Origin of the sequence: Streptomyces sp. L-9-10 (assembly GCF_004151105.1) — a bacterium.
GTDB lineage: Bacteria > Actinomycetota > Actinomycetes > Streptomycetales > Streptomycetaceae > Streptomyces.
This window is the reverse complement of the sequence record NZ_PHRF01000027.1, coordinates 273,916-442,281: the sequence shown is the minus strand read 5'-3', so window position 1 is coordinate 442,281 and position 168,366 is coordinate 273,916. Positions and strand designations below refer to the sequence as shown.

At 70.8% G+C, this 168,366-nt stretch carries 136 protein-coding genes and 3 pseudogenes; 62 read left to right on the top strand and 77 right to left on the bottom strand.

Going from position 1 to position 168,366, the window contains the following annotated elements; all coding sequences use genetic code 11:
* From CU044_RS08080 to CU044_RS08055, 7 genes and pseudogenes are all read right to left on the bottom strand, one after another.
* Positions 1-905 (bottom strand): annotated as a pseudogene (locus CU044_RS08080) (hypothetical protein); the annotation flags it as partial.
* 286 nt (positions 906-1,191) lie between these two features.
* Positions 1,192-1,743, bottom strand: coding sequence for an HPP family protein (locus CU044_RS08075; RefSeq protein WP_129767741.1), 552 nt, complete (start codon positions 1,741-1,743; stop codon positions 1,192-1,194).
* Between the two features lie 227 nt (positions 1,744-1,970).
* The gene (locus tag CU044_RS08070) at positions 1,971-2,342 is read right to left on the bottom strand and encodes a hypothetical protein (RefSeq protein WP_129767740.1); all 372 of its coding nucleotides are present in this window, start codon (positions 2,340-2,342) and stop codon (positions 1,971-1,973) included.
* 37 nt (positions 2,343-2,379) lie between these two features.
* Positions 2,380-2,670, bottom strand: a complete 291-nt coding sequence (locus CU044_RS39415; RefSeq protein WP_240045419.1) for a hypothetical protein — start codon at positions 2,668-2,670, stop codon at positions 2,380-2,382.
* A gap of 31 nt (positions 2,671-2,701) precedes the next feature.
* Complete coding sequence (locus CU044_RS08065) at positions 2,702-4,120, bottom strand: serine/threonine-protein kinase (protein WP_240045418.1); 1,419 nt, start codon at positions 4,118-4,120, stop codon at positions 2,702-2,704.
* Between the two features lie 144 nt (positions 4,121-4,264).
* Entirely contained in the window at positions 4,265-5,152 is an 888-nt protein-coding gene (locus tag CU044_RS08060) for an endonuclease/exonuclease/phosphatase family protein (protein WP_129767785.1), read from the bottom strand.
* A 255-nt stretch (positions 5,153-5,407) separates the two neighbouring features.
* Positions 5,408-6,424 (bottom strand): LLM class flavin-dependent oxidoreductase, encoded by a 1,017-nt coding sequence (locus CU044_RS08055; RefSeq protein ID WP_129767784.1) that lies wholly within the window; start codon positions 6,422-6,424, stop codon positions 5,408-5,410.
* A 241-nt stretch (positions 6,425-6,665) separates the two neighbouring features.
* Between CU044_RS08055 and CU044_RS38415 the strand changes: the two genes are divergently transcribed.
* Entirely contained in the window at positions 6,666-6,833 is a 168-nt protein-coding gene (locus CU044_RS38415; RefSeq protein ID WP_165371812.1) for a hypothetical protein, read from the top strand.
* A 61-nt stretch (positions 6,834-6,894) separates the two neighbouring features.
* Here CU044_RS38415 and CU044_RS08050 read toward each other — a convergent pair whose 3' ends face one another.
* Complete coding sequence (locus tag CU044_RS08050) at positions 6,895-7,491, bottom strand: TetR family transcriptional regulator (protein ID WP_240045417.1); 597 nt, start codon at positions 7,489-7,491, stop codon at positions 6,895-6,897.
* A 127-nt stretch (positions 7,492-7,618) separates the two neighbouring features.
* Here CU044_RS08050 and CU044_RS08045 point away from each other — a divergent pair, with 127 nt between their 5' ends.
* Positions 7,619-9,196 carry an FAD-binding protein gene (locus CU044_RS08045; RefSeq protein WP_129767739.1) on the top strand — a complete coding sequence of 526 codons (1,578 nt, stop codon included), beginning with the start codon at positions 7,619-7,621 and terminating at the stop codon, positions 9,194-9,196.
* 174 nt (positions 9,197-9,370) lie between these two features.
* On the opposite strand, the gene CU044_RS08040 is transcribed toward CU044_RS08045, so the two are convergent.
* The 4 genes from CU044_RS08040 to CU044_RS08025 all read right to left on the bottom strand — a co-directional run bounded on the left by CU044_RS08040 (position 9,371) and on the right by CU044_RS08025 (position 13,364).
* On the bottom strand, positions 9,371-9,898 hold the full coding sequence (locus tag CU044_RS08040; RefSeq protein ID WP_240045416.1) for a DUF4142 domain-containing protein: 528 nt from the start codon (positions 9,896-9,898) through the stop codon (positions 9,371-9,373).
* A gap of 172 nt (positions 9,899-10,070) precedes the next feature.
* The gene (locus CU044_RS08035) at positions 10,071-10,823 is read right to left on the bottom strand and encodes an SDR family oxidoreductase (protein ID WP_129767738.1); all 753 of its coding nucleotides are present in this window, start codon (positions 10,821-10,823) and stop codon (positions 10,071-10,073) included.
* 97 nt (positions 10,824-10,920) lie between these two features.
* Positions 10,921-11,352 carry an Rrf2 family transcriptional regulator gene (locus CU044_RS08030; protein WP_129767737.1) on the bottom strand — a complete coding sequence of 144 codons (432 nt, stop codon included), beginning with the start codon at positions 11,350-11,352 and terminating at the stop codon, positions 10,921-10,923.
* Between the two features lie 122 nt (positions 11,353-11,474).
* Positions 11,475-13,364: a helix-turn-helix domain-containing protein gene (locus CU044_RS08025; RefSeq protein WP_345790125.1), complete on the bottom strand. Its 1,890-nt coding sequence runs from the start codon at positions 13,362-13,364 to the stop codon at positions 11,475-11,477.
* A gap of 214 nt (positions 13,365-13,578) precedes the next feature.
* Between CU044_RS08025 and CU044_RS08020 the strand changes: the two genes are divergently transcribed.
* Positions 13,579-15,054 (top strand): TIGR00366 family protein, encoded by a 1,476-nt coding sequence (locus CU044_RS08020; RefSeq protein ID WP_129767736.1) that lies wholly within the window; start codon positions 13,579-13,581, stop codon positions 15,052-15,054.
* A gap of 42 nt (positions 15,055-15,096) precedes the next feature.
* Here CU044_RS08020 and CU044_RS08015 read toward each other — a convergent pair whose 3' ends face one another.
* Entirely contained in the window at positions 15,097-16,083 is a 987-nt protein-coding gene (locus CU044_RS08015; protein WP_240045415.1) for a hypothetical protein, read from the bottom strand.
* Positions 16,084-16,220: 137 nt separating this feature from the next.
* Between CU044_RS08015 and CU044_RS08010 the strand changes: the two genes are divergently transcribed.
* From CU044_RS08010 to CU044_RS08000, 3 genes are all read left to right on the top strand, one after another.
* Positions 16,221-16,910: a PAS domain-containing protein gene (locus tag CU044_RS08010; protein WP_129767735.1), complete on the top strand. Its 690-nt coding sequence runs from the start codon at positions 16,221-16,223 to the stop codon at positions 16,908-16,910.
* Positions 16,907-18,040 carry a pyridoxal phosphate-dependent aminotransferase gene (locus CU044_RS08005; RefSeq protein WP_129767734.1) on the top strand — a complete coding sequence of 378 codons (1,134 nt, stop codon included), beginning with the start codon at positions 16,907-16,909 and terminating at the stop codon, positions 18,038-18,040. Before CU044_RS08010 ends, CU044_RS08005 begins: the two co-directional genes overlap by 4 nt.
* A 196-nt stretch (positions 18,041-18,236) precedes the next feature.
* Positions 18,237-20,279: an NB-ARC domain-containing protein gene (locus CU044_RS08000; protein ID WP_129767780.1), complete on the top strand. Its 2,043-nt coding sequence runs from the start codon at positions 18,237-18,239 to the stop codon at positions 20,277-20,279.
* Positions 20,280-20,393: 114 nt separating this feature from the next.
* Here the strand turns inward: CU044_RS08000 and CU044_RS07995 are convergent, their stop codons facing one another.
* The gene (locus CU044_RS07995; RefSeq protein ID WP_129767733.1) at positions 20,394-21,029 is read right to left on the bottom strand and encodes a hypothetical protein; all 636 of its coding nucleotides are present in this window, start codon (positions 21,027-21,029) and stop codon (positions 20,394-20,396) included.
* Between the two features lie 143 nt (positions 21,030-21,172).
* Positions 21,173-21,607, bottom strand: a complete 435-nt coding sequence (locus CU044_RS07990; RefSeq protein ID WP_129767732.1) for a subtilase-type protease inhibitor — start codon at positions 21,605-21,607, stop codon at positions 21,173-21,175.
* Positions 21,608-21,967: 360 nt separating this feature from the next.
* On the opposite strand from CU044_RS07990, the gene CU044_RS07985 reads away from it, so the two are divergent.
* Together CU044_RS07985 and CU044_RS07980 are read left to right on the top strand one after the other, a co-directional pair.
* Positions 21,968-23,131, top strand: coding sequence for a hypothetical protein (locus CU044_RS07985; RefSeq protein WP_240045414.1), 1,164 nt, complete (start codon positions 21,968-21,970; stop codon positions 23,129-23,131).
* A complete protein-coding gene (locus CU044_RS07980) occupies positions 23,128-24,285 on the top strand; it encodes a hypothetical protein (protein WP_129767731.1) in 1,158 nt (385 codons plus the stop codon). The genes CU044_RS07985 and CU044_RS07980 overlap by 4 nt, the downstream gene beginning before the upstream one ends.
* A gap of 102 nt (positions 24,286-24,387) precedes the next feature.
* Here the strand turns inward: CU044_RS07980 and CU044_RS07975 are convergent, their stop codons facing one another.
* Entirely contained in the window at positions 24,388-25,743 is a 1,356-nt protein-coding gene (locus CU044_RS07975; RefSeq protein ID WP_129767730.1) for a M14 family metallopeptidase, read from the bottom strand.
* A 398-nt stretch (positions 25,744-26,141) separates the two neighbouring features.
* Between CU044_RS07975 and CU044_RS07970 the strand changes: the two genes are divergently transcribed.
* The 11 genes from CU044_RS07970 (at position 26,142) to CU044_RS07920 (ending at position 39,909) form a co-directional block, all read left to right on the top strand.
* Positions 26,142-27,350 carry a S8 family peptidase gene (locus CU044_RS07970; RefSeq protein WP_129767729.1) on the top strand — a complete coding sequence of 403 codons (1,209 nt, stop codon included), beginning with the start codon at positions 26,142-26,144 and terminating at the stop codon, positions 27,348-27,350.
* Between the two features lie 318 nt (positions 27,351-27,668).
* The gene (locus tag CU044_RS07965; RefSeq protein ID WP_129767728.1) at positions 27,669-28,061 is read left to right on the top strand and encodes a hypothetical protein; all 393 of its coding nucleotides are present in this window, start codon (positions 27,669-27,671) and stop codon (positions 28,059-28,061) included.
* A gap of 133 nt (positions 28,062-28,194) precedes the next feature.
* Positions 28,195-29,247, top strand: a complete 1,053-nt coding sequence (gene pstC, locus CU044_RS07960; RefSeq protein ID WP_240045413.1) for a phosphate ABC transporter permease subunit PstC — start codon at positions 28,195-28,197, stop codon at positions 29,245-29,247.
* A 27-nt stretch (positions 29,248-29,274) separates the two neighbouring features.
* A complete protein-coding gene (gene pstA, locus CU044_RS07955; protein ID WP_129767726.1) occupies positions 29,275-30,582 on the top strand; it encodes a phosphate ABC transporter permease PstA in 1,308 nt (435 codons plus the stop codon).
* The gene (locus CU044_RS40005) at positions 30,579-32,309 is read left to right on the top strand and encodes a phosphate ABC transporter substrate-binding protein PstS (protein ID WP_275670179.1); all 1,731 of its coding nucleotides are present in this window, start codon (positions 30,579-30,581) and stop codon (positions 32,307-32,309) included. Before pstA ends, CU044_RS40005 begins: the two co-directional genes overlap by 4 nt.
* Positions 32,306-34,822, top strand: a complete 2,517-nt coding sequence (locus tag CU044_RS07945) for a hypothetical protein (RefSeq protein ID WP_129767725.1) — start codon at positions 32,306-32,308, stop codon at positions 34,820-34,822. The genes CU044_RS40005 and CU044_RS07945 overlap by 4 nt, the downstream gene beginning before the upstream one ends.
* Before the next feature lie 490 nt (positions 34,823-35,312).
* Positions 35,313-36,314 (top strand): substrate-binding domain-containing protein, encoded by a 1,002-nt coding sequence (locus tag CU044_RS07940; protein ID WP_129767724.1) that lies wholly within the window; start codon positions 35,313-35,315, stop codon positions 36,312-36,314.
* A gap of 42 nt (positions 36,315-36,356) precedes the next feature.
* Positions 36,357-36,542 carry a hypothetical protein gene (locus CU044_RS39020; protein ID WP_193563899.1) on the top strand — a complete coding sequence of 62 codons (186 nt, stop codon included), beginning with the start codon at positions 36,357-36,359 and terminating at the stop codon, positions 36,540-36,542.
* Positions 36,539-37,999: an Ig-like domain-containing protein gene (locus CU044_RS07930; protein WP_129767723.1), complete on the top strand. Its 1,461-nt coding sequence runs from the start codon at positions 36,539-36,541 to the stop codon at positions 37,997-37,999. Before CU044_RS39020 ends, CU044_RS07930 begins: the two co-directional genes overlap by 4 nt.
* Before the next feature lie 99 nt (positions 38,000-38,098).
* Entirely contained in the window at positions 38,099-39,049 is a 951-nt protein-coding gene (locus tag CU044_RS07925; RefSeq protein WP_205124057.1) for a class E sortase, read from the top strand.
* Positions 39,050-39,069: 20 nt separating this feature from the next.
* Entirely contained in the window at positions 39,070-39,909 is an 840-nt protein-coding gene (locus tag CU044_RS07920) for a phosphate ABC transporter ATP-binding protein (RefSeq protein WP_129767722.1), read from the top strand.
* A gap of 117 nt (positions 39,910-40,026) precedes the next feature.
* Here CU044_RS07920 and CU044_RS07915 read toward each other — a convergent pair whose 3' ends face one another.
* Positions 40,027-41,223, bottom strand: a complete 1,197-nt coding sequence (locus tag CU044_RS07915; protein ID WP_129767721.1) for a serine hydrolase domain-containing protein — start codon at positions 41,221-41,223, stop codon at positions 40,027-40,029.
* A 143-nt stretch (positions 41,224-41,366) separates the two neighbouring features.
* Here CU044_RS07915 and CU044_RS07910 point away from each other — a divergent pair, with 143 nt between their 5' ends.
* The 3 genes from CU044_RS07910 to CU044_RS07900 all read left to right on the top strand — a co-directional run bounded on the left by CU044_RS07910 (position 41,367) and on the right by CU044_RS07900 (position 44,726).
* Positions 41,367-42,212 carry a GNAT family N-acetyltransferase gene (locus tag CU044_RS07910; protein WP_129767720.1) on the top strand — a complete coding sequence of 282 codons (846 nt, stop codon included), beginning with the start codon at positions 41,367-41,369 and terminating at the stop codon, positions 42,210-42,212.
* A gap of 235 nt (positions 42,213-42,447) precedes the next feature.
* On the top strand, positions 42,448-44,217 hold the full coding sequence (locus tag CU044_RS07905; RefSeq protein WP_240045429.1) for an MFS transporter: 1,770 nt from the start codon (positions 42,448-42,450) through the stop codon (positions 44,215-44,217).
* Positions 44,217-44,726 carry a MarR family transcriptional regulator gene (locus tag CU044_RS07900; protein WP_129767718.1) on the top strand — a complete coding sequence of 170 codons (510 nt, stop codon included), beginning with the start codon at positions 44,217-44,219 and terminating at the stop codon, positions 44,724-44,726. Before CU044_RS07905 ends, CU044_RS07900 begins: the two co-directional genes overlap by 1 nt.
* 243 nt (positions 44,727-44,969) lie before the next feature.
* Here the strand turns inward: CU044_RS07900 and CU044_RS07895 are convergent, their stop codons facing one another.
* The 22 genes from CU044_RS07895 to ctaD form a co-directional block, all read right to left on the bottom strand.
* Positions 44,970-45,851 carry a peptidoglycan-binding protein gene (locus CU044_RS07895; protein ID WP_129767717.1) on the bottom strand — a complete coding sequence of 294 codons (882 nt, stop codon included), beginning with the start codon at positions 45,849-45,851 and terminating at the stop codon, positions 44,970-44,972.
* A 31-nt stretch (positions 45,852-45,882) separates the two neighbouring features.
* Positions 45,883-47,493: a DUF6519 domain-containing protein gene (locus tag CU044_RS07890; protein ID WP_129767716.1), complete on the bottom strand. Its 1,611-nt coding sequence runs from the start codon at positions 47,491-47,493 to the stop codon at positions 45,883-45,885.
* 83 nt (positions 47,494-47,576) lie between these two features.
* Positions 47,577-49,769, bottom strand: coding sequence for a hypothetical protein (locus tag CU044_RS07885; protein WP_129767715.1), 2,193 nt, complete (start codon positions 49,767-49,769; stop codon positions 47,577-47,579).
* The gene (locus tag CU044_RS07880; RefSeq protein ID WP_129767714.1) at positions 49,766-53,596 is read right to left on the bottom strand and encodes a putative baseplate assembly protein; all 3,831 of its coding nucleotides are present in this window, start codon (positions 53,594-53,596) and stop codon (positions 49,766-49,768) included. Before CU044_RS07880 ends, CU044_RS07885 begins: the two co-directional genes overlap by 4 nt.
* A complete protein-coding gene (locus CU044_RS07875) occupies positions 53,593-56,805 on the bottom strand; it encodes a putative baseplate assembly protein (protein WP_129767713.1) in 3,213 nt (1,070 codons plus the stop codon). Before CU044_RS07875 ends, CU044_RS07880 begins: the two co-directional genes overlap by 4 nt.
* A complete protein-coding gene (locus CU044_RS07870) occupies positions 56,802-57,170 on the bottom strand; it encodes a GPW/gp25 family protein (protein ID WP_030352222.1) in 369 nt (122 codons plus the stop codon). Before CU044_RS07870 ends, CU044_RS07875 begins: the two co-directional genes overlap by 4 nt.
* Positions 57,167-57,502, bottom strand: a complete 336-nt coding sequence (locus CU044_RS07865; RefSeq protein WP_129767712.1) for a hypothetical protein — start codon at positions 57,500-57,502, stop codon at positions 57,167-57,169. Before CU044_RS07865 ends, CU044_RS07870 begins: the two co-directional genes overlap by 4 nt.
* A gap of 89 nt (positions 57,503-57,591) precedes the next feature.
* Entirely contained in the window at positions 57,592-58,116 is a 525-nt protein-coding gene (locus tag CU044_RS07860) for a phage baseplate assembly protein V (RefSeq protein WP_129767711.1), read from the bottom strand.
* An 18-nt stretch (positions 58,117-58,134) separates the two neighbouring features.
* Positions 58,135-59,274 carry a hypothetical protein gene (locus tag CU044_RS07855; protein WP_129767710.1) on the bottom strand — a complete coding sequence of 380 codons (1,140 nt, stop codon included), beginning with the start codon at positions 59,272-59,274 and terminating at the stop codon, positions 58,135-58,137.
* Positions 59,267-59,629 carry a hypothetical protein gene (locus CU044_RS07850; protein ID WP_129767709.1) on the bottom strand — a complete coding sequence of 121 codons (363 nt, stop codon included), beginning with the start codon at positions 59,627-59,629 and terminating at the stop codon, positions 59,267-59,269. The genes CU044_RS07855 and CU044_RS07850 overlap by 8 nt, the downstream gene beginning before the upstream one ends.
* A gap of 6 nt (positions 59,630-59,635) precedes the next feature.
* Positions 59,636-60,328 carry a hypothetical protein gene (locus CU044_RS07845; protein WP_129767708.1) on the bottom strand — a complete coding sequence of 231 codons (693 nt, stop codon included), beginning with the start codon at positions 60,326-60,328 and terminating at the stop codon, positions 59,636-59,638.
* On the bottom strand, positions 60,325-60,909 hold the full coding sequence (locus CU044_RS07840; protein WP_129767707.1) for a HEAT repeat domain-containing protein: 585 nt from the start codon (positions 60,907-60,909) through the stop codon (positions 60,325-60,327). The genes CU044_RS07845 and CU044_RS07840 overlap by 4 nt, the downstream gene beginning before the upstream one ends.
* Positions 60,910-60,921: 12 nt before the next feature.
* Positions 60,922-67,548 carry a DUF4157 domain-containing protein gene (locus tag CU044_RS07835; RefSeq protein WP_129767706.1) on the bottom strand — a complete coding sequence of 2,209 codons (6,627 nt, stop codon included), beginning with the start codon at positions 67,546-67,548 and terminating at the stop codon, positions 60,922-60,924.
* On the bottom strand, positions 67,545-67,850 hold the full coding sequence (locus CU044_RS07830) for a hypothetical protein (RefSeq protein WP_129767705.1): 306 nt from the start codon (positions 67,848-67,850) through the stop codon (positions 67,545-67,547). Before CU044_RS07830 ends, CU044_RS07835 begins: the two co-directional genes overlap by 4 nt.
* Positions 67,841-69,853: an ATP-binding protein gene (locus CU044_RS07825; RefSeq protein ID WP_129767776.1), complete on the bottom strand. Its 2,013-nt coding sequence runs from the start codon at positions 69,851-69,853 to the stop codon at positions 67,841-67,843. Before CU044_RS07825 ends, CU044_RS07830 begins: the two co-directional genes overlap by 10 nt.
* 33 nt (positions 69,854-69,886) lie before the next feature.
* Positions 69,887-70,792: a DUF4255 domain-containing protein gene (locus CU044_RS07820; protein WP_129767704.1), complete on the bottom strand. Its 906-nt coding sequence runs from the start codon at positions 70,790-70,792 to the stop codon at positions 69,887-69,889.
* Positions 70,793-70,796: 4 nt separating this feature from the next.
* Positions 70,797-71,567 carry a hypothetical protein gene (locus CU044_RS07815; protein WP_129767703.1) on the bottom strand — a complete coding sequence of 257 codons (771 nt, stop codon included), beginning with the start codon at positions 71,565-71,567 and terminating at the stop codon, positions 70,797-70,799.
* Positions 71,560-72,306 carry a hypothetical protein gene (locus tag CU044_RS07810; protein ID WP_129767702.1) on the bottom strand — a complete coding sequence of 249 codons (747 nt, stop codon included), beginning with the start codon at positions 72,304-72,306 and terminating at the stop codon, positions 71,560-71,562. The genes CU044_RS07815 and CU044_RS07810 overlap by 8 nt, the downstream gene beginning before the upstream one ends.
* Before the next feature lie 130 nt (positions 72,307-72,436).
* Entirely contained in the window at positions 72,437-72,961 is a 525-nt protein-coding gene (locus CU044_RS07805) for a phage tail protein (RefSeq protein ID WP_129767701.1), read from the bottom strand.
* A gap of 28 nt (positions 72,962-72,989) precedes the next feature.
* The gene (locus CU044_RS07800) at positions 72,990-74,840 is read right to left on the bottom strand and encodes a phage tail sheath C-terminal domain-containing protein (RefSeq protein WP_129767700.1); all 1,851 of its coding nucleotides are present in this window, start codon (positions 74,838-74,840) and stop codon (positions 72,990-72,992) included.
* A gap of 456 nt (positions 74,841-75,296) precedes the next feature.
* Entirely contained in the window at positions 75,297-75,638 is a 342-nt protein-coding gene (locus CU044_RS07795) for a hypothetical protein (RefSeq protein WP_129767699.1), read from the bottom strand.
* A gap of 63 nt (positions 75,639-75,701) precedes the next feature.
* Positions 75,702-77,432, bottom strand: coding sequence for a cytochrome c oxidase subunit I (gene ctaD, locus CU044_RS07790; protein ID WP_129767698.1), 1,731 nt, complete (start codon positions 77,430-77,432; stop codon positions 75,702-75,704).
* Positions 77,433-77,855: 423 nt separating this feature from the next.
* On the opposite strand from ctaD, the gene CU044_RS07785 reads away from it, so the two are divergent.
* Both CU044_RS07785 and CU044_RS07780 read left to right on the top strand, forming a co-directional pair.
* On the top strand, positions 77,856-78,455 hold the full coding sequence (locus CU044_RS07785; protein WP_345790124.1) for a TetR/AcrR family transcriptional regulator: 600 nt from the start codon (positions 77,856-77,858) through the stop codon (positions 78,453-78,455).
* Positions 78,456-78,544: 89 nt separating this feature from the next.
* A complete protein-coding gene (locus CU044_RS07780; RefSeq protein ID WP_129767696.1) occupies positions 78,545-79,690 on the top strand; it encodes an NADH:flavin oxidoreductase in 1,146 nt (381 codons plus the stop codon).
* A 115-nt stretch (positions 79,691-79,805) separates the two neighbouring features.
* On the opposite strand, the gene CU044_RS07775 is transcribed toward CU044_RS07780, so the two are convergent.
* A complete protein-coding gene (locus CU044_RS07775) occupies positions 79,806-81,413 on the bottom strand; it encodes a carboxylesterase family protein (protein WP_240045412.1) in 1,608 nt (535 codons plus the stop codon).
* Positions 81,414-81,532: 119 nt separating this feature from the next.
* Here CU044_RS07775 and CU044_RS07770 point away from each other — a divergent pair, with 119 nt between their 5' ends.
* Together CU044_RS07770 and CU044_RS07765 are read left to right on the top strand one after the other, a co-directional pair.
* Positions 81,533-82,849 carry an aldehyde dehydrogenase family protein gene (locus tag CU044_RS07770; protein WP_129767695.1) on the top strand — a complete coding sequence of 439 codons (1,317 nt, stop codon included), beginning with the start codon at positions 81,533-81,535 and terminating at the stop codon, positions 82,847-82,849.
* A gap of 244 nt (positions 82,850-83,093) precedes the next feature.
* Positions 83,094-84,014: an AEC family transporter gene (locus CU044_RS07765; protein ID WP_129767694.1), complete on the top strand. Its 921-nt coding sequence runs from the start codon at positions 83,094-83,096 to the stop codon at positions 84,012-84,014.
* 26 nt (positions 84,015-84,040) lie between these two features.
* On the opposite strand, the gene CU044_RS07760 is transcribed toward CU044_RS07765, so the two are convergent.
* Entirely contained in the window at positions 84,041-85,048 is a 1,008-nt protein-coding gene (locus CU044_RS07760; RefSeq protein WP_129767693.1) for a 1-aminocyclopropane-1-carboxylate deaminase, read from the bottom strand.
* Between the two features lie 61 nt (positions 85,049-85,109).
* A complete protein-coding gene (locus tag CU044_RS07755; RefSeq protein WP_129767692.1) occupies positions 85,110-85,619 on the bottom strand; it encodes a MarR family transcriptional regulator in 510 nt (169 codons plus the stop codon).
* Positions 85,620-85,846: 227 nt separating this feature from the next.
* On the opposite strand from CU044_RS07755, the gene CU044_RS07750 reads away from it, so the two are divergent.
* The 4 genes from CU044_RS07750 (at position 85,847) to CU044_RS07735 (ending at position 89,421) form a co-directional block, all read left to right on the top strand.
* The gene (locus CU044_RS07750; RefSeq protein ID WP_129767691.1) at positions 85,847-86,344 is read left to right on the top strand and encodes an SPW repeat protein; all 498 of its coding nucleotides are present in this window, start codon (positions 85,847-85,849) and stop codon (positions 86,342-86,344) included.
* A gap of 174 nt (positions 86,345-86,518) precedes the next feature.
* Positions 86,519-87,157: a peptide deformylase gene (locus tag CU044_RS07745; protein WP_129767774.1), complete on the top strand. Its 639-nt coding sequence runs from the start codon at positions 86,519-86,521 to the stop codon at positions 87,155-87,157.
* A gap of 163 nt (positions 87,158-87,320) precedes the next feature.
* Positions 87,321-88,184, top strand: coding sequence for a helix-turn-helix transcriptional regulator (locus CU044_RS07740; protein WP_129767690.1), 864 nt, complete (start codon positions 87,321-87,323; stop codon positions 88,182-88,184).
* A gap of 274 nt (positions 88,185-88,458) precedes the next feature.
* A complete protein-coding gene (locus CU044_RS07735) occupies positions 88,459-89,421 on the top strand; it encodes a TauD/TfdA family dioxygenase (protein WP_240045428.1) in 963 nt (320 codons plus the stop codon).
* A 78-nt stretch (positions 89,422-89,499) separates the two neighbouring features.
* Here CU044_RS07735 and CU044_RS07730 read toward each other — a convergent pair whose 3' ends face one another.
* The gene (locus CU044_RS07730) at positions 89,500-90,144 is read right to left on the bottom strand and encodes a TetR/AcrR family transcriptional regulator C-terminal domain-containing protein (protein WP_129767689.1); all 645 of its coding nucleotides are present in this window, start codon (positions 90,142-90,144) and stop codon (positions 89,500-89,502) included.
* Positions 90,145-90,226: 82 nt separating this feature from the next.
* On the opposite strand from CU044_RS07730, the gene CU044_RS07725 reads away from it, so the two are divergent.
* From CU044_RS07725 to CU044_RS07695, 7 genes are all read left to right on the top strand, one after another.
* On the top strand, positions 90,227-91,777 hold the full coding sequence (locus CU044_RS07725) for an FAD-dependent monooxygenase (protein ID WP_129767688.1): 1,551 nt from the start codon (positions 90,227-90,229) through the stop codon (positions 91,775-91,777).
* Positions 91,778-91,949: 172 nt separating this feature from the next.
* Entirely contained in the window at positions 91,950-92,687 is a 738-nt protein-coding gene (locus tag CU044_RS07720; protein ID WP_129767687.1) for a FadR/GntR family transcriptional regulator, read from the top strand.
* 65 nt (positions 92,688-92,752) lie between these two features.
* Entirely contained in the window at positions 92,753-94,219 is a 1,467-nt protein-coding gene (locus CU044_RS07715; RefSeq protein WP_240045427.1) for an amino acid permease, read from the top strand.
* Between the two features lie 83 nt (positions 94,220-94,302).
* Positions 94,303-95,337, top strand: coding sequence for an asparaginase (locus CU044_RS07710; RefSeq protein WP_129767771.1), 1,035 nt, complete (start codon positions 94,303-94,305; stop codon positions 95,335-95,337).
* Positions 95,338-95,487: 150 nt separating this feature from the next.
* Positions 95,488-96,924: an aspartate ammonia-lyase gene (aspA, locus tag CU044_RS07705; RefSeq protein WP_129767686.1), complete on the top strand. Its 1,437-nt coding sequence runs from the start codon at positions 95,488-95,490 to the stop codon at positions 96,922-96,924.
* Positions 96,925-97,040: 116 nt separating this feature from the next.
* Complete coding sequence (locus CU044_RS07700; RefSeq protein ID WP_129767685.1) at positions 97,041-97,298, top strand: hypothetical protein; 258 nt, start codon at positions 97,041-97,043, stop codon at positions 97,296-97,298.
* Between the two features lie 177 nt (positions 97,299-97,475).
* Positions 97,476-98,348, top strand: coding sequence for a serine protease (locus tag CU044_RS07695; RefSeq protein WP_129767684.1), 873 nt, complete (start codon positions 97,476-97,478; stop codon positions 98,346-98,348).
* 102 nt (positions 98,349-98,450) lie between these two features.
* Here the strand turns inward: CU044_RS07695 and CU044_RS07690 are convergent, their stop codons facing one another.
* Positions 98,451-99,266: a phosphotransferase gene (locus CU044_RS07690; protein ID WP_129767683.1), complete on the bottom strand. Its 816-nt coding sequence runs from the start codon at positions 99,264-99,266 to the stop codon at positions 98,451-98,453.
* 107 nt (positions 99,267-99,373) lie between these two features.
* Here CU044_RS07690 and CU044_RS07685 point away from each other — a divergent pair, with 107 nt between their 5' ends.
* Both CU044_RS07685 and CU044_RS07680 read left to right on the top strand, forming a co-directional pair.
* Positions 99,374-100,264: a GNAT family N-acetyltransferase gene (locus tag CU044_RS07685; RefSeq protein WP_240045411.1), complete on the top strand. Its 891-nt coding sequence runs from the start codon at positions 99,374-99,376 to the stop codon at positions 100,262-100,264.
* A gap of 132 nt (positions 100,265-100,396) precedes the next feature.
* Entirely contained in the window at positions 100,397-101,260 is an 864-nt protein-coding gene (locus tag CU044_RS07680) for an SMP-30/gluconolactonase/LRE family protein (RefSeq protein WP_129767682.1), read from the top strand.
* Positions 101,261-101,275: 15 nt separating this feature from the next.
* Here the strand turns inward: CU044_RS07680 and ligA are convergent, their stop codons facing one another.
* The 5 genes from ligA to CU044_RS07655 form a co-directional block, all read right to left on the bottom strand.
* Entirely contained in the window at positions 101,276-103,393 is a 2,118-nt protein-coding gene (ligA, locus tag CU044_RS07675; protein WP_129767681.1) for an NAD-dependent DNA ligase LigA, read from the bottom strand.
* 54 nt (positions 103,394-103,447) lie between these two features.
* Positions 103,448-104,032, bottom strand: coding sequence for a hypothetical protein (locus CU044_RS07670; RefSeq protein WP_129767680.1), 585 nt, complete (start codon positions 104,030-104,032; stop codon positions 103,448-103,450).
* A gap of 116 nt (positions 104,033-104,148) precedes the next feature.
* A complete protein-coding gene (gene htpX / locus CU044_RS07665; protein WP_129767679.1) occupies positions 104,149-105,054 on the bottom strand; it encodes a zinc metalloprotease HtpX in 906 nt (301 codons plus the stop codon).
* 191 nt (positions 105,055-105,245) lie between these two features.
* The gene (locus tag CU044_RS07660; RefSeq protein WP_129767678.1) at positions 105,246-106,988 is read right to left on the bottom strand and encodes a glycoside hydrolase family 6 protein; all 1,743 of its coding nucleotides are present in this window, start codon (positions 106,986-106,988) and stop codon (positions 105,246-105,248) included.
* Positions 106,985-108,478 (bottom strand): cellulase family glycosylhydrolase, encoded by a 1,494-nt coding sequence (locus tag CU044_RS07655; protein WP_129767677.1) that lies wholly within the window; start codon positions 108,476-108,478, stop codon positions 106,985-106,987. The genes CU044_RS07660 and CU044_RS07655 overlap by 4 nt, the downstream gene beginning before the upstream one ends.
* A 373-nt stretch (positions 108,479-108,851) precedes the next feature.
* Between CU044_RS07655 and CU044_RS07650 the strand changes: the two genes are divergently transcribed.
* From CU044_RS07650 to CU044_RS07635, 4 genes are all read left to right on the top strand, one after another.
* Positions 108,852-111,755 (top strand): glycoside hydrolase family 48 protein, encoded by a 2,904-nt coding sequence (locus CU044_RS07650; RefSeq protein WP_240045410.1) that lies wholly within the window; start codon positions 108,852-108,854, stop codon positions 111,753-111,755.
* 416 nt (positions 111,756-112,171) lie between these two features.
* Entirely contained in the window at positions 112,172-113,728 is a 1,557-nt protein-coding gene (locus CU044_RS07645; RefSeq protein ID WP_129767769.1) for a M4 family metallopeptidase, read from the top strand.
* 160 nt (positions 113,729-113,888) lie between these two features.
* Positions 113,889-115,403, top strand: a complete 1,515-nt coding sequence (locus CU044_RS07640; protein ID WP_129767675.1) for an MFS transporter — start codon at positions 113,889-113,891, stop codon at positions 115,401-115,403.
* Positions 115,400-116,503 carry a glutathione S-transferase C-terminal domain-containing protein gene (locus CU044_RS07635; RefSeq protein WP_129767674.1) on the top strand — a complete coding sequence of 368 codons (1,104 nt, stop codon included), beginning with the start codon at positions 115,400-115,402 and terminating at the stop codon, positions 116,501-116,503. The genes CU044_RS07640 and CU044_RS07635 overlap by 4 nt, the downstream gene beginning before the upstream one ends.
* Positions 116,504-116,544: 41 nt before the next feature.
* On the opposite strand, the gene CU044_RS07630 is transcribed toward CU044_RS07635, so the two are convergent.
* The 4 genes from CU044_RS07630 to CU044_RS07615 all read right to left on the bottom strand — a co-directional run bounded on the left by CU044_RS07630 (position 116,545) and on the right by CU044_RS07615 (position 119,545).
* Positions 116,545-117,738, bottom strand: a complete 1,194-nt coding sequence (locus CU044_RS07630) for an MFS transporter (RefSeq protein WP_129767673.1) — start codon at positions 117,736-117,738, stop codon at positions 116,545-116,547.
* Positions 117,739-117,764: 26 nt separating this feature from the next.
* Positions 117,765-117,992, bottom strand: coding sequence for a hypothetical protein (locus CU044_RS07625; protein WP_129767672.1), 228 nt, complete (start codon positions 117,990-117,992; stop codon positions 117,765-117,767).
* Positions 117,993-118,180: 188 nt separating this feature from the next.
* A complete protein-coding gene (locus CU044_RS07620; RefSeq protein ID WP_129767671.1) occupies positions 118,181-118,903 on the bottom strand; it encodes a hypothetical protein in 723 nt (240 codons plus the stop codon).
* Positions 118,904-118,906: 3 nt separating this feature from the next.
* Positions 118,907-119,545 (bottom strand): sigma factor-like helix-turn-helix DNA-binding protein, encoded by a 639-nt coding sequence (locus tag CU044_RS07615; protein ID WP_240045409.1) that lies wholly within the window; start codon positions 119,543-119,545, stop codon positions 118,907-118,909.
* Between the two features lie 305 nt (positions 119,546-119,850).
* Between CU044_RS07615 and CU044_RS07610 the strand changes: the two genes are divergently transcribed.
* Positions 119,851-120,660 carry an SAM-dependent methyltransferase gene (locus CU044_RS07610; protein WP_129767670.1) on the top strand — a complete coding sequence of 270 codons (810 nt, stop codon included), beginning with the start codon at positions 119,851-119,853 and terminating at the stop codon, positions 120,658-120,660.
* Positions 120,661-120,767: 107 nt separating this feature from the next.
* Here CU044_RS07610 and CU044_RS07605 read toward each other — a convergent pair whose 3' ends face one another.
* From CU044_RS07605 to CU044_RS07595, 3 genes are all read right to left on the bottom strand, one after another.
* Positions 120,768-121,799, bottom strand: a complete 1,032-nt coding sequence (locus CU044_RS07605; RefSeq protein WP_129767669.1) for a hemolysin family protein — start codon at positions 121,797-121,799, stop codon at positions 120,768-120,770.
* Entirely contained in the window at positions 121,796-123,130 is a 1,335-nt protein-coding gene (locus CU044_RS07600) for a hemolysin family protein (RefSeq protein WP_129767668.1), read from the bottom strand. The genes CU044_RS07605 and CU044_RS07600 overlap by 4 nt, the downstream gene beginning before the upstream one ends.
* Before the next feature lie 192 nt (positions 123,131-123,322).
* Positions 123,323-124,624 (bottom strand): LCP family protein, encoded by a 1,302-nt coding sequence (locus CU044_RS07595; RefSeq protein ID WP_240045426.1) that lies wholly within the window; start codon positions 124,622-124,624, stop codon positions 123,323-123,325.
* A 381-nt stretch (positions 124,625-125,005) separates the two neighbouring features.
* On the opposite strand from CU044_RS07595, the gene CU044_RS07590 reads away from it, so the two are divergent.
* From CU044_RS07590 to CU044_RS07580, 3 genes are all read left to right on the top strand, one after another.
* Entirely contained in the window at positions 125,006-125,581 is a 576-nt protein-coding gene (locus CU044_RS07590) for a TerD family protein (protein WP_129767667.1), read from the top strand.
* A gap of 74 nt (positions 125,582-125,655) precedes the next feature.
* Positions 125,656-126,234, top strand: a complete 579-nt coding sequence (locus CU044_RS07585; RefSeq protein ID WP_129767666.1) for a TerD family protein — start codon at positions 125,656-125,658, stop codon at positions 126,232-126,234.
* A 65-nt stretch (positions 126,235-126,299) separates the two neighbouring features.
* Positions 126,300-126,755: a TerB family tellurite resistance protein gene (locus tag CU044_RS07580; protein WP_129767665.1), complete on the top strand. Its 456-nt coding sequence runs from the start codon at positions 126,300-126,302 to the stop codon at positions 126,753-126,755.
* Between the two features lie 121 nt (positions 126,756-126,876).
* Here CU044_RS07580 and CU044_RS07575 read toward each other — a convergent pair whose 3' ends face one another.
* The 4 genes and pseudogenes from CU044_RS07575 to CU044_RS07560 all read right to left on the bottom strand — a co-directional run bounded on the left by CU044_RS07575 (position 126,877) and on the right by CU044_RS07560 (position 130,652).
* Positions 126,877-127,773 carry a YhjD/YihY/BrkB family envelope integrity protein gene (locus CU044_RS07575; RefSeq protein WP_129767664.1) on the bottom strand — a complete coding sequence of 299 codons (897 nt, stop codon included), beginning with the start codon at positions 127,771-127,773 and terminating at the stop codon, positions 126,877-126,879.
* 119 nt (positions 127,774-127,892) lie between these two features.
* Positions 127,893-128,645 (bottom strand): PIG-L family deacetylase, encoded by a 753-nt coding sequence (locus CU044_RS07570; RefSeq protein WP_129767663.1) that lies wholly within the window; start codon positions 128,643-128,645, stop codon positions 127,893-127,895.
* A 167-nt stretch (positions 128,646-128,812) separates the two neighbouring features.
* Positions 128,813-129,418: pseudogene (locus tag CU044_RS07565) on the bottom strand (DUF1796 family putative cysteine peptidase); the annotation flags it as partial.
* Between the two features lie 28 nt (positions 129,419-129,446).
* Positions 129,447-130,652: a hypothetical protein gene (locus tag CU044_RS07560; protein ID WP_129767662.1), complete on the bottom strand. Its 1,206-nt coding sequence runs from the start codon at positions 130,650-130,652 to the stop codon at positions 129,447-129,449.
* 432 nt (positions 130,653-131,084) lie between these two features.
* Here CU044_RS07560 and CU044_RS07555 point away from each other — a divergent pair, with 432 nt between their 5' ends.
* On the top strand, positions 131,085-131,903 hold the full coding sequence (locus CU044_RS07555) for a lipase family protein (RefSeq protein WP_129767661.1): 819 nt from the start codon (positions 131,085-131,087) through the stop codon (positions 131,901-131,903).
* Between the two features lie 63 nt (positions 131,904-131,966).
* On the opposite strand, the gene CU044_RS07550 is transcribed toward CU044_RS07555, so the two are convergent.
* Entirely contained in the window at positions 131,967-132,323 is a 357-nt protein-coding gene (locus tag CU044_RS07550) for a PRC-barrel domain-containing protein (protein WP_129767660.1), read from the bottom strand.
* 208 nt (positions 132,324-132,531) lie between these two features.
* On the opposite strand from CU044_RS07550, the gene CU044_RS07545 reads away from it, so the two are divergent.
* The gene (locus tag CU044_RS07545) at positions 132,532-133,593 is read left to right on the top strand and encodes an acyl-CoA desaturase (RefSeq protein ID WP_129767659.1); all 1,062 of its coding nucleotides are present in this window, start codon (positions 132,532-132,534) and stop codon (positions 133,591-133,593) included.
* A 49-nt stretch (positions 133,594-133,642) separates the two neighbouring features.
* Positions 133,643-134,131 carry a GNAT family N-acetyltransferase gene (locus CU044_RS07540; RefSeq protein WP_129767658.1) on the top strand — a complete coding sequence of 163 codons (489 nt, stop codon included), beginning with the start codon at positions 133,643-133,645 and terminating at the stop codon, positions 134,129-134,131.
* 27 nt (positions 134,132-134,158) lie between these two features.
* Here CU044_RS07540 and CU044_RS07535 read toward each other — a convergent pair whose 3' ends face one another.
* The 4 genes from CU044_RS07535 to CU044_RS07520 form a co-directional block, all read right to left on the bottom strand.
* Positions 134,159-134,530 (bottom strand): VOC family protein, encoded by a 372-nt coding sequence (locus CU044_RS07535; protein WP_129767657.1) that lies wholly within the window; start codon positions 134,528-134,530, stop codon positions 134,159-134,161.
* A 90-nt stretch (positions 134,531-134,620) separates the two neighbouring features.
* Complete coding sequence (locus CU044_RS07530; RefSeq protein ID WP_240045407.1) at positions 134,621-135,355, bottom strand: phosphatase PAP2 family protein; 735 nt, start codon at positions 135,353-135,355, stop codon at positions 134,621-134,623.
* Entirely contained in the window at positions 135,352-135,987 is a 636-nt protein-coding gene (locus CU044_RS07525; RefSeq protein WP_193563897.1) for a phosphatase PAP2 family protein, read from the bottom strand. Before CU044_RS07525 ends, CU044_RS07530 begins: the two co-directional genes overlap by 4 nt.
* Complete coding sequence (locus CU044_RS07520; protein WP_129767656.1) at positions 135,984-136,691, bottom strand: DedA family protein; 708 nt, start codon at positions 136,689-136,691, stop codon at positions 135,984-135,986. The genes CU044_RS07525 and CU044_RS07520 overlap by 4 nt, the downstream gene beginning before the upstream one ends.
* A 127-nt stretch (positions 136,692-136,818) precedes the next feature.
* Between CU044_RS07520 and CU044_RS07515 the strand changes: the two genes are divergently transcribed.
* A complete protein-coding gene (locus CU044_RS07515; RefSeq protein ID WP_129767655.1) occupies positions 136,819-137,190 on the top strand; it encodes a BlaI/MecI/CopY family transcriptional regulator in 372 nt (123 codons plus the stop codon).
* A complete protein-coding gene (locus CU044_RS07510; protein ID WP_129767654.1) occupies positions 137,190-138,143 on the top strand; it encodes a M48 family metalloprotease in 954 nt (317 codons plus the stop codon). Before CU044_RS07515 ends, CU044_RS07510 begins: the two co-directional genes overlap by 1 nt.
* A gap of 262 nt (positions 138,144-138,405) precedes the next feature.
* Here CU044_RS07510 and CU044_RS07505 read toward each other — a convergent pair.
* Positions 138,406-138,807, bottom strand: a pseudogene (locus tag CU044_RS07505) (hypothetical protein); the annotation flags it as partial.
* Between the two features lie 354 nt (positions 138,808-139,161).
* On the opposite strand from CU044_RS07505, the gene CU044_RS07500 reads away from it, so the two are divergent.
* Positions 139,162-140,070 (top strand): SRPBCC family protein, encoded by a 909-nt coding sequence (locus CU044_RS07500; RefSeq protein ID WP_129767653.1) that lies wholly within the window; start codon positions 139,162-139,164, stop codon positions 140,068-140,070.
* Between the two features lie 294 nt (positions 140,071-140,364).
* On the top strand, positions 140,365-141,546 hold the full coding sequence (locus CU044_RS07495; protein ID WP_240045406.1) for an acyltransferase family protein: 1,182 nt from the start codon (positions 140,365-140,367) through the stop codon (positions 141,544-141,546).
* Positions 141,547-141,615: 69 nt separating this feature from the next.
* Here CU044_RS07495 and CU044_RS07490 read toward each other — a convergent pair whose 3' ends face one another.
* On the bottom strand, positions 141,616-142,071 hold the full coding sequence (locus CU044_RS07490; RefSeq protein ID WP_129767762.1) for a TerB family tellurite resistance protein: 456 nt from the start codon (positions 142,069-142,071) through the stop codon (positions 141,616-141,618).
* A 180-nt stretch (positions 142,072-142,251) separates the two neighbouring features.
* On the opposite strand from CU044_RS07490, the gene CU044_RS07485 reads away from it, so the two are divergent.
* Positions 142,252-142,992 carry a dienelactone hydrolase family protein gene (locus tag CU044_RS07485; RefSeq protein ID WP_129767652.1) on the top strand — a complete coding sequence of 247 codons (741 nt, stop codon included), beginning with the start codon at positions 142,252-142,254 and terminating at the stop codon, positions 142,990-142,992.
* Positions 142,993-143,016: 24 nt separating this feature from the next.
* Here the strand turns inward: CU044_RS07485 and CU044_RS07480 are convergent, their stop codons facing one another.
* Positions 143,017-143,898, bottom strand: coding sequence for a UbiA family prenyltransferase (locus CU044_RS07480; RefSeq protein WP_240045425.1), 882 nt, complete (start codon positions 143,896-143,898; stop codon positions 143,017-143,019).
* Between the two features lie 198 nt (positions 143,899-144,096).
* On the opposite strand from CU044_RS07480, the gene CU044_RS07475 reads away from it, so the two are divergent.
* Genes CU044_RS07475 through CU044_RS07465 form a run of 3 tightly spaced genes read left to right on the top strand, consistent with a single transcriptional unit; the run spans position 144,097 to position 146,752 of the window.
* Positions 144,097-145,149, top strand: coding sequence for a 3-oxoacyl-[acyl-carrier-protein] synthase III C-terminal domain-containing protein (locus tag CU044_RS07475; protein ID WP_129767651.1), 1,053 nt, complete (start codon positions 144,097-144,099; stop codon positions 145,147-145,149).
* Positions 145,150-145,205: 56 nt separating this feature from the next.
* Complete coding sequence (locus tag CU044_RS07470) at positions 145,206-145,730, top strand: isoprenylcysteine carboxylmethyltransferase family protein (RefSeq protein ID WP_129767650.1); 525 nt, start codon at positions 145,206-145,208, stop codon at positions 145,728-145,730.
* The gene (locus CU044_RS07465; RefSeq protein WP_129767649.1) at positions 145,727-146,752 is read left to right on the top strand and encodes an NAD(P)/FAD-dependent oxidoreductase; all 1,026 of its coding nucleotides are present in this window, start codon (positions 145,727-145,729) and stop codon (positions 146,750-146,752) included. The genes CU044_RS07470 and CU044_RS07465 overlap by 4 nt, the downstream gene beginning before the upstream one ends.
* 102 nt (positions 146,753-146,854) lie before the next feature.
* Here CU044_RS07465 and CU044_RS07460 read toward each other — a convergent pair whose 3' ends face one another.
* The gene (locus tag CU044_RS07460; protein WP_129767648.1) at positions 146,855-148,111 is read right to left on the bottom strand and encodes a DUF4032 domain-containing protein; all 1,257 of its coding nucleotides are present in this window, start codon (positions 148,109-148,111) and stop codon (positions 146,855-146,857) included.
* A gap of 197 nt (positions 148,112-148,308) precedes the next feature.
* Positions 148,309-150,054: a TIGR03767 family metallophosphoesterase gene (locus CU044_RS07455; protein ID WP_129767647.1), complete on the bottom strand. Its 1,746-nt coding sequence runs from the start codon at positions 150,052-150,054 to the stop codon at positions 148,309-148,311.
* 453 nt (positions 150,055-150,507) lie between these two features.
* Here CU044_RS07455 and CU044_RS07450 point away from each other — a divergent pair, with 453 nt between their 5' ends.
* Positions 150,508-151,071 (top strand): hypothetical protein, encoded by a 564-nt coding sequence (locus CU044_RS07450; RefSeq protein ID WP_129767646.1) that lies wholly within the window; start codon positions 150,508-150,510, stop codon positions 151,069-151,071.
* A gap of 36 nt (positions 151,072-151,107) precedes the next feature.
* Here the strand turns inward: CU044_RS07450 and CU044_RS07445 are convergent, their stop codons facing one another.
* The 3 genes from CU044_RS07445 to CU044_RS07435 form a co-directional block, all read right to left on the bottom strand.
* The gene (locus CU044_RS07445; protein WP_129767645.1) at positions 151,108-152,442 is read right to left on the bottom strand and encodes an FAD-dependent oxidoreductase; all 1,335 of its coding nucleotides are present in this window, start codon (positions 152,440-152,442) and stop codon (positions 151,108-151,110) included.
* Positions 152,439-153,950, bottom strand: coding sequence for an FAD-dependent oxidoreductase (locus CU044_RS07440; protein ID WP_129767644.1), 1,512 nt, complete (start codon positions 153,948-153,950; stop codon positions 152,439-152,441). The genes CU044_RS07445 and CU044_RS07440 overlap by 4 nt, the downstream gene beginning before the upstream one ends.
* A 158-nt stretch (positions 153,951-154,108) precedes the next feature.
* Positions 154,109-155,593 carry an FGGY family carbohydrate kinase gene (locus CU044_RS07435; RefSeq protein WP_129767643.1) on the bottom strand — a complete coding sequence of 495 codons (1,485 nt, stop codon included), beginning with the start codon at positions 155,591-155,593 and terminating at the stop codon, positions 154,109-154,111.
* A gap of 653 nt (positions 155,594-156,246) precedes the next feature.
* On the opposite strand from CU044_RS07435, the gene CU044_RS07430 reads away from it, so the two are divergent.
* The gene (locus CU044_RS07430) at positions 156,247-157,254 is read left to right on the top strand and encodes a hypothetical protein (RefSeq protein ID WP_129767642.1); all 1,008 of its coding nucleotides are present in this window, start codon (positions 156,247-156,249) and stop codon (positions 157,252-157,254) included.
* Positions 157,255-157,351: 97 nt separating this feature from the next.
* Positions 157,352-158,881: an amino acid permease gene (locus CU044_RS07425; protein WP_165371810.1), complete on the top strand. Its 1,530-nt coding sequence runs from the start codon at positions 157,352-157,354 to the stop codon at positions 158,879-158,881.
* 137 nt (positions 158,882-159,018) lie between these two features.
* Here the strand turns inward: CU044_RS07425 and CU044_RS40160 are convergent, their stop codons facing one another.
* From CU044_RS40160 to CU044_RS07405, 4 genes are all read right to left on the bottom strand, one after another.
* The gene (locus CU044_RS40160) at positions 159,019-160,038 is read right to left on the bottom strand and encodes a glycoside hydrolase family 75 protein (RefSeq protein ID WP_345790123.1); all 1,020 of its coding nucleotides are present in this window, start codon (positions 160,036-160,038) and stop codon (positions 159,019-159,021) included.
* Between the two features lie 67 nt (positions 160,039-160,105).
* Positions 160,106-160,600 carry an NUDIX domain-containing protein gene (locus CU044_RS07415; protein ID WP_129767641.1) on the bottom strand — a complete coding sequence of 165 codons (495 nt, stop codon included), beginning with the start codon at positions 160,598-160,600 and terminating at the stop codon, positions 160,106-160,108.
* Between the two features lie 342 nt (positions 160,601-160,942).
* On the bottom strand, positions 160,943-163,147 hold the full coding sequence (locus CU044_RS07410) for a discoidin domain-containing protein (RefSeq protein ID WP_129767640.1): 2,205 nt from the start codon (positions 163,145-163,147) through the stop codon (positions 160,943-160,945).
* A 153-nt stretch (positions 163,148-163,300) separates the two neighbouring features.
* Complete coding sequence (locus CU044_RS07405; RefSeq protein ID WP_129767639.1) at positions 163,301-165,796, bottom strand: RICIN domain-containing protein; 2,496 nt, start codon at positions 165,794-165,796, stop codon at positions 163,301-163,303.
* A 310-nt stretch (positions 165,797-166,106) separates the two neighbouring features.
* Between CU044_RS07405 and CU044_RS07400 the strand changes: the two genes are divergently transcribed.
* Positions 166,107-168,200 (top strand): SpoIIE family protein phosphatase, encoded by a 2,094-nt coding sequence (locus CU044_RS07400; protein ID WP_129767638.1) that lies wholly within the window; start codon positions 166,107-166,109, stop codon positions 168,198-168,200.
* Positions 168,201-168,366 lie beyond the last annotated feature (166 nt).

The following is a 168,366-nucleotide window of genomic DNA, read 5'->3' as shown; positions in this document are numbered from 1 at the left end:
AAGGAGATGTTGCCGAGGTCCTTGGGGCCGTCGGCGCCCTTGCCGTCCTTGCCGCCCTTGGTGTCCTTGCCGCTCTTGCCGTTGCTCTTGAAGGTCTTTCCGAAGCTCACACCGCCGGACGCCTCGGTCGAGGTCTTGGTGATGTCGACGTCCGGTGCCAGCTCCGGTTCGAGATCGGGTTTCTTGGTGGCCGCGTCCTGTTGGCACGCTCCCATCGCCGCCCCGGGGTTGTACCCGCTCTGGAATTTGCAGCCGTCATTCGCTTTGAGGTACGCGGCGAACTTCTGGGCGTCTTCGAGGTTGGCCGCCAGGTCCGCCTGGGGATCGCCGCTCTTGTTCCCGTTGAAGAGCCACTGCCCGCCGTTTCCGCTGCCCTTCACATAGCTTCCGCTCAGCGAGGCGCTGCCGCCCCAGTCCTTCAGGCCCGGGATGCCGGCGGAGATGCTCGCCGTGACGCCGCCCGAGGTCTCATTGACCCGCTCCAGGGTGACGGTTCCGTCGGACCACTGCTGGAGTTTGACCGTCTCCGAGCTGCTGATCTTGATGAAGGCCACCTGGATGACGACGGTGGCTTTGGTCTGGTCCTGGGACAGCAGGCACTTCGCGGGCTCGAACGGGTCGCCGTTGGGTACGAAGGGGTCGTCGGGCCCGCCGCCTCCGCCGTCGTCGCCTCCATCGCCCCCGCCCCCGTCGCCCTCGTAGTCGCCGGAGGAGCACGCTTCGGCCCCGCTCAGCGGGTGAAGGATTCGGCACACCGCGCTCTTCAGCCCGGTCGCCTCGTCGGCGGGCACGCTCAGACCGACGATCCCCGCCACGACCAGGGACACCACCCCGACCATCGCCGCGTACTCGGCCCCGCTCTGCCCCCGGTCTCCACGCCGACCCAGGCCCTGGGCACTCCGCACTTCATCATGCTCATGCCATATCTGGAACCTGTCGGAGCCCTTCATCTGCTCTCCTCGCCAGCGTCACCACCCGTTCCCCCGAGCGACAGCAGCCTAAGGATGGGCCCGGGCCCAAACGCAGGGCCCGGGGGCCCAGTCGGGGGCCCAGCCCGCCGACGGGCCTGGCCGGCCGTCCAGTTCGCCACCGCGCGGTGTGCGCGGTGGCGCGCGGCGGGACTCGGCCGCACCTCGTACCGGGGATCGGCCGGCGAGCGGCGAGGCGCCGGTTGAGGCCGCTCTCTCCGGCTCACCACCAGGCGGTGGGATACACCTCTCGCTGCACACGGGAGGAGACCAGCTGCACCAGGACGAGCAGCGCCGCGCCGGCGGCCAGCAGGGGCACGAAGCGGGTGGCTTGCGGTTCCGTCAGCATGATCATGACGGCGGTCGCCATGGCCGGCGGGTGGGCCACCTTGCAGACGAGCCCGAGGCCGCAGGCCGCGCCGCAGGCCAGCGCGGCGGCCCAGGGGCCGTGCCAGCCGAGGGCGAGGACCGCGAAACAGACGAGACAGGACAGCAGGTGTCCGCCGAGGACATGGCGGGGCTGTGCGAGCGGCGAGGCCGGAGTCGCCGTGACGATCGCCGTCGTGGCCGCGAGGGGCGGTATCAGCACCGTCTGGTGCGTGAACGTCCCGACGGCCACCAGGACGGTCAGCGCGACCGATGTGGTGACAGCCGCCGACGCGACCGTACGCCGGGGTGGCCTTGGCTCGGCGACTCTCCACCACCGGGCCCGAGGCTTCTTCGCGGAGCGGGCGTCGTCGTCGGTTTCCCGTATCCCGGACTGGCTGTGCGTCATGAACGCGACGCCGCCGAGTCAATCAGGACGTACCTATTCAGGGCAGGCGAAATCGACACAGGACTCCTCGGAGGCGCCCCGCACTTCCGGCCCACGGCGGCTCGTCGTCCATCAAGTCGGGGAACGCTCCGACATCCTGACGTCCTGGATCACCGAGCGTCCAAGAGCGCTTCTCGATCGGTTGATCGACGCCGCCGATCAAAGGCCGCGTCCACGTACGGGGCCGGTCAGACCACCACGCCGGCGCAGGCCCCGTGGCCGCCGCAGGAGTAGCACGTATACCGCATGCATCCGGTGCACATGCCGATGTTCTCCAGCCGGTATCTGTCCCCGCAGCTCTCGCAGAAGGCTCGCTCACGCAGCATGGCCGACCAGCCGTCGCTGCCACCGATGGCGTCGTACGCGGCGGCGGCGTATTCCGCCCAGGTGATGTCGTGGTCGGTCCAGTGCTGGAGATGCCAGGAGTACACCGCGAAGAACGCCTCACCGGTCACCAGATGGTCGCTGCCACGACCGTCGCGGATCCAGACCTCGGCGAGCTTCCCGAGCCGCTCCTCGAAGGTCAGGCCGCAGTCGAAAACCACGTGGTTGCTGTTCATCGCCGCATTATGTGGTCGGACACGCCCTCTTCGTGGCTCAGGCGTGGAAGCCGTTGCACACGACGGTCGTGAACTTCGTGGGTCCGCCTTCGACGTGGTACAGCACCACGGTCCAGTCGCCCCGGTCGTCTCCGACCGGGATCGCGTCGACGGTCCGGTTGTCGAAGTGGGCCCGGAAGTCCTTGGGGTAGCTGAGCTTGATGGTTCCGCCCGACGCCCACTGGGAGTAGAGGTCGACGGGTTTGCTGGTGAAACCGATGCCCTTCGCCGCCGACCGGAGGGGGCGCCCGGTGGTGCGGTCGGTTTCGTGCGGGGGCCGTATCCCCACGGACACGTAGTACGGCGCGGGACGCTTTCCCTCACCTGCGTCCTTGGGGCGCAGCTCCACCGAGGCCGTGTCCGAGCCGGTGGTGTGCGAGACGGAGGACCGCAGGTCGGTCGGCGGAAAGGACTCGGTGAGACTTGCCAGGTCGCAGGAGCCGATGCCCTGAGCGGCCTGTTCCGGATCGTCCGACAGGGTCCAGCGGTCCTGCGAGACGCGGTTGTTCACGATGTGGTCCGGCGGCATCGGTCGTGGGTGTCGCTCCGGAGCCCTCGCCGTCCTCTTCGGGGAACAGCCAGACCGCGACCGGCACGAGGAGCGCCACCACGCATGCGGCCATCAGGGCGCCACGACGTCCGCGCCGGGCGGGCGGCTGGTGATCCGGCTCGTCGTACGGTGTGGTGTCCGAGTACGCCCAGAACGCGGTCCCCGCTGCCGGCGCGGGAGCGGGCTGCGCAGGGCCGCGATCCGCGAGCGGTGCAGGTGATGCAGGTGGTATCGACGTGACAGGTGCGGCAGGTGTGACCGTCCCCGTTTCCCGCTCCGACGGCGCGTGCGCGCCGGACGCGGACGGCGGGCTTTTCACGTGCCCGGACAGGGGTACCGGGTCGGCATCGCGGGCCACCGAGCGGTAGTGGGCATCGGCGGCCAGCGCCGAGTCCACCGCGCATTCCGCGATCACCGCGGCCGGCGCGGGCCGTTCCGCCGGATCCTTGGTGACGCACTGCCGGATCAGCGCGGCCAGATCGTCCCGTACCCCCGTCAGGTCGATGTCCTCGTGCACGGCCCGGTAGCTCACCGCCGCGGCGTCGCCCACACCGTACGGAGGCCGGCCGGTCGCCGTGTAGGCGATCGTCGCTCCCAGCGCGAAGATGTCCGCCGCCGGGCCGACGTCGTTACGCATGACGACCTCGGGCGCGGCGTAGCCCGGTGTCCCGGGTGCGAACCCGTCCCGGGTGAGAATCGTCTGTTCCAGTCCCCGGGCGATACCGAAGTCGATCAGTTGCGGTCCTTGCGGCGCCAGGATGACATTCTGCGGTTTCAGGTCCCGGTGCGTGACCCCGTGGGCATGGACCGCGGCCAGCCCCTCGGCGAGCGCGGCGAGCAGCCGCAGAGCGCTCTCGGGCGGGAACGGGCCGTTCACGCCCACGGCGTCGCGCAGCGTGGGTCCCGGTACGTACTCGGTGGCAAGCCAGTACGGAGACGTATCGAGCGACGCCTCGATCAACTGGGCGGTGTAGGCGCTGCGTACGGTTTCCACGGTCGCGGCCTCCCGCCGGAACCGGGCCAGCGCCTCGGGGTGATCGCTGATCTCGTCACGGATCACCTTCACGGCCACCAGCCGTCCGCCGGGCGAACGGCCGAGGTACACCTGTCCCATGCCGCCCGCACCGAGCCGGGCGAGAATGCGCCACGCGCCTATTCGCCCGGGATCCTGAAGTCGCAGCTCATCCACCGGCACGACTTTGCCATACCCCGGCATCCGGCGGACGCGAAGGAGGCACAAAAGCCCGGAGCTTGGCGGGCGTGGTCCCCGCGCGTCAGCGGCGCCGGGGGGAGGCCCCCGCCCCGACACGCGCCAAAGTAACTCCGCCGTCCTTCAGTTCAGTGTGATCCGGGCGACCACCGGCAGGTGGTCGCTACCGGTGGCGGGCAGGGTGCGGATGTGGCCGACGGTCCCCGAGCGGGCCATGACCTGGTCGATCCTGGCCAGCGGGAACGCGGCCGGGAAGCTGAAGGCGAAGCCCCGTTCCGCCACGTTCATCCGTGAGGTCAGCGGGGCCAGACCGCGGTCGTCGACCGTGCTGTTGAGGTCGCCCAGCAGGACCACGGTCTCCAGTTCCTCGGCGGCGACGGCCTCGCCCAGCAGGCCGGCGCTCTCGTCGCGCCAGGAGGACGCGAGACCGCTGGCCCGGACGCGGACCGAAGGCAGGTGCGCGACGTACGCCGCGATCTCGCCGTGCGGTGTGTGGACCACGGTCCGCAGTCCGCGACTCCAGGTCTCCGCGATCTCCCGGGGTTTGATGTCCACCGGCCTCGTGCCGGTCAGGGGGTGCTTCGACCAGAGTCCGACGGTGCCACGGACCGCGTGGTACGGGTAGTCCGGGGCGAGCGTCTTCTCGTAGACCGCCAGCGCGGGGGGCATCAGTTCCTCCAGCGCGACGAGATCGGGTTCGGCGTCGGCCAGGGTGCGCGCCGTGCCCGCTGGATCGGTGTTCTCGTCACTGACGTTGTGCTGCACCACGACCAGCTCGCGCGCGCCGGACGTCGCCCCGGGCAGGAGCAGCCCGCCGAAGAGGTACGTCCAGGCGGCCACCGGCAGCAGCAGGGCCACCAGCGCGAGGGCCGAACGGCGCAGCAGCGCCAGACCGAGCAGCACCACGCCCGCCAGGCCGAGCCACGGCAGGAACGATTCCAGCGAACTGCCCATACGGCCGACGGAGTTGGGCACGGCCCGGTGGAACACCAACAGACCGGCCGTCAGCACCGCGAGCGCGGCGAGTGCCCGCCCCCGCGTCCAGGCCGACCGTCCCCCGGCGCCTCCCCGCGCGTCCGCACCCGGAGCCCGCCGCCCCGCACGCCGGAGCGCCGCCCTCACCGTCGACGTCGCACCTCTGTCCGCCCGCGCCTGTACCACCGTGGCCTCCCGTCCAGTCGCTGCCCTTGCCCCCCCCCAGGACGAGTCACCGGGTGAATCAGTTTCCGCTCCTCGCCCGCACCGGCGTCCCGGACGGCTTCCCGCTCACACGGCCGGCGGCTCGCCGGTGAGCCCCAGCAGCCGGGCCAGCCGGGTGTACGAGTCGAGCAGCGCCTCACGGTCGTAGGTGCTGGTCGTGACCAGGAACTCGTCGGCCTCGCTGCGCGCGAGCAGGTTCTGGAGACCGGCCGCCACCTCGTCCGCCGCACCGTACAACTGACCCTGCCGCGCCTCCTCGAACAGTGCGCGCTCGCGCTCCGTCATGGCGGTCGTGAGAATCCTCTCGACCGGGGCCAGCGGCGGGAACTCCCCGTGGGTGCGGGAGTACGCCGTCGACCAGGCCTCCGGGAGCAGCAGTTCGTGAGCCTCCCGTGTGGTCTCCGCCACCGCGACCGTGCCGGACAGGACGACATACGGCCGCTCGCCCCAGGCGGAGGGACGGAAGTCCCGTCGGTACTCCTCGATGGCCCGGAGCATCGCGTCCTCACCCCGTACGGCGGCGATGACCAGCGGCAGCCCCGCCCGCGCCGCGACCCGCGCGCCCTGCCCGGTGGCCAGGACGAAGACGGGGATCCGCAGCCCCTCGGCGGGGTGGGCATGGACCCGGGGGTGCGCGGTCTGGGTACCGGTGAAGTACCCGAGGAGTTCGGCGAGCTGCCCCGGGAAGTCGGCCGCGTCCTGCTTGTCCCGGCCAAGTGCCTTGCGTATGCCGTCGGTGAACCCCACCGACCGCCCGAGCCCCATGTCGATACGGCCGGGGAAGAGGGATTCCAGCACCCCGAACTGCTCGGCGACGACCAGCGGTTGGTGGTTCGGCAGCATCACACCGCCGGTCCCGACGCGGATCGTCGACGTGGCGGCGGCCACGGCTGCGGCGAGTACGGTCGGCGCCGAGCCGGCGACGCCCGGCACGCTGTGGTGCTCGGAGACCCAGAAGCGGTGATAGCCGAGGGCCTCGATCCGCCGGCCGAACGCCACGCTGTCGCGCAGCGCCCGCGGACCGTCGGACCCCTCCCGGATACGGGAGCGGTCCAGCACGGAGAAGGGAACGGTCGCTGCGATACTCACACCTGGTGCAACAACCGTGCCGTACGAGGATTCCCGGGGCCGGGGCCGGGGCCGGGGCCGGACGTCGCCGCCCCCGGCAAGGGCTCGGAGCGGGGAATCCGCCGGGCGCTTTCCTGGCGCAGGTGCGGCGCACCTGTTCACGGCGCACCCGACTGCCGGGATCGTACGAACTCCCGCACCTGGTAAGGGCCGACCGCTAATGTGGGCGACCAATGTTCCACATCTGGGGGCCGCCGTGAGAGCGTTCTGGACCGTCCTGGCCATCCTCTTCGCAGCCCTCGCCGTCGGGTCCTTCGCCTCACTGAACGAGCGGGCCGGCACGTCGATCGGGATCGGTGACATCGCCATCGGCGCGTTGCTCGCCACGCTGGCCTGGGCCAGTTGGAAGAGCGCCCGACGATGAACCACCGGCCGGCGGCGGTGGCGGGACGGCGGGACCGACAGCGGCGGCCGTCACCGCCGGTTCAGTGCGGGGCGAGCGTGGCGAAGGCTTCGTCCAGGAGGTCGACGAGGTCCAGGTGGCCGTCGGACGCGGTCCAGTGGTCGATGGCCACGTTCAGACAGCCCAGGGCGGCCGCGGCCTTCACCGACTGAGCCAGGGGCGAAAGCCCTGAAGGGCCGGAACGCTCGGCGAGCGCCCGAGCCAGGCCGGGCAGCCAGGAGTTCTGCTTCTCCCACTGCCGCGTGCACAGGGCAGGGGTTCCCACGACGAGCTGTGTCGTGGCGAGCGCCGTGACCGGATCCCGGCGCCAGGGCTCGACAAGGGCGTCCATCGCGCGTCGCAGGGCCGTCCAGTCCTCCTCGTCCGCGGGGCGCGCGCGCAGCGCGCCGGCCACCCGTTCGCCCTGGCCGTCGACGGCGCCGAGGACGGCGTCCTCCTTGCTGCCGAAGTAGCGCAGAAACGTACTGCGGGACACCCCGCAGGCCGCGGCCAGGTCGTTGATGGTGACGTTGTCGAAACCCTCACGGCGGAACAGGTCGAAGGCCACCTGGGACAACTCCTCCCTGATGGCAGACCGTGCGATGTCTCTCGTGCTCGTACGCAGTCCTCCGTCATTCACCCCGTGATCCTACCTCTCTCTTGAGCCCGGCTCGCAGCAATGGGCTACAGTTCCCAGACTGATACTCGGTTCCACAATGTATCGGGTGATTCAAGAGTGAAGCGTAAGCTCAATGAGGGAGAGAGTCATGAAGGGTCTGCGATGGGACGCTGAGGCCGATGTGGTGGTGGTCGGGTTCGGCGGCGCGGGTGCCTCCGCGGCGATCGAGGCCGCCGACCAGGGGGCGGATGTCTTCGTTCTCGACCGGTTCTCCGGCGGTGGCGCCACGCAGGAGAGCGGCGGGGTCGTCTACGCGGGAGGCGGCACACCGCAACAGCGGCAGGCCGGTATGGACGACTCCCCTGAAGCGATGTTCGCCTATCTCCAGAAGGAAACCGCCGGGGTGGTCAGCGACGCGGTTCTGCGGCGCTTCTGCGACGAGAGCGCCGCCCATCTGGCCTGGCTGGAGTCGCTCGGCGTGTCATTCGACGGTTCGCTCAGCCCGTTCAAGACGTCCTACCCGACCAACGACTACTTCCTCTACTACTCGGGCAACGAGCAGTTCCCGCCGTACAGCGATGCGGCCGAGCCCGCGCCGCGCGGCCACAGAGCGGTCGCCGATGGCCTTGACTCGGGCAAGAAACTGTTCGGGGCTCTGGCGCGCGGCGTCCACGAACGGGGCATCCGTCTCCGTACGCAGGCACGGGCCCAGCGGCTGCTCATCGAGGAGGGCCGCGTGATCGGTGTCGAGTACGCGGCCCTTCCGCCGGGGCGTGCGGCCCGCGTCCACAAGGCGGCCTCGGCGCGGCTCGCCAAGCTCAACAACTACTTCCCGCCGGGCGCCGCCCCGCTCAACCGGCTTGTGGAGCGTCTTGAGGCCAGGCATGCGAAGACCTATCGCGTGAAGGCGCGCAAGGGTGTGATCGTCGCGGCGGGAGGTTTCGTCTACAACGGACAGATGCTCGCCGAGCACGCCCCGGCCTACCGCGAGGGCCAGCCGCTGGGAACGATCGGTGACGACGGCTCCGGTATCCGCCTGGGCATCGAGGCGGGCGGTGCGACCGGCCATCTCGACCGGGTCTCGGTATGGCGTTTCTATACGCCGCCGGCCTCCCTGGCACGCGGTGTCCTGGTGAACCGCGAAGGCGAACGCATCTGCAACGAACTCCTGTACGGCGCGACGATCGGCAGCGAGATCGTCACCTCTCACAACGGCCACGCCTATCTCGTCATCGACAAGGCACTCGTCGACACGGCGTGGAAGGAGATGCGCTCCCAGACCGTCTTCTTCCAGCGGGCACAGATGAGTTACCTGTTGACGATCGGGCACAAAAAGGCGCGCACGATCGAGGCGCTGGCCCGCAGGACAGGCATCGACCCGGCGGGTCTGCGGGCGACGATCGAGACGTACAACTCCCTTGGGACAGACCCCCTGGGCAAGCCCGAGGCCTACCTTCACCAGCTCGGCCAGGGCTCCTACTACGCCTTCGACGTCTCTCTGCGGAGTCCCCTCTTCTTTCCCAGCCCAATGATCACTTTGGGCGGCCTGACGGTGCACGACGACACCGGCAACGTCCTCACCGAGGGCGGAGCGCCCATCGAGGGCTTGTACGCGGCGGGACGCAGTGCCGTGGGCGTCGCTTCCCACTCGTACGTCAGCGGGCTGTCGATCGCGGACTGCGTCTTCTCCGGCCGCCGCGCCGGAGCCGCGGCTGCCGCTGCCTGAGCCCTCCCGGCCGTCGGCCGGCCCGCCCGCGTACGAGCGGCGCACCGGAAGGGCCGCGGGGCTGTCGTCGACTGCCCCGCGGCCCTCGCCGCCTGTCGCGGCCGGCGGCCGAGTCCCCGAGGCCGCCACCGGTCTCCGTCGCTGTCCGCGGGTCTCCGTCGGTGCCCGCGTGGGTCACGACGGTGTGACGCGCGCCTCGCAGGCACGGATCAGTTTCAGGTGTCTGGCCACTACGGGGCGTGCCGCCTTGGCGGCCGCCTTGACCTCGGCGTTGCCTCCCTTGGAGACTTCACTGTCGATCAGGGCCAGCGTCTCCTTGTGGCTTTTGGCCTCGGTTTTCAGCCAGGTGGTGTTGTACGCGCTCGTGCCCACCTGGCCCTGGAGGGCCGTCATCGTCTTCTCCTGCGCGGCGGACGGCGAGGACGGCAGTGTGACGTCCAGTTTCTTCGCCAACGTCTTGACGCCGGCGTCCAGCTTCCTGTGGTCGCGCACCAGCGTGGCGCCGACCGTCTTCACGCAAGCCGCCGTGGCGTTCTTGCGTGCGCTCTGTCCGGCCGCGATCTCTGCCAGGTTGCCCTGGTGAATCGCCTTCAGGAACGGCGCGTCATCGGTGGCCGCGGACGCGGCGTACGCGGAAGGCGCGGATATGCCGGCCAGCGCCGCCAGCACCGAGGCGGCGGCCATGCGTCGCACAGCGATCATCTGCGTGGCTCCCTTCGCCCGGTCCGGACCGCACACGGGTCGGCATCGGACCGGTCGTTGGACGGGCACGCGAGTCGGTGCCCGGAGCCCATGCATTCCCAGTTCGAAGGGGCCGGTCACACCATCACGTCGCGCTCACACGAATGGCCGTCGATTCATACCCGCGGGACGGTCAGATCTGGGCGAGGCCGCCGTCGACGAAGAGTTCCGCGCCGGTGGTGAAGGAGCTCTGGTCAGAGGCGAGGAAGAGGGCCATGGCGGCGACCTCGTCCGGGCGGCCGATCCGGCCCAGCGGGATCTGGGCCGTGAAGCTGTCCTTGAGCTTCTGCCTGGCCTGTGCGCTGTCGCCGGCCAGGCCCTCGATGCCGGGGGTCTCGATCGGCCCCGGGGCGATGGCGTTGACCCGGATCCCGCGGCCGGCCAGCTCCGCGGCCCAGGAGCGGGCGAGGTTGCGGATGGCGGCCTTGGTGGCGCTGTAGACGCTCATCGCCTCGATGCCGAGCGAGGCGTTGGTGGAGGAGAGCACGATCACGGACGCGCCGTCGGGCAGCAGCGGCAGGGCCTTCTGCACGGTGAAGATCAGCCCCTTGACGTTGGTGTCGAAGGTGGAGGCGTAGTGCTCCTCGGTGATCTTCCCGAGCCGTGCGAGTCCGCCGCCGCCCGCGTTGGCGACGACGATGTCCAGCCGTCCGCTGCGGGTCCCGATCGTCTCGAAGAGCGTGTCGAGATCCCGCAGGTTCGACACATCGCTCTGTACGCCGACGGCCCGCTCCCCGATGGCTTCCACGGCGGCGTCGAGTTCGGGCTTGCGGCGCCCGGTCAGATAGACGGTGGCGCCTTCCTCGGCGAACCGGCGTGCGGTGGCGAACCCGATGCCCGTCGAGCCGCCGGTCACGAGGGCCACCTTGTTGTCCAGCTGTCCCATGACATCCATCCTTGAGGTAATGAGTTTTGTTACATTAAAGAGTGCGAAAAACGGCATGTGCGCGCACTCGCGGTACGACGCGCCGACAGTGCCTGTCCTAGCGGGCGGTCAGTACGTTCTGGAGGACATCGGCCAGCGTGGTGCGGGCCAGTTCGTCGCGCAGGACGACATCGATTCCGTCGTACACGTCCTGCATCGTCGGCCGGATCCCGAAGCCCACCGGACAGTCCAGATTGGGTTCCGCGCGGTGCATGGCGAAGAGGGGGCTGGGCTCCACGGCGTCGTAGATGTCCAGCAGGGTGATGGCTTCGAGGTCGCGCGTCAGATTCCAGCCCGCGCCCGCGCCACGCCGCGATGCGACGATCCCGGCCCCGCGCAACTCTCCGAGCAGGCGCCGGATGACCACGGGGTTGGTGTTCACGCTTCCCGCGATCTGTTCCGAGGTGGCGATCTCGTGCCCCTGGCGCCGGTGGAGCTCCATCCAGGTCAGCGCATGGGCCGCGATCGTCAGCCTGCTGTTCGCGCTCACTCGTCCGTCACCTCCCGTGTCCTCCCCTGCCTCCCGCGCTCTTCGTGTCCTCGATAGTCGCAACGTTAAGTGTTACGACGCGTGGGGTCAATGGCCGGCCCCGTCCGGGGGAGGGCCGTCCGTCAGTGGTTCAGAACGCCCCTCAGCCGCAGGGCCAGCTGCGTCTCCAGCGCGTGCTGCGGGGTGTTCCACTGCTCGCCGAGTATCTGTCCGACGCGTTCCAGCCGCTGCGTGACGGTGTTGACGTGCACGTGCAGCGCCGCACTCGTACGGGCCAGGCTCTGTCCGTGCCGGAAGTACGACTCGACGGTGTCCAGCAGGCTCGTACCCCTGCGGTCGTCGTAGTCGGTCAGCGGGCCGAGGGTGCGCCGCACGAAGCCGTGCGCGTCGGCGTGCCTGCCGAGGACCAGCCCGAGGAAGCCGAGATCGTCCATGGCGGCGGAGCCGGCGCGGCCCAGGGCCTGGAGGGCGCCGAGGCACTGGACCGCCTCGGCGTGGGCGTCCCGTACGGCCGTCCCGGACAGCGGACCCGCCGCGCCCACGGTCACCGGTCGCGTGAGCGCGGTACGCAGCCCCGCCTCGACCGCGCGCGCGACGGCGGAGGGATCGTCGCCCGGTACGAGCAGCACCGTACGGCCCTCGTGGCGGCCGGCCAGCCCCCGGCGGGCGCTCGCATAGGCGCCGGCGGCGGCGGACATCCGCTGCGTGGGGAGGTCGTCGCCGGCGACGACCGCGACGACATGCGGCTTGTCGAGGTCGGTGCCGAGACGGCGGGCCCGCTCCCGTACGGCGAGGGAGCCGCCGTGGCGCTCGGTGAGCAGATCGGTGAGCAGATCTCCGCGTACCCGCTCCTCGGCCTGGGCCAGTGAGGAACGGAAGAGCAGCAGCAGCGCGGTCACCAGGGCGCCCCGCTCCAGGATCAGCCGGCCGGTCTCGTCGAGCTCCTTCACACCGGATATCACCAGCGCGCCCAGCGGTTCCTGGTCGGCCGCCACGGCGGCGACCGTGCAACCGCCGCAGTCGACCGCGCGGCCCTGCGCCCGGGAACGGGCCATGGCCTCGGCCACGCTCTCCTCGCCGGGGTATCCGTCGGGCGGGCGCGTCGCCCCGGCCCGGCTGAGCGGACGGGCGTCGGGCCCGACGACGACCACGGAGCCGTCCAGCGCCTCGCCGATCGCGTGCGCGATGTCCGCCACGCCTCCGCCGCGTACGACGAGACCGGTGAACCGTTCGTACGCCGCCGCGGCCCGCTCGACGGACGCGCTGCGGCGCTCCACGAGACGGTTGGCGGCGTTGAGATCCGCCAGGGCCGTGTGCGTCTCCTGGAGCAGCCGCGCGTTGTCGAGGGCGACAGCGGCGTGCGCGGCCAGCGAGCCGAGCAGACCGACCTCGTCGCGGGCGAAGCCGCGTTCGCTGCGGTCCGCCGCGTACAGCACACCGATGACGTTCCCGCCGAGCCGCAGCGGCACGCCGAGGATCGCCACGAGACCCTCCTCCGTCACCGCCTCGTCGATGTCGTGGGTGTGCCGGAACCGCGCGTCGCCCAGATAGCTGCTGCTGAAGTACGGCGAAGCGGTCTGCACCACGAGCCCGCCGAGCCCGGCGCCCAGCGGCATCAGCAGCTGCTGGAATTTGGCCGAGACCGAGCCGTTCGTCTCGCGCATGTACGCGCAGCCGCGCTCCGGGTCGTACAGGGCGAGATACGCGGTGTCGGTGCCGAGCAGTGTGCGCGCCCGGCGCACGATCGCCTGGAGCACGGCGTCGACATCACGCAGCGCCACCAGATCGCCCACCGTCTCGTACAGGGCCGACAGTTCGGTCTCCCGGCGACGGCTCCTGTCCAGCGCCGCCCGTACCCGCAGGGCGAGCAGCTTCGACCGCTCCAGCTCGGCGAGGGCCGCGGGGCTCTCCCCGGCCGCCCGCGCGGCGGTGACCGGCTCCTCGAACTCGGCCGCGGGTGCGTCCCGCGCCAGCAGTTCGAGGAACATCCGACCACTCTTCTCCAAGGTCACGGAGCAGACGGTACTGAGGCGCACGTCCCTTCGGAAGTCGATTCACCACATGATGTGCCCGCGCGCTATGTGGATCACCTCCATTGTCTTCAGGCCAGGAGCAGCCCAAGATCCTCGGCACCGCACACCTGGACGCGCGGACCCCTGAACCACGGAGCCATGGCCCCGGGTTTTCGGACCGTCGCGGCCAGGACGCCCGACAGGAGGACATCCGATGACCACAGCGCCCCCGCGGGAGCCGGCCCCACCGACCGGCAGGGAGCCCTGGCCGGCGCGCATGGCGCTGCGCTTCACCGCGTTCTCCGAGAGATGGCTGCCCGACGCGCTGGGCTTCGTGCTGGTGGGCACGTTCGCGGTCTTCGCACTCGGCCTCGTGACCGGCGAGGACCTGTTCGGCGCCCCGTCGGATCCCACGGCGACGACCGGGTACGGACTGGTGGACGCGTGGGGCCAGGGCTTCTGGTCCCTGATCACCTTCACGCTCCAGATGGCGATGATCATTATCGCCGGGTACGCGGTCGCGGTCTCACCACCGGTCGGCCGGCTGATCGGCCGGCTCGCGCGGGTGCCCCGTACGCCCCGTGGAGCCATCGCGTACACCGCCGCCGTCGCGATGGTGACGTCCTATCTGAACTGGGCCTTCAGCCTGATCTTCACGGCGATCCTCGCCAAGGAGATCGCGCGCAGGGTCTCCGGCGTCGACTACCGGGCGCTGGGCGCGATGGCCTTCCTCGGGCTCGGCACCGTATGGGCCCAGGGCCTGTCCGGATCCGCGGCCCTCCAGGTGGCCAGCGAGGCGTCGAGTCCGCCCGCCGTGCAGAAGGTCATCGAGGAGGGGCGCGGCAGCGGTCTCATCCCGCTCACGGACACCATCTTCCTCTGGCAGGGCATGGTGGCCACGGCGATCGTGTTCGTCGTCGCCGTCGGCATGGCCTGGTTCCTGTCGCCGTCGCCGGAGCGCGCGAAGACCGCCGAACAGATGGGCGTCGAACTGGGGCCCAGCGTGGCGGACGAGCGTACGGAGCTGCGCCGGGGCCGGCCGGGGGAGTGGATCGAGTACAGTCCCGTCTTCGCGATCCTGCTGTTCGCGCTCGGAGTGTGGTACCTGGCACGGCACTTCGCCCGCGCGGAGGGCAGCGCGCTCAACGCCCTGGACCTGAACACCGTCAACCTCATCCTCATCCTGCTGGCGCTCATCCTGCACTGGCGTCCGGTGCGGCTCGCCCAGGCGGTCAAGGAGGGGACCCCGGCGGCTTCGGGCGTACTGCTCCAATTCCCGCTGTACGGCGGGATCTTCGGGATGATCGCCTTCACCGGACTGAGCAAGACCATCGCGGGCTGGCTGGTGTCGGTGTCGAACGAGTTCTTCTACCCGGCCTTCATCGCCATCTACAGCTGCGTGCTCGGCGTCTTCGTCCCCAGCGGTGGCAGCAAGTGGGTCATCGAGGCCCCCTACGTCCTGGACGCGGCCAATCAACTCCAGGTGAACCAGGGCTGGGTGGTCGTGGTGTACGACCTCGGCGAGGCGAGCGCCAACCTGCTCCAGCCGTTCTGGATGCTGCCCACGCTGACGATCCTCGGACTCAAGGCACGCGACATCATGGGCTACACCTTCGCCATGTTCCTGGTGTGCTTCCCGGTCGTGCTGATCCTCGTCACCCTGTTCGCCCGTACGCTGCCCTTCCCCTGAGCACCGGCGCCCCGGGCGGATCCTCGGGGACGCGCGGCGGCGTCAGGCCGTGAACCCCACGTGCACATGGTCGTGATGGGTGTCGTCGGTGAAGAACTGGCCCGGCTCTCCTCCGGAGAGCCGGACCGGTCCGCCGACGTTGTACGAGCCGGCCGCCGCCGCGTCGCGCATGAACGACTCGACCAGCCGGCGCGAGGTGGCCGGATCGACGACCCTGTGCCCGTCGATCTGCCAGACGTCGAACGCCCGGCCGCGCGGATGGTCACTGGGCCGGCTGGTGCCGAACACGTCCAGCGGATGCCCGGAGCGCACCACACTGACGTACATCCGGTACGTACCGGCCAGCCGCGACAGGGCGTGCAGCACGCTGGGACGGACCTTCCCGCCGCGGATGTCCGCCTCGGCGGCGGGAGGCAGCCGGATCCGGGACTCGGCCAGTACCCGCCGCGCGGCGTCCGGCAGCGAGGCGGCGGCGGCGCCGGGCCGCGCCGGGTGGAGCGCGGTCACGTCCCAGCGCGGCCGCGCCCGGCTCAGCCGTACGTCGACGGTCGTGCCGCCCGCGTGCCCCGGCGTCCACTGGCGGCACACCACCAGCACGCTGGCCGAGTCCGCCAGGATCCCGCCGTACTGCGCGTCGATCACCTGGAGGGCGGCCTCGGGCGCGTCCGGCAGCAGCGCGCCCGCCTGGTCCACCAGCGACGGCGCCGCTCCGAGCGCGGCCACCCGCTTCTTCGCCGCCGCCGCACCGCCCCGGCCGGGGGCCCAGGCGCCGATCGCCTCCACGACCTGTACGGCACGCAGTTTCACGGCCGGGTCCACATCGTTCCGGTCGGGCCGCCAGGGTGTGGTCGCGGGCAACGAGGGGGATGGCGAGGGCGGCCCGGACCCCGCGCCGGAGACGGAAGGGGACACGGAAGGAGCGACGGACGCGGAGACGGGTGCGGACGGGGCAGCCGAGCACCCCGCCGCTCCCAGCAGCAGCCCGCCCGTTCCCGCCAGCAGCGCTCGCCGGCCGAGTGGTTGTCCCATGGGGCACCTCGCTCGTCTCCCCTGCTCTCCATCTGCCCCCAGCCTGCGGCGGCGGGCGCCACCTCGCACGTGGGCCGAGGCGAACGCGGCAGCGGGGCGGCTGGACGTTCTGTCCGATCTGGAATTACAGTCCAGGCATGGAGAGCCGGACATGGATGAGCGACGAGGCCGACCCACGGGTGCGCGTGTGGTCGCCGGTGTGCGAGGCGGTGGCCCTGCTGCTGGGCCCGTACGCCGAGGTGGTCCTGCACGATGTGCCGGAGGACCGGGTGCTGGCCATCTGGAACCCGATGACACGCCGTGGCCCCGGCGATCCCTCGCTGCTCGGGGAGCTCGACCGGCTGGGTCCCGTACCGCGTGGAGCCGACGGGCAGGGCCCGGATCCGTCCGCCCCCGATGTGTACGGGCCGTACGAGAAGCTGCTCGCCGACGGGCGGCGGCTGTCCTCGGTCAGCGCCGTCCTGCGCGACGCGGACGGTGAGCCGTCGGCCGTGCTGTGCGTGAACCTCGACCGCACACCGCTGGAGCAGGCGGCGGCCGTGCTGGCCGGGTTCGCCGCTCCGACGGCGCCCCGGCCCGAGCCGCTGTTCGAGCAGGACTGGACCGAGCGGGTGCACGGGACCGTGGGGGCGTTCGTCCGCGCCCGGGGCCGCCCCGTGAACCGCCTCGGCCGTGCGGACCGCCTCGCCCTCGTGGGCGAACTCGACCGGGCGGGGCTGTTCGAGGTCCGCCGCGCCGTCCCGGTCGTCGCCGACGCCCTCAAGGCGTCCCGTTCCACCGTCTACGCCCTGCTCGCCGAGCACAGAGCCCACGAGGTACGTATATGACCAGCCTGCCCGACTTCCGGCTCGAAACATACTTCTCCCGCTGGGAGTTCACCGCCCGCCACCATCTGACCGCCTCCGACGCGCAGACGATGAACATCGGCGAACTGCTCGCGCTCGCCGACGACCAGGAGCGGCACGCCTGGGAGACGCTGTCCTTCGGCTACACCGAGACCTTCGGTGATCCGGCCCTGCGACAGGCGATCGCGGACACCTACACCCACGCCGAAGCCGATGACGTGATCTGCTTCGCCGGCGCGGAAGAGGGCCTCTACCTGGCCATGCACGCCCTGCTGGGGCCCGAGGACCATGCGCTGGTCATCACCCCGAACTACCAGGCCGCCGAGACCGTCCCGCTGTCGCTGTGCCAGGTCAGCGGTGTGGCCCTGGACGCCGGGCGTGACTGGGCCCTGGACCTGGACCGGGTGGCCGCGGAGATCCGCCCCAACACACGGGTGATCTCCGTCAACTTCCCGAACAACCCGACCGGGAAGGTCATCGACGCCGCCGACTTCGCCCGGCTGGCCCGGCTGTGCGACGAACGGGAGATCCATCTCTTCAGCGACGAGGTCTACCGCGGCCTGGAGCGCGACACCTCCCGCACCCTGCCGCAGGCCGCGGACCTCTCGGAGCGCGCCCTCTCCCTGAACGTCACCTCGAAATCCCTCGGCCTGCCCGGACTGCGGATCGGCTGGATCACCTGCCGCGACCGGCGGCTGCGCTCCCGCCTCGAACGGGCCAAGCACTACACCACCATCTGCAACTCGGCTCCCAGCGAGGTCCTCGCACGGATCGCCCTCAAAGCGCGCGAACGGATCCTGGCCCGCAACCGGGCCGTCATCGACGCCAATCTTCCGGTCTTCGAGAGTTTCTTCGCGGAGTTCGAGGAGCTTTTCTCCTGGCGGGCACCGGACGGCGGCTGCGTGGCCTACCCCCGCTACCGGGGTGCCGACGGAGTCGAGGAGTTCTGCGCGAGGCTCATCGAGGAAGCCGGCGTCCTGCTGCTGCCCGCGAGCATCTACCGCTCCGAGCTCACCGCCACGCCCGCCGACCGCTTCCGGATCGGCATCGGGCGCGCCGATCCGGCACCGGCCCTGGACGCCTTCGCCGCGTGGCTGCGCGACCGCCGCTGACCGTCACCCGTACCGCCGACCCCGACCGCGCCGCTGTCGCGAGCACCGACGCGGTGCCCGTTGGATCACCGGAATTGCCCGTTTGTGGCAGAACGCGTGACTGGTTGATTGTTCTGGGCCCACTCCCGGCCGATTCTGGCCGTTTCCGACCAGGGGTGTAGGCCATCTACCTCAACAGGGCCAGGATATAGCCGTGGTGGGCAACCTTCCCGTCGTGACGACCAGTTTCGTTGGCCGAAACAGCGAGCTGGGCTGGATCGAACGGGCACTCGCGGAACACCAGTTGGTCACTCTCACGGGCAGTGGCGGTGTGGGAAAGAGCCGGCTGGCACTGCGTGCTGCGGAGCGAGCGGGCGACGGCCTGTTCCCGGACGGGGTGTGGTGGGCCGATCTGTCGCCGTTGTACGACGAGAGGCTGTTGCTCGGGACGGTGTGCGATGCCGTCGGGCTGTCGGATCATTCGCTGCGGTCGCCGGTGGAGGCGTTGTGCGAGTGGCTGGCGGGGCGGCGGTTGCTGCTGGTGCTCGACTGCTGCGAACGGACCGTGACGGAGGTCGGGCATCTGGTCGGGGAACTGCTGACCGCCGCGCCGGGGCTGACCGTTCTCGCCACGAGCAGGCAGCCGCTCGGGGCGCGGGGTGAACACTGCCTCGACGTGCGGCCGCTGTCCCTGGAAGGCGATGACCAGGCACTACGGCTCTTCCGCGACCGGGCGGCCCGTACCGCGCCCCAGGTGTCCCTGGACGACCCGCGTACGGCAGCGGCCGCGGTCCGGATCTGCCACCGCCTCGAAGGCATCCCCCTGGCCGTCGAACTGGCCTGCGCCCGGCTGACGGATCACTCCGTCGAATACGTGGCGGACCTGCTGACCACCCGGCTCGATGTCCTGGTCGACGAGACGGTCTGGCCCCGCCGCCATCGTGCGCTGCGTACGGCGATCGGGTGGAGCCATGAGCTGTGCGAGCCGCTGGAGCGTCTGCTGTGGGCCAGGCTCTCGGTCTTCCGCGGTGACATCGAGGAGGAGGACGCGCGGGCCGTGTGCGCGGGCGGTCCGCTGACCCCCGACGCGGTGACCACCGCCCTGGACGGACTCGTCGGCAAGTCCGTCCTGCGTCTGGACGGCGGCGACGGCGGCCGGTACCGCATGCTGGACACGATCCGCGAATACGGCGCCATGTGGCTGGGCGAGCTGGGCGAGGAGAGGCTCCTCGCCGACCGGCACGGCGCCCACTTCGCCGCCCTCGCCCGCCGGGCGCACGCCGGCTGGCTCGGCCCGGAACAGGTCGCCTGGTACCGGCGCATCGCCGACACCCACGCCGATCTGTGCGCGGCCATCGACCATCTCCTCGACCACGACCCCGAACAGGGCGTGGAGATGGCGGGCCGCACCGGACTCTTCTGGAGCTGCTGCGGCCATCTCCACCAGGCGCGCAGCTGTCTGGAACGCGCCCTGCGCCTCCACACCGGCGGCGGACAGCACCGTACCCGTGCCCTCTGGGCTCTCGGCATCACCCTCGCGCTCCAGGGCGACCATGAAGCCGCGCGCCGGGTCGGTGAGGAGTGCAGCGTCTCCGCCTGGCACGACGACGATCCGGAATCCCTGCTCTCCGCGGCCCATGTCGTCGGCTTCAACTGCCTGATGATGGGACGTCCCCTCGCCGCGTACACCGTCTGCGATCGCGCGCTGCGCAATCTGCCGGGCGACCCGCTCGACGCCCCGTCGCAGCTGCGCTGCCGGGTGATAAGGCTCTTCGCGCTCACCGCGCTCGGCCGCCTCGACGACGCGCGCGAAGAGGCCGCCGGGCTGCAACGGCTCAGTCTGCGGTACGGCGAGCGCTGGGCGCGCGCGTACGCCGATCACCAACTCGCCTTCATACACCTCCTGCAGGGCAGGCCGCGCGATGCCGAGAGCCATGCGCGGGCGATGCTCGCGGGCAAGTACCAGCTGCACGACAGCCTCGGGATCGCTCTCGGTCTCGATCTGCTCGCGGGAGCGATCGCGGTCCAGGGCGACGGCGTGGAGGCGGCCCGCACCTACGGCACGGGGCACGCGTACTGGCGCATGATCGGCCACCCCCATCGCGGCACCCCCGAACTCGGCGCGCTCCGCGCGGAGTGGGAGCGGCGGGCACGTGAGGCCGCGGGCGACCCCGCCTACGAGAGGGCGTACGACCGGGGGCTCGCGGACGACGCCAGGAGCGGGCTCGTCCGTGCGCTCCAGGGCCATCCGCCGTCGTAGAGACCGGGCGACGGCCGTCCGGAAGGGCCGTCGACGCCGCGACGAACCCTTCGTACCCACCGTCGCGTTCGGGGCCGGAGTGTTCAGGGGCTGGAATGCCCGGGGCTGGAGTGTTCAGGGCTGGAGTGTGGTGGACCAGGCGGCGGTGACGGACTCGTAGGCGGTCTGTCCCGTATCGTCCAGCGTCCGCACCGCCCCGGCCTCCGCCGCTTCCCTCGCTTCTTCGTCGGTCATGACGACCGCCAGCGTCCGTACCGCGAAGGTGTCGAACTCCAGCACCGCCACCACGCGTTCGAGCTGCGAGACCAGACATCGCGGTGAGCGCGGCGGGTCGCCCCACTCGGCACCGGCCTGTCCGACGAGGTCCAGGAGCCCTTCGGTGCCCGGTTCCTCGTCGAGGGCGCGGTGCAGCCGGGTGAGGACCTCCCACAGCGCGTCCAGGTCATCGCACTCCACCACGAGGGCGTGCACGGTGGGCTGTGGCGTTCCCGTGGGGGAGAGCAGGAGACCGAGACCGCCTCCGGCGCGTGCCGGAAGCATGGAGACGACGCGGTCGCACGCGGTCGCCGCCTCCGCGTAGGGGGCGGCGGGGAGTTCCCACGGATCGTCGTCCAGGGCGGCGGCGGCAGCCAGATGATCGAGGAGCCGGTCCCCCATGGTCCGCAGATCGCGCAGCCAGTCCTTGTCGTCGGGCAGCACACACCACCGTCGGCCCGGCCCCAGTGTCCTCTCGCTCTCGCTCTCGTTCATTCGTCCAGCGTTCCAGCACCGGGCCTCCGCCCGCAGGCACTTGTCCGTGCGTGGCGGAGAACGTGCGGACGCACCGGAGGTACGGCACGCCCCGGACGGAGGCCCGGCGCCGGGTTCAGCGGCTCGCGCGGGACACGCTCAGATCAGAAGGCGAACACCGTGCCGCTGCCGCTGTCTCTCGCACACGGGTTGCTGAAGGTGTGGACGTACGAGTAGCGCTTGCCCTCCCAGACGCCGTCCGCCGTCACGGTCACCGGGTTCCACTCCCTGGTACAGGAGACGTGCGGGGCCGGGGTGGTGATGGCGTCCAGCCGGCCCTGGGCGGACCGGAGTTCGGCGCAGGCGCCGGCCGGGTCCGGGTGCGTGCCGCTCGCCCGGGGCGCGCAGCTGAGAGTGACCGCGCGCAGCACCGTCCCGGTCGTCGTGTCGGCGCCCTCGGTGACACTGAGCACGAGGGCGGAGGGTGCGTACAGGCTGCCGGACACGGCCTGTTCGGCGCTCGCCGTACCGGTGCCCGGCAGCGCCATGAACGCCAGCGTGGTGGCGGTGAGCGCCAGACCTGTTGCGATGGACCGCATTTCAAACACTCCCTGAGTCGAAGGTTCTGTGAAGCATGGGCAGTCTTGCCGCCTTCGACGGAGGACGGGTGACTCTCCCGCCACTTTCGGTCGCTCCGTGTGATGGTATGAGTGCAGGTTGTGGTCATGGGGTGGGGCTTGACCTGTGGGGGAGCTGTCGCGTGATTCGGCCGAAGAAAGCCGTAACCGATGGTTGATCAAGTGAATTTAAGGCTTATAAATCCTTGAACCATTGAATGCCAGGGATGGCGCGTTTCCGTCCTGTGTTGGGCCGGTCCCTGTGTACGCCGTGACACCCGCCCGTACCCGCCCGGACCCTCTCGATACGATCAACGGCCGTACGGGGACAGGGGGAAGGGCATGGCGGACGGGGACGCACAGGCCGGTCGCGGGCAGGGCCGGGCGCGCCGGCCGAAGTGGTTCGTACGGACCCGCCGCGGGGGTGTGCTCGTGGGCGCCGCGGTCGTGCTGGTGGCCGCGGGGCTGGGTACGTGGGCCACGGGCAGTTGGCCGTTCGGCCGCGAGGACCGTTACTGCTGGGGGGCCTGGGAGGCGAACAGCGGGCCCGGGTTCCTGAGCGACACGGTGTTCGAGGGCGACGACGAGGGCTCTCGTACGTCCGAGGAGACCGCGCCGACCCCGCGGCGGCCGGCCGGCCGGTGCGAGGTCGCGCTCCGCTCCAGCCACACGGGCGGCGACGGCGGGAAGACGTCCCGGGACACCGCGATCACGCTCACCTACGGCCCGGCACCCAAGGACGCCGCGGAGCGCATGGAGTGGATCGGCGCGTATCTCGGCGATCTCGCCGTACCCCTGCCCGACGGGCTGCCGGGGGCCAGTGACGGACGCCGCGGTCTGCTCGTGCTGCCCGAGCGGTGTGACGCGCGTGACGGCCGGCCGACCGCGGTCACGCTCGACTCCGACGCGCGGACGACGTGGGGCGAAGGCGGTTCCACGCGGGCCGAAGCGGGGCTCGGCGGAGTCCGTTCCGTGGCCGGATTGCTCGTCTCCGCCGCCAACCGGGGGATGGAGGCGGCGGGTTGCGCCCCCGCGAAGCCACTGCGGGTCTCCTCGCCCGTGCTCCTGCTGCCGGAGGACGAGACCGGCCTGTTCTCCGGCGCGTGCCGGATCAAGGGCCTGGAATTCGACGAGGAGACGCGTAAGACCCTCGAATACCGGGTCGGCGCGGTCACCCGGGACCTCCAGTCCTGTGCGGTGCGCGTGGAGCGGGGCGACAGCCGGTACTTCGACGCCCTGATGGTCGCCCAGCCGAGGCTGGCCGCGCTGTTCGACGGTACGACGGGAAGCGGAGCGCCCGCGGACGGCTGGCGCGGCTCCGGCGTCTTCGCCGACGACTACAAGGTCGTACGGGCCGACTGCGCGGGACGGCCCGTGACCCTGCTGATGGTGGACGACCTCACCGAGGAGACGACGCCGTACTTCACCGCTTTCACCGACGCCGTGACGGCGAGGCTCGGCTGTGCGCCTGTCGCGCCTGTCACCTCTGGGGGTTCCGGACGATGAGTGACACGCACAACGACATCCACACCGGCGCCGGCGCGGATACCCACGCCGACGCGGTCTCCGCGCCGCGCCGGCCCTGGTGGCACTGGCGGCGGCTGACGCGCGGCCGGCTGCGGCCCGCGCTGGCCGCCGCCGTGGCCGGGGCGGTGCTCGGCGGCGCGGGAGTGGCCTGGCAGACGGGGACAGGACCGTTCACGGACGAACGGGCCTGCTGGGGCGCGTTCGGCAAGGGCGACGTGGCGGCGCTGTTCGGCGGGAAGACGGACATCAGGGCGTCCGAGGTGGAGCTCGGGCGGGACAGCATCAACTCCGAAGGACCGTCGGGGCAGTGCCGCCTTCAGTCGCCACGGGGCCGCCGGATCACCGTCCAGGTCCATCAACTCGACGTGCGGCAGGGCGGCTCGGGGGAGCGCTGGGCCGATGAGTTCCTGTCCGCGCGGCTGACCCCGCTGGGCGGCGGGCTGCTGGGGATGGCCTCGGACACCCGGGCCTGGCTCGCGGTGCCCGACGGCTGCACCGGCCGGCCGGAGGGGAACGACGGCCCTCTCGTGTTCGACATGGAGACGGGCTGGACCGTCTATGAGGACGAGGTCGAGACCGGGCAGCGCGATCAGCTCGCCCGCGCCGTGGTCACGCTGGTCAACGGCTTCCTGGCCGACGAGGGATGCGAGGGCGTCCTCGCCGACCCGGTGGCACGGATGGCGGAGCCCGCGCGGTTCCAGGACACGGAGGCCAAGGGCCTGTGCGGCATCGAGGGGCTGCGTCTCCCCGGGAAGGGGAGGAGCACGTTCGACCGTCCTCTCGTGACCAACGGCGAGGGGCCGGTCCGCACCTGCGACAGCGATGTGGTGTTCGACCGTCCCAGACTGCGGCTGATGACGGTGGAGGACCCGCGGCTGTCCGAGCTCTACAAGGGGTCGGCCCTCCGCGAAGGCGAACAGATCGAGGCCACCGGCAGAAAGGACGGACGCGGCTTCATCAGCGACGACCTCGGGCTGTTCCAGGCCCCGTGCCAGACCGGCGACGTGACCTTCCTGGTCCGGAGCGACGAGGAGAGCAGCGCGGCCGACATCCGCGCGCTGCTCCCCCGCTATGTGGCGGCGGAGGCCGAGCGTATCGGCTGCGGTCCGTTGCGTCTCACCCTGCCCGGCTGATCGGGCACAGCGGCCTCGGCGCGCAGCGGCGGGGGCGTCTCCGTCGGAAACGGAGACGCCCCCTCGTGAGCCGGCCGGCGGGGGAACCTCAGCCGGGACCCGTCAGCAGTACTGGGCTTCCTTGCCGATGGACCGGTACATGCAGTCCGCGTTCTCCAGCAGTTGCAGTACGGCGTCGCGGTTCCGGCTGGTCTCGCGGTTGATCACCTCGTCGGGCGGATAGAAACCGCCGCCGCCCGAGGACGGATACATCTCGAAGGTGTACGCGAAGACCTTGTGCGTGCCCCACAGCCAGTCGTCGATCGAGCCGTCCGTGATGTAGAGGTCGCTGGCCTGCTCGGGCGTGTAACCGTTGCTGGCGGCCATCTTCTGGCCGATGGCGGCGAAGGCGTTGCGGTCGTCCACGGTCATTCCGGTGGTGGTGTCGGCGGTGGTGTAGCCGAACGGCCAGAGCACCAGCTCGCTGTAGGTGTGGAAGTCGATCGCGGCCTTGATCTGCTGTGTACCGCCGACGACCCGGCCGCGTACGAAGTTCGCCACGACCTTCACCTCGGGCGCGGACTCGGCGGCGGCGCCCCGGTAGGTGTCCGACGAGGGGCTGCCGGAGGAGCCGCCGCAGCAGCCCCAGCGGTAGGCCCAGTTGCGGTTGAGGTCCGTGCCGACTGCGGTGGAGCCCGAGTTGGGCTGCCGGTTCTTGCGCCAGCTGCGGTAGGAGCCGGTGGCGATGTCGTACTCGCCGCCGTCCGGGTTGAGGTCCGGGATGATCCAGATCTCACGGTTGTTGACGATGTTGGTGATGCGTGTGTCGGTGTTGTGTCCGGCGGTCAGCTGCTTCAGCAGATAGAGCGCCATCTCGACGGTGAGGTGCTCGCGCGCGTGCTGATGGTGGGTGAAGAGGACCTCGGGCTCGTTCTCGTCGGTGCCGACGTTGTCACTGATCTTGATGGCAGTGATGTTCCGGCCCTGGTACGTGGTGCCGATGACGCGCTGGCTCGCGATGCCCGGGTTCGCGGAGACGATGGAGTTGATCTCGCTCGTCATCTCGGCGTAGTTGTGGTAATTCGAGTCGGCCGAGGGGAAGTCGAACGGTGTGACGGCACCGTTCAGGGTGCGGTCCGGGGCGGCGCCCAGCGGCGTCGGCGCGTAACCGAGCGAGCGGAGCTTCCTCACCTGCGCGGGGTCGGCGGAGACGACCACGCTCTCGCTGTCGGACGCGTCGATCGTCACACCGGTCCTGGCGAGCGCGGTGCGCGTCGCGGACGTGGCGTGCGTGACGATCTCGTACTGCTGGATGTCCTCGTCGGCGGCCGTGGCCCTGGCGGCGGCCGCCGAGGGAGTGGAATCGGCGCTGGTTGCCGTGGCCGTGGCGGTGACACCGAGGGTCAGGGTCAGCGCGACGGCCAGGGTGGCTGTCCGTCGGTGACCGCTGCCGCCGCTTCCGCGTATTCGGAGCCGCATGAAGTCTCCTGGGTGGGGAGTCGTGGGGGTGTGGGCACGCAGTAGGTGCCCCCGGGGTCATCGTGAGGCTTTGGCATGATCGGGTCAAGAGCGCGCATGTGGCGGGCAAAGGGGGTGTTATGCGCCATGGGTGGCGAGGTGCGCGTGTTGTCTTCAACTGCCGGGCCACGGCGCCCCTTACGTCCCCAAGCGGGCGCATCCACGCTACGGCGTCATTGCGTGGTCGTGTCATGGATATGACATCGCGTCGGGGCTCTTGTCGTCTGACGTTGTCTCAGCGAAGGTCTTGGGAGGGCGGGTCCCGGGAATCACACGGTCCGCTCGTCACGCATACGTCTCGTATGTACCCCCACGTTGCGCACGCACCCCAGCGCACCCGATGAGGAGGATCCCTCACGATGGCAGTGTTGCGTACCACCAAGACACGGATCGCCGCGGCGATCACGGCGGCAGCGGCGGCTGCGGCCATGACCGCCCTCGCCGTTCCCGCCCAGGCGGCCCCCACCGTGGGTACGGTCGTCGGCGCCGATGCCAAGGACGCGGTGCAGGGCAGCTACATCGTCACACTCAAGGAGACCGCCGGTCTCAAGTCCGCCTCGGCCGCGGGCCGGAGTGTGGTGTCCGAGTACGGCGGGACCGTCAAGCGGACGTACACGGCGGCCCTCAACGGCTACGCGGCCGAGCTCTCGCCCGCGCAGGCGCGCAGACTCGCGGCCGACCCGGCCGTCGACAAGGTCTTCCAGGACCGCGAGGTGCACACGCTCGCCACCCAGACCAACCCGCCGTCCTGGGGCCTCGACCGGATCGACCAGGCGGCGCTGCCGCTGAACAACAGCTTCACCTACCCGGACACCGCCGGTGAGGGCACGACCGTGTACGTCATCGACACCGGCGTCCGCATCACCCACCAGGACATCGCCGGACGGGCCTCGAACGGCTACGACGCCGTCGACAACGACAACACGGCGCAGGACGGCAACGGCCACGGCACCCACGTCGCCGCCAACGCCGCGGGCACGGCCTACGGCGTGGCCAAGAAGGCCAGGATCGTCGCCGTGCGCGTGCTCAACAACGCGGGCTCGGGCACCACGGCCCAGGTCGTGGCCGGTATCGACTGGGTCACCAACAACCACGCCGCCCGGTCGGTGGCGAACATGTCGCTCGGTGGTGGCGCCAACGCCGCGATCGACACCGCCGTGCAGAACTCCATCAACAGTGGTGTGACCTACGCGGTCGCCGCCGGTAATTCCGGAGCGAACGCCCAGAACTACTCGCCGGCCCGGGTCGCGGACGCGATCACCGTCGGCGCGACGACCAGCACCGATGCCCGCGCCAGCTACTCCAACTTCGGCGCGCGCGTGGACCTCTTCGCTCCGGGCAGCGCCATCACCAGTGCCTGGAACACCTCGGACACGGCCACCAGCAGCATCTCCGGCACGTCGATGGCCACACCGCATGTGGCCGGAGCCGCCGCCGTCTACCTCGCGGGACACCCCACCGCGACCCCGGCCCAGGTCGCCGCGGCCCTGGTGAACGGCGCCACCAACGGAGTCGTGTCCAACCCGGGCACCGGCTCGCCCAACAAGCTCCTGCGCATAGTCCCGTAACTCCTGGTCCCGTAACTCCTCGTTCCGTAACCCCTGGGACGACCCTCGGGACGACCTGCCGGACGACCGTCCGGACGCTCTGAGAACGTGACGCCCGGCGCCGCCCACATGGCGCCGGGCGTTGCGCCTGCCCGCCGTCGGCACACGCGCCCCCGGGGAAGAGCCGGTGGCCTAGAGGCAACTTCCAGACGAATCCTGTCGGCAGGCAGTCGTTTGGATCCCGCCCTTCACGATCGTCTCAATAGGTTGCATCTGCCGCTCCACGGGCCGTACGTGCGGTCCGACAGGGACGAGCGGCAGGGGTGGGGACGTGGGGACATGAGATCGGCCGATGAGAGCGGAAGATTACGGAGCGCCGCCGGGCTGCGCTGTCAGACCGACATCGACGCGGACGGGTGCTACCGATGGCGGGTGGTGGCGCAGAACGGGCGGGTCGTCGCCGTCTCGGCACTCGCCTTCACCTCGTACGAGCGGTGCCGGGCCGCGTTCGAGGAGGTGTGCCGGCGGCACGCGGCGCTGACCGGAGGGGTCCAGCACACGGTGGAGGCCAACGGCTGGATGTGGATCGTCCGGGACGAGAGCGGCCGCCGGACCATCGTGTCCGCCCGCTCCTATGAGCGGTACTCGACCTGCCGGGTGGCGTATCACCGCTTCCGTGAGCTGCTGCGGGAGCTGGGGGAGAGCGGCGAGGTTCCGTGGAGCGCGAGTTGACGCTCCGGAACCCCGGTGTCCGGGGCCTCCGCACGGTACGCGCACACACTCGTCACCCGAAGTTGCCTCTAGGAGGCGCCTTGTTCAGATAAAGGTGCGTGCGTGTCAACCGCGCCCCGTGAGCGTCATGGGTGTGCTGAGACGAACAGGGGAGCGAACCACCGCCGCCCAGCCGTCCGTTGGGCTCGCGACCGGGGGACCGGCCGCCGCCGAAGGGGCGCGTGGGCTCTACGCCGACCCCGGGCTGCCCGACCGGATCTTCCGGGGCGTGGCCCGCGGCGGCGGCGGACTCGTGCTTGCCGTGATGCTGCTGGTGGGCGGCTTTCTGCTGTACCGCGCATGGCAGGCGCTCGACCGGGCCGGGTGGTCCTTCCTCACCACCGCGGCCTGGGAACCGGACGCGGGCCGCTTCGGTATCGCCGCCGTCATCGTCGGCACCGTCCTGATCGCGCTGGTGGCGATCGTGGTGGCGGTGCCGCTGGCGGTGTGCGGGGCGCTCTACATCTCCGAGTACGCGCCGCCCGGGATGCGCTCCACACTGATCAGTGTGGTCGACCTGATGGCGGCCGTGCCGAGTGTCGTCTACGGACTGTGGGGGCTCTTCTTCTTCGAGGGCGCCGTACTGCCCACCGCGCGCTGGATCGCCACCTACCTCGGCTGGTTCCCGCCACTGGGTGTCGTCGGAGCCGATCCGCGCGATCCGCTCGCCACCGAGACCGTCTACACCTCCTCGACCCTCATCGCGGGCATCGTGGTGGCGTTGATGGTCGCACCGATCATCTGCTCCGTGATGCGCGAGGTCTTCACCCAGGCGCCGGCCGGTGAGCGCGAGGGCGCCTACGCGCTCGGCGCCACCCGCTGGGGGATGATCCGCAGTGTCGTCCTGCCGTTCGGCAAGGGCGGCATGATCGGCGGCACCATGCTCGGACTCGGCCGCGCGCTCGGCGAGACCATCGCCGTCTACCTGATCATCTCGCCGGTCTTCCAGATCCAGTGGCATGTCCTCCAGAGCGGCACGAGTTCCGTCTCCTCGCTGATCGCGCTCCGCTACGGGGAGGCCAGTCCGTTCGGGATGTCCGCGCTCATGGCGGCCGGACTCGCGCTCTTCGTGATGACCCTCATCGTCAACTTCATCGCCTCGTCCATCGTCGCGCGCAGCCGCTCCGGCGCGGCCAGCGATGCCTAGACCCTGTCCTAAGGGGACCCGCCCGTCATGACCCTCGCACCCGAGTCGCCGCCGTCCGTCGCGGAGGAGCGGCGTACCGTCCTGCCCGCGAGCCGGCCGCGGCCCGTGGAGCCGGCCGGGGAGCGGCGGCGCTCCCCGGCGCTGAGGCGCGCCACGGACACCTACGCGCTGCTCGGCTCCGGCGCCGCGGCCGTCAGTCTGACAGCGCTGCTGTTCGTATGGCTGCTGCCGTTCAACGGGGTGATCGGCTTCCTGATCGTCGGATACGCGCTCTTCCTCGGGCTCTACGCGCTGCTGGTCTCCTTCGACGAGGACGGGCCCACCGTCCGGGACCGGCTCGCCGGGGTCGTCGTGCGCACGGTGGGCCTGGTCATGGTCGTCGCCCTGGCGTTCGTGATCGTCTACACACTGTGGGAGGGCCGCGAGGCGCTGCCCCATCTGAACTTCTTCACCGAGGACATGACCCTCGCGGGCCCCCTCGACCCACTGAGCGCCGGCGGCATCCTGCACGCCATCGTCGGCACCCTGGAGCAGATCCTCATCGCGCTGGTCCTCACCGTCCCCGCAGGTCTGGTCTGCGCGGTCTTCCTCAACGAGGTGCCCGGCCGGTTCGCGCGGTTCGTCCGTACCATCGTCGAGGCGATGACGGCGCTGCCGTCCATCGTGGCCGGCCTGTTCATCTACGCGACCGCGATCCTCGCCCTGGGCATCGGGAAGTCGGGCCTCGCCGCGTCCCTGGCGCTCGGTGTGATGATGCTGCCGATCATCATCAGGGCCTCCGACGTGGTGATCCGGCTGGTGCCGGGCTCGCTGCGCGAGGCGTCGTACGCGCTGGGCACCTCGCGCTGGCGCACCGCCTGGCATGTGGTGCTGCCCACCGCCCGCTCCGGGCTGACCACTTCGGTGATCCTCGGCACCGCGCGCGGGGTGGGCGAGACCTCCCCGGTGCTGCTGACCGCGGGCTTCACCGCGGAGATGAACGCCGATCCGTTCAACGGGCCCCAGGTCTCGCTGCCGCTCGCCACCTTCGAGTTCGTCAAGTCGCCCGAACCTGCCATGATCGCGCGCGGGTTCGGCACCGCGGCCACCCTCATGGCGCTGGTGCTGCTGCTGTTCGTCCTCGCCCGGCTCATCGGCGGACGCGCACCGGGCAAGCTGACACGCCGTCAGACACACCGCCGCGTGCTCGCCTCGCGCCGCGACGCCGAACGCTTCGCGGCCCGTACGGGCGGCCACGACCGCAGCGGTAGGCACACCGATACGCGGGCCGCCGGTTTCTCGCCCGCACCGACTTCCCCCGCACCCGCCGTCGAGCCCAACAGGAGTACCCCGTGAGACCCGCGACCGCCTCCCGACTGGCCATGGGGCTGGCCGCGCTGCTCTGCGCGCTGCTCGCCGTCGGCCCGCCGCCCGCCTGGGCGGTGACCTATCCGAAGATCAACGGTGCGGGCTCCACCTGGAGTTCCAACGCACTGGACCAGTGGCGCCGCAATGTCGCCTCCAACTTCGGTATGACCGTCAACTTCGCGGCGACCGGCTCCTCCAACGGCCGTGAGCAGTTCAGGAACGGCTCCGTCGACTTCGGTGTCTCCGAGATCCCTTACGGCCTCAAGGAGGGCGGCGTCACCGACGCCCCGCCCAAGCGCGGCTACGCCTATATGCCGATCGTGGCCGGCGGTACGGCCTTCATGTACAACCTGAAGATCGGCGGCAAGCGGGTCACCAATCTGCGGCTCTCCGGCGACGTCCTCGCCAAGATCTTCACCTCCAGGATCACCATGTGGAACGCGGCCGAGATCAGGGCGGACAATCCCGGCCTCACGCTCCCCGCCCGCCGGATCGTGCCGGTCGTACGCTCCGACGGCTCCGGTACGACGGCGCAGCTGACCACCTGGCTGTCCAAGCAGCACGCCGCGGCGTGGAACGACTACTGCGCCCGCGCCGGACGCGCCACCCCGTGCGGTCTCACCTCGTACTTCCCGGTGGTGCCGGGCACCTCCACGATCGCCAAGTCCGGATCGCTCGGTGTCTCCGGCTATGTGAAGCAGAGCCAGGCCGAGGGCGCCATCACCTACGTCGAGTACTCGTACGCCATCTCGACCGGCTTCCCGGTGGCGAAGATGCTCAACGCGTCCCAGTTCTATGTGGAGCCCACCGCGTCCAGCGTCGCCGTGGGGCTGCTCGGCGCGCGGATCAACCCGGACAAGAACTCCACGAACTATCTGACGCAGATCCTGGACGGCGTCTACGGCTCCCGCGACCCCAGGGCCTATCCGCTCTCCAGCTACAGCTACATGATCCTGCCCACCTCACTGGCCGGCGAGCAGAACCCGATGACCAAGGAGAAGGGCCTCTCCCTGGGCACCTTCGCCAACTACTTCCTCTGCGACGGCCAGCAGATCGCCGAGGAGCTGGGGTACTCCCCACTGCCCAAGAACCTCGTCCAAGCGGGCTTCGAACAGGTACGGCGCATCCCCGGCGCGCCCACGGACAAGATCAATATCAACTCCTGCCGCAACCCGACCTTCTCCTCGGACGGGACCAACACCCTCGCCAAGAACGCCCCGCAGCCGAAAGCCTGCGACAAGAAGGGCGCGACCCAGTGCTCCGACGGCACGGCGGGCGCCAAGGGCCAGAAGACCCCGGTGAAGCCGTCTGCCCAGGGCGCCAACGGCGGCTCGGGCAACGGCGGTTCGGGAGGGACCGGCGGGGGCGGTACGGGCGGCTCCACCGCGGGCACCGGCGGGTCGGGGGGCACCGGGAACACCGGCGGAGCCACGGGCGGCGCACCCGGCTCCCCGGAGTCGGCCGCCGCGGCGGCCGGAGCGTCCGGCGGTGTCATCGACCCCGACACGGGCGAGCTGATCAGCGGGGACGGATCCGGCGGCGGTGACTCCGCGGTCGTCGGGAATCCGGTCACCCTCGCCTCCAACGAGGCGACGGGGCTGCGCGGCGCGCTGATGGCGCTCTCCGCGCTGCTCCTCGTCGGTGTGGTCGTCGGGCCGCCGCTCACCGCACGCGCGCTCGCCGCACGGGCCCGCCGCAGGGAGGGTTCGATATGAGTATCCGTCAGTTCCGTTCCTGGTCCGGCGGATCCCGGGTCCACCGGCGCGTGAGCGTCGGCGTCGGATCGCTTCTCGCCGCGCTGCTCCTCGCGCTCGTACCGCTGCCGCCGGGCACGGACCGGGCACAGGCGGCGGAGGCGGGGAGCGGTACGAAGGCCGCGGCCGAGGACTCCGCGATGACGCTGACCGGCCGCAAGGGTCCGTACGACGACTTCTCCGGCCTGGAGGTGACCGTCCACCAGACGAAGAACCTGCGGGCCCAGGGAGTCGATGTGACCTGGAAGGGCCGCGCCGCGCCGCCCGTGGACGGCTTCCGCAACTTCCTCCAGATCATGCAGTGCTGGGGAGACGACCCGGCGGGCCCCGACCGGGAGCAGTGCGAATTCGGGGGAAACCGCGGTGGCACCCACTGGATGAGCCAGCGCACCCTGCCGAAGGGCACGGACCCGCTGGAGAAGGAGTACGCGGACGCCGGTGAGGACAACCCGTTCGTTCCGTTCCAGCCGTTGCAGGGCGATCCGACCGACTCGCCCTCCGATGCCACCTACTTCAGCAACAACGACACCAACGCCCAGCCCTGGCTGAGCACGCGGACCGACGGCACCGGCGAGGCGGTCTTCGAGATGAAGTCGGCGATCGAGGCGCCCTATCTGGGCTGCGGAGACGTCGGCAGCGGGGCCGGAGCGAAGCCCCGGAGGTGCTGGCTGGTCGTCGTCCCCCGTGGCGAGCACGACCCGGACGGCACCGTCAACGCGGCGGAAGGCGTGCACACCTCGCCGCTCAGCCAGTCCAACTGGGACCAACGGCTCGTCTTTCCAATGGAGTTCGGCGCGGTCGGCAACACCTGCCCGGCGGACAAGGCCGAGCGGCGCGTCATCGGGTCCGAGCTGCTGACCGACGCCATCACGTCCTGGCAGGCCAGGCTGTGCGCGGGCGCCGACGCCCGGTTCACCTTCAGCCAGGCCGGCGAGGACTACGCGCGTCGCCTCATCGCGAAACCCACGGCGACCTCGCCCGGGATGGGGGTCACCGTGGCCCCGATCGAGGAAGGCACGGGCCTGGTCTACGCGCCGGTCGCGGTCAGCGCGCTCACGGTCGGCTTCTTCTGGGAGGACGGACAGGCCGGCCAGGTGCGCGACCTGAAACTCAGCCCACGGCTGCTCGCCAAGCTGGTGACCGGTTCCTACCCCTACGACATCCGGCAGATCAGCTTTCAGAATCCGGTGCCCGACCATCTGAAAGGGAACGCGGAATCCATTGTCGTCGACCCGGAATTCAAGAAACTGAATCCCTATTTCGACCGGCCGACACAGCCGCAGCTGGGTCCTGGCGGAATACTCCTCCAGGCCGGTAATTCGGATGGCGCCAACCTGCTCTGGCGCTATCTCCAGTCGAACGCGGAGTCGCGGGACTTCCTCCGGGGCAAGCCTGACCCGTGGGGGATGAAGGTGAATCCCTTCTACCGGTCGCTGGGCCTGGACGCGGACGCCCCGCTCGACTACCCGAAGGCCGACACGACCGAGACACGCATGACGCTGCCCGACAACGGTGTGGAACGCGCGATCTCGTACGGTCAGCTGGAGAAGTCCCCGTACGCCAACGACATGCACGACGGCGCGCTGCGGGTCAGGCGCGGTGCCACCGGAGCGACGTTCCTCGCGGCACTCGACGCCAACTCCCCGCAGGGCATCAAGCTGGTGGCCTCGGACAGCCTCCCCGGGTCCCGGCAGGCGTACGGCATCGTCGACGCGGCGTCCGCCTCGCGGTACGAACTCGACATCGCCGCGCTTCCGAACGCCGACGGCGCCTACGTCCGTCCGACCGCCGACTCGATGCTGAAGGCCGTCGCCCGGATGCCCGACTCGCCGGTCGCGGGGGTGAAGGCGCCGAGCCCCGCCACCGCGAAGAACGGGGCGTATCCGCTGACGGCGGTCGCCTACGCCGTGGCCCCGGTCGACCAGCCCGCGGACGCGCGCCAGGACTACGCGCGGCTGATCCGGTACGCGGCGGGCACCGGACAGACCCAGGGCCTCACGCCCGGGGAACTGCCGCCCGGATACGCGCCGATGCCCAAGGACCTGCGCGACCAGGCGCTGTCGGCCGCCGACCAGTTGGTACGCGGCAAGGTGGCCGAACCCGCCGACCCCCCGGCCGGTGGCGGTGCGGCGGGCGGTGCGGCGGCCGGCGGGTCCACCGGCGGCGGGGACGGCGCCGGAGCAGGGGCCGGAGGAACGGCCGGGGACGGGTCCGGGGCCGGGGGAGCCACCGCGGGCGACGGAGCGAGCCCCTCCCCGACCGCCGCCTCGCCGGGCGCGGGGGCGGGCGCCGCGGGCCCCTCGGCCAAGACCGGACTCGCCTCCGGCGGACTGACCCCCCGCGAGGTGCTGGGCGTCGTGCGCTGGGTGCTGCTCGGCGTCCTGGTCGTCGGCGGTGTGGCCGCCCTGGCCGGGCCCGTACTGCTACGGCTCTCCGCGCGCAGGGCCGCGACGGCGGCAGGCGGTCCCGGATGACCTAGGGCCTCTCGTTTGGATCATGCCGGGCTCGCGTGCCCGCGGTGACATCAGCCGCTGCCGCGGCGGGCCGCGCCTCGCCGCGTTGTCGTCGGTCACCAGGGCTCCGCCATGGCTCCCTCCTCCGCCTTGCGATCCTCCCCCGTAGCCTGAACGGCACGGGAGGGACCCCCTCCACCAGACCCCGCTCCCTGATCCGGCCTGATCCAAACGAAAGACCCTAGGGCGAGAGAGCAGGGCACGCCCGTCAGGTGCAGGGGATGCCCGGAGCGGCTCACCGCCCTCCGGGAATTCTCCATAACCATGGGCGAGTTCTCCAGGTGTCTCCTAGGAAATACCCCCGTAACCTTATGATCCGGCGGAGTTGGTGGTCCCGGACAGTGCATATGCGGAAATGTTCACGGCGTCGGCCGACGGGTCGACGGAACGAAATCCGGATTCTTCTTGACAGTCCATTCCTCGAAATCCGTATTCACGGAGGAGAACAGAAGTGAACGTCAAGTCCCGTGCTCGCCTCGGTGCCGTCGTCGGCGCTGCCGCACTCGGTGTGGGCCTGCTGGCCCCCGCAGCCTCCGCCGACCCGGCGGTCGGTGAGTACCGCCAGCTCGTCGGCGTGGGTTCCGACACCACGCAGGACATCGGCAACCGCCTCGGCGCGGTCATCCCGGACCCCGACGGTGTCCCGGACGGTCAGCTCATCGCGTCCTACAACGCGACGGGTTCCACCACCATCAAGACCCGCGCCACCGGCTGCACGATCAACCGGCCCAACGGCTCCTCGGCCGGCATCGACGCGCTGCGCAACGCGGTCCTCAACAGCACCGGTTGCATCGACTTCGCCCGCTCCTCCCGGGGACCGGCGGACACGACGACCACCAAGCTGACCTGGATTCCGTTCGCCAAGGACGCGGTGACCGTCGCCGTCCGCTCGGACAGCGCGCTCAACAGCAGCCTGGACCTGACCACCGCCCAGCTGCGTGACATCTACACCTGCGTCAAGACCACGCACAACGGTGTCACCCTCACGCCGCTGCTGCCGCAGTCCGGCTCGGGCACGCGGACCTTCTTCCTGGAGAAGATCGGGGTCACCGAGGCTCAGGTCGGCACCTGCGTCAACGGCTCCGTCCAGGAGCACGACGGCACCGCGCTGGACACCGCGGGCGACATCGCCCCGTACTCCGTGGCCCAGTACATCGCCCAGACCAACGGTGTGGTGGCGGACCGCCACGGCGTCACGGTGCTCGGCAAGGTGAACGGTGTCGCGCCGCGCAACACCAACGGCACGCTCAACACCGCCTTCCCCTACAACCGTGACGTCTACAACGTCGTCCCGACCCCCAAGATCACCGGAACCACCGCCGACGCCAACATCGTCAGCGCGTTCGTCGGCACCGCCTCCAAGGTCTGCGGCCAGACGTCGCAGATCCAGGCGTACGGCTTCGGCTCGCTGGGCACCGCCTGCGGCGCCACCGCCCTGAAGGGCGAGCGCTGATCACCGTCCCTTCCCATCACGCCAAGGCCGGGCACCCTCCAGGTGCCCGGCCCCGGGGCGTATCCCGTTCCCGTCCCGTATCCCGCTGACACCGACACCGACACCGACACCGAGTCCGACACCGACCGCAACACCGATCCCGACCGCGACACCGACCGCAACACCGACACCGACCGCAACACCGATTCCGACCGCGACACCGACACCCTGTGGGGGACCCGACCATGACACGCCTCGCCCGAGCGAGATCACTCCCGGCGCTGCTGCTGTGCTGCGCCCTGCTCATGGGCGCGGCCGCCGCCGTGCTCGGCGCCGCGGCCACCGCGAGCGCGGCAGGCCGGCTCGGCGATCTGACCCTCGGCCGGACCACCGGCAGCATCACGGACAACCCGCTCGTCCCACGGGTCACCACAGACACCGCGTGCCCGGAGGGGCAGGGCGGCGCCGTACGGCTCAGTGTGATCCACCCGACGGACAGTGCGGCGACCCCGGCCCCGGTGGGCAACGCGACGACGGGAGGATACGACGCCGGGCCCATCGACACCGAGATGCCGGAGAACTTCCTCACCCTCTTCGACGCCCTCACCGGGTGGTACGGCGACGAGCCCCATGAAGGCACGTACGAGCTGCGGCTGAACTGCGTCAACATCCTCGACCCGAACGTGCCCCCGGCCTTCTTCACCACGAACATCGAGGTCACCGGCGACACCTGGGCGCTGGCCGCGGCCGAGACGACCAGCGTGGAGCTGACGGCCGCCCCGGAGGACCACCCTGTCGTGGGCAGCGAGGTGACGGTCACGGTGAAGGTGACCCCCGACACCGCGGCCGGTGAGGTGGCGCTCACCTCCGAGCGCACCGGTGAGGAGCCGGTCGCACTCGGCGCGCAGGCGGTCGAGAACGGTACCGCCGTGTTCAAGACGACCGCCCTGCCCCAGGGCGTCCAGAACATCCACGCCCAGTTCACCCCCGCGGATCCCGACGCGTACGCCGGTTCGAGCAACACCATCAACGGCTATACGGTCGACCAGGCCGGCACCCCGCCGGGCGGTTCGCCCAGCGACTCCGAGCCGCCCACCGGCGAGCCCAGCGAGCCCGCCGACCTCGATGTGGTGGACGCGGACGGCAACCCGCTCGAAGCGAACCCGAACCTGGAAGCCGGCCAGAAGGTGACGATCACCGCGCGCGGTTACGCCAAGGACGCGACCGTGAAGGTCACGCTGGCCGAGAGCGACGCGCCCTTCGAGGACGCCACGGCGGACGCCGACGGCACCGTCCAGGCGTACGCGTTCACCGTCCCGGCGGAACTCGCCGACGGCGACCATGTGCTGACGCTCGCCGAGGACAAGGCGGACGGCCACAGCGTCGCCTTCGCGTTCACCACGGGCGAGATCACGGAGCCCACCCCCGAGCCCAGCGACTCCTCGGGCGCGGACGGCGGCGCGGCGGCGGGCACCTCCGGTGGCGACACGGGCGGTGACTCCGGCGCGGTGGCCGGTGGCGGCGCGGTCGGCGGCAGCGGGGGCGGCTCCGGCGATGGCGGCTCCCTCGCCTCGACGGGCACCGGCGTCGCCTCGATCGCCCTCGCCTCCTTGGCGCTGTGCTTCGTGGGCGCCGCGTTCGTGGTCGGCGCGCGCCGCAGGGGCCTGCTGACCTTCGCCACGCCTTCGGGCACGCCGGGCGACTGACGCCGACGGTCCCGGGCGCCACTCCACGTCCACCCACCCTCACCCGGCACTCCCACTCTCCCTTCTTTCCCGATTCAGCAAGCGAGGAGCGCAGCCACCGTGGCCGTTCTGACACCGCCGCCGTCCGCCCCCTCACCGCCCGCCGGATCCGGGGGGCGCGAGAAGCCCGCGGGCGAGCGGGGACCCCAACGGGCCCCCGCCCGCCCGGGGCTGGCGCTGGCCGGGGCCGCGCTGTGCGTCCTCGCCGCCGTACTGCTCGGCTTCGCCGCGAACCTCACCGTTGTCGGACATCTCCAGCACGCCCGCGATCAGCAGGTGGCCTACGACGAGCTGCGCGAGCAACTCGCCGAGGGCACCGCACCGGTGGGCCCGCTCGACAACGACGGCGGGGCACTCGCCCTGGGCGCCCCCGTCGCGCTGCTGGACATCCCCGCCCTCGGTGTCCACGAGGTCGTCGGCGAGGGCACCACGTCCGGTGTGCTGATGTCCGGCCCCGGTCACCGGCGGGACACCGCACTGCCCGGCCAGCCGGGCACGGCGGTGATCATGGGCAGGCAGTGGGGGTACGGAAGCCCGTTCTCCCGTCTCGACCGGCTCCCCGACAACGCCACGATCACCCTGATGACGGGGCAGGGCAAGGCGGAGTACCGGGTCACCGGCAGCCGGCGCGCCGGTGATGAACTGCCCACGCCCAGCGGCGGCCGGAACCAGGGCCGGCTCACCCTCATCACCGCCACCGGCGCCCCGTACACCCCCTCTGGGGTGCTGCGTGTGGACGCCGAACTGACCACGCCCGTACAGCCCAGCCCGCCACGCGAGCGCCGTGCCGGATGGATCGGTCCCGCGGAAGAGGCGCTGAACGGCGACGGCGGCGCCTGGCTCGCCGTCTTCCTGTGGACCCAGGGGCTCTTTCTCGCCGCGCTCCTCGCCGCCTGGGCACACCGGGTATGGGGCCGCTGGCAGACCTGGATCTGCGCCGTGCCCGTCCTGGCCGCACTGGGTCTCGCCGTCTCCGGCGCCGCCACCCGCCTTCTGCCGAATCTGCTCTGACCGAAAGGGAGTTGCCCACCATGACGGTGACGCCGCCGCCCCAGCTCGCCGACACCCTGGTCCAGCCCGCGGTGGGCGGCGACACCGCCGCCACACTGCGGGCCGATTCCGTCTCCGCGTGGTTCGGCGACCACAAGGTGCTCGACCGGGTCTCGCTGACCATGCCCGCGCACGAGGTCACCGCGCTGATCGGCCCCTCGGGCTGCGGCAAGTCGACCTTCCTGCGCATTCTCAACCGCATGCACGAACTGATCCCGGCCGCCGCTCTCGCCGGACGCGTGCTCCTCGACGAGGGAGACATCTACGACCGCGGACGGCGCATCACCCATGCCCGTCGCCAGATCGGCATGGTCTTCCAGAAGCCCAACCCGTTTCCCGCCATGTCGCTGTACGACAACGTCCTGGCCGGGCTGAAGCTGAACGGCATCAAGGCGGGGCGGGACAGCAAGGACGACCTCGTCGAGGAGTGCCTCACCAAGGCCGGGCTCTGGCGCGAGGTCAAGGACAGGCTGCGCCAGCCGGGCGGCGCGCTCTCCGGCGGCCAGCAGCAGCGGCTGTGCATCGCGCGGTCACTGGCGGTGCGGCCGCGGGTGCTGCTGATGGACGAGCCGTGCTCGGCGCTCGACCCGACCTCGACGCGGCGCATCGAGGAGACGATCGCCGAACTGAAGACGGAGGTGACGATCGTCATCGTCACGCACAACATGCAGCAGGCCGCGCGCGTCTCCGACTCCTGTGCCTTCTTCCTCGCGGAGCAGGGGACACCCGGGGTGATCGTCGAACACGGCGACACGGACGCGATGTTCAACGCGCCCCGGGACACCAGGACCGCCGACTACGTCAACGGCCGGTTCGGCTGAGCGGGAACGGAACCGGAAGCGGGAACGACACCGGGATCGACACCGGGATCGACACCGGCAGTGGGAGGCGGCCGGCACGCCGGCCGCCTCCCGAAGGCAGCGGTCAGCCGCGCCCGGTCAGCCGCAGAACTCCGCCTCGACGACCTTCCCGGTGTCACCCGCCCAGTCCGCGTTGAAGTTGAAGGCGATCGAGTGGCTTCCGTCGCGGGTCATCGCGACCGCGGACACCGAGCCGCGCGTATCGCCGCTGTGGCCCCAGATCTCCACACCGCACGGCAGTTCCTGGCGGAGCAGACCCAGACCGTAGCCGTACGCGGCCGGTACGCCGGTGCCCATGCCGACGGTGTCCATCATCGCGCCGAGCTGCTCCGCCGGAAGCAACTCGCCCCGGAGCAGCGCGCGGTAGAAGCGTTGCAGATCGGCCGAGTCGGAGATCATCGACCCTGACGCCCCCGCGACCGTCGGGTTCAGCTCGGTCACATCGTGGATCTCCGCGGCGGGATCCGGCGACAGCAGCTTCGAGTAGGCGCGGCCCGAAGGGCGGGGCATCCGTACATCGGTCCGCGGCGCGCTGGTGGCACGCAGTCCCAGCGGGCGCAGGATACGGCGCTCGATCTCGGTGCCGTACGGGCGTCCCGTCACCCTCTCCACGATCATCCCGGCGAGGATGTAGTTGGTGTTGGAGTAACGGAAGCCGGAACCGGGTGCGAAGTAGGGCGGATGACTCATGGCGAGAGCGATCAACTGCTCCGGCTGCCACGTGTCATAACGGTGTGTCAGGAAACCGTCCCCGGCGACCTTCTGGCGGAACTCCGGGTCCGAGTTGTAGTTGTAGATCCCGCTGGTGTGATTGAGCAGCCGGCGCACGGTGACGGTGCGCCCGTCGTGGCCATTGCCCCGTACCACCCCCGGCAGCCAGGTCTCGACGGTGTCGTCCAGGTCGAGACGGCCCACGGCCTCCAGCTGGAGCAGCACGGTGGCGACGAAGGTCTTGGTGACCGAGGCGACGCGGTATCTGTCCCGGGGCAGCCGCTCGCGGCCGGTGGTACGGTCCGCGACTCCGGCGGCGCCGTTCCAGACACCGCCGTGGTCCGTCACCCGCGCCAGTGCGCCGGGGACGCCGTCCCCGACGGCGGCGTCCAACTGCCGCTGGGTGGCCTGGTGACCTCCCGAAGCGGTCGAAGCGACCGAAGCGGCCGAAGCGGCCACGGCGGGCCCGGTGAGCGCGGTACTCACCAGAGCGGCCGCGGCCAGCGCGCCCGTCCACGCGCGACGCGCGCCGCCGCGGTGCGCCCGTTTCGTACGTATGGCCATGTGAACTCCCCTGTCAGTGCGTACGTTCGCCGGACAGACGCGCGTGCCGCGCCGAAGGTTCTCGGATGGCTGAGAGTTGATCCGTTTCCGGTCTTCCCGGGTCCGGGCCGTGTCAAAGTGTGAGCCCACCGCACTGGAGGCCGATGGTGACGTTTGAGATTGTGACCGCGAACGCAGACGACATCGAACAGCTCGGTACCTGGGCGGACGAGGAAGGGTGGAATCCAGGTGAGTCCGACAGGCACTCCTTCTTCCCGGCCGATCCGGGCGGCTTTATCTTCGGACGCCTGAACGGAGAGGCCGTCGCCTCTGTTTCCGCCGTGCGCTACGGCACCGGTTTCGGATTCATCGGTTTCTACATCACCCGGCCCGCCGTGCGCGGACAGGGGTACGGAATCCAGGTCTGGCGGGCGGCCATGGCACGGCTGGCCGGCCGGAACGTAGGGCTCGACGGCGTGATCGACCAGCAGGAGAACTACCGCAGGTCCGGCTTCCGGAAGGCCTGGAACAATATCCGTTACGAAGGCGTCCCGACGGCCACCGGAATTCCGGACGGAATCGGACTGACCGACGCCCGCCGGATCTCCTTCGACCAACTCGCCGCCTATGACCGGCGATTCTTTCCGGCGGAGCGCGACGCCTTCCTCGCCTCGTGGATCGGGCTGCCCGACCGTACGAGCCTCGCCGCCGTGCACGACGGCGAACTGCGCGGCTTCGCGGCCATCCGCCCCTGTAGCGGAGCCTCCCGCATCGGACCGCTCTACGCCGCGTCCCCGGAGATCGCCGCCGCGCTGCTGAGCGGGCTGGCCGCGACCGTCCCCGGGGCACCCGTGGCGATCGACATCCCGGATATCAACGCGCCGTCCGTCCGGCTCGCGGAAGAACTCGGACTGACACCCTCCTTCGAGGCCGCGCGCATGTATACCGGCCCTGTCCCCGAAATGGATCTACCGGGTCTGTACGCCGTCACCAGCCTTGAGCTCGGATAATTCCCGGGCACTGGCCTCATCGCCTGTCCGGGATTAGATTGGTTGAGGTCAAGCAAGTAAATCCGTCGATGGCGTGCGACGGGAGTTTCGCGCGCGACGGGAGTGATGCCCAGTGCGGTGGACAGTCGCGAAACCGGCCGGCTCAGAGGCCGACACCGACCCTGAGCCGGGACCGCACTACAAGTGGATCGCCCTGTCCAACACCACGCTCGGCGTACTGATCGCGACGATCAATATGTCGATTCTGCTGATCGCGCTGCCCGACATCTTCCGCGGAATCGGCGTGGATCCGCTCCAGCCCGGCAATACCAGTCTGCTGCTGTGGCTGATCATGAGCTATCTGGTGGTGACCGCCGTGCTGGTGGTCAGCTTCGGACGGCTGGGCGACATGTACGGCCGGGTCCGTATGTACAACCTGGGATTCGCGGTCTTCACCGTGTTCTCCGTACTGCTCTCGGTGACCTGGCTGCACGGCACGGCGGGCGCGCTGTGGCTGATCGGGATGCGCGTCCTCCAGGGCGTCGGCGGCGCGATGCTGATGGCGAACTCCAACGCCATCCTCACCGACGCCTTCCCCACCCATCAGCGCGGGCTCGCCCTGGGGCTGAACCAGGTGGCGGGCATCGCCGGATCCTTCATCGGGCTGATCCTCGGCGGTCTGCTCGGGCCCGTCGACTGGCATCTGGTGTTCCTGGTGTCCGTGCCGATCGGCCTGTTCGGCACCGTATGGGCGTACCTCAAACTGCGGGACACCGGCATCCGCGCCCCGGCCCGGCTGGACTGGTGGGGCAATCTCACCTTCGCCATCGGTCTGATCGCCGTCCTGTCCGGCATCACCTACGGAATCCAGCCCTACGGCGGCCACACCATGGGCTGGTCCAACCCCTGGGTGATCACCGCGATCGCCGGGGGACTGGCGATGCTGGCGGTGTTCTGTGTGGTGGAGACGAGGGTCGCCGAGCCGATGTTCCACCTGGCGCTGTTCCGGATCCGCGCGTTCACCGCGGGGAACGTGGCCAGCCTGCTCGCGTCCCTGGGCCGCGGCGGACTGATGTTCATCCTGATCATCTGGCTCCAGGGGATCTGGCTGCCCCGGCACGGCTACAGCTTCGAGCAGACCCCCCTCTGGGCCGGTATCTACATGCTTCCCCTGACCATCGGATTCCTGATCGCGGGCCCCTTCTCCGGCTGGGCCTCCGACCGGTTCGGCGCGCGGACCTTCGCCACCGGCGGCATGCTGCTGGCCGCGGGCACGTTCGTCGCGCTGAAGGAACTCCCGGTCGACTTCGGCTATCCGATGTTCGCCCTGATCCTGCTGCTGAACGGGCTGGCCATGGGGCTGTTCGCGTCGCCCAACCGGGCGGCCGTCATGAACAGCCTGCCGCCCGACCAGCGCGGGGTGGGCGCCGGGATCAGCACCACCTTCCAGAACTCCGCCACAGTGCTCTCCATCGGCGTCTTCTTCTCCCTGATGATCGCGGGCCTCGCCGGGGCGCTGCCCGGGGCCCTCACCCATGGTCTGACCGCCCAGGGCGTGCCCGCGGCCGACGCGGCGAGGGTCGCCGCGCTGCCGCCGGTCGGCGTGCTGTTCGCCTCGCTCCTGGGATACAACCCGGTTCAGACACTGCTCGGGCCCCATGTGCTCGCCCAGCTGCCGGCCGGACACGCCGACTATCTGACGGGGCGCGCCTTCTTCCCGGCGCTGATCTCCCAGCCGTTCGCCGACGGCCTCTCCGTCGCCTTCGACTTCGCGATCGCCGCCTGCCTGGTCGCGGCCGTCGCCTCGCTGCTCCGGGGCGGACGCTACGTCCACGGGGACCGGTCCCAGGCCGCGACTCCCGCCGAGGCGGGACGGCAGCGGGACCCCTCGGCCTCGTCGGTCTCGTCGGTCTTGCCGGGCTCAGCGCCGCCGCCGTCCGCGCAATCGTCCGGGCAATCGTCCCAGCGGCCGTACGCGCGGCCGTCCCCCGGACCCCCGCCGCCGCCCTCGTCCGAGGGGCCGTGATGACCGAACCCGCGCCCGCCCCCGCCCCAGACCCCGCTGAGGTCGCCGAGACAGCTGAGACCGCCGAGATCGCCGGACGGCTCCGGCTGGCGATCCAGCACCTCCTTCCCGTGCTGCGTGCCCGGAGCGCCCCCGGCGACCTCACCCCCAGCCGGCAGGCCGCCCTGGCCGCGCTCGCGGCCCATGGCCCGCTGCGCATCAGCGAGCTGGCCGCCCGCATGGGCATCGCCCTGTCCACCGCCTCCCGCATGGTGGATCTGCTCGACAGCACCGGCTGGATCGCACGGCATCCCGATCCACAGGACCAGCGCGCCAGCCTGGTCGCCCTCAGCCGTGCGGGCGGGGCCGTACTGGAGGCCAGGCGCCGCGAGACCGCCGCACGCCTCGCCGAGCGGATCGCCCTGCTCACGGACGGGGAGCAACGGGCCCTGTACGCCGCGCTGCCCGCGCTCGAGGCCCTGTCCGAGCGTGCCGCGACGTACCCCGGCGAACTGCCCCGAGGCATCTGACCAGGGAGGAGAACGCGGTCCGCCGGGGAGACGCGACCGCGCACAGGCCGGATCCCCTCGGACCCGGGGCCCTGATGTCACAGGGGCATCCGGCCGGTGCGCGGTGCGCGGTGCCGTGCGGTGGCTCAGCGCACCACATCAGCTCACGGCATCAGGCGACAGCGATCAGGTAACCGCATCAGGCGACAGCGTCGGATCACCACGTCGGATCACCACGTCGGATCACCGCGCCAGATCACCGGATCAGACGTTGGGCACCTTGAGCTTGTCCCAGCTCGTCTTGCCCGGCACACCGTCGGCGTCGCTCCCCGAGTAGCCGAGCTTGCGCTGCCAGGCCGAGTACGACTTGCGGTCGGCCTCGGTCCATTCCGGCCCCGGGCCCACCTCGTACCGTCCGCACCCCTCCGCGACCAGCCGCTTGCCCATCGCCGTGATCACGGCGCTGCGCCGGCCGACCGCGAAGAACGCGGCCCCGGGGAACGGTTCGAGCTTCGCCGGGGGTTTGGGCGGCGGAGTCGAGGGGCCGTCCGGCTTGCCGCCGAGCCGGTCGCCTATTCGCTGGCGCATCGAGTCCATCGTGAAACCGCGCGGGTCGATCTTCCCCGGCTGCCACTCCTTATGACCGATCACCGAGCGCTGAGTCCAGCCGTGTGCCCGGCAGATGGCCGCCGCGGCCTTCTCTATCGCCTCCAACTGGGCGGCCGGCCACGGGTCCTTGCCGTCGCCCAGGTTGACGCACTCGAAGCCGTAGAAGTAGCGGTTGCCGTCGGTGTTGGCCTCGTTGTCGGCGGGCAGCCCCGACTCGTTGATCACCGCGCGCAGTACGTCGTCGTCGCCGAGCCCGGCGTGGTTGGCCCGGCCGTTGCCGACCAGGTAGACCGTGCCGTCCTTGGCGATCACACCGTGGCACAGCGGGCCCGGCAGGCTCGAATGGCCGTTGTAGCAGAGCTCCACGGAACTCTGCGTACCCGACGTCACGGTGTGATGGACCATCACCCCGTGCATCGGCCCCCACGGACCCTTGTGGTTGCGGTTGTGCGTGCGCCAGCTCCGGTGCTCGACGACGCGCAGACCTTCGTTACGGAGTACTTGCAGCAGTTTGGTGGCGGACAGAGGTGTTGCCATCGTGGCACTCCTTCGTTTTTCTGACGTCCAGTCAGTTTTCTTTCTCTTCCTCGCTGTTCTGTTCCCCGCTGGGCTGTTCCGACGCAGACCCCGCCGTGCCGTCCGCCGCGGCCAGTTCGGCGGCGACGGCCTCTTCCTCGGCCGCCGTCTCCGCCGCCAGGTCGGCTTCGTCCGCCGCGGGGATCGCGGTGGCCAGCGGAGCGAACGCCAGCCGCAGATCGGCGGCGGACCCTTCGCCGAACACCCAGGCGAGCGGCGCGTAGTGGTACTGGACCCCGCTGGGGGCGCGGAGCAGCGGCCTGCGGGCCGCGTCCCTGGGCCACTCCACATCGCCGGTGGCGGTACGCGCGGGAACGGTCCAGAAGTCGCCGGAGCGATACGTCCTCCCCGGCTCGAAGTAGACGAGAACGCCGTCCTCCAGCGGCAGCCAGCCGCCCTCCTCGATCCGCAGCGCGCCGTCGCGCGGCTTCGCGGCGCCCCGCTTCGTACGGCCCGACTGGCCCGTGCCACCGCTCTGGTGCGATGCGGGCCGGTGGTCCCAGCGGCGCAGGAACGGGTGCAGCTCGGGCCGGCGTCCCACCGAAGGGTCCGGTTCGGCGGAGAGCCGTACGCGCCGTCCCGGCAGGTCGACCTCCTCCACCCTGAGCAGCGGCAGCGGCTCGCCCCCGCTCAGATACGCGGTGTCGGCGAACTCGACCTGGTCGCCGACGTTCAGATCGAGCTTGTCGTCACCGCCGAGCGAGGCAAGCTCCACCCACGTACCGTCGAGTCCGTCGACCGGGAAGGTCACCGAACCGTTCTCCCTGGACCACTTGAACGTCGCGTCCTTCGCCGCCCCGCCCTGATGGATCTCCACCCGGTACAGCTGGTTCTCCGGGCCCCGGTACCGCGCGTCCGGCTTCACCAGGCACGGGTCCTCGTCCGCGTGCTCGGGCCGCCGGCCGCGCGCCGCCATCCGTGCCGTCGGCGCCTGGGCCGCCACCCACGTGGTGAACGCCGCGCGGGCCTGCTCCTGCGGCGTTCCGTCCGCCGGATCCAGCTCCAGCCGCTCGCCCGGAAGCGGCAGCACCTGCCAGACGACCCTGAGCCTGGCCGCCGTGTCGGGCATCGCCGAGCCCAGCGCGACCTCCCGCAGCAGCGGGTCCTCGGCCGCCGTGACCGAACGCTCCCATACCTTCAGATAGGCCAGGTAGGGGAATTGGGTGGGCAGCCGGTCGCCGGGCCGCTCCGGGTCGCGATAGGCGTCGGGCTGGTCCCAGTATGTCCAGGTGGCCGGTGCTTCCGGCGCCGCCGGAGCGTCCTGGTCACCGTCCTCGGCCGGGGCCGCGTCATCGTCGACGGGCACGCCGGGCGCCGGACGTGTCGCGTCCACCAGGATGCCGTCCACGTAGTAACGGCCGCCCGCGATGGACAGATCGTCCAGCTCCCGGCCGCCGCCCACGAAACCCAGCGCGAATCCCGTGGCACCGCGCGGACCGCCGTGCCGCCCGATCAGATCGGCGGCGAGGGTACGGGCCTGGTGCAGCTGGATCGCGGCCTGTTCGTTGGCGTCCGCGTCGAGCTGGACGCGTCCCTGCTGGGCGATCACCGCCGAGTAGTGCCGGTCGGGCCGGAAGGTGTTGCGGGAGATATCTGCGTGCATGGGAAGGGGTCCCCCTCGGAAGTTCGGCATTCGGTCGCGCGGGCTACGGGGTTGCTGCACAGGGCACATGGAGGAAGGAGGGCTCACGTCACGGTGACGATCCCCGCGTCGGTACCGGCCGGGGTGTACTCGGCGAGCCGCGCCCGCAGACTGTCCAGGCGCTGCGGCTCGTAGAGATCGTGGAAGGCGCCCATCTCGGAGCCGTCCTCGGCGCCCCGCTTGATCTCCTCCGCACCCCCGGCCGCCAACTGCCCGTACGCGGGCGTGCCGTACCGCTCACTGGTGAACAACGGCCGTACCCGCGCGGCCTCTTCGCCGCCCACCAGGTCCGGCTGGCAGCGATGGCGGCGCGGAGTGCGCGAACCGGGCGGTACGTACGAGAACCGCACGCACCCGACGCCCCGCCTGGCCACTCGCAGCGCCCCGGTGAAGACGGAGTTCTCGGCGATCGCCACCGCGTGCGTGTGGACCTCCCCGATGACGGTGGTGCGGTGCGCGTGCAGTACGGCGTGGGCGTGCCGGCAGTCCGGGGCGGACAGGGCCGCCCTGTCATGGCCGGTGGCGTCCAGGACACTGTCGCGGATATGGAGGGGCAGCGGGTCGTGCCCCACCTCGTCGCCGATCACCTCGATGGTGCCGAGGACACACCGTTCGATCTCCACGCACGCGGTGGTCCTGTCCAGCACCAGACTCGGTTCCTCGGGGGAGTGCGGCGCGCAGTGCGGCTCCAGCGACCAGCCGGGTACGAGCGTGCAGTGCCGCAGCACGACCGCGCCCATGGGACCGGCGACATGGAGCCCGCGCCCGGTGATCAGCAGACCGTCCAGCACGATACGGGGAGCCGGGCCCGCGTCCTCCTGCCCGTCGCCGTCCCGCGTCCGGCCTTCCTCCCGCGCCCGGATGTTGAGCGCGTCCGGCCGGTTGCTGTACCAGTCGAGCAGCCGGATCACCGGCCGGGTGCCCTCGGCCGCCCGCACCTCCAGCCGGTCGCCGGGCTCCAGATCGAAGTCCAGCTGTTCCTGGTAGGCGCCGCTGTGCGTGATCTCGATCAGCCCGTCGGGCCCGCAGTGTCCGGCCCGCCGGTCCGAGCGCCACTGCCCGTACGCGTCCATGATCCGCTGGTACGGCCGGCCGGGGCCCACCCGGTAGACCGCCGCGGACGCCGGTGTCTCCCGGTCGCGCGGGTACTCACCGCCGCCCGTGTCGTCCGCGAACGCGTGGTGGTAGGTGACCCAGACGCCCTGGCGCGGCGCGGAGCGCGGGCCGAAGGCGATCCGGCCCAGCTCCGGATCGACGGCGACCTGTCCGCGCTTGGGCCGGTAGCGCCAGTCCGTCAGATCCGCCACCACGAGATCCGCCGGCGCCACCGGCTCGTCCTGGCCGTCGCGCCACACCGTGAAACTCCTGCCGGGACCGTAGTGGTCCGCGAGCCGGTCGGCGAGCTGCCTGCGGCGGATGAAGGCGGGGACGTTGTCGATGGTCGCGACATGGGTGGCCGAGGGCTCCGGCACCGGCCTGGTGACCAGCGGGGTGTCATTGCCCAGGATCGAGAACGTGTAGAGGTGACGGGCCCGGTCGACGCAGTACGCGGGCGCCTTGGTCAGGTGGTACGGCTTCAGCCGCCACACGAACAGGCCGACCCCCGCCGGGGAGTGGCCGCCCGGCGTACGCGCGGAACCGGCCCGCCGTACGTCCACCGACCGCGCGACCGTGCCGAACGGGCCGCCCGCGAGATCCAGCGCCGCGCCCTCCCGTACGTCCACGAGCCGGCCGCGTTCCCGCCGGCGCGCGTTCACGGCCGCCGTCCCCGATCCGTACAGCCTGACCGGCTGATGGTGCGCGAGGAGCCGGGAGAACTCCACGGCCCGCGCGGGCAGGCCCGCCACGTCCTCGGCCAGCTCCTCCAGCAGCGCCAGGGTGCCCTTGCGCCGCCGGTTGGCGACGGTCGCGGCGACATCGCCGCGCGGCGCCAGGGCCTCGGCGAGCCGGTCGCGCGCCTCCTCGGCGCTCCCGCCGCTCTCCAGCCCCTCCGCGAGCATCCGCTCGTAGCCGGGCAGCGGGGTGTAGCCGACCAGATCGCCGAGATACGGCAGCACCCAGGGCGCCGCGGTCTCCACGAACCAGTCCTCATAGCTCTGTTCGACCCCGTCGCGGACCCGGTCGACCTGCTCGGCGATCACCGCGAGCAGCGCGCGCAGCGGCTCCCCGCCCTCGGCGTCGCGCAGCCGGTGCCACTGCGGGAGCATCTCCGCGAGCCCGTCCGGTTCCCTGCTCATGCGGTGACCTCCGTCAGAATCAGCGTGTCGGCGACATGCGGTGACAACAGGGCGAGCTGGGCCGGCCTGATGCCCCGGAAGACACACACCGCCCGGCCCTTCGCGAGCCGCCGTGTATCGGTGATGTCCGGGTTCAGCCGCAGCAGTCCGGCCAGTGGGATGCCGTACCGGCCGGCGATCCGGGTGAGCGTCTCGCCGTCCTGCCCGGTGACCACGTGCACGTCCTCGTCGTACGTGGCGAGCCGCGCCGGGACCGTCTGGCGCGGCCGGTCCGGCAGCGCCGCGAGGGCGATCAGCTCCTCCGGAGTGACCGACGCCGGTACCCCGGTGAAGACATCGACATCCACATAGTCCACACCGGGCACCCGGTGCGCCGTCGCCAGTACGTCCGAGAGCCGGGCCGGTTGACCCAACTCCCTTCGCCCGCTGCCGAATTCATTCAGCAGTGCCTGGCGCAGCCGGGGTTCGACCACGCTCCAGGTGTGATCACGCGCCACCTTCACCCGCGCGGCGAGCAGCAGCAGCACCAACTCGCGTACGTCCACCCGCACGGGCAGGCGCGAGTCGCCGTAGCGGGCGAGCGAGGACCGAAGGGCGCCCAGCACCTCGGAGTCCTCGGCGATCGCGATGTCATCGACCCCGGCGACCGTCATATGCAGCACCCGACGCCGTCCGTCGAAGATCTCGCGGGCGGCGGCCCGGCCGATGCCCGCCCGGGAGCGGGCGAAGTCCTCGTAGTCCCTGATGGACACGAGCCGGTCCAGAGCGGAGACCGCGAGCGGGATCGTGCGCCGGGTCAGACCGGGACCGTCGGCGTCCGCGCCGCCCGTGGCGGGCTGCGGATTGGTGACGGCCGTGATGCCCAGCGGCCGGGTGACGGCCTGGGTGATCCGGTCCGCTGCGACGTTGGCGGCGCTGCCGGTGCCGAAGCGGTACCGGGCCCGTACGTTCTCGTGCCCGGAGGGCAGCCGGGCGCCGGACACCCCGTCGCCGAAGGTCACCGTCGTCCGCCCGTCCGCGGCCGTGCCGGTGACATACACCCGGTCGCTCGGACCCCGTCCGGCCAGGCTGTCCACCGCGTGCCAGAGCAGACCGTCGACCCGTACCTCAAGGGTGGGCGTGGCGCCCAGCGGATTGTCGGCCGGCAGCCAGGTCAGCGGTGACTGCCAGAGAGCGAACGTCTGGTTGATCCGGCCGGCGTCGCCGCTGCCGATCGGCTCGTCGCGGCTCTCGCCGTGCGACGCGGGCACCACATTGCCCCGGACCCGCACCGTGTCACGGCGGTAGCGGTGGGCCAGGTCCGTGGTGAGCGTGAGCTTCGTATGGACATGGTCACCGGGCAGCCGGGGGTCCAGCGCCTGCTCCACCGCCGCGATCACGGCCAGTTCGGTGCCCCGCACCCCGGCCGTGTGCGGGATGTCGGTGCGCTCGCCCGACACGATCAGATACCGTCCCGGCAGCAACCCGTCGTACAGCTCGGCCAGTTCGAGTTCATTGCCGTGGACATCCTCGCCCAGTGGTTCGTCGGCGAGCCGCAGCGCCTCACCGCCCGCGTGCACGGTGGTGTCACGGATCGTGGAGAGCAGCACGTCGTGCTCGTCCAGCCAGGGGTCGGCGAGCGTCAGTTCGGTGCCCCGGCCGGTGATGCCGTAGTTGGTGTACGCGGCGGTGCGTACGGCGGTCACGCGGGTGGTCAGGAACGCGAGCTTCTTGTCGCCCGGGATCCCGTCGGGACCCTCGGCGCCCTTGCGGGGCCGCTCGACCGCGACCCAGCTGCCGACCGTGATGCCCTCCTGCACGGAATCGAGCGGCAGGACATGGCGGTTGGCCTGCTCGGGAACGGTCGCGAGACCGATCTCGACGTTCGCGGGCTCGCTGCCGACGGTGTACCGCACGGTCAGCTCCAGGCCCGCGTGGGTGACCTGCTTGTGCTCTCCGGGAGCGAGCCACCACTCCTGGGCCTCGCCGTTGTGCACGGCGACATGGACCCGGCCGTCCTCGCCCGGCCGGGAGACGAAGAGTGTCCGCTCGGGAAGACCGGGCAGCAACTGGGCGGTCACGCCCGGCTCCTGGGAGTCGGCCGGGCGCCGGGACAGCCAGCTCAGATCGCGGTCCTGGGCGGTACGCGTCACCAGCGAGACCCGGCCGGGCGCCAGATCGAAGGTGATCTCGGCGGGCAGATTCTCCGACCGCTGAACGGACGAGCCGGTCTCCGTGTGCTGGAACTCGGCGCGTACCGGCACCCGGCCCGCGGCGTCGTACACGATCCGCATGGTGGTGAGGGACGAGCCGCCCAGCGGCCAGTCGGTCTGCCGGATGACCCGCCCGCGCTCGTCCTGGACGGGCTTGAGCGGCGCCGTCGCCCCGAACGGAGCCCCGGTCACCCGCATCGCCTGAAGCTCGCGCAGCAGCGCGGGCACGGCCGGGGCGGCGTTGCGCCACGCCGTGTACATCCCGTCCGCGATGCGCGGGTCGAGAGCGGAGAGCAGCCGCGCGCCGAGGTCGGAGCCCTGTGCGAAGAGCCGCGCCGGGTCGTGCGACAGCGCGCGTGCCCCGGACGGCGGTTTGACGACCCGGGAACGCAGCGCGGGCAGTATGGCGCCGAGCGCCCGCATGGCGGGGGAGTCCGCCGCCCCGGCGTGCGCGGGTGTGTGTACGGGTGTGCTCGCCGTGGCGTTCGTGGTGGCGCTTAAGGGGGCGTCCGCGGGGGCCGGTGGCACGGGCTGCGAGGGCTCCAACCCGGCCGCCCGCTCCATCAGTTCGCCGACCACGGCCTCCAGCTGCTCGAACCAGGCCACGACCTCCTCGTACGGAGCCGCCACGGCCTGCGCCTCGGCCAGCCGCTCACGCGGATCCGCGAGCCGCCGGGCGAACGCCGCCGGGGACGCGATGCCGTCCAGATCGGCGCGCAGCGGCGCCAGCACCTGCGTGTCGAACTCCTCGATGATCAGGCTGACGGGGCGCGGATTGGGGTTCTCGGGGGTGGGATCGCCCTCCTCCGACTCCCGCCCGTCCTCGGTGATCCACTCGCGCAGCTCCGCCACCAGCTCGGCGAGCGACGGCGGCGCGGACTGCGGCAGCCCGATCGCCGTCACCTCGTCGTCCCGGTCGATCCGGACCCGCGCGACCGGCAGCAGCAGCCGCTGCCCGGCCGTCTCCGCGTCCGCGCCGAAGACGAACAGCAGTTTGTCACCGGTCCGGAGCGAGACGGCCGTTCCGGACACCTGGATCTCGGACCGCTCGCGCAGATCGTCCGGGGTGAGCAGGGCGGGCCGGCGCCGGCGTACCGCCAGCTCGTTCCACGCCCACCTGGCCGTCAGGTCCTCACTGGTCTCGAACGTCCGCGACTCCTCGTCCGCCGAGGCGGGCACGCTGTTGCTGCGCGCGCCGCGCGGGATCAGCACCGGCAGGTCCGCGGCGCGCGGATCGCGGTCCAGGGTGTACACGAGATGGGTGTCGGCGGCGATACCGGGCCGTGGCCGGTGCCCGACCAGCCGCCCCAGCAGGGCCAGCGACCGGTACTCACGTGCCGTACGGAGATACCCCTCCTCGGCGATCCGCTCGGAGTGGAACGTGAGGAGATCACCGACGACCGCCCAGGAGTCGAGCAGCCCGATCGCCGGGTCGTCCGGGGTACGGACGGTCAGCCCGCGCAGCGCGGGGTAGGCGGGGGAGGACAGCCGGTCGAGCATGGCCGCGAGGAACGTACCGTACTCACCGACCCGGTAGTCGAGGGCCGTCCGGCCCGGCGGGTTGTACAGCGGCGGGGGCGCGTGGCGCTCGTCGTGCCCACCGCAGCCGCAGCCGCAGGTGCGGGTGTCGCTCATCGTGCGCCTCCGGTCAGTTCGATGGACAGCCGGCCGTTCTCGGGCCGGTCGGGGTCGTTGTCGCACCGCGCGATCTCCAGCGGGCCGAGCCGCAGCACGCCTTCCTCCAGTGCGGTGTCGTCGTCCGGGCCCTCGTCGAAGAGCCGGATCAGCCGAGTCACTCGTACGCTCTCCACGCCCTGGACGGCCGCCGCGACGGCCACCAGCCTGCTGAGCCGCACCGGTTCGCCGAAGGTCAGCGCGTCGGGGTGGAAGAAGCCGAGCCGGCCGCCCGACAGCCGCCGGCTGCCCAGCAGCCGGTACAGCTCGGCCAGGATCTGCCCGTGCTGATGGCCGGGCGCGGCACACACCGTGAGAGCGATGTCCAGCGGCACGTTCCTGGCGGGGCCGACGACCAGGTCATGGCCGATCCGGCGGTAGCTCTCCAGGGCGTACGACACCGAGTCGAGCAGCTCGGGGGAGGGATCGCCGGTCCCCAGCGCGTCGACGGCGACCTGCGCCTCCTGGACACTGCCCGTCCAGCGGATCTCCGCCGCCGCGCGCCGCACCCCGGGGAGCCCCGTCGCCAGCGCCGCGTAGTCCTCGGCGGTGACGGCGCGCAGCCGCGAGCGCTTGAGGTCGAGCGGCGCCAACTGGCGCACCTGATCGATGGGTTCGGGCTCCGTACCGCCGACGGCCGGCAGCGGATTGCGCACCCCCGCCACCGGCATCGGCTCCCCGGCGTCGGACGCGTCGGGATCACGGCTCAGCACCAGATGGTTGATGGCCTCCGCGCCGACATTGCCCGCCGTGCCACCGCCGAGCCGGTAGTGCAGCTCCAGCCGGGCACCCGGTCGCGGTCGCGCACCGTACCGGCCGTCGCCGAACCGCAGGGCGATCCGCCCGTCGTCCTCCAGCTCACCGACGAAGTGCCGGTCGCGCGGGCCGCTGGAGAGCAGATCCCGCCGGGGCGCCCAGGACGTGTCGCCGTCCGTGACACGCACCGCGGGCAGCGCGGCCCGAGGATCCTGTACGAGGGCCGCGGCGGGCCCGCGCAGTACCGCCTCACCGGGATGCAGTCCGACCGCGTACGCCGGGCCCCAACTGTGCGCGATCTCCCAGGCGATGGTGCCGTCGAGCACCGTGCCCGCGCGCGCCCGCGCGCCCAGAACTTCGAGCCGCCGCAGCTTCGCGGCGAGCAAACGCTCGCTGCGGTGCAGCAACTCGCGCAGCGCGCGCACCGGATGGCGCCGCAGCTCAAGACGTTCCAGCACCCGCAGCCCGAACAGCACGGTCAGCTCGTTGATCTCACGGTCCGCCAGTCCGTCGTGGTCGCGGGCACTGCGCCACAGCTCCACCAGCCGCTCCCGCACCCGGCCCCCGATCGCCGCCAGCCTGTCGGCCTGTCCGGCCGAGACATGCCGGGGCTCCGGGAACGGTACGGACTGGGCGACGGGGGAGCGGTCGAGCACCGGCCGGAAGCGCGGCCGGATGCCCGGATAGACGACCTGCGCCAGCAGGGTCGCCAGCGCCTCCGCCTGGGCGTACGCGGTGCCGGGGACGACCTTCTCCCGTCGGCGCCCCGCCAGCTCCAGCGTGAGCCCCGCGCGTACCGTCGCATTCTCACCGACGACGGTGAACAGCTCGCGGACCTGATCGGCCGTCAGCGAACGTCCACAATGCGCCTGTTCGATACGGGTGTTGATGAGCGCGGCCGTCGCGTTCCCGGCGTCCCCGTCCCAGCAGCCGAAGCCCGACGGCGCACAGGAACCGAGGACGGCGGGCGCCGGCGGGACGGTGACCGTCTGGGCCGCGCCGCCGTGGAAGGTCAGCGAACGGCCGTGGTCGACGAGCACGACGTTCCCGCGCGCCACGCTCACATCCTCGACCGGCCCGCAGCCGGGACCGCCGCGTGTGGACAGACAGAAGGGGAAGGCGAGCGCGTCCTCCCGCGCCCAGGTGACCTCCAGGACGGGCTGGTCCGCCAGCCGGTCCACGCCCGGGGTGACGGAGGTGAGGCGTACGGCCTGCCGGTGCGCCGGATCGGCGTCGCCGGGCGTACCGGAGCGCGGCCCCCGTACCTCCTCGATCAGCAGCAGATCGCCCGGCGACAGCTCCAGCGTCCGGGACACACACTCCTTGTCCGCCGACTCCTTGTCCGCCCACTCGTCGCGGAGCGTGGCGGCGGTGGCTCCCCTGGGCAGCGCGCACACCTCCTCGCCCCAGGTCCAGAAGCGGATGGTGTGGTGTTCGGGGGAGAGGACCAACGGCTCCTCGGCGACGACCGGTTCGAAGACCTCCACGGAACCACGTTCGCCCAGCACGGCCAGATCCCGGTCGTCGATGACCGTACCGATCTCGGGCCGGTCACGCGGCGCCGGCGTACGGACGTCGACGGCGGCGAAGCGGAACGTACCGGGCGGCAGTGTCAGCCGGCGCGCGGTCTCGACCGTGACGAACGCGCGGGCGTTGACCCCGTCGTGCATCGGATAGTCGATGAGCCGCACATGGCGGCGTACGGACACCCGGCGCCGCGCCGTGTCGAGATACGCCTCGGTCGCGACCGCGTCCTGCTGATGGCTGATCAGATCCGCGGTGTGCGCGATGAGTTCGACCAGGGTGGTGCCGAGATCGGCGGCGTTGCGCTCGACCCAGCCCGGGGTGGTCAGCGCCAGCCGGTCCAGAATCAGCCGGCGGATCGTGTCGTAGTCGCGCGCTGTGTAGTCGATGACGGGTGCGGGTGCGGGTGCGGGTGCGGGTGCGGTCGTGTGCGGGGGCGCCGCCCCGTCGGCCCGCTCGTCCTTCTCGCGGTCGAAGGGGGTGGGACAGTCCGCCCGGAAGTCGAGGCCGGCCCGGAAGTACCGCTGGTCGAAGCCCGGGAACGGCTCGGTGCCCGGCCGTCCGTACGGATCCGTCCCGACCACCGAGAGCCGGTAGCGGGAGGTGTCACCGGTGCGGTCGAGCGTGACGAACAGCCGGTCGTCCAGCTCCGGGTCCTCCTCGCGCTCCACCGACACCTCGACAGCCTCGATGCCGGTGATCCGCCGGCCGCCGTCGATCCTGATGTTCTCCGGGCAGAGCCCGTGGGGCGCCTTGCCGAGGAACGTGACGGTCAGAGTCAGCCCGTCGTCACCGACCTCGACCGCGTCCACACCACCGAGCCGCGCGGCCCGTACCTTCGTACGCCTGCCGTCCGTACGGCAGACCAGCTGATCGCTCGGCTCGCTCATACCGGGCCGCTCCCCTCGAACACCTCGTCGCGGCGGCTCGCGGTGGAGCGCACCACATAGCGCAGATACACCCGCACCACGTTCTCCTCGCTCACCACGTCCAGCGCCTCCACCTCGATCAGTTCGCCCAGCCAGCGCTGGAGCGACGCCTGCACGGACAGCTCCAGGGCGGAGGCCAGTTCCGGGCTGTTGGGTGTGAAGACCAGATCGAGCAGACCGCAGCCGAAGTCGGGGCGCATCACGCGCTCGCCGGGGCTGGTGAAGAGCAACTGCTCGATCAGATCCCGCACATGGTCGTCGTAGTCGGCGTGCGCGGTGCGCCCGCGCCGGTCGGTACGGAAGGGAAAAGCGATGTCGCTCCTCATCGGCTGGTCACCCCCCGGGTCACGGGGGTGATCACCGGCGGTCCCTGCGGTACCAGCGCGGCGCTGAAGCAGAGCGCGGACGTGCTGTCGAGCAGGGCGGGCACGCCGTCGATCAGCACACCGCCGCGCTCGGGCGTCCAGCGGACCGTGACACACGGATGGGGGACCCCGTCGATGTGGTGCGGGCAGCCGGTGACGGTGAAGACATCGGTGGCGGTGGGTACCGGCAGGCCGTCGATCCGTACACCGGACGACCGGGCGGAGGCGGGTACGACACGGCCGCCGTGCGGACAGCTGATCGTGGACCCACCGTTCACAACATTCCCGGACAACAGACCTCTCCCCGTTCTGTTCGTCTTCGTTTTCGTCGTCGTCGTCGTGATCGTCGTTGTCATCGCTGTCGCTGTCGCTGTCGCCATCGCTAGCGCTTCTTCGGCACGATCAACCGGCCCTCGTTGATGCTGACCTCGTCGCCGATCAGCACGATGGACGCCCCCTTGCCGTTGCCGATGGTCACGCCCTTCTCGTCGATCTGGACGTACGCACCGCCCTTGGCCTCCAGCAGGATCCCGTCGCCGCCGGGCACGTCCGACATCACCAGCTTGTGGGCGCCGGGAGTCTGGATCACCACCGGCTGCGAGGCGGGCAGCTCCGCGCTCGCGCGCGGCGGCAGCTCGGACGCCTCCCCGTACCAACACCCCGTCCAGACGGGGAAGCTGGGATCTCCCTGCTCGAACTCCACCCACACCCCGGCGCCGATCTCCGGGACGGCGTACTGACCCGACTGGCGCCCGGTGAACGGCAGGCAGGGCAGCGCCCAGGTCGACGCCTCGTCGCCCAGCACATCCGGCACCTGGGCCGTGATCCTGCCGATTCTGAGCGGATCCTTGTTGTCGATCACGCGGCCCCGGAACTTGCCGAGGAAGCGGTTGTTCGGTGCCGCCATACGAAAATCTCCTGGTCGCTACGGGCGAACGGTCGTGCCGCGGGCGATGAGGCCCTCGCGGGAGAGCGTGAAGTTCTGCTGGTACGAGCCGGGCCTGAGGTTGTGGGTGACGCTCTTGACGTAGTAGTCGCCGTCGTAGGTCACCCCGGCCCCCCGGACCCCCACCAACTCCCTTGGCCGCAGCACATATCCATGCCGGTTGACATCCAGCGACCCGGAGCCGGAGATCGCGTCCGCCGAGGTCGCGGCCCTGGCGAGGGCCTCGGCGCTCGCCTGCCCGAGGTCCTTCTTCGCCGTACCGGAGAGCGTTCTGCGCTTGAGCGCCGGGCTGGCCCGCCGACCGAGCGGGGGCCGCAGCGGACTGATGTCGGGCTGGGCGAGCAGCGTGGAGTCGCGCGACGCCGGATCCTGCACGCGCGCCTGCGGCTCCTCGCGGGCGGTCCCGTCGTAGGCGAACGTCAGCTGGTCGACGGTCGAGTTGTTGTCCATATTCACATTGAGCGCGTGCTGACGCTGCCCGAGCCGCTGCTCGGGCCCCCAGAACGCGCTGGACCGTCCGGGCACGGGCCCCGGGTCGAGAGAGAACATGTACCCGTTGGCCTTGGCCAGCTCGTTCACATACTGGAGATCGGTCCCGGTCTGGTAGTCGACGCGGTACTGCTCGCGGGCCGGCTGCTGAATCTGCTCGCGGATGATGCGCGCGTCGATCCCGTAGTCGGCGTACTTCGCGAGAATCCGCTCGACGCGCTGTGAGGGCGCGAGGTTGGGATAGCGGTCGGTCCGCTCCTCAAGGTCCATCAGCAGGGTGAGGTCCTCGCCGGTGACCGTGAGCGTCGTCTGCCCCGGCTGATTGCTGGCGCCGACCTCCTGACGCACGATCAGCCCGTCGAGCAGCACGGTCGTGGTCCCCTTGACGGAGGCCGCGACGATCACCCGCGTCCGCGGATCGAAGAACCCCTCGGGCAGCAGCCGCCGCGTGATCACACCGGTCTTCGTCAGATCGAACGCGATCTGGAACCCGCTCCGTTCCCCGGACGTGGTCGTGATCTGAGCGGACAGCAGCGCCTCGGTCACCTCCGCGGGCACGGGCCGGGTGAGCTTGGGCCCCATGTGGAGGGTGAGATGGACGGGCCCGGTCCCGATCGGCTCATCAGCCATGGCCGTTCCCCACGGCTCCGCCGGGCAGCGGAATCCCGATCACCCGCCCCGGCTCGTCGGTCAACTCGCGTGGATCGAGTACAGGGTTGGCGTCGGCGATCTGCCACCACTGGCCCGGATCGCCGAAATACCGCTGCCCGAGATGGTCGGGCCGTTCCCCACCGCTGACGGTGTGCGGCGCGACACCGTCCCCGGCCGTCGGGAGCGGCGGCAGCAACCGCCGCTTGGTGTACCGCACTTCGGTGCCGTCCGGCTGTACGTGCACCCCGATCTCGGCGTCGTGGTACCGGCTGCCGCGCGGATACGGATGGGCGCCGGGGATCCCGTCCCAGGCGCTCTCGTAGGGCTCGATCATGGTCCACTACCTCCCCATCGCGATTCCGCCACCGAGGCCACCACTCAGCCCCAGAGCACCGAGCCGCCCCGCCCCCAGACCTGCTGCGAGCCGCTCCTTCTGCGCCAGATGCGCGAGATACAACTCGGCCCCGCGATGCCCGGCGGGCAGATCACTGACCGTCAGCACCTTCAGCCCGATGCTGAGCGCGGCCCGTATGGGGTTCAGATTGACGTCGAACGCCGACTCATTGATCGACAGCTCGGTCAGCCGCACGGGCATGACGCGCTTGCTGCCCCAGGTGAAGAGGGTCAGCGGCGTCTCGATCGGACTGATCTCGATGGTCCCGTTCTGCGCCAGCCGTGAGGCGGCCCGTAACTGCGCGGTGGTGGGCTGCACCAGCATTTCGAGGACGGCGAGCTGCGGATGAATCCCATCGGGCGCCGCCACATCCAGCTGATCGGTCGCGTCGATCTCGGCGGTGAACTTCCACGTCTCCTGCGCGGGCCCCTTGAGCCGCAGCGCCTCATTCCGATCCCCGCTTCCACTGCCCCCTCCACCGGAGTCCCCACTACCGCCGGCGGCCTGGGGCGCGACGGAGCGTTCGAGGGTGTCGGGATTGAACTGGAGCACGATGATGCGCTGGGGCGTGCCGCGCTCGGGATCGACGATGACGATCCCGGACCGAATGGGCTTGGGAATATCCGCGTAGCGTGTCATGGCCCCTCGCTGGTAGCAGTGCCGTGGCGGCGGAGTCCGTCCAGTAGGACGCCTGCGTTGGTCCGTACATGGTCGACGGGGTCGGTACGTTGGATTTCCTCCACCAAGGCAATGAGTTCCGGCCAGCCGAGATAGCCGGTTGCGATGACAACGGCTTGACGAATACCAGCGTCAGGGCTGCCCACCATCGCGCGCAATTGCTCGACTGCGGCCTCACGATCCGTGGATGCTGCGGAGAGGGCGACTGCATAGAGCCCGATCAGCGTGTCGTCGCGATCATCTGCGTGTCGTACGAAGGAAAGGGCGTCCGGGAAAGTCCAGGTCGGCACGGCATTCCTCAGATCCGTGACTACGGACTCGCAGTCCGTGCCATGGATCAAGAAATATCGCATGCCGATCGGTCGATCCTGCACAAAGCGAATTTCGGTGCCCCCGTCGAGCGTCTGCCAGACGTCCACCGGAGTATCCGAACTTCGGTCTCCGGCCTCGATGGCGTTCCAATTAAAGTCCCATGCGATGTCTTGGACATCTTCCCGTGTCACCTGCGGCCGCAGTACAACTCGTTGTGATTCGCGAAGCATTTACTGTTTCCTTTATTGCGTTCCGTAGAATTTTGAAAGGGTGTCCCTCAGCTTATGGCGTCCCTCCTCGAAGGCGCTTTCCTCCGTGTCGCCGATAATTCCCTGGTTGTTGGTGATGGCGTTCGCCCACTGCTGCGCGAGTTGTGTCTCGCGCCGCACCAGTTCTGCGCGTTCGGCACGAGTTCCCCCCTGTGAGGTGGTGCCTGGCGCGCGCCCGGCCGCTGTCGCCTCGACCCCACGCACAGCGCGCATGGCCTTGGCCATGGACATCGGGAACCTTCCTCGCTGCCCTGTGGTCTGCGTTTCTTCGTACTCGGCGAGTGCTTCGTGCCACGACATTCCTCCCCGATTCTGCCCGCGGCGTAGCAGGTCTAGGGTCATGGCCGAGAACCCGATATTCGCCGGGTTGCGCACCGATTCTCGGACCAGCATAAGCCAGGCTGTATTGCGCAGAAGACGCCGATTCCTTCGGCTGAGTCTCTTGGGGAGTTTTCCGGTCCTGACGTACGTGCGCATGTAGTCGGCGATGTCCCGGTCCGTGAGTCCGCTGCCGGCCATCTTCTCTGCGATCTGAGGGTAGGCAAACACGCCTCGGGTGAACGCGTTGAGGAATCCGGGAGAGTTCAGTTCCAAGACTCTCTCGTGTTCTCTTCCGAAAATGTAGGACTCGTCCTTCCAGAGCGGAGGCTTGTAAGGGTCCATGGTATGTACCGCGCCGCTCGGCGTGGAGGTGTTCAAGTTGGTTCCACGCTCTCGCAGATAACGCACGGCCGCAGGAATGTCGGGACCCTCCGCGACCTCCACCGGCTGTGACGGACGGAATCTGCCGAGCAAGCCGGACTTCGAACGCCGCATCCTCAGGGCTCGCTGCTGGATGTCAGGATGGTCCAGCAGTTCCTGAGAGATCTCGTGCACCAGCGCTCGAATCTCATCCCCTGTCAACCTGAAGCCGCCGCCTGCCAGTGCCTCTGGATTGAGAACAGCCCGGACGTTGAAGGACGGAAGGCCTTGGACACGGAGGTCCGTCAGCCGGTACCACAGTCGCATCGCGCTGAGCGTTGAATCCAGCACAATGCCTGTGGTCCCGCGACGGAACATGCGCCGTAGTCGTGGCTGGATGCGGGCCACGATCCTGCGGAGCCTGTCGTCCTTCGACTCCGGAGAGTTCTCGTCCCGCCGCCGCTGGTCGCGCTGCCGCTGGCGTTGTTCCTGGCGCGTCCTCTGTTGCCGGCGCAGCAAGTCCCGGCGGTGGGCGTAGGCGTCTCGCATGCGGCGGGCGTTGTTGTCGAGGTCGCGGCGGCGCCGGTTGTCGGTGTCCCTGCGGCCCAGGGCGTCTTTGGCCCTGCGGGTGCGGTTGAGGGCGGCCCGTACCGTCTGCCTGGCGCGGTTCATGGCCCTGGCCGCCGGTGACGTGGGGCGGCGGCGCTGTGTTGGCCTTGTGGTGTTTGGTTCGCGGCGGGTGCGGTCCTGGGGGGTGTTCTGGTCGGTGCGGTCGGAGTCGTTCCGGCGGTCGCGGTCGTTCGTGCGGTCCGGTCGCGGGCGCGTGGAGGTGGCGGGGGAGCTCTGGGGGCGGCGCGTGGTGGGGCGGGGGGTGGCGCCTCGGGACGGGCGGGGGCGCCGGCCGGGGCCGGTCTGCGGGCGCTTCAGTTCGTCGGCGGTGCGGCGGGCCTGCCCCTGGGCGTCCCGCGTCTCCTGGTTCCTGCGCCGCTGGTCGTTCGGCCTCGGCCGCTCCGTCGCCTGCGGCCTGTTCGGGTTGTTCGGGCGCGTGGGGTCCTGGGGGCGCGGCGCGGCCTGGGGCCCTGAGGCGTTCGGGGTGTTCGGCTTGGCGGGGTTTCGTTTGAAGCCTTCCGCCACTCCCTTCAGGCGGTCGCCGACCTTCTTCACGTACCTGGCGACCCCGCTCAGCAGCGCCTGGTAGGCCAGTTCCAGCAGCGCCACCACACCCGACGCCACGGCCTTGGCGAACAGCAGGCCGGCGTTGCCGCCCTTGACCGCCTTCAGGTAGTCCATGAACGCGCCGAAAGCCTGCAGGATCTCGCTCAGCGCACCCCACGCGGCCTTCAGTGCGTCGATGATCGCCAGGACCCAGCCCGCGCCGGGGATGAGCTTGGCGATGACCTTGGTGACGACGATCTCACCGATGATGAAAGGCAGTTGGGGCTTGGCCTCTTCCCAGGCCTCCTCGGCCATCTGCTCCTTGCTCACACCACCGTTGAGCAGAGCGTCGAAGATCGCCTTCGGGAGGCCCAGCACCTCCTGGATCTTCTCGTTGAACCAGTTCTTGACGGCCGAGATGATTTCCTGGAAGAGGTAGTTCCTGGCGCCGTCCTCCGCCGAGGCCGCGGCGCCACTGATCCAGCCTCCCGGGTCGGTGATGATGTCCGCGGCGATCAACGCCCACTCACCCAGGGCGTTGAGCAGGCCCAGCGCGAAGTCCATGATGGCCTTGAGCCCGCTCATGACGGCGTCGACCGCCATCCGGAGACCTTCACGCAGCGCGTCGAGGAGACCGCTGAGCATCTCACCGAGCTGGTCGAGGAGGTCGTTGACCATCTGTCGAAGCTCGTCGGCGATCTGGTTGACCAGCTCGATCGCCGCGTCGCGGATCTGGATGACGAGATCGCGAATCTCGTTGGCGATTTCGAGGAGGCCGTCGAGCAGGTCCTTGCCCAGCTGGATCAGGGCCTCGGTGAACTCCTCGAACTTCTCGATGATGAACTCACGGGCCTCCTCGATCCAACCGAGAACAGTGCCCTTGAAGTCCGTGATCAGACTGGTGATCGCCTCCCGGGCCGCCCGGAAGACCCTGATGATGGCGTCTTTGAGCTCATTGAGCTTGTCCCGGATCCAGTCGAACGCCCGGGAGATCCAGCTGCCCGAGTCGTCCTTCGCGCTGTCGCGTTCGCTCCTGGCGCCTTCCTCCGCCCTGGTCCTCTCTCGTCCGATCTCCTCCTGATCCGTCGTCCGCCGGTTCTCGACGTCCTCGTCGGTCTGCTCCTCCTTGTCCTTGACGTCCTCGCGGATCTTCTCGATCTTGTCGCTCTTCTTCGTCCCGAGGGAGTCGAGCTCTCCGTCCTGTTCCGTCCTCCACCGCGCCCGGGACTCCTCGACCTCGGCGCTGGTCCGCTCGCGTTCTGTGGTCTGGGTCCTCGTGTTGGTCTCGATCTCGCTCCGGACGTCCTGCCTGTGCCGCTCCTGCGACTTCCTGAAGTCGTCGTCCTTGGCCTGCCGCTTGCCGGACATCGTCTTCTGGCCGTCGCTGTACGCGCTCTGGAGCTGCGGTCCGCGTTCGTGTTCCGCGACCTCCGAGACCGCCTCCGGCGGGATCCGCCCTCCGACCGGCGCGCCGCCGCCCTGGCCCGCGCCGCCGCCCTGCCCCTGGGCGCCCGGCACGTGTGCGGTCAGCGTCTCCTGCGGTACGTCGGGATAGATCTGGTCCTCGCCCAGCGGCCGGCCGGCGTCGTCCCGCCCTGACGAGTGGAGTTCCTGGCCCTTGGCGTCGAGTTCACCGCCCTGCTCGTCGACGCGGCCACCGGTCTCCCCGCCGAGCCCGACGCCGGGTGCCGTGCCCACCGACGCCTGTGCGAGCATCTCGTCCTCGGTCGGCAGGTCGAGGATCCAGCCCACGAGGGCGTCGGTGTCGATGATGTCGCCGCCACCGACGAGATTGCTGACTCCGTTCACGATCCCGGCGACAGCCTGCCCCCCGGCCGCCAGGCCCAGTTCGATCTTGCTGGGCTCCTCGATCTCCATCCCCGGGATCTCGCCCTCCGGGGGCTGGTCCCCCTCGACCTCCGCCTCCTCCTGCTCGGGGGCGTCGACCTGGGCTGCCGGATCACTGGAGTACTCGCCCGGGGCGGAGGTGCTCGGCGCGCCACTCAACGTCTGTGGTGCGCCCGACGGCCGTTCCGTCGTCGGCGGTGCCGCCTGGAGGGCCTGATGTTCTTCGCCGACGGTCCTGTCGACCGCGCCGTTCACACCGCCCAGCGCCTCAAGGGCGCGGTGCGGCTTGAGGTTCGCCGCGGTGCTGAGACCGGCCTCCGGTGACACCTGCGACAGGTTCGGCGCGGCCGGTGCGCGCTTCGCCTGGGCCGGCGCGGCACCGCGTGAGCCCCCGCGGCCTCCGCCACCGCCCGAAGCGCTACGCGTGCCACCGCCGCCCTTGACGGTCCGTGAAGGTGCGGAGCCCGACGAACGCGAGCCGGCCGGCGCGGCCGTCGGAGTCGGCACCGACGTGGGAGCGGCGGCGGGCTCGGGGGCCGAAGCCGGAGCGGAAGCGGGAGCCTCTGACCGCCCGCCCTCCGTCCGCTGGCCCTCCGCCCCGGGCTCCGGCGCACCGCCACCAGCGGTTCCCGCCGCGCTTCCCGTGCCCGAGACATGGGTGTCCCGGGCCGGGGAGGCCTCGGCCGAGGTGCCGGTCCCGGAGTCCTGCCCGTCCGAGCGGGCGTCGCCACTCGGGCCGGATCCCTCGGATGTGTCCGCGTCAGCCGTCGGCGCCGGGGACGTCACAGGGGCAGGAGAGGACGCGGTGGGTGAGCCGGAGGCCGTACCCGAAGGCGTACTGGAGGCCGTACCGGACTGCGCCGTCCCACCCGCCGACGCCTGCGCGTCGCCTCCCGCCGCCGACGGCTGGTCCTGGCCCTGGTCCCGGCCCTCGTCCTGATCCTGGTTCTGTTCCGCCGTCTCGGATTCCTGGGCTTCCGGTTTCTGGTCCGGCTCGGATCGCTCTGTTGCCGGTGCCGTCGATTCCCGGTCCCTGACCTCGGGAGTCGGTTCGGACCCCGTACGGTCAGTGGCCGCACCGTCGGACGAGGGCGGCGGGCCCACCTCCTGCTCGACCGGTTTCTCGGCCTGGAGGGCATTGGCCTGCCGGCCTTCCGCTTCGGCGCGGGCGGCCGGGGAATCATGCGCTTCACCGCCGGCGCCCGCCGACGCCGAAAGCTCGTCGTCCCCCGAGGCCGATTCCGCCGCGTCCTCCTCGTCCCGTCGCGCCTGTACCTCTTCCGCCTTGGTCCCGGGAGGCTCGGGGAAACTGGGCACCGACGGGTTGGCGCCCTGGTCCGGGGTGATCTTGTCCGCGGTCGGTACGCCGGACACGTCGAGGTCGGACGCGGGGAGGAAGTCCTCGGGCGTGAGCTGGGTGTTCCACGCGCTGTCTGTGTCGAACGCCTCGTCCGCATCGAGCTCTTGCGGCTCGCCGCCCGTACCGGACTCCGCGCCCGGCGGCTCATCCTCCAGTTCCCCGTCCTGGGGCCGGATCCCTTCGAGCGTGCTGCGGCTGCCCAGGTCCGCGGTCCTCAGCAGAGCGCCGGGCTCCACACCCGCCGACTCCTGACGGTCCTTGCGACGCTTGTCCGCCTCACGCGGCTGCTGCCCGGCGATCAAGGGTTCCACGGCGCCGGGCCGGTTCTTGGCCGCGGACTCCTCCTTGCTCGCCGCGGGCGCACCGCTGCCCCCGGGGCCGCCCGCACCATCGCCGGACTCGTTCCGGCCGTGCTGCTGAGACCCCGAGGACTGAGTGGCGCTCTCCGCCTCGGCCTTGCCCCCGGTGGTGACGGCGCTGCTCCGGCCACCGCCCTGCCCCGACGCCTGCGTCCCCTGTGAGGTCCGGCCGGACGTTCCGGTGGGCTGCTGTGACCGGGACCCGGCGGTACCGGAGCCACCGCCGTTCGACGCCGGCCGCTGCTGGTCCTGTCGCCGCTGCTGCTCCTGTTGTTGTCCCGGGGCGGTTGGCTCCCTTTCCTCCCCCGAGCGTTCGGGCTGCTGCTCTCCCCGTTCCCGTTCCTGTCCTCGCTCCCGTACCTGGTCCCGTTCCAGCAGTTCGACGACGTCCGGCACGGCCGCGGGGGCACTCAGGGCGTCCAGTTCGAGCGGGCCGCCGTCCTCGGCCTCCTCGACCAGATCGATCAGCCGGTCACGCTCCGAGGGGAGCAGTCGCAGCTCCAGCCGGTCGAGCACCGCGTCCTGCAACTCGGGTCCGAATCGGGTGAGTTGCGTGCGTACGCGCTTGGAGCGGTCCTCCGGGTCGCCGCGCAGCGAGCGCAGCAGACTGTTCGTCAGCCGGTCCACCAGCGTCGCCGGGTCGAGCTGCTCCTGGCGCCGCAGGTCGGCGTCGAGCGTCGCGTAGCGCAGCCAGCCCGGAGTGGACTCGTCCCGTCGTACGTCCGGGGCCGGTTCTCCGTCCCGTACGGACCGCTGGGCCGCCGACTCCGCCTCGCGCTCCATCGCCTGCTGCGGCAGGCTCACCGCGCCCAGATCGCGGCCCGCGCGCAGCGCCCCCAGGCCGTCCGGGCTCTGCACCGTGTGCAGCAGTTCGTGGGCCAGCAGGCGCTGTCCGTCCACCGTGCCCGGACGGTAGGCGCCCTCGCGGAAGAAGATGTCCTGGCCGACCGCGACCGCGTCCGCGCCCAGCAGTTCCGTGAGCGCGCCCGCGTCGCGGTCGGTGTGGAGGCGTACGCGGCTGAAGTCGTGGCCGAGCTGCTCCTCCAACTCGCGCCGTACGCTCAGGTCCAGGGGCTGGCCGGCGCCGCTGACGATGTTCTTCGGTTCCGGGGTACGGGACTTGGTCCGGGTCTTGCGCTTGCGCTGCTTGTCGTTCGCCGACTGGCTGTTCCGCTCCCCGGAGTGCGTGGTGCTCATCGCGACTCACCCCGCCCCGAGAGTCCCGCGTGCACCGCGCGCGCCAGCGCCTCGCCCAGCCGCCGCGGTGAGGTGGTCGCGGGCAGGGGCGGCAGGCCGGAGAGGGCGTCCAGGGCCCGGCCGCCGTCCGCCGCCAGGGGTACGCCCCGGTCCCGTACGAGCCGGGCCAACTCCGCCTGGAAGGCCGCCGACACCCGGTCGGGGTCCACGCGGTCGAAGCCGTCGAGCACCAACTCGCCTATGTCGACCCGTACCGTGTCCACCCGTACCTCGGACGTACGTGGTGCCTCGTTCAGACCCATCCGTGCACCTCCGTGGGTGTCAAGGAGCGATCCAGCTTGAGGTACTCGGTGCGTGCCGCCTCCAGCATGTGGCGCATCTGGAGCCGGTCGCCCTCCTCCGCGGCGAGGAAAGCACCCGACAGCGCGATATTGCGGATCGAGCCGCCCGCCACGGTCAGCCGGGCCAGACGCTCCGGATCGATGCCCTTCATCGGCGCCCGCGCGGGCAGCACCCGCCGCCAGATCTCCGCGCGTTCGGCCTCGCCGGGGAAGGGGAAGTCGACGACGAAGCGGATCCGGCGCATGAACGCCGTGTCCAGGGCCTGCTTCATGTTGGTGGTGAGGATCGCCAGCCCCCGGTACGCCTCCATGCGCATCAGCAGATAGCTGACCTCCAGGTTGGCGTACCGGTCATGACTGTCCTTCACCTCGCTGCGCTTGCCGAAGAGCGCGTCCGCCTCGTCGAACAGCAGCAGCGCGCCGCCCTGTTCGGCCGCGTCGAACACCCTGCGCAGGTTCTTCTCGGTCTCACCGATGTACTTGCTGACCACCTGCGACAGATCGATGATGAAGAGATCCAGGCCCAGTTCCCGTGCCATCACCTCGGCCGCCAGCGTCTTTCCGGTACCGGAGCCGCCCGCGAAGAGCGCGGTGACGCCCAGGCCCCGGCGCAGTGTCGCCTCGAAGCCCCACTCCTGGTAGACGGTGGCCCGCTGCCGCACGTGCGCGACGATCTCGCGGAGGATCCTCAACTGCCTTTCCGCCAGCACCAGATCACCCCAGGCCGCCTCCGGTTCGATCCGCCGGCCCAGCTCGTCCATCCCCATCCGGGCCTCGGTGAGCCCGGCACGCCAGGCGAGGCCGGCCGCGTCCAGATCGTCCTCACCGGACAGATCCCGTACGACGGCGGCGCCCGCGGACCGGATCAGATGGGGCGGCAGCGAGAACTGCTCGACCAGTCCCCGCAGGTCGTGTTCCGACACCGCCGGTACGTCCTGAAAGGCGTTCGTCCACACGCCCAACTGCTCCTCGGCGTCCAGCGAGGGTACGGTCACCCGCTCGCCGCGCGGCCGGGCGGTCTGCCGGGGGTCGAGGCTGGAGACCACCAGCGGCACGCCCGCGCTCTCCACGAACGCGTCGGTGGCCGCGGTCTGTTCACGGTCCGGCTCACCGACCTCCACCAGCAGCGCCGCGGGCAGCAGGATGGCCTCACGCTGCCAGAGCCGGGCCAGCCGGTCGCGTTCCGCCGGATCGGTGGGCAGGTCGTCAGCGGCCAGCGCGTACAGGCCGAGCCCCGAGCGGCGGGCGCCCGCGGCGGCGATATCGGCCCGGGAGCGCAGGTCCCCGCCGACCAGCTCGACACGTAACGGGGCGTACGGTCCGGCGCCCGCCAGCCCCGCCGCGACCCGGTCCGCCGCCCGTTCGAAGGAGGCGGGGAGGGAGTCCGGCGCGGTCGTACGGCGCAACAGGCCGTGCAGCCGCGCGTCCAGATACGGCGAGCCGACGAGGAAGTGCAGGACGCGTTCGTCGAGGCGCAGCCGGGAAGTGGTCAGCCGTGTCTCGTCGTCCAGCTCGATCAGTCGCCAGCGGCGCAGCGGGGCGACGGGCGTCAGCGCGCTCCAGTGCGGCTCCGCCAGAGCGGCGAGGGCGAGCGAGAACGTGGGGTGTGCCCGGTCGGGATCGCCGCTCGCGGCGGCGCACCGGGCGCCGGTGGCGGGATCCAGCTCCGCGGCGGCGGCGAGCAGGATGACCTCGCGCTCGAACGCGCTGAGCCCGAAGCACCTGACGAGCGCGTCCAGGGTGCCTGGACCGGTGCCGATGCCTCCGCCCGTATCGGCGCCCCCGCCCCCGCCCGTGTCCGCGCCTGGAGGCTCGTCGCCCTCCGTCGGTCGCGTACGGTCCTCGGCGCGTCGCGCGTGGGCGTCGACACGCGCGAGCACGGACCGTACGGCCGCGGCCAGCGCGCGACCGTCCGTGCCGGCGCCTTCCGCCGCGCCCCGGTCCGCCCCCTCGTACGTACCCATGCCCTCACCCGCCCCCGTCTCGCGCACCGTGCCTCAGCTCTCCGTGCCGTCGTCGCCCGCGCCGGGCTTTCCGCGGGTGTGGGTACGGGTACGAGAGGCGGACGCGGCCCGCTTGGCCGGTGTCTTGGCGGTGGCGGTCCTGCTCGCCGCGCGCTTCTTCGCGGGCGCGCCGGCCTTCGGCTTCGTCTCCGACTCCGGCTTCGTCCCCGTTTCCTTCTCCGCGGTGGCGCCCTCCGTGGCGGTGCCGTCGGCGTCCGACGGAGCCCCCGCAACGGACGGAGCCCCAGCGCCCGACGGATCCCCCGCGACCGGCGGCACCGGCGCGCCCGGCGCCCCGAACGGCAGCGCCCGTACCGTCCGCCGCTCCACCGGTTTCGCCGGTACGGGCCTCTCGCGGCCCTCGATCAGCACCAGCGACGCCTGGTAGGCCACCGACAGCGTGTACGGCGTGTGGTGGAGCATCCCCCACAGCTTCGACGTCTCGTCGATGTCCATCACCGTCGGTGTGAAGCGCACCCGCTGCGCGGACGCGGCCAGATCGCTGCCCGCCAGATACGGACGCTCGGCCGCCAGCTCGATCAACTCCTGTGACAGGACCGGGATTTCGTGCAGGGTCCGGACCACACACCCGATCAGCCGCTGGCTGACCAGCTCGGCCTCCTCGCCGTACGCGCTGATCAGATAGTGCAGATCGAGCGGCGCGGCGGGACGCTTGATGAGTGTGCCGTCCGACGCGCGTGTCGGCAGGTCGGTGTGGCGCATCGAGGCGTTGGGAGTGACCTGGTACAGAAAGACATTGATGGTCGGCTCGGCCGGTGGCTCGGCCGGCGGTTTACGGGTCTCCACCTTGACCGCGATATCGATCTCGGGCCCCAGATTGCTCTCGATCAGCAGCGCCAGGGCCTGGGTGACCGTCGCGACGGCAAGTGCGTTGCTCATGGCCTCAGTTCCTCTTCTTCTCGCCGCGCGACAGATAGTCGTCCAGGGTCAGCGCGGGCCCGCGCCGTCCGGTGTGATCGGGGCGGTCGGCGGCGCCGGGGCGATGTCCGCCGGGCGGTGGCGCCGCGCTCACTTCGAGCCGGCCGATCTGTACGTGGACGACGCGCTCGGCCTGCTTGGGCGCACGCCGGCCCACCCCGTTCGGCGCGGCGCCCCGGGCGGCGGCGGTGCCGGCGTCGCGCGGCCTGAGCGGTGCGGCGGTGGCCGGGGGAGTGGCGGCGGCGCGCGGCGCGGTGGCGGGCGCCGCCCGCTCCGTGCCGGATGACGAGGGGGCCCCGGGCCCTCGCGGTGTGCGCGGGCTGTCGCCCGACGCCGGTCGTGGCCCCGGAGCCCGGTGGGAGAGCGGCGGGAACAGCGGTCCCGTGCTCGGCGCGGCGGCGGAACCGGCGGGCCGCTCGTGCTCGCCGCCCGGACGCACCGCCTCGGTCCGTACGACCGTATGCCGGTCCGTCCGCACCTCGCGCCGCTCGCGCACCAACTCGGCCGGACCGGAGGACGGTTGGGAAACGGACGGGATCAGCGCGGCCGGCTCGTCGGGCTCCCGCGGGCCGGACCGCAGCGCCTCGACCCGCTCGTACGGGCCGGGAAGCCGTGGCCGGACACGCGTCCTGATCCCGGTACCCTCGGCGCCCGCGATCCCTTCCGCACCCTCGGCGCCGCCCGCCCCGGGCACCGGCGTGTACCGGGCGAGCAGCCGGTCGAAGTAGTCAGGCATCGGCACACAGCTCCAGGTAGTAACGACGCCGCAGCGGGCTGAGCGCCAGGATCTCCGGCTCGCTCCACCCGTAGGCGCTCGCGAGCAGATGGACATCGAGCAGCAAGTCCCGGGCCCAGGTGTCCAGTTCGGTCCACAGATACGAGGTGATGTCCAGTTCGGCGGGGGTGACCCCACCGCACTCGGGGCAGCTGACGTTGAGCGTCACGTCGGCCGCCGGATCCGCCTCCGCCGCCGTCTCGGAGAGGCGCCGTCGCAGATCCGCGGGCAGCAGTTCGGCCAGCCGCTCCGGCGGCACCGTCTCCCCGCCCCGTACGGCCGAGAGCGCGCAGCGCGCGACCAGCAGCCGACGGGCCTCCGCCGCGTCCGGTGCGGAGCCGGCCGCCGCGAGGTCGGCGACGGTGGGCAGCCGGAACTCCACCACCCAGTCGTCCTCCGCCACCCGCAGCGGCCCGTCCGGAGTCCGCCCCCGGACGCCCAGCACCGTGGCGTCGAGATCGAACTCCATCGCCTCTCCGCACGACGCGCACTCGACGCGTACCTGCATGCGCTCCCCGAACAGGGCCCGGCGCAGCGCGAAGAGATCCGCCTCCCGCGCGCCGACCGGCATCGACAGCAACTCGTCGGTGCCGGCCCCCGGGCGGGCCGCCCGGTGCAGCAGCAGGGACCGTCCCGCGTCGTGCTGCGCCAGCCCGGATTCCCAGGTGGCGAGCAGCTCGGCCGGCCCCGTCGGCGTCATCGCTCATTCCTCCGTTGTGCAGGTGCTACGGGTTGGTGCGGGTGGTACGTCGTACGAGCGATACGAGTCGTACGAGAGGTGTGAGTGGTACGTGAGATGCGAGTGGTACGCGTGGTACGGCTCGCGCGGATCAGGCCGGATAGGTGAACGAGGGCTCGACCGGCTCCTCCACCTCGTAGTCCCGTTCCCAGCCCTCGCATTCGAGCTTGACGCTCTGGATGGCGACGGCGTTCGCGTTGGCGTCCAGCTCGCCGAGCACCTGGTACTCGCTCACCCAGGCCCGGTAGAGCTTGTGCGAGACGGCCACCTGCCCGGCCTCGTTGAGGACCTGGATGATGATGTCCTTACGGAAGTCCCGCAGTGAGACCTCCGAGCCGAGCCCGGCCCCGACCTGCCAGACCTTGTTGGCCCAGCGGTCGAACTCCGGGTCGTGGGTGACGCCGCGTTCGAGCGTGACTCCCTCGAACTCGGAGCGGCCCGGGGACTTCCGGGGTGAGCTGGGGTCGCCGCCGTGGCGGTGTTTGACCACTTCGGTGGTGCGCTTCAGCGGACTGATCTTGCTGACGCCCGCGACCGTTCGACCGTCCCACAGGACCAGGAACTTGAAATTCTTGTAGGGGTCGAAGCGATGGGCGTTGATCTGGAACTCAGCCATCGGTTTCCTTCGTGTTCCTTTTCCTCGGTTACGACAGGTCGAACTGCCCGGCCACCTGCTGGATCTTCACGATCACGAATTCCGCGGGCTTGACCGGCGCGATACCGATCACGACATTCACCACTCCGCGCTCGATATCGGCCTCGGTGGTGGTGTCCTTGTCACACTTGACGAAGTACGCCTCGCGCGGTGTGCCGCCCTGGAAAGCGCCCTGCCGGAACAGATCGTTGAGATAGGCCGAGGCCTTCAGCCGGATCTGCTGCCACAACTGCTCGGTGTTGGGCTCGAAGACGACCCATTGCAGACCGCGGTAGAGACTCTCCTCGACATGGAGCGCGAGCCGGCGCACCGGCACGTACTTCCACTCGCTGTCGAGCGCGTCCGCGCCCTGGAGCGTACGGGCGCCCCAGACCAGCGGACCGACCACCGGGAAGGTGCGCAGGGAGTTCACGCCCAGCGGATTGAGCAGTCCGTTCTCCCGGTCGGTGAGCTTGACCGTCAGCGACCGCACCCCGGCGAGCCGCGCCTCGGTCCCGGCCGGCGCCTTCCAGACCCCGCGCTCTCCGTCGGTACGGGCGATGACCCCGGCGATGGCACCCGACGGCGGGAAGGAGCGCAGCCGTCCCGTGAGCGGGTCCGTCAGCTGGAGGTGCGGGAAGTACAGCGCGGCGTGATCGCTGCGTACGGGTTCGAACGCGCCGATCCCGGCGCGCGCGGCGTCCACGCTGCCCCAGGTGGACGGCGAGTCCACGAGCAGGAAGATCCGCCGCTCCCGGCAGAGCTGCTCGGCCGCGGAGAGCACGGTGACCATGTCCTCGGTGGACTCGTACGCCGAAAGCTCGGGCAGGGCCAGCAGATTGACGTCGTCCACATCGCGCAGCGCCTGCACACCGGTCTTGCTCGCCTCGCTGCCGATGAGGTCGCGCGGTCCGGGCGGATCGCCGTCCTTGCCGCCCTGGAGCGGGAACACGGGCGGGTTGACCGAGGCCTCGAGACCCAGGTCATTGGCGCACTCGCCGACGAACCGCACCACGTCGTCGGGGTCGGCGGACCCGGCGACGACCTGGATCCGGCGGCCGAACGCCGTGACCTCGGCGCCGGCGAAGGTGTGCTTGCCCGGGGCGTCCGGGAGCGAGCGCAGCTTGCGTTCCAGCAGGAGGGCCAGCTCCGTGACACTGCCCGGCGCCTCGCCGTCGTGGTCGGGGTCGTGGAGGGTGAACTCACGCTCCACGTCGCCGATCTTGACCTTCAACTCGACGTTCAGATTCGGAAGTTCCGCCGAGAAGGGCTTGGAGACAGTGCCGGAGGGGTCGGGCCTGTCCTCGTCCAGGGCCTTCACACGGACGAGGGAGGAACCGGCGTTGACGACCGTCTCCACGAACCGTCCGTGCCCGGCGTCCATCGACAGCCCGGTGAAGATCTCACGGGCGCCGCCGCGCGCGTCCAGGATCCGGAGGTTGAAGGTCTTGTCCGGGGTCGGTGTGTCGTGGTCGACGGCCACCCGCAGCCCCGAGCCCCAGACGCCGGGTTCCTTGGCGCGTACCTCGAGCACCGGGCACTGACTGTGCCCCTCGGTGGATTCGAGGGTGACGCAGGCTTCTTCGCCGGTGCCGGCCTTGGCCACGCGCACGATCACCGCGACGGAGCCGCCGTTGCCGAAGAACTGGTGGACGGCGTAGCCGACCGCGCTCTGGGAGGTGAGCCCGCCGAAGCGGCGCTCGAAGTCCGCGAAGCTGGTGATCCGCACGGGTTGGTTGAGCGGACCCCGGCGGGTGTGCCCCACGAACGCGGTCACCGAGGTGGTGACCGAGGCGATGGTACGGGTGCTGCTGGGAAGCTCTTCGATGTATACGCCGGGATAGCCCATGTGCGTCGGCATTCCCCCTCCATTCCCTTCGCGCACCAAGAGATGAGGAGAGGAAGTGCAGGGAACGCGCGTACGCACCGAACTGACCGGCCTACGCGCTCTCCGTTTTTTCCCCCGTCACACACCCCGTGCGATATCGGTCTCGCAGGGCCATCCGCATGCGTATGCGAAGGCCGCATGCGTATGCGTCAGTGGCTCCTGATGCATGAGTGCCGCTTGCGAGTCTGGATTGTGTGTCAAGGGATGGTCAAGAGAGTGATTCAGTCATCGACTGATCATTTTCCGCGATGCCGTTCGGAGGCAATAGGGTGTGGTCAGAGGGGCGTCGCCGGAAGGGTATGAAGATGAATTCACGACCGCTTCACAGGACCGCTCGATCCCTGCGCGAGAAACAAGCCGAATTGAAATCCGTCCGGCGCGCCGCCTTGTGTCCTGTTGGTGAGGAATGTGTGGCTTGGGCGGCTTATGTCAGCGGGTCAGATACGTGACCGCGCCGCAGACGCCGCTCGCCACCCCGACGGCCACAACCGCCGCCGCCACCGTGCGGGTTCTGAGCTGCCGGTAGCGCGCGGTGTATTCGCGGCGCAGTTCGGTTGCGCGATCGGAGATCCGTACGAGCATCGCCCGGGAGGCGGCCGCCCGGTCCGCGGTGTAGACCCGCTCCACGTCCTCACGCTGAGCCGTGGTCAGCCAGGGCAACTGCGCGGTGAAACGGGCGGCCTGCCGGCGTACGTCCTCGATCTCCGCGCTCCAGAGCAGATAGCCCTCGATCTGGTAGAGACCGCGGGCGCTCTCCTTGTCGGGCTCCACACCAATCTCCTCAGCTCTCCCCGTACCTCGTACCCCGTACCCCGTGTCTCCGGACAGGGGCCGTCATTTCTGCCGGTCACCCGGTGCCACGGTGGCGGAGGCCGCGGGGTTGTTCAGCGCCTCGTCGAGCAGCCGGATGGACGGATAGTGCAGATCGAACGCGGGGGATTCGGAACGGATACGCGGCAGGGTGATGAAGTTGTGCCGCGGCGGGGGGCAGGAAGTGGCCCATTCCAGCGAACGTCCGTACCCCCAGGGGTCGTCGGCCTCGACCTGCTTGCCGTACTTGGCGGTCTTCCAGACGTTGTAGAAGAACGGCAGCATCGACAGGCCGAGGACGAACGAACTGATCGTGGAGACCATGTTCAGCGCGGTGAAACCGTCGGCGGCGAGATAGTCCGCGTAACGGCGCGGCATACCCTCGGCGCCCAGCCAGTGCTGGACGAGGAAGGTGCCGTGGAAACCGGCGAAGAGCGTCCAGAATGTGATCTTCCCGAGCCGCTCGTCCAGCATCTTGCCGGTGAACTTCGGCCACCAGAAATGGAATCCGGCGAACATCGCGAACACCACCGTGCCGAACACCACATAGTGGAAGTGCGCCACCACGAAGTAGGAGTCGGACACATGGAAGTCCATCGGCGGCGACGCCAGGATGATGCCGGTCAGGCCGCCGAAGAGGAATGTGACCAGGAAGCCGATCGACCAGAGCATCGGCGTTTCGAAGGACAGTGAGCCCTTCCACATCGTGCCGATCCAGTTGAAGAACTTCACCCCGGTCGGTACCGCGATCAGGAAGGTCATGAACGAGAAGAACGGCAGCAGCACACCACCGGTCACGAACATGTGGTGCGCCCATACCGTGATCGACAGCCCCGCGATCGCGACTGTCGCCGCTACCAGACCGATATAGCCGAAGACCGGCTTGCGGCTGAAGACCGGGAGGATTTCCGTGACGATGCCGAAGAACGGAAGCGCGATGATGTAGACCTCGGGATGGCCGAAGAACCAGAAGAGGTGCTGCCACAACAGCGCCCCGCCGTTGGCCGCTTCGAAGACATGCGCGCCGAATTTGCGGTCCGCCTCCAGCGCGAGCAGCGCGGCGGCCAGAATGGGGAAGGCGAACAGGACCAGTACGGCGGTCAGCAGCACGTTCCAGGTGAAGATCGGCATGCGGAACATCGTCATGCCGGGCGCGCGCATACAGATGATCGTGGTGATGAAGTTGACCGAGCCGAGGATCGTCCCGAAGCCGGAGAAAGCCAGACCCATGATCCACAGATCGCCGCCGACCCCCGGCGAGCGGACCCCGTCCGTCAGCGGCGAATACGCGAACCACCCGAAGTCCGCCGCGCCGTTCGGCGTGATGAAGCCGGCCACGACGATGAGAGATCCGAAGAGATAGAGCCAGTACGCGAAGATGTTCAGCCGTGGGAACGCCACATCGGGTGCGCCGATCTGCAGCGGCATGATCCAGTTCGTGAATCCGGCGAACAGGGGTGTGGCGAACATCAGCAGCATGATCGTGCCGTGCATCGTGAACGCCTGATTGAACTGTTCGTGCGAGATGATCTGAATACCGGGACGGCCCAGTTCGGCGCGCATGAAGAGCGCCAGCACCCCGCCCATGATGAAGAACGCGAACGATGTCAGGAGATACAGCGTGCCGATCGTCTTATGATCGGTGGTGGTCAGCCACCCCACGATGACTTTGCCCGGCTCCCTGCGCCGTACCGGCAGCTCATTCTCGTAGCTGTCGTCGGCCTCGGCCGATTCTTCCGTGCCCGTCGTGGTCACCGTAACGCTCCTCCGGTCAACAGTCCCGTGTGAACTCGGCAGCAGCATGGCGTTGCTTTCACCGGGCCGGTGCGACCTTCTCCCTTCCGGCGCGTCGCGAGAATCGGAACCGGATCCGGTGGAATTCCCGGGAGGCGTGCTGTGACTGGGCCGATGGGCGGCCGTGCCGCGTATCGGGGCCTCTCCGCCGGGCAATCGCCGCCGGGTCACATTCACCCGATCGTGGGGGTCCCTGTTCGCCGCCCAGAGGCGGGGACGCGACGGGGACGGAGAGAAGGCGGGGGCGGAGAGAAGGAAGGGACGGAGAGAAAGAGGGGGCGGGGACGCGACGGGAAGGGGGCACGGGGACAATTCGTTGAGGGCATCGACAGATGAGGGGAAGAGTGGTTGATTACTCACATGTCATCCTCGGGAAGACGCCGGTTGTCGACCGCGGACGAGCGTCGCGAGACAGTGCTGCGCACGGCCATGCACGCCTTCGCGGCCCGTGGGTACTACGGGACGAGCACCACGGAGGTCGCGGAGGCCGCCGGTATCTCGCAGGCCTATCTCTACCGGCTCTTCCCGCACAAGGAAGCCCTGTTCGTCGCGCTGATCAACCACTGCGCATGGCTCGTGCGCGAGCGGATGTCACGCTCTCTGGCCGCCGCGGAGAGCAGCGATCCGGCGGAGGTGCTCGCCACCGTGACGTCGTCCTTCCGTCGACTGGCCACCGAGGAGCGGGACTTGGTCATGGTGCTGCTCCAGGCCAACTGCGCCGCGAGTGAGCCGGCGATCCGCGCGGCCGTGCGCGACTGCTACGCGAAGCAGGTGGAGTACGTACGGGCGGCGTCCCTCGCCTCCGACGAATGTATCCGGGGGTTCTTCGCGGACGGCATGCTCGGCAACGTACTCGCCGCCCTCGATGTGGCGGCCGTGGACGCTCCGTGGGCGCGCACCCTCTCCGGACATGGGCACGGGCACGGGCCAGGCCGCGACCACGGCCCCGGCCCCGGCGACGGTCGCCCTTCCCCACCCAACTGAACTTCCGGGAGCGGGAATACGCTCCCGCCCCACCTCGTTGAGCGCGGGGAGTGATTGACCACTCTCACGCTATCCGAGGGAGAACATCCGTGACATCGACGGCACCGGCGGCATCAGCGACACCGAACGAGCGGGCGAACAGGGCGGGACAGATCCTTTCCCGCTCCTTCAGTATCGGGGACCTGGTCCTGCCGAACCGGATCGCCATGGCGCCCATGACGCGCAACTTCTCGCCCGGTGGTGTCCCGGGCGCCGATGTCGCGGACTACTACGCGCGCCGGGCGGCCGGCGGCGTGGGGCTGATCATCACGGAGGGGACCCATGTCGACCACCCCTACTCCGGGCGCGAGCAGCAGATCCCGCGTTTCCACGGGGAGGACGCGCTCGCCGGCTGGGCCCGGGTCGTCGACGCCGTACACCGCGCCGGCGGCCGGATCGTTCCGCAGCTCTGGGCGGAGGGCAGCGGCCGGGTGACCGACGACGAGTCGGTGGCGAAGGCGGTCAGCCCGTCCGGGCTGGGGCTGGACGGCAACCCGGAGGGCCGGGCGATGAGCCTCGCCGAAATCGACGAGGCGGTCGCGGCCTTCGGCGCCGCGGCGGCCGATGCCGAGCGCCTCGGCTTCGACGGGATCGAGCTGCACGGCGCGCACGGCTACCTCATCGACCAGTTCCTCTGGTCCCGTACGAACCGGCGCGCCGACGCCTACGGCGGCGACGACGCGGCCAGGATCCGCTTCGCCACCGAGATCGTCGCGGCCGCGCGCGCGGCGGTGTCGCCGTCCTTCCCGATCATCTTCCGGCTGTCCCAGTGGAAGGCACACCACTACACCGCCAAGCTGACCGAAACCCCCGAAGAGCTGGAACGTCTGCTCACCCCGCTGGCCGAGGCGGGCGTCGACGTCTTCCACGCCTCGACACGCCGCTACTGGGAGCCGGAGTTCGACGGCTCGGAGCTGAACCTCGCCGGCTGGGCGAAGAAGCTGACGGGCCGGCCCACCATCACCGTCGGCTCCGTGGGACTGGACAGTGTGTTCCTGGAAGCTGTCGAGCAGGGCAAGGTGAAGGGGATAGCGGGTATCGACCCGCTGCTCGACCGGCTGGAGCGGGACGAGTTCGACCTGGTGGCCGTCGGACGCGCGCTGCTGGCCGATCCCGAGTGGGCGGTGAAGACGATCGAGGGGCGGGCGGACGAGCTGGTGCCCTTCGACAACAGCGCGATGACGGAACTGCGCTGACCGGAGGACCGGCACAACGACGGGACGAGCCGGCCCCTCTGACACGTCGGAGGAAGGGCCGGCCGTTCCCGCATTCCCGCGCCCGCGTCCCGGTTCGGTTCCGGTGTCCGGCCGGTCAGGGCCTGTCCCAGGCGCGGCGTTCGTCGTCCCGGGGAGCGTGGACGACCTCGGGGGCGCCGCGCCCGTACGTCATCACCGGGCGCGAGGCGTCCCAGGCGGGCCAGCCCGGATCCCCGGTGGCCGCGAAGCGCACCCAGTCGGCGTGCATGGTGTCCGCCAGGGACTGCGGCGCCCCGGTGCCGGTGAGCGAGCGCGTGGCCGGCTCCCGCAGGGTGTCGAAGACGAAGCCGATCTCCAGGGCGTGGCACGCGCCGAGCCGCTGGACCGGCGAGGGCCAGGCGAACTCGTAGAAGTAGGTGGCGGCCGGACCGTTCCCGCGCGCGTCGGCGAGCCGGGTGAGCGGGATACGCAGCAGCCGGTCGGTGGCGAGCGCGCCGAGCAGCTCCCCGGGCGACGCGTCCGGCCGGTTGGCCCGGTACACCGCCGCCGTCCTGCCCCGTACCCCGAACCGGGCCATGGCGAGCCGCAGCGTGACCGGACCGATCCGGTCGAGCGCACCGCTGGGTATGAACCACAGCCGGTACTCCTCCGAGGTGGTGCCCATCAGCAGACCGATCTCCGCGCCCTGCCCCGCCGCCAGCGCGGCGGCCGGGTCGCGGGGCAGCACCTCGCCGTCCACCACGAGATCGAAGCTCGCGCCGCCGCCCAGCGGGCCGCCCGCGGTCACCTCGCGCTGCGCCCGCAGCAGCCGGTCGCGGTCCACTCCGGCGAGGGCCGCCGCCGTCGCCGGGACCCGCAGCCGCCGGGCGACGCGCCGGGTGGTGCGCCGGCCTCTGGCCGGAGTGACAGCGGACGGGACGCCGCTCTGCAGCACAGCGCGCCGCAGCAGACCGGCGGAGAGCGGGGAGGCCAGGATCCCGGCGACGGAGAACGCCCCGGCGGATTCGCCGAAGACGGTGACCAGTTCGGGATCGCCGCCGAAGGCCGCCACATTCCGCCGTACCCACGCGAGCGCCGCGAGCTGGTCCCGCAGCCCCAGGTTGGCGGGCGCGTCGGGGAACACCCCGAACCCCTCGATGCCGAGCCGGTAGTTCAGCGACACGAGGACCACGCCGTCCCGGGCGAACGCGGCGCCGTCGTACGTGGGAACGGCCGACGAGCCGTTCCGCAGCGAGCCGCCGTGGATCCAGACCATCACGGGCAGCCCGGCGCCGCCCGGATCGGGGGTCCACACATTGAGGTTCAGACAGTCGTCCCCCGGCACCGACGGATCGGGCAGCAGCCGGTCCAGCGGCGGGGCGTACGGCGGCTTCGGGGCGGTCGGCCCGAAGGCGGAGGCCTCACGGACACCGTCCCACGGCGCGGGCGCGGCCGGCGGGCGGAAGCGGTACGGGCCGACGGGCGCCGCCGCGTACGGGACACCGCGGAAAACGGCGAACCCGCGCTCGATACGGCCGCGCACCCGGCCGTACTCGGTGCGGACGACGGGTGCGCCACCGGAGACGGGCTCCACGCCCACGACGGGCTCCACGCCCACGACGGGCTCCACGCCCAGAACGGGGTCCACGCCCACGGGGTCCGTGCTCAGGCCGGGCTCCACGCCCATGGCGGGGTCCGGGCCGGGGCCACTGATCATCCGGTTGTCCTCCCTTCCCTCGTGCACGCCTCGCACGACATCGCCCCTTATACGTCCCCCGTGCACCCCTCATACATCCTTACGCGCATAGTGATCCCGTTGCCCGTGCACCGAGCCCCGCAGTCCGCCGAGCAAGGAGTAGGACCATGACCACCGTCACCGCGACCCCCGCCGCCACCGTCGCGCGGCTGCGCGCCACCTTCAACACCGGCCGGAGCAAACCGCTCTCCTGGCGGCTGGGACAGCTCGACGCCCTGCGCCGGCTGCTCACCGAACGGACCGACGAACTCCAGGCGGCCCTGCTCGCGGACCTGGGCAAGAATCCGGCCGAGGCGTACCGCGCCGAGATCGGCTTCACCCTCAACGAGCTGGACCATACGGTCGCGCATCTGGAGGAGTGGCTGCGCCCCAGGCCGGCCGCCGTCCCCGATGTCTTCCTCCCCGCCGGGGCCCGGGTCGTCCGTGACCCGCTCGGGGTGGTGCTGATCATCGGCCCGTGGAACTACCCCGTACAGCTCGTGCTCGCGCCGCTGGTGGGGGCGCTCGCCTCGGGCAACACCGTGGTCATCAAGCCCAGCGAGCTGGCGCCCGCGAGCTCGGCCGCCCTCGCCGAGCTGGTGCCCCGGTATCTCGACAACGAGGCCGTCGCCGTGGTCGAGGGCGCGGTCCCGGAGACCACCGCCCTGCTGGAGCAGCGCTTCGACCACATCTTCTACACCGGCAGCGGGCAGGTCGGCCGCATCGTCATGACCGCCGCCGCCCGCCATCTCACCCCCGTCACCCTGGAACTGGGCGGCAAGAGCCCCGCCGTGGTCGAGCCGGGCGCCGATCTGGAGGTCACCGCGCAGCGGATCGCGCGCGGCAAGTTCGCCAACGCGGGGCAGACCTGTGTGGCGCCCGACTACATCCTCGCCATCGGCGAGACGGCGACGGAGCTGGAACCGCGGCTGACCGCCGCCGTCCGGTCCATGTACGGGGACGATCCCGCGGGCAACCCGAAGTACGGCAAGATCGTCAACGAGCGGAACTTCGACCGGCTGATCCCGTTCCTCGGCGACGGCCGCGTCGTCCTCGGCGGTGGCAGCGACCGCGCGGCCCGCCATATCGACCCGACCGTACTGGCCGACGTCCCGCCGGACGCCCCGGTGATGCGTGAGGAGATCTTCGGTCCCGTGCTGCCGATCATCCCCGTACCGGACCTGGACGCGGCGATCGCCTTCATCAACGACCGCGACAAGCCGCTGGCGCTCTACGGGTTCACCGAGTCCGAGGAGACCAAGCGGCGGCTGACCGAGGAGACCTCCTCCGGAGCGCTCACGTTCGGGCTGCCCGTCTCCCATCTGGCGATGCCGGAGCTGCCCTTCGGCGGTGTCGGCGCGAGCGGCATGGGGCGCTACCACGGCGAGTACTCGATCGACACCTTCAGCCATGCGAAGGCGGTCGTCGACAAGCCGCTGAGCTGACCGTCCTCCCGTCCTTCCTTCCTTCCTTCCTTCCTTCCTTCCTCGCCATCCTCCCCTCCTGCCCTCCGACCCTCCGTCAGGTCGGTGGAGCCGGTGGCGGCGGCTGCGCCGGAAGCACAGCCGGCCGGTCTCGGTGCGCGAGATCACGTTGACCCCGGGCGAGGTTCCTCGGGAGGGTTGGCTGCATGGACCATGCATCTGCACCGCCCCCGAGGGCTGCCCACTTCGCGGACGGGGGCGTGCGGTGCGCGGCGTACTGACCGGATTCGGCGTCATCGCGGTCGTCATCGGTGTCGGCTATCTGATAGGTCGGCGCAGATATCTCGGGGACAACGGGCGCGAGGTGCTCACCAAGCTCGCGTTCCACGTGGCCACACCGGCGCTGCTGTTCACGACGCTGGCCCAGGCCGATCTGTCGGTGGTCCTCTCCAGCAGGCTGCTGATCACCGCGCTCAGTACGGTGGCCGCCGCCGGGGCGTTCGTGGCGGTCGCGCTCGTACGACGCTGGGACGTGGGGACCACCACGATCGGCGCGCTCTGCTCCAGCTATGTCAATGCCGGGAATCTCGGCATCCCGATCGCCGTGTACGTCCTCGGCGACGCCTCACTGGTGGCGCCCGTCCTGCTCTTCCAGCAGATCGTGGTCACACCGATCGCGCTGACGGTGCTCGATCTCTCGGGCTCCGGCGAGAAGCGACCGGTGTGGCAGCGGGTGACGACGCCGCTGCGCAACCCGGTCGCGGCCAGTTCGCTGTGCGGAGTCGCGGTGGCGGCGACGGGGGTGACGGTGCCGGGTCCGGTGCTGGACCCGCTGATACTGATCGGCAACATGTCCGTCCCCGCGGTGCTGCTCGCCTTCGGCATCTCGCTGTACGGCGGCGCGTTGCCGGGCCGGGGCCCCGACCGCCGGCCCGTGCTGCTGTCCGCGGTCCTGAAGTCCGTGGGCCAGCCGCTGGCGGCCTGGGCGCTCGGGGCTCTGGTCTTCGGGTTGCACGGCGCGGCCCTGCTCGATGTCGTGGTGACCTCGGCCCTGCCGGCCGCGCAGAACCTCTATACGTACGCCTCCCGTTATCGCGTCGCCGAACGGCTGGCCCGCGAATCGATTCTGCTGTCCACGATGCTGTCGGTGCCGGGGCTGGTGGTCGTGGCGACCTTCCTCAGCTGACGGCGGTTGTGTTTATGGTCGCGCCCTCAGTCGAAGGCGCCGCTGTAGGCGTTGAGCGCGGGCTGCCCGCCCAGGTGCGCGTACAGCACCGTCGAGTCCTTGCCGATCTCGCCCGTACGCACCAGATCGATCAGCCCGGCCATGGACTTGCCCTCGTACACCGGGTCGATGATCATCCCCTCCAGCCGGCCGGTGAGCCGGATCGCCTCCAGCGTCGACGCCACCGGGATGCCGTACTGGTCGCCCGCCCACCCTTCGAGCACGCTGATCTCGTCGTCACGCAGCTCGCGCCGGAGGCCGATCAGATCGGCGGTGTGCCGCGCGATCCGTCCGACCTGCTCGCGGGTCTCGTCGATCCTGGCGGAGGCGTCGATGCCGATCACCCGCCGCGGGCGGTCCTGGCCCGCGAATCCGGCGATCATCCCGGCCTGCGTGGAGCCCGTGACACTGCAGACGACGATCGTGTCGAAGAAGACGCCGTGCTCGGCCTCCTGACGCTCCACCTCGTACGCCCAGTTCGCGAACCCCAGCCCGCCGAGCGGGTGTTCGGAGGCACCGGCCGGAATCGGGTACGGTGCGCCGCCCTCGGCCCGTACCTCGTCCAGCGCCTGCTGCCAGGAGTCCTTGATCCCGATACCGAACCCCGCCGAGCCGAGCCGGACATCGGCGCCCATGATCCGGGACAGCAGGATATTGCCGGCCTTGTCGTTCACGGGGTCGGGCCAGTCCACCCACTTCTCCTGGATGAGCCGGGCCTTGAGACCGAGATGAGCGGCGACGGCGGCCACCTGCCGGGTGTGGTTCGACTGGTACCCCCCGATCGAGACGAGCGTGTCCGCGCCCTGGGCCAGCACGTCAGGGACGATGTACTCCAGCTTCCGGGTCTTGTTCCCGCCGTACGCGAGACCGGAGTTGCAGTCCTCGCGTTTGGCCCAGACGCGGGCGCCGCCGAGGAACCCGGTCAGCCGGTCCAGGCTGTGTATCGGGCTCGGTCCGAAGAGCAGGGAATAGCGCGGGAAATCCTCGACGGCCACGGGGGAGGTCCTCTCTGGGGGAAGGTGTCTCCCGGTACCGCCTTCCCCGCGGCGTGCCACGTCAAGAGTCCGGCAGGCTCCCGAGCCGGCCCTCCAGCAGGACCAGCAACTCGCCCAGCGCGCCCGCCAGCCGCTCCCGATTGCGGGTACCGAGTCCGTCCAGCAGGGCCGCCTCGTAGCCCAGTTGCTCGGGCAGCAGCCGGTCCAGCAGCTCACGCCCCTCGGTGGTCAGGAACAGATGCGTGACACGGCGGTCCCGGTCGTCCGGCCGCCGGGCGACCAGTCCCCGCTTCTCCAGCCGGCGCAGCCGCTTGGTCACCGCCGCCCCGGAGGCGAAGGTCTCCCGGGCGATCCGCCCCGGAGTCAGCTCCCGGTCCGTACGGCGCAGGGTTCCCAGGATGTCGAACTCGGGCCGGGTCAGTCGCTCCCGCCTGAGGGGCGCGTCAGCGGCCTGCTGGAGGAGCGCGGAGCAGCGGTTGAGCCGCCCGATGACCGCCATCGGGGCGGTGTCCAGTTCGGGCAGTACCTGCTGCCACTGCCGCATCACACCTGCGAGGAGGTCCTCGGCCACGGGTACGGCTCCTTTGCTCCGGTTCGGCGGCCCGGACCGGGAGTGGACGGGCCCGTGTGCTGCGTATTCGCCATGAAAAAGATCAGCAGGTGTTTTATGTATAAAGGATATCTCGCTCTTCTTATCTCACCGCTACACAAAAGTGGCCAAAGCGCGCAGAATGGGTCTGACGCGACTCGATGTCGCGCATCGCGGTCTGACTTGCGCAAGCGAAGGAGGCGAGTCGTATGGCCGACGTCTCACACACGAGGCACACGAGGCAGGACGTCTCACCGGGGCAGGACGTCTCACATACGAGGCAGGACCTGGCCGGTCATCCCGATGTCCCGGAGATGCGGGAGCGTTACGCCCGCATGCTCGGCGGACGCGACGTGGCGCTCCTCGACGGACCGGTTTTTCTCGTCGGCCTGTTCTGCGCCCTGTCGCCCTGGATCATCCACTTCACGGCCACCCAGCCCGCTCTGGCGGTGCACAACCTCATCATGGGAATCGCGCTTGTGGTGATGGCTGTCGGTTTCACCGTCATGCCTCAGCGCATGTACGGCCTCAGCTGGGCCATGTGCGCCATGGGTGTGTGGCTGATCATCGCGCCATGGATCGTCGGTACCGGTCCGGACAAGGGCATCATCTGGACCAACGCGATCATCGGCGCGCTGACCATCCTGCTCGGTCTGGTGTGCGCGGCAGCCGCGATGAAGAGCGGCCGCAACCGCCGAAGGGCCTGAGCCGCCCGGCCGGCCCGTCCCGGGAGACCGGGCGGGCCGGCCGTCATCCCCGGCGGCGGGTGACCCACTGGCCACCCCCTGTGCCGCCGCTGAAGACCGCTGACACGTGCGCGCGGCCCCTGCCCGGCGAGCGGACCCTTTTCCGGAGTCTGGGAAAGTGGGGCCATGCAGGCCATGACGCGTACCGAACTCACCGATCTCGTCGACACCTTTCTCGACGGACCCTCGCCGCTCCCCATCGTCTCCGCGGGTGACCCCGTGCTACGGCGCCCCGCGCTTTCGTACGAGGGGCAGTTGGGAGAGGCCCGGCTGGAGCGTCTGGTGCGCGTCATGCGCGAGACGATGCACGCCGCGCCCGGCGTCGGACTGGCGGCGCCGCAGGTGGGAATCCCCCTGCGGCTCGCGGTCATCGAGGATCCCGCCGAGGTGAGCGACGAGGTGCGGGACGCGCGCGGCAGGGTTCCGCAGCCTTTCCGGGTGCTGGTCAACCCGTCGTACGAGCCGCTCGGCGACGGCCGGGCCGCGTTCTTCGAAGGCTGCCTGAGCGTCCCCGGCTGGCAGGCCGTGGTCGTGCGCCACGCGCGGGTCCGGCTGTGCGGGCAGGACGAGCGGGGGCGGGAACTCGATGAGGAGTTCTCGGGGTGGCCGGCCCGTATCGTCCAGCACGAGACGGACCATCTCGGCGGAACGCTCTACCTCGACCGCGCCGAGACGCGCTCGCTGTCCAGCACCGAGCACGCCGTCGCGCGCTGGTCGCAGCCCACCCCCGCCCTGGCCGCGGCGGAACTGGGCTTCACGCTCCCCACTTCCTGACCCTTCCCGACCGGCGTACCCCGCGGCAGGAAACCGCTCGGGCACCACTTCCGGGAGTTCCGGACGAGGCGTCAGATTCCCATGTTCATGCTCGGGCCGCTGTGGCAGACTGCCCGACGTAACGGTGGCGCTCGGGGGGTGCTGTGGTGCGTAGAGGTGGGACGTGAGCGAACCGCGCTCCGCGCCGACGATCGGCCAACTCGTCCTCAGCAAGCAGTTGCAGACCCTGCGCGAGGGCGCGGGACTGAGCCGGGAGCAGGCGGGCAAGCTGCTGCGCGTCACCGCCGCCACCGTCCGCCGGATGGAGACGGCCGAGGTCTCACTCAAGATCCCCTACGTGCAGATCCTGCTCCCCGCCTACGGCGTGTCCGCCGACGAGGCCGAGATGTTCCTGCGGCTGGCGGACGAGGCGAACGAACCGGGCTGGTGGCAGCGGTTCTACGACATACTCCCGGACTGGTTCAGCGGATACGTGAGCCTCGAAGAGGCCGCCACGACCATTCGCTCCTACGAACCGCACTTCGTGCCCGGACTGCTCCAGACAGAGGACTACGCCCGTGAGGTCCTGACCGCGGGCGCCCTGGGCCGGATGACCGACCCCGGCAGGATCGAACGCCATGTCGCGCTGCGCAAAAGGCGCCAGGCGCTGCTGACCCGCTCCGATGCGCCGGCGCTCTGGGTCGTCCTGGACGAAACGGTACTGCGCAGACCCGTCGGCTCGTCGGCGGTGATGCGGGCACAGATCGACCGGCTGATCGAGGCGACGGAACTGCCCAATGTGACGATCCAGATAGCCGAGTTCGCCGCGGGCCATCACCCCGGCACCTACAGTCCGTTCGTACTGTTCCGCTTTGATATGCCTGAAGTGCCCGACATGGTGTACATCGAATATCTGACCGGCGCCCTCTATCTCGATCAGGACGCCGAGGTCACCGAACATATGCAGGTCATGGACCGGATGGTGGCCCACGCCGAGTCCGCGGGCCGGACGAGGCACCTCCTCGCCGCGTTCCGCCGGGCGATCTGAGGTACGGTGCCTGCCATGGGTACGTACTCGAACTTCCGTGCAGCGGAGCCGCGCCACAGCGGCCCCCACGGTGAGTGCACGCCCCGCGGCCACAGCTTTCTGCGTCGCCGCGGCCGGGTGGGATCTCCCCCGGCCCGTTCCTGTCGCTGATCCGCGACGCCACCCGTAGCCCCACCGGCCCGTTGTCGACGGGCCCGTCCGCTCCGGGATCCCGCCTCCGCCGAACCGCCCCGCGTGATGCCTGCCGTCGTTCCCCCAGAGGAGAGCCGTGACCATCACCGTCCCTTCCGCCGAGTCCGCTCCTTCCACCGCGTCCGTTCCGTCCGTGTCACCCGTACTGCGTGATCACCGCATACCCGCCGACGGCCTGTACGAAGGCCCCCGTACGCTGCGCCGCCTCCCGGAGGAATGGGAGGACCGGCCGTACGAACTCTTCGACGTCGTCCCGCAGGGACGGATCATCGGTGCCGAGATCCGCGGGCTCGACCTGTCCCTCCCGCCGGCACCCGCCGTGCGCGAGGAGCTCAACCGGGCGTTGCTGGAGTGGAAGGTGCTCTTCTTCCGCGGACAGCATCTCTCGTCCGACGCGCAGCGCGCCTTCGCCCGCAACTGGGGCGAGTTGGAGACCAATCCGCTGCTGGCCGCCGGAGACGCCCCGGAGGTGGTCCGGTTCGACCGGAGTGCGGTGCCCACCTTCGAGAACGTCTGGCACGCGGATGTGACGTTCCGCGAGCGGCCCGCGCTGGGCGCGGTGCTGCAACTCCGCGAGGTGCCTCCGGTCGGCGGTGACACGATGTGGGCCGATATGGCGGCGGCGTACGACAATCTGCCGCAGGGTGTGAAGGACCGTATCGACGGCGCCCGCGCCGTGCACGACTTCGTCCCGGGCTTCGCGCGCTTCTCCTCGCCCGCCCAACTCGCCCCGTTCCAGGAGCTGTTCCCGCCCGTCGAGCACCCCGTCGTACGGCGCCACCCCGAGACCGGGCGGCGGATGCTGTTCGTCAACATCTCCTTCACCACCCGGATCGTGGGGCTGGAGCGTGCGGAGAGCGACCGGTTGCTGCGCCTGCTGTTCCAGCAGGCCCATGTGCCCGAGTACCAGGTGCGGTTCCGCTGGCAGGCGGGGGACATCGCCTTCTGGGACAACCGCGCCACCCAGCACTACGCGGTCAATGACTACGCCCCGCACCGCCGGGTGGCCGAGCGCGTCGCCATCGCGGGCGACCGGCCGTTCTGACGGCTGCCGCAGATGCCGCGACGGCGAGGCGCACATCATCCGTAACGCCGGGGGAGGGGGCCGAGGCGGAGTCCCCGATCAGCCGTGCCGGCCCGCCCGTTCGCTCAGTGACCGCAGGATCAGGGAGAGGCCGTAGTCGAAGCGCTCGTCGAAGGAGGTGTCCTCGAAGTGCGCCACGACCCGGCTCAGTGAGGGGTGGAGTCCGGGGACGAGCGCGCGGCCGAGGCCGTGGCCGACCGACTCCGGAGCCGCTTGTTCCTCCTGGGACAGTCCCAGTACGAAGTAGACCAGCGTCCAGCACGCCCAGGCCGCCTCGCGCTCGGGCAGACCCGTGCCGAGCAGCGCCTCGACCATGGTCTCGGCCAAGCGGAGGGTGGCGGGTTCCGCGCTGTAGGTGCCGGACACGACGGCGGCTCCGTCGCGGTGTGCCAGCAGACCGCGACGGTAGCGGTGGCAGAGTTCGCGGACCCGCTCCTCCCAGGGCTCGGGCAGATCGTCCAGAGGCACCCCGCCGACGATCGCGTCCGCCATCAGTTCCAGCAGCCGGGCCTTGGTCTTGGCGTGCCAGAGGACGGTGTTCATCCTGACGCCGAGCCGCTCCGCGATGCCGCGGATCGACACCGCCTCCGCGCCCTTGTCGTCCAGCAGTTCCAGTGCCGCCCGTACCACCGTCTCCGGATCGAGCCGGGGCCGTGAGGGCCGATCCGATTGCCTTTTGGTCACTGACCTAGTCTACTGTTCCGTGTCATTGGTCAGTGACCAAGAGGGAAGGGGTGGAGGCATCAGCATGGATATGGATATGGATATGGGCAGGGATGTGGACTCGGGCGGGGAACAGGTCGTCGTGGTCGGAGCCGGTCCGGTCGGGCTCTGGCTGGCGGCGGAGCTGCGCCTCGGCGGGGTGTCCGTCACCGTCCTGGAGACCAGGGAAGAGCGGAACCCGCACTCGAAGGCGCTCACGGTCCATCCGCGCACCATCGAGATCCTGGCCTCTCGTGGTGTGGCGGAGGCGTTCCTCGCGGAAGGAGGACGGATTCCCAGCGGCCACTTCGGCGGACTGACCGACCGGATGGACTTCGGCGCGCTGGACACGCCCTACCCGTTCACGCTGGCGCTGCCCCAGGCCCGTACCGAAGAACTGCTGGAGGAGTACGCGCTGTCGGCCGGCGCGCGGATCCGGCGCGGGCACCGGGTCACGGGTCTCCTGCGGCAGCGGGACTCGGTGTCCGTCCGGACCGAGGGGCCTGACGGGCCGTACGAGCTGCGGGCGGCCTACGTCGTCGGCTGCGACGGAACGCGGAGCGTCGTACGCGACGCGGCGGGCATCGGCTTCCCCGGCACCGACGTCACGACCTGGGGCTGGCTCGGCGATGTCGTCCTGGACAGCCCGCCGGAGGGGCCGGGTCTGAATGTGTCCACGACCGAGGGCGGGCTGATGGCCGTGCCGCTGCCGGGCGGGATCCACCGCTTCGTCGGCATCGCCCGCGACGACGTCCGGGCCGAACCGCCCGGCGCGCTCACCCTGGAAGAACTGCGCGCCAAGGTCGTACGGATCACGGGCGACGACTTCGGGATGCGCGATCCGGTGTGGCTCTCCCGGTTCGGCAACGCCACCCGGCAGGCGGCGCGGTACCGCTCGGGGCGGGTACTGCTGGCGGGGGACGCCGCGCACATGCACTTCCCGACCGGGGGAGTGGGCCTCAACGTCGGTGTCCAGGACGCCACCAATCTCGGCTGGAAGCTGGCCGCCGTGGTCGCGGGCGGGGCGCCCGACGGTCTCCTGGACGGTTACCACGACGAACGGCATCCGGTCGGCGCGGATCTGCTGGAGAGCACACGGGCGCAGACCGCGCTCATGACCGCCTTCACTCCGGAGGGGCAGGCGCTGCGCGAGGTCCTCAGCACACTGATCGCCACCCGGCCCGAGTTCTCCAGGGACCTCGCCGAACGTCTCTCCGGGCTCGCCGTCGCGTATCCGCCCGCGCCGTCCGTTCCGGCGCATTCGCTCACCGGCCGCCGGGCCCCGGATCTGGCGCTCGCCGGGGGAGACGGCGGTTCGGGGACGGGCCTGTTCGCCCTGCTCCGGAACGGCCGTCACATACTGCTCGATCTCACCGGCGATTCCACCGGCGATTCCACCGGCGGTTTCACCGGTGAATTGGAGTGGCTCACCGCCGACCCCGTCCGCCGGCTCACCGTCCATAGCGCGCCCCTCTCCGCGCCGCACTCCGACTGGTCCGGTGTGCGTGCCGCTCTCATTCGCCCCGACGGTCATGTGGCCTGGGCGAGCGCCGAGCCGGACGACGAGGCGCTGCTCGGAGCCGTACGGGAGACCCTGGCCGCCGTCCCGCGCTGAGGGGGCGGTGGACCGGTGGATCACCCGCCCCCTCGGCGCGGGACGGGTGGTTCACCCGCGCGTCCTGCTCTCGTCCCTGTCCCCTCCGCTGTCCGTCCGGCGTCCCCTTCGCCGTTCCCTTTGGTGAATGGCGTTCTTGACAGCCCTCTCCCCGGGGGTTCAGGATGCGCGGGTGAACCTGTCAGACAGCCAGACAGCTGGCGAGGCGCCCAAGCGGATCAGCGCCCTGGAAGCGGTGCTCGGTCATCTGCGCGGTGCCATCGAGCGCGGTGAGTACGCGGTGGGGGACAAGCTCCCCTCGGAGGCAGAGCTCTGCCGCCGCCTGGAAGTGAGCAGACCCGTTCTCCGGGAGGCGCTGCGCGCGCTCCAGACCATGGGGCTCACGGTCTCGCGCACCGGCAAGGGCACCTTCGTCGTGTCCCACGGCCCGGTCGAGGACCCGACCTTCGGTGACTACTCGGCGAGCGACCTCCTCGAAGTGCGCCGCCATGTGGAGATCCCGGTGGCCGGGTACGCGGCGCTCCGCCGCACCCCCGAGGACCTCGACCATCTCGCGCACCTTCAGGAGCGGATGGAACGGGAGACCGACACCACCGCGTGGGTGGCGATGGACACCCTCTTCCACCTCGCGGTCGCGCGGGCCGCCCAGAACCCCGTCTTCCGGAGAGTCATCGAGGAGATCCGTGACGCGCTGGCCCGCCAGTCGGCGTTCCTCAACGATCTGGGCGGGCGGCGCGAGCAGTCGAATCGGGAACACCAGGCGATCGTCGACGCGCTCGTCGACCGTTCCGAGCGCGACGCCGTGGAAGCCATGACCCACCATCTGGCCCGCGTCGAGTCGACGTTGACCACCATCGTGCGCTCGCCGCGGCGCGCGGTTCCCCCCACAGAAGGCGAAGACCCGGCGTGAGTGAACCGTCCCTCCAGAAGCCGCGACCAGCGGGCGACGAACGTGCGCCGGACCATGCCGCGCACATCGACGCCGGTGACGCCGGATACAGCAAGTCCCTGAAGTCCCGCCACATCAACATGATCGCCATCGGCGGGGCCATCGGCACCGGGCTGTTCCTCGGCGCGGGCGGCAGGCTCGCCGACGCCGGGCCGTCGCTGGCCGTGGCCTACGCCGTCTGCGGTGTCTTCGCGTTCCTCGTGGTGCGTGCCCTCGGAGAGCTGGTGCTGCACCGGCCGTCCTCCGGGGCGTTCGTCTCGTACGCCCGTGAATTCCTCGGCGAGAAGGGGGCGTTCGTCGCGGGCTGGATGTACTTCCTGAACTGGGCGACCACCGGAATCGCCGACATCACGGCGGTGGCGACCTACACCCACTACTGGGGCATGTTCACCGATGTCCCGCAGTGGGTGATCGCCCTGATCGCGCTCGCGGTCGTACTGACCGTGAACCTCATCTCCGTGAAGATCTTCGGTGAACTGGAGTTCTGGTTCGCGATCATCAAGGTCGGAGCGCTGGTCCTCTTCATGCTGATCGGCATCTTCCTGCTGGTCACCCAGCAGCCGGTCGACGGCCACACCCCCGGTCCCTCGCTGATCACGGACAACGGCGGCCTCTTCCCGGCCGGGATGCTCCCGATGCTGCTGGTCATCCAGGGCGTTGTCTTCGCCTACGCCTCCGTCGAACTCGTCGGTGTCACGGCGGGCGAGACCGCGCACCCGGAGAAGATCATGCCGAAGGCGATCAACTCCATCATGTGGCGCGTGGCCCTCTTCTACGTCGGCTCGGTCGTGCTGCTCACGATGCTGCTGCCCTGGGACGCGTACTCCGCCCGCGAGAGCCCGTTCGTGACCGTGCTGTCCAATATCGGCGTGCCGGCGGCCGGCGGGGTGATGAACCTCGTCGTCCTCACCGCCGCGATGTCGAGCCTCAACTCCGGGCTCTACTCCACCGGCCGCATCCTGCGTTCGATGGCGATGTCGGGGTCGGCGCCGAAGTTCACCGGGGTGATGAGCCGCAGCCAGGTGCCGTACGGAGGCATTCTGCTGACCTCCTCGATCTGTGTGCTGGGCGTCGGCCTCAACTACGTCGTACCGAGCGAGGCGTTCGAGATCGTGCTGAACTTCGCCGCGCTCGGCATCCTCAGCACCTGGGCCATGATCATGGTCTGTCATCTCCTCTTCTGGCGGAAGACGCAGGCCGGGCTGCTCGTACGCCCCGGCTACCGGCTCCCCGGCTCGCCGTGGACCGAGATCGTCACGCTGGTCTTCCTCGCGTCGGTGCTGGTCCTGATGTACGCCGACGGCGGCGCGGGGCGTACGACCGTCCTGTCCCTGCCCGCGATCGGGGCGGCGCTGGTCGTGGGCTGGTTCCTGGTACGGGGCCGGGTCGGGACCGTACGGGAAACCGCGGCCGGGACCGCGGCCGGGACCGCTGCCGGGACCTCGGCCGGGACCGGGACTTCCCCCGGCACCAAGAACGACAACGAGAGCTGATCATGACCAACTCCACGCCGGCGGGGGCCACCCCGCCACGCCCCGCGCGCCCCGCGCAGCCCCTCGTACCGGGAGAGTCCGCCATGCCGGGAGCGCCCCCCGCCGTCCGTGAGCCGGCCCATGTCCCCGTCGCGCATGTCGTACGGGGAGGTGTCATCGAGGGCGTCCACCACGGCTCGGTCGTCGTCCTGGCGGCGGACGGCAGTGTGGAGTTCCGCGCGGGCGACATCGAGGCCGCGTTCTACCCGCGCTCGGCGCTCAAGCCTGTCCAGGCGGTCGGACTGCTGCGCGCCGGACTGCCGGCGCTCGACACCGAGTCGCTGGCCCTCACCGCGGCCAGCCACTCCGGCGAGGAACTCCATCTGGCCACGGCCCGGCGCATCCTGGACGGTGCGGGACTGACCGAGGACGACCTGCGCAACGTGCCCGATCTGCCGTACGACCCGGCGGTGCGGGACGAGTGGATCCGCGCCGGACGCGGCCCGAACCGGCTCGCCCAGAACTGCTCGGGCAAGCACGCCGCCATGCTGATGACGGCCAAGGCCAGGGGCTGGCCACTGGAGAACTATCTCGACCCCGGGCATCCGCTCCAGCGGGAGATCGCCTCGACGGTCGAGGAGCTGACGGGGCAGGCCATCGCACGGGTGACGGTCGACGGGTGCGGCGCGCCGCTCTTCGCCGTATCCCTGCGCGGTCTCACCCGGGCCGCGGCCCGGATCGCGACGGCCGCGCCCGGTACCGACGAGGGCCGGGTCGCGCACGCCATGCGCGAGCACCCGGAGATGGTCTCCGGCAGCGGCCGGGATGTCGCCCGGCTGATGCGCGCGGTCCCGGGTCTGCTCGCCAAGGACGGGTTCGAGGGCGTACAGATCGTGGCGCTGCCGGACGGGCGGGCCGTCGGTGTGAAGATCGCCGACGGTGCCGACCGCGCCAGGATGCCGGTGACCGCCGCGGCCCTCGCCAGGTGCGGGATCGATCCGGAGATCCTCGCCGGATTCGACCGGGCGCCGGTCATCGGGGGCGGACAGGAGGTCGGAACCCTGCGTGCGGCAGGTGCCCTGGCCCCCTTCTTCGCCCCGTCGGCCGGTGCGGTCCCGCCCGCCCCGTCCGCCGCGTAACACCGTCCCACCGCTTCCCCGTTCCGCCTTCCCACCGTTCCGCATCCCCGTCTCCCCGTCTCCCCGTCTCCCCGCCGTTTCTCCTTCCGCCGTTCCGCCGTCCCGCCGCCACGGGACACCCACCCTCAGCTCTCACGAAGGACCCGCGATATGACTGCCGGCCACCGCCGCGAACACGATCTGCTGGGCGACCGCGACATACCCGCCGACGCGTACTGGGGAGTGCACACCCTGCGCGCCTCGGAGAACTTCCCCATCACCGGTACGCCGATCGCCGCCTACCCCCATCTGATCAACGCGCTCGCCGCCGTCAAGGAAGCCGCGGCCCGCGCCAACCAGGACCTCGGGCTGCTCACCGCCGAGAAGGCCGACGCCATCGCCGCCGCCTGCCGGGAGATCAGGAACGAGGGCCTGCTGCACGACCAGTTCGTCGTGGACGTGATCCAGGGCGGCGCCGGTACGTCGACCAACATGAACGCCAACGAGGTCATCGCCAACCGGGCACTGGAGATCCTCGGCCACACCAAGGGCGACCACCACGAGCTGCACCCGAACGAGGACGTCAACCTCAGCCAGTCGACGAACGACGTCTATCCGACCGCCGTCAATGTCGCCACGATCCTCGCGGTACGGGAACTGCTCGACGCGATGACGATCCTGCGCGAGGCGTTCGCGGCCAAGGCCGAGGAGTTCCGCGAGATCCTCAAGATGGGCCGGACCCAGCTCCAGGACGCGGTGCCGATGACCCTCGGCCAGGAGTTCTCCGCGTACGCGGTGATGCTGGAGGAGGACGAATGCAGGCTCGCCGAGGCCGTCTGCCTCGTCCATGAGATCAACCTCGGCGCGACCGCCATCGGCACCGGGCTCAACGCCCCAGCGGGTTACGCGGAGGCCGCCCGCCGCCATCTCGCCGCCATCACCGGGCTGCCCCTGGTCACCGCGGCCAACCTCGTCGAGGCCACCCAGGACTGCGGCGCCTTCGTCCATCTCTCCGGTGTGCTCAAGCGCATCGCTGTCAAGCTCTCCAAGAGCTGCAACGATCTGCGGCTGCTCTCCTCGGGACCGCGGGCGGGCTTCGCGGAGATCAATCTGCCGCCGGTGCAGGCGGGTTCCAGCATCATGCCGGGCAAGGTCAACCCGGTGATCCCCGAGGTGGTCAACCAGGTGGCCTTCGAGGTGATCGGCAACGACGTCACCATCACCATGGCGGCGGAGGCGGGGCAGCTCCAGCTCAACGCCTTCGAACCGATCATCCTGCACTCCCTCTCGGAGAGCATCACCCATCTGCGGGCCGCCTGCGTCACGCTCGCGGAGCGCTGCGTGTCCGGTATCACCGCCAATACCGAGACCCTGCGCGCGAGTGTGGAGAACTCCATCGGGCTCGTCACCGCGCTCAACCCGCATATCGGCTACCTCGCCGCGACCGAGATCGCCAAGGAGGCCCTCGCCTCCGGGCGCGGCGTCGCCGAACTGGTCCTGGAACGCGGGCTGTTGCCGGCCGACCGGCTGATGGACCTGCTGCGCCCCGAGGTGCTCGCGGGGACGGGTACGGGTACGCGTACGGGTACGGAGGCGGGGGCGGCCTGACGGGGAGCCGCGTCCACGCCCCACCACGCCCCGGCCGTACCCACGCCCCGGCCTTGGCGTGCCCCCGCCGGTGGAGGGGCGCGTGTCCTCTAACGCCTCCACGCGTTACACCGATCATGAACGCGTATCGATTTCTCACCGCCGCGGCGGCAGGCTCCGCGCTGCTCGCCGCCGTCGCCCCCGCCGCCCAGGCGGTCGAATTCGGGTCGACCCTGAGCAGCACGGCGCAGACCGCGGCGGCCGTGGGCACCAAGGCCGAGCCCGTTGTGGAAGGCGTCCTCGGGAACAAGGTCGACAAGAAGGTGGGCGCCGTGAAGAGCGCGGTGAAGGCCGGGGCCGACGCGGTGAAGGCCGGGAACGATCTGATCAACTGAAGGGAATGACGGTGGGTGGGGGCGGTGCCGGTCGGCGCCGCCCCCACCGTCATGTCAGGGGCCGGAATCCCAGGGGTCCGCGAGAGCCTCGTCCAGGCATGGTTGCCCGCTGCCACGCATGCGTCAACAATGCCCATGACAAAACCGAAGGAACTTCGGTCACAGAGGGGACCCCACATGAGAAAGCCTCTCCTCGGCGCGCTGCTCGCCGTTCTGCTCCTCGGAGCGGGAGCGGCACCCGCCATGGCCACAAGCCATGACGCGGGCGCGCCCACGAAGGCCGCCGGGACCACGGCAACCGCCCAAGCCAAGGTCCAGGCAGTCGACTTCGCCGGAACGGTCGCACTCAGCAACTGTTCCGGCTCCGTTGTCCGTACGCCCGCTTCGCAACCGAGCGACCCCGCACTCGTGCTGTCCAACGGCCACTGCCTGGAGAGCGGTATGCCCGCCGCCGGCCAGGTCATCGTGGACCGCGCGTCCACCCGTACCTTCAGCCTGCTGAACTCCGCGGGCACCGGTGTCGCGACCCTGCGCGCCAGCAAGATCGCGTACGCGACGATGACCGACACCGATATGTCGCTGTACCAACTCACCAGCACCTACGCGCAGATACAGAGCTCCTACGGGATCTCGGCGCTGGAACTCAACGCCACCCGCCCGGTCCAGGGCACCGCGATCAAGGTCGTCTCCGGCTACTGGAAGCGGATCTACAGCTGCAACATCGATGGTTTCGCCTACCAGCTGAAGGAAGGGAGCTGGACCTGGAAGGACTCGGTCCGCTACACCTCCGCGTGCAACACGATCGGCGGCACCTCGGGCTCGCCCGTCATCGACAACACCACGGGCAAGGTCGTCGCCGTCAACAACACCGGCAATGAGAGCGGCGGCCGCTGCACGGTCAACAACCCGTGCGAGGTCGACCAGAACGGCACGGTGACCGTGCGTCAGGGCATCAACTATGCCCAGGAGACCTACGGGATCGTCGCGTGCGTCGGCACCGGCAGCAAGATCGACCTGACTCGTCCGGGCTGCACCCTGCCCAAGCCGTAGCAACCGGACACCGCACACACGGCGTGGCGCCGCCGGGAGACCGGCGGCGCTTCCGGTGGCAGCGGACGCGGATCAGCGGTACGCGAGAGCCAGGCCACCGCGTCAGTCCAGCAGGGCGGTCACGAACGTCTCGTGGTGGGCCACCAGCCAGCTCTGCATGCGGTCCCACCGTTGCCAACCACCGCGCTCGGACAGCGCCTGCACGTAGACCGGGTCGCCTTCGGCCACACGGTCGGCGACGAAGGCCCGGCAGGATGTGGTGGCCTGCTCGATGACGCCGGGCAGTTCAGCGCGCTCTCGCGGGGAGAGGCCGTAGCTGTCGGCGAGGATCCGCAGCCGCGCCGGGGCGTCCAGCCCGGCGGGATAGAGGGCCGCCGCGGACGCGGGGTCGAGCATGGGCACCCAGTAGCGGGCGGTCATGGCGACATCCCACAGGGGCCGGCCGGGGGCCGCCAGGTCGAAATCGATCAGGGCCGCGGCACGGCCGTCGCGAAAGACGACATTGTCCGGGCAAACGTCGTTGTGGCACAGCATCGTTCCTCCCTCCGGGTCGGCCAGGTCCCGGGGCCACTCCGCGCATGCGTCGACCCCGATGGCCGTGCAGGCGTCGTGCAGGCGCCGCAGCAGGCTGCCCACCGATCTCAGCGCGGTCTCCGTCGTCACCCAGCGCGGAAACGGCGGCAGGGCGACGTCGCCGGGGATGAAGGTCAGCTGCTCGCGGCCGTCCTCGGTGAGACGGACCGGGGTCGGAGCCGCGTCGAAGCCGTGCTCCTTGAGCGCGAGGAGGTGGGTGTGAAGGGCGCGCGCGGTGCGCGGCGCCGGCCGTTCCACCAGGGCACCGCGGCGGAAGACCGCGCCCGCGTTCACCATGCCGCCGACCAGAGCTCCGCTGTCCGCCGCCTCGTTCTCAGCTGTCATGACACAAGGGTCTCAGCGAGTCGGTCGTAAGAGCCGCAGAGCCCACCGCCCCACGGACACGGGATAACCGGATGCGGCCCTGACTCACTGATCACTACGCTGAAACCATGGACTCTGTACAGGTCAGGCTGATGCGTGCGGACGATCTCGCCTCGGCGGAACGGGCATCGGCGTTGACGTTCCTCGACGCGGAGCGGAGCACCAGGCGGGTCAGCGATCCGGAAGTCGAGCCGCGCTCGGCGGTCGCCTCGAAGCAGTGGATCGACCGGATGCGCTTCTTCTTGAGCGTCGACCCGGGAGGGTGCTGGGTCGCGGTGAAGGAGGACACCGGAGCCGGCGAGGTCGTCGGATTCGCCATGTCCCAGAACCGCGGCCCTCTGTGGTTCCTGGCGACCTACGGCGTACTGCCGGGCCATCAGGCCCTGGGCATCGGGAAGCGCCTGATGGATGCCGCCCTCGGCCATGCCGACGGGCGCCCCGGCATCTTCTCCTCCAGCGTCCACGCGGGAGCCACCCGCCGGTACAGGCTGGCGGGGTTCTCCCTCCACCCGCAGATGCGGATGGTCGGCGCCGTTGACCGGTCCACCCTTCCCCCGGTGGACGGCCTGCGGGAGGGCCGGGCCGACGACTTCGAGTGGATGGACCGGCTGGACCGGAACCTGCGTATGGCGGGCCACGGCCCCGACCACGGCTACATGCTCGGCACCATGCGGCTGGTCGTGTCCCGGGACATGACGAAGCCGGGATACGTCTACCTCGACGACCGCGGGCAGGCCTCGCTTCTGGCCGCCGCGCACCCGGAGACCGCACAGAAGCTGCTGTGGGAAGCCCTGGCCTCGTCGCGGGGCGAAACCCTGGTCAACTGCATCACCACACCGAACGAGTGGGCGATCGATGTCGGCCTGGCCGCCCGTCTCGACATCGGGCAGGAAGGCTATATCGCCGTCCGCGGGATGCCCGTCCCGGCGCCTTATCTCGCCAGCGGGCATTTCCTCTGACCAGCCACCGCTGCCGTCCCAGGAGGGCGGACGCCGGTACGCCGCGGACACGCCCGTAGCATGCGTGCGAGCGTGAGCGGAGCCGCCCGGGGCGCCCCGGGCCTCCGGAAGGCTGAGACGAGAGGGGCCGCCATGCGAGCCGAGCAGTGGACCGGGATCGTCACCCATCACGGCGAGGGCCCCGGCTGGGACCCGGGCGCCGGTCGGCTGAGGATCGTCGACCTGCTGGCCGGCGACCTGCTCACCTTCGACACCGAAGCCGAAGGCGGCGGTGCGTACGAACGGTGGCACCTCGGCGAGGTCGCGGCGGCCTGGCGGCCCCGGAGCTCCGGCGGTGTGGTCGCGGCCGTCGAGCGGGGCTTCGTCCTGGTGGCCGAGGACGGCACGGTCACCGCCGGCGACGAGCTGTGGACCGACCCCACGGTCCGGATGAACGACGGTGCCTGCGATCCCGCCGGAAACTTCTACTGCGGTTCCATGGCGTACGACGCCCGCCCCGGTGCCGGTTCCGTCCACCGCCTCACCCCCGACGGCGCCACCTCTCTCGTCCACACCGGAGTCACCATCTCCAACGGCCTCGCGTGGGCCCCGGACGGTGGCTTCGCCTATTACGTCGACACCCCCACGCAGACGATCGCCCGGATCACGACCGATCCGTCGACCGGACAGTTCTCCACCCCCGAGCCCTGGGTCGCCGTCGACCCGGGCGACGGCTCCCCCGACGGCCTGACCGTGGACGCCGAAGGGGGAGTGTGGGTCGCGCTGTGGGGCGGCTCCGCCGTCCGCCGCTACGCCGCCGACGGCACCCTGGACGAGGTGGTCGAGGTCAACGCGCGCCAGGTCAGCGCCTGTTCGTTCGGCGGTGACGACTATCGCCGGCTGTTCATCACCACCTCGCGGCAGGGCCTCGTGGACGGCGACGACCCGGCTGCCGGCGCCGTGTTCACCGTCGACCCGGGGATCGCCGGACTCGCCCCGCTGCCGTACGCCGGATAGCGGGGCGGGCGGCCGTCAGGCGTCTTCGAGCAGACCGGCCACCAGCTCGGCGAACTCCTCGGGCGTGGCGATACGTATCCCCAGCGCCTCCGCCTTGGTCCGCTTGGAGCCGGCCTTCTCGCCGGCGACCAGGAGCGTGGTGCGCTTGGAGACGCCGGACGAGGACGTGCCACCGGCCCGCTCTATCAGTTCGTTCATCTCGTTGCGGGAGAGCTTCGCCAGCGGCCCGGTCATGGCGCCGGTCACCACGACGGTCATGGAGTCCAGCGGACCGCCGCCGGAAGGGGCGTCGCCGCCCGTCCGCTCGGGCCCTGCGCCGTCCTCCTCCGACGACGCCAAGGGCGGTTCGGTGGCGCCCGGTTCGGTCATGTTGACGCCCGCGGCGACGAGCTTGTCGATCAGCGGAGCCAGCTCGGTGAGTTCCGCGACGATCACCGGGGCCTTCTCCGTACCGATGCCGTCGACCCGCTGGATCTCCTCGGCGCCGGCCGATCTGACGCGGTCCATGGTGGCGAAGTGCCGGGCGATCCGACGGGACATGGAGCGGCCGGTGCCCCGGACCCCGAGCGCGGCCAGCACCCGGGCCAGCGGCTGCCGCTTCGCCCCCTCGATGGCCGCGAGCAGATTGTCGGTGCTGGTCTCGCCCATCCGCTCCAGAGCGAGGAGCTGTTCGCGCCGCAGCGAGAACAGATCGGCGAAGTCCCGCACCAGACCGGCGTCGACGAGCTGGACGACACGCGTGGCGCCCAGGCCCTCGATATCGAGCTGGTCGCGCCCGACCGCGTACGCGAGGGACGCGACCACATGGCAGTCGCGGCCCCGGACGCACCGCCAGCGCTGCTCGCCGGTGTCGATCTCCGATCCGCACTGCGGGCAGCTCTCCGGAAAGACGATCGGACGCTCCTCGCCGGTCCGCAGATGGGCGACGGGTGCCTCGATACGCGGAATGATGTCCCCGGCCTTGTAGACCATCACCTGGTCACCGAGCCGCAGATCGCGACGGGTGATGTCCGCCGGATTGTGCAGCGTGGCGTACGTGACGGTGGAGCCGTCGATCTCCACCGGCTCCAGCACGGCCCGGGGCGCGACGATCCCCGTCCGGCCGACGTTCCACTCCACGTCCAGCAGCCGGGTGATCTTCTCGACCGCCGCCAGCTTGTACGCGATCGCCCAGCGCGGGGCCCGTGAGCCCGAGCCCGCCTCGCGCTGGTCCTCCGCCAGATCGGCCTTGATGACGATGCCGTCTATCCCGAACGGCAGCTCGGCCCGCAGCGCGGCGATCTCGGCGACCCCGGCCCGTACCTCGTCCACCGTGGCCACCGCGCGCGGCGGCACCGCCGTGCCCGCCGCGGTGGTGACGCCCAGACCGGCCACGTACTCCAGCACCTCGCTGTGCGGCCACCGCGTGAGGTCCTCGCTCCGCGGGCCGGGGGTGGCGGACAGCGGCAGCGCCCCGTAGCAGAAGAACGCCGTCTCCACCTGGTACGGACGGTCCTTGGCCCGCAGGGTCCCGGCCGCACCGCTGCGGGGGTTGGCGAAGGGGGTCGCGCCGTGCGCCGTACGGACCGTGTTCGCCCGCTCGAACTGCTCGCTCGTCATCAGCACCTCTCCGCGCACCTCCAGGGTGACCGGCTCGGAGAGCCGCCCCGGCAGGCCCGTGACCGTCCCGATGGCATGCGAGACGTCCTCGCCCGCGGTGCCGTCGCCCCGGGTGATCAACCGCGCCAGCTCGCCGTTCTCGTACCGCGCGGCCACCGCCAGACCGTCGAGCTTCGGCTCGACGCTCCAGGCTTCCACCGGTCTGCCGAGACGGCGCTCCAGCGACGCGGCCCACGCCGTGAACTGCTCGGCCGAGAAGACATTGTCCAGCGACAGCATCGGTGCCGTGTGCGGAACGTCGCCGCCCGCGGCGCCGCCCGCGACCTTCCCGGTCGGCGAATGCGCCAGCACCTCATCGGGATGCGCCTGCTCGTACGCCGCGATTCCGCGCACCAGCCGGTCGTACGCGTCGTCGTCCAGGGAGCTCTCGCCGCTCGCGTAGTACGCGGCGGCGGCCTTGGCCGCGTGGTCGACCGCCTGCGCGTACGCGGCGGCGTCGAAGACTGGGGTGGAAGTCGTCGTCATGTCCTTCATCCTGCCGTCCACCACTGACAACGGGTCCGGTCGCAGCCCCGGCGACGGGTCCGGTCAGAGCCCCGGCGCACCCCAGACGGGGAACCAGCGCGCGAGATCGGGCTCGATCCGCAGATCGTCCCCGAGCACCGCTCTGACCTGGAGTTCCCGCTGATTGTCGCGTTTCTCGGCGGTGCCGGGCAGCGGCGCGAAGGGGTAGAAGCTGCCGCGCTTGTAGAGATAGACGAGCGCGAGGGGCCGGTGCTCGGTATCCCGGAAACCGAGCAGTGAGCAGAGCAGCTGAGGGCCGAATCCGCCCTCTTCCAGCAGGGTGTTCACCGCGTGCAGATCGTTCACCAGGGTGGCCGTGTCGTCCGGCGCCCGTCGCGCGAGCAGCCAGGTGTAGCCGTACGAGTCCTGGCTGAACTCCACCGGCCGGCTGTCCTGGCCGGTGTCCGCGTCGAGCAGTTCGCGCACGTCCTGCCGGATCCTGGCGAAACCACCGCCCTCGACGCCCGCGAAACAGACAGACCCCAGGCCGGTGGGGGTGTATCCGGCCCCGGCCTGGAGGGTGAGCGCGGCGGACGGGAGGGCGAAGAGCTGGTCGAGATCGGGGCGGACCGGTTTGCTCCGGCCGAGGATGGCGTCGAGAAGGCCCACAGGACCAGCTCCTCACAGCGACGGGGGACGGTGTCGACAGAGACATGCGGCACAAGCGGCACAACGGCGACGGCCGCGCTCACCGTCACGCCTTACGGCCAGGCTTACGGCCGCGCTTACGGGCGGGCGAGTTCGGCGGAGATACGGGCGAGCTGGTCCAGCCGCTGCTCGAGCGTCGGGTGCGAGGCGAGCAGCCGCCCCAGGCTCTCCTTCGAGGAGAACGCGGGCACGAAGTAGAACGCGTTGTACGGCTCCGCCTTCCGCAGGTCCTCCGTGGGGATCCGGGCCATCTGGCCGCTCACCTTGGTCAGCGCGGAGGCGAGCGCCGAGGGCCGGCCGGTGAGCAGCGCGGCCGTACGGTCGGCGGAGAGCTCGCGGTAGCGGGACAGCAGCCGGGTCAGCAGGAAGCCGATCGCGTACACCACCGCGCTGACCAGCGGAATCAGCAAGATCGCGATCCCTGCGGGGCCGGCGTTCCTGGCGCTCCTGGACAGCCCGCTGTAGAGCGCGATCCGGGTGATCAGGCCCGCGAGCACGCCCAGGAACGAGGCGATGGTCATCACGGCCACATCGCGGTGCGCGACATGCGACATCTCATGGGCGAGGACACCCTCCAGCTCCTCCGGCTCCAGCCTGCGGAGCAGGCCGGTCGTGGCACAGACCAGTGCGCTGCGTTCGCTCCGGCCCGTGGCGAAGGCGTTCGGTATGTCACTCCGCGCGATCGCCACCTTGGGTTTCGGCATATCGGCCAGCGCGCAGATCCGGTCGACGGCTCCGTGCAGCTCGGGCGCCTGCTCGGGGGTGACCTCGCGCGCGCCCATGCCGAAGGCCGCGATCTTGTCGCTGAACCAGAACTGCGCGATGAACAGCCCTCCGACGAGGATCAGGATGACCGGCCAGAACTTCCCCAGCACGGCCAGCAGCACACCGACCAGGACCACGTACAGCAGGCCGATCAGGAACATGGTGGTCACCATGCGGGTGGTCAGACCGCGGTCCTGGGTGTAGCGGGTCTGTGTCATCGCTCGCCTCCATTAGTTCTTTCTCCTGTTATTTTCCTCCTTTCCTGGCGAAACGGTATAAGGGGACTATATGGACGGTGTGGGACCGGTGCCCCGTAGGGCTCCCGCCGGTCCCACACCTGGCCCCCGCTGTCGGCCACGGCCGCTCGGAGCGGCTGCCGCGCCTATGGCGGCGGCGCCGGCGACACGCGCTACAGCGCCGGGTTCGCGTTCTTCAGCAGCTCCTGGAACTGCGCGGAGAACCAGTCACCGGACAGCGGCGCGTTCGGCAGCGCACCGGACATGTTGTTGTTGTTCCGGGGATTGCCGGTGTACGTCGGGTCGCACATCCGGTCGAAGCCCTTGCCCTGGTTGTTCGGGATCTCCTTGCTCGCGCCGTCCGACTCGCCCGGGGGCTTCATCCACACGTACGCGTCGATCCCGGCGGCGGGCGCCGCCTTCGGCCGTTCGCCCAGTCCGGCACCGGACTGGTTGCACCAGTTGCCCAGATGGATCCGGCGGTCGTAGCGCCCGCCGTCCACATAGGTGTCCACGCTGGTCTGCGGGCCGGGACCGCCGGGCCGCGCCGAGCCGCCCCAGCCGTTGCGTGAGGTGTCGATCAGCATCCCGATGCCCGACGGGAAGCCGACGCCCACCAGCTCCTGCCGGAACGCCTGGGCGAACGACTGCTCATCGACGTAGCGGTTCCAGTCCACCCACTTCGACTCGCGGACCGACTTGCCGGCCACGCTGTCGTTGATGGTGAAGTTGTTCTCCTTGAGCGCGCCGTAGTTGGCGGTGTTGACGATGAAGCCGTGCACCTTGTCGACCGTGCTGCCCTCGGCGGTCGCGGCCTGCTTGAAGACCTGCGCCGAGGCGTTGAAGTTGTCGTCCCAGCCGATCCAGCCGTGGTGGCCCGCGTCGACATAGTTGTAGACGTTGGGGATGGCGCCGAGGTGGTTGAGCGCGTAACCGACGCCCTTGATGTAGTTGCCGTTCGCCTTCATCGCGTCACACTGCGGGGTGACGGTCGGCCGCGGCGTGACATTGGTGACCAGATTGGGCAGCGAGTCGATCTCGACGGTCGTCACGATCCGCAGGCCGGCGTACTTGCTGTCGGCGAGTATGGCGGCGATCGGATCGATGTACTCGCTCTGATAGCGGCCGATCTCCGTCGGGCCCAGCTCTCCGTTGGAGGCGAGCGCTGCGCAGTCACGGCCCGGCAGGTTGTAGATCACGAGCTGGACGACGAACGGCCTGCCCGCGGCCTGCCGCAGCGCCTCGTCGAGGTGGTCGCGCAGCCCCATGCCGGCGCCGACACCCTCGATGGCCGCGATCCGGTCCAGCCACACACCGGTCGGCTGGTTGGAGACCCTGCTGCCGCCGGGTTCGGCCGCGGCTTTCGCGGCCCACTCCGGGTTCACGTACACCCCGGCGTTCGCGTACGGGTTGTCGACCTTGGCACCGGCGGGCGGGTCGGTCGGCGGGTCGGTCGGCGGATCCGTCGGACCGCCGCCACCGGGGGAGTTGCAGGTGACACCGTTGAGTTTGAAGACGGCCGGAACCGCGTTGGACCCGGTGGCCGAGGCGTTGAAGCCGAAGGACGCCGAGGCGCCGCTCGCCAGCGCGCCGTTCCACGCCACATTGGCGGCTAAGACGGCCGTACCGCTCTGGGTGATGGTGGAGTTCCAGCCCTGCGTCACCTTCTGGTCACCGGCGAAGCTCCACTCCAGTTTCCAGGAACTGATCGCGTCGCCGGTGTTGGTCACGTTGACATTGGCCGAGAAGCCGCCGTTCCAGGCGGTCTGGATCCGGTAGTCGACGGTGCAGCCGGCCGCGGCGGCACCGGCGGGCGCGTCCAGCGCGGTCGCGGTGCCGGCGGCGGCGGCGACCAGCGCGAACGCGGCGAGCGCCGCGCCTCGTGCACGTCGCGGAGGGGTGGGGGTGCGGCTCATGAGAGTCCCTTCAGATGGTCACGGAGTCCTACGCCGAAACTGGTGGGCGTGCCGTTGTAGTCGCTGATCAGAGCGGGTCCCGAGGAGCAGTCCCAGGTGTTCCAGGTCCACCCGAGATACGAGGCGCCATGGCTGTCGAGCCAGGCCATGACCCGGTCGATATAGCCGTGCGAGCAGGTGTTCTCGCCGATCTCGCCCGCCACGAAGGGCACTTCGGCGGCCACCGGCGCGAGCTGTTCGTTCCAGCAGCTCTCGCTCGCGCAGACGTTGAAGTTGTACGTGTGCCAGGCGGCGGCCAGATTGCCCGCCGGGTCGGCGGGCCGGTACTTCAGCCACTGCCGCATGTCGTTGGAGTAGGCGATGCCGGGGATCAGCACCAGGTTCCGGGCGCCGGTGGCCCGTACCGCGTTCACCAGCGACTGCATCCCGGCCACTTCGAAATCGATCCCCGGGCAGGTGCCGCCATCGCGCCAGCAGGTCCAGGCCGCGTTGATATCACTGGTGGCCCGGTCCGGGAACGGCTCGTTGAAGAGGTCGAAGACCACCGCCGGGTCGTCCTTGAAGGCCTGTGCGACCGAGGTCCAGAAGGCCGGTGTGTACCGCGCGTTCGGCATCGGCTTCTGGCAGGTCGCGTACTCGGTGTCCGGGCAGTGGTTGTCGTTGCCCGTGTACCTGCCGTGGGTCCAGTGCAGTTCGACGACCGGAGTGATGCCGTGTGCCTCCAGCCTGGTCACGAACTGCCTGACCGCGGCGATGTAGTTCGCGCCGGCGTACTCCGGCTTCACATGCGCGAGGCCGAGCCAGCACTCCTCGTTGAGCGGTATCCGTACGGTGTTGACCTTCCAGTCGGCGATGGCCCGCACCGACGCGTCGTCCACCGGACCGTCGAAGATGCCGTAGCCCTGGATACACGCGAACTCGCCGCCGGAGCGGTTCACGCCGAGCATGCGGCGGGTCGTGCCGTTCTCGTCGACCAGTTTGTTGCCCGAGGCGCGCAGCTTCGGTGGAGTGCCGCCCGGTCCCGGCGGATCGGTCGGCGGGTCGGTCGGTGGATCGGAGGGGTCTCCCGGTCCCGGACCGCCGTCGCACGCCACGCCGTTGAGCCTGAACGCGGTGGGCGCCGGGTTGGACCCGGACCAGGAGGCGATGAACCCGGCGCTGAGCGAGCCGCCGGTGGCGATCTTCCCGTTCCAGCTCTCGTTGACGGCGGTCACGGTCCTCCCGGACTGCGACCACTTCCCGTTCCAGCCCTGGGTCACCTTCTGGCTTCCGGGGAAGTCGAAGGTGAGTGTCCAGTTCTCGACGGGTGACCCGTTGTTGGTGAGCGTGACAGCGCCCTGGAAGCCACTGTCCCACTGACCGGTGGTGCTGTAGGCGACGGTGCAGCCGGCCGCGGTTCCCGACGCGGTCGGCTGCGGGACGAGAGCGGTGCCCGCCACGGCCAGGGCCGCGGCGGCCAGCAGTGCGGTGAGGCGTGGTGGTGCTCGCATGGAGCGACTCCTCGATGGCCGATACGCCGCCTGACGCGGCGTATGACTGATGGAAGCGCTCCCACTGGTTGGCTTCCGACGGTAGCGCCGAAGTCGCCTGAGTCAACAGCCCAGTTGAATTCTTTTATCTGACAACTCGCCCGGACATGCGTCGCGTTCAAACTCTTGACAGGTCCACGGTCCCGCTCAACGCTTGGGAGCGCTCCCACTGGTTCGCACCCCCACACCACCCGCACCGGACCGCGAGGAGGACCACCCCATGCCCGGCTTACGAGGTTCACCGCCAGGGGCACCACCGCCACCCGGAAGATCCGGCACACCGCGTGACGTCCGGCCGGGTGAAAGCCGGCCGTCTGAAACGCGACCGCGCGGGGTGCGGCAGCGCGGAGTCCGGCGCCTGCTCACCGCGCTGGCCGCCGCCCTCTCCCTGCCGCTCGGCCTCACCGCGGTCAACGGCACCCCCGCGCACGCCGCGGCCGTCCAGTGCGGTGTCGACTACAAGACCAATGACTGGGGCACAGGCTTCACTGCCGACCTCACGATCACCAATCGCGGTACGGACCCCATCGACGGCTGGACGCTCGGCTACGACCACTCCGGGGACCAGAAGCTCACCAACGGCTGGAACGGCGGCTGGAGCCAGTCCGGCAGGACCGTCACCGTCACGAACGCCGCGCACAACGCGCGGATCGCCCCAGGAGCTGCGGCGACCGCCGGCGCCAACTTCACCTACAGCGGCACCAACACCGCGCCCACCGTCTTCACCGTCAACGGCGTGCGCTGCACGGGCGCGCATCAGCCGCCCCTCACCGTGCTGACCAGTCCGGCGCCCGGCGCGGTGTTCACCGCGGGCGGCACCATCCCGATGGCCGCCACCGCCGTCGCCGCCGACGGCGCCGGGATCTCCAAGGTCGAGTTCTACAGCGACACCCGGCTGCTCGGCACGGACACCTCCTCCCCGTACACCTTCGACTACGCGGACGTCCCCGCCGGCGATCTCTCGCTCTACGCGAAGGCATACGACGGCCAGGGCGCCGCGGCGGAGTCCACCCCGGTCGGCGTACGGGTCGCCACGGGCCCGTCCCTGGTCGCGAGCCCCGCCCAACTCGGCGTACAGCAGGGCGGGACCGGCACCTTCGGGGTGAAGCTCTCCACCCGGCCCGCCGCCGATGTGACGGTCACCGTGGCCCGTACCGCGGGCAACACCGGCCTCACCCTCACCTCCGGCTCCACCCTCACCTTCACCGGCGCCAACTGGAACACCGCCCAGCAGGTGACCGTCTCCGCAGCGGCCACCGGCACCGGCGCCGCCACCTTCACCGCGACCGCGCCCGGCCAGACCAAGGCCGAGGTGACCGTCACCCAGCTGGCCGCGGCCGGCACCTACAACGCGCGGTTCCTCGATCTGTACGGCAAGATCACCGACCCGGCCGCCGGCTACTTCTCGCCCGAGGGCATCCCGTACCACTCGGTGGAGACCCTGATCGTCGAGGCGCCCGACCAGGGCCACGAGACGACCTCCGAGGCGTACAGCTATCTGATCTGGCTCCAGGCCATGTACGGCAAGGTCACCGGCGACTGGAGCAAGTTCAACGGCGCGTGGGCCACCATGGAGAAGTACATGATCCCCACCCACGCCGACCAGCCCACGAACAGCTTCTACAACGCGTCGAAACCGGCCACCTACGCCCCCGAGTGGGATCTGCCCTCGCAGTACCCCTCGCAGCTCAACGGCAATGTCGCGGTCGGCAACGACCCCCTGGCCGGGGAGCTGAAGAGCGCCTACGGCACCGATGACATCTATGGCATGCACTGGATCCAGGACGTCGACAACGTCTACGGCTTCGGCAACTCGCCGGGGAAGTGCGAGGCGGGACCGGCCGATCAGGGCCCCTCGTACATCAACACCTTCCAGCGCGGCCCGCAGGAGTCCGTCTGGGAGACCGTGACCCAGCCGACCTGCGACGCCTTCAAGTACGGCGGCAGGAACGGCTATCTGGACCTGTTCACCGGGGACGCCTCCTACGCGAAGCAGTGGAAGTTCACCAACGCGCCGGACGCCGACGCCCGCGCCATCCAGGCCGCCTACTGGGCATCGGAGTGGGCCAAGGAGCAGGGCAAAGGCGGCGAGGTCGCGGCCAATGTCGCCAAGGCGGCCAAGATGGGGGACTACCTCCGCTACGCGATGTACGACAAGTACTTCAAGAAGGTCGGCGGCTGTGTGGGCGAGACGGCCTGCCCGGCGGGCAGCGGCAAGAACAGCTCGCACTACCTGCTCTCCTGGTACTACGCCTGGGGCGGTGCCACCGATGCCTCGGCCGGCTGGGCCTGGCGTATCGGCTCCAGTTTCAGCCACAGCGGGTACCAGAACCCGATGGCCGCCTGGGCGCTGAGTTCGTACGCCGATCTCAAGCCCGCCTCCGCCACCGGACAGCAGGACTGGAACACCAGCCTCAAACGGCAGGTGGAGTTCTACCGCTGGCTCCAGTCCGCCGAGGGCGGCATCGCGGGCGGCGCCACCAACAGCTGGCAGGGCCGGTACGCGCAGCCTCCGGCCGGCACCCCGACCTTCTACGGCATGTACTACGACGAGGCGCCCGTCTACCACGACCCGCCGTCCAACCAGTGGTTCGGCTTCCAGGCCTGGTCCATGGAGCGGGTCGCGGAGTACTACCACCAGACCGGCGACAGCGCCGCCAAGGCCGTGCTGGACAAGTGGGTCTCCTGGGCCCTGTCCAAGACCACCGTCAACCCCGACGGTACGTACCGGATCCCGTCGACCCTCCAGTGGTCCGGCAAGCCCGACACCTGGAACGCCACCACGCCCGGCGCCAACACCGGTCTGCGTGTGACCGTCGCCGACTACACCAATGACGTCGGGGTGGCCGCCGCGTACGCCAAGACCCTCTCCTACTACGCCGCGAAGTCCGGCAACGCGGCGGCCAGGACCACCGCGAAGGCACTCCTCGACGGGATGTGGGACCACCACCGGGACGCGCTGGGGATCGCGGTCCCGGAGACCCGCGCCGACTACAGCCGCTTCGACGACCCGGTCTACGTGCCGAGCGGCTGGACCGGCACCATGCCCAACGGCGACGTGATCAACGGGAGTTCCACCTTCGCGTCGATCCGGTCCTTCTACGAGGACGACCCGGCCTGGTCGAAGGTCGAGGCGTATCTGAACGGCGGGGCCGCGCCGACCTTCACGTACCACCGCTTCTGGGCGCAGGCCGACATCGCGCTGGCCCTCGGCTCGTACGCCGATCTCTTCGAATAGCGGCGGCTTTTCATGGCGTATGACCGATTGCTCACGGAGGGTCCCGCGCCTCCCCGGCGCGGGGCCCTCCCGCTGTCAACTCCACCGTCCATGCGACCGATTGATGTCTGTATGCCGCACTGAATTGACAACACAAGGTCAAATCCTGGTATCTGATCTGTTCCTACGAGTCCGATCGATGTCACTCTCTGGACGGCTCAGCGCGGGTGCATCACGCGGTGAGCCTGTTCACGGCACGCGCACAGCTCAGCACCATCGGGCGACGGTCCACCCATGGCCGCCGCTTCCCCACACAGGGCCGTTACCGACGGCCCGGCACTCTTGGAGACTGAGTGAGACTCGTAGCTTCCACCCCCCGCACGCACACCTCCCGCAAGAACGTCGTCCGTGTCGCCGCCCTGGTCGCCTCCGCCGCCATGGTGGTCGTCGGCGTCCAGTCGGGGCCGGCCGCCGCCCAGCCCGACCCCACCCGGGAGAGCGGCGCCACAGCTCTGGAGCTCAGCCCGGCCCAGCGCGTCGACGCCATCAAGTCCGCCCAGGCGGACGCCGCGAGCGAGGCCGGTGCCCTCGGCCTCGGCGCCCAGGAGAAGCTCGTCGTCCGGGACGTCATCAAGGACGCCGACGGAACCGTCCACACCCGTTACGAGCGGACCTACGCGGGCCTGCCCGTCCTCGGCGGCGACCTCGTCGTCCACGAGGCCCCGGCCGGCGCGCGCAGCGTGACCAAGGCGACCACGGCCCGAATAGCCGTGCCCTCCACCGCCGCCGAACTCCCCGCGGCCACCGCGAAGTCGAGCGCGCTGAAGGCCGCTTCGGCGGAGAAGACCGCCAAGGCCGCGGCGGACACCGCGCCCCGCAAGGTGATCTGGGCCGCGACCGGCAAGCCCGTGCTGGCCTGGGAGACCGTCGTCAAGGGCGTCCAGCCCGACGGCACTCCGAGCGAGCTGCACGTCGTCACCGACGCGGCCACCGGCAAGCAGCTCTTCACCGACGAGGCCATCGAGGCCGGCACCGGCACCGGCAAGTACAACGGCTCGGTGACGCTCGGCACCACCAAGAGCGGCACCACGTACAACCTCACCGACGGCGCTCGCGGCAGCCACAAGACGTACGACCTGAACCAGGGCACCTCGGGCACCGGCACGCTCTTCACCGACGCCGACGACGTCTGGGCCGGCGGCCGGCAGACCGCCGCCGTCGACGCGCACTACGGCGCGGCCGAGACCTGGGACTTCTTCAAGAACGTGCTGGGCCGCAACGGCATCAAGAACAACGGGGTCGGCTCCTACTCCCGCGTCCACTACGGCAACAACTACGTGAACGCGTTCTGGAGCGACAGCTGCTTCTGCATGACCTACGGCGACGGCTCGGGCAACGCCAACCCGCTGACCTCGCTGGACGTGGCCGCGCACGAGATGAGCCACGGCGTCACCGCCGCCACCGCCAACCTCACCTACAGCGGTGAGTCCGGCGGTCTCAACGAGGCGACCTCCGACATCTTCGCCACCGCGGTCGAGTTCTACTCGAACACCGCGAGCGACCCGGGCGACTACCTCATCGGCGAGAAGATCAACATCAACGGCGACGGCACGCCGCTGCGCTACCAGGACAAGCCGAGCAAGGACGGCGCCTCGAAGGACTACTGGTCGTCCACCCTGGGCAACATCGACGTCCACTACTCCTCGGGCCCGGCCAACCACTTCTTCTACCTGCTGTCCGAGGGCAGCGGCGCGAAGACGGTCAACGGCGTGAGCTACAACAGCCCCACGTACGACGGCTCCACTGTCACCGGCATCGGCCGCGACAAGGCCACGCAGATCTGGTACAAGGCGCTGACCACGTACATGACGTCCTCCACCAACTACGCGAAGGCGCGCACCGCGACGCTGAGCGCGGCGGGCGCCCTGTACGGCACGACCAGCGCCGAGTACAAGGCGGTCGGCGCCGCCTGGACCGCCATCAACGTGAAGTGACCCCCGCGGTCCGGCACGGGGTTTGAGGGAAAGCGACCGACTCGACGGGGTACGGGCCCGCGCGCTCCACGCGCGGGCCCGTACCCCGTCCGCGCCGCCCTGTCCACCGGTCGGCGCGCTCCGGGTGAGGGATCGGGACCCGCGAACTAGGGTGCGATTCATGGCCGGAGATACAGGGCGGGGGAGCGGGCAGGACGCCGCCGCGGCGCCGGACCCCCGGCGCTGGAAGGCCCTGGCCGTATGTCTGGTCGCGGGCTTCATGACGCTCCTGGACGTCTCCATCGTCAATGTGGCCCTGCCGTTGATCCGCGAAGGGCTGCGCACCCCGGTCTCCGACCTCCAATGGGTGCTGTCCGGCTACGCGCTCGCCTTCGGTCTCTTCCTGATCCCCGCCGGGCGGCTCGGCGACGCCCGGGGCCGGCGCCCGGTCTTCATGATCGGGCTCACGCTCTTCACCCTGGCCTCGGCGGCCTGCGGAGCCGCCCAGTCCAGTCTCTGGCTGGTGATCGCCCGGCTGGTGCAGGGCTTCGCCGGAGGCATCGTCACCCCCCAGATCTCCGCACTGATCCAGCAGATGTTCACCGGCCGTGAGCGGGGCCGCGCCTTCGGCATGTTCGGAATGGTGGTCGGCATCTCGACGGCCGTGGGACCGCTGCTGGGCGGTCTGATCATCCAATTGGCGGGTGCGCGGGACGGGTGGCGCTGGGTCTTCTACGTCAATCTGCCACTGGGCGTCATCTGTCTGCTGCTGGCCCGGCGGCTGCTGCCGGACACCCCGTCGGCGGCCCCCGTACGGCCACGCGATCTCGACCCCCTCGGGGTACTGCTGCTCGGCACGGGCGTGCTGGCACTGCTGCTCCCCTTCGTCCAGTCGCAGCAGTGGCACGGCGGCGAGAAGTGGCTGCTGCTGATCGTCGCCGCCGCGCTGCTGACGGGCTTCGTGAAATGGGAGTCCCGGTGCCGGCCCGGCGGCACCCAGCCGGTGCTGGACCTGCGGCTCTTCCGCGTCCGTTCCTACTGGCTGGGATGTCTGCTGATCCTGCTGTACTTCGCCGGGTTCACCACGATCTTCTTCATCAGCACCCTCTATCTCCAGAGCGGACTGCACTACTCCGCCCTGGAGGCCGGACTGGCCATCACCCCCTTCGCGGTGGGCTCCGCCGTGGCGGCGGGCATCGGAGGACGGCTGGTCAACCGCTTCGGGAGGCCGCTGGTCGTGGTCGGACTGATCATGGTGACGGCCGGTCTGGCGGCCACCGCGTTCGCCGTACACCTGGTGCCGGGACACAGCGCGGGCTGGGCGATGGCGGTGCCGCTGCTGGTGGCGGGCCTCGGCAGCGGGCTCGTCATCACACCGAACCAGACCCTGACGCTCTCCGAGGTCCCGGTGCCCATGGCAGGCAGCGCCGGAGGCACGCTCCAGACCGGTCAGCGGGTGGGCTCCGCGATCGGTATCGCCGCCGTGGGATCGGTCTTCTTCGCCCAGGTGGAACCGGACGGCTGGGCGAAGGCGTTCGACCACGGGCTGATCGTCTCGCTGGCGTTCGTGGTCGCGGCACTGCTGGTCGCCAGCGCTGACGTGGCCACGGCGCACCGGGACAGAAAGCGGGGTACGGGACCGACGCGGCCCTTCACCCACCGGGCGTCCCCACCGCCGAAAGGAGACCAGCGATGAACCGCACTCCCTCAGAGAGCCCAGAGAGCCCAGAGAGCCGAGAGAGCCCAGAGAGCCCAGAGAGCACGCAGAGCACGGAGCGCACCGAGAACACGGAGCGCAACGCGGAGTACGGAAGGAAGCCCTTCAAACGGTCGAGGAGCCATTTCGCCGACCGGATCACGGCCGACGGCCGGGACGGCTGGCCCGTCGAGTCCGGCCGCTACCGGCTCGTGGTCAGCCGCGCCTGCCCCTGGGCGAGCCGCGCCCTGATCTCGCGTCGGCTCCTCGGCCTGGAGGACGCGATCTCCCTCGCCATCGCCGACCCGATCCAGGACGACCGCGGCTGGCGCTTCACCCTGGCCCCGGACGGCCGGGACCCCGTCCTCGGCATCCGCTTCCTCGGCGAGGCGTACGACGCGCGGGAGACGGACTATCCCGGCGGGGTCAGCGTGCCCGCGATCGTGGACGTACCGAGCGGGAAACTCGTGACCAACGACTTCCAGCGGATCACCCTGGACCTCGCCACCGAATGGACGGCGCTGCACCGGCCCGGCGCGCCCGATCTCTGTCCGGAGCCGCTGCGCGACGAGATCGACGACGTCATGGAGGGGATCTACCGGGATATCAACAACGGGGTGTACCGCGCCGGGTTCGCGAACGGGCAGAGCGCCTACGAGGACGCCTACCGCGCGTTGTTCCGCCGTCTCGACCAGGTGTCGCGGCGCCTGGCGGACCGCCGCTATCTGGTGGGGGACACCCTCACCGAGGCGGACATCCGGCTGTTCACCACCCTGGTGCGCTTCGACGCCGTCTACCACGGACACTTCAAATGCAACCGGTCCAAGCTCACCGAGGACCCGGTGCTGTGGGCCTATGCGAGGGACCTGTACCAGACCCCGGGGTTCGGCGACACGGTGGACTTCGACCACATCAAGCGGCACTACTACCAGGTGCACACCGGTATCAACCCGACCGGCATCGTGCCCCTCGGCCCCGATCTGTCCGGCTGGCTGACCGCACACCACCGGGAGGAGCTGGGCGGACGGCCGTTCGGGGACGGAACACCACCGGGTCCGGTGCCGAGGAACGAGGAGGTTCCGCCGGCGGGACGCCCCTGAGAAGCCGTTCCCGGCCTCCTTCGGCTCTCCGCCGGCCCTCGTCAGCCCTCCGGCAGGGGCCGGCGCAGCAGATACAGCCCGACGAGCGCCACCAGCACCACCACGCATGCCGTGAACGTCAGCCCGGCGCCCTTCAGCCCCAGCCCGAGCGTCAGCGCGCCGACACCGACGACGGGCAGCGAGATTCCCGCGTAGGCGACGACGAACAGGGCGGAGACCGTGCCGCCCCGGTTCGCGGGCGGCGCCGCGCCGCTGACGGCGGTCATCGCCGCACGGAAGGCCAGCCCCTGGCCCAGACCGCCCAGGACCGCGCCCGTGACGAGCAGCGCCAGCGACTCCACCGCCAGCGACGTCCCCACCAGCACCAGACCGGCCACCAGCACCAGACAACCGCCCGGCAGCGCCCGGCGTACCCCCAGACGCCCCATCAGTGACTGGCCGATGGTGGAGGCGAGGAAGAGGGAGAAGACGACCGATCCCGAGACGGCCAGGTTCTCGACGTTCAGGGTCTGGGACACGAAGGACGGCGCCACCGCGGTGAACAGACCCAGCAGGGCGAAGCCCGCGAACGCGGCGAGCGCCGACGGCGCGAACACCCCACGCACCTGGGGCGGTACCACCAGCCCCTGGGGCCTCAGCCGGGGCCGCCGCGTCGGATGCGCGACGGTCTCCGGCAGAAACCAGGTGAGTACGCATGCCACGGCCAGCAGCCCGAGATGGACGATGAAGGGCAGCCGCAGCGGCCACGGCGCGTACTGCGCGAGCAGCCCGGAGAGCAGCGGGCCGCAGCCCAGGCCGCCCATGTTCGCGGCGGTGGCGGCGAGCCCCGCCCGCGCTTTCTCCTCGGGCGGGGCCAGCTCCAGCACGGTGACGGTGGCCGCGCCGCTGAGCAGCCCGGCGGAGAAGCCCGACAGCAGCCGGCCCGCGAACAGCAGCGGAAGCCCGCCCTCGAACAGGAAGCAGAAGGCGCTCCCGGCGGCCAGCGCCAGCGCGACGAGCAGCACCGGCCGCCGGCCCACCTGGTCGGAGAGGTCGCCGGCCAGCAGCAGTACGGCGATCACCCCGAGGGCGTAGACGGCGAACACGACCGTCACCATCAGCTCGGAGAAGCCGAGCTGTTGGCGGTAGAGCCCGTAGAGCGGGGTGGGCAGCGTCGTACCGGCCATACCGATGGCGAACACCGCGGCGGCCACCGGATAGCCGAGGCGGCGGCCTCCGTGCACGCGATCCGTCATACCAGCCCCGTCCTACGAGCCCCGTCCTACGAGCGTCGGGGCTCGTTCAGCAGGGCGACCAGTTGCCGTACCTCATCGAGAGGACGGGTGACGGCGGCGGCGCGCAGCGCCTCGTCCCCCGGGTTCGGGACCTCTCCGGTCCGCTTCAACAGGCTCACCAGCGCGGCGACCTCGTCCAGGGGCCGGGCGGTCGCCGCTGTCCGGAGCAGGGTCCGTATCGGCGCGTCGCCGGAGGGCGTGGGATCAAGAGGCATGGCACTGCTCCCTCTACCGGACTCCACGGGCGGCTCTCTCACCGTGAAGGGCCACCGTGCGCCAGAGGGGCGCACGCTTGGGTACATCAAATGCCCCTGTCGGACTTTTGTGCCATCCGGGACCGGCATACGAGGTCACGCGCCGTGTCACCCGGCCTCCGCGTCACCCACGTGTCCGGACAGCACACCTAGTCGATTGGACGGCCGCCGGTGCCCCTGGTGAGGTCGTCGGTCAGGGAGGGGGCGGGCTGGGGGACCTCGCCGAAGTCCTCGTCCGCGCTGTCGACCCGGAGCCGGTTGATCACGGCCTCCAGCGCGGCCGGCAGCGTGGGGTGACGGCCGTGGTGGCACTGGCTGAGCAGATCGTGCCGGACCGTCTCGGGGAGCAGCGAGGAGAGCGCGGGCGGTGCCACGGGCCGCCCCGACCCGGGCAGATGCCGGGACTGACGGCGCCAGTACGCCGCGTCCTTGAACTCGGCCCGCTGCTGATGGGCGAGGAAGAGGCAGAAGGCCGCGGTGCGATTGCCGCCTCCGGCGGCGAACTGCCACCAGAATTGGGCCGCGTCACGGTGCCCGGTCAGATGCAGGAGCGCGGCGAAGACGACGGCGCCCTCGGGATCGATACGGTCATGGTCCACCAGCCGGCCCAGACTGGCCGCCGCCTCGGGCGCGTTCAGGACGAGGGCGACGGCGAGGCTCAGGTCATGGGCGGCCTGTTCGTGGGCCGACGGGTAACGAAGCGGTGCCGCACCCGGGTCCGTACGGCACGCCGCCGCCCGCACCGTCCGCCGCGCCCCGGCCCGGCTCCGCGCCGCCGCGGTGTCGTAGTCGTCATAGGTGTCGCCGAGGACTTCCGCGTCCTCCAGCAGCGCGTCGATGGGTCCGGGGTCGGGTTCGCGGGCGTGGCGCACGGCCTACTCCTCCCTCTCGGGCGCTCGTACGTCGAGGTCCCTGGCCAGGCGTCTGCGGGCGTGCCGTACATGGGACCGTACGGTGGCGACTTCGATGCCCATGTACTCGGCGACCTCCTCGTCCGGGATCTGGAGGGCGTAGCGCAGCACGACCACGTCGTACTGCCGCTCGGGAAGCCGGGAGATGGCCCTGTAGAGCCCGATCTCCCGTTGCAGCACGTCGAATTGATCACGCTTCTCGTGGTCGAGGAGCTTGCGGACCGCCGCGTGGAAGGCGGCGGTGTCGACCAGCGCCGGTTCCATGTCGTGGTCGTCCAGCCACCACGCCACCTCCTCCTTGAGGAGCGCCCACGCGTACCGCGCCACCGATTCCTGCGTCAGCACATGCGGCCAGTGCTCCAGGAGCCGGGCGCAGGTGGCGTCGACCACTGTCTCGGCGGCGTCCCGACCGCCCACCTGGGTATGGGCGTAGCGCAGCCACAGGGTGTGGTGGCGCGCGTCGAACGCGTCGAAGGTCAGCGCCAGCCGGTGGACCGTCCCGTCGGGGGAGACCGGAGGGCCGTGGTCGTCCAGATCCTGGGCGCCCTGGGAGACGCGGACCACCGGACGTTCCGGATCGACCTGCACGCGTGCCCCGTTCACTGGACACCGCGCCGCTCCACGGCGGAGGGCGTCGGTGCGAGAGGTGTGCCTCTCTCATCTGTCAGCCAACCGGACGAGCGCCCTCGATGTGCGGGACGCTCCCGGCGTTTCCTCACGGACAGCCATCATATGATTACTGGGCCGAAAGGTGGGCGGTGTTTCCGGATCATTCCGTCGCGCCGTGCACCGGAGCCGTCTCCATCTGGCCTGCCCGTGGGGAGAGTTGGGCCATCTCGTACGGTTGTCCGCATGCGGCGGTGGGAAGTCACCGACTGTTATCCGGCGATGAGGACGGGGGTCGCGCGATGGGCGACAACGGTGCGGTGGATCTTGAACTGGACCGGGCGCATTCCGCCCGTATGTACGACTACTATCTGGGCGGGACGACCAACTTTCCCGCGGACCGTGAGGCCGCCGCGAGGGCCATCTCCGCCTTCCCCTCCATTCTCTCCACCGCCCGGATCAACCGGCGCTTCATGCACCGCTCCGTCCGCTTCCTCGCGCGGCAGGGCATGCGGCAGTTCCTCGACATCGGCACCGGAATCCCCACTTCTCCGAACCTTCACGAGGTCGCGCAGCGGGAGGTCCCGGAGGCACACGTCGTCTACACGGACAACGATCCGATCGTGCTGGCCCACGCCCGCGCGCTGCTGCACAGCCACCCCGCGGGGCGCACCGCGTACGCGGAGGCCGATGTCACCGCCCCCGAGGCCCTGTTGGCCGCCGAGGAGATACGCGCGACGCTCGACTTCACCCGCCCCATAGCGCTCAGCCTCAACGCGCTGCTCCACTTCGTCACCGACGAGCACGACGCCCATGACATCGTCGAACGCCTCAAGTCCGCGCTGCCGTCCGGCTCCACGCTCGCCATCGCACATGTCACCACCGAGTTCGACCCGGAGGGCATCGCGCGGCTCACCACCGCCTACCGCGCCGCGGGCACGCCGGGACAGGCGCGCACCCGCGAGGAGATCGCCCGGTTCTTCGCCGGCTGGCGGCTCATCGAGCCGGGGATCACGCCCTCGCACGCGTGGCGCCCCGACCCCGAGGAGCAGAGCGGGAGCGTCAGCAACAAGGAAGCCGCCTGCTACGTCGGAGTGGCGCGCAAACCCTGACCGCCCCGAACGCACACCCTGACCACCCGAAACACACACCCTGACCGCCGAAAAGAAGAAGCGGCCGGTGCCCGGGGCGGGGCACCGGCCGCTCTTCCGCCGCGCGGCTACGCGGCGGTCGGTGAGCCGGCCGCGGGGCCGACAAGTTCCTCCAGGACGTCTTCCATGGTGACGAAGCCGATGACGGTCCCCTTGTCGCCGCTGACGGCGGCGAGGTGCGTACCGGCGGCGCGCATGGCCGTCATGGTGTCGTCGAGCGGGGTGTCGATCTCGACCCTGATCACCGTGTGCAGCGCGGAGCGCGGGAACGGCCGGGTCCGCTCCCCGGCACCGAGGGCGTCCTTGATGTGCAGATAGCCGAGGATCGTGTTGTCGGGTCCGGTGACCGGCAGCCGCGAGAAGCCGGAGGACGCCGCGGTGCGCTCCAACTGCTGCGGGGTGACCTGGTGGTCGACGGTGATCACCCGGTTGAGCGGGACCATCACCTCACCCACCGGACGCGTGCCCAGCTCCAGGGCGTCGCGCAGCCGCTCGCCGTCCGCGGGGTCCAGCAGTCCCGCCTCGCTGGAGTCCTTGACCAGACGGGCGAGTTCGTCGTCGGTGAAGACCGACGCGACCTCGTCCTTGGGCTCGACCTTCAGCAGCCGCAGGATGGCGTTGGCGAGCGCGTTGATACCGAAGATCACCGGGCGCAGCGCCCGGGTCAGCCCGACCAGGGCGGGCCCCAGCGCGAGCGCGGTCGGAGCCGGCGCGGCCAGCGCGATGTTCTTGGGCACCATCTCGCCGATCAGCATGTGCAGATACGTCGCCAGGGTCAGCGCGATCACGAACGCGATCGGGTGGATCAGCGCACCCGGCACACCGATCGCCTCGAACGGCGGCTCCAGCAGATGGGCGATCGCCGGTTCGGCGACGGCGCCCAGCACCAACGAGGAGATGGTGATGCCCAGTTGGGCCGTGGCCATGGCCGCGGACAGATGCTCCAGGCCCCACAGGGTGGTCTTGGCCCGGAGGCTGCCCTTGATCGCCAGGGGCTCGATCTGGCTGCGCCGTACGGAGATCAGGGCGAACTCGGCGCCGACGAAGAACGCGTTGGTGAACAGGGTGAACACGCCGATGGCGAGTTGCAGGCCGGTCATCGCTTGTCCTCCGCGAGCTGGGTGGCCAGTGCGGGCGCGGTGATCCCGACCCGGTCGGCCCGGTGGTGCTCGATCCGCAGGACCGCGAACCGCCAGCCCTCGATCTCCAGCGTGTCGGTCAGGACGGGCAGCCGCCCCAGCCGGGTCGCGAGCAGCCCGGCGAGCGTCTCGTACGGCCCCTCCGGTGCGTCGAAGCCGATCTCCGCGAGCTGGTCGAGACGGACACTGCCGTCCGCCTCCCATACGCGGCGGCCGTCGGCGGCCGGCCGGCCCGGTGCCAGGTCGGGGGTCTCGTCCGGGTCGTGCTCGTCGCGTACCTCGCCGACGACCTCTTCGACGATGTCCTCGACGGTGGCGACGCCCGCGGTGCCGCCGTACTCGTCTATGACCACGGCCATCGTCCGTGACTCGCGCAGGCGCCGCAGCAGCCGGTCCACCGGAAGGGAGTCCGGGACGAGCAGCGGGCTGGTGGCCAGCTCGGTCACGAGGGTGTCGCCGCGCCTGTTCTCGTCCAGCGCGAGGACATCGCGGATATGGATGGTGCCGATCACCTCGTCGAGGCTGTCGCGGTAGACCGGGAACCGGGACAGGCCGGTCGCCAGCGTCAGGTTCGCCGCGTCCGCGGCGGTGGCGTGGGCCTCCAGGGCCCGTACGTCCACGCGCGGCGTCATCACGTTCTCCGCGGTCAGGTCCGCCAGATGCAGGGTCCGTACGAACAGCTCGGCGGAGTCCGCCTCTATGGCGCCCTCCCGGGCCGAGTGCCGCGCCAGGGCGACCAGCTCCTCGGGGGTACGGGCGGAGGCCAGCTCTTCGGCGGGCTCCAGCCCGAAGCGGCGCACCAGACGGTTCGCGGTGTTGTTGAGATGCCTGATCAGCGGGGTGAAGGCGGCGGTGAAGCCGCGCTGCGGCCCCGCCACGACCTTGGCGACCGCGAGCGGGTTGGAGATCGCCCAGTTCTTGGGGACCAGTTCGCCGATGACCATCAGTACGACGGTGGACAGGGCGACGCCCAGCAGGGTGGCGACGGTGGACACCGCGCCCGCCGGCAGGCCGACCGCCTCCAGCGGGCCGCGCAGGAGCAGGGCCAGGGACGGTTCCGCGAGCATGCCGATGACCAGCGAGGTCACCGTGATGCCCAGCTGGGCGCCGGAGAGCTGGAAGGTCAGCCGCTTGACCGCCGCCAGCGCGCTGGCGGCGCCGCGCTCACCAGCGGCGGCGGCACGCTCCAGCTCGCCGCGCTCGATGGTCGTCAGGGAGAACTCGGCCGCTACGAACACCGCACAAGCGAGCGTGAGCGCGAGAGCGAGGAGCAGCAGAAGCAGCTCGGTCACCGTGCCACCTCCGTTCCATCGCTCGACGGGACGGGGACGGCACGGCTCGTACTGGGAGGCTCACCCATTGCGGGACCGCAGCTCCTTCTTGGTCAGGTAGGTGGTGAAGGGCGGAGTGGACACCCCGCCCAGCAATAGTAAAGGATTCGCAAAGAAGTGCAATGCCGTGTCCGGCTCACGCCATCGCCCGGATTACCGGACGGCGCCGAAGTCCTTGCCGACGGTGAGTGTCACCACGCCCGGGGCGGCCGTCGCGTCCTCCCGGGCGACGCTGCCCGGCAGCCGTGAGGCCAGTACCTCGGCCGGTCCCGCCTGGTCCTGCGGATAACCGACCGTGGTCTTCTTGGTGTCCTCCGGCGCGTTGCCGACACCGACGACCGTGAATCCCACCGACCGCAGTGTCTCCGCGACCGACGCGGCCCGCCCCCTCGTGCCGGAGCCGTTGAGGACCTGGACCCGCACCGTATGGGCGTAGACCGGGTTCTTCGCGTCGGCTTCCAGTTTCTCCTTGTCGACCTCGTCGTCCTTCGCCAGGGCGGCGAACAACTCCGCCGCCTGCGGGTACTGCCAGACGACGTTCGCCTTGTCGGCCGGCGCGTCCGCCTCCCGCGCGTAGTTCGGCACCGTGAGGAACGTCAGCCGGTCGGTGGGGATTCCCTTGACCTCGGACGCGAGGCCGGAGAGGGGCTTGATGCCCGCCAGCGCCTTGTCCGTGGTCAGCGACTTGGTCGCCGAGTCCAGGAAACCGTACAGCGCGTTCGGGCTGGTCAGTTTCTCCTGGGCCTTGGCCGCCAGGGCCTCCATGAACTCCTGCTGGCGGCCGATGCGCCCCAGATCCGAGCCGTCCCCGACGCTGTAGCGCGTACGGACGTATCCGAGGGCCGCCTCGTCCCTGACCGTCTGGCACCCGGCGTCCAGGTCGAGATGGGCCTTCTTGTCGTGGATGGCGGTCTCGGGGCAGACCTCGATGCCGTCCAGCGCGTTGACCATGCCCTTGAAGCCCTGGAAATCGACGGACATGAAGTGGTCCATGCGCAGGCCGGTGTTCTGTTCCACCGTCCTGATGGTGCAGGCGGCGGCGCCGGACACCTCGCCGGTCGTACCGCCGATGGCGAACGCCTCATTGATCTTGAACTTGTGGGGCGCGGACTTGCTGCCGTCCCCCTTGTCGCACGCCGGTATGTCCACCCACGAGTCGCGGGGAAGCGACACGACCGTGGCCCACTTACGGTCGGCGGACACATGCAGGACCATCAGCGTGTCCGACTGCATGGTGGTCAGGCCCTCGCCGTACTTCGCGTTGTCGCCGCCTCGTGAGTCGGACCCCACCACGAGGATGTTCTTGGACCCCGGGCTCAGATTGACCGGCCGGTCGCCGCCGATCCTGTTGTCCACGTCGGCGGAGTGGATATTGCCGTTGAGGTCCTGGTAGATCCAGGCCGCCGCACCCGATACGCCGATGAGCGCCACGGCCAGTGCCCCGCCCGACCACACGGCTATTCGGCCCCGCCGGGTCAGCCTGGTCCTGCCCGCCCGCCGGCCGCCGCGATGCCCCCCACCCGCCGAATGCCCCCGCCGCCCGCTGGATTCCCTGCCCACGCTGATCCTCCGTGCCCGTCGCCGGCCGCCGTCCGTCCGGACAGGCCGGTCATCGCCCCGTGCGACAGATGCACTCTACTTTCTCTACAAACTTGTAGAAAGAACTGGGGCATCCTCGCCGACTCCGCACGGCGCACCTTCGCGACAGGCAAACTTCTACAGTGTTGTAGATTTACGATCGTGCCATACGGCACCGCGTGGCACCGGAACGTCCGGCGTGCCCGGTGCCCGGGACGGAAGACGTGCCCGGTTCCGGGACGGAAGAAGGGAAGCAATATGGGTGTGAGCCTCGCCAAAGGCGGCAACGTCTCGCTGAGCAAGGAGGCTCCCGGTCTGACCGCCGTGCTGGTCGGCCTCGGCTGGGACGTACGGACCACCACCGGCGCCGATCACGACCTGGATGCCAGCGCCCTGCTGGTCGACGGCTCCGGCAAGGTCGGCTCCGACCGGCACTTCGTCTTCTACAACAACCTGACCAGCCCGGACGGTTCGGTCGAGCACACCGGGGACAACCTCACCGGTGAGGGCGAGGGCGACGACGAGACGGTCAAGGTCGATCTGGCCGCCGTGCCCGCCGATATCACCAAGATCGTCTTTCCGGTGTCGATCCATGACGCGGAGTCCCGCGGCCAGTCCTTCGGCCAGGTCCGCAACGCGTACATCCGGGTGATCAACCAGGCGGGCGGGGCCGAGCTGGCGCGCTACGACCTCAGCGAGGACGCCTCGACCGAGACCGCGATGATCTTCGGCGAGCTGTACCGCAACGGCGCCGAGTGGAAGTTCCGCGCCATCGGCCAGGGGTACGCCTCCGGCCTCGCCGGTATCGCCTCCGACTACGGCGTCAACGTCTGACGTCCGTCCCCGTACCCGCGTGTATCCGCGTACCGACCCGCGCGTCCGACCCCCACGCCCCCCAGGAGCGAACGATGAGCGTCAACCTTGCCAAGGGCCAGCAGATCAGCCTGACCAAGTCCGGCGGAGGTGAACTCACCGTCGTCCGCATGGGCCTCGGCTGGCAGGCGGCCCGCAAGGGCTTCCTCGCCCGGCTGACCGCCCGCGAGATCGACCTGGACGCGTCGGCGCTGCTCTTCGCCGGCAAGGAGGCCGTGGATGTCGTCTTCTTCCAGCATCTGACCAGCGACGACGGTTCGGTGCGGCACACCGGCGACAACCGGGTCGGCGGCGCGGGACAGGGCGGTGACGACGAGTCGATCGTCGTGGACCTCCAGCGCGTCCCCGTCCATGTCGACCAGATCGTCTTCACCGTCAACTCCTTCACCGGCCAGACCTTCGAAGAGGTCGACAACGCCTTCTGCCGGCTGGTCGACGAGACCAACGGCCAGGAACTGGCCCGCTACACACTCACCGGCGGTGGCAAGCACACCGCGCAGGTCATGGCCAAGGTGTACCGCTCCGGTGGTGGCTGGCAGATGTCCGCCATCGGCACCCCCGCCGAGGGACGTACGTTCCAGGACCTCATGCCGGCCGTGGTCCCCCACCTTTAGACCACGTCCGCACCCCTCACCCCCGCCGCACTCACTTTCCGCTCTCACTTTCCAGGAGACTCCACGTGGCCCTGTGGGACCGCATCAAGGATTCCGCCGCGTCGATGCAGACGCAGCTGAACGCGAAGAAGAACGACCTCAAGAGCGGCGCCTTCCGTGACGCCAGCATGGCGATGTGCGCGCTGGTCGCGGCGGCCGACGGCTCCATCGACCCGTCCGAGCGCCAGCGCGTCGCCTCGCTGATCATGACCAACGACGTACTGCAGAACTTCCCCGCGGACGATCTGCAGACGCGCTTCAACGACTACTGCCAGAAGCTGACCGCCGACTTCGACTTCGGCAAGGTCGGCGTCCTGCAGACCATCGGCAAGGTCGCCAAGAAGCCCACCGAGGCCCGCGCGGTCATCCAGATCGGCATCGTCATCGGCGGCGCGGACGGCGACTTCGACGAGAGCGAGCGCGCCGTCGTCCGCGAGGCCTGTTTCGCGGTCGGCATCGCGCCGGGCGAGTTCGACCTCTGACGGTTCCGACGGTCATGAGCAGGGGCGTGCCGTCTCCAGGACGGCACGCCCCTCGGGCGCTCTCACGGCGGGGTTGGCGTACCGCCGTGGTCCCGGCCGCAGCGCACCCTGTTCCGTCGGCTCAGCCTGGTCCGTCCGTTCGGTCCGTCCCGTCGGGGGGATCCGTCTCGTCGTAGGCGTCGATACAGCGCTGGATCCGCCGGTGCATGCGGTGCTCGTGGAAGAGGCGCCCCACCAGCGCGCCACCGTAGACGACGAAGCCGACGCCGACCAGCCAGGACTGGATGACCAGAACCGTCCCGAACGGGCCGTAGGTGACCGCGTTCGCGGCGATCAGCGGAGAGAAGACGACGCGTGAGAACACCCGGAGTCCGAGCAGTCCCAGCGCGGTCGCGATGGCTCCCGGCAGGAGCGCCGGCCAGCGGACGCGGCCGGCCAGGAGCACCCGCTGCGACCACCAGAAGAAGAGGCACGTCCCGATCAGATCACCGAACGTCGCGAACACGATCGCGACGACGGACTCGGAGGTGACGGGTGTGTTGACGAAGAGCAGGAGAAAGAAGACGAGCACCGCCAGCCACAGGACATGGCGCCACATGGTGTGCCAGCGCGCCGTCGGCAGCTCCCAGACCCGCTCGTAACCGGTCTGCACGGCGGACCCGAACGTCAGCCCGAACACCGCGAGCGCGGCGAGCCCGAACGCCGTCGTCCGCTGCAACGCCTGGCCCGGTCTGCCGAACAGCTGCTGGATCTCCGCCTGCGCGGAGGACGACACCCCCAGCCCCTGCCCCAGCCAGCGGGCGAACCCCTGACCGCTCGCCGGGTCGGCCGCCGCGACGAGGATCAGCAGGGGCACGAGAGTGAGAAAGCCGAGTGCGGCGAAGCTCATCGCTCGGTGCATCAGCTCCATCTCACGGCCGCGGTTCCAGGCGAGCACGGCGGCAGACGCGGCGATGGAGCGATAGAGGCTCCGGAACCGGTGTCTGTGCTCCGTCGCACCGAAACGCTTGCGGGTCATGGTCGTCTACTACCCGCCGGGGACGCCGCACCTGTGCAGGGCCCCCGGATGGGTGCCGCGCCGCCCGCCCGGTCCCGCCCGCGCGGACAGGTCGCGGGCGGGGCGCGGCGCGGCGCCTGTCAGCCGGGCTCTCCCGGGGATCCGGCCTCCTCCAGCGCCCAGACACGCTCGGCGCGCAGCGGACCGCCCCGGGCCATCACGCGCCCGTGGTCGATGGCGAGCGGCGCCAGCTGCGACGCGTAACAGAGCACCGCCGCGCGCTTGGCCGCCCACTGCTGGTCGGACAGCGTCAGATCGTGGACGGTCCGCGTCCGGTAGCGGCTCGTGATGTCCTGATACGCGCGCCCGTAGTCCTCGTTCTCGGCGAGGGCCGTGTCGGTCTCCGCGCCGCCCCACTCCTTGAGATGCCCCGTATAGGGAAGGTCGGCGTAGACGAAGGGGAGCGGCCTGCCGAGTTCACCGAGGACCCGCAGCGCACGGTCGCGGACCTTCGTGTGATCGGCCTGGTTGGTGCCCAGGGGAATCAGCAGCCGCGTGCCGGGGGCGAGATCGGCGAGATACGTGTCGATCTCGTGGAGCGGGCCGCCGTCCCCGTACGGACCGTCGGGATGCCCGAGAACGACCCGCTCGACACCGAGCAGCGCACAGGCCCGGGTGTCTTCCGCCACCCGGGCGAGATGTGCCTCGCCGCCGGATGAGAAGCCGCAGGTGGTGTCCCACCAGGAGACCTCCTGTCCTGGACACGGCGCGCCGCCGTACACGGTCACGACGGTGACGGGCGAGTCGAGCGCGGGGATCAGCCCCGCGAGCGACAGCGCGGCGTCGTCGAAGTGCGGGGAGAGGATCGCGGTGGCGGGCGGGGGCGGTGTCATACGGACGTGCTCCTGTCGGTGACGGATGGTGCGGGCGTCGCGGATACCCCACGCGGTGCGGAGACTCCGCGCGTTGCGGATACCCCACGCGGTACGGAGACTCCACGCGATACGGATGGTGACGGCGTCGGCGAGGGCGAGGGGGCCGGCGAGGGCGCCTCGGCGAACCGCACCTCGCGGAAGGCGGCGTCCCACTCGGCGTCGTCGCCCTCCCACCGGCCGGGGACGGCCGCGACCGTGCCCCAGCTGATTCCGGGGCCGAGGGCGCCGCCGTCAGGCGGCGGGGTACGGCGCAGCCAGAGCAGATCGAACCGGTGGCGCGGGTACGCCGTCGCGATGACCAGCCGCAGCCGCCGCAGATCGGCGGCGCTGAGTTCGTCGAAGGCGTCGTGGTGGACGTACAGCACATACGCGGACGATCGCGCGAGCGTCCGCCAGCGGTCGGCCAGCGCCCGGAACTTGGCGCGCACACGGTCGAGCTGCCGGTCGATGTCGGACCGGCTGAGCGTGCTGCCCGGCGCCGGGTGGAAGTCGTGGAAGAAACGGATGTCGGAGCCCCGGTCCAGCGCGCAGTGACCGTCGCTGAACGGTTCGACCATCCCGGGCCGCAGCACGCCGGAGAAGTCGCCGGCGATCGTCTCCACAACGGACTCGAATTCGAGATCGAGCCAGTCGAAGAAGTGCGCGCGGTCATCGCCGGTGATCCGGCGGATCTGATGGGTGGACTCACAGTGGTAGCCCAGCCCGACACAACGGTCGTACGCGTCGTCCATGTCGTACATCTCCGGTCTCCCCGGGCGGTCAGCCGTTCGTACGCCGCAGGAGCAGGCCCACGCTGCCGCGCTTGCTCAGATAGGCGCGTCCCGCGCAGACGGTCTCCAGTTGCGGGGGTACGAGGACGGTCTCCTCGTCCGCCCGCCAGCTGGTGGACCGCTCCAGCCAGGGGCGTACGCGCGAGACGAGCGCCTCGGGTTCGAGCGCGACGAAGACGAGATCCGTGGCCAGATCGTCGAGGAGCGCCAGATCCTGGCCGTAGTAGAGCATCTCGATCAGCAGGTGCGCGGTGGCGCGAGGACCGTCTTCCTTGGCCAGTTCGGCGAGGTCGGCACTGTCCACGGTGACCCCGTCGGTACCGGCGAGCGCGGCGGTGAGCCGGGGCCGGAAGACCGCGTTGGGCTCGGTCGCCCGTACGGTGAAGCCCGCGGCGGCGAGCCGGTGGGTCAGCGCGCCCTCACAGGCCCCCACCTCCACCAGCGCGCCGCCGGAGCCTGAGCCGGAGCTGTCGCCGTTGCCGGCACACCGCTCCCGTACCCAGGCAGCGGTGGCGTCCAGCCGTCGTGCCTCGTACGGCGAACTGCCGAATTCCCAGGGGTCCACCACGGACGCCGCCTCGTCGTCCAGGCTGGCGAGCAGCGCGAAGAGCCGCTCGCGCTGGTCGGGGTCGGTGTCGAAGAACCGCTCGACGGCGGGGACATGGGGTGTCTGGACGACGAACTCGGGGTCCGGCTCGGCCAGCAGATGCCCGCACGAGCCGTTGACGAAGTCCAGCTTGGCCGCGATGTGTTCCCGCCCCAGCGAGTGATCGAGATCGCTGAGGATCTGGAGGTACGGCGAGAACCCGACGGCATGCCGCAGCTCGGCCCCCGCGAGGCGGGCGTCGGCGGCGCGGGCGAGGGCGGTGTCACGGCCGAGGCGCCCGCGACTGCGCCGGGTGTCGGCGGGGGAGTGTGTCCAGATCCGGCAGGGCTGTCCGGCGGCTGCCTGACGCAGGAGCGTGGCGAGTACCTCGGGCCCCGGCGAGGCGATGCCCTCCGTCACGGGCCTGACATGGGACGCGATCAGGGCGAGGCGTTCCGCCGTGTCCAGGTCCGCACCGAGGATCAGCGTCTCGGCGCGATCGTGATCGGCGAGGATCACCCGGGTCTCGCCACCGCCGTCGTCGGTGAGCACGGACAGGAAGTCGAGGACGGCGTCCTCGGCCCGGAGTACGACAACGATATCGATCACGGTACTTCGGTCCTTGGTACGGAGCCGACCGGGGGAGCGGGGCGGGGTGGGGCCGTCGGAGGGTGCTCGTACGGGAGTGTCGGCTGGCAGGGACCCTAGCGGTCACCACGCATGTGGTCCAGACCAATCGGAAGGATGATCGTCGATTTTCGGCCACCTCGGCCCGGTCCGACGAGAGCGCTGTACACGCCGAAAACGCCGAACCGGCCGAAGTCGCCGAACCCGCCGAAGGCGTCGTGGGCGCGAGGCCGGGCGAGGCCGGGCGAGGTGCGACATGAGTACGCCGGGGCGGGGCGCCCGTATGCCCCGAGCGCTCCCGCACGCCGCCCGTGCGAGTGAACGCGGTGATGTGACGGGTGCGGGGAATCGTCGATCATCGGACGCGTCACTTCACGCCCGTGTCCGTGTCCGTGTACGTCCCGGAGGTTCGCCGTGCCCGTCGCCCCGCTCGACCATCAGACGACCGGCTATCAACTGGCCCACGCCTACTGGCTGGCGAAGGCCGCGGAGCTGGCCTACCGCGACGAGGAAGAGGCGCGGACGGTCCTCGCCGACTGGGGGTTCGACCGGTTCCGGCACTTCGAGGCCCGCCATGAACTGCCGTTCCCCCTGGAGGACACCCAGGCGTACGTCGCCGCGAGCGACCGGATGATCGTCGTCGCGTTCCGCGGCACCCAGCCGCTGGAGATCCGTGACTGGCTGACCGACGCCAGCACCCCGCCCGTACCGGGGCCGGGCAACAAGGGCTTCGTCCACTTCGGCTTCCACCGGGCACTCGCCTCGGTGTATCCGGACGTACGGTCCGCCGTCGAGGCGTTCCGCACCGGCGGCCAGACGGTGTGGTTCACCGGGCACAGCCTGGGCGGCGCCCTCGCCATGCTCGCCGGAGGCCGGCTGTACTTCGAGGAGCCGCGGATCCTCGCCGACGGCATCTACACCTACGGACAGCCCCGCACCTGCGACCGGCTGCTCGCCGTCGCGCACAACGCCGCGCTGAAGGGCCGTACCGTCCGCTTCGTCAACAACAACGACATCGTTCCGCAGGTCCCGCCGGCGCCGGTGTTCACCCATGTGGACCACGTCAGGTATTTCGACGCCGACGGCGTACTCCACGACCGGATGCCGCTGATCGACGGGCTCAAGGACCGTATCAAGGGGCGTACCGCCGATCTGTTCGCGCCCGCGTCCGACGGAATTCGCGACCACTTCATGCCCGCGTATCTCGCGAATATCGAGAAAAACCTCGTCTGATCTCCACGCGGCCATGGCGCGCGGCGCGGCTCTCCCGCCGCGCCCCGCGCCCGCGCCGTTTTTTCAGCGGCGGCCGAGCCGGCGCTCGCCCTGCGCGCCGGTCGCGTAGGGCAGCCCGTAGTGCGAGAAGATCCGCGGTTCGTCCTCGGAGAGGAGTTCTCCGTCGGTATCGATCGACGGGGCGTCCTTGGCGAGTTTCCGGTCCCACGGGACCTTCAGATAGTCCGGTCCGACAGTGGCGTCGGCCAGCGGGACGAAGACCAGCCGCCGTTTCATGGGCAGACCGACCGTGACCGTGGCGAACGACGGGGCGTCCGTCGCGGTGTCGACATAGATGGCCTCCAGCGAGCCGATCTTCCGCTTTTCGGCATCGACCACGTCGTGGCCGCGCCACTCCCGGATGTCCTCGGCTTCGAACATGAGCGCCTCACCTCTCCTCGGCTTATTCTCTTCTTATCCGTTTTTCCAGGACAGTACCCGGACTGGGTATCGGACCGATGCCGGCCGCGCCCGTATCCGCCGTTCGGGGGTGGCGGACGGTTACACTCGAAAAGACATTCCCGGTCGGTGTACGTAATCAACCCAGCCGGCTCAAGACGGTCGTGGTCGACCCGAAAGGCGTGGCTGAATGGCGATCCATCCCTCAGGTGAACCCGCGGTGCTCGAAAAGCGACGGGAAACCGGCAGTGATTTCGCCTGCCTGGCGAGGAAAATCACCGCGGCCGGCCTGATGCGCCGACGGCCCTGGTACTACGTGGCACGGATGTCGCTCATCGCCGTGCTCTACGCGGTCGGCTGGGCGGCCTTCGCCCTTCTCGGCGACAGCTGGTGGACACTCGCCGTCGCCGCTTTCCTCGCCGTCGTCTTCGGACAGGTCGCCCTCGTCGCGCATGACGTGGGACATCGCCAGGTGTTCCGGCTGCGCCGGGCCAGCGCCTGGGCCGGCCGGCTCGCCGGGAATCTCGGTATCGGCATGGGATACGGCTGGTGGCAGGACAAGCACTCCCGGCACCACGCCAATCCGAACCACGTGGAGCTGGATCCGGACGTCGAACCCGACGTACTGGTGTGGACCCGCGGCCAGGCGCGCGCGGCCAAGGGGCTGCCCCGGCTGATCGGCGGCTCGCAGGCCTATCTGTTCTTCCCGCTCCTCGCACTGGAGGGCATCAACCTCCATGTGGCCGGGGTACGGGCGCTGGCCGACCGTTCGCTGAAACAGCGTCGCCTGGAGGGCCTGTTGCTCTTCACCCACTTCGCGCTCTATCTCGGCGCGCTGTTCGTGGTCCTGCCGCCCGGCAAGGCGGTGGCCTTCCTCGCCGTCCACCAGTGCCTGTTCGGCCTGTACCTCGGCTCGATCTTCGCCCCCAATCACAAGGGCATGCCCACCCTGACCGGCGACGACCGCCCCGACTTCCTCCGGCGCCAGGTCCTCACCTCGCGCAATGTGCGCGGCGGCTGGTTCACCGATCTCGCGCTGGGCGGGCTCAACTACCAGATCGAGCACCATCTCTTCCCGAGCATGCCCACCCCGCATCTGCGCCGGGCCCAGCCCCTCGTCCGGCGTTACTGCCAGGAGCTCGGGATCGACTATCTGGAGACGGGCCTCCTCACCTCCTACCGCCAGGCGCTCAGAAGCCTGCACGACGCGGGCGCCCCGCTCAGGTCGGCCGTGGCCGCCACCGAGGCGTGAGCGGGAAAAGCACTGGTGGGCCCGCGGGGCGTACGGGCATTCTGGCCGCATGCTGATCAGGGAAGCCACCCCCGAGGACTGGCCCGTCATCTGGCCGTTCTTCCACCGGATCGTCGCCGAGGGCGAGACCTTCACCTATCCCCTCGGGCTCAGCGAGGCCGACGGGCGTGACATGTGGCTGGTCGCGCCGCCGAACCGCACCGTCGTCGCCGTCGACGACGCGGGTACGGTCCTGGGCACGGCGAAGATGAACCGGAACCACATGGGCAACGGCTCGCACATCGCGAGCGCGAGTTACATGGTCGACCCGGCGCACGCGGGGCGCGGGCTGGGCAGGGCGCTCTGTACGTACTCGATCGACTGGGCCCGCGCGGCGGGATACCGCGCGATGCAGTTCAACGCGGTCGTCGAGACCAATGTGCACGCGGTGAAGCTGTACCGGTCGCTCGGCTTCGAGGTACTGGGCACGCTCCCGGAGGGCTTCCTGCACCCGGCGCGCGGCTATGTCGGGCTGCACATCATGCACCGCGCGCTCTGAGGGCGGACGGGACTTCGACGACAGGTCCTAGCGGTCCTGGAGCACGGACAGGACATTCCCCGCCGGGTCCGTGAACCACGCGATGTACGGGCCGCCGCCCCGGAAGACGGCCTTCTCGTCCGCTTCCATCCCGGGGTAGCGCTCGAAGGTCACGCCGCGGCGGCCCAGTTCGTCGACCGCCGCGTCGATGTCGTCCACCGGGAAGTTGAGAATCGTGAACGACGCGGGTGTGTGATCGGGCTTCGGGTAGATGAGCACGGTGGTTCCGCCCGCGAGACGCAGATGCAGCAGGCCGTGCTCCTCCTCCACCGTCAGTCCCAGTGTGTCGCCGTAGAAGTGCCTGGCCTTCTCGATGTCGTTCACGGCGAATCCGCTGAACGCCGGGGTGCTGCCGAACATGGCGGCCGTCCTTTCTCGATCGGGGTTGATCAGGGGGGATCAGAGGGGATCAGGGGTGTCGAGGAGGTAGACACCCGCGGAGTCCGAGACTCATCGGCCGTCCGGCGGCGGATACGGCGAATGTTCATGGTGCGACCGTCCGGCCGGGAGATGCGATCGGGCCGGGATGAAGGACGCGCCCAGCCCGAGCCAGGTGGCGGCGTAGAGCCATCCGCCCACGACATCCGTCGCCCAGTGCACCCCGAGATAGATCCGGCTCAGCCCCACGGCGACGGCCCAGCAGACGAGGAGCACGATGAGCGCCCCTCTCAGCAGTCCGGGTATCGCCTCGGATACGCGGCCGAAGCGGAGGAGGCCCCAGATCAGCAGACCCGCCGCGAGCGCCGACGTGGTGGCGTGCCCGGAGGGGAACGCGAAGCCGGAGGCGTGGGTCAGCCAGTCCGCCATCGGCGGCCGGGGACGGGCCACGGCCGCCAGCAGCCCGTAGCGGGCGGCCTGCCCCGCGAGGAGGAACACCAGCGCGCCGGCCGCCGCCACCAGCCGGTGCCGCGCGTCCCGGCCGGCGAGCAGCCCGGCCACGACGGCGCACAGATAGGGATACGGTCCGGTGCCGCTCGCCGTCACGGCCCGCGCCGCCGTGACGGCCGCGGGGGACGAGCGGTGCCCGACCGACCAGTCGAGCGCGTCCGTGTCCAGCGGGAACGGGGCGCCACCGCGGCTCGTCACGAGCACGGCCAGCAGGGCGAAGGCCCCGGCGCACAGCGCGGTGACGATCAGCGGCGCCGTGCGGACGGCTCTGCGGGCCGACGGTGCCGTCAGGCTCACCGACGGGCCACCAGCGGGCGCAGCGGGGTGTCATGGAGCCGTTCGGCCAGCGGAGCGGTGCGTCGCGCGAGGCTCATCAGCGCCCAGGCCACCACCGAACCGACCAGCAGCCCGAGGACGACGTCGTGCGGGTAGTGCGCCCCGACCCAGACCCGTGATCCGGCCATCAGCAGCGCCGCCGGGACCGCGACCGCCGCGAGCGCGCGGTCGACGAACAGCAGCGCGACGGCCGCCGCCGCCGCGATCGCGGCGTGGTTGCTCGGCAGCGACCAGTCGCCCAGCGGAGGGCAGGCCTCGATGGTGATCGTGTGCAGCGTCTGACAGGGCCGTTGCTCCCGCATCACCGACTTGAGGGCCAGACCGACGACGTACGCCAGGACCAGCGCGAGCGGCGCGGCGAGTGCCATGACGGCACGCGCCGAGGACCGCGGTGCGCCGGCCGCGGGCCGGGCGCGCCACCACGCCGCCAGCAGGAGCGCGCCGAACAGGGCCAGACCGTAGGCGGACCAGAGGAAGACGGCGGTGTCCAGCGGGCCGGGCGAGCGGTCCGCCAGGCCGGTCACGGACCTGTACAGACCCTCGTCGAACCATCGCTCATCGGACGCGCCCGGCGCCCACGCGTTCGCGGTCAACGTGCCTCCTCGGGGGACTCGGGCAGGGATCCGGCGGCTCCGGTCCCGGCCGGGGACGCGGCGGCGCGGCGCGAGCGCAGCACCTCCAGGGCGAGCGGAACGAGCGAGATGACCACGATGACCGCGACGATGGGCATCAGATATCGGTCGACATTGGGCACGGACGAGCCGAGCGCGTATCCGGCGAGTACGAGCCCGACGGTCCAGAGCACGCCGCCGAGGACCTGCCAGAGGGTGAAGAGACGGGCGGGCACGTTCAGGGCGCCGGCCAGCGGGTTCAGCACGGTGCGCACGACCGGGACGAAGCGGGCGAGCACGATGGCCTTCGCGTGGCCGTACCGTTCGAGCAGTTCCTCCGCGCGGGCCGCTCCCTCGCGCAGCTTGCGGGCGCGGCTTCGCGCCAGCAGCGCCCGGCCGCCGCGCAGGCCGATCCAGTAGCCGGTCTGCGCGCCCAGCAGCGCGCCGAGGACCGACGCGGTCAGGACCTGCGGGAGCGAGAGATGCGCGGTTCCGTTCGCGCCGGGGACACAGAGCAGCCCCGCGGTGAAGAGCAGTGAGTCACCGGGGAGGAAGAAACCGACGAGGAGGCCGGTCTCGGCGAAGAGCACGACGGCGATGCCGAGGGCGCCGAACGCGGAGAGCAGTGAGCCCGCGTCGAGAAGGTTCACGGCCTGCGGCGTCGTCGCGAGGGCGGATACGTCCATTGAAGGGCTGCTCCCATAATGGTGGACGGAGGGGCGGACAGGGGTGTCCCGCATGACGACCCGAGTGACTACAGTTCTGTAGACGGTCTACTTCACTGTAGACGAAGAGAGCGGGAGGAGCGTTCCCATGGGCGACGACGGCGCGGAACGGCGGCCGGCGGGGGAGCTGGAAGCCGGTGTGCTCGCGGCGCTGTGGGCGGCCGGGGAGCCGCTCACACCCGGACGTGTCCAGGAGGCGCTCGGTGGATCGCTCGCCCGCACCACCGTCACCACGATTCTGTCGCGGCTGTACGAGAAGGGCAGTGTCACGCGCATCCGTTCGGGGCGCGGCTACGCGTACTCCCCGACCGAGGACGCCCCGGGGCTGACCGCCCGCCGTATGCACTCCGAGCTGGCGAAGGACGAGGACCGGAGCGCGGTGCTCGCCCGCTTCGTCTCGCAGCTCAACGACGAGGACGAGCGGCTGCTGCGCTCGCTGCTGGACGACGGCGGGGCCTGATGACCTACCTCGTACTGATCCCGCTCCTGATGCCCTTCCTCGCGGCGCCGGCCGCCCGCCGGGTCGCCGCGGTCGTCCCGCCGCGCCGCGCGGCCCTGCTGCTCACCGCCGCCGCGCTGGTCCTGGCCGCCAGTGCTTCGGCGGCCCTGGTGCTGCTGGTGGTACCGGGCGCGTCGTATCTCCCCGCCGTCGCCGTCCTCGGTGAACTCGCCGAGCCGCTGACGGCCGGACCGCCCCCGGTGACCATCGCGCTCGCGCTCGTCGCCGGAGCTCTGCTGGTCCGGCGTGCGTCGGCGCTCACCGCCGCCGCGCGGCGCGACCGGGCGGAGCTGCGCCGGGCCAGGGCCCTCACGGGCGGTACGGACGGCGAACTGGCGGTGGTACGGGACGACCGCCCCGACGCCTACGCGCTGCCGGGGCGCCCCGGCCGGATCGTCGTCACCACCGGCATGCTGCGCGCCCTGGAACCGCCCGAGCGCGAGGCGCTGTTCGCCCACGAACGCGCCCATCTGCGCGGCCGTCATCATGTCCTGCTCGCGGCGGCGGAACTGGCCGCGCTCTGCCACCCCGCCCTGCGCTCGCTGCGCGAACCGCTCGGCTACGCGCTGGAGCGCGCCGCGGACGAGGCCGCCGCCGCGGCCGTCGGTGACCGGCGTCTCGCCGCCCGTGCGATCGGGCGCGCCGCGCTGGCCGCCCGCGGGGCGCCGGGCCGGCCGGGTGCGGTCAGGCCCCGGACCGTGCTCGCGGCGACCGCGGGGCCGGTGCCCCGCCGTGTCGCCGCGCTGCTGGGTACCGGCACGAGCGGCCGGCCCGCGCTCAGGCCCCGGGCCCGCCGTCTTGTCGCGGGCGCGCTGCTGATGTGCCTGACGCTGTCCGGCGTCTCGGCCGTGGGGGCGGCGAACGACCTGCACACCCATATCGAGATCGCGCAGGGAGAGGATCCCGGGCGCTGACCGGCGGTGCCGTGCCGATAACCCGGGATTCCCCGTTCCCCCCCCCCGTCGCCCGTTCCCCGTTCCGCCGTCATTCGTCTGTCATGCGTCCGTCATTTCTCCTTCACCGGTAAATCCGGCCGAACTCCAAGGTGTCCCCGAAGGAATCATCACCCCCGGGCCTCAGGCCCTGACCGCCGCCGTGTCTTCGGTACTCGTGGGCGGAGCCGGGTGCGGAAGCGACCAGTGGACGGTCCCGGTGAAGAGGCTCCGGCAGTTCTTCCGGTGTGATCAGAGGCGGCAGCGCGCGGTCCATACGCAGCGCGTCCACCGATTCCGCCAGTAACTCGTATTCCGTGGTGTCGTCGCGGGTGGCGACACGGATGAGACGCCCGGCCGCCAAGTGCTCGGCGACCATGTCCTGATGGGCCGTATCGTCCCGCCAGGCCCGGAGCGTCGTCGGTACGTCCGGCACGCCGCGACCCACCGGAGTGAGCGCGGCGGCCGGAAAATGTTCGTTGTCGGGGCTGGGATCGAGCCGTTCCGCGATCCAGGTCGCACGATCCCGCAACCACCACAGTGCAAGTGCCAGAGTGGGGGCGCGATATGTTCCCAGCGGAACGCCGATACGCTGTCCACCGCAGATTCCGTACGCGGTGACATGGCACAGGAATTCGTCATGCACGGCCGCTCTCCTTGCGCCGTTCTGTGGAGCCTGATGGCCTGGGCCGCAGTGCTTTTGCGGTGACGTTGCGCGGGTACTGTCGGGTGCCGTGGCAGAGCGATTTCCCGGGGGAGTGGAAAGCGACTCCGGAATGCCCGAACTTCCAACTATGAAGCCTTTACTGACGTCCTGTCACGACGCGGATCCGGCCATATCCGGAGCGTAATCACCGCCCCGTATGGCGGAAATTTCACGACACCGCGCCGTGCTGGAGCGTCTCTTGCCGTGGGGTCGTATGCCAGCATCTGCGGGTACTGCGCGACGCCGGTCTCGTCGGGGGCCGGCAGGTCTCGACGCGATGGAGGACGACCCCTCATGAACACGAACCCGCACGACGGCACCCCCTACGACCACACCTGGCACGACATCTCGCAGGACGACACGCTGACGACCGCCGCCGACGGCCGGACCGCCCTGCGGATGGAGCGCAGGCTTCCGCACCCTCCCGAGAGGGTCTGGGCCGCGATCACCGAACCCGCCGCTCTCGCCCAGTGGTTCCCCTCGGAGGTCACCGTCGACCTCACCCCCGGTGGCGCGATGGGCTTCCACTTCCCCGGCGTCAGCGGACCGGGCATGACCGGCACCGTCACGGACGTGGACGAGCCCCGCCTCTTCGCGTTCACCTGGGGTACCGACCATCTGAGCTGGTCCGTCGCGCCCGACGGAGAGGGCTCACTGCTCACACTCGTGCACACCTTCGACGATCTCGCGGGCGCGGCGAGCTTCGCCTCCGGCTGGCACCTCTGTATCGCCGCCCTCGCCCAGTTGCTCGCCGGGGGTCCGGTCACCGTCGGCCGTGACACGGGCGAGCTGCACGAGACGTACGTACGGCGGTTCGGTCTCGGCCGTGGCACCGCCGAGCCCGCCGGGGACGACGCCCCCGGCCCGCGGATCCGGCTGGAACGGCAGCTGGTACGGCCGGCCGCGACCGTCTGGGACGTCCTGTCGGCGGGCATCGAGCCGGTGGCGGGCCTGCCCGTCCCCGTCGGCTTCACCGCCGAGAACGTTCCGGCGGGCCATGTCGCGGAGGTCAGGGCGCCGAAGTCGCTCACCTATACCTGGCAGCCCGAGGGGTCGGTCACCTGGGAACTGGGACAGGGGACCGGCCACGGGGCCCGGCTGGTGCTGACCCAGACCGGCCCGGAGGGAGCCGACGCGGACGCGGTCCTGGCCGCCTGGCGGACACGGATCGACCAGCTCGCGGCGGACCTCCTCAAGGCCTAGGGCCTGGTCCGGCGGGTCCGGGTCCAGAGGTCCGGTTCCGGCGGGTCCGGGTCCAGCGGGTCCGGTGAATCCGGGCCCGGCGGCGAGACTTCACGCCGTCTGAGGGGATGTGGCCGGAAGGAGGCCGTGTGGCGAGTGTGTGACGGCTCGGTAGGGGCCTCCGGATCCGCGCCACCCAGGTGGAGAGCCGGCGGGGGCCCTGGTTAGGGTGCCTTGAATGTTCGCCCCACGATTTCCCCCCACATTTTCCGTAAGAGGTGTGTTCGCCGATCCGGGTTCCCTCTGGGAGGCTCTGTGACGCAGCTCACTGATCAGTCGGTACGGGCCACGGCGACCGCGAAACCGGCGGAAGCCGCGGCGGCCGGGCCGGCCACGCCACCGGCCAAGAAGCGGGACGCGTTCTTCGACAACGCCAAGTTCCTGGCGATCGTGCTGGTCGCGATGGGGCACGCGTGGGAGCCGCTGCGGGACGGCAGCCGGGCGGTCTCGGCGCTCTACATCGTCGTCTACGCCTTCCATATGCCGGCATTCATTATTATCTCGGGCTATTTCTCCCGGAGTTTCGACTTCCGGCCCGACCGGGTGCGTCGGCTGATCACCGGCATCGCCGTGCCGTACATCGTGTTCGAGGTCGCCTACAGCCTCTTCCGCCGGTGGGCCGCGGACGATCCGTCCATGGAGATCACCCTTCTCGACCCCTGGTATCTGACCTGGTTCCTGCTCGCCCTCTTCGTCTGGCGGATGACGGCACCGATCTGGCGTCTGGTGCGGTGGCCCGTCCCGGTCGCGCTGGGGATCGCCGTGCTCGCCTCCCTCTCCCCGGACATCGGCGACGACCTCGATCTCCAGCGGGTCCTGCAGTTCCTGCCGTTCTTCGTGCTCGGCCTGCGGCTCAAGCCCGAGCACTTCCAGCTGGTCCGCCGCAAGGAAGTACGCCTTCTGGCCGTTCCGGTCTTCGCCGCCACGGTGGTCTTCGCGTACTGGGCCGTCACCCGCATGAACATGGCGTGGTTCTTCCACCGCGACAGCGCGCAGGAGTTGGGCGCGCCCTGGTGGAGCGGGATCCTGATGACGCTCGCCCTCTTCGGCTGCTCCCTCGTACTGACCGCCTGCTTCTTCGCCTGGGTCCCCGGCCGCCGCATGTGGTTCACGCTGCTGGGAGCCGGCACGCTCTGCGGCTATCTGCTGCACGGCTTCCTCGCCCAGAGCGCGAGCATCTGGGGCTGGTACGACGCCGACTGGCTGCACCGGCCCACCGGCCCGGTCTTCGTCACCGTCCTCGCGGGCGTGGTCGTCACGCTGCTCTGTACGCCCCCCGTCCAGCGGCTCTTCCGCTTCGCGCTGGAGCCGGACATGGCCTGGGCGTTCAGGCCCGATCCGGCTCCCGGGACCGACCCGGCTCCCAGGACCGACCCGGCTCCCAGGCCCGGTTCAGCCTCCAGGACCGGTCCCGCCGAGCGGCGCGGAACCAGCTGAGGCCAGGAGATACGACGCGGGCGGTGGCCGTCGGCCACCGCCCCGTGCGTGTCCGGCCGGACGGTCCGCTCAGAGGTCGAACTCGTGCGGCGGCAGGTCGAGTGCGAAGCAGGCTTCGCGGACCACGGCCTGTTCCGTCTTGTCGAAGTCGCCGTCGGCGCCGCCGATGACGATGCCGATCTGGATGACGGCCCGTGCCTCGTCCGGCTTCTTCCTGGCCTTGCCCACCTCCTGGAGCACGCCCACCTTGCCGAACGCGAAGTCGGCGGTCAGCTGGTTGAGATAGCCGTCGAAGCGGCGCTGGAGGTCGTCCGCGGGGAAGTTCCGCAGTACCTCATTGGTGGCGATCAACGAGGCGACCCGCTGGCGTTCGGCGGGGTCGACGGAGCCGTCGGCCGCGGCGACCAGAGCGCACATCGCCATGCTCGCGTCGCGGAACGAGCCGCTCTTGAGGTCGTTCTTCTTCGCCATGAGCTGCGTCTGCATCGTCGCGGCGGATTCCTTGAACCGGTCCCACAGGGCCATTTCCGTCATCTCTCCTCAGGTGTCACACAGAGCCACTCCGACAACGCGCGAGACCGGCGCGGCGTGCCCGTCGTGTGTACCCGGGTGTGGCCCGGAGAGGCGCGCGCCCTCCGCACGCCCGTGTTTCATACGATCTCGATGTCGTTCCGTCACCGCACACCAGAGCTGGGAGCACCTGCCATGGCCACCGAGCCGACCGACTCCGACGACTCCACCGCGCCCACCGAATCCACCCTGCAGAACGTCTCGTTCCCGAGCGCGGGAACGACCGCGTACGGATATCTCGCCGTACCGCCCGCCGGACACGGCCCCGGCGTCATCGTCATCCAGGAGTGGTGGGGCCTGACCGCCCACATCAAGGACATCGCCGACCGCTTCGCACGGGCGGGCTTCGTCGCCCTCGCCCCGGATCTGTACGGCGGCCGGGTCGCCCACGACTCCGGCGAGGCGCTGCGCATGATGGGCGACCTGCCCACCGAGCGGGGCGTCGACCTGCTCTCCGGAGCCGTCGACTATCTGCTCGCGCGGCCCGAGACGGACGGCGAAACGATCGGCACGGTCGGCTTCTGCATGGGCGGCGGATTCGTGCTCAGTCTCGCCGCGAAGGACCAGCGGGTCTCCGCGGCCGTGCCGTTCTACGGCGTCAACCGGGACGGTGTCCCCGACTTCTCGAACCTCAAGGCCGAGATCCTCGGCCACTACGGTGGGGACGACGACACCGTTCCGCCGTCGAGCCTCGGGGAACTGCGTACCGCGATCGAGTCCCAGTCCGGGATCGTTCCGGTCATCCATCTCTACCCGGGGGCGGGCCACGCCTTCTTCAACGACGGCCGCCCCGAGGCATACCACGCCACCTCCGCCCAGCTCGCCTGGGAGCGCACGATCACCTTCCTCCGCGAGAGGCTCGGCGTCTCCGGCTGACGCCGCACCCCGGCGGGCCCCGGGTCAGCCGAGCGCGGCCCCCCGCCACAGCAGCAGCGCGACATCGACACCCGCGACCACGATCGCCGCGAGGAACGGCACCTTGGGGCGGCGGCGGCCCAGCAGCGAGCCGCCGACCGCCGTGATCAGCGCCACGGCGACGGCGACCGCACCGACCACGCCCGCTCCGCCGAGCGCGAGAAGGACCGTCGCCGCCACCAGCGGGGCCGGCAGGAGCAGCCGCACGGCGGCCGGCCCCAGCCGCTGCGGCCAGCCCCGTACCCCCAGCGCGAGATCCGCCTCGATGTCCGGCAGCACATTGCCGAGATGCGCCCCGACCCCCACCAGCGCCGCGGCGGTGACGATCCACCAGGCGGGCCGGGGCTGCCCCGGCAGACCGAGCGTCACGAAGGCGGGCAGGGAAGCGAACCCGATCGCGTACGGCAGCCACGACAGCACCGTCGACTTCAGCCGGACGTTGTACAGCCAGGCCGCGGCCACCCCCACGAGATGCACCACGCCCGCGAGCGCGCCGTACGCCAGCGACAGCGGAACGCACAGAACCAGCGCCGTCAGCGCCGCGGCCCGTACGGTACGCGCGCCGACGGCCCCGTCCACCACGGGCTTGGCGCGGCGTCCGGCCGCGGTGTCCCGCGCCGCGTCGACGGCGTCATTGCTCCAGCCGACCGACAACTGCCCCGTCAGGACGGCGGCGGTCACCAGCAGACAGCCGGACGCGTCCTGCCCGGCGGCCACCGCGAACCCCGCGACCAGCAGCGTCACCGCGACCGTGGGCCCCGGATGGCACGCGCCCAGCAACGCGCCCAGCAGCCGGGCCGCCCGGCGCGGCCATCCGGCCGGAGCCTCGCCGAGTGGTGTACGGACGATGCTTCCCGGCTGGTCGATGGCGTCCACGCGTCCATCGTAAGCAGCACCGCCGACAGCGGCCGGTCCGTCACGCCCGCACCTCGGGCCGCCGGACGGCCCGTCACAGCGCGGTCGTACAACCGGTCCTGAGGGGCCGTACAGGCGACTTCGTGTGTGGCACGACCGAGCGGGGGCAGGGATGGCACATCAGCCGCCCCCTCCGACCCCGGACCGCAGATGACTCGCATCGCAGCCGTCCATGGAGCCCTGGCTCCGCATCGGTACCCCCAGCACGAGATCACGGACATGGTCGCCAGGACCTGTCTGCCCGCAGGTGCCGACCGGCAGGTACTCGACCGGCTGCACCGCGGCGCGCGCGTGGAGACGCGCCACACGGCCCTCCCCCTCGACCAGTACGACGGTCTCAAGGACTTCGGGGCGGTGAACGACGCCTTCATCGCCGGAGCCGTGCCGCTCGGAGCCGAGACGGTCGGCCGGGCGCTGGACGCGGCGGGGCTCTCCCCGCGCGATGTCGATCTGCTGATGTTCACCTCGGTGACGGGTATCGCGGCGCCGTCCGTGGACGCGCGCCTCGTCGGACGGCTCGGACTGCGCTCCGACGTGAAGAGGGTGCCGGTCTTCGGGCTCGGCTGCGTGGCGGGAGCGGCAGGCATCGCCCGGCTGCACGACTATCTGCTCGGACGTCCCGACGAAGTGGCCGTCCTCCTCTCGGTCGAGCTGTGCTCGCTCACCTTCCAGCGTGACGACGTCTCGTCCGCCAATCTCGTCGCGACCGCGCTCTTCGGGGACGGCGCCGCGGCCGTCGTCGCCTGCGGCCCCGGGCGCCGGGCCACCGGCCCCGTCGTCGTCGACACGCGCAGCCGGCTCTACCCGGACACCGAGCAGGCGATGGGCTGGGACATCACGGGCTCCGGGTTCCGTATCGTCCTGGACGCGAGCGTTCCGGATCTGGTCCGCAAGAACCTCGCCGCGGACGTCGACGGATTCCTCGCCTCCAACGGACTGACGCGCGAGGACATCACCGCGTGGGTGTGCCACCCCGGCGGGCCGAAGGTGCTGGAAGCCGTCGAAGAGGTCCTGCGACTGCCCGCCGACGCCCTCGACATGACCTGGCGTTCGCTGGCGGCGGTCGGGAATCTGTCGTCCTCCTCCGTACTGCACGTGCTGCGCGACACGCTCGCCGAGCGCCCGCCACCGCCCGGTACCCACGGGCTGCTGCTGGCGATGGGGCCCGGATTCTGCTCCGAGCTCGTGCTGCTCCGCTGGTAGGGCCGGCGGCGTCGGCGGAGAGGTACAGGGGAGAAGAGACAGAGGGACGGGGAGACATGATCTGGTACACCGCGCTGGTACTGGCCGTGGGCGCGGAGCGCGTCGCCGAACTCGTCGTCGCCCGGCGCAACGCCCGCTGGAGTCTGGCGCGCGGCGCCGTCGAGCGGGGGCGCGGGCACTACCCGCCGATGGTCGCGCTGCACACCCTGCTGCTGCTCGGCTGTCTCGCGGAAGTGTGGCTGGCAGACCGGCCGTTCGACCCGGCGCTCGGCTGGCCGATGGCCGCCGTCGTGCTGGCCGCGCAGGCGCTGCGCTGGTGGTGCATCCGTACGCTCGGCCCGCGCTGGAACACCCGGGTACTGGTCGTGCCGGGACTTCCGCTGGTGACCGGCGGCCCGTACCGGCTGCTGCGGCACCCCAACTATGTGGCGGTGGCGGCGGAAGGGATCGCGCTGCCGCTCGTCCACGGCGCCTGGATCACCGCGCTGCTGTTCACCGCGTTCAACGCGGTACTGCTGACGATCCGGATACGGTGCGAGAACCGCGCGCTGGAGTCGGCCGCCGCCGGCGCCCGGCCGTGATCGATCTGCTGGTGGTGGGCGGCGGACCCGCCGGGCTCGCCACCGCGGTCCACGCCGCGCTGGCCGGGCTGGAGACGGTGGTGATCGAACCCCGTTCCACCCCTGTCGACAAGGCGTGCGGCGAAGGCGTGATGCCGCGTGGCGTACGCGCGCTGTCCGCCCTCGGCCTCGGCCCGCTCCCGGGCCATCCGCTGCGCGGCATCCGCTACGTCCGCGGCACCCACCGGGCCGAGGCCCCGTTCGACGACGGACCCGGGCTCGGGGTACGGCGTACGGAACTCCACGCCGCGCTGGCACGACGGGCCGCGGAGGCGGGTGTCAGAACCGTGACCGGCCGGGTCGGCGCGGTGGAGCAGAACGCGGACTCCGTGACCGCGGGCGGGCTGCGGGCGCGCTGGCTGGTCGCCGCCGACGGGCTGCGCTCACCCGTACGGCACCGCCTCGGTCTGGACGTCCCCGACCGGCGGCCCCGGCGGTACGGGCAGCGGCGGCACTACCGCATGAAGCCCTGGACGGACTTCGTCGAGGTCCACTGGTCCTCGTCGGGGCGGGCGGGAGAGGCCTATGTGACACCCGTGGCGGACGATCTGGTCGGGGTGGCCGTACTGACCACGGTGAAGGGCGGTTACGACGACCATCTGGCCCGCTTCCCCCGGCTGCTCCCGCTGCTGGACGGTGAGCCGGTCGGCGCCGTGCGCGGCGCGGGCCCCCTGCGCCAGCGGGTACGCCGCCGCAGCGCGGGCCGGGTACTGCTCGTCGGCGACGCGGCCGGGTATGTCGACGCCCTCACCGGCGAGGGCATCGCGCTCGCGCTGGCCTCGGCGGAGGCGGCCGTCCGGTGTCTGCGCGCGGGCCGGCCGCAGGAGTACGAGCGGCGGTGGCGCGCCCTGTCCCGGCGCCACCGGATGCTGACGGAGGGGCTGCTGAGGGTCAGCGGTCACGCGGCGGGAGCCCGGCTGATCGTCCCGGCGGCGGCCCGGATGCCCTCGGTCTTCGCGGCGGCGGTACGCGCCCTCCAGTGAGAGGGCATACGGCACCCGGGGCCGGAGCGCCTTCTCCCGGGGCGCCGTCTCCCGGAGCGCCCGTTTCCCGGGCGCCGTCTCCCGGAGGGCCGCCTCCCGGGGTCAGGGCGAGAGACCGCCCGTCGTCTCCGCCCCCGGGGGCGTCATCGCGTTCACCGAGTGCGGCAGTACGTTCACGAGGTAGTCCGCGATCGTCGCCTCCAGACCGACATCGCGCCCCGCCGCCTCCGACAGATACCAGCGGTGCTCCAGCACCTCGTGGTAGATCTGCGCCGCGTCCATCTCGCCGCGCGCCTCCAGCGGTACGGCCCGTACGGTCGGCCGGAAGACATCGCGGACCCAGCGGTGCGCGAGGACCTCGGGCCGCGCCCCCAGGGGATCGCCTGGCGCGTAGTCCTCCTCGCCGGCCATCCAGCTCTCCAGGTCGTTCAGCAGCCGGCGCGCCTGGTTCTCCTCGGCGTCCAGGCCGGTCAGACGCAGCAGCTGCCGCTGATGATGGCCCGCGTCCACGACCTTCGGCAGGAAGGTGACGGTGTCGCCCACCGGGGAGCGCTCGATCTGCATCTCCGCGACATCGAAGCCCAGATCGTTGAGCCGGCGGATCCGGCGGTCGATGTAGTGCCGCTTGTCCACCGGGTACACGGACTCGCGCGTCACCTCGTGCCAGAGATCCTCGTACCGCTGGACGATCGCCGCGCCGAAGGGCACCGGGTCGACGGAAGGGTGCAGCGCCCCCGACGCCTCCAGGTCCATCAGTTCCCCGGCGATGTTCACCCGCGCCAGCTCGATGTCGTAATCGCGCTGTCCCCGGCTCAGGTTCTGCTGGATCTGCCCCGTCTCGGCGTCCACCAGATACGCGGCGTACGCGCCCGCGTCCCGCCGGAAGAGCGCGTTGGACAGCGAGCAGTCGCCCCAGGCGAACCCGGCGAGATGCAGTCGTACGAGCAGCACGGCCAGCGCGTCCATGAGCCGCTTCACGGTGGTCGGCCGCATCGTCGACTCGAACATCGAGCGATAGGGCAGCGACCCCTTGAGATGGCGTGTGATCAGTGCCGGCTCCAGGGGCGCCCCGTCCGCGTCCACGCGCCCGGTCACCACCGCGACCGGGTCCACGGCCGGGATCCCGAGGCGGTGGAGATCGCGGAGCAGACCGAACTCGCGGACCGCCCCGCGCTCCGATATCTCCTTGACCGCCACGACCTCGGGCCCTGCCGAGGCGAAGCGCACCACATGGCGCGAGATACCGCGCGGGAGCGCGACCAGGCACTCGTCGGGCCACTGGTCGAGCGGAGTGGTCCACGGCAGATCCAGCAGCACGGCCGGCTGCTCCGGATTGGTCGCGCTGATCTGCAGCGGCATCGTGCCTCCCACGGCGGTCGTCGGGCGGGCACCGGATCCGGAACCGCCCCGGACAGTGTGCCGGGTCCGGTGGCCGCGGTCGGAGGCAGGACCGTGGTGGATGGCTGTGCGTCCCTTCCTGAGCGATGTCGTCTCCCGGGCGGCGTCAGCGGCCGGGGCTGTCGGCGGAGGTGTCGGCGGGGCCGGCGGCGGGGGTGTCAGCGGCTCAGCAGCAGCTCGGTGTTGCGGTCCGTGGACTTGCCCGACGGGGCGGTGGTCGACCCCGGCGCGTTGTGCGACAGCTCGCGGTACAGGGCGGCGAGACCGGTCTGCGAGAGGTCCTCGAAGTCGGTCCTGTGCGGCGCCGCCGACTCGATCAGCGTGGTGAACAGCGACAGCGTGCCGTCCCCGTTGTCGGTGATCTCGATGACCCGGGCGAGCTGCGGGAAGTCGATGTGCGAGGCGGTGGAGATCTCCCAGAAGCTGCCGTGCGGAAGGATCGAGTTGCGGTGGCTGTGGCCATTGACCCAGGCCAGCACATTGCGGTTCCGCTTGAGCAGTGCCAGCACCTCGTCGCCGTTGTGCCGGGCCTCGCCGGGGTGGGCGGGGTCCGGGTGGGTGTTGGTCATCGTCCAGCTGTTGTGATGGCTGAAGATGACGACGTATCCGTCCCGGTGCTCCGCGAGCTTGCGCTTCAGCCAGGTGAGCTGGGCGGTGTTGAGCGAACCGGTGTAGTGGCCGCCCCGGTCGGTGGTGTCGAGGCTGATGCCGGTGACGTTCTCGCCCATCGGGAATGTGTAGTAGAGCGTGTCGTCGTCCAGATTGGCCGCGGTGTAGCCATGGCCGGCCGGACCGGCGCCCGCCCGCTCCGGGTCGAGGTGCGCGGTCAGATACTCACGGGGACCGAACGGCGCCCGGCGCGGATCCGCGGTGATGGACCGCATCGCGCGCTTCGAGCGGCGCAGCAGGTCGATCAGCTTCTCCCCGTTGGGGTCCCCGCCCTTCGAGAGGAGCTTCAGCAGCTGCTTGGCCTCGGCGTCGGGGATGCCGTACAGCTTCTTCGCACCGACGGCGAACTCGGCGAGGAAGCCGGACGGGTCGGCCATCGCCCCGCTGGCCAGACCGTCGTGATTGCCGACGGTCGAGTACCACGGGATACGCAGCCCCGGGCTGTTCACGGACCGGATCGCGGCGGCGAGGAACCCGTCGATACGGGGGTAGCCGAGCCGCTTGTCGGTGTCGCGGCGGGAGTCCTCCGGGTGCCAGAACAGCCGCTCGTCGGAGTTCTGCACCCCTTCGTAACGCTGGAGGTCACCGGTGTTGGGGGAGATACGGCCACCGCTCATCACCGTGAGGAACCAGTCCAGTTCCGCCCGGGAGTTGTTGTCGGTGTTGTCGCCCGTCGTCACGGCGAAGGAGAGCGGCGCCCCGGTCGCGGGGCCGGCCTTCAGCGCGTTGATCTGCTCGATCAGGGCCACCGCCCCGGGGACGGTGAGCGCCTCCTGCGGCCGCCATCCCGAGAGCTGCTGCGAACGCAGATACTCGGTGCGCACCGGGTGCTGGACATCCACCAGATGCAGATCGGTGAGCTGGACGAAGGAGCTGAGTACGGTACGCCGCTGGGCGCGGCCGGGCCGCGGGGCCGCGAGCGACTCGCGGACGACCCTGCGCCAGCCGGGACCGTCGCCGAGCCGCCGGAAGGCCGCGGCGCTGTCGCGGGGCGCGGCCACCGTCTCCAGCGTCGTACGGGCGGGGACGGCACGGATGGGTGTGGCCGGGGCGGCGGGGCCGCGGGGGCCGGGGACGGAGGGTGCGGCGGTCACTCCGGGTGCGGCGGCCGCTTCCCCGGGACCGCCGCCCGCGCCGAGCGCCAGCCCGATCCCGGCGGAGACGCCGACCGCTCCGGTGGCGGTGAGAAAGGAGCGGCGGTCGACGGCGGTGACTGCGGAGCGTATGCGTGTCATTCTGCGGTCTCCCGAGTGCGAGCGCATCAACAAGCGCGCCGGGGACGGCCCCCTGGCTACTCCTTGATGGTTGACACCGGGCGTGGCCTGCGCGTGAACGACGTTCCAACGGCCAACACCGATCACCACACAGGGATCACCGCGTCGGGGAACCGTCGCCGCGCCCACAGTCGCAGGACCGGAGCCGGTCACTCAGCGTTCACTCTGCGGGGAAGGGCGGCGCGTATGTCCCGTGGCCGTGCCTCCGGACCCCGCTCTCCGGCCCCGCTTGCAGTGGCCCCGTTCCCCGGGCCCCGCTTCCGGTGGCCACGTGCGAACGGCCGGTTGTCAGACCCCCGTGGGAGGGTGTTTCCCGGGCCGGTGATCCACCCCTGGACACCTGGATTTCCCGACGCCCACCCCTGGTTCCCGCCGTGCGCTGGTTCCTGAGCCGACCTCTGAGGAGCTGTCATCATGACGGATCGTCCCGCCTCCGCCTCCGCCTCCGCACCCGCCGCGCGGGCGCTCGCCGAGTTGGCCGAGCTCCTCGCGCCCGGCCGCGCGGCCGTCGCCGAAGAGGCCCTGTTCGCGTACGACGACCCGGACGCCTACGTCCGTACGCACGCCACGCGGCTTGATCGCCGCGGCATCGACGCGCCCATCGAGAACCTCGCGTGGATCGCGCTCGTCGACGCCCTCACCGCCCAGGGGCTGCTGGCAGAGGTCGACTGGAAGGAGGGCGGCGACGAGATCAGACGTCAGCTCCGGGGCCTCGAATCCCGTCCCACCGTCGACCCGTGGTCCCTCGCGGGCCCGGAGGACTCGGACGGCACGGACGCGGAGCCGCTGGACACCGCCGCCTTCCTCAATGAGGCCGGCCGGCTCCATCTGGAACTGGGCGTGGCGCTCGCCGTGCTCGACATAGAGTCCGACTGCTACCCGCTGGTCTGCTTCCCGGCCCGGCGGGCGGGTGAGCTGACGCCGCTCGCGGGGCGCGCCGGTTTCTACGCGGCGGTCCTGGGGTCCGACGGTCTCTGAGCCCGTACACGCGACAGGGCGGCACCGCGGCCGGGCTCAGCCTGTGCTGATCACGATCGGGCCGCCGCCGGGATCGGCGCGGTCGATCCAGTCGGCGGAGGCGTACAGCGGGCGGTTCGGCACCGCGCCACGCCGCAGCCGTTCCCGGTGCAGCACCCGCCCGTCCTGGCTGACCAGGAGGAACGACAGCCGGTCGGCCGAGCGTGCCGTGCGGAGCGTGAAGCGGCCCAGCGGCGGGCGCGGACCGCGTGGATCGATACGGTTCGGCGCGACCCACCGCAGGGGCGCGTCCACCTCCACCGGCACCTGTCCGCCCGGCCAGGCGCCGTCCGCCAGATACCGCAGCACGGGCCCGGCGACGAGCCGGCCCTCCCGGGCGGCGGTGCCCGCGGGCTCGATGGCGTGCAGCAGATTGCCGACGGCGAAGACGCCGGGCGCGGCCGTGCGGAACGCGGTGTCGACCGCCGGGCCCCGGGTGCCCCGGTCGAGAATGATCCCGCCCCGGCGGGCCAGCTCATGGTCGGGGATCCAGTCCCCGGTGAAGACGACGGTGTCGCAGCCGACGGTCGTCGTCCTGCCGTCGTCGTGCCGCAGCGCGACCCCGGTGAGCCGGCCCCGGCCGAGCAGTTCGGTGACGGTCGTGCCGGTGAGCAGCGGTACGCGGTGGCGCAGCCGGGATCCGAGCCCCGAGGCCCATGAGGACTGGTGGTGCGGCTGTTCGGTGACCATCGCCGCGATCTCCACGCCCGCGCTCCGCAGGGTGCGAGCCGCGGAGTAGCTGACGGGCTCGGCCCCGATGACGACGGCCCGCAGCCCGATCCGCTGATGGTGCAGATGGACGGCCTGTTGCAGCTCGCCGGTGGTGAACACACCGGCCGGCCGTGTTCCCGGCACCAGCCGTGCGCCGCGCGGCCGTTCGCGCGCGCCGGTGGCGAGGACGACCGCCCCGGCGGAGAGGCTTTCGAGGCCCTCGGGTCCGGTGGTCTCCACGGTGAGCGGCCCGGGGCCGCCGGGGGAGACCTCGCGCCCGTGATGTCCCGCCCAGCCGGTGACGGAGACACCGGTGCGCAGCGTCGCTCCCGCGCCGGTCGCCAGATCACGCCAGTGGCGGGCGTACGCGGGGCCGCTCATCGGACGGTGCAGATCACGCAGGCCGAACCCGGTGTGGAAGCAGTGGCGGGGGACACCGCCGGCCTCCTCCTCGCGGTCGACGACCTCGACCGTACCGGCGCCCGAGGCGGCCAGTCGCTCGGCCGCGGCCAGACCCGCGGGACCCGCGCCGATCACCAGCACATCGACCGAGCGCCGCCGTCGGCCGGGGCCGGGTCCGGGGCCGGAGGACACGGCGTCCCGGTCCGATGTCGCGCTCATGGTCCGACCTCCGGCCGCTGGGATGCTTCGCCGCCATCGGGCGGTCCGGACGGTCCGGGCGTGCCGTACGTGCCGGCCGCGCCCGGGGCTCCGGGGGCTTCCGGAGCTTCGGCATCGAGCAGGGCGCGTACGGTGGCGCCGCAGTAGAAGCCCTGGCACCGGCCGCCCCGGGCGCGGGTGCGCCGCCGCAGCCCCTCGGGCGAGCGGGGCGGGACGGTACTGGCGAGGGCGTCGCGGATCTCCCCGCGCGAGACCCGTTCGCAGTGGCACACGATCCTTCCGTACTCAGGGTCCGCCGCGATCAGCTCGGCGCGTTCGTACGGTCGTGGCGACGCCTCGCCGATGTTCGGCATCCGTACCGGTTCGAGTTCCCGTGCCGCGCCCAGGTCCCGGCCGGAGCCGGCGAGCAGCTCCACGACATGGGCGGCGATCGCCATGGACGCGGTCAGCCCGGTGGAGCGGATACCGCCCACCGTGATGTAGCGCTGCCCGGGATGGGAGCGGATGCGGTAGTCGTCCTCCTCGGTGGCGGCGCGCAGTCCCGCGTAGACGGCCGTCACCTCCTCGTCGAGCAGTTCCGGCATGATCCGTGCGCCCTTCTCCCGCAGGAAGTCCAGCCCCTCGGCCGTCGATCCGGTCGCCGTCTTGTCGTCCAGGTCCTCGGCGGTCGGGCCGAGCATCACATTGCCGTACACCGTGGGCGCCACCAGTACCCCCTTGCCGAGTGCGGTGGGCACCGGCAGCAGGATGTGCCGGACCAGATCGCGGGCGAACTTGTCGAAGACCATGAGCTGACCGCGCCGGGGGGTCACGGTGAAGTCCGTGTGGCCGAGCAGCCGGTCGACCTCGTCGGCGTACAGTCCGGCGGCGTTGATCAGCGTGTGCGTCCGCAATACGCCGCGGCCGGTGGTCAGTTCGTGCGCGAACTCGTCGCCGGGCACGTCGGCGACGTCCTCCACCCGGCAGTTGAGGTGCAGATCCGCCCCGGCCCGTACGGCCTGGGTGGCGTACGCGAGCGTCGTCGTCCAGGGGCAGATGACGCTCTCGCCGGGGACTTCGAGTGCCCCGAGCGCGCCGGGGCCGAGACGCGGCTCGCGGGAGTACAGCTCGTCCGCGTCCAGGATCCGTGTCTCGCGGTACTCATTGCGCTCGGCCTTCGCCGCCAGTCCGGGGAGCGCGGCCAGCTGTTCCTCGTCCCACGCGACGAGCAGGGCGCCGAGCGGTTCGACGGGGATCCCCGTCCGCGCGGCGTACTCCGCGAGCCGCCGCTGTCCCTCGCGTACGAGCCGGGACTCCAGCGAACCGGGCACGGCGTCGAAACCGGTGTGCAGAATGGCCGTGTTGGCCTTCGACGTACCGTCGCCGACATCGTCGGACGCCTCCACCAGCGCGATCCGCAGCGGATAGCGGGTCAGTTCACGGGCGATGGCCGTGCCGACCACTCCGGCGCCGATGACAGCGACGTCGTACACCTCGTCCGGCAGCGTGCCCGAGGTCGTGACAGTCATGGTGCTCCAGGTCCAGGCCGGGACGGAGGTCCGGGCCGCGGTTCGGTCGGCGTCGGTGCGCGGCGGTTCGGTTCGGGTTCTCTTCGGTACGCGGCGATTGTCTTCGGTCTCGTCGGTTCTCCTGCGGTCCGGGCCGTCTCGTTCCGGACCGCCGTGCTTCAGGGCGGGGGACTACGGTCGAGCAGCGCCGCCACCTCCGCGCGGAAGACCCCCAGCCGCTCCGCCGCCTCGTCCGCGCCGATCCCCGGCTCGTAGACCGCGGCGGGTTTCCACTCCGGGATCACCTGCCGCAACGACTGCGCCGGGTCGAGGCCGAGGCGCGCGAGGGCGCCCACCCCCAGCGCCGTGACATCGGGCAGCGCCGAGACCTCGACGGGCCGTTGCAGCAGATCGGCCTGGGTCTGCATCAGCAGCGCCGACCGGGTCAGACCGCCGTCCACCCGCAGGCTCGTCAGCGGTGTGCCGAGATCGGTGGCCACCGCGTCCGCCAGCTCCACGACCTGGGCGGCGATGCCCTCGCACAGCGCGCGTACGAGCTGTCCCGGACCGGTGTCCAGGCCGAGGCCGGTCATGGAGCCGCGCAGATCGCCGCGCCACCACGGCGCGGCGAGCCCCGCGAGCGCGGGTACGAAGGTCACGCCGCCGCTGTCCGGTACGGAGGAGCCGACCGTGTCGAGATCGGCGGCCCCCGAGATCACGCCGAGATCCGTCAGCCAGCGCACGGCGGACGCGGCCGTGTAGACCTGTCCGTCGAGGCAGTAGCTGGTCTGGCCGTCCAGCCGCCAGGCGACACAGCTGACCAGGCCCGACGTTCCCCGGCGCGGCAGGCCGCCGGTCTGCGCGAGCAGGAACGCGCCGGTGCCGTAGGTGCACTTGGCGGATCCCGGTTCGGTCACGTCCTGGGCGAGCAGTGCGGCCTGCTGGTCGACGAGCAGCCCGGTCAGCGGGATCTCGGCACCGAAGGCACCGGTGGTGCCGACCGGTCCCGCCGCGTCGACGACACGGGGCAGCGCCTCGTCGGAGAGCCCGAAGATCTCCAGGGCCTCCGGCGACCAGTCGGCCCGGTCGAGGTCGAGCAGCTGTGTGCGCCCGGCGGTGGCGGCGTCCGTCACGAACGCGCCGGTCAGCTGGTGGATCAGCCAGGAGTCGCTGGTGGTGACGGTGCCCTCGCGGGTCAGCTCGCGCCGGATCCAGGCCATCTTGGGCGCGGCGAAGTACGGGTCCAGCGGGAGCCCCGTCAGCTGCCTCAAGCGGCCGTCGTACGGCGCGAGTTCCGCGCAGAGCGGCTCGGCGCGGCGGTCCTGCCAGACGATCGCGTCGGTGAGCGGCGTACCCGTACCCGGATCCCAGGCGAGCACCGTCTCGCCCTGGTTGGCCAGACCGACGGCCGCGACCGGCTCCGCCGCGTCCGCCAGCGCCTGCCGCCCGGCGTCGAGTACGGAGCGGAGGAGGACGGCGGGATCGACCTCCACCAGTCCGCCGGAGCCGTAGCGGGGCGGCGCCGGGGCGGAACCCGTACCGATCACGCCTCGTTCGGGGCAGATGACCAGCGCCTTGGTGGACGAGGTTCCCTGGTCGACGGCGAGTACCGGCCGGGTGGATGATCCGGCGCGAGGGCGGGGCGAGTGCTGGGCTGGCGGCATATCCCGTTCTTCGGTCGCGGAGGGGCGCGAGGCCGCGTCGATCGCGGCGCTTCGTGATCGCTGAGCGAAAGCGTGATGCAGGTCAGAGCGGGCGTCAAGGGTTCTCTGGACCGTCCGTGCGCGGGCGTGGCGGCGCCTGGGCCCGGCGCTCCGGGAAATCGTCCGGGCACCGCGGCCGTGCGGGGTCCAACCTGCTTTGATCAACAGAGAGTTGCGAAAGATCAGCAAAGTGTTCGAGCCACGTCACTCCGCCCCCTACACTGATCGCCGCAGCGGCAGGTGGTGCTCTTCGGCTCTTCCTGACCTGCGGCACGTAAGGTCTGTGCCTTCTGCGACGACGCCGGATCGCTCCACCCCCCACCGTCCTAGAGGATCAATGACGAACATACTTTCAGCCAGGTGCCCCTTCGGCCGCGCCCGGCTCAGTACGTCCTGTAGGCAGCCCGCGACGGCCGGCGTCTCCCGGCCGCCGCGGTACGGGAGTTCCGGGATACCGGAACGGGGGAACGTCCGCCATCCCCAGGTCCCCGGTCCACCGGGGCCGGTAAGGGAGGGGCGATGCTAGTGCCCCCCGCTCCGTGGGCCCTCCTGCGACGGCCGTCACCGTGGCTCGCCCGGCGGCCGTCCACGCGTGAGCGGACGGGGCCGAGTTGATGGCGAGCGACAACATGCGCCCCGTATACCACCCGGCGGGTCACGACAACGAACTGCGCGCCGCGGTCCAGGATCTGCGTACCGGCCGCTGGGTCTCGATGCGCAACCTCCTTGCCGCGACGTCCGATTGGGCCCTGTGGACCCAGCGCACCCAGGTGCTCGCCGCCGTGGCCGCCGGTTCCGACGCCGTACGGGCATGGCTGTCCGAAGAGCCCAGGAGCGTCGCCGCGCACGTGATGCACACCCGGGTGCTGGTGGAGCGTGCCGTACGGGCCCATCGCGAGGGACACGCCCGCACGCAGGAGCTGTGGCAGCAGGCATGGGAGGCGTGCGGCGGCGCCGCGCGCCACGCTCCCGACGACCCGGTGCCCTGGGTGTGTCTGCTCGCCCTGTCCCAACTCGACGGCAGACAGCGGCTGGAGGAACACCGGCTGCCGCCGCCGGGGCCGATGCTCTTCCCCGGTCCCTGGGCCCTTCTCGCGGAGGCCGACAAGCGCGATCCGTACAACCGCGAGGCGTATCACCGCATGCTTCAGTTCGTCTACGCGCGGCGGGCCGACGGATCGCTCTCGGAGGCGGTCAACTTCGTCCAGTGGGCGGCCTCTTCCGCGCCCCAGGGCTCGGCGCTGCACGTCATGCCGCTGTTCGTACGGGTGGAGCGCTACCGCCGGGAGAACGGTCACGAGAAGGCGCTCGACCTCCACTGGGTCACGGAGGACGCGACCCGTGACGCCCTGCGGGCGCTGAATCTGTGGTTCGACCACGCCGTTCTCGCCGAGGCCTCGCTGCTCGACCTCAACCATCTGGCGCACGGCCTGTGGGGATCGCTCCAATTCGAGCAGGGGGCCCGGGTGTTCGAGGCCCTGGGGCCTTACTACGCCTCCGTGCCGTGGGCGTATCGTACGCGCAGCCCCGGCGACGCCGGGCAGGCCGAGGACGTGTTCCTGCGCGCCCGCGGCCGGTGTCTCGCGGCGGCCCGCGACCAGCGGGACGGGCCGGGCGGCTGAGCGGCACCCGCCGCGGTGCCGCTCGCGTCCCTCTGTCCTCGGCAGCACGTCCCCCAGCCGTCCCCCGATTCGTTGTTTCCCACCGGAGGTTCTTTCCATGACCACTTCGCCACCGGCCTGGTCGAAGGCCGGTCCCATGCCCCAGAAGGACGAAGAGCAGCGGCTGCGCGAGCTCGGCTACCAGCCCGTCCTCGCCCGCCGCATGGGCGGGTTCGGCAACTTCGCCATCAGCTTCTCGGTCATCTCCATCCTGTCCGGCTGTATGACCCTGTACGGCTTCGGCATGGGCACCGGCGGTCCGTCGGTGATGCTCTGGGGCTGGGCGGGCGTCGGTCTGTTCGTGCTCTGCGTCGGCATGGCGCTGGCCGAGGTCACGAGCGCGTATCCGACCTCGGGCGCCCTTTATTACATGGCGGACCGGCTCGGCGGCCGTAAGTGGGGCTGGTACACCGGCTGGCTCAACCTGCTCGGACTGCTCGGCGCGATCGCGGGAATCGACTACGGAGCCGCGCTGTTCACCGGGGCCTTCCTCAACCTCCAGTTCGGCTTCAGTCCCACTCCGGGCTGGACCTTCGTGATCTTCCTGTGCATCCTGCTGCTGCACGCCGTGCTGAACCTGTTCGGGGTCAAGCTGGTCAGCGTGCTCAACTCGATCAGTGTGTGGTGGCATCTGGCCGGTGTCGCCATCATCGTCGGGGCCCTGGCGATCGTCCCCGACCACCACCAGTCGCCGTCGTTCGTCTTCACCGAGTTCGTCAATGACACCGGCTGGCAGAACCCGCTCTATGTGGCCGCGATCGGGCTGCTGCTCGCGCAGTACACCTTCTGCGGCTACGACGCCTCGGCCCATCTCTCGGAGGAGACCTCGAACGCGTCCGTCACCGCCGCGCGCGGGATCGTCCGGGCCATCTGGGTCTCCTGGATCGCCGGCTTCGCCCTGCTGGCCGGCCTCACCTTCGCCATCCAGGACTACGCGGGCGCCCAGAACAGCGACACCGGCGTGCCGCCCGCGCAGATCCTGATCGACGCGCTCGGTACGAGCGGTGCCACGGCCCTGCTGCTGCTCGTGATCGTGGCGCAGCTGTTCTGCGGCAACGCGGAGGTCGCGGCGGCCAGCCGGATGGTCTTCGCCTTCAGCCGTGACAACGCCCTGCCGGGCTCGGCGCTGTGGCGGCGCGTCAGCAGCCGTACCCAGACCCCGGTCCCGGCGGTCTGGCTGTCGGTCATCGTCGCGGGTGTGCTCGCCTTGCCGTCGCTGTACTCCACGACGGCGTACGGCGCGGTGACGGCCATCAACGTCATCGGTATCACCCCGGCGTACGCCATCCCCATCTTCCTGAAGCTGCGCGCCAAGGACCGCTTCGAGCCCGGACCGTGGACGCTCGGGCGCTGGAGCAAGCCGATCGGCTGGATAGCCGTGGTGTGGGTGGCCCTGGTCACCGTGCTCTTCTGCCTGCCCCAGTCGAACCCGGTGACGGTCGACTCCATGAACTACGCCGTGATCGCCCTGGCCGTGGTGCTGATCCTGGCGACCGCCTGGTGGTACATAGCCCGTGGCTCGTACAGCACTCCGCAGGCGTACGGCAACGCGCGCGAGCAGTCGGAGATCTCGGAAGGCATCGTCTGAGCCTTCTCCCGTCCGGAAGGACGCGGTGTGTGCGGCGGGGGTCCGGCCCGGGAGGGCGGGCCCCCGCCGCACGTGTGCGTGGTGCCCACGGGCAGGCCCACACCGGAAGCCGGGGGCCTGGAGTGACCGCTCGCCTTTCAGTTGTCCCTGAGGAATTGTTTCGCCAGCTCGTCGCCGCGCCGCGCGATGGTCTCCTGGTCGTCCAGCCGGGAGAGCTCGGAGTCCTTGAAGACGATGTACGTCACTCCCGACGGGACCCCGCCGCCCGAGGGGTCGGGCGCGATTCCCAGCGCGCGTGCCGTCGCGTACGACGCCTCCCCGATGATTCCCGGCGGGCCGGTGTCGCCGACGACGGCGTACTCCACCTTGTCGCGGTGGATGACCGCCGCGACGGATCCGCCCCGGATGCCCGACGAGCGGAAGTTCCAGATGGAGCTGGAGAGAGGCACGACGATATACGGCAGCTCCTCAGGGTTGAGCGCTCTGCCGTCGGACTGAAGGTACGCGGTGCTGTCCTGGTAGTAGGGGTCAGCCGCGGAGTTGCAGTGGGCCGTGGTCTGGCCGTCGCAGTCGATGTCCATGTCGGCCTTCCAGAAGACGGCGCCCTTGGCATCGCAGACGGGGATGGTGGCCGGAGTGCTCTCGCGGGTGCGGTACTGCCCGTTGGAGATCTGGTCGCAGCCGCCGGCCCTGGCCAGCAGAGCGGACGCCGTGACGGGTCCGTCCTCGGGGAGTCCGTCGTGCCTGAACGATTCTCTACCGGCGGGCGGCCCTGCCGCGGGCCCCGGCGCGCCATGGCGATCGGGCGGTGCGGCGGCGGATGGGGGGGAGGGGGACGGCGCCGAGGCGGATGGGGCGGAGGCGGACGGCGCGGAGAAGGACGGGCCGGAAGAGGACGCGTCGGAAGAGGACCGACGGCCGGAAGTGGACGGCGCGGAGGGCGACGGCGCGGAGGAGGCCGCTACGGAGAGGGACGACCGGAGGGCGCGGTACGCGGGGTCGACGGACGCGGAGTCGGGCGACGCGCGGGCGGGTGACGCGGGGGCGTGCGGCGCCTCGGCGGGCACGGCCAGGGCGGGGAGCACGGTCGCGGGAATGACCGCGGCGGCGAGCAGCGCCGTACTGGCGGCGGCGAAGACATGAGGGCGAGCGGGCACGGAGAAGATCCCTTTCCTGAATGAACCGGACCGGACGGCGCGCCTGGGCGGCACCCGGATGGCGGGGTCAGCGGCTGGGCGGGGACGGCCTGTGGCCGTCGCCTATGCACTCGCTCAGCCGGTCGAGGAAGACCCGCTGCCCCGTCACCAGTGGCTCCACGGCGTTCTCCAGCGAGAACCAGGCGACACGGTCCAGCTCGGGGAATTCGCGCAGGACACCCGATCCTCTCGGCCACTCCATGGTGAAAGTGCCGGGCACGGCGAGGGCGGGTTCGAGATCCCCCTCTACGGCCCAGACCGTGACCGTCTTGCCACTCCGTTGCCGCATCCCGCCGAGCGGGATCCACGGTCCGTCGGGCGCCGGCAGGCCGAGTTCCTCCTGGAACTCGCGGCGGGCGGCGTCCTCCGGCCGCTCGTCCGGTCCGTGCTCACCCTTGGGGATCGACCAGGCGGCGGCATCGCGGCCGGACCAGAACGGTCCGCCCATGTGCCCGAGGAGCACTTCGGTACCGGTGTCCGTCACCCGGTACACGAGGAGGCCAGCGCTCTGTTTGCCCGACATGCCGTCAGTCTGGGCACGGGTGCGTAACGGTGCATTCCGGGCATCGGCTATCTGTGCGGATTTCGCTCGCGTCTTCGATGCCGACGTTCGGTGCCCGGCTCCGTGGACAGCCCGTGGACGGCGGGGTCTTCGGCGCATCATCGAGCGCGTCACGGGGAGCCGCAGCTTCTCGGTGTGCCGCCCGGCCGATCGTATGAATGGTTGCGCCGTACGGGGGCGGCGCACCCGGCCGGTGCACGGTGCCGGCCCGCCGGTCGGGTAACGGGCGGGGCCCGGCCTCGGCGCGCGGTGCGCGGTGCGAGGCCGGGCCCCTTCATGCGGGACGCCCTACCGCGGGATCACCTACGGGAACGAGGTCACCGTCGACGGAACCGTCGAGGTTCCCGAGGTGGGTGACCCGATGCTGTTGATCACATGGTTGTACTGGCCCATCCCGCCGAGCGAGACGACCAGGAGATCGTGGAATCTCACTCCGGGTTTGACCGGCGCCTGGAAGCCGTGATCCTGCTGGATCGTCGAGTCCGAGGTGTAGTTGCAGTAGCTGCCCAGACCCCAGCCCTCATGGTTGTTGACGGAGTCGGCGACCTTGTAGGCGGCGTAGCCCTTGATGGATCCGTTCTGGATGGCGGCCTGGTTGGGTGCGTCATACGCCTTCTCGTTCTGGAAGAAGATCGTCCTGCCGTTCTCGCCGTACCACTCCACGTCGTACTTGTTGAAGTGCTCGACGAAGAGCCCCGTGGCCAGCACGTCGTCGCCGTTGACCCGGATACCGTAATCCGCGCGGTTGGTCTCCCAGCCGACGCCGGCGCCGTGGTCGGCGCGCCAGACCCAGGTGTGGTCGATGATCGTGTCGTCGCTGTTGACCACCATGCTGGTGGTGGCCTTGCCGGGGCCCGCGCCGCCGATCCTGATGAACACGTCCTGCACGGTCGTCGGATTGGCGGAGTGGTCCGCGGACGCGCCCTGGGGGCCGACCTCCAGAAGCGTCGGAGAGTTCACCGGACCGGCGTCGATCAGGAACCCGGCCAGCTTCACCCCGTCCACATCGGCGACCTTCATGGCGGTCACCCCGTTGTCCGGCACGATCGTGGCGAGCCCGAGCCCCAGCACGACGGTGTTGGCGCGGTTCACGTTGATCGGCTGGTCGACGTGGTAAATGCCGGGTGTGAACAGCAGGTTGAGCCCCTGCGCGAGCGCCTGATTGATCGTCGCGGCGGTCGCGCCCGGCTTGACGACATAGAACTGGTCGAGCGGCAGCGACTGGCCCTGCGGTGCGCCATTGCCCCAGGTGGTGCCGCGCGCGTTGGTGCGCTTGGCGGGGACGAACACCTTGTAGGCGTTCCCGTCGAGGTAGAGGAAGGGCTTCTCGCGGGAGACGGGGGTGGTGTTGAGGGTGGTGTAGGGCGGGTTGGGGAAGCTCTGGGCGGGCGCGCCTTCGACACCGGAGAAGGTCATGTTCCAGACGCCGTTGGTCCAGCCGCCGACGGAGCTGTCGCGGGTGTACCACTGCTGCTGGGAGTAGGGGCCGACGGTGCCGTCGATACGGCTGTCGGCGATGTAGCCGCCGCTGGCCCAGCCGTAGCCGTTGGGAGCGAGGTTGAGGCCACCCTTGACGTGCATACGGCGGAAGGGCGCGGCCTGGGCGACGGCCCAGCGGTTGGTGCCGTTGACGGGGTTGAGGGCGAGGTTCTCGGCGGAGCGCCAGAAGTTCTGGGTGGCGTTGCCGTTGAACCAGCCGGCGTCCACGGTCACATCACCGTTGAAGGTGGTGTCGTCGGGCGAGAGCCCGAGGCCGGAGATCGAGGTGTAGAAGCCGAGCTGGGCGTTGATGTTGTTGTACGTGCCGGGCTTGAACAGCAGCTGGTAGCGGCCCGAGCCGAACTGCGCCGATTCCTGCTGGCGGAAGATCTCGTCCAGCCTGCCCTGGATATTGGGCGTCGACGGATCGAAGACCACCACGTTCGGCCCCAGATCACCACCGCCCGGGAGCGGGTCCCCGCCGCCGGAGGTGCCGCCGAAGACCTGGAACTCCCAGAGCGAGTAGCCCCACTGGGTGGCGCGCGCGGTGCCGTACACCCGCACGTAGCGGGCGTTGCCCGAGACATTGAGCGTCTCCGTGCCGCCGGGCCCGGTGGCGGTGGAGTACGCGGTGGTCCAGTTCGTGCCGTTCGCCGAGAACTCGATCCGGTACGCCGTGGCGTAGGCGGTCTCCCAGCGCAGAACGATCTGGCTGACGGCGGCGGTGGCGCCGAGGTCGACCTGGATCCACTGCGGATCGGACGCGGCGCTCGACCAGCGGGTCCCGTTGTCGCCGTCGACGGCTCCGGTGGCGGGGGTGCCGCCGTTCTCCTGGCTGGAGGCGGTCACGGGCTTGCCCTGGGAGAGCAGGGTGGGCGCGGCCTGGGCGGAGGTGCCGGGGATGAGGAGTAACAGGGAGGCGATCAGGGTGGCCGCGAGGGAGGCGGCGAGCCCTCGCCTGCTCGCGGGGCGCCGGCGTGCGGGCGAGGGTCTGCGGAACACCGGTGAAGCGAGCGGAGGAGCGTGCATGGGCAGGTCTCCTGAGTCTTCGGCGATGCGGGAGGTGCGGTGGGAGAGAGCCTGGAGAGCGCTCTCTGAGTACCGGAGATGCTTCTCCCGCGCCCCGTACACGTCAAGAGCCGTGCGCGATCCCGGCGCGCTCGCGGCCGTGTCGGGAGCCTGTCAGAGCAGCTTCCACAGATGGTCGTCCGTGCCGTTGTCGTCGAACTGGACCACCTGGGCGCTGTTGGCGGTCGACATCCCGTCGACGCCCAGCACCTTCCCGCTGTGCTTGTTGCGGATGCGGTACCAGCCGTCGCCGTTGTCCAGCAGTTGCCAGAGGTGGTCGTCGGTCCCGTTGTCCGCGAACTGCACCACCGGCGCGCTGTCGGCGGTGGACATTCCGTCGACGCCGAGCACCTTGCCGCTGTTCCCGTTCCGGATCAGGGACCAGCCGCCGCCCGCGTCGGTCAGCTGCCAGGCATGGTCCGCCGTACCGGAGTTGTCGAACTGCACCACCCGGGCGCTGTCGGCCAGCGACATCCTGTCCACGGCCAGGACCTTCCCGCTGTGCTTGTTCTGGACGCGGTGGAAGGCGGGTTCGGGTGTCCAGGGCCGGCCTTCGGGGTGCGCGGTCGGGAAGGCGGTGACACGGAGCCTGGCCGCGCCCATCGGGATCAGCGTGACCCGCTCCACGGCCGACGTGCTGCGGGCCGGGCCGTCCTGGAGGGGAGCGATGACCCGCTCGTCGTCCGCGACCCACTCGGCGATCCGGCGGGCGGGGGCGGTGATCCGGACCGGGGTGCCCTCCTGGGTGAAGGGATCGCCCGACAGCGGGCCGCTGTCGGCGGAGAACCGCAGATCCGCCGGAGGATCCGCGGGCCCGTCGGTGGCGAGGCCGTAGTTCCACGGTCCGCTCGCGTGCACGGCGAGTTCCGGGAAGTCGTCCGTCCCGGCGTAGCGCTCGTACCGCTCGCCGATCCGCAGGGAGTAGGTCAGCGGGCCGTGGTCGATGCTGACGGCGCCGTGGTTGTCGTCCCAGCGGCGTACGGTGGTGCGCTGCGGCAGCCGCAGTGTCACCCGGTCACCGTCGCTCCATGTGCGGTCGACCTTGGCGAAGGAGGGGCCCGCCGTGGCGGTTGTGCGCCGCCCGTTGACGGACAGTCCGGGTTGTTCGCACCAGCCGGGTATCCGCAGATACAACGGGAAGCGGAGGCGGCGCGGGGTGGAGACGGTGAGTGTGATCGTTTCCTTGAAGGGATAGTCGGTGTCCTCGGCGACGGTGATCTCCGTGCCGTCGGCGACCTTCGCGCGGACACGGCTCGCCGCGTACATCGAGGCGGCCAGCCCCCGGTCGGGGGTCGCGAGCCACAGCTCCTCGGTGAAGTAGGTCCAGCCCATGCCGTAGTTGTGCGGGCAGCAGCGGTACTGGTCGACGCCCGGCTGGAACGACTGCATCGCGAAGCCGTTCTGGAACTGCCCCTGCGTCTTACGGGAGTTGTCGAGACCGATGCCGTTGGCGGAGGTGATGTAGTGCACGCCCCTGCCCCACGGGTCCGTGGCGGCCGGGAGCATGTTGAAGGCCAGCTCCTCGCAGCGGTCGGCCCACACCGGGTCGCCGGTGATACGGGTGAGCAGTTCATGGCTGGCCATGAACTCGACGATTCCGCAGGTCTCGAAGCCCTGCCGGGGGTCACCGAAGCCGGGCCGGGCGTTCTCGTCCCCCGCGAATCCGCCACCGGGGAACTGGCCGTAAGTGCCCATGATGGCCGCGTAGTTGCGGTAGGTGGACCGGGTGAGGCCGGCGGACCCCGAGCGCAGGGCGTACTGCGCGGGCTCGCGGAAACCCTGGGCGATATTGACATTGTGCAGATCGGGGAAGTGGTCGACCCAGTTCGCGCCGTGGGTGTGCATGGTGTCGGCCAGGCCGAGCAGGAAGGGCTCGCGGGTGCGGTTGTAGACCCACATCGCGATGTCGAGGCCGTCGCCCCAACGCTTGGAAACCCAGCTGGAGTTGAACGCCCCAGGGCCCTGCGCGTCCATATAGCGGAGGAAGCGCACGATGAACGGCAGGATCCGCTCGTCGCCGGTGAACTCCTCGTGCGAACGCAGCGCCTGGAGCAGCGGGAGGTACGGCCAGAAGTCGGGGCCGCCGTTGAGCGCGGTACGCAGCCGGGTCGGGCCGAAGAAACCGTCCGGCCGCTGTGTGGCGAGGATCGCGTCGATCCAGCGGCGGCTCGTGGCGAGGGCGTCCCGGTCGCCGGTGAGCGCGGCGAGACTGACATATCCGCGCAGCCAGTAGGTGACTTCCTCCCAGCCGTCCTTCTCCGGATGGACCCAGCCGGACTCGTCGAACCGCAGGAAGTGGGAGATCTCGGCGTAGCGGCCGAAGAGGCCGTCGAGGAGGAGGCGCAGCTGCCCCGAGAGCCAGCCCCGGGCCGTGACGCTGCCGAGAGGGAGTTTCTGGAAGGCGGTGGGGGCGAGCGGCGCGGCGTTCGGCGCGTACCAGCCGCCGGGTGCCGGGGCCACGGAGGAGGCGGAGGCGGAGGCGGGGATGGAGGCCGGGGCTACGGCGGAGGCGGGGGTGGAGGCGGAGGCGGCGGACGCGAAGGGGCCGAGCAGGCCCCCGCTGCCGATCGCGAGGGCGCCGGTGTGCAGAAAACGTCGTCGGTCGAGCATGATCAGGGACTCCCATCCATGTCAGTGCCGAGCTGTACAACGTTGAAAACAGGGGGAGTTGGCATCACAGCACGCGGCTGTCGCTCTGTCCAGGCGTGGGGCGGGGCGGACCGGAAGACGGGCTGATCCTTCGGCCCGGCGGCCCGCCGCGGGGCCCGATCGACGGGCAGGCCGGGCGGCGGTCTCGGTCCGGCCCATAGTGCGACGTTTTGCCGGGAAAGTTACGCTACATGCGTTCGAACGCCACGAAACTCAGTGAGGAGCCCCGGCCGGCTGACCGGGCTCCCCAGCCCACCTCCGGAGCGGGCGCATGGCAGGACGCGATCGGGACCGGGACCGGCCGGTGATCGGTGCGGACGAGAGACTCGCACTGAACCGCATGGGCAGCTTCGACTGGGACCTCGAAAGCGGGGCCTTCGAGCTCGATGCGGCGGGCCTCGCTGTGTTCGATATGCGCCCCGACGAGTACGACGGCGTGGCCGAGACCCTGGCGTCACGCGTACCCCGCGAGGAGGGCCTGCGCCTCCAGGCCGTGGTGGACGCGGCGATCCGGAGCGGCCGGTCCTCGTACGGCTCGTACTTCCAGCTGACGCGCCGCACCGGAATGCGGCAGTGGACCCATACGAGAGCCCGCATCCTGCGCGACGAACAGGGCCGTCCGTACCGCATCATCGGCATCGTGCGGAACGCCACGGCGGACCTCTCCGAATTCACCGTGGTCAACCCGGTGGAGACGGGTGATACCGGCGGTACGGGCAGTGCGGGCGGTGCGGGTATGACAGGCGCGGCCCACAGCGCCTCGGACGCACTCTCCCGGGCGATCACCGTGGACGATGTCGCCGCCGCGCTGACGGGCGCGGGCGGCCTTGAGCACTTCGGTGCCGACGGGCTCGCTCTCGGCGTGGTGGAGGGCGGCGCCCTGAAGCTCATCGCGCTGGCAGGCGAGTCCATCGACGTGCTCGACGACCTGCGGCTCCACCGCCTCGACGGCTCCCTGCCGCTCGCCGAGGCCGTCCTGAACCAGCGGCCGAGGTTCGTCAGCTCACTGCGCGACCTGGTGATCGACCGCTTCCCGCGGCTCCGGCCGTACGTCCGGGGGCTCGGGGCCAACGCGGCGGCCTTCCTGCCGCTGGTCGCCCAGTCGCGCTCCATCGGCTGTCTGGCGCTCTTCTACCGGCACCGCACGCACTTCCCGACCGAGGACCGCAATACGCTGATGGGCCTGGCGGGCATCGTGGCCCAGTCCCTCCAGCGCGCCGTCCTCTTCGACCAGGAGCGCGAGTTCGCGACCGGCCTCCAGGCCTCCATGCTGCCCCGCGACATCCCGGAGTTCCCCGGCGCCGAGATCGCGGTCCGCTATCACGCGGCCTGGAGCGGCCGGGAGGTGGGCGGCGACTGGTACGACGTGATCACCCTGCCCGAGGGCCGGGTCGGCATCGTGATCGGCGACGTCCAGGGGCACGACACCCACGCCGCCGCCATCATGGGCCAGCTGCGTATCGCCCTGCGCGCCTTCGCGGGCGAGGGCCACGCGCCCGCGACCGTCCTGGCACGCGCCTCGCGCTTTCTCTCCGAACTCGACACAGAGCGCTTCGCGACCTGCGTATACGCCCAGGTGGACCTGGTCACCGGCGCGATACGTGCCGTACGGGCCGGCCATCTCGGCCCCCTCATCCGGCACACCGACGGCCGGATCGGCTGGCCCCATCTGCGCGGCGGACTGCCGCTGGGGTACGCCACGGCCTTCGGGCAGGAGGAGTTCCCGGAGACCCGGCTCGACCTCGTACCGGGCGAGACCCTGGTGCTGTGCACCGACGGGCTGGTCGAGGAGCCCGGCAGCGACATCTCGGTCGGGATGGACGCCCTCGCCGAGATGGTACGGGCCGGTCCCGGGCAGGCGGGCGCGCTGGCCGACCACCTCTCGGAGCGGCTGTGGGAGCGCTGGGGGACGGGCGACGACATCGCGCTGCTCGTGCTGCGCCGCCGCCCCGATCCCGGTACCGACCAGGCGCCCCGTATCCATCTGTACGTCCACCAGGCGGACCCGGAGGGCCTGGTCGAGAGCCGCGCCGTGCTGCGCCAGGCGCTGGCGGACTGGGGGCTGGCCGCGCTCATCGACGATGTGGAGCTGGCCGCCGGCGAGCTGCTGGTGAATGTGCTGCTCCACACGGAGGGTGGCGCCGTACTCACCCTGGAGGTCCTGCCGGAGCCGGTACGCCGGGTCCGCCTGTGGGTCAAGGACCGCTCCAGCGTCTGGCCCCGCCGCCGGGAGCCCGGCGAGGCGGCCACCTCCGGAAGGGGGCTCCTGCTGGTGGACGCGGTGGCCGCGCGCTGGGGGGTCGAGCCGCGCGGGGACGGAAAGGCGGTCTGGTGCGAGTTCCAGCCGGACGGCAGACCGGGCTGAGCGCGACCGGGCAGGGGGCGCCGCTCCTGCGAAGCGGCTGCCGCCGCCCTGCGAAGCGGAACGGATGCCGGCGGACGGGTCCGGGGGCGGGGTCCCCGGACCGGGGCGGCGGGGACGACCGTGCGCCCACGCCCGCGCCCACGCCGACTACGACCGGACAGGGCCG

Excerpts from the sequence above, each read along its gene's own strand:
- CU044_RS08075 (WP_129767741.1), bottom strand. The coding sequence starts at position 1,743 with ATGACGCACAGCCAGTCCGGGATACGGGAAACCGACGACGACGCCCGC.
- CU044_RS08070 (WP_129767740.1), bottom strand. The coding sequence starts at position 2,342 with ATGAACAGCAACCACGTGGTTTTCGACTGCGGCCTGACCTTCGAGGAG.
- CU044_RS08045 (WP_129767739.1), top strand. The coding sequence starts at position 7,619 with ATGAAGGGTCTGCGATGGGACGCTGAGGCCGATGTGGTGGTGGTCGGG.
- CU044_RS08040 (WP_240045416.1), bottom strand. The coding sequence starts at position 9,898 with ATGATCGCTGTGCGACGCATGGCCGCCGCCTCGGTGCTGGCGGCGCTG.
- CU044_RS08035 (WP_129767738.1), bottom strand. The coding sequence starts at position 10,823 with ATGGGACAGCTGGACAACAAGGTGGCCCTCGTGACCGGCGGCTCGACG.
- CU044_RS08020 (WP_129767736.1), top strand. The coding sequence starts at position 13,579 with ATGACCACAGCGCCCCCGCGGGAGCCGGCCCCACCGACCGGCAGGGAG.
- CU044_RS08015 (WP_240045415.1), bottom strand. The coding sequence starts at position 16,083 with ATGGGACAACCACTCGGCCGGCGAGCGCTGCTGGCGGGAACGGGCGGG.
- CU044_RS08010 (WP_129767735.1), top strand. The coding sequence starts at position 16,221 with ATGGAGAGCCGGACATGGATGAGCGACGAGGCCGACCCACGGGTGCGC.
- CU044_RS08005 (WP_129767734.1), top strand. The coding sequence starts at position 16,907 with ATGACCAGCCTGCCCGACTTCCGGCTCGAAACATACTTCTCCCGCTGG.
- CU044_RS07995 (WP_129767733.1), bottom strand. The coding sequence starts at position 21,029 with ATGAACGAGAGCGAGAGCGAGAGGACACTGGGGCCGGGCCGACGGTGG.
- CU044_RS07990 (WP_129767732.1), bottom strand. The coding sequence starts at position 21,607 with ATGCGGTCCATCGCAACAGGTCTGGCGCTCACCGCCACCACGCTGGCG.
- CU044_RS07985 (WP_240045414.1), top strand. The coding sequence starts at position 21,968 with ATGGCGGACGGGGACGCACAGGCCGGTCGCGGGCAGGGCCGGGCGCGC.
- CU044_RS07980 (WP_129767731.1), top strand. The coding sequence starts at position 23,128 with ATGAGTGACACGCACAACGACATCCACACCGGCGCCGGCGCGGATACC.
- CU044_RS07975 (WP_129767730.1), bottom strand. The coding sequence starts at position 25,743 with ATGCGGCTCCGAATACGCGGAAGCGGCGGCAGCGGTCACCGACGGACA.
- CU044_RS07970 (WP_129767729.1), top strand. The coding sequence starts at position 26,142 with ATGGCAGTGTTGCGTACCACCAAGACACGGATCGCCGCGGCGATCACG.
- CU044_RS07965 (WP_129767728.1), top strand. The coding sequence starts at position 27,669 with ATGAGATCGGCCGATGAGAGCGGAAGATTACGGAGCGCCGCCGGGCTG.
- pstA (WP_129767726.1), top strand. The coding sequence starts at position 29,275 with ATGACCCTCGCACCCGAGTCGCCGCCGTCCGTCGCGGAGGAGCGGCGT.
- CU044_RS07945 (WP_129767725.1), top strand. The coding sequence starts at position 32,306 with ATGAGTATCCGTCAGTTCCGTTCCTGGTCCGGCGGATCCCGGGTCCAC.
- CU044_RS07930 (WP_129767723.1), top strand. The coding sequence starts at position 36,539 with ATGACACGCCTCGCCCGAGCGAGATCACTCCCGGCGCTGCTGCTGTGC.
- CU044_RS07920 (WP_129767722.1), top strand. The coding sequence starts at position 39,070 with ATGACGGTGACGCCGCCGCCCCAGCTCGCCGACACCCTGGTCCAGCCC.
- CU044_RS07915 (WP_129767721.1), bottom strand. The coding sequence starts at position 41,223 with ATGGCCATACGTACGAAACGGGCGCACCGCGGCGGCGCGCGTCGCGCG.
- CU044_RS07910 (WP_129767720.1), top strand. The coding sequence starts at position 41,367 with ATGGTGACGTTTGAGATTGTGACCGCGAACGCAGACGACATCGAACAG.
- CU044_RS07905 (WP_240045429.1), top strand. The coding sequence starts at position 42,448 with ATGTCGATTCTGCTGATCGCGCTGCCCGACATCTTCCGCGGAATCGGC.
- CU044_RS07900 (WP_129767718.1), top strand. The coding sequence starts at position 44,217 with ATGACCGAACCCGCGCCCGCCCCCGCCCCAGACCCCGCTGAGGTCGCC.
- CU044_RS07895 (WP_129767717.1), bottom strand. The coding sequence starts at position 45,851 with ATGGCAACACCTCTGTCCGCCACCAAACTGCTGCAAGTACTCCGTAAC.
- CU044_RS07890 (WP_129767716.1), bottom strand. The coding sequence starts at position 47,493 with ATGCACGCAGATATCTCCCGCAACACCTTCCGGCCCGACCGGCACTAC.
- CU044_RS07885 (WP_129767715.1), bottom strand. The coding sequence starts at position 49,769 with ATGAGCAGGGAACCGGACGGGCTCGCGGAGATGCTCCCGCAGTGGCAC.
- CU044_RS07880 (WP_129767714.1), bottom strand. The coding sequence starts at position 53,596 with ATGAGCGACACCCGCACCTGCGGCTGCGGCTGCGGTGGGCACGACGAG.
- CU044_RS07875 (WP_129767713.1), bottom strand. The coding sequence starts at position 56,805 with ATGAGCGAGCCGAGCGATCAGCTGGTCTGCCGTACGGACGGCAGGCGT.
- CU044_RS07870 (WP_030352222.1), bottom strand. The coding sequence starts at position 57,170 with ATGAGGAGCGACATCGCTTTTCCCTTCCGTACCGACCGGCGCGGGCGC.
- CU044_RS07860 (WP_129767711.1), bottom strand. The coding sequence starts at position 58,116 with ATGGCGGCACCGAACAACCGCTTCCTCGGCAAGTTCCGGGGCCGCGTG.
- CU044_RS07855 (WP_129767710.1), bottom strand. The coding sequence starts at position 59,274 with ATGGCTGATGAGCCGATCGGGACCGGGCCCGTCCATCTCACCCTCCAC.
- CU044_RS07850 (WP_129767709.1), bottom strand. The coding sequence starts at position 59,629 with ATGATCGAGCCCTACGAGAGCGCCTGGGACGGGATCCCCGGCGCCCAT.
- CU044_RS07845 (WP_129767708.1), bottom strand. The coding sequence starts at position 60,328 with ATGACACGCTACGCGGATATTCCCAAGCCCATTCGGTCCGGGATCGTC.
- CU044_RS07840 (WP_129767707.1), bottom strand. The coding sequence starts at position 60,909 with ATGCTTCGCGAATCACAACGAGTTGTACTGCGGCCGCAGGTGACACGG.
- CU044_RS07835 (WP_129767706.1), bottom strand. The coding sequence starts at position 67,548 with ATGAGCACCACGCACTCCGGGGAGCGGAACAGCCAGTCGGCGAACGAC.
- CU044_RS07830 (WP_129767705.1), bottom strand. The coding sequence starts at position 67,850 with ATGGGTCTGAACGAGGCACCACGTACGTCCGAGGTACGGGTGGACACG.
- CU044_RS07825 (WP_129767776.1), bottom strand. The coding sequence starts at position 69,853 with ATGGGTACGTACGAGGGGGCGGACCGGGGCGCGGCGGAAGGCGCCGGC.
- CU044_RS07820 (WP_129767704.1), bottom strand. The coding sequence starts at position 70,792 with ATGAGCAACGCACTTGCCGTCGCGACGGTCACCCAGGCCCTGGCGCTG.
- CU044_RS07815 (WP_129767703.1), bottom strand. The coding sequence starts at position 71,567 with ATGCCTGACTACTTCGACCGGCTGCTCGCCCGGTACACGCCGGTGCCC.
- CU044_RS07810 (WP_129767702.1), bottom strand. The coding sequence starts at position 72,306 with ATGACGCCGACGGGGCCGGCCGAGCTGCTCGCCACCTGGGAATCCGGG.
- CU044_RS07805 (WP_129767701.1), bottom strand. The coding sequence starts at position 72,961 with ATGGCTGAGTTCCAGATCAACGCCCATCGCTTCGACCCCTACAAGAAT.
- CU044_RS07800 (WP_129767700.1), bottom strand. The coding sequence starts at position 74,840 with ATGCCGACGCACATGGGCTATCCCGGCGTATACATCGAAGAGCTTCCC.
- CU044_RS07770 (WP_129767695.1), top strand. The coding sequence starts at position 81,533 with ATGACCACCGTCACCGCGACCCCCGCCGCCACCGTCGCGCGGCTGCGC.
- CU044_RS07750 (WP_129767691.1), top strand. The coding sequence starts at position 85,847 with ATGGCCGACGTCTCACACACGAGGCACACGAGGCAGGACGTCTCACCG.
- CU044_RS07745 (WP_129767774.1), top strand. The coding sequence starts at position 86,519 with ATGACGCGTACCGAACTCACCGATCTCGTCGACACCTTTCTCGACGGA.
- CU044_RS07725 (WP_129767688.1), top strand. The coding sequence starts at position 90,227 with ATGGGCAGGGATGTGGACTCGGGCGGGGAACAGGTCGTCGTGGTCGGA.
- CU044_RS07710 (WP_129767771.1), top strand. The coding sequence starts at position 94,303 with ATGCCGGGAGCGCCCCCCGCCGTCCGTGAGCCGGCCCATGTCCCCGTC.
- aspA (WP_129767686.1), top strand. The coding sequence starts at position 95,488 with ATGACTGCCGGCCACCGCCGCGAACACGATCTGCTGGGCGACCGCGAC.
- CU044_RS07700 (WP_129767685.1), top strand. The coding sequence starts at position 97,041 with ATGAACGCGTATCGATTTCTCACCGCCGCGGCGGCAGGCTCCGCGCTG.
- CU044_RS07695 (WP_129767684.1), top strand. The coding sequence starts at position 97,476 with ATGAGAAAGCCTCTCCTCGGCGCGCTGCTCGCCGTTCTGCTCCTCGGA.
- CU044_RS07690 (WP_129767683.1), bottom strand. The coding sequence starts at position 99,266 with ATGACAGCTGAGAACGAGGCGGCGGACAGCGGAGCTCTGGTCGGCGGC.
- CU044_RS07685 (WP_240045411.1), top strand. The coding sequence starts at position 99,374 with ATGGACTCTGTACAGGTCAGGCTGATGCGTGCGGACGATCTCGCCTCG.
- CU044_RS07680 (WP_129767682.1), top strand. The coding sequence starts at position 100,397 with ATGCGAGCCGAGCAGTGGACCGGGATCGTCACCCATCACGGCGAGGGC.
- ligA (WP_129767681.1), bottom strand. The coding sequence starts at position 103,393 with ATGAAGGACATGACGACGACTTCCACCCCAGTCTTCGACGCCGCCGCG.
- htpX (WP_129767679.1), bottom strand. The coding sequence starts at position 105,054 with ATGACACAGACCCGCTACACCCAGGACCGCGGTCTGACCACCCGCATG.
- CU044_RS07660 (WP_129767678.1), bottom strand. The coding sequence starts at position 106,988 with ATGAGCCGCACCCCCACCCCTCCGCGACGTGCACGAGGCGCGGCGCTC.
- CU044_RS07655 (WP_129767677.1), bottom strand. The coding sequence starts at position 108,478 with ATGCGAGCACCACCACGCCTCACCGCACTGCTGGCCGCCGCGGCCCTG.
- CU044_RS07645 (WP_129767769.1), top strand. The coding sequence starts at position 112,172 with ATGGTGGTCGTCGGCGTCCAGTCGGGGCCGGCCGCCGCCCAGCCCGAC.
- CU044_RS07640 (WP_129767675.1), top strand. The coding sequence starts at position 113,889 with ATGGCCGGAGATACAGGGCGGGGGAGCGGGCAGGACGCCGCCGCGGCG.
- CU044_RS07635 (WP_129767674.1), top strand. The coding sequence starts at position 115,400 with ATGAACCGCACTCCCTCAGAGAGCCCAGAGAGCCCAGAGAGCCGAGAG.
- CU044_RS07630 (WP_129767673.1), bottom strand. The coding sequence starts at position 117,738 with ATGACGGATCGCGTGCACGGAGGCCGCCGCCTCGGCTATCCGGTGGCC.
- CU044_RS07625 (WP_129767672.1), bottom strand. The coding sequence starts at position 117,992 with ATGCCTCTTGATCCCACGCCCTCCGGCGACGCGCCGATACGGACCCTG.
- CU044_RS07610 (WP_129767670.1), top strand. The coding sequence starts at position 119,851 with ATGGGCGACAACGGTGCGGTGGATCTTGAACTGGACCGGGCGCATTCC.
- CU044_RS07605 (WP_129767669.1), bottom strand. The coding sequence starts at position 121,799 with ATGACCGGCCTGCAACTCGCCATCGGCGTGTTCACCCTGTTCACCAAC.
- CU044_RS07590 (WP_129767667.1), top strand. The coding sequence starts at position 125,006 with ATGGGTGTGAGCCTCGCCAAAGGCGGCAACGTCTCGCTGAGCAAGGAG.
- CU044_RS07585 (WP_129767666.1), top strand. The coding sequence starts at position 125,656 with ATGAGCGTCAACCTTGCCAAGGGCCAGCAGATCAGCCTGACCAAGTCC.
- CU044_RS07575 (WP_129767664.1), bottom strand. The coding sequence starts at position 127,773 with ATGACCCGCAAGCGTTTCGGTGCGACGGAGCACAGACACCGGTTCCGG.
- CU044_RS07570 (WP_129767663.1), bottom strand. The coding sequence starts at position 128,645 with ATGACACCGCCCCCGCCCGCCACCGCGATCCTCTCCCCGCACTTCGAC.
- CU044_RS07550 (WP_129767660.1), bottom strand. The coding sequence starts at position 132,323 with ATGTTCGAAGCCGAGGACATCCGGGAGTGGCGCGGCCACGACGTGGTC.
- CU044_RS07545 (WP_129767659.1), top strand. The coding sequence starts at position 132,532 with ATGGCGATCCATCCCTCAGGTGAACCCGCGGTGCTCGAAAAGCGACGG.
- CU044_RS07540 (WP_129767658.1), top strand. The coding sequence starts at position 133,643 with ATGCTGATCAGGGAAGCCACCCCCGAGGACTGGCCCGTCATCTGGCCG.
- CU044_RS07535 (WP_129767657.1), bottom strand. The coding sequence starts at position 134,530 with ATGTTCGGCAGCACCCCGGCGTTCAGCGGATTCGCCGTGAACGACATC.
- CU044_RS07520 (WP_129767656.1), bottom strand. The coding sequence starts at position 136,691 with ATGGACGTATCCGCCCTCGCGACGACGCCGCAGGCCGTGAACCTTCTC.
- CU044_RS07515 (WP_129767655.1), top strand. The coding sequence starts at position 136,819 with ATGGGCGACGACGGCGCGGAACGGCGGCCGGCGGGGGAGCTGGAAGCC.
- CU044_RS07510 (WP_129767654.1), top strand. The coding sequence starts at position 137,190 with ATGACCTACCTCGTACTGATCCCGCTCCTGATGCCCTTCCTCGCGGCG.
- CU044_RS07500 (WP_129767653.1), top strand. The coding sequence starts at position 139,162 with ATGAACACGAACCCGCACGACGGCACCCCCTACGACCACACCTGGCAC.
- CU044_RS07490 (WP_129767762.1), bottom strand. The coding sequence starts at position 142,071 with ATGGCCCTGTGGGACCGGTTCAAGGAATCCGCCGCGACGATGCAGACG.
- CU044_RS07485 (WP_129767652.1), top strand. The coding sequence starts at position 142,252 with ATGGCCACCGAGCCGACCGACTCCGACGACTCCACCGCGCCCACCGAA.
- CU044_RS07475 (WP_129767651.1), top strand. The coding sequence starts at position 144,097 with ATGACTCGCATCGCAGCCGTCCATGGAGCCCTGGCTCCGCATCGGTAC.
- CU044_RS07470 (WP_129767650.1), top strand. The coding sequence starts at position 145,206 with ATGATCTGGTACACCGCGCTGGTACTGGCCGTGGGCGCGGAGCGCGTC.
- CU044_RS07460 (WP_129767648.1), bottom strand. The coding sequence starts at position 148,111 with ATGCCGCTGCAGATCAGCGCGACCAATCCGGAGCAGCCGGCCGTGCTG.
- CU044_RS07455 (WP_129767647.1), bottom strand. The coding sequence starts at position 150,054 with ATGACACGCATACGCTCCGCAGTCACCGCCGTCGACCGCCGCTCCTTT.
- CU044_RS07450 (WP_129767646.1), top strand. The coding sequence starts at position 150,508 with ATGACGGATCGTCCCGCCTCCGCCTCCGCCTCCGCACCCGCCGCGCGG.
- CU044_RS07445 (WP_129767645.1), bottom strand. The coding sequence starts at position 152,442 with ATGAGCGCGACATCGGACCGGGACGCCGTGTCCTCCGGCCCCGGACCC.
- CU044_RS07440 (WP_129767644.1), bottom strand. The coding sequence starts at position 153,950 with ATGACTGTCACGACCTCGGGCACGCTGCCGGACGAGGTGTACGACGTC.
- CU044_RS07435 (WP_129767643.1), bottom strand. The coding sequence starts at position 155,593 with ATGCCGCCAGCCCAGCACTCGCCCCGCCCTCGCGCCGGATCATCCACC.
- CU044_RS07430 (WP_129767642.1), top strand. The coding sequence starts at position 156,247 with ATGGCGAGCGACAACATGCGCCCCGTATACCACCCGGCGGGTCACGAC.
- CU044_RS07425 (WP_165371810.1), top strand. The coding sequence starts at position 157,352 with ATGACCACTTCGCCACCGGCCTGGTCGAAGGCCGGTCCCATGCCCCAG.
- CU044_RS07415 (WP_129767641.1), bottom strand. The coding sequence starts at position 160,600 with ATGTCGGGCAAACAGAGCGCTGGCCTCCTCGTGTACCGGGTGACGGAC.
- CU044_RS07410 (WP_129767640.1), bottom strand. The coding sequence starts at position 163,147 with ATGCACGCTCCTCCGCTCGCTTCACCGGTGTTCCGCAGACCCTCGCCC.
- CU044_RS07405 (WP_129767639.1), bottom strand. The coding sequence starts at position 165,796 with ATGCTCGACCGACGACGTTTTCTGCACACCGGCGCCCTCGCGATCGGC.
- CU044_RS07400 (WP_129767638.1), top strand. The coding sequence starts at position 166,107 with ATGGCAGGACGCGATCGGGACCGGGACCGGCCGGTGATCGGTGCGGAC.